Source organism: Variovorax frigidus (genome assembly GCF_051216515.1).
Lineage (GTDB): Bacteria > Pseudomonadota > Gammaproteobacteria > Burkholderiales > Burkholderiaceae_C > Variovorax.
Window position 1 is genome coordinate 168562 of sequence record NZ_JBPJZF010000005.1, and the last position, 216960, is coordinate 385521.

233 protein-coding genes and 4 tRNA genes (2 of these 237 cut by a window edge) are annotated in these 216960 nt (G+C 67.8%); 127 read left to right on the forward strand and 110 right to left on the reverse strand.

Annotation, left to right across the window (positions count from 1 at the left end):
- A protein-coding gene (locus ACSFBC_RS15990; protein ID WP_435511329.1) for an alpha/beta fold hydrolase crosses the window boundary here: on the reverse strand, nucleotides 1–30 show its 5' end (the start). Its footprint begins 882 nt before the window's first position; only the first 30 of its 912 coding nucleotides appear in the window; the start codon lies at nucleotides 28–30; the stop codon falls past the left edge of the window.
- Nucleotides 31–85: 55 nt separating this feature from the next.
- Nucleotides 86–769: a ribosome biogenesis GTP-binding protein YihA/YsxC gene (yihA, locus tag ACSFBC_RS15995; RefSeq protein WP_435511330.1), complete on the reverse strand. Its 684-nt coding sequence runs from the start codon at nucleotides 767–769 to the stop codon at nucleotides 86–88.
- A gap of 71 nt (nucleotides 770–840) precedes the next feature.
- Between yihA and ACSFBC_RS16000 the strand changes: the two genes are divergently transcribed.
- From ACSFBC_RS16000 to ACSFBC_RS16020, 5 genes are all read left to right on the forward strand, one after another.
- On the forward strand, nucleotides 841–1509 hold the full coding sequence (locus tag ACSFBC_RS16000) for a c-type cytochrome (protein WP_435511331.1): 669 nt from the start codon (nucleotides 841–843) through the stop codon (nucleotides 1507–1509).
- A gap of 167 nt (nucleotides 1510–1676) precedes the next feature.
- Nucleotides 1677–3815, forward strand: a complete 2139-nt coding sequence (locus ACSFBC_RS16005) for a cytochrome c biogenesis protein ResB (RefSeq protein ID WP_435511332.1) — start codon at nucleotides 1677–1679, stop codon at nucleotides 3813–3815.
- Nucleotides 3812–5128: a c-type cytochrome biogenesis protein CcsB gene (gene ccsB, locus ACSFBC_RS16010; RefSeq protein ID WP_435511333.1), complete on the forward strand. Its 1317-nt coding sequence runs from the start codon at nucleotides 3812–3814 to the stop codon at nucleotides 5126–5128. The genes ACSFBC_RS16005 and ccsB overlap by 4 nt, the downstream gene beginning before the upstream one ends.
- A gap of 85 nt (nucleotides 5129–5213) precedes the next feature.
- On the forward strand, nucleotides 5214–6212 hold the full coding sequence (msrP, locus tag ACSFBC_RS16015; RefSeq protein ID WP_435511334.1) for a protein-methionine-sulfoxide reductase catalytic subunit MsrP: 999 nt from the start codon (nucleotides 5214–5216) through the stop codon (nucleotides 6210–6212).
- A 16-nt stretch (nucleotides 6213–6228) separates the two neighbouring features.
- Nucleotides 6229–6885 carry a protein-methionine-sulfoxide reductase heme-binding subunit MsrQ gene (locus ACSFBC_RS16020; RefSeq protein WP_435511335.1) on the forward strand — a complete coding sequence of 219 codons (657 nt, stop codon included), beginning with the start codon at nucleotides 6229–6231 and terminating at the stop codon, nucleotides 6883–6885.
- Nucleotides 6886–6898: 13 nt separating this feature from the next.
- On the opposite strand, the gene lysA is transcribed toward ACSFBC_RS16020, so the two are convergent.
- Together lysA and lptM are read right to left on the reverse strand one after the other, a co-directional pair.
- The gene (lysA, locus tag ACSFBC_RS16025) at nucleotides 6899–8176 is read right to left on the reverse strand and encodes a diaminopimelate decarboxylase (RefSeq protein WP_435511336.1); all 1278 of its coding nucleotides are present in this window, start codon (nucleotides 8174–8176) and stop codon (nucleotides 6899–6901) included.
- The gene (gene lptM, locus ACSFBC_RS16030) at nucleotides 8173–8418 is read right to left on the reverse strand and encodes an LPS translocon maturation chaperone LptM (protein WP_435511337.1); all 246 of its coding nucleotides are present in this window, start codon (nucleotides 8416–8418) and stop codon (nucleotides 8173–8175) included. The genes lysA and lptM overlap by 4 nt, the downstream gene beginning before the upstream one ends.
- Nucleotides 8419–8430: 12 nt before the next feature.
- Between lptM and cyaY the strand changes: the two genes are divergently transcribed.
- On the forward strand, nucleotides 8431–8760 hold the full coding sequence (gene cyaY / locus ACSFBC_RS16035; protein ID WP_435511338.1) for an iron donor protein CyaY: 330 nt from the start codon (nucleotides 8431–8433) through the stop codon (nucleotides 8758–8760).
- A 9-nt stretch (nucleotides 8761–8769) separates the two neighbouring features.
- Here cyaY and ACSFBC_RS16040 read toward each other — a convergent pair whose 3' ends face one another.
- Nucleotides 8770–11166, reverse strand: coding sequence for a penicillin-binding protein 1A (locus tag ACSFBC_RS16040; RefSeq protein WP_435511339.1), 2397 nt, complete (start codon nucleotides 11164–11166; stop codon nucleotides 8770–8772).
- 241 nt (nucleotides 11167–11407) lie between these two features.
- Between ACSFBC_RS16040 and ACSFBC_RS16045 the strand changes: the two genes are divergently transcribed.
- The 42 genes from ACSFBC_RS16045 (at nucleotide 11408) to tatC (ending at nucleotide 50096) form a co-directional block, all read left to right on the forward strand.
- The gene (locus ACSFBC_RS16045; RefSeq protein ID WP_435511340.1) at nucleotides 11408–12487 is read left to right on the forward strand and encodes a pilus assembly protein PilM; all 1080 of its coding nucleotides are present in this window, start codon (nucleotides 11408–11410) and stop codon (nucleotides 12485–12487) included.
- Nucleotides 12484–13095, forward strand: coding sequence for a PilN domain-containing protein (locus ACSFBC_RS16050; protein WP_435511341.1), 612 nt, complete (start codon nucleotides 12484–12486; stop codon nucleotides 13093–13095). The genes ACSFBC_RS16045 and ACSFBC_RS16050 overlap by 4 nt, the downstream gene beginning before the upstream one ends.
- Before the next feature lie 12 nt (nucleotides 13096–13107).
- Complete coding sequence (locus ACSFBC_RS16055; RefSeq protein WP_435511342.1) at nucleotides 13108–13785, forward strand: type IV pilus inner membrane component PilO; 678 nt, start codon at nucleotides 13108–13110, stop codon at nucleotides 13783–13785.
- Nucleotides 13785–14324 (forward strand): pilus assembly protein PilP, encoded by a 540-nt coding sequence (locus ACSFBC_RS16060; RefSeq protein WP_435511740.1) that lies wholly within the window; start codon nucleotides 13785–13787, stop codon nucleotides 14322–14324. The genes ACSFBC_RS16055 and ACSFBC_RS16060 overlap by 1 nt, the downstream gene beginning before the upstream one ends.
- Entirely contained in the window at nucleotides 14321–16465 is a 2145-nt protein-coding gene (locus ACSFBC_RS16065; protein WP_435511343.1) for a type IV pilus secretin PilQ, read from the forward strand. Before ACSFBC_RS16060 ends, ACSFBC_RS16065 begins: the two co-directional genes overlap by 4 nt.
- A 163-nt stretch (nucleotides 16466–16628) precedes the next feature.
- Entirely contained in the window at nucleotides 16629–18062 is a 1434-nt protein-coding gene (locus ACSFBC_RS16070) for an Ig-like domain-containing protein (RefSeq protein ID WP_435511344.1), read from the forward strand.
- A gap of 76 nt (nucleotides 18063–18138) precedes the next feature.
- Nucleotides 18139–18690, forward strand: coding sequence for a shikimate kinase (locus ACSFBC_RS16075; RefSeq protein ID WP_435511345.1), 552 nt, complete (start codon nucleotides 18139–18141; stop codon nucleotides 18688–18690).
- Between the two features lie 26 nt (nucleotides 18691–18716).
- Entirely contained in the window at nucleotides 18717–19826 is a 1110-nt protein-coding gene (gene aroB, locus ACSFBC_RS16080) for a 3-dehydroquinate synthase (RefSeq protein ID WP_435511346.1), read from the forward strand.
- Nucleotides 19827–19841: 15 nt separating this feature from the next.
- Entirely contained in the window at nucleotides 19842–21011 is a 1170-nt protein-coding gene (locus ACSFBC_RS16085) for a deoxyguanosinetriphosphate triphosphohydrolase (protein ID WP_435511347.1), read from the forward strand.
- Nucleotides 21012–21013: 2 nt separating this feature from the next.
- Complete coding sequence (locus tag ACSFBC_RS16090) at nucleotides 21014–22285, forward strand: MFS transporter (protein WP_435511348.1); 1272 nt, start codon at nucleotides 21014–21016, stop codon at nucleotides 22283–22285.
- Nucleotides 22282–22860, forward strand: coding sequence for a DUF1415 domain-containing protein (locus ACSFBC_RS16095; protein ID WP_435511349.1), 579 nt, complete (start codon nucleotides 22282–22284; stop codon nucleotides 22858–22860). Before ACSFBC_RS16090 ends, ACSFBC_RS16095 begins: the two co-directional genes overlap by 4 nt.
- Nucleotides 22857–23729, forward strand: a complete 873-nt coding sequence (locus tag ACSFBC_RS16100; RefSeq protein WP_435511350.1) for a class I SAM-dependent methyltransferase — start codon at nucleotides 22857–22859, stop codon at nucleotides 23727–23729. Before ACSFBC_RS16095 ends, ACSFBC_RS16100 begins: the two co-directional genes overlap by 4 nt.
- A 21-nt stretch (nucleotides 23730–23750) precedes the next feature.
- On the forward strand, nucleotides 23751–24446 hold the full coding sequence (locus tag ACSFBC_RS16105) for a transposase (protein WP_435511351.1): 696 nt from the start codon (nucleotides 23751–23753) through the stop codon (nucleotides 24444–24446).
- Nucleotides 24447–24643: 197 nt separating this feature from the next.
- Nucleotides 24644–29383, forward strand: a complete 4740-nt coding sequence (locus ACSFBC_RS16110; RefSeq protein WP_435511352.1) for a glutamate synthase-related protein — start codon at nucleotides 24644–24646, stop codon at nucleotides 29381–29383.
- A 38-nt stretch (nucleotides 29384–29421) separates the two neighbouring features.
- Nucleotides 29422–30900: a glutamate synthase subunit beta gene (locus tag ACSFBC_RS16115; protein WP_435511353.1), complete on the forward strand. Its 1479-nt coding sequence runs from the start codon at nucleotides 29422–29424 to the stop codon at nucleotides 30898–30900.
- 110 nt (nucleotides 30901–31010) lie between these two features.
- A complete protein-coding gene (locus tag ACSFBC_RS16120; protein WP_435511741.1) occupies nucleotides 31011–31874 on the forward strand; it encodes an ABC transporter ATP-binding protein in 864 nt (287 codons plus the stop codon).
- Complete coding sequence (mlaE, locus tag ACSFBC_RS16125; RefSeq protein WP_435511354.1) at nucleotides 31871–32650, forward strand: lipid asymmetry maintenance ABC transporter permease subunit MlaE; 780 nt, start codon at nucleotides 31871–31873, stop codon at nucleotides 32648–32650. The genes ACSFBC_RS16120 and mlaE overlap by 4 nt, the downstream gene beginning before the upstream one ends.
- A 26-nt stretch (nucleotides 32651–32676) precedes the next feature.
- On the forward strand, nucleotides 32677–33165 hold the full coding sequence (gene mlaD / locus ACSFBC_RS16130; protein ID WP_435511355.1) for an outer membrane lipid asymmetry maintenance protein MlaD: 489 nt from the start codon (nucleotides 32677–32679) through the stop codon (nucleotides 33163–33165).
- The gene (locus tag ACSFBC_RS16135; RefSeq protein ID WP_435511356.1) at nucleotides 33162–33911 is read left to right on the forward strand and encodes an MlaA family lipoprotein; all 750 of its coding nucleotides are present in this window, start codon (nucleotides 33162–33164) and stop codon (nucleotides 33909–33911) included. Before mlaD ends, ACSFBC_RS16135 begins: the two co-directional genes overlap by 4 nt.
- A 134-nt stretch (nucleotides 33912–34045) precedes the next feature.
- Nucleotides 34046–34705: an MlaC/ttg2D family ABC transporter substrate-binding protein gene (locus ACSFBC_RS16140; protein WP_435511357.1), complete on the forward strand. Its 660-nt coding sequence runs from the start codon at nucleotides 34046–34048 to the stop codon at nucleotides 34703–34705.
- Nucleotides 34706–34707: 2 nt separating this feature from the next.
- A complete protein-coding gene (locus ACSFBC_RS16145; protein ID WP_435511358.1) occupies nucleotides 34708–34980 on the forward strand; it encodes an STAS domain-containing protein in 273 nt (90 codons plus the stop codon).
- Between the two features lie 33 nt (nucleotides 34981–35013).
- Nucleotides 35014–35961: an ABC transporter ATP-binding protein gene (locus tag ACSFBC_RS16150; protein ID WP_435511359.1), complete on the forward strand. Its 948-nt coding sequence runs from the start codon at nucleotides 35014–35016 to the stop codon at nucleotides 35959–35961.
- The gene (locus ACSFBC_RS16155; RefSeq protein WP_435511360.1) at nucleotides 35958–36722 is read left to right on the forward strand and encodes an ABC transporter permease; all 765 of its coding nucleotides are present in this window, start codon (nucleotides 35958–35960) and stop codon (nucleotides 36720–36722) included. The genes ACSFBC_RS16150 and ACSFBC_RS16155 overlap by 4 nt, the downstream gene beginning before the upstream one ends.
- Nucleotides 36723–36885: 163 nt before the next feature.
- Nucleotides 36886–37128 (forward strand): BolA family protein, encoded by a 243-nt coding sequence (locus ACSFBC_RS16160; RefSeq protein ID WP_435511361.1) that lies wholly within the window; start codon nucleotides 36886–36888, stop codon nucleotides 37126–37128.
- Nucleotides 37129–37171: 43 nt separating this feature from the next.
- Nucleotides 37172–38443 carry a UDP-N-acetylglucosamine 1-carboxyvinyltransferase gene (gene murA / locus ACSFBC_RS16165; protein WP_435511362.1) on the forward strand — a complete coding sequence of 424 codons (1272 nt, stop codon included), beginning with the start codon at nucleotides 37172–37174 and terminating at the stop codon, nucleotides 38441–38443.
- A gap of 28 nt (nucleotides 38444–38471) precedes the next feature.
- Entirely contained in the window at nucleotides 38472–39113 is a 642-nt protein-coding gene (gene hisG, locus ACSFBC_RS16170; protein ID WP_435511363.1) for an ATP phosphoribosyltransferase, read from the forward strand.
- 4 nt (nucleotides 39114–39117) lie between these two features.
- Nucleotides 39118–40488 carry a histidinol dehydrogenase gene (gene hisD, locus ACSFBC_RS16175; RefSeq protein ID WP_435511364.1) on the forward strand — a complete coding sequence of 457 codons (1371 nt, stop codon included), beginning with the start codon at nucleotides 39118–39120 and terminating at the stop codon, nucleotides 40486–40488.
- A gap of 8 nt (nucleotides 40489–40496) precedes the next feature.
- On the forward strand, nucleotides 40497–40850 hold the full coding sequence (locus ACSFBC_RS16180) for a hypothetical protein (protein ID WP_435511365.1): 354 nt from the start codon (nucleotides 40497–40499) through the stop codon (nucleotides 40848–40850).
- 6 nt (nucleotides 40851–40856) lie between these two features.
- A complete protein-coding gene (gene hisC / locus ACSFBC_RS16185) occupies nucleotides 40857–41957 on the forward strand; it encodes a histidinol-phosphate transaminase (protein ID WP_435511366.1) in 1101 nt (366 codons plus the stop codon).
- On the forward strand, nucleotides 41954–42583 hold the full coding sequence (gene hisB / locus ACSFBC_RS16190; protein WP_435511367.1) for an imidazoleglycerol-phosphate dehydratase HisB: 630 nt from the start codon (nucleotides 41954–41956) through the stop codon (nucleotides 42581–42583). Before hisC ends, hisB begins: the two co-directional genes overlap by 4 nt.
- Nucleotides 42583–43230, forward strand: coding sequence for an imidazole glycerol phosphate synthase subunit HisH (hisH, locus tag ACSFBC_RS16195; RefSeq protein WP_435511368.1), 648 nt, complete (start codon nucleotides 42583–42585; stop codon nucleotides 43228–43230). The genes hisB and hisH overlap by 1 nt, the downstream gene beginning before the upstream one ends.
- Nucleotides 43231–43251: 21 nt before the next feature.
- Nucleotides 43252–43995: a 1-(5-phosphoribosyl)-5-[(5-phosphoribosylamino)methylideneamino]imidazole-4-carboxamide isomerase gene (hisA, locus tag ACSFBC_RS16200; protein ID WP_435511369.1), complete on the forward strand. Its 744-nt coding sequence runs from the start codon at nucleotides 43252–43254 to the stop codon at nucleotides 43993–43995.
- A gap of 49 nt (nucleotides 43996–44044) precedes the next feature.
- On the forward strand, nucleotides 44045–45232 hold the full coding sequence (locus ACSFBC_RS16205; protein ID WP_435511370.1) for an AAA family ATPase: 1188 nt from the start codon (nucleotides 44045–44047) through the stop codon (nucleotides 45230–45232).
- Nucleotides 45233–45251: 19 nt separating this feature from the next.
- Complete coding sequence (locus ACSFBC_RS16210) at nucleotides 45252–46085, forward strand: D-hexose-6-phosphate mutarotase (RefSeq protein WP_435511371.1); 834 nt, start codon at nucleotides 45252–45254, stop codon at nucleotides 46083–46085.
- Nucleotides 46086–46110: 25 nt separating this feature from the next.
- Nucleotides 46111–46890 (forward strand): imidazole glycerol phosphate synthase subunit HisF, encoded by a 780-nt coding sequence (hisF, locus tag ACSFBC_RS16215; protein ID WP_435511372.1) that lies wholly within the window; start codon nucleotides 46111–46113, stop codon nucleotides 46888–46890.
- A gap of 44 nt (nucleotides 46891–46934) precedes the next feature.
- Nucleotides 46935–47324: a phosphoribosyl-AMP cyclohydrolase gene (hisI, locus tag ACSFBC_RS16220; RefSeq protein ID WP_435511373.1), complete on the forward strand. Its 390-nt coding sequence runs from the start codon at nucleotides 46935–46937 to the stop codon at nucleotides 47322–47324.
- A complete protein-coding gene (locus ACSFBC_RS16225) occupies nucleotides 47324–47698 on the forward strand; it encodes a phosphoribosyl-ATP diphosphatase (protein WP_435511374.1) in 375 nt (124 codons plus the stop codon). The genes hisI and ACSFBC_RS16225 overlap by 1 nt, the downstream gene beginning before the upstream one ends.
- Nucleotides 47699–47708: 10 nt before the next feature.
- Nucleotides 47709–48098 (forward strand): DUF4870 family protein, encoded by a 390-nt coding sequence (locus ACSFBC_RS16230; protein WP_435511375.1) that lies wholly within the window; start codon nucleotides 47709–47711, stop codon nucleotides 48096–48098.
- Nucleotides 48088–48447 (forward strand): histidine triad nucleotide-binding protein, encoded by a 360-nt coding sequence (locus ACSFBC_RS16235; RefSeq protein ID WP_435511376.1) that lies wholly within the window; start codon nucleotides 48088–48090, stop codon nucleotides 48445–48447. Before ACSFBC_RS16230 ends, ACSFBC_RS16235 begins: the two co-directional genes overlap by 11 nt.
- Before the next feature lie 76 nt (nucleotides 48448–48523).
- Nucleotides 48524–48760 (forward strand): Sec-independent protein translocase subunit TatA, encoded by a 237-nt coding sequence (gene tatA, locus ACSFBC_RS16240; protein ID WP_435511377.1) that lies wholly within the window; start codon nucleotides 48524–48526, stop codon nucleotides 48758–48760.
- A 10-nt stretch (nucleotides 48761–48770) separates the two neighbouring features.
- Nucleotides 48771–49232 (forward strand): Sec-independent protein translocase protein TatB, encoded by a 462-nt coding sequence (gene tatB / locus ACSFBC_RS16245; protein ID WP_435511378.1) that lies wholly within the window; start codon nucleotides 48771–48773, stop codon nucleotides 49230–49232.
- 60 nt (nucleotides 49233–49292) lie between these two features.
- Nucleotides 49293–50096, forward strand: coding sequence for a twin-arginine translocase subunit TatC (gene tatC, locus ACSFBC_RS16250; protein WP_435511379.1), 804 nt, complete (start codon nucleotides 49293–49295; stop codon nucleotides 50094–50096).
- A 38-nt stretch (nucleotides 50097–50134) separates the two neighbouring features.
- Here tatC and ACSFBC_RS16255 read toward each other — a convergent pair whose 3' ends face one another.
- The gene (locus ACSFBC_RS16255) at nucleotides 50135–51301 is read right to left on the reverse strand and encodes a S1C family serine protease (RefSeq protein ID WP_435511380.1); all 1167 of its coding nucleotides are present in this window, start codon (nucleotides 51299–51301) and stop codon (nucleotides 50135–50137) included.
- A gap of 109 nt (nucleotides 51302–51410) precedes the next feature.
- Here ACSFBC_RS16255 and ACSFBC_RS16260 point away from each other — a divergent pair, with 109 nt between their 5' ends.
- Together ACSFBC_RS16260 and pdxA are read left to right on the forward strand one after the other, a co-directional pair.
- Nucleotides 51411–52184, forward strand: coding sequence for a Nif3-like dinuclear metal center hexameric protein (locus tag ACSFBC_RS16260; RefSeq protein ID WP_435511381.1), 774 nt, complete (start codon nucleotides 51411–51413; stop codon nucleotides 52182–52184).
- A 23-nt stretch (nucleotides 52185–52207) separates the two neighbouring features.
- Nucleotides 52208–53278, forward strand: a complete 1071-nt coding sequence (gene pdxA, locus ACSFBC_RS16265; RefSeq protein WP_435511382.1) for a 4-hydroxythreonine-4-phosphate dehydrogenase PdxA — start codon at nucleotides 52208–52210, stop codon at nucleotides 53276–53278.
- On the opposite strand, the gene mscL is transcribed toward pdxA, so the two are convergent.
- A complete protein-coding gene (gene mscL / locus ACSFBC_RS16270) occupies nucleotides 53265–53693 on the reverse strand; it encodes a large conductance mechanosensitive channel protein MscL (RefSeq protein ID WP_435511383.1) in 429 nt (142 codons plus the stop codon). The two genes, pdxA and mscL, sit on opposite strands and share 14 nt — an antisense overlap.
- Nucleotides 53694–53855: 162 nt before the next feature.
- Between mscL and petA the strand changes: the two genes are divergently transcribed.
- The 6 genes from petA to ACSFBC_RS16300 all read left to right on the forward strand — a co-directional run bounded on the left by petA (nucleotide 53856) and on the right by ACSFBC_RS16300 (nucleotide 58175).
- Nucleotides 53856–54470: a ubiquinol-cytochrome c reductase iron-sulfur subunit gene (gene petA, locus ACSFBC_RS16275; RefSeq protein WP_435511384.1), complete on the forward strand. Its 615-nt coding sequence runs from the start codon at nucleotides 53856–53858 to the stop codon at nucleotides 54468–54470.
- 14 nt (nucleotides 54471–54484) lie between these two features.
- Nucleotides 54485–55885: a cytochrome b gene (locus ACSFBC_RS16280; RefSeq protein WP_435511385.1), complete on the forward strand. Its 1401-nt coding sequence runs from the start codon at nucleotides 54485–54487 to the stop codon at nucleotides 55883–55885.
- Nucleotides 55886–55900: 15 nt separating this feature from the next.
- Nucleotides 55901–56656: a cytochrome c1 gene (locus tag ACSFBC_RS16285; protein ID WP_435511386.1), complete on the forward strand. Its 756-nt coding sequence runs from the start codon at nucleotides 55901–55903 to the stop codon at nucleotides 56654–56656.
- A 97-nt stretch (nucleotides 56657–56753) separates the two neighbouring features.
- Nucleotides 56754–57365, forward strand: coding sequence for a glutathione S-transferase N-terminal domain-containing protein (locus ACSFBC_RS16290; RefSeq protein ID WP_183025009.1), 612 nt, complete (start codon nucleotides 56754–56756; stop codon nucleotides 57363–57365).
- 145 nt (nucleotides 57366–57510) lie between these two features.
- Entirely contained in the window at nucleotides 57511–58068 is a 558-nt protein-coding gene (locus ACSFBC_RS16295) for a ClpXP protease specificity-enhancing factor (protein ID WP_435511387.1), read from the forward strand.
- A gap of 31 nt (nucleotides 58069–58099) precedes the next feature.
- A tRNA-Thr gene (locus ACSFBC_RS16300) sits at nucleotides 58100–58175 on the forward strand.
- Between the two features lie 86 nt (nucleotides 58176–58261).
- On the opposite strand, the gene ACSFBC_RS16305 is transcribed toward ACSFBC_RS16300, so the two are convergent.
- Nucleotides 58262–58567, reverse strand: coding sequence for a hypothetical protein (locus ACSFBC_RS16305; RefSeq protein WP_435511742.1), 306 nt, complete (start codon nucleotides 58565–58567; stop codon nucleotides 58262–58264).
- A gap of 165 nt (nucleotides 58568–58732) precedes the next feature.
- Between ACSFBC_RS16305 and secA the strand changes: the two genes are divergently transcribed.
- The 4 genes from secA to mutT all read left to right on the forward strand — a co-directional run bounded on the left by secA (nucleotide 58733) and on the right by mutT (nucleotide 64225).
- Complete coding sequence (gene secA, locus ACSFBC_RS16310) at nucleotides 58733–61525, forward strand: preprotein translocase subunit SecA (RefSeq protein WP_435511388.1); 2793 nt, start codon at nucleotides 58733–58735, stop codon at nucleotides 61523–61525.
- 138 nt (nucleotides 61526–61663) lie between these two features.
- On the forward strand, nucleotides 61664–62893 hold the full coding sequence (gene argJ, locus ACSFBC_RS16315; RefSeq protein WP_435511389.1) for a bifunctional glutamate N-acetyltransferase/amino-acid acetyltransferase ArgJ: 1230 nt from the start codon (nucleotides 61664–61666) through the stop codon (nucleotides 62891–62893).
- Nucleotides 62894–62954: 61 nt separating this feature from the next.
- A complete protein-coding gene (locus ACSFBC_RS16320; RefSeq protein WP_435511390.1) occupies nucleotides 62955–63824 on the forward strand; it encodes an ATP-binding protein in 870 nt (289 codons plus the stop codon).
- On the forward strand, nucleotides 63821–64225 hold the full coding sequence (gene mutT, locus ACSFBC_RS16325; RefSeq protein ID WP_435511391.1) for an 8-oxo-dGTP diphosphatase MutT: 405 nt from the start codon (nucleotides 63821–63823) through the stop codon (nucleotides 64223–64225). The genes ACSFBC_RS16320 and mutT overlap by 4 nt, the downstream gene beginning before the upstream one ends.
- A gap of 13 nt (nucleotides 64226–64238) precedes the next feature.
- Here the strand turns inward: mutT and ACSFBC_RS16330 are convergent, their stop codons facing one another.
- From ACSFBC_RS16330 to ACSFBC_RS16365, 8 genes are all read right to left on the reverse strand, one after another.
- Nucleotides 64239–64451, reverse strand: a complete 213-nt coding sequence (locus ACSFBC_RS16330) for a DNA gyrase inhibitor YacG (RefSeq protein ID WP_435511392.1) — start codon at nucleotides 64449–64451, stop codon at nucleotides 64239–64241.
- A gap of 61 nt (nucleotides 64452–64512) precedes the next feature.
- A complete protein-coding gene (gene zapD / locus ACSFBC_RS16335) occupies nucleotides 64513–65268 on the reverse strand; it encodes a cell division protein ZapD (protein WP_435511393.1) in 756 nt (251 codons plus the stop codon).
- Between the two features lie 67 nt (nucleotides 65269–65335).
- Nucleotides 65336–65926, reverse strand: a complete 591-nt coding sequence (coaE, locus tag ACSFBC_RS16340; RefSeq protein WP_435511394.1) for a dephospho-CoA kinase — start codon at nucleotides 65924–65926, stop codon at nucleotides 65336–65338.
- Between the two features lie 4 nt (nucleotides 65927–65930).
- The gene (locus ACSFBC_RS16345; protein ID WP_435511395.1) at nucleotides 65931–66776 is read right to left on the reverse strand and encodes a prepilin peptidase; all 846 of its coding nucleotides are present in this window, start codon (nucleotides 66774–66776) and stop codon (nucleotides 65931–65933) included.
- Entirely contained in the window at nucleotides 66776–67999 is a 1224-nt protein-coding gene (locus ACSFBC_RS16350) for a type II secretion system F family protein (RefSeq protein WP_435511396.1), read from the reverse strand. Before ACSFBC_RS16350 ends, ACSFBC_RS16345 begins: the two co-directional genes overlap by 1 nt.
- 23 nt (nucleotides 68000–68022) lie before the next feature.
- Nucleotides 68023–69756, reverse strand: coding sequence for a type IV-A pilus assembly ATPase PilB (gene pilB, locus ACSFBC_RS16355; RefSeq protein WP_435511397.1), 1734 nt, complete (start codon nucleotides 69754–69756; stop codon nucleotides 68023–68025).
- Between the two features lie 116 nt (nucleotides 69757–69872).
- A tRNA-Pro gene (locus tag ACSFBC_RS16360) sits at nucleotides 69873–69949 on the reverse strand.
- A gap of 53 nt (nucleotides 69950–70002) precedes the next feature.
- Nucleotides 70003–70995: a polyprenyl synthetase family protein gene (locus tag ACSFBC_RS16365; RefSeq protein ID WP_435511398.1), complete on the reverse strand. Its 993-nt coding sequence runs from the start codon at nucleotides 70993–70995 to the stop codon at nucleotides 70003–70005.
- A gap of 184 nt (nucleotides 70996–71179) precedes the next feature.
- On the opposite strand from ACSFBC_RS16365, the gene rplU reads away from it, so the two are divergent.
- The 4 genes from rplU (at nucleotide 71180) to proB (ending at nucleotide 74147) form a co-directional block, all read left to right on the forward strand.
- Nucleotides 71180–71491, forward strand: a complete 312-nt coding sequence (gene rplU, locus ACSFBC_RS16370; RefSeq protein ID WP_183025021.1) for a 50S ribosomal protein L21 — start codon at nucleotides 71180–71182, stop codon at nucleotides 71489–71491.
- 12 nt (nucleotides 71492–71503) lie between these two features.
- Nucleotides 71504–71764 (forward strand): 50S ribosomal protein L27, encoded by a 261-nt coding sequence (gene rpmA, locus ACSFBC_RS16375; RefSeq protein ID WP_435511399.1) that lies wholly within the window; start codon nucleotides 71504–71506, stop codon nucleotides 71762–71764.
- Nucleotides 71765–71885: 121 nt separating this feature from the next.
- Nucleotides 71886–72941 (forward strand): Obg family GTPase CgtA, encoded by a 1056-nt coding sequence (gene cgtA, locus ACSFBC_RS16380; RefSeq protein WP_435511400.1) that lies wholly within the window; start codon nucleotides 71886–71888, stop codon nucleotides 72939–72941.
- Nucleotides 72942–73004: 63 nt separating this feature from the next.
- Nucleotides 73005–74147: a glutamate 5-kinase gene (gene proB / locus ACSFBC_RS16385; RefSeq protein WP_435511401.1), complete on the forward strand. Its 1143-nt coding sequence runs from the start codon at nucleotides 73005–73007 to the stop codon at nucleotides 74145–74147.
- Between the two features lie 18 nt (nucleotides 74148–74165).
- Here proB and ACSFBC_RS16390 read toward each other — a convergent pair whose 3' ends face one another.
- Together ACSFBC_RS16390 and ACSFBC_RS16395 are read right to left on the reverse strand one after the other, a co-directional pair.
- Nucleotides 74166–74666 (reverse strand): CNP1-like family protein, encoded by a 501-nt coding sequence (locus ACSFBC_RS16390; protein WP_435511402.1) that lies wholly within the window; start codon nucleotides 74664–74666, stop codon nucleotides 74166–74168.
- On the reverse strand, nucleotides 74653–75306 hold the full coding sequence (locus ACSFBC_RS16395) for an RNA pyrophosphohydrolase (RefSeq protein ID WP_435511743.1): 654 nt from the start codon (nucleotides 75304–75306) through the stop codon (nucleotides 74653–74655). Before ACSFBC_RS16395 ends, ACSFBC_RS16390 begins: the two co-directional genes overlap by 14 nt.
- A gap of 114 nt (nucleotides 75307–75420) precedes the next feature.
- On the opposite strand from ACSFBC_RS16395, the gene ACSFBC_RS16400 reads away from it, so the two are divergent.
- Both ACSFBC_RS16400 and ACSFBC_RS16405 read left to right on the forward strand, forming a co-directional pair.
- Entirely contained in the window at nucleotides 75421–77166 is a 1746-nt protein-coding gene (locus tag ACSFBC_RS16400; protein ID WP_435511403.1) for a proline--tRNA ligase, read from the forward strand.
- Nucleotides 77163–77807 carry a lytic transglycosylase domain-containing protein gene (locus ACSFBC_RS16405; RefSeq protein ID WP_435511404.1) on the forward strand — a complete coding sequence of 215 codons (645 nt, stop codon included), beginning with the start codon at nucleotides 77163–77165 and terminating at the stop codon, nucleotides 77805–77807. The genes ACSFBC_RS16400 and ACSFBC_RS16405 overlap by 4 nt, the downstream gene beginning before the upstream one ends.
- Before the next feature lie 47 nt (nucleotides 77808–77854).
- On the opposite strand, the gene paeA is transcribed toward ACSFBC_RS16405, so the two are convergent.
- From paeA to hemA, 5 genes are all read right to left on the reverse strand, one after another.
- Entirely contained in the window at nucleotides 77855–79156 is a 1302-nt protein-coding gene (paeA, locus tag ACSFBC_RS16410; protein ID WP_435511405.1) for a polyamine export protein PaeA, read from the reverse strand.
- Nucleotides 79157–79254: 98 nt separating this feature from the next.
- A complete protein-coding gene (gene grxD / locus ACSFBC_RS16415) occupies nucleotides 79255–79581 on the reverse strand; it encodes a Grx4 family monothiol glutaredoxin (protein ID WP_183025029.1) in 327 nt (108 codons plus the stop codon).
- A 69-nt stretch (nucleotides 79582–79650) separates the two neighbouring features.
- Entirely contained in the window at nucleotides 79651–80496 is an 846-nt protein-coding gene (gene prmC / locus ACSFBC_RS16420; protein ID WP_435511744.1) for a peptide chain release factor N(5)-glutamine methyltransferase, read from the reverse strand.
- A complete protein-coding gene (prfA, locus tag ACSFBC_RS16425) occupies nucleotides 80496–81584 on the reverse strand; it encodes a peptide chain release factor 1 (RefSeq protein ID WP_435511406.1) in 1089 nt (362 codons plus the stop codon). The genes prmC and prfA overlap by 1 nt, the downstream gene beginning before the upstream one ends.
- Nucleotides 81585–81675: 91 nt before the next feature.
- On the reverse strand, nucleotides 81676–82965 hold the full coding sequence (hemA, locus tag ACSFBC_RS16430; RefSeq protein WP_435511407.1) for a glutamyl-tRNA reductase: 1290 nt from the start codon (nucleotides 82963–82965) through the stop codon (nucleotides 81676–81678).
- Between the two features lie 118 nt (nucleotides 82966–83083).
- On the opposite strand from hemA, the gene ACSFBC_RS16435 reads away from it, so the two are divergent.
- Nucleotides 83084–83362 carry a hypothetical protein gene (locus ACSFBC_RS16435; RefSeq protein WP_435511408.1) on the forward strand — a complete coding sequence of 93 codons (279 nt, stop codon included), beginning with the start codon at nucleotides 83084–83086 and terminating at the stop codon, nucleotides 83360–83362.
- Between the two features lie 7 nt (nucleotides 83363–83369).
- Here ACSFBC_RS16435 and ACSFBC_RS16440 read toward each other — a convergent pair whose 3' ends face one another.
- The 10 genes from ACSFBC_RS16440 to ugpB form a co-directional block, all read right to left on the reverse strand.
- A complete protein-coding gene (locus ACSFBC_RS16440) occupies nucleotides 83370–83882 on the reverse strand; it encodes a GNAT family N-acetyltransferase (protein WP_435511409.1) in 513 nt (170 codons plus the stop codon).
- Nucleotides 83882–84676, reverse strand: coding sequence for an ABC transporter ATP-binding protein (locus ACSFBC_RS16445; protein ID WP_435511410.1), 795 nt, complete (start codon nucleotides 84674–84676; stop codon nucleotides 83882–83884). Before ACSFBC_RS16445 ends, ACSFBC_RS16440 begins: the two co-directional genes overlap by 1 nt.
- Nucleotides 84676–85572 carry an ABC transporter permease gene (locus ACSFBC_RS16450; RefSeq protein ID WP_435511411.1) on the reverse strand — a complete coding sequence of 299 codons (897 nt, stop codon included), beginning with the start codon at nucleotides 85570–85572 and terminating at the stop codon, nucleotides 84676–84678. Before ACSFBC_RS16450 ends, ACSFBC_RS16445 begins: the two co-directional genes overlap by 1 nt.
- A 71-nt stretch (nucleotides 85573–85643) precedes the next feature.
- Nucleotides 85644–86570, reverse strand: a complete 927-nt coding sequence (locus tag ACSFBC_RS16455; RefSeq protein ID WP_435511745.1) for an ABC transporter substrate-binding protein — start codon at nucleotides 86568–86570, stop codon at nucleotides 85644–85646.
- A 198-nt stretch (nucleotides 86571–86768) separates the two neighbouring features.
- Nucleotides 86769–89258 (reverse strand): DUF3772 domain-containing protein, encoded by a 2490-nt coding sequence (locus ACSFBC_RS16460; protein WP_435511412.1) that lies wholly within the window; start codon nucleotides 89256–89258, stop codon nucleotides 86769–86771.
- Nucleotides 89259–89292: 34 nt separating this feature from the next.
- Nucleotides 89293–90039: a glycerophosphodiester phosphodiesterase gene (gene ugpQ / locus ACSFBC_RS16465; RefSeq protein ID WP_435511413.1), complete on the reverse strand. Its 747-nt coding sequence runs from the start codon at nucleotides 90037–90039 to the stop codon at nucleotides 89293–89295.
- A gap of 145 nt (nucleotides 90040–90184) precedes the next feature.
- Entirely contained in the window at nucleotides 90185–91192 is a 1008-nt protein-coding gene (ugpC, locus tag ACSFBC_RS16470) for a sn-glycerol-3-phosphate ABC transporter ATP-binding protein UgpC (RefSeq protein WP_435511414.1), read from the reverse strand.
- 140 nt (nucleotides 91193–91332) lie between these two features.
- Nucleotides 91333–92184, reverse strand: coding sequence for a sn-glycerol-3-phosphate ABC transporter permease UgpE (gene ugpE / locus ACSFBC_RS16475; RefSeq protein ID WP_435511415.1), 852 nt, complete (start codon nucleotides 92182–92184; stop codon nucleotides 91333–91335).
- 1 nt (nucleotide 92185) lies between these two features.
- Nucleotides 92186–93067, reverse strand: a complete 882-nt coding sequence (ugpA, locus tag ACSFBC_RS16480; protein ID WP_435511416.1) for a sn-glycerol-3-phosphate ABC transporter permease UgpA — start codon at nucleotides 93065–93067, stop codon at nucleotides 92186–92188.
- A gap of 152 nt (nucleotides 93068–93219) precedes the next feature.
- Nucleotides 93220–94530 (reverse strand): sn-glycerol-3-phosphate ABC transporter substrate-binding protein UgpB, encoded by a 1311-nt coding sequence (ugpB, locus tag ACSFBC_RS16485; protein WP_435511417.1) that lies wholly within the window; start codon nucleotides 94528–94530, stop codon nucleotides 93220–93222.
- Nucleotides 94531–94779: 249 nt separating this feature from the next.
- On the opposite strand from ugpB, the gene serA reads away from it, so the two are divergent.
- The 12 genes from serA (at nucleotide 94780) to aspS (ending at nucleotide 109434) form a co-directional block, all read left to right on the forward strand.
- On the forward strand, nucleotides 94780–96009 hold the full coding sequence (serA, locus tag ACSFBC_RS16490) for a phosphoglycerate dehydrogenase (protein ID WP_435511418.1): 1230 nt from the start codon (nucleotides 94780–94782) through the stop codon (nucleotides 96007–96009).
- Between the two features lie 82 nt (nucleotides 96010–96091).
- A complete protein-coding gene (locus ACSFBC_RS16495; RefSeq protein WP_435511419.1) occupies nucleotides 96092–99970 on the forward strand; it encodes a DUF3683 domain-containing protein in 3879 nt (1292 codons plus the stop codon).
- Complete coding sequence (locus ACSFBC_RS16500; RefSeq protein ID WP_435511420.1) at nucleotides 99967–100488, forward strand: HIT family protein; 522 nt, start codon at nucleotides 99967–99969, stop codon at nucleotides 100486–100488. Before ACSFBC_RS16495 ends, ACSFBC_RS16500 begins: the two co-directional genes overlap by 4 nt.
- Nucleotides 100488–100901 carry a gamma-butyrobetaine hydroxylase family protein gene (locus ACSFBC_RS16505; RefSeq protein WP_435511421.1) on the forward strand — a complete coding sequence of 138 codons (414 nt, stop codon included), beginning with the start codon at nucleotides 100488–100490 and terminating at the stop codon, nucleotides 100899–100901. Before ACSFBC_RS16500 ends, ACSFBC_RS16505 begins: the two co-directional genes overlap by 1 nt.
- 77 nt (nucleotides 100902–100978) lie before the next feature.
- Complete coding sequence (gene ubiE / locus ACSFBC_RS16510; protein ID WP_435511422.1) at nucleotides 100979–101710, forward strand: bifunctional demethylmenaquinone methyltransferase/2-methoxy-6-polyprenyl-1,4-benzoquinol methylase UbiE; 732 nt, start codon at nucleotides 100979–100981, stop codon at nucleotides 101708–101710.
- A gap of 46 nt (nucleotides 101711–101756) precedes the next feature.
- Nucleotides 101757–102788 (forward strand): Tim44 domain-containing protein, encoded by a 1032-nt coding sequence (locus tag ACSFBC_RS16515; RefSeq protein ID WP_435511423.1) that lies wholly within the window; start codon nucleotides 101757–101759, stop codon nucleotides 102786–102788.
- A gap of 78 nt (nucleotides 102789–102866) precedes the next feature.
- On the forward strand, nucleotides 102867–103433 hold the full coding sequence (locus ACSFBC_RS16520) for a ubiquinone biosynthesis accessory factor UbiJ (RefSeq protein WP_435511424.1): 567 nt from the start codon (nucleotides 102867–102869) through the stop codon (nucleotides 103431–103433).
- Nucleotides 103430–104995, forward strand: a complete 1566-nt coding sequence (gene ubiB / locus ACSFBC_RS16525; RefSeq protein ID WP_435511425.1) for a ubiquinone biosynthesis regulatory protein kinase UbiB — start codon at nucleotides 103430–103432, stop codon at nucleotides 104993–104995. Before ACSFBC_RS16520 ends, ubiB begins: the two co-directional genes overlap by 4 nt.
- 65 nt (nucleotides 104996–105060) lie before the next feature.
- Nucleotides 105061–106509, forward strand: coding sequence for a high affinity choline transporter 1 (locus ACSFBC_RS16530; protein WP_435511426.1), 1449 nt, complete (start codon nucleotides 105061–105063; stop codon nucleotides 106507–106509).
- A gap of 82 nt (nucleotides 106510–106591) precedes the next feature.
- A complete protein-coding gene (locus ACSFBC_RS16535) occupies nucleotides 106592–106948 on the forward strand; it encodes an FmdB family zinc ribbon protein (RefSeq protein ID WP_435511427.1) in 357 nt (118 codons plus the stop codon).
- Between the two features lie 18 nt (nucleotides 106949–106966).
- Nucleotides 106967–107590: a DUF502 domain-containing protein gene (locus ACSFBC_RS16540; RefSeq protein WP_435511428.1), complete on the forward strand. Its 624-nt coding sequence runs from the start codon at nucleotides 106967–106969 to the stop codon at nucleotides 107588–107590.
- Between the two features lie 35 nt (nucleotides 107591–107625).
- The gene (gene aspS / locus ACSFBC_RS16545) at nucleotides 107626–109434 is read left to right on the forward strand and encodes an aspartate--tRNA ligase (protein WP_435511429.1); all 1809 of its coding nucleotides are present in this window, start codon (nucleotides 107626–107628) and stop codon (nucleotides 109432–109434) included.
- Nucleotides 109435–109530: 96 nt separating this feature from the next.
- Here aspS and mqo read toward each other — a convergent pair whose 3' ends face one another.
- Nucleotides 109531–111207, reverse strand: coding sequence for a malate dehydrogenase (quinone) (gene mqo / locus ACSFBC_RS16550; protein ID WP_435511430.1), 1677 nt, complete (start codon nucleotides 111205–111207; stop codon nucleotides 109531–109533).
- A gap of 387 nt (nucleotides 111208–111594) precedes the next feature.
- Here mqo and nudB point away from each other — a divergent pair, with 387 nt between their 5' ends.
- From nudB to ACSFBC_RS16590, 8 genes are all read left to right on the forward strand, one after another.
- Entirely contained in the window at nucleotides 111595–112056 is a 462-nt protein-coding gene (gene nudB / locus ACSFBC_RS16555) for a dihydroneopterin triphosphate diphosphatase (RefSeq protein ID WP_435511431.1), read from the forward strand.
- Nucleotides 112053–112811: an endonuclease/exonuclease/phosphatase family protein gene (locus tag ACSFBC_RS16560; RefSeq protein ID WP_435511432.1), complete on the forward strand. Its 759-nt coding sequence runs from the start codon at nucleotides 112053–112055 to the stop codon at nucleotides 112809–112811. The genes nudB and ACSFBC_RS16560 overlap by 4 nt, the downstream gene beginning before the upstream one ends.
- A 70-nt stretch (nucleotides 112812–112881) precedes the next feature.
- On the forward strand, nucleotides 112882–113613 hold the full coding sequence (folE, locus tag ACSFBC_RS16565; RefSeq protein WP_435511433.1) for a GTP cyclohydrolase I: 732 nt from the start codon (nucleotides 112882–112884) through the stop codon (nucleotides 113611–113613).
- Between the two features lie 5 nt (nucleotides 113614–113618).
- Nucleotides 113619–114041, forward strand: coding sequence for a BLUF domain-containing protein (locus ACSFBC_RS16570; RefSeq protein WP_435511434.1), 423 nt, complete (start codon nucleotides 113619–113621; stop codon nucleotides 114039–114041).
- A gap of 65 nt (nucleotides 114042–114106) precedes the next feature.
- Nucleotides 114107–114988, forward strand: a complete 882-nt coding sequence (locus ACSFBC_RS16575; protein ID WP_435511435.1) for an EamA family transporter — start codon at nucleotides 114107–114109, stop codon at nucleotides 114986–114988.
- 13 nt (nucleotides 114989–115001) lie between these two features.
- Nucleotides 115002–115838: a DUF429 domain-containing protein gene (locus ACSFBC_RS16580; RefSeq protein WP_435511436.1), complete on the forward strand. Its 837-nt coding sequence runs from the start codon at nucleotides 115002–115004 to the stop codon at nucleotides 115836–115838.
- Nucleotides 115839–115957: 119 nt separating this feature from the next.
- Nucleotides 115958–116155, forward strand: coding sequence for a CsbD family protein (locus tag ACSFBC_RS16585; RefSeq protein WP_435511437.1), 198 nt, complete (start codon nucleotides 115958–115960; stop codon nucleotides 116153–116155).
- A 43-nt stretch (nucleotides 116156–116198) separates the two neighbouring features.
- The gene (locus tag ACSFBC_RS16590) at nucleotides 116199–116720 is read left to right on the forward strand and encodes a BON domain-containing protein (protein WP_435511438.1); all 522 of its coding nucleotides are present in this window, start codon (nucleotides 116199–116201) and stop codon (nucleotides 116718–116720) included.
- A 73-nt stretch (nucleotides 116721–116793) separates the two neighbouring features.
- On the opposite strand, the gene ACSFBC_RS16595 is transcribed toward ACSFBC_RS16590, so the two are convergent.
- From ACSFBC_RS16595 to ACSFBC_RS16610, 4 genes are all read right to left on the reverse strand, one after another.
- Nucleotides 116794–117267: a hypothetical protein gene (locus ACSFBC_RS16595; protein WP_435511439.1), complete on the reverse strand. Its 474-nt coding sequence runs from the start codon at nucleotides 117265–117267 to the stop codon at nucleotides 116794–116796.
- A complete protein-coding gene (locus tag ACSFBC_RS16600; RefSeq protein ID WP_435511440.1) occupies nucleotides 117239–117619 on the reverse strand; it encodes a hypothetical protein in 381 nt (126 codons plus the stop codon). Before ACSFBC_RS16600 ends, ACSFBC_RS16595 begins: the two co-directional genes overlap by 29 nt.
- A gap of 41 nt (nucleotides 117620–117660) precedes the next feature.
- Complete coding sequence (locus ACSFBC_RS16605; RefSeq protein ID WP_435511441.1) at nucleotides 117661–118035, reverse strand: hypothetical protein; 375 nt, start codon at nucleotides 118033–118035, stop codon at nucleotides 117661–117663.
- 170 nt (nucleotides 118036–118205) lie between these two features.
- Entirely contained in the window at nucleotides 118206–119561 is a 1356-nt protein-coding gene (locus tag ACSFBC_RS16610) for a CHASE3 domain-containing protein (protein WP_435511442.1), read from the reverse strand.
- Nucleotides 119562–119693: 132 nt separating this feature from the next.
- Between ACSFBC_RS16610 and ACSFBC_RS16615 the strand changes: the two genes are divergently transcribed.
- The gene (locus tag ACSFBC_RS16615; protein WP_183025065.1) at nucleotides 119694–120326 is read left to right on the forward strand and encodes a response regulator; all 633 of its coding nucleotides are present in this window, start codon (nucleotides 119694–119696) and stop codon (nucleotides 120324–120326) included.
- 72 nt (nucleotides 120327–120398) lie between these two features.
- On the opposite strand, the gene ACSFBC_RS16620 is transcribed toward ACSFBC_RS16615, so the two are convergent.
- The gene (locus tag ACSFBC_RS16620) at nucleotides 120399–120803 is read right to left on the reverse strand and encodes a response regulator (RefSeq protein WP_435511746.1); all 405 of its coding nucleotides are present in this window, start codon (nucleotides 120801–120803) and stop codon (nucleotides 120399–120401) included.
- A 342-nt stretch (nucleotides 120804–121145) separates the two neighbouring features.
- Between ACSFBC_RS16620 and ACSFBC_RS16625 the strand changes: the two genes are divergently transcribed.
- The gene (locus tag ACSFBC_RS16625; RefSeq protein ID WP_475544561.1) at nucleotides 121146–123131 is read left to right on the forward strand and encodes an AsmA family protein; all 1986 of its coding nucleotides are present in this window, start codon (nucleotides 121146–121148) and stop codon (nucleotides 123129–123131) included.
- Between the two features lie 24 nt (nucleotides 123132–123155).
- Here ACSFBC_RS16625 and ACSFBC_RS16630 read toward each other — a convergent pair whose 3' ends face one another.
- The 3 genes from ACSFBC_RS16630 to gpmA all read right to left on the reverse strand — a co-directional run bounded on the left by ACSFBC_RS16630 (nucleotide 123156) and on the right by gpmA (nucleotide 126214).
- A complete protein-coding gene (locus ACSFBC_RS16630; protein ID WP_435511444.1) occupies nucleotides 123156–123914 on the reverse strand; it encodes a HesA/MoeB/ThiF family protein in 759 nt (252 codons plus the stop codon).
- 34 nt (nucleotides 123915–123948) lie between these two features.
- The gene (locus ACSFBC_RS16635; RefSeq protein ID WP_435511445.1) at nucleotides 123949–125391 is read right to left on the reverse strand and encodes a S41 family peptidase; all 1443 of its coding nucleotides are present in this window, start codon (nucleotides 125389–125391) and stop codon (nucleotides 123949–123951) included.
- Nucleotides 125392–125470: 79 nt separating this feature from the next.
- Entirely contained in the window at nucleotides 125471–126214 is a 744-nt protein-coding gene (gene gpmA, locus ACSFBC_RS16640; protein ID WP_435511446.1) for a 2,3-diphosphoglycerate-dependent phosphoglycerate mutase, read from the reverse strand.
- A gap of 94 nt (nucleotides 126215–126308) precedes the next feature.
- Between gpmA and ACSFBC_RS16645 the strand changes: the two genes are divergently transcribed.
- From ACSFBC_RS16645 to pabB, 7 genes are all read left to right on the forward strand, one after another.
- Nucleotides 126309–126728 carry a rhodanese-like domain-containing protein gene (locus ACSFBC_RS16645; RefSeq protein WP_435511447.1) on the forward strand — a complete coding sequence of 140 codons (420 nt, stop codon included), beginning with the start codon at nucleotides 126309–126311 and terminating at the stop codon, nucleotides 126726–126728.
- A gap of 66 nt (nucleotides 126729–126794) precedes the next feature.
- Nucleotides 126795–127055, forward strand: coding sequence for a glutaredoxin 3 (grxC, locus tag ACSFBC_RS16650; protein ID WP_435511448.1), 261 nt, complete (start codon nucleotides 126795–126797; stop codon nucleotides 127053–127055).
- 107 nt (nucleotides 127056–127162) lie between these two features.
- The gene (secB, locus tag ACSFBC_RS16655) at nucleotides 127163–127621 is read left to right on the forward strand and encodes a protein-export chaperone SecB (RefSeq protein ID WP_219209117.1); all 459 of its coding nucleotides are present in this window, start codon (nucleotides 127163–127165) and stop codon (nucleotides 127619–127621) included.
- Between the two features lie 24 nt (nucleotides 127622–127645).
- Complete coding sequence (locus ACSFBC_RS16660; RefSeq protein WP_435511449.1) at nucleotides 127646–128677, forward strand: NAD(P)H-dependent glycerol-3-phosphate dehydrogenase; 1032 nt, start codon at nucleotides 127646–127648, stop codon at nucleotides 128675–128677.
- 31 nt (nucleotides 128678–128708) lie between these two features.
- On the forward strand, nucleotides 128709–129587 hold the full coding sequence (gene nadC, locus ACSFBC_RS16665; RefSeq protein WP_435511450.1) for a carboxylating nicotinate-nucleotide diphosphorylase: 879 nt from the start codon (nucleotides 128709–128711) through the stop codon (nucleotides 129585–129587).
- 7 nt (nucleotides 129588–129594) lie between these two features.
- A complete protein-coding gene (nadA, locus tag ACSFBC_RS16670; protein WP_435511451.1) occupies nucleotides 129595–130707 on the forward strand; it encodes a quinolinate synthase NadA in 1113 nt (370 codons plus the stop codon).
- A complete protein-coding gene (pabB, locus tag ACSFBC_RS16675) occupies nucleotides 130707–132485 on the forward strand; it encodes an aminodeoxychorismate synthase component I (protein ID WP_435511452.1) in 1779 nt (592 codons plus the stop codon). The genes nadA and pabB overlap by 1 nt, the downstream gene beginning before the upstream one ends.
- Here pabB and panC read toward each other — a convergent pair.
- The 5 genes from panC to ACSFBC_RS16700 form a co-directional block, all read right to left on the reverse strand.
- On the reverse strand, nucleotides 132468–133304 hold the full coding sequence (gene panC / locus ACSFBC_RS16680) for a pantoate--beta-alanine ligase (RefSeq protein ID WP_435511453.1): 837 nt from the start codon (nucleotides 133302–133304) through the stop codon (nucleotides 132468–132470). The two genes, pabB and panC, sit on opposite strands and share 18 nt — an antisense overlap.
- A gap of 10 nt (nucleotides 133305–133314) precedes the next feature.
- The gene (gene panB, locus ACSFBC_RS16685; RefSeq protein ID WP_435511454.1) at nucleotides 133315–134214 is read right to left on the reverse strand and encodes a 3-methyl-2-oxobutanoate hydroxymethyltransferase; all 900 of its coding nucleotides are present in this window, start codon (nucleotides 134212–134214) and stop codon (nucleotides 133315–133317) included.
- Between the two features lie 52 nt (nucleotides 134215–134266).
- The gene (gene nadB, locus ACSFBC_RS16690) at nucleotides 134267–135844 is read right to left on the reverse strand and encodes an L-aspartate oxidase (protein ID WP_435511455.1); all 1578 of its coding nucleotides are present in this window, start codon (nucleotides 135842–135844) and stop codon (nucleotides 134267–134269) included.
- 178 nt (nucleotides 135845–136022) lie between these two features.
- Nucleotides 136023–136820, reverse strand: coding sequence for a segregation and condensation protein A (locus tag ACSFBC_RS16695; protein ID WP_183025099.1), 798 nt, complete (start codon nucleotides 136818–136820; stop codon nucleotides 136023–136025).
- A gap of 58 nt (nucleotides 136821–136878) precedes the next feature.
- On the reverse strand, nucleotides 136879–137085 hold the full coding sequence (locus ACSFBC_RS16700; RefSeq protein WP_183025081.1) for a DUF3460 family protein: 207 nt from the start codon (nucleotides 137083–137085) through the stop codon (nucleotides 136879–136881).
- A gap of 41 nt (nucleotides 137086–137126) precedes the next feature.
- Here ACSFBC_RS16700 and ACSFBC_RS16705 point away from each other — a divergent pair, with 41 nt between their 5' ends.
- Nucleotides 137127–137618, forward strand: a complete 492-nt coding sequence (locus ACSFBC_RS16705; RefSeq protein WP_435511456.1) for an outer membrane protein assembly factor BamE — start codon at nucleotides 137127–137129, stop codon at nucleotides 137616–137618.
- 12 nt (nucleotides 137619–137630) lie between these two features.
- Here ACSFBC_RS16705 and ACSFBC_RS16710 read toward each other — a convergent pair whose 3' ends face one another.
- Complete coding sequence (locus ACSFBC_RS16710) at nucleotides 137631–137840, reverse strand: hypothetical protein (RefSeq protein ID WP_435511457.1); 210 nt, start codon at nucleotides 137838–137840, stop codon at nucleotides 137631–137633.
- A 47-nt stretch (nucleotides 137841–137887) separates the two neighbouring features.
- Nucleotides 137888–139987: a methionine--tRNA ligase gene (gene metG / locus ACSFBC_RS16715; protein WP_435511458.1), complete on the reverse strand. Its 2100-nt coding sequence runs from the start codon at nucleotides 139985–139987 to the stop codon at nucleotides 137888–137890.
- A 327-nt stretch (nucleotides 139988–140314) separates the two neighbouring features.
- Between metG and ACSFBC_RS16720 the strand changes: the two genes are divergently transcribed.
- A complete protein-coding gene (locus ACSFBC_RS16720; protein WP_435511459.1) occupies nucleotides 140315–141352 on the forward strand; it encodes an isocitrate/isopropylmalate dehydrogenase family protein in 1038 nt (345 codons plus the stop codon).
- 1 nt (nucleotide 141353) lies between these two features.
- A complete protein-coding gene (locus ACSFBC_RS16725) occupies nucleotides 141354–142064 on the forward strand; it encodes a YceH family protein (RefSeq protein ID WP_435511460.1) in 711 nt (236 codons plus the stop codon).
- Nucleotides 142065–142080: 16 nt separating this feature from the next.
- Here ACSFBC_RS16725 and ACSFBC_RS16730 read toward each other — a convergent pair whose 3' ends face one another.
- The 3 genes from ACSFBC_RS16730 to ACSFBC_RS16740 all read right to left on the reverse strand — a co-directional run bounded on the left by ACSFBC_RS16730 (nucleotide 142081) and on the right by ACSFBC_RS16740 (nucleotide 144850).
- Nucleotides 142081–142947, reverse strand: coding sequence for a nucleotidyl transferase AbiEii/AbiGii toxin family protein (locus tag ACSFBC_RS16730; RefSeq protein WP_435511461.1), 867 nt, complete (start codon nucleotides 142945–142947; stop codon nucleotides 142081–142083).
- The gene (locus tag ACSFBC_RS16735; protein WP_435511462.1) at nucleotides 142944–143549 is read right to left on the reverse strand and encodes a type IV toxin-antitoxin system AbiEi family antitoxin domain-containing protein; all 606 of its coding nucleotides are present in this window, start codon (nucleotides 143547–143549) and stop codon (nucleotides 142944–142946) included. The genes ACSFBC_RS16730 and ACSFBC_RS16735 overlap by 4 nt, the downstream gene beginning before the upstream one ends.
- A 62-nt stretch (nucleotides 143550–143611) precedes the next feature.
- On the reverse strand, nucleotides 143612–144850 hold the full coding sequence (locus ACSFBC_RS16740) for a patatin-like phospholipase family protein (protein ID WP_435511463.1): 1239 nt from the start codon (nucleotides 144848–144850) through the stop codon (nucleotides 143612–143614).
- 62 nt (nucleotides 144851–144912) lie between these two features.
- Here ACSFBC_RS16740 and apbC point away from each other — a divergent pair, with 62 nt between their 5' ends.
- Both apbC and ACSFBC_RS16750 read left to right on the forward strand, forming a co-directional pair.
- The gene (apbC, locus tag ACSFBC_RS16745) at nucleotides 144913–146004 is read left to right on the forward strand and encodes an iron-sulfur cluster carrier protein ApbC (RefSeq protein ID WP_435511464.1); all 1092 of its coding nucleotides are present in this window, start codon (nucleotides 144913–144915) and stop codon (nucleotides 146002–146004) included.
- A gap of 143 nt (nucleotides 146005–146147) precedes the next feature.
- Complete coding sequence (locus ACSFBC_RS16750; protein ID WP_435511465.1) at nucleotides 146148–147083, forward strand: LysR family transcriptional regulator; 936 nt, start codon at nucleotides 146148–146150, stop codon at nucleotides 147081–147083.
- Here the strand turns inward: ACSFBC_RS16750 and ACSFBC_RS16755 are convergent.
- Nucleotides 147017–147619, reverse strand: a complete 603-nt coding sequence (locus tag ACSFBC_RS16755; RefSeq protein WP_435511466.1) for a phosphatase PAP2 family protein — start codon at nucleotides 147617–147619, stop codon at nucleotides 147017–147019. The genes ACSFBC_RS16750 and ACSFBC_RS16755 overlap by 67 nt on opposite strands.
- 142 nt (nucleotides 147620–147761) lie before the next feature.
- Between ACSFBC_RS16755 and ACSFBC_RS16760 the strand changes: the two genes are divergently transcribed.
- From ACSFBC_RS16760 to fdhD, 3 genes are read left to right on the forward strand one after another with little or no spacing between them, the layout of a single operon-like run.
- The gene (locus ACSFBC_RS16760) at nucleotides 147762–150125 is read left to right on the forward strand and encodes an FdhF/YdeP family oxidoreductase (RefSeq protein ID WP_435511467.1); all 2364 of its coding nucleotides are present in this window, start codon (nucleotides 147762–147764) and stop codon (nucleotides 150123–150125) included.
- On the forward strand, nucleotides 150125–150394 hold the full coding sequence (locus ACSFBC_RS16765) for a hypothetical protein (RefSeq protein WP_435511468.1): 270 nt from the start codon (nucleotides 150125–150127) through the stop codon (nucleotides 150392–150394). The genes ACSFBC_RS16760 and ACSFBC_RS16765 overlap by 1 nt, the downstream gene beginning before the upstream one ends.
- 20 nt (nucleotides 150395–150414) lie before the next feature.
- Entirely contained in the window at nucleotides 150415–151305 is an 891-nt protein-coding gene (gene fdhD, locus ACSFBC_RS16770) for a formate dehydrogenase accessory sulfurtransferase FdhD (RefSeq protein ID WP_435511469.1), read from the forward strand.
- A 53-nt stretch (nucleotides 151306–151358) separates the two neighbouring features.
- Here the strand turns inward: fdhD and ACSFBC_RS16775 are convergent, their stop codons facing one another.
- The gene (locus ACSFBC_RS16775) at nucleotides 151359–151835 is read right to left on the reverse strand and encodes a hypothetical protein (RefSeq protein ID WP_435511470.1); all 477 of its coding nucleotides are present in this window, start codon (nucleotides 151833–151835) and stop codon (nucleotides 151359–151361) included.
- Between the two features lie 256 nt (nucleotides 151836–152091).
- On the opposite strand from ACSFBC_RS16775, the gene ACSFBC_RS16780 reads away from it, so the two are divergent.
- Nucleotides 152092–153102, forward strand: a complete 1011-nt coding sequence (locus ACSFBC_RS16780) for an aldo/keto reductase (protein ID WP_435511471.1) — start codon at nucleotides 152092–152094, stop codon at nucleotides 153100–153102.
- Nucleotides 153103–153108: 6 nt separating this feature from the next.
- On the opposite strand, the gene mnmH is transcribed toward ACSFBC_RS16780, so the two are convergent.
- The 5 genes from mnmH to ACSFBC_RS16805 are packed head-to-tail and all read right to left on the reverse strand — an operon-like array spanning nucleotide 153109 to nucleotide 157485.
- On the reverse strand, nucleotides 153109–154182 hold the full coding sequence (gene mnmH, locus ACSFBC_RS16785; RefSeq protein WP_435511472.1) for a tRNA 2-selenouridine(34) synthase MnmH: 1074 nt from the start codon (nucleotides 154180–154182) through the stop codon (nucleotides 153109–153111).
- The gene (gene phnE, locus ACSFBC_RS16790) at nucleotides 154175–154981 is read right to left on the reverse strand and encodes a phosphonate ABC transporter, permease protein PhnE (RefSeq protein WP_435511473.1); all 807 of its coding nucleotides are present in this window, start codon (nucleotides 154979–154981) and stop codon (nucleotides 154175–154177) included. Before phnE ends, mnmH begins: the two co-directional genes overlap by 8 nt.
- Nucleotides 154978–155811, reverse strand: coding sequence for a PhnE/PtxC family ABC transporter permease (locus ACSFBC_RS16795; protein ID WP_435511474.1), 834 nt, complete (start codon nucleotides 155809–155811; stop codon nucleotides 154978–154980). Before ACSFBC_RS16795 ends, phnE begins: the two co-directional genes overlap by 4 nt.
- Nucleotides 155808–156620 (reverse strand): phosphonate ABC transporter ATP-binding protein, encoded by an 813-nt coding sequence (locus ACSFBC_RS16800; RefSeq protein WP_435511475.1) that lies wholly within the window; start codon nucleotides 156618–156620, stop codon nucleotides 155808–155810. Before ACSFBC_RS16800 ends, ACSFBC_RS16795 begins: the two co-directional genes overlap by 4 nt.
- Before the next feature lie 7 nt (nucleotides 156621–156627).
- Nucleotides 156628–157485, reverse strand: a complete 858-nt coding sequence (locus ACSFBC_RS16805) for a putative selenate ABC transporter substrate-binding protein (RefSeq protein ID WP_435511476.1) — start codon at nucleotides 157483–157485, stop codon at nucleotides 156628–156630.
- A gap of 76 nt (nucleotides 157486–157561) precedes the next feature.
- Between ACSFBC_RS16805 and selD the strand changes: the two genes are divergently transcribed.
- Nucleotides 157562–158629 (forward strand): selenide, water dikinase SelD, encoded by a 1068-nt coding sequence (gene selD / locus ACSFBC_RS16810; protein WP_435511477.1) that lies wholly within the window; start codon nucleotides 157562–157564, stop codon nucleotides 158627–158629.
- A gap of 7 nt (nucleotides 158630–158636) precedes the next feature.
- On the opposite strand, the gene ACSFBC_RS16815 is transcribed toward selD, so the two are convergent.
- From ACSFBC_RS16815 to ACSFBC_RS16835, 5 genes are all read right to left on the reverse strand, one after another.
- Nucleotides 158637–159242 carry a DUF2894 domain-containing protein gene (locus ACSFBC_RS16815; protein ID WP_435511478.1) on the reverse strand — a complete coding sequence of 202 codons (606 nt, stop codon included), beginning with the start codon at nucleotides 159240–159242 and terminating at the stop codon, nucleotides 158637–158639.
- The gene (locus tag ACSFBC_RS16820; RefSeq protein ID WP_435511479.1) at nucleotides 159239–159886 is read right to left on the reverse strand and encodes an OmpA family protein; all 648 of its coding nucleotides are present in this window, start codon (nucleotides 159884–159886) and stop codon (nucleotides 159239–159241) included. The genes ACSFBC_RS16815 and ACSFBC_RS16820 overlap by 4 nt, the downstream gene beginning before the upstream one ends.
- The gene (locus tag ACSFBC_RS16825) at nucleotides 159886–162642 is read right to left on the reverse strand and encodes a DUF802 domain-containing protein (RefSeq protein ID WP_435511480.1); all 2757 of its coding nucleotides are present in this window, start codon (nucleotides 162640–162642) and stop codon (nucleotides 159886–159888) included. Before ACSFBC_RS16825 ends, ACSFBC_RS16820 begins: the two co-directional genes overlap by 1 nt.
- 9 nt (nucleotides 162643–162651) lie before the next feature.
- Nucleotides 162652–163407, reverse strand: coding sequence for a DUF3348 domain-containing protein (locus tag ACSFBC_RS16830; protein WP_435511481.1), 756 nt, complete (start codon nucleotides 163405–163407; stop codon nucleotides 162652–162654).
- A 73-nt stretch (nucleotides 163408–163480) separates the two neighbouring features.
- A complete protein-coding gene (locus ACSFBC_RS16835; protein ID WP_435511482.1) occupies nucleotides 163481–163903 on the reverse strand; it encodes a helix-turn-helix domain-containing protein in 423 nt (140 codons plus the stop codon).
- A 62-nt stretch (nucleotides 163904–163965) separates the two neighbouring features.
- On the opposite strand from ACSFBC_RS16835, the gene ACSFBC_RS16840 reads away from it, so the two are divergent.
- Nucleotides 163966–164811, forward strand: a complete 846-nt coding sequence (locus tag ACSFBC_RS16840; RefSeq protein ID WP_435511483.1) for a class I SAM-dependent methyltransferase — start codon at nucleotides 163966–163968, stop codon at nucleotides 164809–164811.
- Between the two features lie 18 nt (nucleotides 164812–164829).
- On the opposite strand, the gene ACSFBC_RS16845 is transcribed toward ACSFBC_RS16840, so the two are convergent.
- On the reverse strand, nucleotides 164830–165273 hold the full coding sequence (locus ACSFBC_RS16845; RefSeq protein ID WP_435511484.1) for a winged helix-turn-helix transcriptional regulator: 444 nt from the start codon (nucleotides 165271–165273) through the stop codon (nucleotides 164830–164832).
- Between the two features lie 105 nt (nucleotides 165274–165378).
- Here ACSFBC_RS16845 and ACSFBC_RS16850 point away from each other — a divergent pair, with 105 nt between their 5' ends.
- The 3 genes from ACSFBC_RS16850 (at nucleotide 165379) to ACSFBC_RS16860 (ending at nucleotide 167392) form a co-directional block, all read left to right on the forward strand.
- Nucleotides 165379–166605: an MFS transporter gene (locus ACSFBC_RS16850; RefSeq protein WP_435511485.1), complete on the forward strand. Its 1227-nt coding sequence runs from the start codon at nucleotides 165379–165381 to the stop codon at nucleotides 166603–166605.
- Nucleotides 166606–166632: 27 nt separating this feature from the next.
- On the forward strand, nucleotides 166633–167109 hold the full coding sequence (locus tag ACSFBC_RS16855) for a GNAT family N-acetyltransferase (protein WP_435511486.1): 477 nt from the start codon (nucleotides 166633–166635) through the stop codon (nucleotides 167107–167109).
- A 61-nt stretch (nucleotides 167110–167170) separates the two neighbouring features.
- Entirely contained in the window at nucleotides 167171–167392 is a 222-nt protein-coding gene (locus ACSFBC_RS16860) for a hypothetical protein (RefSeq protein WP_435511487.1), read from the forward strand.
- A 32-nt stretch (nucleotides 167393–167424) separates the two neighbouring features.
- On the opposite strand, the gene ACSFBC_RS16865 is transcribed toward ACSFBC_RS16860, so the two are convergent.
- From ACSFBC_RS16865 to ACSFBC_RS16885, 5 genes are read right to left on the reverse strand one after another with little or no spacing between them, the layout of a single operon-like run.
- The gene (locus ACSFBC_RS16865) at nucleotides 167425–168585 is read right to left on the reverse strand and encodes an acyl-CoA dehydrogenase family protein (RefSeq protein WP_435511488.1); all 1161 of its coding nucleotides are present in this window, start codon (nucleotides 168583–168585) and stop codon (nucleotides 167425–167427) included.
- Nucleotides 168582–169760, reverse strand: coding sequence for an acyl-CoA dehydrogenase family protein (locus ACSFBC_RS16870; RefSeq protein WP_435511489.1), 1179 nt, complete (start codon nucleotides 169758–169760; stop codon nucleotides 168582–168584). Before ACSFBC_RS16870 ends, ACSFBC_RS16865 begins: the two co-directional genes overlap by 4 nt.
- Before the next feature lie 31 nt (nucleotides 169761–169791).
- On the reverse strand, nucleotides 169792–170775 hold the full coding sequence (locus ACSFBC_RS16875) for a tripartite tricarboxylate transporter substrate binding protein (RefSeq protein ID WP_435511490.1): 984 nt from the start codon (nucleotides 170773–170775) through the stop codon (nucleotides 169792–169794).
- Nucleotides 170772–172931 carry an acetate--CoA ligase family protein gene (locus tag ACSFBC_RS16880; protein ID WP_435511491.1) on the reverse strand — a complete coding sequence of 720 codons (2160 nt, stop codon included), beginning with the start codon at nucleotides 172929–172931 and terminating at the stop codon, nucleotides 170772–170774. Before ACSFBC_RS16880 ends, ACSFBC_RS16875 begins: the two co-directional genes overlap by 4 nt.
- Nucleotides 172928–173722 carry an enoyl-CoA hydratase gene (locus ACSFBC_RS16885; RefSeq protein ID WP_435511492.1) on the reverse strand — a complete coding sequence of 265 codons (795 nt, stop codon included), beginning with the start codon at nucleotides 173720–173722 and terminating at the stop codon, nucleotides 172928–172930. Before ACSFBC_RS16885 ends, ACSFBC_RS16880 begins: the two co-directional genes overlap by 4 nt.
- Before the next feature lie 83 nt (nucleotides 173723–173805).
- On the opposite strand from ACSFBC_RS16885, the gene ACSFBC_RS16890 reads away from it, so the two are divergent.
- Complete coding sequence (locus ACSFBC_RS16890; protein ID WP_435511493.1) at nucleotides 173806–174558, forward strand: IclR family transcriptional regulator; 753 nt, start codon at nucleotides 173806–173808, stop codon at nucleotides 174556–174558.
- A 26-nt stretch (nucleotides 174559–174584) separates the two neighbouring features.
- Here ACSFBC_RS16890 and ACSFBC_RS16895 read toward each other — a convergent pair.
- The 11 genes from ACSFBC_RS16895 to ACSFBC_RS16945 form a co-directional block, all read right to left on the reverse strand.
- Nucleotides 174585–174677 (reverse strand) — tRNA-Sec (locus ACSFBC_RS16895).
- 19 nt (nucleotides 174678–174696) lie between these two features.
- Complete coding sequence (selB, locus tag ACSFBC_RS16900) at nucleotides 174697–176607, reverse strand: selenocysteine-specific translation elongation factor (protein WP_435511494.1); 1911 nt, start codon at nucleotides 176605–176607, stop codon at nucleotides 174697–174699.
- 16 nt (nucleotides 176608–176623) lie between these two features.
- Complete coding sequence (locus tag ACSFBC_RS16905) at nucleotides 176624–177829, reverse strand: ferritin-like domain-containing protein (protein WP_435511495.1); 1206 nt, start codon at nucleotides 177827–177829, stop codon at nucleotides 176624–176626.
- Nucleotides 177795–178658: a phosphate/phosphite/phosphonate ABC transporter substrate-binding protein gene (locus tag ACSFBC_RS16910; protein WP_435511496.1), complete on the reverse strand. Its 864-nt coding sequence runs from the start codon at nucleotides 178656–178658 to the stop codon at nucleotides 177795–177797. Before ACSFBC_RS16910 ends, ACSFBC_RS16905 begins: the two co-directional genes overlap by 35 nt.
- A gap of 10 nt (nucleotides 178659–178668) precedes the next feature.
- Complete coding sequence (locus ACSFBC_RS16915; protein ID WP_435511497.1) at nucleotides 178669–179784, reverse strand: acyl-CoA dehydrogenase family protein; 1116 nt, start codon at nucleotides 179782–179784, stop codon at nucleotides 178669–178671.
- Between the two features lie 23 nt (nucleotides 179785–179807).
- Nucleotides 179808–181256, reverse strand: a complete 1449-nt coding sequence (selA, locus tag ACSFBC_RS16920; RefSeq protein ID WP_435511498.1) for an L-seryl-tRNA(Sec) selenium transferase — start codon at nucleotides 181254–181256, stop codon at nucleotides 179808–179810.
- Between the two features lie 121 nt (nucleotides 181257–181377).
- Nucleotides 181378–182379, reverse strand: coding sequence for a formate dehydrogenase accessory protein FdhE (gene fdhE, locus ACSFBC_RS16925; RefSeq protein ID WP_435511499.1), 1002 nt, complete (start codon nucleotides 182377–182379; stop codon nucleotides 181378–181380).
- Between the two features lie 134 nt (nucleotides 182380–182513).
- Nucleotides 182514–183134, reverse strand: a complete 621-nt coding sequence (locus ACSFBC_RS16930) for a formate dehydrogenase subunit gamma (protein WP_435511500.1) — start codon at nucleotides 183132–183134, stop codon at nucleotides 182514–182516.
- 16 nt (nucleotides 183135–183150) lie between these two features.
- On the reverse strand, nucleotides 183151–184143 hold the full coding sequence (gene fdxH, locus ACSFBC_RS16935) for a formate dehydrogenase subunit beta (protein ID WP_435511501.1): 993 nt from the start codon (nucleotides 184141–184143) through the stop codon (nucleotides 183151–183153).
- A 186-nt stretch (nucleotides 184144–184329) separates the two neighbouring features.
- Nucleotides 184330–187404 (reverse strand): formate dehydrogenase-N subunit alpha, encoded by a 3075-nt coding sequence (gene fdnG, locus ACSFBC_RS16940; RefSeq protein ID WP_435511502.1) that lies wholly within the window; start codon nucleotides 187402–187404, stop codon nucleotides 184330–184332.
- Between the two features lie 108 nt (nucleotides 187405–187512).
- The gene (locus ACSFBC_RS16945) at nucleotides 187513–187833 is read right to left on the reverse strand and encodes a hypothetical protein (RefSeq protein WP_435511503.1); all 321 of its coding nucleotides are present in this window, start codon (nucleotides 187831–187833) and stop codon (nucleotides 187513–187515) included.
- 128 nt (nucleotides 187834–187961) lie between these two features.
- Between ACSFBC_RS16945 and ACSFBC_RS16950 the strand changes: the two genes are divergently transcribed.
- The 3 genes from ACSFBC_RS16950 (at nucleotide 187962) to ACSFBC_RS16960 (ending at nucleotide 191715) form a co-directional block, all read left to right on the forward strand.
- Nucleotides 187962–190478, forward strand: coding sequence for an ABC transporter permease (locus tag ACSFBC_RS16950; RefSeq protein ID WP_435511504.1), 2517 nt, complete (start codon nucleotides 187962–187964; stop codon nucleotides 190476–190478).
- 183 nt (nucleotides 190479–190661) lie between these two features.
- Nucleotides 190662–191072, forward strand: coding sequence for a group II truncated hemoglobin (locus ACSFBC_RS16955; RefSeq protein WP_435511505.1), 411 nt, complete (start codon nucleotides 190662–190664; stop codon nucleotides 191070–191072).
- 265 nt (nucleotides 191073–191337) lie between these two features.
- Entirely contained in the window at nucleotides 191338–191715 is a 378-nt protein-coding gene (locus ACSFBC_RS16960) for a helicase SNF2 (RefSeq protein WP_435511506.1), read from the forward strand.
- An 82-nt stretch (nucleotides 191716–191797) separates the two neighbouring features.
- Here ACSFBC_RS16960 and ACSFBC_RS16965 read toward each other — a convergent pair whose 3' ends face one another.
- Nucleotides 191798–192454, reverse strand: a complete 657-nt coding sequence (locus ACSFBC_RS16965) for a Smr/MutS family protein (protein WP_435511507.1) — start codon at nucleotides 192452–192454, stop codon at nucleotides 191798–191800.
- A gap of 77 nt (nucleotides 192455–192531) precedes the next feature.
- Nucleotides 192532–193209, reverse strand: a complete 678-nt coding sequence (radC, locus tag ACSFBC_RS16970) for a RadC family protein (protein ID WP_435511508.1) — start codon at nucleotides 193207–193209, stop codon at nucleotides 192532–192534.
- Nucleotides 193210–193314: 105 nt separating this feature from the next.
- Here radC and ACSFBC_RS16975 point away from each other — a divergent pair, with 105 nt between their 5' ends.
- The 6 genes from ACSFBC_RS16975 to ACSFBC_RS17000 all read left to right on the forward strand — a co-directional run bounded on the left by ACSFBC_RS16975 (nucleotide 193315) and on the right by ACSFBC_RS17000 (nucleotide 198611).
- Nucleotides 193315–193773 (forward strand): FKBP-type peptidyl-prolyl cis-trans isomerase, encoded by a 459-nt coding sequence (locus ACSFBC_RS16975; protein WP_435511509.1) that lies wholly within the window; start codon nucleotides 193315–193317, stop codon nucleotides 193771–193773.
- Nucleotides 193770–194741, forward strand: a complete 972-nt coding sequence (gene ispH / locus ACSFBC_RS16980) for a 4-hydroxy-3-methylbut-2-enyl diphosphate reductase (RefSeq protein ID WP_435511510.1) — start codon at nucleotides 193770–193772, stop codon at nucleotides 194739–194741. Before ACSFBC_RS16975 ends, ispH begins: the two co-directional genes overlap by 4 nt.
- Nucleotides 194742–194758: 17 nt before the next feature.
- Nucleotides 194759–195727, forward strand: a complete 969-nt coding sequence (locus tag ACSFBC_RS16985; RefSeq protein WP_435511511.1) for a threonine/serine dehydratase — start codon at nucleotides 194759–194761, stop codon at nucleotides 195725–195727.
- Nucleotides 195728–195783: 56 nt separating this feature from the next.
- A complete protein-coding gene (gene serS, locus ACSFBC_RS16990) occupies nucleotides 195784–197115 on the forward strand; it encodes a serine--tRNA ligase (RefSeq protein WP_435511512.1) in 1332 nt (443 codons plus the stop codon).
- Nucleotides 197116–197180: 65 nt separating this feature from the next.
- Nucleotides 197181–197268: transfer RNA gene (locus ACSFBC_RS16995), tRNA-Ser, on the forward strand.
- A 176-nt stretch (nucleotides 197269–197444) separates the two neighbouring features.
- Entirely contained in the window at nucleotides 197445–198611 is a 1167-nt protein-coding gene (locus ACSFBC_RS17000; protein ID WP_435511513.1) for a tyrosine-type recombinase/integrase, read from the forward strand.
- On the opposite strand, the gene ACSFBC_RS17005 is transcribed toward ACSFBC_RS17000, so the two are convergent.
- From ACSFBC_RS17005 to ACSFBC_RS17130, 26 genes are all read right to left on the reverse strand, one after another.
- On the reverse strand, nucleotides 198576–198779 hold the full coding sequence (locus ACSFBC_RS17005) for a helix-turn-helix transcriptional regulator (protein WP_435511514.1): 204 nt from the start codon (nucleotides 198777–198779) through the stop codon (nucleotides 198576–198578). The genes ACSFBC_RS17000 and ACSFBC_RS17005 overlap by 36 nt on opposite strands.
- Nucleotides 198776–199423: a hypothetical protein gene (locus ACSFBC_RS17010; RefSeq protein ID WP_435511747.1), complete on the reverse strand. Its 648-nt coding sequence runs from the start codon at nucleotides 199421–199423 to the stop codon at nucleotides 198776–198778. Before ACSFBC_RS17010 ends, ACSFBC_RS17005 begins: the two co-directional genes overlap by 4 nt.
- A gap of 47 nt (nucleotides 199424–199470) precedes the next feature.
- Nucleotides 199471–199665 carry a hypothetical protein gene (locus ACSFBC_RS17015; RefSeq protein ID WP_435511515.1) on the reverse strand — a complete coding sequence of 65 codons (195 nt, stop codon included), beginning with the start codon at nucleotides 199663–199665 and terminating at the stop codon, nucleotides 199471–199473.
- On the reverse strand, nucleotides 199658–199921 hold the full coding sequence (locus ACSFBC_RS17020; RefSeq protein WP_435511516.1) for a hypothetical protein: 264 nt from the start codon (nucleotides 199919–199921) through the stop codon (nucleotides 199658–199660). The genes ACSFBC_RS17015 and ACSFBC_RS17020 overlap by 8 nt, the downstream gene beginning before the upstream one ends.
- Nucleotides 199918–200271: a hypothetical protein gene (locus ACSFBC_RS17025; protein WP_435511517.1), complete on the reverse strand. Its 354-nt coding sequence runs from the start codon at nucleotides 200269–200271 to the stop codon at nucleotides 199918–199920. Before ACSFBC_RS17025 ends, ACSFBC_RS17020 begins: the two co-directional genes overlap by 4 nt.
- Nucleotides 200268–200858 carry a Lar family restriction alleviation protein gene (locus ACSFBC_RS17030; protein WP_435511518.1) on the reverse strand — a complete coding sequence of 197 codons (591 nt, stop codon included), beginning with the start codon at nucleotides 200856–200858 and terminating at the stop codon, nucleotides 200268–200270. Before ACSFBC_RS17030 ends, ACSFBC_RS17025 begins: the two co-directional genes overlap by 4 nt.
- Complete coding sequence (locus ACSFBC_RS17035) at nucleotides 200855–201121, reverse strand: hypothetical protein (RefSeq protein WP_435511519.1); 267 nt, start codon at nucleotides 201119–201121, stop codon at nucleotides 200855–200857. Before ACSFBC_RS17035 ends, ACSFBC_RS17030 begins: the two co-directional genes overlap by 4 nt.
- Nucleotides 201118–201741, reverse strand: a complete 624-nt coding sequence (locus tag ACSFBC_RS17040; protein WP_435511520.1) for a hypothetical protein — start codon at nucleotides 201739–201741, stop codon at nucleotides 201118–201120. Before ACSFBC_RS17040 ends, ACSFBC_RS17035 begins: the two co-directional genes overlap by 4 nt.
- Complete coding sequence (locus tag ACSFBC_RS17045; RefSeq protein ID WP_435511521.1) at nucleotides 201738–201980, reverse strand: hypothetical protein; 243 nt, start codon at nucleotides 201978–201980, stop codon at nucleotides 201738–201740. Before ACSFBC_RS17045 ends, ACSFBC_RS17040 begins: the two co-directional genes overlap by 4 nt.
- Nucleotides 201980–202969 carry a hypothetical protein gene (locus ACSFBC_RS17050; RefSeq protein WP_435511522.1) on the reverse strand — a complete coding sequence of 330 codons (990 nt, stop codon included), beginning with the start codon at nucleotides 202967–202969 and terminating at the stop codon, nucleotides 201980–201982. Before ACSFBC_RS17050 ends, ACSFBC_RS17045 begins: the two co-directional genes overlap by 1 nt.
- A complete protein-coding gene (locus ACSFBC_RS17055; RefSeq protein WP_435511523.1) occupies nucleotides 202966–205302 on the reverse strand; it encodes a DNA cytosine methyltransferase in 2337 nt (778 codons plus the stop codon). The genes ACSFBC_RS17050 and ACSFBC_RS17055 overlap by 4 nt, the downstream gene beginning before the upstream one ends.
- Nucleotides 205299–206717, reverse strand: a complete 1419-nt coding sequence (locus tag ACSFBC_RS17060) for an RNA-directed DNA polymerase (protein ID WP_435511524.1) — start codon at nucleotides 206715–206717, stop codon at nucleotides 205299–205301. Before ACSFBC_RS17060 ends, ACSFBC_RS17055 begins: the two co-directional genes overlap by 4 nt.
- The gene (locus ACSFBC_RS17065) at nucleotides 206714–207088 is read right to left on the reverse strand and encodes a four helix bundle protein (protein ID WP_435511525.1); all 375 of its coding nucleotides are present in this window, start codon (nucleotides 207086–207088) and stop codon (nucleotides 206714–206716) included. Before ACSFBC_RS17065 ends, ACSFBC_RS17060 begins: the two co-directional genes overlap by 4 nt.
- 53 nt (nucleotides 207089–207141) lie before the next feature.
- On the reverse strand, nucleotides 207142–207813 hold the full coding sequence (locus tag ACSFBC_RS17070) for an Lcl C-terminal domain-containing protein (protein WP_435511526.1): 672 nt from the start codon (nucleotides 207811–207813) through the stop codon (nucleotides 207142–207144).
- A 50-nt stretch (nucleotides 207814–207863) separates the two neighbouring features.
- Nucleotides 207864–208376: an Lcl C-terminal domain-containing protein gene (locus ACSFBC_RS17075; protein ID WP_435511527.1), complete on the reverse strand. Its 513-nt coding sequence runs from the start codon at nucleotides 208374–208376 to the stop codon at nucleotides 207864–207866.
- A gap of 64 nt (nucleotides 208377–208440) precedes the next feature.
- Nucleotides 208441–209043: an Lcl C-terminal domain-containing protein gene (locus ACSFBC_RS17080; RefSeq protein WP_435511528.1), complete on the reverse strand. Its 603-nt coding sequence runs from the start codon at nucleotides 209041–209043 to the stop codon at nucleotides 208441–208443.
- Between the two features lie 35 nt (nucleotides 209044–209078).
- The gene (locus tag ACSFBC_RS17085) at nucleotides 209079–209504 is read right to left on the reverse strand and encodes a hypothetical protein (protein ID WP_435511529.1); all 426 of its coding nucleotides are present in this window, start codon (nucleotides 209502–209504) and stop codon (nucleotides 209079–209081) included.
- Nucleotides 209501–210169 (reverse strand): hypothetical protein, encoded by a 669-nt coding sequence (locus ACSFBC_RS17090; protein ID WP_435511530.1) that lies wholly within the window; start codon nucleotides 210167–210169, stop codon nucleotides 209501–209503. The genes ACSFBC_RS17085 and ACSFBC_RS17090 overlap by 4 nt, the downstream gene beginning before the upstream one ends.
- Nucleotides 210166–210351 carry a hypothetical protein gene (locus ACSFBC_RS17095; protein ID WP_435511531.1) on the reverse strand — a complete coding sequence of 62 codons (186 nt, stop codon included), beginning with the start codon at nucleotides 210349–210351 and terminating at the stop codon, nucleotides 210166–210168. The genes ACSFBC_RS17090 and ACSFBC_RS17095 overlap by 4 nt, the downstream gene beginning before the upstream one ends.
- Before the next feature lie 4 nt (nucleotides 210352–210355).
- A complete protein-coding gene (locus ACSFBC_RS17100; RefSeq protein WP_435511532.1) occupies nucleotides 210356–210697 on the reverse strand; it encodes a hypothetical protein in 342 nt (113 codons plus the stop codon).
- A gap of 2 nt (nucleotides 210698–210699) precedes the next feature.
- Nucleotides 210700–210978: a hypothetical protein gene (locus ACSFBC_RS17105; RefSeq protein ID WP_435511533.1), complete on the reverse strand. Its 279-nt coding sequence runs from the start codon at nucleotides 210976–210978 to the stop codon at nucleotides 210700–210702.
- Entirely contained in the window at nucleotides 210975–211151 is a 177-nt protein-coding gene (locus ACSFBC_RS17110; protein ID WP_435511534.1) for a hypothetical protein, read from the reverse strand. The genes ACSFBC_RS17105 and ACSFBC_RS17110 overlap by 4 nt, the downstream gene beginning before the upstream one ends.
- Nucleotides 211152–211239: 88 nt before the next feature.
- Nucleotides 211240–211362: a hypothetical protein gene (locus tag ACSFBC_RS17115; protein WP_435511535.1), complete on the reverse strand. Its 123-nt coding sequence runs from the start codon at nucleotides 211360–211362 to the stop codon at nucleotides 211240–211242.
- A complete protein-coding gene (locus ACSFBC_RS17120) occupies nucleotides 211359–211718 on the reverse strand; it encodes a hypothetical protein (RefSeq protein ID WP_435511536.1) in 360 nt (119 codons plus the stop codon). Before ACSFBC_RS17120 ends, ACSFBC_RS17115 begins: the two co-directional genes overlap by 4 nt.
- 185 nt (nucleotides 211719–211903) lie before the next feature.
- The gene (locus ACSFBC_RS17125; protein ID WP_435511537.1) at nucleotides 211904–212212 is read right to left on the reverse strand and encodes a hypothetical protein; all 309 of its coding nucleotides are present in this window, start codon (nucleotides 212210–212212) and stop codon (nucleotides 211904–211906) included.
- Complete coding sequence (locus ACSFBC_RS17130) at nucleotides 212209–212523, reverse strand: tetratricopeptide repeat protein (RefSeq protein WP_435511538.1); 315 nt, start codon at nucleotides 212521–212523, stop codon at nucleotides 212209–212211. The genes ACSFBC_RS17125 and ACSFBC_RS17130 overlap by 4 nt, the downstream gene beginning before the upstream one ends.
- 327 nt (nucleotides 212524–212850) lie before the next feature.
- Here ACSFBC_RS17130 and ACSFBC_RS17135 point away from each other — a divergent pair, with 327 nt between their 5' ends.
- Nucleotides 212851–213318, forward strand: coding sequence for a pilin (locus ACSFBC_RS17135; protein ID WP_435511539.1), 468 nt, complete (start codon nucleotides 212851–212853; stop codon nucleotides 213316–213318).
- A 66-nt stretch (nucleotides 213319–213384) separates the two neighbouring features.
- Here ACSFBC_RS17135 and ACSFBC_RS17140 read toward each other — a convergent pair whose 3' ends face one another.
- Complete coding sequence (locus tag ACSFBC_RS17140) at nucleotides 213385–214062, reverse strand: LexA family transcriptional regulator (RefSeq protein WP_435511540.1); 678 nt, start codon at nucleotides 214060–214062, stop codon at nucleotides 213385–213387.
- A gap of 73 nt (nucleotides 214063–214135) precedes the next feature.
- On the opposite strand from ACSFBC_RS17140, the gene ACSFBC_RS17145 reads away from it, so the two are divergent.
- The 6 genes from ACSFBC_RS17145 to ACSFBC_RS17170 all read left to right on the forward strand — a co-directional run.
- Complete coding sequence (locus ACSFBC_RS17145) at nucleotides 214136–214342, forward strand: helix-turn-helix domain-containing protein (protein ID WP_435511541.1); 207 nt, start codon at nucleotides 214136–214138, stop codon at nucleotides 214340–214342.
- A 3-nt stretch (nucleotides 214343–214345) separates the two neighbouring features.
- Nucleotides 214346–214495 carry a hypothetical protein gene (locus tag ACSFBC_RS17150; RefSeq protein WP_435511542.1) on the forward strand — a complete coding sequence of 50 codons (150 nt, stop codon included), beginning with the start codon at nucleotides 214346–214348 and terminating at the stop codon, nucleotides 214493–214495.
- 188 nt (nucleotides 214496–214683) lie between these two features.
- The gene (locus ACSFBC_RS17155) at nucleotides 214684–215166 is read left to right on the forward strand and encodes a phage regulatory CII family protein (RefSeq protein WP_435511543.1); all 483 of its coding nucleotides are present in this window, start codon (nucleotides 214684–214686) and stop codon (nucleotides 215164–215166) included.
- A complete protein-coding gene (locus ACSFBC_RS17160) occupies nucleotides 215163–216074 on the forward strand; it encodes a helix-turn-helix domain-containing protein (RefSeq protein ID WP_435511544.1) in 912 nt (303 codons plus the stop codon). The genes ACSFBC_RS17155 and ACSFBC_RS17160 overlap by 4 nt, the downstream gene beginning before the upstream one ends.
- Nucleotides 216071–216301 (forward strand): hypothetical protein, encoded by a 231-nt coding sequence (locus ACSFBC_RS17165; RefSeq protein ID WP_435511545.1) that lies wholly within the window; start codon nucleotides 216071–216073, stop codon nucleotides 216299–216301. The genes ACSFBC_RS17160 and ACSFBC_RS17165 overlap by 4 nt, the downstream gene beginning before the upstream one ends.
- On the forward strand, nucleotides 216295–216960 hold the 5' portion of the coding sequence (locus tag ACSFBC_RS17170) for a hypothetical protein (protein ID WP_435511546.1). The gene runs 132 nt beyond the window's last position; the window shows 666 of its 798 coding nt (coding positions 1–666); its start codon is at nucleotides 216295–216297; its stop codon lies off the right edge, out of view. The genes ACSFBC_RS17165 and ACSFBC_RS17170 overlap by 7 nt, the downstream gene beginning before the upstream one ends.

Here is a 216960-nt window from a genome sequence, read left to right on the forward strand (position 1 = left end):
GGGCAGGGTGCGCTGGAAGGTCTCGATCATCTGGCGGTCTCCGGTCGGTGGTGTGGGCGCACGAGTCGACCGGTGCCGCCGGGGGTCAGGACTCTGGATGAGCCCAGCGCCAGAGGAGTTCGGCGGCTTCGTCGACGCCTTGCTTCTTCAGCGCCGAGAACAGTTTGACCTCACCGCCGCCGGCCTGCAGTCGCACAATCGACAGCGCCTTGGCGCCATCGGCGCGGGTCAGCTTGTCGGACTTGGTCAGCAGCACCAGGAACTTGAGGCCGGCCTCGACGCGCGGGCGGATCACGTCGAGCAGGATCTCGTCGAGCTCGGTCAGGCCGTGGCGCGGGTCGCACATCAGCACCACGCCGCGCAGGTTCTCGCGCGTCATGAGGTAGTTGCCCATCACGCGCTGCCAGCGCAGCTTGGCTTCGCGCGGCACCGCGGCATAGCCGTAGCCGGGCAGGTCGGCGAGCACGGCGTCGTCGACCTTCTGCTTGCCCACGCCGAACAGGTTGATGTGCTGGGTGCGGCCGGGTGTCTTCGAGGCGAAGGCCAGCCGGTGCTGCTGCGTCAGGGTGTTGATCGCGGTCGACTTGCCTGCGTTCGAGCGCCCGACGAAGGCGATCTCGGGCAGATCGAAGGCCGGCAGATGCTCCAGTTGGGGGGCACTGGTGAGGAAATGGGCGGTGTGCATCCAGCCCATGGCCGTGCGGATCCGGTCGGGTGCGATCGCCGCGGCGGGCGTGGCGGGGGCCGGTGAAGGCGCGGGGGTGGTCATGAGGAAGCCTTGGTAACGGAGCACCATTGTAGAATCGCGGGGTTTTGCGCCAATAAATCGAGCCCCCCGATATGAAGTTGTTTGCCCATTTCCTGCTTGCAGCCCTCATGGGCGCCGCCACCAGCGCTGCTTTTGCAGCCGACGAGCCCGCGGCCGCCCCCGCTGCGGCCGCCAAGCCGGCCAAGCCCGACCCGGCCAAGGGCGACACGATCTTCAATGCGACGCCGGCCAACAGCCAGAGTTGCGCGTCGTGCCACAACGCGGACGGCAACTCGGCCATCGCGGCCAACCCCAAGCTGGCACAGCAGCATCCCGAGTACATCCTCAAGCAGCTGCAGGAATTCAAGTCCGGCAAGCGCAAGAGCGCGATCATGAAGCCCTACGCTTCGGCCCTGTCGGACGAAGACATGCGCAACATCGCCTGGTTCGTCGGCTCGAAGACCGTCAAGCCGGGCTTCGCCAAGGAAAAGGACCTGGTCGCCCTGGGCGAGAAGATCTACCGCGGCGGCATCGCCGACCGCATGATCCCGGCCTGCGCCAGCTGCCACAGCCCCACCGGTGCCGGCCTGCCCGCGCAGTACCCGCGCCTGGGTGGCCAGCATGCCGACTACACCACCGCCCAGCTCGTGGCCTTCCGCGACGGCTCGCGTGCCAACAGCGCGCCGATGACCGGTGTGGCCGCCAAGCTCAACGACCGTGAAATCAAGGCCGTGTCGGACTACATCGCCGGCCTGCGTTAACCGAGCCCCAGGCCCGCGCCGTCTTTTCGTGCCTGTTCCTGCGGGCGCCGCGGCGGCCGGGACCGTGATGAACTAACCGCCAATAATCAATCCAACAAGGCGGGCCGATCCAGCAGGATGGCCCGCCTTTTTGCTTTCTCCAGCCAGCGTCTCCGAAGTCCTTTTCCATGTCAGTTTCCACCCACGGCCTTCGCGTCCGTCGCGGCCCGCAAGCGGTACGCGCGACGGTGGAGCTGTTCTCGTCGATGCGCTTCGCGATCGCGCTGCTCACGATCATCTGCATCGCCTCCATCATCGGCACCGTGCTCAAGCAGCACGAGCCCCTGGGCAACTACATCAACCAGTTCGGCCCCTTCTGGGCCGCGCTGTTCCGCGCCGCGCGCCTCGACGCGATCTACAGCGCCTGGTGGTTCCTGCTGATCCTGCTGTTCCTGGTGATCAGCACCACGCTGTGCATCGCGCGCAACACGCCGCACATCCTCAGGGACCTCAAGAACTTCAAGGAAGACCTTCGGGTGCAGGGCCTGCGGGCCTTCGGCCAGCGCGCAACGACCACGCTGGGCGCGGAAGTGCCCGAGGTGGCCGCGCAGCGCATCGGCACCTTGCTCACGGGCGGCGGCTGGAAGGTCAAGCTGCAGCACCGCGAAGGCGCGGGCTGGATGGTGGCGGCGCGCGCGGGCGGCGCCCACAAGCTGGGCTACATCGCGGCGCACGGCGCGATCGTGCTGATCTGCATCGGCGGCCTGCTCGACGGCGACCTGGTGGTGCGCGCCCAGACCTGGTTCAACGGCAAGAGCGTGTTCACCGGCGGCGGCATGATCGCCGACGTGGCGCCCGAGCACCGCCTGTCGCCCTCGAACCCGACCTTCCGCGGCAACATCCTGGTGCCCGAGGGCGGCCGCTCCAGCGTGGCGATCCTGAACCAGGCCGACGGCGTGCTGCTGCAGGACCTGCCGTTCTCGATCGAGCTCAAGAAATTCATCGTCGACTACTACTCGACCGGCATGCCCAAGCTGTTCGCCAGCGAGGTGGTGCTGCACGACCGCGAGACCGGCGAGCAGGTGCCTGCGCGCATCGAGGTGAACCATCCGGCCAGCTACAAGGGCGTGGAGATCTACCAGTCGAGCTTCGACGACGGCGGTTCCACGGTGAAGGTCAAGGCGGTGCCGATGTCGGCCGCGGCCAAGCCCTTCGAGCTCGAGGGCACGATCGGCACCAGCTCTGAAATCACCAACGGCAGCGACAAGCTCACGCTCGAATACGTGGCGCTGCGCGTGATCAACGTCGAGAACTTCGCCGACGGGGCCGGCGGCGCCATGACCAGCGGTGCCGACGTGCGCAAGGTCGACCTGCAGCACAGCCTGGAGTCGCGCCTGGGCGCGGCCAACAAGGTCAACAAGCCCAAGGTGCTGCGCAACATCGGCCCGAGCATCGGCTACAAGCTGCGCGACGCCGCGGGCCAGGCCCGCGAGTACCAGAACTACATGGTGCCGGTCGACACCGGCGACGGCCAGCCGGTGTTCCTGCTGGGCATGCGCGAGAAGCCCGAGGACCCGTTCCGCTACCTGCGCGTGCCGGCCGACGAGAACGGTTCGATGGACGGCTTCCAGCGCATGCGTACCGCGCTCGGCGACGACGCGGTGCGCGCCCGCGCGGTGGAGCGCTACATCGCGCGTGCCACCGACCCGGCGCGGCCCGAACTGGCCGAGCAGCTGCGGGCCTCGGCCACGCGCGCGCTGGCGCTGTTCGCCGGCAGCGAGCGGGTGAAGGCCGACGCCACCAGCAAAGGCGGCTGGCAGGCGATCGCCGAGTTCATGGAATTCAACGTGCCCGAGGCCGAGCGCGCACGCGCCGGCGCGGTGCTGGTGCGCATCCTCAACGAGGTGCTGTTCGAGGTGCTCAACCTGAGCCGCGAATCGGCGGGCCTGGCCGCGCTGCCGGGCGACGACAAGTCGCAGGCCTTCCTCACGCAGGCGGTGCTGGCCATCAGCGATGCCCACTTCTACCCCGCACCGGTCGCGATGATGATGACCGACTTCAAGCAGGTCCAGGCCAGCGTGTTCCAGGTGGCCCGGGCCCCGGGCAAGAGCATCGTCTACCTGGGCTGCCTGTTCCTGATCGTCGGCATCTTCGCCATGCTCTACGTGCGCGAGCGGCGTCTCTGGGTGTGGCTCGCGCCCGCCGAGACCGGCGGCAGCAGCGCGACCATGGCCTTCTCGGTCAATCGCCGCACCATCGACAGCGACCGCGAATTCGACAATCTCAAAGACAAGCTGCTCGCCCTCCAGAAAGAACCGGCGCCATGACCACCACGACACTGACCCTCAACGACAGCTGGCTCGCGCGCCGCAACCTCTTCGACTGGGTGTTCGCGGCCATCGTCGCGGCCGGCGCCTTGTTCGCCTTCTCGCGCTATGCGGGCTCGATGGACATCTACGAGAAAGCGATCCTCGTGGGCACGGTGCCCGCCATGGTCTGGCTCGGCTGGTTCTGGCGCCCGCTGCAGCTGCTGGCGGTCGGCGTCGCGGCCGCGACCGTGCTGGCCATCACTTCCTACCAGGGCGACCTGGCGCGGGCCGACACGGTGTTCTGGCTCAAGTACTTCCTGTCGAGCCAGTCGGCCATCCTCTGGATGAGCGTGCTGTTTTTCATGAGCACGATCTTCTACTGGCTGGGGCTGTTCGGCGGCAAGCAGGGCGATGCGATGGAGCTGATCGGCTCGCGCGTGGCCTGGGCGGCGATCACGATGGCGCTGATCGGCACTATGGTGCGCTGGTACGAAAGCCACCAGCTCGGCCCGGACATCGGCCACATCCCGGTGAGCAACCTCTACGAGGTCTTCGTGCTGTTCAGCTGGCTCACCGCGGCCTTCTACCTGTACTTCGAATCGATCTACCGCACCCGCGCCATGGGCGCCTTCGTGATGCTGGTGGTGAGCGCCGCGGTCGGCTTCCTGCTCTGGTACACGCTGGTGCGCGAAGCGCACGAGATCCAGCCGCTGGTGCCCGCGCTGCAGAGCTGGTGGATGAAGCTGCACGTGCCCGCCAACTTCATCGGCTACGGCACCTTCGCGCTCGCGGCCATGGTGGCCTTCGCCTACCTGATCAAGGAGCAGGCCGACGAGAAGCGCTGGTACAAGCTCACGCCGATCTGGCTGCTGGGCGTGGCGCTGTGCTTCGTGCCCGTGGCCTTCCGCCAGCGCGTGCAGGAAGCCGGCGGCAGCTACTGGGTGGTCTATGCGGGCATCTCGGCGCTGATCGCCGCGGGCATCCTGCTCGGCCGCAAGCGCATCGCGGCGCGTCTGCCGGCCAACGACGTGCTCGACGACGTCATGTACAAGTCGATCACGGTCGGCTTCGCCTTCTTCACCATCGCCACCGTGCTGGGCGCCCTGTGGGCCGCCGACGCCTGGGGCGGCTACTGGAGCTGGGACCCGAAGGAAACCTGGGCGCTGATCGTCTGGCTCAACTACGCGGCCTGGCTGCACATGCGGCTGGTCAAGGGCCTGCGCGGCACCGTGGCGGCCTGGTGGGCGCTGGGCGGCCTGGCCGTGACCACCTTCGCCTTCCTGGGCGTGAACATGTTCCTCAGCGGACTGCACAGTTACGGCACGCTCTGAAACCGAACGCGCGGCAAGCGCGTAACCTTTCGGTGCCCTGCAACGAAGTTGAGGGTGAGATCCACCTGCCATCGAAAGGCGCGCCATGCTGATTCGTTCCCGTGACAACGGCTTCATCCACCCGGCTTCCAGCGAGATCACGTCCCGCAGCGCCTACGAAGGCCGGCGTGACCTGCTCAAGCTGATGGCCGGCGGCGCCGCCGGCGCGGCGCTGGCGAGCTGGGCCGCGCGCGACGCGATGGCGCAGACCGTGGCGCCGGGCAAGCTGGCCGCGCTCAAGGGCGGCAAGTCGGCGGTGCCGGGCGCCCAATCGATGGAGAAGCTCACCGACTACAAGGACGCGTCGAGCTACAACAACTTCTACGAGTTCGGCACCGACAAGGGCGATCCGGTGAAGAACGCCGGCACGCTCAAGACCCGTCCCTGGACCGTCGAGGTCGAGGGTCTGGTGAAGAAGCCGGGCAAGTACGGCATCGAGGACCTGATCAAGCTCAGCGCGCAGGAAGAACGCATCTACCGCCTGCGTTGCGTCGAGGGCTGGTCGATGGTCATTCCCTGGGTCGGCTATTCGCTGGCCGAGCTGATCAAGAAGGTCGAGCCGCAGGGCAACGCGAAGTACGTCGAGTTCGTGACGCTGGCCGATCCCAAGACCATGCCCTTCGTCGGCTCGCGCGTGCTCGACTGGCCCTATGCCGAAGGCCTGCGCATGGACGAGGCCATGCATCCGCTGACGCTGCTGACCTTCGGCATGTACGGCGAGGTGCTGCCCAACCAGAACGGCGCGCCGGTTCGCCTCGTGGTGCCGTGGAAGTACGGCTTCAAGTCGGCCAAGTCGATCGTCAAGATCCGCTTTGTCGAGAAGGAGCCGAGCACGGCCTGGAACAAGTCGGCCGCCAACGAGTACGGCTTCTATTCCAACGTGAACCCGAACGTCGACCATCCGCGCTGGAGCCAGGCCACCGAGCGCCGCATCGGCGACGGCGGCGGCCTGTTCGCCAAGCGGCGCAAGACCGAGATGTTCAACGGCTACGAAGCCCAGGTCGGCCAGCTCTATGCCGGGATGGACCTCAAGAAGTTCTATTGAAGCCGGGCGGCCCGCGATGAACAAGCTGTTGCTGCACAAGGCGGCCAAGCCGCTGGTGTTCCTGCTGTGCCTGCTGCCTTTCGCCTGGCTGGTGTTCGGCGCCGTCACCGACGGCCTGGGCGCGAACCCGGCCGAGTACCTGATCCGCTCGACCGGCGACTGGACGCTGCGCTTCCTGTGCATCGTGCTGGCCGTGACACCGTTGCGCGTGAGTTTCAAGCTCACCGGCCTGGCGCGCTACCGGCGCATGCTCGGGCTGTTCGTGTACTTCTACGTGGCCGTCCATTTGCTCAGCTACAGCTGGTTCGACATGGGCTTCGAGCTTGGCGACATCGCACGCGACATCGCCAAGCGGCCCTTCATCCTGGTCGGCTTCGCCGCCTTCGTGTTGTTGACGCCGCTGGCTGCGACCTCCTTCAACCGCGCAATCAAGGCGCTGGGCGCGAAGCGCTGGCAGCGGCTGCACAAGCTGGTCTACCTGATCGCGGGGCTGGGCCTGCTGCACTTCTTCTGGATGCGCGCCGGCAAGAACGACTTCGCCGAAGTGTTCGTCTATGCGGGCATCGTGGCTGCGCTGCTGGCGTGGCGAATCTGGCACTTCGTGCGCCAGAAACAGAAACAGGCGACGCCACGCGCGCCGGCCGTGGCGCGCGTGCAGGCGACCAAGCTCTAGCCGATCCGGGCGATCAGCCGAGCTCGTTGCGCAGCTGGTCCTCGACGGTTTCGCGCCGGCGGATCAGCGTGGCGCGGTCGCCCGCGACCAGCACCTCGGCGGCACGGCCGCGGGTGTTGTAGTTGCTGGCCATCGACATGCAATACGCCCCCGCCGACAGCACGACCAGCAGGTCGCCCTGGGCCACGTTCAGTTCGCGGTCGCGGCCGATCCAGTCGCCGCTCTCGCAGACCGGGCCGACCACGTCGTAGGTCGTCGCCTCGGCCGCGAGGCGCTCGTTCAGCGGCACGATCCGGTGGAAGGCCTGGTACATGGCCGGGCGCGGCAGGTCGTTCATGGCCGCGTCGACGATGCAGAAGTTCTTGTCCTCGCCGGGCTTGGTGTAGAGCACCTCGGTCACGCAGACGCCGGCATTGCCCACCAGCGAACGGCCGGGTTCCACCACCAGCTTGCGCTGGCCGAAGCCGCGTGCATCGAGCCGCGCCAGCAGTTGCTTCCAGAGCACGTCCGCGGCCGGCGGCGTGTCGTGGTTGTAGTCGATGCCCAGGCCGCCACCGAAATCGAGGTGGTGCAGCGGGATGCCCGCCGCTTCGATCAGCACGACCAGGTCGAGCACGCGCTCGAGCGCATCCAGGTAGGGCGAGGCTTCGGTGATCTGCGAGCCGATGTGGCAGTCGATGCCCACCACCTCGAGGCCCGGCAGCGACGCCGCATGGCGGTAGGCGGCCAGCGCGCGGTCGTGCGCCACGCCGAACTTGTTGCCCTTGAGCCCGGTCGAGATGTAGGGGTGCGTCTTCGGATCGACGTTGGGATTGATCCGGATGCTGATGCGCGCACGCCGGCCTTCTTCGAGCGCCACCGCGTTGAGCACCTCGAGCTCGGCCTCGCTCTCGACGTTGAAGCAGGCGATGCCCGCGGCCAGCGCCTGGCGCATCTCGGCGCGGGTCTTGCCCACGCCCGAGAAGATCACCTTGGCCGGATCGGCGCCCGCGGCCAGCGCGCGCGCGAGTTCGCCACCCGAGACGATGTCGAAGCCGCAGCCGGCCTCGGCGAAGACGCGCAGCACGCCCAGCGAGGAGTTGGCCTTCATCGCATAGCAGACGAGGGCGTCGCGGCCCTCGAAGCCGCGCTGGTACGCGGCCAGCGCGTCGAGCATCCATTGCTTGGAGTAGACGAACAGCGGCGTGCCGTGCGCGCGGGCCAGCGCTTCCAGCGGCAGGGCCTCGACGTGCAAGGCGCCGTCGCGCCGGGCGATGTGCGGGTGGCCGGGGAGGGCGGTCGAGGCGGTCATCGCGGGGCTCCGGCGGGGGCGCTGCTGGCGGGCGCGGGGGCAGGCGCCGCCGCGGCATCGGCAGGTGCGGCGCTCGCAGGCTTGCCGATCGACGGCGTCAGCAATTCGGGCAGCGTGGCGCGCTGGGCGGCGGCCGGATCGGTGGGCAGGTAGAGCGGGCCCTTGAGCCCGCAGCCGGACAAGCCGACCCCGAGCGCACAGAGGCCAATGGCGCTCACTAGAATTTGGCGGACTTTCAACATGGCGAAATTGTAATGACCGACCCCGAGTACATGGATCGTGCGGAAGCCGCACTGGCTGCGATCGAGCAGTCCTGCGACCGCATCAACGACGCCACCGAGGCCGACATCGACAACCAGCGCGTGGGCGGCATGATCACGCTGGTCTTTCCGAACGGCAGCCAGTTGATCGTCAATCTGCAGAAGCCGCTGCAGGAAATCTGGCTGGCGGCGCGCTCCGGCGGCTACCACTACCGTCACGACGGCAGCGCCTGGGTCGACACCAAGACCGGCGAGGAGTTCTTCGGCAACCTGTCGCGCGAAGCCTCGCTGCAGGCGGGACAGCCCTTGCTGTTCACCGCCTGAGCCGGATCCTCAGTTCCTGAACAGGTCGAGGATGCGGTTGCGCTCTTCGGGCGCAGGCGGCGCGCCGATCGGGCCGCCGGTCGCCTCGACCGAGGTCGCCGCCGCCTCTACACCCAGGGTGGACACGCCGCGGCCCGGGCCGTAGTCGTCGTAGTACCACTCGCCGCCGACGTTGACCACGCCGCTCGCGGGAGGCGTCAGTTCGACCACGGGCACGCCCTTGAGCGCGGTCTCCATGAAGCTGATCCAGATCGGCAGGCTCAGGCCGCCGCCGGTTTCGCGATCGCCCAGCTTGCGCGGAGTGTCGTAGCCCATCCAGGCGACCGCGGTCAGGGTCGGCTGGAAGCCCGCGAACCAGGCGTCGAGCGAGTCGTTGGTGGTGCCCGTCTTGCCGTAGATGTCGGTCCGCTTGAGCGTGGCCTGGGCCCGCGCCGCCGTGCCGCCGCTGGCGACCGATTGCAGCAGGCTTTCCATGATGAAGGCATTGCGCTGCGGGATTGCGCGCATCGTCTCGTTGAGCATCGGCGGTTGCGTCTCGACCAGCACCCGGTCCTTGTGGTCGGTGACGCGGGTGATCAGATACGGATTGACGCGGTAGCCGCCGTTGGCGAACACCGAGTAGGCGGTCGCCATCTGCATCGGCGTGACCGAGCCGGCGCCCAGGGCCATCGGCAGGTAGGCCGGGTGTTTCTCGCGTTCGAAGCCGAAATTGCCGATCCATTCCTGGCCGTAGCGCGTGCCGATCGACTGCAGGATGCGGATCGACACCATGTTCTTGGACCTCATGAGCGCGCGTCGCATCGACATCGGGCCTTCGAAGGTGCCGTCGTAGTTCTTGGGCTCCCAGGGCTGGCCGCCGGTGGTGCCGCCGTCGAAGAACAGCGGAGCGTCGTTGATCACGGTCGAGGGCGAGAAGCCTTTTTCGAGTGCGGCCGAATAGATGAAGGGCTTGAAGCTCGAGCCCGGCTGGCGCCAGGCCTGGGTGACGTGGTTGAACTTGTTCTTCCCGAAATCGAAGCCGCCCACCATCGCCTTGATCGCGCCGTCGCGCGGGTCGAGCGCCACGAAGGCGCCTTCGACCTCGGGCAGTTGGGTGATCTCGAAGGTGTTCTTGGGCGTACGCGCGATCCGGATCACGGCGCCGCGGCGGACCTTGATGTTGGGCGGGGCCTTGTCGGACAGGCCCGACTGCGCGGGCTTGAGGCCGTCGCCGGTGATCTGCAGCACGTCGCCGTTGGCGCGCACCGCGGTGATCTCCTTGGGGCCGGCCTTGAGCACCACCGCCGCCATCACGTCGCCGTTGTCGGGATGTTCGGCCAGCGCGTCGTCGACGGCTTCGTCGAGTTCCTTCGGATCGGTCGGCAGGTCGATGAACTTCTCGGGGCCGCGGTAGATCTGGCGGCGCTCGTAATCCATGATGCCCTTGCGCAGCGCCTTGTACGCCGCCGCCTGGTCGGCCGCCACCAGCGAGGTGTAGACCTTGAGGCCGCGGGTGTAGGTGCTGTCGCCGTACTGGCTGTACATCAGTTGGCGCACGGTCTCGGCCACGTACTCGGCATGCAGCCGGTTCGGGTCGGCCGCGTCGCGCAGGTGCAGTTCTTCCTTCTTGGCTTCGACCGCCTGCTCGGCGGTGATGAAGCCGGCGTCGCGCATGCGGTCGATCACGTACAACTGGCGGCCGCGGGCGCGCGTGGGGTTGTTCACCGGGTTGTTGGCGCCCGGGGCCTTGGGCAGGCCCGCCAGCATCGCCGCCTGGGCGATCGAGATGTCCTTCAGCGGCTTGCCGAAATAGGCTTCGGAGGCGGCCGCGAAGCCGTAGGCGCGGTTGCCCAGGTAGATCTGGTTCAGGTAGATCTCGAAGATCTGGTCCTTGCTCAGCAGGTGCTCGAGCTTGAAGGTCAGCAGCACCTCGTAGATCTTGCGCGTCAGCGTCTTCTCGGAACTCAGGTAGACGTTGCGTGCCACCTGCATCGTGATGGTGGAGGCGCCCTGGCTCTTCACGCGGTTCAAGTTGGCCAGGCCGGCGCGCACCAATCCCTTGTAGTCCACGCCGCCGTGGCCATAGAAGCGGGCATCCTCGGCGGCAAGCACCGCGTCCTTCATGACCTTGGGGATCGTGGCGATGGGCGTGAGGTTGCGCCGTTCCTCGCCGAACTCGCCGATCAGCGTGCCTTCGGAGGAGAACACCCGCAGCGGCAGCTTGGGCCGGTAGTCGGCCAGCTCGGAGGTGTCGGGCAGATTGGGATAGGCGACCGCCAGCGCAACGGCGATCACGCAGGCCAGCGACACGGCGCCGGCGAGCACGATGCCGCCACTCCAGAACAGAAGGCGCAGCAGCCACTTCAGCCAGAAAGGCCGGGTCGGGGTTGGCTTGGGGCGCTTCTCGGGGCGGGGCGATTGGGGCATGGAGGGAGGCGGAGTCACCGCGCATTATAAAAAAAGGCCCGGAACAAGGTCGTCAGGAAAGCGCTCGGAAGACCAATTTTCGGAGTGTCGTCACGTAAGTTGCAGAAGACTACGTGGGCGTGAACTTTTGACAACGCTCGCGGTCGTCGGCGGGCGGACCGCCGTGGCGTCACGATCCGTTGCTGCTAGCATGCAACCATACGTAAATATTTCCAATCGTTACAAACGGATGGGATCGAACTTGACTGCTTTGGGATCGTTGTTTCGCCGTCAGCCCGCGCCGTTGATCGGGTTGGATGTTAGTTCGTCCAGCGTCAAGCTGGTCGAGCTGGGCCGTGGCGCGAGCGGCAAGCTGGTGCTCGAGCGGTGTGCGATCGAACCTCTGGAGCGGGGCTGGATCAGCGACGGCAATGTCGAAAAGTTCGATGAGGTGGCCGAGGCGGTGCGCCGCGTGGTGCGCAAGAGCGGGACCCGGACCCGGAACGTCGCCCTGGCACTGCCGCCGTCGGCCGTGATCACCAAGAAGATCGTGCTGCCCGGTGGCATGAGCGAGCAGGAGCTCGAACTCCAGGTCGAGTCCGAAGCCAATCAGTACATTCCTTTTTCCCTGGACGAAGTGAGCCTGGACTTCTGTGTGGTCGGCCGCAGTGCCGGGGCCGTCGAGGACGTCGAGGTGCTGATCGCCGCATCGCGCAAGGAAAAGGTGCAGGACCGTCAGGGCCTGGCCGAGGCGGCAGGGCTCAAGGCCGTGATCCTCGACGTGGAGTCCTATGCCTCGCGGCTCGCGACCTCGCGGCTGATCGAGCAATTGCCGGGCCAGGGCCGCGACGCCGTCGTCGCGCTGTTCGAGGTCGGTGCCTTCACCACCAGCATGCAGGTCTTGCGCAACCAGGAGGTGCTATACGACCGTGACCAGGCTTTCGGTGGCGCCCAACTGACCCAGCTGATCGTGCGCCAGTACGGCTTTTCGGCCGAAGAGGCGGAAAGCAAGAAGCGCAGCGGCGATCTGCCCGAGGACTACGGTTCGGGCGTGCTCAAGCCCTTCGTGGCCAGCATTGCGCAGGAAATCGCCCGCGCGCTGCAGTTCTTCTTCACGAGCACGCCGCACAACCGCGTCGACTACGTGCTGCTGGCCGGCGGCTCGGCCGCGCTGCCGGGCCTGACCAGTGCCGTGACCCGCCAGACCTCCTTTGCGTGCACCCTGGTGAATCCCTTCGACGGCATGGAGCTCGGCGCCGGCATTCGAGAAAAGAAGGTGCGCCGGGAGGCGCCTTCGTACCTGACGTCCTGTGGCCTGGCCATGCGGAGGTTCCTGCAGTGATCCTGATCAACCTGTTGCCGCACCGCGAAGCGGCCCGCAAGCGTCGCCGCGAGAGCTTCTACGCCACGCTGGGTGCCGCGGCCTTGCTCGGAGGGTTGATCGCGGGCGCGGCCTACGTCTGGTACCAGGCGCAGATCTCGACCCAGCAGTCGAAGAACAGCTACCTGCAGGCCGAGATCAAGAAGCTCGAGTCCGAGATCAAGGAAATCTCGACGCTGCAGTCCGAGATCACCGCGCTCAAGGCACGCCAGCAGGCGGTCGAAGACCTGCAAGGCGATCGGAACATGCCGGTGCACCTGCTGAACGAACTGGTGCGTCAGTTGCCCGACGGCGTGTACCTGGCCAGCATGAAGCAGACGGACCGGACGGTCACGTTGCAGGGCATGGCGCAGTCGAACGAGCGGGTGTCCGAACTGCTGCGAAACCTGGGCAACAGCAGTCCCTGGCTGGTGAAGCCCGAGCTGGTCGAGATCACGGCCGGCACCGTGACCTTGAACCCGCGGGACCAGCGCCGCGTGGCCAACTTCACCATGCGCATCGGCCTCAAGCGTCCGACCGATGTGCCGAAGCCCGCGGCCGGCGCGGCCGCTGCGGCGGGCAAGGGTTAAGCAGGGTCCGATATGGCAAGCAAACGATTCGCCTCCAACGTCGACGTCGCCGCATCCCTGCGACGCTTCGGCGACCAGTTCCGTGGCCTGAACCCGAACGATCCTTCCGTCTGGCCGGCCGTGCCGCGCTATGCCCTCTGCGCCGCCGTGACCGCGCTGGTGCTGGTGGCGCTGTGGTTCGTCTGGCTGACCAACTCCAACGACGAGCTGGAAACCGAGCGCGCCACCGAAGTCACGCTCAAGGCGGACTACCAGAAGAAGGTCGCGCAGGCCGCCAACCTCGATCTGCTGAAGAAGCAGCGCGAACAGGTGCAGCAGTACGTGACCCTGCTCGAGAAGCAGTTGCCCAGCAAGGCCGAAATGGATGCATTGCTCTCCGACATCAACCAGGCGGGCCTGGGCCGAAGCCTGCAGTTCGAGCTGTTCCGCCCGGGCCAGGTGGCGGTCAAGGACTACTACGCCGAACTGCCGATCGCGCTGCGCGTGACCGGTCGCTACGACGACATGGGCGCCTTCGTGGCCGACGTGGCCAACCTCTCGCGCATCGTGACGCTCAACGACCTGTCGATCGCGCCGCAGAAAGACGGCGCCCTGACGATGGACGCCACGGCGCGCACCTACCGTTACCTCGACGATGAGGAACAGGCCAGCCAGCGCCGTGCCGCTGCCGCGGGAGCGAAGAAGCAATGATGACCCGCCTGAAAGCCCTGGGACTGTGCGCCGCGGCGCTGCTGCTGAGCGGTTGCTGGGGCTCGGAGCAGGACGATCTGCAGCAATGGATGGTCGAGGAGCGGACGAAGGTGCGGCCGGCGGTCCCGCCGATCAGCGAGCCGAAGAAATTCACGCCGCAGGCCTACACCGAGGGCGCCACCCTCGACCCCTTCAACAGCCAGAAGCTCACGCAGGCGTTGCGGCGCGATTCCGCACAGCCCAGCAGCTCGGGCCTGATCGGGCCGGAACTGGCGCGGCGCAAGGAAGCGCTCGAAGCCATGCCGCTGGACGCGATGGCCATGGTCGGCAGCATGAACCGCGGCGGCAAGCCGGTGGCGCTGGTGATGGTCGACAAGCTGCTGTACCAGGTGCGCGTGGGCAACTACCTGGGACTGAATTACGGGCGTGTCACCCGTATCGGTGAAACCGAACTGGCCTTGCGGGAAATCGTGCAGGACGCCGCCGGTGAGTGGATCGAACGCGTGGCGACGTTGGAATTGCAAGAGAGGTCGAAATGAGTCAGCAGAAATCAACGATGGCACGGTGGCTTCGCGCCGCGGGCCTCTCCCTTGCCACACTGAGCGCCGTGGTCGCGGCGCATGCCCAGAACGCGATCGAGTCGGTGACCACGTCGATGCAGTCGGGTGCCGAAGTGATCCGCATCGACCTGACTCAGCCCCTCGCCGCGGCGCCTGCAGGTTTCGCGATCCAGACGCCGGCGCGCATAGCGCTCGATTTTCCGGGCGTGACCAACGGTATCGGCCGCTCCGCCGTCGAGGTGAACCAGGGCAACCTGCGTTCGATCAACGTGGTCCAGGCGGGCGAGCGCACGCGGCTGGTCTTGAATCTCAAACAGGCGACGGCCTACCGGACCGAAGTGCAGGGCAAGTCGCTGCTCGTGTCCCTGGAGCCCGTGGCCGGCGCCGCCTTGGCGACCTCGACCTCCAGTTCGGCATCGTTCGCGGAGAACCGCAACCGCGACACCCTGCCGCTGCGCGATGTCGATTTCCGCCTGGCGTCCGATCGCACCGGCCGGGTGATCGTCGATCTGGCCAACAACCAGGTGGGCGTCGACATCCGCCAGCAGGGCAAGAATCTGGTGGTCGAGTTCACCAAGTCGACGCTGCCCGAAGGCCTGCGCCGCCGGCTCGACGTGGCGGATTTCGGTACCCCCGTGCAGTTGATCACCACGCAGCAGGTCGGCGACCGCGTGCGCATGACGATCGAGCCCAGCGGTGACTGGGAGCACAGCGCCTACCAGAGCGAGAACCAGTTCGTGGTCGAGGTGCGCCCCCGCAAGGTCGACCCGACCAAGCTCACGCAGGGTGTGGGCTACAGCGGCGAGAAGCTGTCGCTGAATTTCCAGAACATCGAGATCCGTTCACTGCTGCAGGTGATCGCCGACTTCACCAACTTCAACATCGTCACCTCGGATTCGGTCACCGGCGCGCTCACGCTGCGGCTCAAGGATGTCCCCTGGGACCAGGCGCTCGACATCATCATGCAGGCCAAGAACCTGGGCATGCGCAAGAACGGCAGCGTGCTGTGGATCGCGCCCAAGGACGAGATCAACGCCAAGGAAAAGATGGAATTCGAGGCCAAGGCGGCCATCGAAACCCTCGAGCCCCTGCGCACCCAGTCGTTCCAGCTCAACTACACCAAGGCGCTGGTCATTGCCGAAGGCCTGACCGGCACCGGTGCCTCGGCGGGCGGCGGCGGCGGCGGTGGCGGCACCACCTCGCGCCTTTTGAGTGCACGCGGCAGCGTGATCGCGGAGTCACGCACCAACCAGATCTTCGTTTCCGACGTGCCGTCGCGGCTTGCGCGCGTGGCCGAACTGATCCAGAAGCTGGACATCCCGGTGCGGCAGGTGCTGATCGAGGCGCGCATCGTCGAGGCCTCGGACACCTTCGGCAAGTCGCTGGGCGTGCGATTGGGCGGCGGCGTGATCAACACGCGCAGCACGGTCGGCGCGATGCCGGTGGTGACCTCGAATCCGGTCGTCAACGGCGGCTTCACCAATCAGCCCAGCGCGACCACGACCTTCACCAACGCAAACTTCGTCAACCTGCCGTCCACAGGGGTGGCCGGCAACGGCAATGCGGCGGGCACCTTTGCCGTGTCGCTGTTCAACTCGAGCTTTTCGCGGCTGTTGAACCTGGAGATCTCGGCGCTGGAGGCCGACGGTAAGGGCAAGGTGGTCTCGAGCCCACGCGTGGTGACCGCCGACCAGACCAAGGCCCTGATCGAGCAGGGCACCGAGCTGCCCTACCAAGTGGCGACCTCGAGTGGTGCCACGTCGATCGCGTTCCGCAAGGCCAACCTCAAGCTCGAAGTCACGCCGCAGATCACGCCCGAGGGCAACATCATTCTGACCCTGGACGTCAACAAGGACACGGTCGGCCAGGCCACGACGGCCGGCTTCGCGATCAACACCAAGCACGTGCAGACCGAAGTGCTGGTGGAGAACGGTGGCACGGTGGTCATCGGCGGCATCTTCGAGATGACCGAGAGCAACAACGAGTCGCGCATCCCGCTGTTGGGTGAACTGCCTTATCTGGGCACGCTCTTCCGCACGCGGGAACGCACATTCAATAAAACGGAAATGTTGGTTTTCATCACGCCAAAGATGATCACTGACCGCAATGCAGCGCGCTGAGACCGCTTTCTCTTAAGGACGATGAATGACTTGCAAAAAGATACTGCTGGGGATCCTCATGGCGGCAACGCTGGCCGCCTGTGGCGGGGGAGGGGGTAGTCCGACGGTGCCCAGCGGTTCGGGATCTGGCGGCGGTGGCGGCACGCCCACGCCTGAGACGCCCGTGGCGCAGAGCACGCTGACGCTTGATGTGCTGGGCGGCGGTGGCGCGTCCACGACTTCCATCTCCAGCATCGAGATCGCTCAAGTGAAGGCTGTGCTCAAGGATGCCAAGGGTGCGGTCGTGAAGGGTGCGATCGTCACCTTCAGCGAGACCGGCGCCGGTCTGCTGACCTTCTCGCCTGCGGCCAAGACCGCGTTGACCGACGACACCGGCACGGCCATAGTGGAAGTGCGCGCGACCGATTCCAGTATCGCGGGCGCCACGATGCTGACCGCGGCTGCGACCGCTGCAGGGACGGCCGTCACTGCACAAAAGGCCATCTCGATTTCGAGCGCGCCACCGACGGGTGGCGTGGATCCGCAGACGCTGGCGAATGCACTCAACTTCCTGGATGTGAACCCGGCGGACCGTTCGATCGTCATCAAGGGTTCGGGCGGCAATGGGCGGTCAGAGTCGGCGACCCTGCGCTTCCGCGTGGTCGACAAGAACAACTCGCCGGTCAAGGGCGCCACTGTGACCTTCAGCGTCACACCGGCTAACGCGGTGACCCTGAACGTCCCGACGGCCACGAGCGACTCTGAAGGCGTCGTTGTCACAACGGTTTCTTCGGGTGCCATTGCCACGGCCGTGGTGGTGCGGGCCACAGTGGATGGGAAGTCGATCACTTCGCAATCTGACCAATTGACGGTGACCACGGGCCTGGCGAATCCGAAGGGATTCGACATGAGTGCCGGGAAATACAACCTGAACTCTCGCAAGACAGGCGACTCGACGAAGATCCTGGTGCGAATCGTCGACGTCAATGGCAACCCCGTCGCAGACGGTGTCCCGGTCGTCTTTACCGCGAACTATGGTGCAGTGGGTTCATCGTCGCGCGGTGGTTGCACGACCTTGGGCGGTGCTTGCGACGTGGACTATGTGGTCCAGGACCCTCGCCCCGTCGATGGACAGTTCGCCACCGTGATTGCCTCCACGCTTCTCGGCGACGGCACGTCCATCGGCAAGCAGCTTGAATTCGTCATGTCGGATCTGATCCTGATCGATCTGTTCGCGGGTCCTGCTTTGCTGAACAGCTCGCAGCAGGTAGTACCCGTGGTCAGTACGCTCAATCTTCAAAGCTGCGCGCTGAAGACGTTCAGTTTGTATGCGGGAACACCCAAGGCCTTCCCGGCGCCAGCCAACACCACCATCGCGTTGCAGGCGATCACGGCCGACCTGGCCGCTACATTGACGAATGGATCGCCGGTTCTTGACCAGCTGGCAAGGCCACCTTTCCGGACGTCGGTCGATTTCAGCGTCGATGTGTCCAAGATTGCAGGTCCGGAAGCCTGCGGGGCGGGTGGCAATCAAGGGGTCGCATTTGTGGATTTCAAGTTCACCAATGACGGCATCACGCAGACCCGGCGCCTGACCGTGACCTACCCGAAACCCTGACCCACGGCCCTGGCCTCACAATCAAAACCGCCGGCATGCCGGCGGTTTTGTCATTCAGACTCGGGAGTTGATCGGTATGAACATCGCACTCGTCGGATTGCCCGGCGCGGGCAAATCCGCGGTGGGTCGTCGCATGGGCGAGCGCCTGGGGCGTCGTTTCGTCGACAGCGACCATGTGATCGAACAGCGCCTAGGCTGTGCCATCCGCGACTACTTCGAGCGCGAAGGCGAGGCCGCCTTCCGCGATGTCGAGCAGCAGGTGCTGGCCGAGCTGGCCGCTTCGGCGCAGGGCGTGGTCGCTACCGGCGGCGGCGCGGTGTTGCGCGAAGCGAACCGCCGGGCGCTGCACGATCATTTCCATGTGATCTACCTGCGCTCCTCGCCTGAAGACCTGCTCAAACGCCTGCGTCACGACACCAAGCGGCCGCTGCTGCAGGTCGCCGATCCGTTGGCGCGGCTGCGCGAATTGCATGAGCAGCGCGATCCGCTCTACCGCGAGACCGCGCACAGCATCGTCGACACCGGGCGGCCCTCGGTCGCTTCGCTGGTCAACACCATCGTGATGCAGCTCGAGCTGTCGGGCATCGTGACGCCGCCGCCCGCGGCCAGCGGCGAGCCCGTCGCCTGAGGAGGCAAGGCCCTAAACTTGGGGCCATGCCCCAGCCTGAATCCATCGCCTCGCCCGAACGCGTCGACATCCGCCTCGGCGACCGCAGCTACCCCATCCTGATCGGCACCGGCCTGCTCGGCGAAGCCGCCCATTTCGATGCGGTGCCCGCCGCAACGAGCGCACTGATCGTGACCAACACGACGGTGAGCCCGCTCTATGCCGAAGCACTCCAGAAGGCGCTGGCAGGGCGCTTTCGTTCGATCCATGTGCTCGAACTGCCCGACGGCGAGGCGCACAAGGACTGGACCACGCTCAATCTGATTTTCGACGCGCTGCTGCAGCAGGGCAGCGACCGCAAGACCGTGCTCTTCGCTTTGGGCGGCGGCGTGGTCGGCGACATGACCGGCTTCGCGGCCGCCAGCTACATGCGCGGCGTGCCCTTCGTGCAGGTGCCGACCACGCTGCTCGCGCAGGTCGATTCCTCGGTCGGCGGCAAGACGGCCATCAACCATCCGCTGGGCAAGAACATGATCGGCGCCTTCTACCAGCCGCAGCTGGTGCTGTGCGACCTGTCGACGCTGGCCACGTTGCCGGCACGCGAACTGAGCGCGGGCCTGGCGGAGGTCATCAAGTACGGCCCGATCTACGACATGGCCTTCTTCGACTGGATCGAGGCCCACATCGACGCGCTGATGGCGCGCGATCCCGCGGCGCTCGCGCATGCGGTGCGGCGCAGCTGCGAGATCAAGGCCGAGGTGGTGGGGCAGGACGAGCGCGAGACCGGCCTGCGCGCCATTCTCAATTTCGGCCACACCTTCGGCCACGCGATCGAGTCGGGCCTGGGCTATGGCGAGTGGCTGCACGGCGAGGCCGTGGGCTGCGGCATGGTGATGGCGGCGCAGCTCTCTCAGCGCCTGGGCGGCGTCGATGCGGCCTTCGTGCAGCGCCTGACGACGCTGGTCGAGCGCGCCGGCCTGCCCACCGTCGCGCCCAGGCTCGGCGCCGAGCGCTACCTGGAACTGATGCGCGTCGACAAGAAATCCGAGGCCGGCGAGATCCGCTTCGTGGTCATCGACAAGCCCGGCTCGGCCGTGATGCGTCCGGCGCCCGATGCGATGGTGCGCGACGTGCTTGCGCAATGCGGCGGCGCCTGAAAAATGGCGTCTCCCATGGAGCCGGTCGTTGCGTCCTCCGCCGATGCCTCGCCAGGGCGGCTGGCCCCGTATGCGAGCCATGCGGCCGCGTCGCGCGGGCGCCGGCACCCGGAGCCGCCCGCGCCCACGCGCGATGCCTTCCAGCGCGACCGCGACCGCATCGTCCATTCCACCGCCTTCCGCCGGCTGGTCTACAAGACCCAGGTTTTCCTCAACCATGAAGGCGACCTGTTCCGCACCCGTCTCACGCATTCGCTCGAGGTGGCGCAGCTCGCGCGCTCGATCGCGCGCGCGCTGCGGCTCAACGAAGACCTGGTCGAGGCGATCGCGCTCGCGCACGACCTGGGCCACACGCCCTTCGGCCATGCGGGCCAGGACGCACTCGACGACTGCATGGCCGGCCACGGCGGCTTTGAGCACAACCTGCAGAGCCTGCGCGTGGTCGACACGCTCGAGCACCGCTACCCGCAGTACGACGGCCTGAACCTGAGCTTCGAGACGCGCGAGGGCATCCTCAAGCACTGTTCGCGCGCCAATGCCGAGCGCATCGAGGCGAGCGAGCCCGGCGGCGTGGGCCGGCGCTTCCTCGACCGCACCCAGCCCAGCCTGGAGGCGCAGCTGTGCAACCTGGCCGACGAGATCGCCTACAACGCGCACGACATCGACGACGGCGTGCGCTCGGGCCTGATCAGCATCGAGCAGCTGGGCGAGGTCGAGCTGTTCGAGCGCTACCGGCGCGAGGCGCTGGCCGAGCACCCGACGCTGGGCGGGCGGCGCGTGCTCTACGAGACCATCCGCCGCATGCTCAGCGCCCAGGTCTACGACGTGATCGACGCCACCCGCGCGGCCGTCGAGGCTGCCGCGCCGGCCGATGCCGATGCGGCCCGGCGTGCCGATGCGCTGCTGCGCTTCAGCGACGGCATGCGCGCGCAGTCGATCGTCCTCAAGCAGTTCCTGTTCGCCAATCTGTACCGCCATCCGCAGGTGATGCAGACCACCGGCCAGGCCAAGGTGATGGTGCGCGAACTGTTCACGGCCTACCTCGAGCGACCGGCCGAGATGCCGGAATCGTTCGCAACCCGGCCCGACGTGGCGCGCGCCGTGGCCGACTACATCGCCGGCATGACCGACCGCTTCGCGATGCGCGAGCACGAGCGCCTGACCGGGCGCGCCTGGCAAGCCTGAGCATGGCCGCGATCGCCCCTGTCGCGCGCCCGCGCTTGCCGGCCGCCACGCTGGCCGTCGTCGCGGCGGGCGTCAGCGCCGCGCTGCATCTGGGCAAGCTGCCACCGGCCGTGCCGGCGTTGCAGGTCGCGCTCGGCATCGACCTGGTCGAGGCGGGCTTCCTGCTCTCGCTGGTGCAGATGGCGGGCATGACGCTGGGCCTGGCCGCGGGCCTGGCGGCCGGCACCCTCGGACTGCGCCGCAGCATGCTCTGGGGCCTGGCGATCCTCACGCTGGCCAGCCTGATGGGCGGAGCGATCGGCACTGCGGCGTACCCGCGTGCCTATGCGGTGCCGACCCTGTTGCTTCTGCGCGCGCTCGAAGGCCTGGGCTTTCTGCTGGTCGTGATGCCGGCCCCCGCATTGATCCGCGCGACCGCGCCGCCCGGCGCGGAAAAGAGCGCGCTGGGCTGGTGGGGCGCCTACATGCCGCTGGGCGTCGCCTCGGCGTTGCTGCTGGGTCCCGCGCTGATCGCGGCCCTGGGTTGGGGCGCCTGGTGGTGGGCGCTGGCCGGCGTGTCGGCCGCCGCGGCGTTCTGGGTCGCGGCCAGCGTGCCGAGCGACAAGAAAACACCGGCCGCCACGTCGATGGCCGTGACGGAGCGATGGCCGGCCCGGCTGCGCGACACGCTGCGCGCATCAGGCCCGTGGTTGCTGGCTGCCGCCTTCGCCGTGTACTCGGCCCAGTGGATGGCGGTGATCGGCTTCCTGCCCGCGATCTACGCCGAGGCCGGCGTGCCCGTCGCCTGGAGCGCCGTGCTCACGGCCGGCGCCGCGGCCATGAACATCGGCGGCAACCTGCTGGGCGGCCGGCTGCTGCAACGCGGCCTGCCGCCCGAAAAGCTGCTGCGCTGGGGCTACGGCGCGATGGCGCTGGGCGGCGTCGCGGCCTTCGCGCAATTCGGCGAGGGCCTGCTGTCGGCCGGCCTGCCGCCCGCGTTGCGCTATGCCGCAGTGTGCGCCTTTTCCTTCGGCGGCGGCATGGTGCCGGCCACGCTGTTCGTGCTCGCGGTGCGCTTCGCGCCCGGGCCCGGCACCGTGTCGACCACGGTCGGCCTGATGCAGCAGGCCTCGGCCCTGGGCCAGTTCTGCGCGCCGCCGCTGGTGGCCTGGCTCGCGCACCGCGTGGGCGGCTGGCAATGGACCTGGACCGTGACGCTGGCCTGCGCATTGGCCGGCATCGTGTTTGCGGCCAGACTGACATCGGGGCCATCGAGGCAGGAGATGAATGCATGAACGACACGACTGCGACAATCACGGCCGCGCAGGCCGAAGCCGACATGCGACGCTGGCTCGAACGCGCGGTCATCGGCCTGAACCTCTGTCCGTTCGCCAAGGCGGTGCACGTCAAGGGCCAGATCCACTATGCGGTGCACCTGGCCGCCGACGACGATGCGGGCCTGCTCGACGCGCTGATGGCCGAGGCGCAGGCGCTGATCGACCGGCCGGCTTCCGAACGCGACACCACCCTCCTGATGGCACCCCATACCTTGGCCGACTTCCTGGATTTCAACGACTTCACCGAGCGCGCCGAACGCCGCATGGCCCGTGCGGGCTTCGACGGCACGCTGCAGCTCGCGAGCTTCCACCCGCGCTTCCAGTTCGGCGGCACCGAGCCGGACGACATCGGCAACGCCACCAACCGGGCGCCTTACCCCACGCTGCACCTGCTGCGCGAGGAGAGCATCGACCGCGCGGTCGAGGCCTTTCCCGAGGCCGAGGTGATCTTCGAGCACAACATCGAGACGCTGGAGGCGCTGGGCCCGGCCGGCTGGGCCGCGCTCGACGTCGGTGCTGGAGCCGCACGATGAGCCGCACCGACAACAAGCCAGGCAAGGCCGCCAAGGCCGAGGCCGACGTGCAGGAGGCGCTGCGGCCCGGGCAGTCGATCGAGCTGCTCAAGGAACTGCACATCCTCACGCGCGAAGGCCGTCTCAACCAGGATTCGCGCCGCAAGCTCAAGCAGGTCTACCACCTGTTCCAGTTCATCGAGAAACTGCTGCGCGAACTGCCGGAGCAGGGCCGCCATGCGACGCTGGCCGACCACGGCGCGGGCAAGTCCTATCTGGGCTTCATCATCTACGACCTGTTCTTCAGCGCGCTCGACGGCGGCCATGTCTACGGCATCGAGACGCGCAGCGAACTGATCGAGAAGTCGCGTGCGCTGGCGCAGCGGCTGGGCTTCGACCGCATGGCCTTCCTGAACCTGACGGTGGCCGAGTCGACCCATGCCAGCGAGCTGCCGGCGCAGATCGACATCGTGACCGCGTTGCATGCATGCGACACCGCCACCGACGACGCGATCGCCTTCGGACTGGCCAAGCGGGCGAAGTTCATGGTGCTGGTGCCCTGTTGCCAGGCCGAGGTGGCGGCCTGCCTGCGCGAGACCAAGGCGCTGTCGCTGTCGCGCACGCCGCTGGCCGAGCTGTGGCGCCATCCGCTGCACACGCGCGAGATCGGCAGCCAGCTGACCAACGTGCTGCGCTGCCTGTACCTCGAAGCCCAGGGCTACCAGGTCACCGTGACCGAACTCGTGGGCTGGGAGCACAGCATGAAGAACGAGCTGATCATCGCGCGCCGCACCGGCCAGGCGAAGGCCAGCGCCGCCGAGCGCCTGCGCAGCCTGCTGGCCGAATTCGGCCTGAGTTCCCTGCTGCAGACGCGTTTCCGGCTGGACTGAACGAGAAAGGCGCGCGCCGCCATGGCCCGACTGCCCCGACTCACGCTGGCGCAGCAACTGCACCATGTGATCCAGCGCGGCAACAACCGCCAGCCGATCGTCGTCGACACCGCCGACCGCGAGCGGCTGATCGCGCTGTGGGCCGAGCACGCGCCGCGCTTCGGCGTGGCGCTGCACGCCTACGTGCTGATGGACAACCACTTCCACATGCTGGTCACGCCGTCCACCGCCGAAGGGTTGCCGCAGTTCATGCAGGCGGTGGGGCGCAGCTATGTGCGCAGCTTCAACGACCGCCATGCGCGCAGCGGCACGCTGTGGGAAGGGCGCTACCGCGCGACCGTGCTGCAGGCCGAGCGCTACCTGCTGCCCTGCATGGTCTACCTCGACCTGAACCCGGTGCGCACCGGGCTGGTGGCGGAAGCAGGCATGTTCGCCTGGTCCAGCCATCACCACTACGCGGGCCTGCGCAGCGACCGCTTCCTGACGCCGCATCCCCTGTACTGGGCGCTGGGCAACACGCCTTTCGCGCGTGAAGCCGCCTATGCGGCGCGGGTGCGCGAGGGCACCAGCGCCCACGAGCAGACGCTGCTGACCGACGCCGCGCTCCAGGGTTGGGCCGCGGGCGATGAGCGTTTCCTGGCGCAACTACAGCAGGCCACGCCGCGCCGGTTGGTCAAGGCGCGGGCCGGGCGCCGGCCGAATCCGCCGACCGTTTGACTTCCAATGGGGCCCGATGGGGGCGCCTGTGCGTGCTTCCGTCACCGCGCTGATGTGTCCCCCATTAATACCTCATCAAAAGAGTCAGAAAATAATATGGATCTGACCCCATTTAATGTGCTTGGCATTATTTGTGCAACGCAATATCCTCCGGTTCCCTGCGAGAGATCCCGCGATAAATTGAAGGAGTGCGCCCCATGACCACGGATGTCGAGATCCAACACCTGGAACAGCACGGGCTGTATTCGTCCAGCAACGAGCACGATGCCTGCGGCCTCGGCTTCGTCGCCCACATCAAGGGCGAAAAGCGCCACGACATCGTGACGCAGGCCCTCAAGATCCTCGAGAACATCGACCATCGCGGCGCCGTCGGCGCCGACAAGCTGATGGGCGACGGCGCGGGCATCCTGATCCAGATCCCCGACGCGCTGTACCGCGAGGAAATGGGCAAGCAGGGCGTCGAACTCCCGCCCTACGGTGAATACGGCGTCGGCATGATCTTCCTGCCTAAGGAGCATGCATCGCGCATGGCCTGCGAGCAGGAGATGGAGCGCGCGATCAAGGCCGAAGGCCAGGTGCTGCTGGGCTGGCGCGACGTGCCGGTCAACCGCGAGATGCCGATGTCTCCCGCGGTCAAGAAGACCGAGCCCATCCTGCGCCAGGTCTTCATCGGCCGCGGCAGCGACGTGATCGTGCAGGACGCGCTGGAGCGCAAGCTCTACGTGATCCGCAAGACCGCGAGCGCCAACATCCAGAACCTCGAGCTCAAGCACAGCAAGGAGTACTACGTTCCAAGCATGTCGAGCCGCACGGTGGTCTACAAGGGCCTGCTGCTGGCCGACCAGGTCGGCGTGTACTACCTCGACCTGTCCGACGAGCGCTGCATCTCGGCCATCGGCCTGGTGCACCAGCGCTTCTCGACCAACACCTTCCCCAAGTGGCCGCTGGCCCACCCGTACCGCTATGTCGCCCACAACGGCGAAATCAACACGGTGCGCGGCAACTACAACTGGATGAAGGCGCGCGAGGGCGTGATGTCCTCGCCGGTGCTGGCGGCCGACCTGAAGAAGCTCTATCCGATCAGCTTCGCCGGCCAGTCCGACACCGCGACCTTCGACAACTGCCTCGAACTCATGACCATGGCCGGCTACCCGATCAGCCAGGCCGTGATGATGATGATTCCCGAGCCGTGGGAGCAGCACACGACGATGGACGAGCGCCGCCGCGCGTTCTACGAATACCACGCCGCGATGATGGAGCCGTGGGACGGCCCGGCCTCGATCGTGTTCACCGACGGCCGCCAGATCGGTGCCACGTTGGACCGCAACGGCCTGCGGCCTTCGCGCTACTGCGTGACCGACGACGACCTGGTCATCATGGCCTCGGAATCGGGCGTGCTGCCGATCCCCGAACACAAGATCCTGCGCAAGTGGCGCCTGCAACCCGGCAAGATGTTCCTGATCGACCTGGAGCAGGGCCGGATGATCGACGACGACGAGCTCAAGGCCTACGTCGTCAACACCAAGCCCTACAAGCAGTGGATCGAGAACCTGCGCATCAAGCTCGACAGCGTGGATGCGCCGCCGGTCGAGGTGCCCGTCAGCTCGGTGTCGCTGCTGGATCGCCAGCAGGCCTTCGGCTACACCCAGGAAGACATCAAGTTCCTGCTGAGCCCGATGGCGCAGGCCGGCGAGGAAGGCATCGGTTCGATGGGCAACGACAGCCCGCTGGCTGTGCTCTCGAGCAAGAACAAGACGCTCTACAACTACTTCCGGCAGATGTTCGCCCAGGTGACGAACCCGCCGATCGACCCGATCCGCGAAGCGATCGTGATGTCGCTCAACAGCTTCATCGGCCCCAAGCCGAACCTGCTGGACATCAATCAGGTCAACCCGCCGATGCGGCTCGAAGTGAGCCAGCCCATCCTCGACTTCGCCGACATGGCCAAGCTGCGCAACATCGAGCAGCACACGCAGGGCAAGTTCCGCTCCACCACGCTCGACATCACCTACCCGGCCGACTGGGGCCGTGAGGGCGTCGAGGCCAAGCTCGCCTCGCTGTGCGCCGAAGCCGTCGACGCGATCAAGGGCGGCAGCAACATCCTGATCGTGAGCGACCGCGGCGTCAGCGCCACGCAGGTCGCGATCCCCGCCTTGCTGGCGTCGAGCGCGATCCACCAGCACCTGGTGCGGGAAGGTCTGCGCACCACGGCCGGCCTGGTGGTCGAGACCGGCAGCGCCCGCGAAGTGCATCACTTCGGCGTGCTCGCGGGCTATGGCGCCGAGGCGGTCCATCCCTACCTGGCGATGGAAACGCTGGCCTCGCTGCACGCCGAGCTCTCGGGCGACCTGTCGGCCGAGAAGGCGATCTACAACTACGTGAAGGCGATCGGCAAGGGCCTGTCGAAGATCATGTCCAAGATGGGCGTGAGCACCTACATGAGCTACTGCGGCGCGCAGCTGTTCGAGGCCATCGGCCTGAACAACGACACGATCGGCAAGTACTTCTCGGGCACCGCGAGCCGCGTCGAAGGCATCGGCGTGTTCGAGATCGCCGAGGAAGCGCTGCGCATGCACGCGGCCGCCTTCGGCGACGACCCGGTGCTGGCCAACATGCTGGATGCCGGCGGCGAGTACGCCTGGCGCACCCGCGGCGAGGACCACATGTGGACGCCCGACGCGATCGCCAAGCTGCAGCACAGCACGCGCGCCAACAACTGGAGCACCTACAAGGAATACGCCCAGATCATCAACGACCAGAGCCGTCGCCACATGACGCTGCGCGGCCTGTTCGAGTTCAAGATCGATCCGAGCCAGGCCATTCCGGTGGAAGAGGTCGAGTCGGCCGCCGACATCGTCAAGCGCTTCGCCACCGGCGCGATGTCGCTGGGCTCGATCTCGACCGAGGCGCATTCGACGCTGGCCGTGGCCATGAACCGCATCGGCGGCAAAAGCAACACCGGCGAGGGCGGCGAAGATCCGGCGCGCTACCGCAACGAGCTCAAGGGCATCCCGATCCAGCAGGGCGACACGCTCAAGAGCGTGATCGGCGAGGCCAACGTCGAGGTCGACCTGGCGCTGGAGGCCGGCGACTCGCTGCGCTCGAAGATCAAGCAGGTGGCTTCGGGCCGCTTCGGCGTCACGGCCGAATACCTGAGTTCGGCCGATCAGATCCAGATCAAGATGGCCCAGGGCGCCAAGCCGGGCGAGGGCGGCCAGCTGCCAGGCGGCAAGGTCACCGAGTACATCGGCAAGCAGCGCTACTCGGTGCCGGGCGTGGGCCTGATCTCGCCGCCGCCGCACCATGACATCTACTCGATCGAGGATCTGGCACAGCTGATCCACGACCTGAAGAACGTCGCGCCGCACGCCAGCATCAGCACCAAGCTGGTCAGCGAGGTGGGCGTGGGCACGGTGGCCGCGGGCGTGACCAAGTGCAAGAGCGACCACCTGGTGATCGCCGGCCACGACGGCGGCACGGGCGCGTCGCCCTGGTCGTCGATCAAGCATGCCGGCGGGCCGTGGGAGATCGGCCTGGCCGAGACGCAGCAGACGCTGGTGCTCAACCGCCTGCGCGGCCGTGTGCGCGTGCAGGCCGACGGCCAGATGAAGACCGGCCGAGACGTCGCCATCGGCGCGCTGCTGGGCGCCGACGAATTCGGCTTCGCGACCGCGCCGCTGATCGTCGAGGGCTGCATCATGATGCGCAAGTGCCACCTCAACACCTGCCCGGTGGGCGTGGCCACGCAGGACCCCGTGCTGCGCAAGAAGTTCTCTGGCAAGCCCGAGCACGTCGTCAACTACTTCTTCTTCATCGCCGAGGAAGTGCGCCAGATCATGGCGCAGTTGGGCATCCGCAAGTTCGACGACATGATCGGCCGCGCCGACCTGCTCGACATGAAGAAGGGCATCTCGCACTGGAAGGCCAGCGGCCTCGACTTCAGCCGCCTGTTCGCGCTGCCGAACGTGCCGGACGACGTGCCGCGTTTCCATGTCGAGAACCAGGACCACGGCCTCGAGCACAACCTCGACACCAAGCTGATCGAGAAGTCGCGCGCGGCCATCGACAAGGGCGAGAAGGTTCAGTTCATCGAGATCGTGCGCAACGTGAACCGCACCGTCGGCGCCAAGCTGTCGGGCGCGCTCACGCGGGTGCACCCCGAGGGCCTGCCGGACGATTCGATCCGCATCCAGCTCGAAGGCACGGGCGGCCAGTCCTTCGGCGCCTTCCTGGCCCGCGGCATCACGCTCTACCTGATCGGCGACGCCAACGACTACACGGGCAAGGGCCTGTCGGGCGGCCGCATCGTGGTGCGCCCGAGCCTGGACTTCCGCGGCGAAGCGGTGCGCAACACCATCGTCGGCAACACCGTGATGTACGGCGCGACCACCGGCGAAGCCTACTTCTGCGGTGTGGCGGGCGAGCGCTTCGCGGTGCGGCTGTCGGGCGCGACGGCGGTCGTCGAAGGCACGGGCGACCACGGCTGCGAATACATGACCGGCGGCACGGTGGCCGTGCTCGGCAAGACCGGACGCAATTTCGCGGCCGGCATGAGCGGCGGCGTCGCCTTCGTCTACGACGAGGACGGCCAGTTCGCCTCGCGCTGCAACCTGTCGATGGTCTCGCTCGAGAAGGTGCTGACCACCGCCGAGCAGACCGCGAGCATCAAGCCGTCGATCTGGCACAACGGCCTGACCGACGAGGTGCAGCTGCGCAAGCTGCTGGAAGACCAGCACCGCTGGACCGGCAGCAAGCGCGCCCGCGAACTGCTGGACGACTGGACCGTGTCGCGCACCAAGTTCGTGAAGGTGTTCCCCAACGAATACAAGCGCGCGCTGGCCGAGATCCACGATCGCAAGGCACTGGCCGCGGCCAGCGGCAACGACGCGCAAGCCGCCGTCGCGGCCGGCACTGCGCGCAAGACCGCGGCCGTCTGAGTCGCCCGCACGAAGAACCAAGAAACAAGGAAAGCACGATGGGAAAGATCACCGGCTTCATGGAGTACGAGCGCGTGGAAGAGGGCTACAAGCCCGTCGAAGAGCGCCTCAAGCACTACAAGGAATTCGTCGTCGGCCTCGACAAGGACCAGGCCAAGGTCCAGGGCGCGCGCTGCATGGACTGCGGCACGCCGTTCTGCAACAGCGGCTGTCCGGTCAACAACATCATTCCGGACTTCAACGATCTGGTGTACCGCGACGACTGGCAGAACGCCTTCGCGGTGCTCGACTCGACCAACAACTTCCCCGAGTTCACCGGCCGCATCTGCCCCGCGCCCTGCGAGGCCGCCTGCGTGCTCAACGTGAACGACGATGCGGTGGGCATCAAGTCGATCGAGCATTCGATCATCGACCGCGCCTGGGACGAGGGCTGGGTGAAGCCGCGCGTGGCCAAGCACAAGACGGGCAAGAAGGTCGCCGTGGTCGGTGCCGGGCCGGCCGGCATGGCCGCGGCCCAGCAGCTGGCGCGCGTCGGCCATGACGTGACGCTGTTCGAGAAGAACGACCGCGTCGGCGGCCTGCTTCGTTACGGCATTCCCGACTTCAAGATGGAGAAGACCCACATCGATCGCCGGGTCGAGCAGATGAAGGCCGAGGGCGTGAGCTTCCGTACCGGCGTGATCGTCGGCGCGGCCAAGGACACGCTGGGCAAGGGCTCCAAGGTCACCAACTGGGCCAAGGAAACCGTCACGCCCGAGCAGCTCGACAAGGAGTTCGATGCGGTGCTGCTGACCGGCGGCGCCGAGCAGTCGCGCGACCTGCCGGTGCCGGGCCGCGATCTGGACGGCATCCATTTCGCGATGGAGTTCCTGCCGCAGCAGAACAAGGTCAACGCCGGCGACAAGCTCAAGGGCCAGCTGCGCGCCGACGGCAAGCACGTCATCGTGATCGGCGGCGGCGACACCGGCTCCGACTGCGTGGGCACCAGCAACCGCCATGGCGCCGTCAGCGTCACGCAGTTCGAGCTGATGCCCGAGCCGCCGGTGGAAGAGAACCGCCCGATGACCTGGCCCTACTGGCCGTACAAGCTTCGCACCAGCTCCAGCCACGTCGAAGGCTGCGAACGCGAGTTCGCGATCTCGACCAAGGAGTTCATCGGCGCCAAGGGCAAGGTCACCGGCCTGAAGACCGTGCGCGTCGAATGGCAGGACGGCAAGATGGTCGAAGTGCCCGGCAGCGAGGAAATCCTCAAGGCCGACCTGGTGCTGCTGGCCATGGGCTTCGTGAGCCCGGTCGCCGGCGTGCTGGACGCCTTCGGCATCGAGAAGGACGGCCGCGGCAACGCCAAGGCATCGGTCGACTTCACCGGCGGCTACGCGACCAACGTGCCCAAGGTGTTCGCCGCGGGCGACATGCGCCGCGGCCAGTCGCTGGTGGTCTGGGCGATCCGCGAGGGCCGTCAGGCCGCGCGCTCGGTGGACGAGTTCCTGATGGGCTTCAGCGACCTGCCGCGCTGAGAAGCGTGCAGGCCTTCGGGCAATGCCATGACGCGCGGTATTGATTTTTGTTTCAATTCGACGGGGCCTGCCGCGGCCCCGGTATCATCCGCGTGAAACCGCAAGCCGGGATGCTCGAAGGAGCGCCCGGCTTTTTTATTGAGATGGACCCCGCCCCCTCCCTGCCTCCCCCCTTCGTAGAGTTCCGTGACGTCGCGTTCGGCTATGGCGCGCGCGCCATTCTCGATGGCGTGTCCTTTACCGTGCCGCGTGGCAAGGTGACGGCCCTGATGGGCGCATCGGGCGGCGGCAAGACCACGGTGCTGCGCCTGATCGGCGGCCAGCAGAAGGCACAGCGCGGCGAGGTCCTTTTCGATGGTCAGGATGTGGTCGGGTTCGACGCGGCCGCGTTGTATGCGGCGCGCCGTCGCATGGGCATGCTGTTCCAGTTCGGCGCCTTGTTCACCGACATGAGCGTGTTCGACAACGTGGCCTTTCCCCTGCGCGAGCACACCCAACTGCCCGAGCCGCTGATCCGCGACATCGTGCTGATGAAGCTCGACGCGGTCGGGCTGCGCGGTGCGCGCGACCTGATGCCCAGCGAGGTGTCGGGCGGCATGGCGCGTCGCGTGGCGCTGGCCCGTGCCATCGCCCTCGACCCCGACCTGGTGATGTACGACGAGCCCTTCGCGGGCCTGGACCCGATCTCGCTGGGCACGGCCGCGCGGCTCATCCGCCAGCTCAACGACACGCTGGGGCTGACCAGCGTCATCGTTTCGCACGACCTGGAAGAGACCTTCCGCATCGCCGACCACGTGATCATCCTGGCCAACGGTGGCGTCGCGGCTCAGGGCACCCCGCAGGCCGTGCGCCAGAGTGTGGACCCGCTGGTGCACCAGTTCGTCAACGCGCTGCCCGACGGGCCGGTGCATTTCCATTACCCGGGCGTCGGCGTCGAAGACGACTTCGGTCCGGCCTCGGGAGGCCGGCCGTGAGCTTCTGGAACCCTGCCGACGTCGGCTTCGCGGTGCGCGGCAAGCTGGCGGACCTGGGCCGCGGCGCGCGCCTGTTCTGGCGGCTGTTCAGCGACTTGGGCGGCCTGCGGCGCTTTTCGCTGGTGCGCGACCAGGTGCACTTCCTGGGCAACTACTCGCTGGCGATCATCGCCGTGTCGGGCCTGTTCGTCGGTTTCGTCATGGGCCTGCAGTACTTCTACGGGCTGCAGCGCTACGGCGCGTCCGAATCGGTGGGCGTGCTGATCAGCCTGAGCCTGCTGCGGGAGTTCGGCCCGGTCATCACGGCGCTGCTGTTCGCCGGCCGTGCCGGCACCTCGCTGACCGCGGAGATCGGCCTGATGAAGGCCGGTGAGCAGCTCAGTGCCATGGAAATGATGGCGGTCGACCCCGTCAAGCGCGTGCTCGCGCCGCGTTTCTGGGGCGGCGTGATCGCGATGCCGATCCTCTCGGCGGTGTTCTGCGCGGTCGGCATCCTCGGCGGCTGGGTCGTCTGCGTGCCGCTGCTGGGCATCGACTCCGGGGCCTTCTGGAGCCAGATGCAGAACGGCACCGATGTGTTCAAGGACCTGGGCAACGGCGTCATCAAGAGCATCGTCTTCGGCTTCACCGTCACTTTCGTCGCGCTGCTGCAGGGCTTCGAGGCCCAGCCCACGCCCGAAGGCGTGTCGCGCGCCACCACCCGCACCGTGGTGGTGGCCTCGCTGGCGGTGCTGGCGCTGGACTTCCTTCTCACCGCCATGATGTTCAGCATCTGAGCGCAACTCGACAACGAGAGCAAACCATGCAACGTTCCAACAACGACATCTGGGTAGGCCTGTTCGTGCTGATCGGCGCGGCGGCCCTGCTGTTCCTGGCGCTGCAGTCAGCGAACCTGCTGAGCCTGAACTTCCAGAAGACCTATACCGTCACCGCGCGCTTCGACAACATCGGCGGGCTCAAGCCGCAGACGGCCATCAAGAGTGCCGGCGTGGTGGTCGGCCGCGTGGAATCCATCACCTTCAACGACAAGCTCTTTCAGGCGGACGTGACGCTGGCTTTGCAAAACCGTTACAGTTTTCCCAAGGACAGTTCGCTCAAGATCCTGACCAGCGGCTTGCTCGGCGAGCAGTACGTCGGTATCGAGGCGGGCGCCGACGAGAAGAACCTCCAGCCGGGCGACACGATCACCGCCACGCAATCGGCCGTCGTGCTGGAAAACCTTATCAGCCAGTTTCTCTATAGCAAGGCGGCCGACGGAAGCACGCCGTCCACAGCCGCCCCCAAAAAATGAACCCGCGCCCCCCCTCCCTTGCCGCGAAAGACCTTGCCCGTCGCGGTGTCCGCCCAGCCGCCGCCGCGTTGCTGCTGGCCCTCCTGACGGGGTGCGCCACGGGTCCCTACCCGAACGCCGCCGATCCGTTCGAGGGCTTCAACCGCGGCGTCTCGCGCATCAACGACACCGTGGACGACGCGGTGCTGGTGCCGGTGGCGACGGTCTACCGACAGGTGCTGCCGTCGCCGGTGCGCACGGGCGTCAACAACTTCTTCAACAACCTGAGCGACGTCTGGAATTTCGCCAACAGCGTGTTCCAGCTCAAGGCGCAGAACAGCGCCGAGACCTTCATGCGGCTCAACGTGAACACCATCCTGGGCCTGGGCGGCCTGCTGGACGTGGCCACCGAGATCGGCATCGACCGTCATTCCGAGGACTTCGGCCAGACCCTGGGTTATTGGGGCGTGCCGAGCGGCCCGTACCTGGTGCTGCCGCTGCTGGGCCCTTCGACCCTGCGCGACACGGCGGCCCTGCCGCTGGACGCCAAGGGCGATCTGACCAGCTACATCCACGACGTGCCGGTGCGCAATTCGCTGTACGTGCTGCGGATCGTCGATGTCCGCTCGAATTACCTGCGCGCCACCCAGTTGCTGGGCGATGCTGCACTGGACAAGTATTCGTTCACCCGCGATGCGTTTCTGCAGCGCCGGCGCAGCGAGGTGTATGACGGCAACCCGCCGGACGACGGCGCCGGCAACAACTGATGCGCCGCGGTGCTTGCATTCGGTTGCAAGCGCTGGCCGCGCAGCCGGAACCCTTGGCCCGCCGAGCGCTTCCAAACGTTTCGCGGTCCGAGGACCTTTTCGTTTTTGACTTTCTTCCGAGACCCGTTTCCACCATGAACTCCACAGCCACAGTGCAACGCCGCTTCATCGGACGACTCGCCCTTGCCAGCGCCTTGGTGTTCAGCGCCGCCGCCGTCTTCGTCACCTCCGCACGGGCCGCCGACGAAGCGCCCGACGCGCTGGTGCAGCGCATTTCCGGCGACGTGCTCGACACCATCAAGGCCGACAAGTCGATCAAGGCCGGCGACATCGGCAGAATCATGTTGCTGGTCGACAGCAAGATCATGCCGAACGTCAATTTCCAGCGCATGACGGCCTCGGCCGTCGGCCCGGCCTGGCGCCAGGCGACGCCTGAGCAGCAGAAGCGCCTGCAGGAAGAATTCAAGACCCTGCTGGTGCGCACCTACGCCGGCGCGCTCGACCAGGTGAGCGACCAGAGCGTCACCGTGCGGCCCTTCCGCGGCTCGGTCGACGACAAGGAAGTGCTGGTCCGCACCGAGATCCGCGGCGGCGGGGACCCCGTGCAGCTCGATTACCGCCTGGAAAAGACGCCCGGCCAGGGCAGCGGCTGGAAGGTCTACAACCTGAATGTGCTGGGCGTCTGGCTGGTCGACACCTACCGCACCCAGTTCGCGCAGCAGATCAACAGCCAGGGCATCGATGGCCTGATCTCGGCGCTCGCGGCACGCAACAAGACCAACGGCAAGGGCTGAGCATGCTCGTCCTGCCGACCAAGCTCACGCATGACGAGGCGCCGGCCTGCATGCGCATGCTGCAGCAGGGGCTGGCGGGGCAGAGCGGCTCGGCAGCGGTGGTGGACGCCAGCGCGCTGGTGCGCTTCGATTCATCGGCCTTGGCCGTGCTGCTCGAATGCCGGCGCGAAGCCGGTGCGCTGGGGCGCAGCTTCGCCGTCAAGGGGCTCTCGCCGCGCCTGCGCGAGCTGGCAGCGCTCTACGGCATTGCAGGTCTTTTACCGACCGCGCCCTAGAAAAGTGCAGGCCGCCTAGAATCTCGGGCTCCCATGCCCGCGATCTCCTTCCAATCGGTCTCCAAGACCTACCCCGCCTCACGTCAGCAACGCGCCCAGGGAAAACCTGGTCTGCGCGCCGTCGACGACGTGACCTTCCAGATCGAAGAGGGCGAGTTCTTCGGCCTGCTGGGGCCCAACGGCGCCGGCAAGACGACGCTGATCAGCATGCTCGCCGGGCTGTCGCGCCCCACGGCCGGCGCCGTCAGCGTGCACGGTTTCGACGTGCAGCGCGATTACGCCGAAGCGCGTCGCCACCTGGGCATCGTGCCGCAGGAACTGGTGTTCGACCCCTTCTTCAACGTGCGCGAGTCGCTGCGCATCCAGTCGGGCTACTTCGGCATCAAGAACAACGACGCCTGGATCGACGAACTGCTGCACAGTCTGGGCCTGACCGACAAGGCCGGTGCCAACCTGCGGCAGCTGTCGGGCGGCATGAAGCGCCGGGTGCTGGTGGCGCAGGCGCTGGTCCACAAGCCGCCTGTCATCGTGCTCGACGAGCCCACCGCCGGCGTCGACGTCGAACTGCGCCAGACGCTGTGGCAGTTCATCGCCAAGCTCAACAAGCAGGGCAGCACCGTGCTGCTCACCACCCACTATCTCGAAGAGGCGGAGGCGCTGTGCCACCGGATCGCCATGCTCAAGCAGGGCCGCGTGATCGCGCTCGACCGCACCAGCGAGCTGCTGAAGTCCGCAGCCAGCAACGTGCTGCGCTTCAAGACCGACGCCAACCTGCCCTGGGCGATCGCCCAGCATGCGCGCATCACCGGGCGCATCGTGCAGCTGCCGGCGCAGAACGCGCACGAGGTCGAGCAGCTGCTCGGCGCGCTGCGTGAAGCCGGCGTGGCGGTGGAAGACGTGGAGATGCGCAAGGCCGATCTCGAGGACGTGTTCATCGACCTGATGGCCGGCGAACAGATTCCGCTGGAGGTGTCGCGATGATGGGCACCACGGGCTGGCGCACGCTGCTCTACAAGGAGACGCTGCGCTTCTGGAAGGTCGGCTTCCAGACGGTCGGCGCCCCGATCCTCACCGCCGTGCTGTACCTGATGGTCTTCGGCCATGTGCTGGAAGACCACGTCAAGGTCTACGGCACGGTGGGCTACACCGCCTTCCTGATCCCGGGCCTGGTGATGATGAGCGTGCTGCAGAACGCGTTCGCCAACAGCTCGTCCTCGATCATCCAGAGCAAGATCATGGGCAGCCTGGTGTTCGTGCTGCTCACGCCGCTGTCGCACTGGGGCTGGTTCTTCGCCTACGTCGGCTCGTCCATCATCCGCGGCCTGGCCGTCGGCCTGGGCGTGTTCATCGTCACGGTGTTCTTCGCCGTGCCGGACTTCGCGGCGCCGGTCTGGATCATCGTCTTCGCCTTCCTGGGCGCGGCCATGCTGGGCACGCTGGGGCTGATCGCCGGCCTCTGGGCCGAGAAGTTCGACCAGATGGCGGTGTTCCAGAACTTCCTGATCATGCCCATGACCTTCCTGTCGGGCGTGTTCTATTCGATCGGTTCGCTGCCGCCGTTCTGGCAGAACGTGAGCCACCTGAACCCCTTCTTCTACATGATCGACGGCTTCCGCTACGGCTTCTTCGGCGTGAGCGACGCCTCGCCCTGGCTCAGCTTCGGCATCGTCGGCAGTGCGTGGGTGGTGGTGAGCGCAATCGCCGTCCATTTGCTGCGGATCGGCTACAAGATCCGGGGCTAGAACTCGGACCACCGGACGCAGAAGACGCAGAGGTGGTCGCAGAAGACGCAAAAAACTGAATAATTGATTTTTGGTTTCTTTTGCGTTCTTCGCGAAACCTTTGCATCTTCTGCGTCCGGAAGCCCGCTTCGCACCGCAATGAAAAGCATGTTGAACACCCCCCATGACCGCTGAAGAACTCCAAGCCATCATCACCGCCGGCCTGCCCTGCGAGCACATCACGCTGGAAGGCGACGGACGCCACTGGTACGCCACCATCGTGTCGGCCGAGTTCGAGGGCAAGCGCTCGATCCAGCGTCATCAGCGGGTCTACCAGACGCTCGGTGCGAAAATGCATACCGACGAGGTGCATGCGCTGTCGATGAAGACCTTCACGCCCGCCGAATGGGCCGCGGCGCCCCGTTGATGCCGCTTTGCAGGCATTCCTGCTAGATATCGCTGGATTTTTCATGGACAAACTTCTCATTCGCGGCGGGCGCAAGCTTGGCGGCGAGGTACTCGTTTCCGGCGCCAAGAACGCCGCGCTGCCCGAGCTCTGCGCCGCGCTGCTGACCGACCGGCCCGTGACGCTGCACAACGTGCCGCGCCTCGAGGACGTGTCGACCATGCTCAAGCTGGTGCGCAACATGGGCGTCTCGGTCGAGCGCGACGACAACGGCACCGTGCGCCTCGACGCCGGTCCGCTGCACACCATCGAGGCACCCTACGAACTGGTCAAGACCATGCGCGCCTCGGTGCTGGCCCTGGGCCCGCTGCTCGCGCGCTTCGGCCACGCCAAGGTGTCGCTGCCCGGCGGCTGCGCGATCGGCTCGCGGCCGGTCGACCAGCACATCAAGGGCCTGCAGGCCATGGGTGCGGAGATCGTGGTCGAACACGGCTACATGCTGGCCAAGTTGCCGGCCGGCCGCACGCGGCTGCGCGGCGCGCGCATCCTGACCGACATGGTGACCGTGACCGGCACCGAGAACTTCCTGATGGCCGCGGCCCTGGCCGAGGGCGAGACGCTGCTCGAGAACGCAGCCCAGGAGCCCGAGATCGTCGACCTGGCCGAGATGCTGATCAAGATGGGTGCCCGCATCGAAGGCCATGGCACCGGCCACATCCGCATCCAGGGCGTCGACGCGCTGCACGGCTGCGAGCATGCGGTGGTGGCCGACCGGATCGAGGCCGGCACCTTCCTGTGCGCGGTCGCGGCCGCCGGTGGCGAAGTGTTCCTGCGCCATGCGCGCGCCGACCATCTCGACGCCGTGATCGACAAGCTGCGCGACGCGGGCTGCGAGGTGCAGGCCATCGAGGGCGGCGTGCGCATCGCGTCCAGCGGCGCGGCCGACCTCAAGGCCCAGGCCTTCCGCACCACCGAATACCCCGGCTTCCCGACCGACATGCAGGCCCAGTTCATGGTGCTCAACTGCGTGGCCCACGGCTCGGCGGCCGTGACCGAGACGATCTTCGAGAACCGCTTCATGCACGTCAACGAGCTGGTGCGCCTGGGCGCTGCCATCCACGTCGACGGCCGCGTCGCGCTGGTCGAGGGCGGCGCCCGCCTGTCCGGCGCGACCGTGATGGCGACCGACCTGCGCGCCTCCGCCAGCCTGGTGATCGCCGGCCTGGTGGCCGAGGGCGAGACCCTGGTCGACCGCATCTACCACCTGGACCGGGGCTACGACCGGATGGAAGCCAAGCTGCGCGGCCTCGGCGCGGACATCGAGCGCATCGCATGACGCCCACCCTCCCGACGAAAGCCCGCCCATGATCACGCTCGCCCTCTCCAAAGGCCGCATCTTCGACGAGACCCTGCCGCTGCTGGCTGCGGCCGGCATCGAGGTCACCGAGGACCCGGACAAGTCGCGCAAGCTGATCCTCGCCACCACCCGGCCCGATGTGCGCGTGGTGCTGGTGCGCGCCTCGGACGTGCCGACCTATGTGCAGTACGGCGGCGCCGACCTCGGCGTGACCGGGCTCGACGTGCTGCTCGAAGGCGGCAACCAGGGCCTCTACCAGCCGCTGGACCTGCAGATCGCGGCCTGCCGCCTGAGCGTCGCGGTGCGTGCCGACTACGACTATGCGTCGGCCGTGAAGCAGGGCTCGCGCCTGACGGTCGCCACCAAGTACGTCAACCTGTCGCGCAACTTCTTCGCCAGCAAGGGCGTGCACGTCGACCTGATCAAGCTCTACGGCAGCATGGAACTCGCGCCGCTCACCGGCCTGGCCGACGCCATCGTCGACCTGGTCTCGACCGGCAACACGCTCAAGGCCAACCACCTGGTCGAAGTCGAGCGCATCATGGACATCAGCGCCCGCCTGGTGGTGAACCAGGCCGCGCTCAAGCTCAAGCAGGCACCGATCCGCCGCATCCTCGACGCCTTCGCATCCGCCATTCCGCAATCCTGACACCATGACCCTGACCGCCGCTCCCGCCCGCCTGTCCACCGCCTCGGCCGATTTCGAAGCCGCCTTCAAGGCGTGCTTGCATTGGTCCGCGGAGGCGGACTCGGCGATCGAGACGGTGGTGGCCGAGATCCTGGCCGATGTGCGGAAGCGTGGCGACGAGGCGGTGCTGGCGTACACCCGCCGCTTCGACGGGCTCGAAGCCTCGGGCATGTCGGAGCTCGAACTGACGCAGGCCGATTTCAAGGAGGCCTTCGATTCCCTGCCCGCCGCGCAGCGCGACGCCCTGCAGGCTGCCGCCGACCGCGTGCGCAGCTACCACGAGGCGCAGAAGAAGGCGTCCGGCGAGAGCTGGAGCTACCGCGATGCCGATGGTTCGCTGCTCGGGCAGAAGGTGACGCCGCTGGACCGCGTGGGCATCTACGTGCCTGGCGGCAAGGCGGCCTATCCGTCGAGCCTGCTGATGAACGCCATCCCGGCGCATGTGGCCGGTGTCGGCGAGATCATCATGGTGGTGCCGACGCCCGCGAAGGACAGCGTGGCCACCGGTGGCGCCGGCGGACAGTCGTCGGCCCGGGGCGAACGCAACGTGCTGGTGCTCGCCGCAGCCTACGTCGCCGGCGTCACCCGCGCCTTCACCATCGGCGGCGCCCAGGCCGTGGCCGCGCTGGCCTACGGCACCGCGACCGTGCCCGCGGTCGACAAGATCACCGGCCCCGGCAACGCCTACGTGGCCGCGGCCAAGCGCCGCGTGTTCGGCACCGTGGGCATCGACATGATCGCGGGCCCGAGCGAGATCCTGGTGCTGGCCGACGGCAGCACGCCGCCCGACTGGGTGGCGATGGACCTGTTCAGCCAGGCCGAGCACGACGAGCTCGCGCAGAGCATCCTGCTGTGCCCCGACGCCGACTACATCGCGCGCGTGCAGGAGGCCATCGACCGCCTGCTGCCCACGATGCCGCGCGCGGCGATCATCGCGGCCTCGCTCAACGGCCGCGGCGCGCTGATCCACACGCGCAGCATGGAAGAGGCCTGCGCCATCAGCAACCGCATCGCACCCGAGCACCTGGAAGTGAGCAGCAGCGAGCCGCACCGCTGGGAGCCGCTGCTCAGGCACGCGGGCGCGATCTTCCTGGGCGCTTTCACCAGCGAGAGCCTGGGCGACTACTGCGCTGGCCCGAACCATGTGCTGCCCACCAGCGGCACCGCGCGCTTCTCGAGCCCGTTGGGCGTGTACGACTTCCAGAAGCGCTCCAGCCTGATCGAGGTGAGCCAGGCCGGCGCACAGGTGCTCGGCCCGATCGCCGTCACGCTGGCCGAAGGCGAGGGCCTGCAGGCGCACGCCGAGGCCGCCCGGCTGCGACTCCAGCGCGGCTGAGGGCACCGATGGATGCGCTCGCACGCACCGTCCTGTGGGCCGCGCTGCTGGCGTGCGCCGGCGCGCAGGCCATGAGCATCCGCGAACTGCGTACGCTCGAAGCCAACGAGACGGACGGCAAGGCCTACGCCAGCTACTACCTGGTCGGCGTGGTGGAAGGCCTGCGCGAGGCCACCGACATCGCCCGGCGTGCGGGCCAGAAACCGCTGTTCTGCGTCGAAGGTCGCCGACTCGAGCCCGCGATGGCGCGCTCGCTCTACCAGACCGAACTCTCGCGCAACGCGGACAGCTACGAGGCCGACATGCCGGTGCAGCTCGTGCTGTCGTCCGCACTGCGCAGCAGCTTCCGCTGCACCCACTGAGATCCCATGACCGCTGAATCCAACGCCACCGCTTCCTCTTCCGCACTCCAGCGCATCCGCGCCGACGTCCAGTCCATGCACGCCTACGCCGTACAGGACGCGACCGGCCTGCTCAAGCTCGACGCCATGGAGAACCCGCACGGCCTGCCGGCCGCCCTGCAGGCCGAACTCGGCGCGCGGCTGGGCGCGCTGGCGCTCAACCGCTACCCCGGATCGCGCGGCGACGACCTGAAGCGCGCGCTGGCCGAACATGCGCAGCTGCCCGCCGGCTTCGCGCTGATGCTGGGCAACGGCTCCGACGAGCTGATCTCGCTGCTGACCATGGCCTGCGACCTGCCGGGCGCCTCGGTGCTGGCGCCGGTGCCGGGCTTCGTGATGTACGCCATGAGCGCGCAGCTGCAGGGCCTGAAATTCGTCGGTGTGCCGCTCACGGCCGACTTCGAGCTCGACACGCCGGCCATGCTGGCCGCGATCGCCGCCGAGAAGCCCGCCATCGTCTACCTGGCCTATCCCAACAACCCCACGGCCAACCGCTGGGACGACGCGGCGATCGAGCAGATCGTCGAGGCCCAGGGCGCGCAGGGCGGCCTGGTGGTGATCGACGAGGCCTACCAGCCCTTCGCCGCGCGCAGCTACATCGACCGCGTGGCGCGCCACGGCCACGTGCTGCTGATGCGCACGCTGAGCAAATTCGGCCTGGCGGGGGTGCGTCTGGGCTACCTGATGGGCCCGGCGGCGCTGATCGCCGAGATCGACAAGGTGCGCCCGCCCTACAACATCAGCGTGCTGAACTGCGAGTGCGCGCTGTTTGCGCTCGAGCATGCCGAGGTCTTCGATGCCCAGGCGGCCGACATCCGGGCCCGGCGCGAGGAACTGGTCGCGGCGCTGGCGAAGCTGCCTGGCCTGACCCAGTGGCCCAGCGAGGCCAACATGGTGCTGGTGCGGGTGCCCGACGCGGCAAAGACCTTCGACGGCATGAAGGCGCGCGGCGTGCTGGTCAAGAACGTTTCTAGAATGCACCCCTTGCTCGCGAACTGCCTGCGCCTGACCGTCGGAACGGCCGACGACAATAGGCGCATGCTCGCAGCACTCGAATCCTCCCTATGAACACCCCCACGGCACCCCAGGCCGCCGCCCTTGCGGGCGATCGCGTGGCCTCCGTCACCCGCAACACGGCCGAGACCCGGATCACCGTCTCGGTGAACCTCGATGGCACCGGCCGCGCCAAGCTGTCGACCGGCATCGGCTTCTTCGACCACATGCTCGACCAGATCGCCCGCCACGGGCTGATCGACCTCGAGATCGACTGCCAGGGCGACCTGCACATCGACGGCCACCACACGGTGGAAGACGTGGGCATCACGCTGGGCCAGGCCGTGGCGAAGGCCGTGGGCGACAAGAAGGGCCTGCGCCGCTACGGCCACGCCTACGTGCCGCTCGACGAGGCGCTGAGCCGCGTGGTCATCGATTTTTCGGGCCGCCCCGGCCTGGTGATGCACGTGCCCTTCACCAGCGGCATGATCGGCGGCTTCGACAGCCAGCTCACCTACGAATTCTTCCAGGGCTTCGTGAACCACGCCTTCGTCACGCTGCACATCGACAACCTCAAGGGCATCAACGCGCACCACCAGTGCGAGACGGTGTTCAAGGCCTTCGCCCGCGCGCTGCGCTCGGCGCTCGAGATCGATCCGCGCTCGGTCGGCGTCATTCCCTCCACCAAAGGCTCCCTCTGATGCGCAACACCGTCGCCGTCGTCGACTACGGCATGGGCAACCTGCGCTCGGTGTCGCAGGCCGTGCAGCATGCGGCCGACGAGGTGGGCGTGGAGGTCTTCGTCACCTCCGACCCCGAGGTGGTGCGCCAGGCCACGCGCGTCGTGCTGCCGGGGCAGGGCGCGATGCCCGACTGCATGCGCGAACTGCGCGACTCGGGCCTGCGCGAATCGGTGCTCGAGGCCGCGGCCAGCAAGCCGCTGTTCGGCGTGTGCGTGGGCATGCAGATGCTGCTGTCGCACAGCGAGGAGGGCGCGACCGACGGGCTCGACCTGATCCCGGGCCGCGTCGTCAAGTTCGAGCTGGCCGGCCGCACCCAACCCGACGGCAGCCGCTACAAGGTGCCGCAGATGGGCTGGAACCAGGTGCGCCAGGCCCAGCCGCATGCGGTCTGGGCCGGGGTGCCCGACGATGCGTACTTCTATTTCGTCCACAGCTTCTATGCGAAACCGGCCGACCCGCGCCACAGCGTGGGCGAGGCCGACTACGGTGCGCCGTTCACGGCGGCCGTCGCGCGCGATAATATTTTTGCGACCCAGTTCCACCCTGAGAAGAGTGCGGATCATGGTTTGCAGCTCTACCGCAATTTTCTCCACTGGAACCCCTGAGCCTTCACCGGGCCCCCTGCCATGCTGCTGATTCCCGCCATTGATCTCAAAGACGGCCACTGCGTTCGCCTCAAACAAGGCGACATGGACCAATCGACCATCTTCAGCGAAGACCCGGCCGCCATGGCGCGCAAGTGGGTCCAGGCCGGCGCGCGCCGCCTGCACCTGGTCGACCTGAACGGCGCCTTCGCGGGCAAGCCGCAAAACCACGCGGCCATCAAGGCGATCCTCAAAGAGGTCGGCGACGAGATCCCGGTGCAGCTGGGTGGCGGCATCCGCGACCTCGACACCATCGAAAGCTACATCGACGACGGTCTGCGCTACGTGATCATCGGCACCGCCGCGGTCAAGAACCCGGGCTTCCTGAAGGACGCCTGCGTCGCCTTCGGCGGCCACATCATCGTGGGCCTCGACGCCAAGGACGGCAAGGTCGCGACCGACGGCTGGAGCAAGCTCACCGGCCACGAAGTCGCCGATCTGGGCAAGAAGTTCGAGGACTACGGCGTCGAATCGATCATCTACACCGACATCGGCCGCGACGGCATGCTGTCGGGCATCAACATCGAGGCCACGGTCAAGCTCGCGCAGGTGCTGACCATTCCGGTGATCGCCTCGGGCGGCCTGTCGAACATGGCCGACATCGACCGGCTCTGTGCGGTCGAGTCCGAAGGGGTCGAGGGCGTGATCTGCGGTCGCGCGATCTATTCCGGCGACCTGGATTTCGCCGCGGCCCAGGCCCGCGCGGATGCACTGGCTGCCGGCTGAACGCAGCACGTCCCGGGCGCTGCCCCGGGCCTGATCCGGTCGAGCGCCCGTGCTGTCCGCCCTCGCCATCGCCAATTACCGTTCGCTGCGCCAGCTCACGGTGCCGCTCGGGCGCCTGACGGTCGTCACCGGGCCCAACGGCAGCGGCAAGTCCAGCGTCTACCGTGCGATGCGCCTGCTGGCCGACATCGCCGGCGGCGGCGTGGTGCGCTCGCTGGTGCGCGAAGGCGGCCTGGCCTCCACCTTGTGGGCCGGGCCCGAGCGCTTCTCGGCCGCGGTGCTGCGCGGCGAGGCGCCGGTGCAGGGCACGGTGCGCAGCGAGCCGGTCAACCTGCGACTGGGTTTCGCAGGTGAAGGCGACGACGACTTCGGCTATGCGATCGACATCGGCCTGCCGCCGCCGGTGCCGCCCTCGGCCTTTTCGCACGACCCCGAAATCAAGCGCGAGGTGATCTGGAGCGGCCCGGTGCTGCGGCCCGCCACCCAGTTGGTCGACCGCAAGGGTGCTGCGTTGCGCGTGCGCGACGAGGCCGGGCGATGGGTGGCTGTCGAGCGCCGCATCCCGGCCTTCGCCAGCATGATGACCGAGTACGCCGACCCGCGCGCCGCGCCCGAGATGCTCTCGCTGCGCGAACGCATGCGCTCGTGGCGCTTCTACGACCACTTCCGCTCCGATGCCGAGGCGCCCGCGCGCAGCCCCCAGCTGGGTACCTACACGCCGGTGCTGGCCAACGACGGTGCCGACCTCGGGGCGGCGTTGCAGACGATCCGCGAGATCGGCGACACCGAGGCGCTCGACCGTGCATTGGACGACGCCTTTCCCGGCGCGCGCGTCGAGGTTTCGGCCGGCTCGGACGGCCGTTTCGAGGTGCGGATGCACCAGCACGGCCTGCTGCGTCCGCTGAGCGCGGCCGAGCTGTCCGACGGCACCTTGCGCTACCTGCTCTGGATCGCCGCGCTGCTCTCGCCGCGGCCACCCAGCCTGCTGGTGCTCAACGAGCCCGAAACCAGCCTGCATCCCGACCTGCTGCCCGCGCTCGGACGGCTGATCGCCCAGGCCGCGGCCCAGACCCAGGTCATCGTGGTGTCGCACGCCACGCGGCTGATCGCGTCGCTGGAGGCGGCCGCGGGCGCGCTGGTGCTGCAGCCGGTGGTGCTGGAGAAGCACTTCGGCGCCACCCGCATCGCCAACCTCGACATGGGCGACGTCCCGCCCTGGCACTGGCCGGCCCGATAGCGACCCTAGAATCGACGCCATGTCCCTCGAAACCCTCAGCGTCCGCGGCCAGCCCGCGGTCCGGCTCCGCCTGCCCGGCGGCGACGCCTGCACCGTGGCGCTGCATGGCGCGCAGCTGCTGTCTTGGCAGACGGCCGACGGCGTCGAGCGCATCTACCTGAGCCCCGAGGCGCTGTTCGACGGCCGCTCCGCGATCCGCGGCGGCGTGCCGGTGTGCTGGCCGCAGTTCAATCAGCGCGGCCCGCTGCCCAAGCACGGCTTCGCGCGCAACACGGCCTGGCGGCTCGAGGCCTCCGAGGCGTCGGACGGCCTCGTGTTCGCTTTGACCGACGATGACGCCAGCCGCGCGCTGTGGCCGCATGCCTTCCGCGTCGAATTGCGCGTCACGCTGACGCCGGGCGCGCTGCGCCTCGCGTTCGACGTGCGCAACACGGGCGATGCGCCCTGGACCTTCACGGCCGCGCTGCACACCTACCTGCAGGTCGACGACATCGCCGACGCGCGGCTCGAGGGCCTGCAGGGCGCGCAGCGCTGGGATGCAGTGCGCGACCTGCGGCATGCCGAGACCGCCGAAGCCTTGCGCTTCGGCACCGAATTCGACAGCGTGTACGCCGCGCCCGCCACCGCGTTGCGGCTGGTCCAACCCCGCGGCGCCCTGGCCATCGCGCAGAGCGCGAGCTGCACCGAGACCGTGGTCTGGAACCCCGGCGCCGCGCTGGCGGCGAAGCTGGCCGACCTGCCCGACGAGGGCTGGCGCCACATGCTGTGCGTCGAAGCCGCGTGCATCGACGACCCCGTGACGCTGGCGCCGGGCGCCGCGTGGCAGGGCTGGCAGCAGCTCACCGTCCTTTGAATCTCCCTTTTCCCGAACGAACACCATGCTCGCCAAACGCATCATTCCCTGCCTCGACGTGACCGGAGGCCGGGTCGTGAAGGGCGTCAATTTCGTCGAACTGCGCGACGCGGGCGACCCGATCGAGATCGCCGCGCGCTACAACGCGCAAGGCGCCGACGAGCTCACCTTCCTCGACATCACGGCCACCAGCGACGGCCGCGACCTGATCCTGCCGATCATCGAGGCCGTGGCCTCGCAGGTCTTCATCCCGCTGACGGTGGGCGGCGGCGTGCGCACGGTCGACGATGTGCGGCGCCTGCTCAACGCGGGCGCCGACAAGACCAGCTTCAACTCGGCCGCGCTCGCCAATCCGCAGGTGATCGAGGACGCGTCGCAGAAGTACGGCGCCCAGTGCATCGTGGTCGCCATCGACGCCAAGCGCCGCTCGCCCGAGGACGCCGCCACGCGCGGCGCGGGCTGGGACGTCTACAGCCATGGCGGGCGCAAGAACACCGGGCTCGACGCGGTGCAGTGGGCCGTCGAGATGGCGCGCCGCGGCGCGGGCGAGATCCTGCTGACCAGCATGGACCGCGACGGCACCAAGAGCGGCTTCGACCTCGCACTGACCCGCGCGGTGAGCGACGCGGTCGACGTGCCGGTGATCGCCTCGGGCGGCGTGGGCAACCTCGACGACCTCGCCGACGGCATCCAGACCGGTGGCGCCGATGCGGTGCTGGCGGCCAGCATCTTCCACTATGGCGAATACACGGTCGGCGAGGCCAAGGCCCGCATGGCTGCGCGCGGAATCCCCGTACGGATTTGAATGCGGCGGCGCTGGGCCGGCTGCGAATCCTCGACAATCCGGCAATGAACTGGCTCGATGAAGTGAAATGGGACGAGAACGGCCTGGTGCCGGTGATCGCGCAGGAACAGGGCAGCAACGATGTCCTGATGTTCGCCTGGATGAACCGCGAGGCGCTGGCCAAGACGGCCGAACTCGGCCGCGCCGTGTACTTCAGCCGCTCGCGCGCCAAGCTGTGGTTCAAGGGCGAGGAATCCGGCCATGTGCAGACGGTTCACGAGATCCGCCTCGATTGCGACAACGACGTGGTGCTGCTCAAGGTGACACAACTCGGTCACGAGCCCGGCATTGCCTGTCACACTGGCCGTCACAGTTGTTTCTTCAGCCGGTACGAGAATGGCCGGTGGACCGCGGTCGAGCCGGTCCTGAAAGACCCAGGGACGATCTACAAATAATGGAAACGATGACCACCGACGCGCTGGACCGCCTTGCGGCCGTGATCGAAAGCCGCCTGCCCGCACGCGGCGGCGACCCCGATCAGAGCTACGTCGCCCGCCTGCTGCACAAGGGCCCCGACGCCTTCCTCAAGAAGATCGGCGAGGAGGCGACCGAGGTCGTGATGGCGGCCAAGGACGCCGACCACGGCGGCGATCCGCAAAAAATAGTGAACGAAGTGGCCGACCTGTGGTTCCACACGATGGTGGCGCTGGCGCATTACGGCCTGAGCCCTCGCGAGGTGGTGGCCGAACTGGCCCGCCGCGCGGGCACCAGCGGCATCGAGGAAAAGGCACTGCGCAAGGCGCAGGCCCGTGAAGCTTCCAACGACTGAAGGGAACACCATGGCCGATGACATCGTGACCGTCCAACCTGACGAATCGCTCAAGACCTGGGGCTGGGTCAGTTACATCCTGCACCTTATCGTGGCGGTGGGGGCGGTGCTGCCGGGCACGCAGGCCTCGATCGTGCTGCTGCTGATCGCGCTGGTGATCGACCTGGTGAAGCGCTCCGACGCGGTCGGCACCTGGCAGCAATCGCACTTCAGCTGGCGCATCCGCTCGGTGCTGTGGGCGGGCGTGCTGTACCTGCTGACCTCGTGGTTGTGGCTGCTGTTCATCGTGCCCGGCTGGATCGCCTGGGGGCTGATCTCGCTGTGGTTCCTCTACCGGATCGTCAAGGGCATGGTGCGCATGAACGCCGGCCGCGCCATGGAGCCCGCCGATGTCGTCTGATTCGAATTGCATCTTCTGCAAGATCGTCGAGGGCAAGATCCCGTCGAAGAAGGTCTACGAGGACGAGGAGCTGTTCGGCTTCCACGACATCTCGCCCTGGGCGCCGGTGCATTTCATGCTCGTGCCCAAGCGGCACATTCCTTCGATGGCGCAATTGACGCCCGACGATGCGGCGCTGATGGGCCGCATCATGACGCTGGCGCCGAAGCTGGCGCTCGAGCAGGGCTGCCGGCCGTACCCCGAGGGCGGCTTCCGGGTGGTGATCAATACCGGCCAAGAGGGTGGGCAGGAAGTCCACCATCTCCATGTTCACGTCATGGGCGGTCCGCGCCCCTGGCTCAAGGGCTAGTCATGCTGGCGGGTGGCGGTCGATGCCGCCCGGGCCGTCGGGACTAAAATTCTTTTCATTCTTCAGGAGTACTTCCATGGGTTCCTTTTCCATCTGGCACTGGCTGATCGTGCTGCTCGTCGTGGTCATGATCTTCGGCACCAAGAAGCTGCGCAACATGGGCTCCGACCTCGGCGGCGCCGTCAAGGGCTTCAAGGACGGCATGAAGGACGGCTCGTCCACCGACGCGTCCGCTGCGCCCACGCAGCACGTGACCGGCACGCCGGCCGCCGACAAGTCGACGATCGACGTCGAAGCGCGTCAGAAGTCCTGAGCCGCCGCGCGTGATCGACCTCGGCATCTCGAAAATTGCGCTGATCGGCGCGGTGGCGCTGATCGTCATCGGGCCTGAAAAGCTGCCCCGGGTGGCGCGCACGGTCGGCATGCTGCTCGGCAAGGCCCAGCGCTACGTCAACGACGTCAAGTCCGAGGTCAATCGGTCGATGGACCTCGACGAACTGCGCAAGATGAAGGACACGGTGCAGGACGCTGCGCGCGATGTCGAACAGAGCATCCACGCGGGTGCGAGCGACTTCGAGAAGCAGTTCTCGGAGAGCGGCCAGACCCTGTCGGCGCTGGCCGAGCCCGAAGCCGCGTCCTATCCCGAGTACAAGCATCCCCGCAAGAACTGGCGCTTGAAGCAGGGCGCCACGCCGCAGTGGTACAAGTCCCGCAACGGCGTTCGTACCAAGGCGCTTTCCGGCGCGGCGCGCGTCGCGCGCTTTCGTCCCCACAAGATCAACTAGCCGCCACGCCGAATCGGTCGCGCGCCGCGCGCCCCGACTTCCTGCCCGCAGCGTTCCCCCATGGCCGATTCCACCGACAAGAAAAAAGACGACGAACTGGCGGGCACCGAGCAGCCGTTCGTTGCGCACCTGATGGAGCTGCGCGACCGGTTGCTCTACTGCGTCTACGGCCTGGCCGTGGCCGCCGCGCTGCTGGCCTTCTGGCCCGGCCCGAGCGGACTGATCGACCTGATCGCCATGCCCATCCGGGCCCACATGCCGCCCGATGCGAAGCTGATCGCCATCGGCGTGTTCTCGCCGTTCTTCGTGCCGCTGAAGGTGCTGGGCATGACGGCCGTGCTGCTGGCGCTGCCCTGGCTGATGTACCAGATCTGGATGTTCGTGGCGCCGGGCCTCTACAGCCATGAAAAGAAGTTCGCGCTGCCGCTGATCTTCTTCGGCAGCCTGCTGGCCTACACGGGCATCGGCTTCGTGCAGTTCTTCGTGCTGGACAAGATGTTCGGCTTCATCCAGAAGTTCACGCCACCCAGCGTGGCGGCCACGCCCGACATCTCGTCTTACGTGGAAGCGATCCTGTCGCTCTACATCGCCTTCGGCTGCGCGTTCCAGGTGCCGATCGTGGTGATGCTGCTGGTGCGCTTCGAGCTGGTCACCATCGAGAAGCTGCGCAGCTTCCGCGGCTACTTCATCGTGCTGGCCTTCGTGGTGGCCGCGGTGCTCACGCCGCCCGACGTGGTGTCGCAGTTGGCGCTGGCGGTGCCGATGTGTCTGCTCTACGAAATCGGGATCATCGCGGCGCGCTTCTTCGTGAAGCACAGCGCCGCACCCAAGGAAGAAGAAGGCGCCGATTCGGCCTCCTCCTGAGAGAAAAAAGATGCCCGGCGCCGGGCATCTTTTTCGTTCTATTCCGTGTCGTCGGCCGGACTGCGACGCTGCTGAACCTTCGGTCGCAGACCCGGCACCACGTTCAGTTCCATCTTGTCCGTGCCGCGCTGCAGCGCGAAGCGCGCCTCGTTGCCGGGCTTGAGGCCGGCCACCGCGGTCAGCAGTTCCTGCACGTTGTCGACCTTCCGATCGTCCACGCTGGTGATCACGTCGCCCGGCCGGACGCCGGCCTTGGCGGCAGGGCCGTTCTGCAGCACGCCGGTGATGATCACGCCGGCATTGGCCTTGACGCCGAAGGTCTCGGCCAGTTCCGGCGAGAGGTTGCTGGGCTCCACGCCGATCCAGCCGCGCGTGACCTTGCCTTCCTTCACGATGTCGCCCAGCACCTGCTTGGCGATCGACACCGGGATCGCGAAGCCGATGCCCATGCTGCCGCCGGAGCGCGAGTAGATCGCGGTGTTGATGCCCTGGAGGTTGCCGTTCACGTCGACCAGCGCGCCGCCCGAATTGCCGGGGTTGATGGCCGCGTCGGTCTGGATGAAGTTCTCGAAGGTGTTGATGCCCAGCTGGTTGCGCCCCAGCGCCGAGACGATGCCGCTGGTCACGGTCTGGCCAACGCCGAACGGGTTGCCGATGGCCAGCACCTGGTCACCCACTTCCAGCGCGTCGGAATTGCCCAGCACGATCGCCGGCAGCTTGTCGAGTTCGATCTTGAGCACCGCCAGGTCGGTTTCCGGGTCGGTCCCGATCACCTTGCCGCGCGCGTGCCGGCTGTCGTTGAGCGTGACGTCGATCTCGTCGGCGCCCGCCACCACGTGGTTGTTGGTGAGGATGTAACCGTCGGTGCTGACAATGACGCCGCTGCCCAGGCCGACCTGGGGTTGGTCGTCGCCCTGGTCGCCGAAGAAGAAGCGGAACCAGGGGTCGTTGCTGCGCGGGTGGCGCTGTGCGGCCTTGCTGGTGTTGATGCTGACCACCGCCGGCGCCGCCTTCTTGGCGGCCGCGCTGAGGCTGCCGGCCGCTGTCGTGGCCGGGCTGGCGTTGCCGGGCGCCTCGATGATCGAGACCAGCCCGCTCAGCGAGGTGCGCCGGTTGAGCCATTCGGGCTTGAGCGTGGCGACCACGAAATAGGCCGCCAGCAGGACGGTCACGGCTTGGGCGAAGAGCAGCCAGGTGCGTTTCATGAACAGTGGGTCGAATCGAAATGAGAGCGCGGCCACACGCGGCCGGTGCCAGGGCGCAATTGTCCCTCAACGCATCGCAACGTCGCCCGCGCCGCGCCACAATCGGCACATGAGCACCACCCGCCACGAACTCCTGCACGCATTCGACCTGCTGCTGGCCCCCGCGCGTTTCAAGGATTACGGGCCCAACGGCCTGCAGGTCGAGGGTCGCACCACGGTGCGCAAGATCGTGTCGGGCGTGACCGCCAGCCGGGCGCTGATCGAGGCCGCGATCCATGCCGAGGCCGATGCGATCTTCGTGCACCACGGCCTGTTCTGGCGCGGCCAGGACGGGTGTGTCACCGGCTGGATGCGGCAGCGCCTGGGCCTGCTGCTGGGCGACGACGTGAACCTGTTCGCCTATCACCTGCCGCTCGATGCGCATCCCGAGCTGGGCAACAACGCGCAGCTGGGGCTGCAACTGGGCCTGGTCGCACACCTGGGATCGGCCGGTCGCTTCGGCGAGCAGGACCTGGGCTTCATCGGCGGGCGCATCGACGGCAGCGGCTTCGCCGATGCCGCAGCGCTCGCGGCACACGTCGAGCAGGTGCTGGGCCGACACGTGACGCTGGTGCCAGGCACGCGCCGCCCGATCCAGACCGTGGCCTGGTGCACCGGCGGCGCGCAGGGCTACTTCGAGGCCGCGATCGCAGCAGGCGCCGATGCCTTCATCACCGGCGAGATCTCCGAGCCGCAGGCCCACTACGCGCGTGAACTGGGCGTGGCCTTCCTGGCCTGCGGCCATCACGCCACCGAACGCTACGGCGCCCCTGCGGTGGCCGCGCACGTCGCCGCGCAGCTCGGGTTGGTGCACGAATTCATCGACATCGACAACCCGGCATGAGCGGGGAGAGCGGGATGAGGGACATGCACGACAACGCTGCATCGGCAGGTCTGCCGATCGCCATCACCATGGGCGACCCGGCGGGCATCGGCCCCGAGATCGTGGTCAAGGCCTTCCTGCAGGCGCCCGCACTGACGCGCGGCTGCTTCGTGGTGGGCGACCTCGGCACCCTGCGCCGTGCCGCGGCGGCGCTGGCGGTGCCCGGCGGCGCGTCGCTGCCGGTGGCGCTGATCGCGCAGGCCGACGAGGTCGCGGACCTGCCGCCGCACTGCCTGCCGCTGCTGCAAGCCATCGACGTGCCGCAGGGCGTGGTGACAGGGAAGGTCGGCGCGGCCGCGGGAAAGGCGGCCGGTGACAGCGTGGTGTGGGCCGCGCGCGCCGCGTTGAAGGGGCAGGTGGCGGCCATCGTCACCGCGCCCCTGCACAAGGAATCGCTGGCCGCCGCGGGCTTTCCTTTTCCTGGCCACACCGAACTGCTGCAGGCCGAGGCGGCCGCGCATCTGCAGCGACCGCTGTCCGAGGTGCCGGTGCGCATGATGCTGGCCAACGACGAACTGCGCACGGTGCTGGTCAGCATCCACATGTCCCTGCGCCATGCGATCGACGCGGTGCATGTCGGCGGCGTGCTGGACACGCTCCGGATCGCGCACCGGGCCTTGAGCGCCGCGCTGGGTCGCGCGCCGCGCATCGGCGTCGCGGGCCTGAATCCGCATGCGGGGGAGGGCGGCCTGTTCGGCAGCGAGGAGCACGACATCATCGCGCCCGCCATTGCCGCGGCACGCGCCGAAGGCATCGACGCCCAGGGTCCTTATGCGCCCGACACCGTCTTCATGCGGGCCCGGGCCACGCCGGACAAGGCCGGCGAATTCGACGTGGTGATCGCGATGTACCACGACCAGGGACTGATCCCGGTCAAGTACCTGGGCGTGGACAAGGGCGTGAACGTGACGCTGGGGCTGCCGCTGGTGCGCACCAGCCCCGACCACGGGACTGCCTTCGACATCGCGGGCACCGGCCGCGCGGATGCGGCCAGCCTGATCGAAGCGATCCGGATGGCGCGATCGCTCGCGCCGGACGCGCTCAGGGGCGCTTGAGGCTGTCGCGGATCTCGCGCAGCAGCGCGATGTCCTCGGGCGGGGTCGCGACGGCGGGCGCCGCTTCTTCCTTCTTCCGCAGCCGGTTGATCTGCTTGACCATCATGAAGATGATGAAGGCGAGGATCACGAAGTTGACCGCGATGGTGATGAAGTTGCCGTAGGCCAGCACCGGAACGCCGGCCTTCTTCAGGTCGGCGAGGTTGTTGGCCACGCCGGCCGGCACCGTGCCCAGCACCACGAAGAGGTTGGAGAAGTCGAGCTTGCCGAAGACCAGGCCCGCGAGCGGCATGATCACGTCGGCGACCAGCGAGTCGACGATCTTGCCGAAGGCCGCCCCGATGATCACGCCCACGGCCAGATCGATCACGTTGCCCTTGACGGCAAATTCCCGGAACTCTTTGAGCACGCTCATGTCTGCCTACCTCGCGTTGATGTTGGATTCGCGGTCAGTATAGAGGTGCGCCGGGCATGCATGCGGCGCGCTTTGTCGCTGCGTGCGCGTTGAATCTGTCTGTATCGCTCCGCTACAATCGCGGGTTGACCCAAGCCCCCAGCGAGAAGATTGAGGACCCCCATGAGTGACATCCCCGTCGGCGCCCCCCGGATCGACAAGAGCAAGAGGACGTGGTTGATTGCATCGACCTGCGCCGGTGCCGTGGGTGGCGTGGCAACCGCCATCCCCTTCGTCAGCACCTTCCAGCCCTCCGAACGCGCCAAGGCCGCCGGTGCGCCGGTCGAAGTGGACATCAGCGCGATGCAGCCCGGTGAGAAGCTCACCGTCGAATGGCGCGGCAAGCCCGTGTGGATTCTCAAGCGCACGCCGCAACAGATCGCCGAGCTGCCCAAGCTCGACAGCCAGCTGGCCGATCCGAAGTCCGCGCGCAATCCGGCGGAATTCACGCCCGAGTACGCACGCAACGAAGGCCGCTCCATCAAGCCCGAAGTGCTGGTGGTGGTCGGCATCTGCACGCACCTCGGCTGCTCCCCCATCGACCGGCTGCAGGCCGGTCCGCAGCCCTCGCTGCCCGACAACTGGGAAGGTGGCTTCCTGTGCCCTTGCCATGGTTCGACCTTCGACCTGGCCGGCCGCGTCTACAAGAACAAGCCCGCGCCTGACAATCTTCCGGTTCCGCCGCACATGTACCTCTCGGACACGCGCCTGCTGATCGGCGAAGACAAGAAAGCCTGAGGCAGAAGAAGAATATGGCTGAATTCCACGAAATCTCCCCCAATGCCCCGGCCGGCGAAAAGCTGCTGAACTGGGTCGACAACCGCTTCCCGCTGACCAAGCTGTGGAACGACCAATGGGGCAAGTACTACGCGCCGAAGAACTTCAACTGGTGGTACATCTTCGGTTCGCTCGCGATGCTGGTCCTCGTGATCCAGATCGTGACCGGCATCTTCCTGGTGATGCACTACAAGCCCGACGCCAACCTCGCGTTCGCCTCGGTCGAGTACATCATGCGCGACGTGCCCTGGGGCTGGCTGATCCGCTACATGCACTCCACGGGGGCCTCGGCCTTCTTCGTGGTGGTGTACCTGCACATGTTCCGCGGCCTGATCTACGGCAGCTACCGCAAGCCGCGCGAGCTGATCTGGGTCTTCGGCTGCGCGATCTTCCTGTGCCTGATGGCCGAGGCCTTCATGGGCTACCTGCTGCCCTGGGGCCAGATGTCCTACTGGGGCGCCCAGGTGATCGTGAACCTGTTCGCCGCGATCCCCTTCGTCGGCCCTGACCTCGCGCTGCTGATCCGCGGCGACTACGTGGTGAGCGACGCGACGCTGAACCGCTTCTTCAGCTTCCACGTGATCGCCGTGCCGCTGGTGCTGCTGGGTCTGGTCGTGGCGCATCTGATCGCGCTGCACGAAGTCGGCTCGAACAACCCCGACGGCATCGAGATCAAGGCCAACCTCGGCCCCGACGGTCACCCGGTCGACGGCATCCCGTCGCACCCGTACTACTCGGTGCACGACATCTTCGGCGTCGTGATCTTCCTGACGATCTTCTCGGCCGTGATCTTCTTCGCGCCCGAAGCCGGCGGCTACTTCCTGGAGTACAACAACTTCATCCCGGCCGATTCGCTCAAGACGCCCAACCACATCGCGCCCGTCTGGTACTTCACGCCCTTCTATTCGATGCTGCGTGCCATCACCAGCGAGATGATGTATGCGCTGATCGCCTGCGTCGTGGGCGCCGCCGTCTTCGGCGTGTGGAAGGCCCGCGTGCCGGTCATCGTCAAGGGTGCGTTCGTGATCGCCGCGGTCGTCGTGGCCGCGCTGATGCTGTCGATCGATGCCAAGTTCTGGGGCGTGGTCGTGATGGGCGGTGCCGTCATCATCCTGTTCTTCCTGCCCTGGCTGGACCACAGCCCGGTGAAGTCGATCCGCTATCGCCCGACCTGGAACAAGTACCTGTACGGCGTGTTCGTGATCAACTTCCTGGTCCTGGGCTACCTGGGTGTGCAGCCGCCGTCGCCGCTGGGCGAACGCGTGTCGCAAGTCGGCAGCCTGTTCTACTTCGGCTTCTTCCTGCTGATGCCGTGGTGGAGCCGCCTGGGTACGTTCAAGCCGGTGCCGGAACGCGTCACCTTCCATGCGCACTGAGCCAAGAGAAGAAGAATGAAGAAACTGATCCTCACGCTGATCGCCGCTCTCGGCATCGTCACGGGTGCCCAGGCCGCCGAAGGCGGTATCGCCTGGGACAAGGCGCCCAACAAGACCAACGACCTGGCCTCGCTGCAGAACGGCGCCAAGCTGTTCGTCAACTACTGCCTGGGCTGCCACTCGGCGGCGTTCATGCGCTACAACCGGCTGCAGGACATCGGCATCACCGAGCAGCAGATCAAGGACAACCTGCTGTTCACGACCGACAAGGTCGGTGAAGTCATGAAGGCGAACATCGATCCGCACCAGGCCAAGGAATGGTTCGGCGCGAATCCGCCCGACCTGACCCTGGTGGCGCGTTCGCGCGCCGGCCATGGCGGTACGGGTGCCGACTACCTGTACACCTACCTGCGCACCTACTACCGCGACGACACCAAGGCCACCGGCTGGAACAACCTCGCGTTCCCGAGCGTCGGCATGCCGCACGCACTGTGGGAGCTGCAAGGCGACCGTCGCCCGGTCTACACCAAGGTCGAGTCGCACGGCCACGAGGTCGAAGTCTTCAAGGGCTGGGAACAGACCCGTCCGGGCACGCTGACCCCGCTGCAATACGACCAGGCGGTGGGCGATCTCGTCAACTACCTGCAGTGGATGGCCGAGCCGGCCCAGAACACCCGCGTGCGCATCGGCGTCTGGGTGCTCTTGTTCCTCTCGATGGCGCTGGTCTTCGTCTGGCGCCTCAACGCGTCGTACTGGAAAGACGTCAAGTAGTCGTTCAATGCCGATCGATGTCGCCGCAGGGCGACCGGTCCCGCAGAGTGGGTTGCCAACGCGACCCACTCTTTTTGATTTTTAGGAGTCTCTCGCCATGATGGTTCTGTATTCAGGTACGACCTGCCCCTTTTCCCACCGCTGCCGCTTCGTGCTGTTCGAGAAGGGGATGGACTTCGAAATCCGCGACGTCGATCTCTACAACAAGCCCGAAGACATCAGCGTGATGAACCCGTACGGCCAGGTTCCGATCCTGGTCGAACGCGACCTGATCCTGTACGAGTCGAACATCATCAACGAGTACATCGACGAGCGCTTCCCGCATCCGCAACTGATGCCCGGCGATCCGGTCGACCGTGCGCGCGTTCGCCTCTTTCTGCTCAACTTCGAGAAGGAACTGTTCGTGCACGTGGCTGCGCTCGAGAACCGCGCCGCCAAGGGCAACGACAAAGCCCTGGAAAAGGCGCGTGCGCACATCCGTGACCGTCTGACCCAGCTCGCGCCGGTGTTCTTGAAGAACAAGTACATGCTGGGCGACAACTTCTCGATGCTCGACGTGGCCATCGCGCCGCTGCTGTGGCGCCTCGACTACTACGGCATCGACCTCAGCAAGAATGCGGCACCGCTGCTCAAGTACGCCGAACGCATCTTCTCGCGCCCGGCCTACATCGAAGCGCTGACGCCGTCCGAAAAGGTCATGCGGAAGTAAGACTCGCCCCCGAGGGCTTCGCGCACTTCGTGTCGCGCGCGCCTTCCCCCATCCGGGGGCAACACCTGCGGCCCGGCAAAGCCGGTTCCGCGGTGTTCCGCGAAAATGCGGGGGCCCGTCTCGACGGGCCGCAATCACCAATCACATGATCAACGCACTCGATTCGACTTCCACCCGCCCGTACCTGATCCGTGCACTGTACGAATGGTGCACCGACAACGGGTTCACGCCCTATGTCGCGGTGCTGGTCGACGACACCGTGCAGGTGCCGCGCGAGTACGTGAAGAACGGCGAGATCGTGCTCAACGTCAGCTTCGATGCGACCAGTTCGCTCAAGCTGGGCAACGACTTCATCGAGTTCAAGGCCCGCTTCGCGGGTTCTGCGCGCGAGATCGTCGTGCCGATCGGCCGCGTGATCGCGATCTATGCGCGCGAGAACGGCCAGGGCATGGCCTTTCCCGCGCCCGCGCCGACTTCCTCGTCGGGTGGCGGGGATGACGAGCCCTCGACACAAGCGCCCCGCATGCCCCTGCGCGATGCGTCGCGCGGCAATGAAGGCGATGCCAGCAAGGTGGTGCATCTGGTCGCGGTCGAAGGCTCCGACGAGTCGCTCGACGGCGAGGGCCATGCACCGGTCGAGCCCGAGCCGCCGAAGCCGCCCGTGGGCGGAGGCACCAAGCCTTCGCTCAAGCGCATCAAGTAAGGCGCATCCGCGCCGGTAGAATTCTGTCCGCGCCGCTTTAGCTCAGTTGGTAGAGCAACCGCCTTGTAAGCGGTAGGTCGTCAGTTCGATTCCGACAAGCGGCACCATCTTTGAATCCAGGGACATCCTGGAACGATCGAACCCCTGCGGCCTCCGTGCCATAGGGGTTTTTTCTTGCCCGGCCCCGCCGCTCTCAGTGCCGGGCCTGCACCTTGATCCGGATGCTCGAGACGTTCCAGCCCTTGGCATTCAGGCGGGTCACGAGCGCCGGCGTCAGCTGACGCAGTTTGGCCGCCGCGGCGCTGCCTTGTACCAGCAGGCACCAGACGTCCTCCTCGGCGGGGCCGGCCTTCACCGCGGCCCGCATGTCGGCCGGAATCAGCGTCTCGACCGCCTTCAGCCGCTCGCTCGCATCGCGGGCTCGCGCGACCAGTCCTGCCAGGGTGGGCGAGCCATCTGTGGCCTCGAGCAGGGTCTGGGGCTTGAAGCGACGGTGTATTGACATGAGGGAGCTGGACCTAGTGGCTAAAATGCCTGGTTTGCCGGCACATGCGCCGGTACGGACCGCTTGCTTTCAGGCAAAGCGTGCCCAAGTGCTTTCACCCTATCTTAGGGATTTCGTCGCAGCGTCCGAAGCTTCGAGCGCCCGATCGATCCTTCACACATGGCCACCAACTTCCTGACCCAAATCTTCGGCAGTCGCAACGACCGCTTGCTCAAGCAGTACCGCAAGACTGTGGAGCGCATCAACAGCCTCGAGCCCCAGTTCGAGCAGCTCAGCGACGATGCGCTGCGCGCCAAGACGCAGGAGTTCAAGGAGCGCATCGCGAAGGGCGAGTCGCTGGACGACCTGCTGCCCGAGGCCTTCGCCACGGTGCGCGAGGGCTCCAAGCGCTCGATGAAGATGCGGCACTTCGACGTGCAACTGCTCGGGGGCATGGCCCTGCACAACGGCAAGATCTCCGAAATGCGCACCGGCGAGGGCAAGACCCTCACGGCGACGTTGCCGGTGTACCTGAACGCGCTGTCCGGCAAGGGCGTGCACGTGGTGACGGTGAACGATTACCTGGCCAACCGCGACGCGCAGTGGATGGCCCGGCTCTACAACTTCCTCGGGCTGACCGTGGGCATCAACCTGCCCAACATGCCACGCGAGGAGAAGCAGGCCGCCTACGCCGCCGACATCACCTACGGCACCAACAACGAGTACGGCTTCGACTACCTGCGCGACAACATGGTCTACGAGTCGCAGGACCGCGTGCAGCGTCAGCTGAACTACGCGATCGTCGACGAGGTGGACTCGATCCTGATCGACGAGGCCCGCACGCCGCTGATCATCAGCGGCCAGGCCGAGGACCATACCGACACCTACCTGGCGATCAACAAGGTGGTGCCGCTGCTGGTCAAGCAGGAGGGCGAGGAAGACCCGCGCACCGGCGAAGGCGTGACCAAGCCCGGCGACTTCACGGTCGACGAGAAGACCCATCAGGTCTTCCTGACCGAAGACGGCCACGAGAAGGCCGAGCAGGTGCTGTCCGAGTTCAAACTGCTGCCCGAAGGCGCATCGCTCTACGACCCGGCCAACATCACGCTGATGCACCATCTGAATGCCGCGCTGCGCGCCCGGCATCTGTACCACCGCGACCAGCACTACGTGGTGCAGCAGGGCGAGGTCGTGATCGTGGACGAGTTCACCGGCCGCCTGATGAGCGGGCGCCGCTGGAGCGACGGCCTGCACCAGGCCGTGGAAGCCAAGGAAGGCGTGGAGATCCAGGCCGAGAACCAGACGCTGGCCTCGATCACCTTCCAGAACTACTTCCGCCTGTACGGCAAGCTGGCCGGCATGACCGGCACGGCCGACACCGAAGCCTACGAATTCCAGGAGATCTACGGTCTGGAGACCATGATCATCCCGCCGAACCGCATCAGCCGGCGCGAGGACCAGCTCGACCGCGTCTACAAAACCACGCGCGAGAAGTACGAGGCGGCGATCCAGGACATCCGCGAATGCTACGAGCGCGGCCAGCCGGTGCTGGTCGGCACCTCGTCGATCGAGAACTCGGAAATCATCGACGAGCTGCTCAACAAGGCCGGCCTGCCGCACCAGGTGCTCAACGCCAAGCAGCATGCCCGTGAAGCCGACATCGTCGCGCAGGCCGGTCGCGCCAAGATGATCACCATCGCCACCAACATGGCGGGTCGCGGTACCGACATCGTGCTGGGCGGCAACGTCGAGAAGATGATCGCGGCCGTCGAGGCCGACGAAGGGCTCGACGAGGCCGGCAAGCAGGCCGAGATCGCCACGCTGCGCGCCGAATGGGACAAGGACCACGAGGCCGTGAAGGCGCTGGGCGGTCTGCGCATCATCGCCACCGAACGCCACGAATCGCGCCGTATCGACAACCAGCTGCGCGGCCGGTCGGGCCGTCAGGGCGATCCGGGCTCCTCGCGCTTCTACCTGAGCCTGGACGATCCGCTGATGCGCATCTTCGCGGGCGACCGCGTCAAGTCCATCATGGACCGGCTCAAGATGCCCGACGGCGAGGCGATCGAAGCCGGCATCGTCACGCGCAGCATCGAGAGTGCGCAGCGCAAGGTCGAAGCGCGCAACTTCGACGTGCGCAAGCAGCTGCTCGAGTACGACGACGTGTCGAACGACCAGCGCAAGGTGATCTACCAGCAGCGCAACGACATCCTGGATGCCACCGACCTCAATGCGCAGATCACGGCGCTGCGCGAAGGCTGCTTCACCGACCTCACGCGCCAGCACGTGCCGGCCGAATCGGTCGAGGAGCAATGGACGCTCGGCGCGCTCGAGAAGACGCTGGCCAACGACTGGGGCCTCGAGATCCCGCTCAAGAAGGACGTCGAGGCGGCCTCTGCCATCACCGACGAGGACATCGTCGAGAAGGTCGTCGCGGCCGCCAACGCCGCCTTCGAAGCCAAGCTCGCGCTGATCGGCCAGGAGAACTTCACCCAGTTCGAACGCATGGTGCTGCTGCAGAGCATCGACACCCACTGGCGCGAACATCTGGCGTCGCTCGACTACCTGCGCCAGGGCATCCACCTGCGCGGCTATGCGCAGAAGCAGCCCAAGCAGGAATACAAGCGCGAAGCCTTCGAGCTGTTCGGCCAGCTGCTCGACTCGGTCAAGAACGCCGTCACGCGCCAGCTCATGACGGTGCGCGTGCAGTCGGGCGAACAGCTCGAAGAGGCCGCCGAGACGCTGGAGAGCCGTGCCGAAGCGATCTCGAACATCACCTACACCGCGCCCACCGAAACGGGCGAGGTCGAGGTGCGGGTCGACGAGGAGAGCACGCGCCGTGCAGCAGCGGCCGTTGCAGCGGGTGGGGGCCTGAGTGCCGAAGCCGCCGCCTTCGCGCGCGTCGGCCGCAATGACCCCTGCCCGTGCGGCAGCGGCAAGAAGTTCAAGCAGTGCCATGGGAAGTTGAGCTAACCCCCAGGCTTGCCCACTTCGTGTGGCCTCCCACCCCCTTGCAGGGGGCAACACCAGCAGCCCGGCGAAGCCGGTTCCTCGGTGTTTCTGGAACAGGCCAATACGGGGACGACTGATCTACCAGAAGAGAAAACCACCATGCCTGTGAATTTGTCCGCTCCTGATCCTGCCGCCTTGTTCGCGGTGCCCGGCGTGCGCATCGGCGTGGCCGAAGCCGGCGTGCGCAAGGCGAACCGCAAGGACCTGACGGTCGTGCTGATCGACGAAGGCGCTGCCGTGGGCGGCGTGTTCACGCAGAACCGTTTCTGTGCCGCGCCGGTGCAGGTCTGCCGCGACCACCTGGTGAAGAACTACGGCATCCGCGCGATGCTGATCAACACCGGCAACGCCAACGCCGGCACCGGCGAAGACGGCCTGGCCCGCACCCACCAGAGCTGCGTGGCGCTGGCCCGCGAACTGAACATCGCACCGGAACAGATCCTGCCGTTTTCGACCGGCGTGATCATGGAGCCGCTGCCGGTCGACCGCATCGAGGCCGGTCTGCCCGCCGCGATCGCCGATGCATCGCCCGACCATTGGGCGCGCGCGGCCGAGGGCATCATGACCACCGACACCGTGCCCAAGGCCTTCAGCCGCCAGGTGCAGATCGGCGGCGCGACCGTCACGGTCAGCGGCATCAGCAAGGGCGCGGGCATGATCCGGCCGAACATGGCGACCATGCTCGGCTTCATGGCCACCGACGCGCAGATCGACCCGGCGCTGATCCAGCCGCTGGCCAAGGCCCTGGCCGATGCGTCCTTCAACCGCGTGACCATCGACGGCGACACCTCGACCAACGACTCCTTCGTCGTGATCGCCACGCAGAAGGCCGCGCACACCCGCATCGATTCGCTCGACTCGGCCGACGGTCGCGTGCTGCTCGCGGCCATGCAGGACGTGGCACGGCTGCTGGCGCAGGCCATCGTGCGCGACGGCGAAGGCGCCACCAAGTTCATCACCATCCGCGTCGAAGGCGGCCGCGACAGCGCGGAATGCCGGCAGGTGGCCTATGCGGTGGCGCATTCGCCGCTGGTCAAGACCGCCTTTTTCGCCAGCGACCCCAACCTCGGCCGCATCCTCGCGGCGGTCGGCTATGCCGGCATCGGCGATCTCGACCAGACCGGCATCGACCTGCACCTCGACGACGTGCACGTGGCGGTCAAGGGCGGCCGCAACCCGGCCTATCGCGAAGAAGACGGCCAGCGCGTCATGAAGCAGAGCGAGATCACGGTGCGCATCGGCCTGGGCCGCGGCACGGCCGTCGACACGGTCTGGACCTGCGATCTCAGCCACGACTACGTCTCGATCAACGCCGACTACCGGTCTTGATCTGTCGCGGGCGGTGCGCGGGGCGCACCGCTTCGTCTTCCTGCTCCTTGCTGACAGAACCATGAACGACAAGTTTGACAAGCTGATCGAGCGCGCGGAGCACCTGATCGCACGCATCGAATCGATCCTTCCGCAGCCGCTGCAGGCGCCCGCCGACTGGGACGCCGCCATCGCCTGGCGCTACCGCCGCCGCAGCTCGGGCCACGGCGTGCTGGAGCCGGTGCGGCATCTGGCCCAGATGCCGCTCGACGCGCTCAAGGAGATCGACGTCCAGAAGGAAAAGATCGAGCGCAACACGCGTCAGTTCGTCGAAGGCAAGCCGGCCAACAACGTGCTGCTGACCGGCGCGCGGGGCACCGGCAAATCCTCGCTGATCCGCGCCTGCCTGCACGCCTATGCGCCGCAGGGCCTGCGCCTGATCGAGGTCGACAAGGCCGAGCTGACCGACCTGCCCGACATCGTCGAGGTGGTGGCCAACCGCCCCGAGAAGTTCATCGTCTTCAGCGACGACCTGAGCTTCGACGAGGGCGAGCCCGGCTACAAGGCGCTCAAGTCCATTCTCGACGGCTCGGTGGCCGCCTCGACGCCCAACGTGCTGATCTACGCGACCAGCAACCGGCGCCACCTGCTGCCCGAGTACATGAAGGACAACCTGAGTTACACCCACACCGAGGACGGCGAAGTCCATCCCGGCGAGGTGATCGAGGAAAAGATCTCGCTGTCGGAGCGCTTCGGTCTCTGGGTCAGCTTCTATCCCTTCAGCCAGAGCGAGTACCTGGCGATCACGGCGCAGTGGCTGTCGTCCTTTGGCGTCGATGCCGCGGCGATCGAGGCCGCGCGGCCCGAGGCGCTGGTCTGGGCGCTGGAGCGCGGTTCGCGCAGCGGCCGCGTGGCCTACCAGTTCGCGCGCGACTACGCAGGAAGAGCATGACCGAGCGCAAGCACACCGAAGTCGCCGTCGGCATCCTGATCGGTGCCGACGACGCCCTGCTGCTGTCCACGCGCCCAGAAGGCAAGCCCTACGCCGGCTATTGGGAGTTCCCGGGCGGCAAGATCGAGGCTGGTGAAACGGTCGAGCAGGCGCTGCGCCGCGAACTCGAAGAAGAGCTCGGCATCACCATCGCGGGTGCCGAGGTCTGGAAGGTCACCGAGCACGACTATCCGCATGCCCTGGTGCGGCTGCACTGGTGCAAGGTGCGCGTGTGGTCCGGCGACTTCGAGATGCGCGAAGGGCAGGCCATGCGCTGGCAGCAGCTGCCGCTGGACGTGAGCCCGGTGCTGCCTGGGGCGCTGCCGGTGCTCCAGTGGCTGAGCGAAGAGCGCGCTTCCTAGCCCGCTCTTTTCTCTACTGCAGCCGAGGGTCGCCGAAGGCTGCTTCGTCCGGCGGGGCCTCGGTCGGCACGCGGAATTCCTCGCTGGCCCAGGCGCCCAGGTCGACGCCCTTGCAGCGCGCGCTGCAGAAGGGGCGGTAGACATTGCTGGGGCCGTAGACGCTGTCCTGGCCGCAGGCGGGGCAGCGGACGATGCGTTCGCCGCTCGGTGTGCTTCGGGTGCTCATCGTGTGTCTCCTGCGCTTTGCGCCCGTGCGGGGCGTCCAAGCCGGTTCGTCTGCGCGCACGTCACGCGCAGAGCGTCAATTCGAAAGGGGTGTCCTGCGGGCTGGGATGCAGGCGGTCGTCGTCTTCATGGCGCATGAGCCGCACCGAGACCATCAGCCGGTTGCCGCTGATCTCGGGGATCACGCCCAGCCGCGGGTCGATGCGCAGGCGCAGCAACTGGAAGCTCCGTCCTTGCGGAAGGTTCTGCTGGAACTGACCGCCGGTGGCCATGACCTTGTAGGGCACATCGGCGTCGCGCAGCAGCTTGAGCAGCAGGTAGATCGCTTCGGCCAGGGGCGACAGCGTGGCCGACCAGCGCTCCAGGTCCTTGCGCCGCGCCGTCGGAGGGCGGTTCTGCCACGCGTGGTAGGCCGGCAGGTCGAATTCGCAGGTGCCGCCGGGAATGCCGGCGCGGCTGCGGATGCTCATCAGCCACTCGTTCTCCGTCAGCGCCTGGCCGGCCTTGCCGGGCAGGGTGTGGAGCGTGGCGAAGTTGCGCTCGAGCTGCGCAACAACCTGGTCGAGCGCGGCCTCCGAGATCGCCGGGTTGCCGCGGTAGCTGTTGAAGACGCTCTTGTGCTTGTCGAGATCACGCAGCACGTCGGCCTTGAGGTCGGCGCGCGCAGCCACGTCCATGATCTCGAAGATCGTGACGAGGGCGTAGTGATGGGAGAGGGCGGAGTCCGAGGGGACCAGCTCGCCCAGCCGGCGGAACAGATGCTCCAGCCGGAGGTAGGTCCGGATGCGCTCGTTGAAGGGGTACTCGTAAAGAATCACGCGGATGTATCGTTTCCTGTCGAGGGATCATAGCCGCCGGGTGGCGTGCAGGATGTGTCGTCTTGCTTCAATGGGCCGTCCAGCGGTCCCACAGGTGCTGAACTTCCTGGGCGAGTTGCTGCAGATCGAGCCCGTCGTTGAAGATCACCGCATCGGCGGCCGCGCGCCGTGCGCTGCGCGGCGCCTGCTGTGCGATCACGGCCTGCACGGCCTCGGGCGTCCAGCCGGAGCGCGCGATCACGCGTTGCAGCTGCGTGGCTTCGCGCGCATCGACCACCAGCACGCGGTCCACGATGCCCCGCCAGCGCTTCGACTCGACCAGCAGCGGCACGTCGAACACGATCGGTGCCCCGGTTGCCGCGGCGGCCTGGCGTTCGGTCTCGAGGCCGATCAGCGGGTGCAGGATGGCTTCGAGCCGCTTCCTGGCGTCGGTATCGCTGAACACGATGGCGCGCATGCGGGCGCGGTCGAGGCCGCCGTCCGCATCGATGACCGTGGCGCCGAAGGCCGCCTCGATCGCCGGCATGGCGGCGCCGCCGGGCTGCGCGATGGCACGCGCGATGGCATCGGTGTCGACGAGTGCGGCGCCGTGCTGCACCAGCAGGGCCGCGACCGTGCTCTTGCCGCTGCCGATGCCGCCGGTCAGTCCGATGCGCATGGCGTCACCCAAGGCCGACCACGCGAAGGATCGCGTCGGCGCCGAAGAACATCGCCGTGAAGCCGGCGCCGGCGAGGAAGGGGCCGAAGGGCACGTAGCCGCCTTCGCGCAGACCGTTGTTGAACTTGAGCGCCAGGCCGACGATCACGCCGATGACCGAGGCCATGAGCACGATCGGCACCAGCGCCTGCCAGCCGAACCAGGCACCGAAGGCCGCGAACAGCTTGAAGTCGCCGTAGCCCATGCCTTCCTTGCCGGTGGCGAGCTTGAACAGCCAGTACACGCTCCAGAGCGAAAGATAGCCGGCGACCGCGCCCGCCACGGCCGCGTTCAGCGCCACGCCGGTCAAGCCCAGCATCGAGGCCAGCAGCCCGGCCCACAGCAAGGGGAGGGTGATGTCGTCCGGCAGCAGCGTGGTGTCCCAGTCGATCAGCGCCAGGGCCAGCAGCGCGGCCGAGAAGCCGCACCAGGCCAGCGCTGCCCATTGGCCCGGCATGCGCCAGACGCACCAGGCGAACAGCAGACCGGTCACGAGCTCGACCAGCGGGTAGCGCAGCCCGATCGGCGTCTTGCAGGCCGAGCAGCGTCCGCGCAGCAGCAGGTAGCTGACCAGCGGCACGTTCTCGTACCAGCGGATCACGTGGCCGCATTGCTGGCAGCGCGAATGCGGCACCATCAGATTGAAGGGTTCGACGGCGTCCGGCTCGCTGCCGTCGAGGCCGGCGCAATCCGCCACCCACTGCCGCTCGAGCATCTTGGGCAGGCGATAGATCACCACGTTGAGGAAGCTGCCGATCAGCAGCCCGAACACGCCGGCCAATGCGGCGTCCACACCTTGCGACACCAGCATCAGACGACCTGGCCCAGCTTGAAGATGGGCAGGTACATCGAGACCACGATGCCGCCGATGAGGGTGCCGAGAAACACGATGATGATGGGCTCCATCAGGCTGGACAGGCCGGCGACCATGTCGTCGACCTCGGCCTCGTAGAAGTCGGCGGCCTTGCCCAGCATGTGGTCGATCGAGCCGGATTCTTCACCGATCGCCGCCATCTGCAGCACCATCGACGGGAACACGTTGGCATTGGTCATGGCCGTCGTCAGGCTGGTGCCGGTCGAGACCTCCTGCTGGATCTTGACGGTGGCATCGGCATACACCGAATTGCCCGAGGCGCCACCCACCGAGTCGAGCGCCTCGACCAGCGGCACGCCGGCCGCGAACATGGTCGCCAGCGTACGGGTCCAGCGCGCGACGCAGGACTTGTCGATCAGCTTGCCGAAGATCGGAATGCGCAGCAGCAGCCGGTCCATGACGCGCTGCACTTTCTCGTTGCGCCTCCAGGCCTGCAGGAAGAAGTAGATGCCGCCGCCGATCACGCCGAAGATCAGCCACCAGTAGGACACGAAGAACTCGCTGATGCCCATCACGATCAGCGTCGGGGCCGGCAGGTCGGCGCCGAAGGAGCTGAACACTTCCTTGAAGGCCGGGATCACGAAGATCATGATGATGGCCACCACGATGAACGCGACCACCACCACCGACATCGGGTACATCAAGGCCGACTTGATCTTCGACTTGATGGCCTCGGTCTTCTCCATGTAGGTGGCGAGCCGGTCCAGCAGTTCTTCCAGAATGCCCGCGGCTTCGCCGGCCTCGACCAGGTTGCAGTAGAGGTTGTCGAAGTACTTGGGAAACTTGCGGAAGGCGGCCGACAGCGAGGTGCCGGTCTCGACGTCGCTGCGGATGTCGTTGAGCAGCTTGGCGACGCTCGGGTTCGCGTTGCCGCGCCCGACGATGTCGAAGGCCTGCAGCAGCGGCACGCCGGCCTTCATCATGGTCGCCAGCTGGCGCGTGAAGATCGCGATGTCCTTGGGCTTGATGGCCTTGCCCGAGCGCATGCGCCGCTTCTTCACCTTGGTCAGCAGCACGCCCTGGCGCCGCAGCGCGGCCTGGACCTGGTTGGTGCCGGCCGCGCGCAGCTCGCCACGCACCTGCTTGCCGTTGCGATCCTTGCCCTCCCACTCGTACACGAATTCCTTGTGTCCGCGTGGGGTGGATGTTGCCGTTGCCATGAGGGTTCCGCTTCTCAACAATACTATTCGTTCGTGACCGCGAGCACTTCCTCGAGCGAGGTCAGTCCCTGCATCACTTTCTTCAGGCCCGACTGGCGCAGCGAACGCACGCCCTCGGCCTCGGACTGCTTGGCGATTTCCAATGCACTGCCGTCGCGCAGGATGATTTTCTGGATTTCTTCGGACACCGGCATGACCTGGTAGATGCCCACGCGTCCCTTGTAGCCGCCGTTGCAGGCCGAGCAGCCGACGGCGCGGTACGGCTTCCAGCTGCCGTCGATGTCGGCGTCCTTGAAGCCGGCATCGAGCAAGGCCTCGCGTGGCACTTCCGAGGGCTCGCGGCACACGGTGCACAGGCGGCGCGCGAGGCGCTGGGCCGTGATCAGGATGACGCTCGACGCGATGTTGAAGGGCGCGATGCCCATGTTGCGCATGCGCGTGAGCGTGGTCGGTGCGTCGTTGGTGTGCAGCGTCGAAAGCACCAGGTGGCCCGTCTGCGCCGCCTTGATCGAGATGTCGGCGGTTTCGAGGTCGCGGATCTCGCCGACCATGATGATGTCGGGGTCCTGCCGCAGGAAAGCGCGCAGCGCGGTGGCGAAAGTCAGGCCGGCCTTCTCGTTGACGTTGACCTGGTTCACGCCCGGCAGGTTGATTTCCGATGGGTCTTCCGCGGTCGCGATGTTCACGCCGGGCTTGTTGAGGAGGTTGAGACAGGTGTAGAGCGACACCGTCTTGCCCGAGCCCGTGGGACCGGTGACCAGCACCATGCCGTAGGGCCGGCCGATCGCGGTCAGCAGGCGCTCCTTCTCGACCGCGTCGTAGCCCAGCGCATCGATGCCCAGGCGGGCGCTGCTCGGGTCCAGGATCCGGATCACGATCTTCTCGCCGAACAGCGTCGGCAGCGTGCTCACGCGGAAATCGATCACCCGGTCGGGACCGATCTTGAGCTTCATCTTGCCGTCCTGCGGCACGCGTTTCTCGGAGATGTCGAGCTTGGAGATCACCTTGATGCGCGAGGCCAGCTTGTCCTTGATGACCGGCGGCGGGCTCGCGATCTCGCGCAGTTCGCCGTCGATGCGAAAGCGCACGCGGTACTGGTGCTCGTAGGGCTCGAAATGGATGTCCGACGCGCGCATCGCGAAGGCGTCGAGCAGCATCTTGTGCAGGAAGCGCACCACCGGCGCGTCTTCGACTTCCGCGACGGCCTGCTCGGCGGCGTCGCTGGGGGTGTCGATCGAGGCCTCGTCGAATTCGAACTCGGCGCCGACGATGCCGTCGATGGTTTCGGCGGCGCTGGCGGCCGCCTGCTCGACCATGCGGGAGAGCTTGTCGTATTCGGCAATGACCCAGTCGACGCCCATCTGCGAGGCGAACTTGATCTTCTCGACGGCCTGCTGGTCGGAGGGGTCGGCGGTGGCGACGATCAGCCGGTTGTTGCGCTTGCTGAGCACGACGATCCGGTAGGCCTGGCACAGCTTCGCATCGAGCAGGTCCTTGGGCAGGCGTTGCGGATCGATGGCATCGAGGTCGAGCAAAGGGGCGCCGAAGGCGCTGGACAGCGTGTGCGCGAGATCGGCGGCGGAGACGGCGCCGGTGCCGGTGAGTTCGGCGATGAAGCTGGAGCGCCCCGAGAGCGACCGCTGGTAGATTTCTTCGGCGGTCTTGGCGGGCAGCTTGCCGGCAGAGATCAACGCCCGTGCGAGGCCCGGAAGGGCGACGGAGGCGCTATCTTTGGCAAGGGGTTCTGCAGCGGCCATCAGCGAATGTAAAAAGCGTGAAAAAGTGCTTCACGATCATCGCTGATCGCCCAGGGACTGTAAACGGCTGCCCGTCGAGGGACGGCGCAGCATTGTGTATTACAGCCTCAAAAGGCTGGTCGGGGTGAGAGGATTCGAACCTCCGGCCTCTACGTCCCGAACGTAGCGCTCTACCAGGCTAAGCTACACCCCGATGGTGGTTGCAAGAAAAGAGAAATCGTCCTGGTGCTCACTCTCGTGAGAGGTCTAGGCGCGTCGCTCAAGCAACTGAGCCGCTAATTGTAGCAAACCTTCAACGTGCGAATTCGCAGAAAAACCACTCAATGCATCGATCGCGCGCTGCGCTTCGGCGGCGGCGGCGGCACGGGTGGCATCGAGCGCACCCGTTTCGCGCACGATGGCCACGATGTGCGGGAGTTGGGTGGTGTCGCCGGTCTCGATGGCGTTGCGCACCAGCGCGCTCTGCGCGGGCGCGGCGCGCTGCATCGCGAGGATCAGCGGCAGCGTGGTCTTGCCTTCGCGCAGGTCGTCGCCGACGTTCTTGCCGGTCTCGCTGGCATCGCCCTCGTAGTCCAGCACGTCGTCGATGACCTGAAAGGCGGTGCCCAGCGCCTGGCCATAGGACGCGCAGGCTTCCTCGGTCGCCGCATCGGCGCCTGCGAGCACCGCAGCCAGGCGGGTGCTGGCCTCGAAGAGCTTGGCGGTCTTGGAGCGGATCACGCGCAGGTAGGCCGACTCGTCGAGCGAAGCGTCATGCATGTTCATGAGCTGCAGCACTTCGCCCTCGGCGATGATGTTGGTCGCCTCGGCCAGGATCTGCATCACGCGCATGTTGTTCGCGTCCAGCATCATCTGGAACGCGCGCGAATAGAGGAAGTCGCCGACCAGCACGCTGGCCGGGTTGCCGAAGGATTCGTTCGCGGTCGGCCGGCCGCGCCGCAGCGTGGATTCGTCGACCACGTCGTCGTGCAGCAAGGTCGCGGTGTGGATGAACTCCACCACGGCGGCGAGGTTGAAGCGCTGCTCGCCTCGGTAGCCCAGTGCGCCGGCCATCAGCAGCAGCAATGCCGGGCGCAGTCGCTTGCCGCCCGCGGAGATGATGTACTGCGACACGTGGCTGACCAGCGGCACCCCGGTATCGAGGCGGCGTGCAATCACGCGATCGACTTCGACCATGTCGTCTGCAATCAGCGCCAGAACGGAGGTCGTCGGGGAAGAGTCTGCGGCGGGGCTGGGCAAAACGATGACGCGCCGGGGCGCTGCTTGAAGTGAGGGACGAGCGGCGCGGGCCGCAGGTGCGAAGCCAAATTATAGGGAGCGCGTGGGATGCTTGCCTGGGCGCATTGGCCCCGCGGAAGGGGGCGTGCTAGAATCTTGGGCTCTGCGGAATTCGCCGCGGAGCCATCTTCATCAAGAGGTCATCATGTACGCGGTCATAAAAACCGGCGGCAAGCAGTATCGCGTTGCTTCCGGCGAAAAAATTAAAGTAGAACAGATTGCTGCGGACGTAGGCCAGGAGATCGTGATCGATCAGGTTCTCGCAGTCGGCAACGGCGCAGAAATCAAGATCGGCACGCCCCTGGTGTCCGGCGCATCCGTCACGGTCACTGTGCTCTCGCACGGCAAGCACGACAAAGTGCACATCTTCAAGATGCGCCGTCGCAAGCACTATCAGAAACGTCAAGGCCATCGCCAGCAGTTCACCGAACTGCAAATCGGCGCGATCGCTGGTTAAGGAGAAGGCACCATGGCACAGAAAAAAGGCGGCGGCTCCACGCGAAACGGGCGCGATTCCAAGCCCAAGATGCTGGGCGTGAAAGCGTTCGGCGGTGAACTGATCAGCGCAGGCTCGATCATCGTGCGTCAGCGCGGCACCCAGTTCCACCCCGGCGTCAACGTCGGCGTGGGCAAGGACCACACGTTGTTCGCACTGGTCGAAGGCCACGTGTCGTTCGCCATCAAGGGCGCGCTGAACAAGCACACGATCAATGTGACGCCGGCTGCTTAAGCACCGTCGTCCCGATCTGCCCGGAGCCCCGCTTGTCGGGGCTTCTTCATTTTTCGTCCGCTGGCCACTGCCGCTCCGTGCCGTCGCCAGAAGGGCTTTTCATTTGTAAACTGGACATCCCATGAAGTTCGTCGACGAAGCCTTCATCGACATCGCCGCTGGCGATGGCGGCAACGGCTGCGTGTCGTTCCGTCATGAGAAGTACAAGGAATTCGGCGGCCCCAACGGCGGCGATGGCGGTCGGGGCGGGCATGTGTTCGCCGTGGCCGACGTCAACCTCAATACGCTGGTCGATTTCCGCTATTCGCGCCGCCACGAGGCCAAGCGCGGCCAGCACGGCATGGGCTCCGACATGTTCGGCGCCGCGGGCGACGACATCGTGCTGAAGATGCCGGTCGGCACCATCGTCACCGATGCCGAAACGGGCGAGGTCCTGTACGAACTGCTGGTGCCGGGTGAAATGGTCACGATCGCCAAGGGCGGCGACGGCGGCTTCGGCAACATGCGCTTCAAGAGCGCGATCAACCGCGCCCCGCGTCAGAAGACGCCGGGCTGGCCGGGCGACAAGAAGAGCCTCAAGCTCGAGCTCAAGGTGCTGGCCGACGTGGGCCTGCTGGGCATGCCGAACGCCGGCAAGTCGACGCTGATCTCCGCCATCTCCAACGCCCGCCCGCGCATCGCGGACTACCCCTTCACCACGCTGCACCCCAACCTGGGCGTGGTGCGCGTCGGCCCCGAGCAGAGCTTCGTGGTGGCCGACCTGCCCGGACTGATCGAAGGCGCCTCCGAAGGCGCCGGCCTGGGCCATCTGTTCCTGCGCCATCTGCAACGCACCCGGCTGCTGCTGCACGTGGTCGACCTCGCGCCCTTCGACGAAGGCGTCGATCCGGTGGCGCAGGCCAAGGCCATCGCCGGCGAGCTCAAGAAATACGACGCGGGTCTGTACGACAAGCCGCGCTGGCTGGTGCTCAACAAGCTGGACATGGTGCCGTCCGACGAACGCGCCGCGCGCGTCAAGGACTTCGTCAAGCGGTTGCGCTTCAAGGGGCCGGTGTTCGAGATCTCGGCGCTCACGCGCGATGGTTGCGAGCCGCTCGTGAAAGCCATCTACCAGCACGTCAAGGCACAGCAGGTGGCCGAACAGCCGCCGGTCGACGTCGATCCGCGCTTCGCCTGAGCGCTTCCCCGGGGCGGCTGCGGTCGCTCCCGTTCGAGTTTCTGATTCCGCCCTGCCTGCACCATGAGCTCCACCTTCGCCTCCACTGCCTTGCGCGACGCGCGCCGGATCGTCGTCAAGGTGGGCTCGAGCCTGGTCACCAACGAGGGCCGCGGGCTCGACGAGGCGGCGATCGGTGAATGGTGCCGCCAACTCGCAAGCCTGATGCAGGACGGCCGCGAGGTGGTGATGGTGTCCAGCGGCGCGATCGCCGAGGGCATGAAGCGCCTCGGTTGGCGCACCCGCCCGCGCGAGATCAATGAACTGCAGGCGGCCGCAGCGGTCGGCCAGATGGGCCTGGCGCAGATCTACGAGACCAAGCTGCGCCTCAACGGCGTTGGCAGCGCACAGGTGTTGCTCACGCACGCCGACCTCGCAGACCGCGAGCGCTACCTGAATGCACGCTCGACCTTGCTGACGCTGCTCGGCCTGGGCGTGGTGCCGGTCATCAACGAGAACGACACGGTGGTCACCGACGAGATCAAGTTCGGCGACAACGACACGCTGGGCGCGCTGGTGGCCAACCTGGTCGAGGCCGATGCGCTGGTGATCCTCACCGACCAGAAGGGCTTGTACACCGCCGATCCGCGCAAGGACCCGCAAGCCACTTTCGTGCACGAAGGACGGGCCGGCGACCTGGCGCTCGAGGCCATGGCGGGCGGCGTGGGCTCGGCCATCGGCAGCGGCGGGATGATCACCAAGATCCTTGCGGCCAAGCGCGCCGCCGGTTCGGGTGCGTCGACCGTGATCGCCTGGGGCCGCGAGCCCGATGCGCTGCTGCGCCTGGCGCGCGGCGAATCGATCGGCACGCTGCTGGTGGCACAGACCGCCAAGCACCAGGCCCGCAAGCGCTGGATGGCCGACCATCTGCAACTGCGCGGCGCCGTCACGGTGGACGCGGGCGCGGCCGCCAAGCTGCGCGGCGAGGGCAAGAGCCTGCTGCCGATCGGCATGACGGGCGTCGAGGGCGAGTTCTCGCGCGGCGACGTGATCGCGGTGCGTGATCCGCAAGGCGCGGAAGTCGCCCGCGGCCTGGCCAACTATTCGAGTGCCGAGGCCCGCACGCTGTGCCGCAAGCCATCGGCCGAGTTCGAGCGGCTGCTGGGCTACGCGGCCGAACCCGAGATGGTGCACCGGGACAACATGGTGCTCATGGGCGCGCGCTGAAAGCGCGCATGAACCTGCTTATTCGAGTTCCTGCACCGGATTCTTGAGCCGGCGAACCATCTCGCCAACGCTGGCGCGCGGTGCACCGCTGCGGCACAGGCCCTGCACCGCCAGCGCGTGGGTGTAGTTGGAGTTCATCAGGACCATCGGCCGCCATTCCGGATTGGCCACGGTTTCCCAGCCATTGCCGCTCGAGCGTGCATAGCTCTTCATCTCACCGGTCGCGCAGCGCACGCCCTCGTAGAAGGCATTGACCGCATTGCCGGCCTTGTTCGTGCCCACCACGACGTAGCGCACCAGGCCGTCACCAGTGATCACGATGGTGGCGGGGTCCACGCCGAACTTGAGCGTCATGTAGGCAGGCACTTCGATCGGCACGAGGCGACGCAGGTCGAAGGCCGGCGCCGGTGGCGTGTCGCTCTCCTTCCAGTCGGGGCCCTGGAAGACCTGGCCGACGGCGGCGCCGCCGAGGCTGCAGAGCAGGCCGGCCAGCAGCAGGGCGCGGCTAGCGCGGGACATGGAAGGGATTGCGCGAGGCAGGGTTGTCGTTGGCAGGCGTGGCATTGGGGTCCGGGTCGAAGGTGGCGCCCGGGGGCAGGTCGAAGTGAGGGTCTTGGCCTGCGGCAGAAGGGCGCTCGAATTCACGGGCGCGCACATTGCTGCGCAGGAAGCGATTGCGGAAATCCTGGCGGGGCAGGTAGCGTGCGAGTTCGGTCAGCGCCATTTCATAGACACCGCGCTTGAACTCCACGACCACGTCGAGGGGAACCCAGTAGTCGTGCCAACGCCAGGCATCGAACTCCGGATGATCGGTGGCACGCAGGTTGAGGTCCCAGTCGTGCCCGACCAACTGCAGCAGATACCAGATCTGCTTCTGGCCTTTGTAATGGCCCCGTGCGTCACGGCGGATGAACCGATCCGGCACCTCGTAGCGCAACCAGTCACGGGTACGGGCGACGATCCTCACATGCTCCGGCTGGAGTCCTACTTCTTCATGCAATTCCCGGAACATGGCCTGCTCGGGGCTTTCGCCACGATCGATGCCGCCTTGCGGGAACTGCCAGGAGTGCGTGCGGATGCGTTTGCCCCAGAAAACCTCGTTTCTCTGGTTGAGCAGGATGATGCCGACGTTGGGCCTGAAGCCGTCCCGGTCGAGCATAATCAAACCCCAATTTTTGAACTGCGTTGATTATGCCTGCCGGGTCGCACTCGGCAAGCGACCAGTTCCCCGGCCCTGCGGCCCAAACCCCCTTCCCGAGCTCGCGAACGACCGATGAAAGCTTCCCGTTTCTTTGTCTCCACCCTGAAGGAAGCACCCGCTGACGCCGAAGTCGCGAGCCACCGGCTCATGATGCGCGCCGGCATGATCAAGAAGCTCGGTGCGGGCATCTACAGCTACATGCCGATGGGGCTGCGCGTGATCCGCAAGGTCGAAGCCATCGTGCGCCAGGAGATGGATCGCGCCGGCGCAGTCGAACTCGTCACGCCCGTGATCCAGCCGGCCGAGTACTGGCAGGAAACCGGCCGCTTCGACGCCATGGGCCCCGAGCTGCTGCGCATCCAGGACCGGCACGAGCGCAACTTCGTGGTGCAGCCCACCAGCGAAGAGGTGGTGACGGACATCGCGCGCCAGGAATTTCGCAGCTACAAGCAGCTGCCGAAGAATTTCTACCAGATCCAGACCAAGTTCCGCGACGAACGCCGCCCGCGTTTCGGCCTGATGCGTGGGCGCGAGTTCACCATGAAGGACGCCTACAGCTTCGACCGCGACGGCGCCGCCGCCAAGGCCAGCTACCAGACGATGGCCGGTGCCTACCGCAAGATCTTCGATCGTTTCGGCTTGCGTTATCGCGCCGTGGCGGCCGACAGCGGCGCCATCGGCGGCGACCTGAGCGAGGAATTCCAGGTGATCGCCGCCACCGGCGAGGACGCCATCGTCTACTGCCCCGACAGCGACTACGCCGCCAACATGGAAAAGGCCGAGGCGCTGGCACCCAGCACGCCGCGCGGACCCGCCACGCAGGCGCTGACCCAGACGGCCACGCCGGGCAAGAGCACCTGCGCCGACGTGGCCGAGTTGCTGGGCCTGCCGCTCGCGCGCACGGTCAAGTCGCTGGTGCTGGCCACCGAGCCGCTCGACGCCGCCGGCAAGCCCAAGGGCGTGCAGGTCTGGCTGCTGCTGCTTCGCGGCGACCACGACATGAACGAGATCAAGGTCGGCAAGCTGCCCGGCCTGGACCAGGGCTTCCGTTTCGCGACGACGGCCGAGATCGAAGAGCACTTCGGCTGCAAGCCGGGCTACCTGGGCCCGCTGAACCTGAAGAAGCCGGTGCAGGTCGTCGCCGATCGCGACGTGGCCGTGATGGCCGACTGGATCTGCGGCGCCAACGTGCCCGATTTCCACTTCACCGGCGTGAACTGGGGCCGCGACCTGCCCGAGCCCACTCTGGTGGCCGACCTGCGCAACGTGGTGGCCGGCGACGCCTCGCCCGACGGCAAGGGCGTGCTGGTGATCGAACGCGGCATCGAGGTGGGCCATGTGTTCTACCTCGGCACCAAGTACAGCAAGCCGATGAACGCCACCTTCCTCGACGAGAACGGCAAGCCGCAGTTCCTCGAGATGGGCTGCTACGGCATCGGCATCACGCGGCTCCCGGCCGCGGCCATCGAGCAGAACCACGACGAGCGCGGCATCATCTGGCCCGATGCCCTCGCGCCCTTCACCGTGGTGGTCTGCCCGATCGGCATGGACCGCAGCGCCGAGGTCAAGACCGCCGCCGAGGCGCTCTACGACCAGCTGCTCGCAGCCGGCGTCGACGTGCTGCTCGACGACCGCGGCGAACGCCCCGGCGCGATGTTCGCCGACTGGGAGCTGATCGGCGTGCCGCACCGCATCGTGATCTCGGATCGCGGGCTCAAGGAAGGCGAGCTGGAGTACCAGCACCGGCGTGACACCGCCGCGACCAAGGTGCCCGCCGCGGCGGCCCTGAGCTTCCTGCAGTCCCGCCTGGCCGCATGAGCGTGGCGCCGGCCACGTCCCGCCGACAGCTGCTCGGCGGCGCGGCGGCCGGTGCGCTGGTGCTGGCCTGTCCGCGCGGCGCCTGGGCCGGCGCGCAGATCGAGGAGCCGCTGATCGATTCAGTGCGCAACGCGCTGAGTGCTGCGATCCACCGCAGCGCTCCGCCGAAGCCCGAGTTTCAGGACACCGCGTCGCGCTTGGCGTATCTGCGCTGGCTTGGCGAAATGAGTCAACGGCTCAAGCGCAAGATTCCGGACCATCAGGAGCGCATCGAGTTGTTGCAGACGGTCTGGTACGAAAGCAAACGCGCCGGGCTCGATGTGAGTCTCGTGCTGGGCCTGATCCAGGTGGAAAGCAATTTCCGAAAATGGGCCATCTCGAGTGCGGGTGCGCGCGGTCTCATGCAGGTGATGCCTTTCTGGACACGGGTCATTGGCGATGGCGACGCCAACCAACTGTTCAAGATGCAACCCAACCTGCGCTTCGGCTGCGTGATCCTGCGCCACTACCTGGACCGCGAACGCGGCGACCTGTTCCTCACGCTGGGCCGCTACAACGGCAGCCGCGGGCGGGCGCCGTACCCGGACGCGGTCTTCGCCAACCAGCGCGCCTGGGTCTTCAAGGACCGCGTGGCGGACTAGGGCCTGTTCACCCTATTTCCGATCCCCGGAAATAGGGTGAACAGGCCCTAGCCTTTCGCCGGGGCCCGCGTCACCATCACCTGGTCGATGCGGTAGCTGTCGACGTCCATCACCTCGAAGGTGTAGCCGGCCCAGACCACGCTGTCGGTGCGCTTGGGCACGCGGCGCAGCATCACCATCAGGAAGCCCGCCAGCGTCTCGTACTCATCGGCATGCGGCAGCGCGTCGATGTCGAGCGCGCGTTGCACGTCCTGCACGGGCGTCACGCCGTCGATCAGCCAGGAGTTCTCGTCGCGCCGGACGATCTGCTGCTCCTCGTCCTCCTGCGGGCCGACCAGATCGCCCATCACCGTGCTCATCACGTCGTTGAGCGTGATCACGCCGACCACCAGGCTGTATTCGTTGACGATGATCGCGAAGTCCTCGTGCGCATGGCGGAACTGCTCCAGCACCTCGGTCAGCGAAAGCCGGTCGGGCACCACCAGCGCCTTGTGCAGCGGCACGCCCTGGTCCAGCGCCAATGGCTGGCCGCTCAGCACGCGCTGGAACATGTCCTTGGCATCGACGTAGCCCAGCACGTGGTCGATGTCGCCGTCGCACACCGGATAGGCGGAAAAGGGCTCGGCCACGATGCGCGCGCGCAGCACCGATTCGGGATCGTCCTTCTGGAACCAGGCGATGCGGTCGCGCGAGGTCATCACGCTGCCGACCAGCCGCGTGTCGAGCTCGAACACGTTGGCGATCACCTGCTGCTCGCGCGCGGCCAGCACGCCCGCGCGGGCGCCGGCCTCGGTCATGGCGAGGATGTCGGCCGAGGTGATCTGGTCGACGCGCTGCAGCGGCACGCCCAGCAGCTTGAACAGCAGATCGGTGCAGCGCGTGAAGAACCAGACCAGCGGTTTGAAGGTGGTGATCAGCACGTTCATGGGCCCGACCATGCGCACCGCCAGTTGTTCGGGGTTGTTCATGCCCAGGCGCTTGGGGAACAGGTCGGCGAACACCAGGAACAGCGCGATCACGATCGAGAACGAGGCCGCGAAGGCCCAGCCCTGGGCCGCTTCGACGCTGAGCCAGCGGCCGAGCAGGTCGGCGAAGAAGGGGGAGAACGCGCCTTCGCCCACCACGCCACCCAGGATCGCCACCGCATTGAGGCCGATCTGGACCACGGTGAAATAGGGGCCGGGCTGTTCCTGGATGCGCAGCACGCGGTCGGCGCGTGCGTCGCCATCGTCGGCCATCTGGCGCAGGCGGAGGCGGCGGGAGGCTGCGAGCGTGATCTCGGCCAGCGAGAAGAAGGCACTCGCTGCGATGAGCCCGAGGATGAGAAGCAGGCTTTGGGTCAGTGTCATGGGGGGTCTCGGAAGCCCCTCATGTTACTGATTGCGCGGGCGCCTCGATGGGCCCGCAGAGCCGGCCGTGCTGATGGGTGGCGCGGCGTTGGGAGGTCTCAGGCTGCGGGAGCGCCGATGACCTGCTGCAGTTCACCCGACTCGTACATCTCCATCAGGATGTCCGAACCGCCGATGAACTCACCCTTGACGTAGAGCTGCGGAATCGTCGGCCAGTTGCTGTATTCCTTGATGCCCTGGCGGATCTCCTGATCGTCGAGCACGTTGACCGTCTTGAGCGTGCGCGTGTCGACGCCCACGGCCTTGAGGATCTGGATCGCGCGGCCGGAAAAGCCGCACATCGGGAAGCTGGCGTTGCCCTTCATGAAGAGCACGAGTTCGTTGGTCTTGACGAGGTCGTCGATGCGTTGCTGGGCGTCGGACATGGGGGCACTCCTGAAAAATGGACTGATCGGATTATTTCACCGCGCCGGCTTTCGCGCCGCGCGGCGGATTCAAAGCCCGCGCTGGCGCCCGCCGGTGCAGCGCGCGATGCCGGCGAGGTCGTGGCGGTGCTGCACGTCGCCGAAGCCCTGCGCCACCAGCAGCGCACGCACGGCTTCGGCCTGGTCGTGGCCGTGTTCGAGCAGCAGCCATGCACCCGCGGCCAGGTGGCCGGGCGCGGCGCGCACGATGCGGCGCAGGTCGTCGAGGCCGTCGGCGCCCGCCACCAGCGCGGCCGTGGGCTCGTGCACGAGCGCGGGCAGGTGCGGGTCGCCGGCCGCGATGTAGGGTGGGTTCGACACGATGAGGTCGTAGCCCGCGGCCGCACCGGCCAGCCAGTCGGCCTGGGCGAAGCGCACCGCCAGGCCCAGCCGCCGGCCGTTCTCGCGTGCGACGGCCAAGGCGTCGGCACTGGCATCCACCGCGTCGACGCGGGCGTCGGGCCGTGCATGCTGCAGCGCCAGCGCGATCGCGCCGCTGCCGGTGCCGAGGTCGAGCACGGTGGGCGCCTCGCATTCGCGCAGGACCTCGAGCGCCCATTCCACCAGCGTCTCGGTGTCGGGCCGCGGCACCAGCACGCGGGCGTCGACCTGCAAGGCCAGGCCGTGGAATTCCTTCTCGCCCAGCAGGTAGGCCACCGGTTCGCCCGCGATGCGGCGTGCGCACAGGGGCGCGAAGGCTTTCCATGCGTCCTCGGGCAGCGCATCGCCATCGTGCGCCAGCAGCCAGGCGCGTTCGTGCACCGGGCGCTGCAGCACGTGCAGCAGCAGCAACTGGGCGTCGAGCCGGTCCGCGCCCAGCGCGGCCGCGGCGCGCAGCGCCTGGGCCAGCGTCGAAGGGGCCTGCGATGTGTCCATCATGCGGGCAGGCTCGATTCGAGCTCGGCCAGCTGCTCGGCCTCGCGCGCGGCCTGCAGCGCGGCCAGCACGTCACCCAGGTCGCCTTCCATGATCTGCAGCAGCTTGTAGAGCGTGAGGTTGATCCGGTGGTCGGTGAGCCGGCCCTGCGGGAAGTTGTAGGTGCGGATGCGGTCGGAGCGGTCGCCGCTGCCGATCAGGCCCTTGCGCAGCGCCGCATCCTTGGCGGCGCGCTCGCTGCGGTCCTTTTCCTGGATGCGGGCCGACAGCACCTGCAGCGCCTTGGCCTTGTTGCGGTGCTGGCTGCGGTCGTCCTGGCACTCGGCCACGATGCCGGTCGGGATGTGCGTGATGCGCACCGCCGAGTCGGTCTTGTTGATGTGCTGGCCGCCGGCGCCGCTCGCGCGGTAGGTGTCGATGCGCAGGTCGGCCGGGTTGATCTGCACCGCCACCGCCTCGTCGGGCTCGGCCAGCACCGCGACCGTGCAGGCGCTGGTGTGGATGCGGCCCTGGGTCTCGGTGGCCGGCACGCGTTGCACGCGGTGGCCGCCCGATTCGAAGCGCAGCTGGCCGAACACGTCGTCGCCGACGATGCGCAGCACCACTTCCTTGTAGCCGCCCAGCTCGCTCGGGCTGTCGCTCACGATCTCGCAGCGCCAGCCGGCGCGCTCGCAGTAGCGCGTGTACATGCGCAGCAGGTCGCCTGCGAACAGCGCCGATTCGTCGCCGCCCGCGCCCGCGCGGATTTCCATGAAGGCGTTGCGCGCGTCGTCGGGGTCCTTGGGCAGCAGCAGGCGCTGCAGTTCGTCCTCGAGCTGCAGCAGCTCGGCCTCGCCGCCCGCGATCTCCTCACGCGCCATCTCGGCCATGTCGGCGTCGGCTAGCATCTCGCGCGCGGCCACGATGTCGGCCTCGCGCTGCGTGTAGCGGGCCCAGCGGCCAGCGATCTGCGTGACCTCGGCATGTTCCCTGGAGATCACGCGGTACTGCGCCATGTCGCTCATGATGTCCTCGCGCGAGAGCAGGAAGTCCAGCTCGCCGAGGCGTTGCGCATAGCGCGCGAGTTGGTGGCGCAGGAAGGGTTTCACGGCAGGAACGGAAAAAGGAAAGAGGGCGTCTTCCGGCAAGGGGAAGAAAGGGGCGGGCGGCCGCGGTCGGCGGCCGGTCGGGCCGGCGTCGCTAACGCTCTTTGGGACCGCGCGGATCGCCGCGCAGGAACAGGCGCGAGACCACCTGCGCGGTCTGCGCACGCGCGGCGGCATCGCCCGCGTGCAGCTCGGCCATGGCGCCGTGCAGCATCTTCTGCGTGAGGCCGCGCGACAGCGCCTCGAGCACCGCATCGACCGATTCGCCCTTGGCCAGCAGCTTGCGCGCGCGCGCCACTTCGGCCGCGCGCCATTCGTCGGTCTGGGCATTGAGCTGCTGGATCAGCGGCACCGTGCCGCGCTGGTCCAGCCAGTGCATGAAGCTCTGCACGCCGGCGTCGATGATGACCTCGGCCTGCGCCACCGCGGCCTGGCGGCTCGCCTGGCCCTGCTGCACCACCTGAGCCAGGTCGTCCACCGTGTAGAGGTAGACGTCTTCCAGCGCCTTGACTTCAGGTTCGATGTCGCGCGGCACGGCCAGGTCGACCATGAACATGGGGCGGTGCTTGCGCTGCTTGAGCGCCCGTTCGACCGCGCCCAGGCCGATCAGCGGCAGGGTGCTGGCGGTGCAGCTCACCACGATGTCGAATTCGGCCAGCCGCGCCGGCAGGTCGGCCAGCCGCATCGCGGTGCCGCCGAAGCGGGTGGCGAGCTTCTCGCCGCGCTCGATGGTGCGGTTGGCGATGGTGATGGACTTGGGGTCCTTGGCCGCGAAGTGGGTCGCGGCCAGGTCGATCATCTCGCCGGCGCCGACGAACAGCACGCGGGTCTGGCGCAGGTCTTCGAACAGCTGGCCGGCCAGCCGCACGGCCGCGGCCGCCATGCTGATCGAATGGGCGCCGATCTCGGTTGCGGTGCGCACTTCCTTGGCGACCGCGAAGGAGCGCTGGAACAGCTGGTTGAGCGTGCTGCCGAGCGAACCCACGCTTTCGGCCGCACGCACGGCGTCCTTCATCTGGCCCAGGATCTGGGCCTCGCCCAGCACCATCGAATCGAGGCCGCTGGCCACGCGGAAGGCATGGCGCGCCACGGCGTCGTTGCTCAGCGTGTAGGCATGGGAGCGCAGCAGCGCGGGCGACACGCCGCCGCTCTCGGCCAGCCAGCCCAGCGCGTGGTCGACCGCGGTGTGGTCGGCCGCGCAATAGATCTCGGTGCGGTTGCAGGTGGAGATGATCGCGGCCTCGATGGCCGGGTGCCGGCCGGAGGCGAAGGAACTGCGCAAACTCTGCAGCGTGGGGGCCAGCTGATCGACCGCGAACGCGAAACGACCGCGCAGATCGAGCGGCGCGGTCGTGTGGTTCAACCCGAGGGCCCAGACTGACATAGACCCCGATTATAAAATCAGCGGCCGACCGGTTCCCGCCGGGGGGTCAATGGCATTCCCTATGACCGCCATGATTTCTGCCGCCGGGCCCTCGTTTCGTCTCTGATTCCCGCTTCCGATGGACCTGCTGAACACCCTCGATCACCTGTTGAATTTCGCCGCGCCGGCGGCGTTTCTCGCGCTGGTGCTGGTGGCGATCGGGCGTTTCCTGGGTGCTTCACGCACCGGCGTGCCACGCTGGTGGCTGCAGTGGCTGCTCACCTTTGCAGCCGGCGTGGGGGTCCTGGTGGCCGGCCTGCTGGTGTCCGGGCGCGACGGCCGGATGAGCACCTATGCCGCACTGGTCGTCGTTTGCGGCACGGTCCAGTGGCTGGTGCTGCGCGGCTGGCGCCGCTGAATCGCGCTCAGCCGAGCCGGCGCGCCATGTACACCGCGTTGCCCGGATACGTGGCGAGACGGGCTCGTTGCTCGGGCCCCGTCGGCACCACGGCCGCATAGCCCTGTCGCACCCAGAACCCGACCGAGGCCTGGACCGACACCAGCGTCGAATGCGTCCAGCCCGCCTGCATCGCGTGGGCCCATGCGTGGCGCACCAGTTGCGGCCCCAGGCCCAGACCCGCCGTGGATGGATGCACCGCCAAGTCGTGCAGGTAGAGCGCATCGGCCGCGGGCGCGACCTCGAATTCGCCGTGCAGCGGCGTGAGCTTCCCGGCCACCGACGGGTAGCCGGCCAGGTAGGCACGCACCTCGCCGGCGTGTTCGACCACCCAGCCGGTGTGCGGCGCGGCCGCGAGTCGGCGGGCGATGAGCGCGCCGTCCTCGACGAAACCCGCGCCATAGCAGGCCAGCTGGACCGCGAGCACGGCCTCCAGGTCGTCGGCGCGCATCGCGCGCACCCGCTCGGCTTGCGCCACCATCAGGCCAGCAGCAGCTTGTCGTCGTCGAGCTTCTCGCCACGCGTCTGCTCGAACATGCGCAGCAGATCGGGCACGTCGAGCCCATCGCGCTGCGGCCCGGCCACGTCGAGGATCACCTGGCCCTCGTGCAGCATCACGGTGCGCGAACCGTAGTCCAGCGCCTGCCGCATGCTGTGCGTCACCATCATCGCGGTCAGCTGGCTGCCTTCGACGATGCGCGCGGTCAGTTCGAGCACAAAGGCGGCCGTCTTCGGGTCGAGCGCGGCCGTGTGCTCGTCGAGCAGCAGGATGCGCGAGGGCTTGAGCGAGGCCATCAGCAGGCTCACCGCCTGGCGCTGCCCGCCCGAGAGCAGGCCGATGCGGTCGGCCAGCCGGTTCTCCAGCCCGAGCTTGAGGATGGACAGCTTCTCGCGGAACAGCTCGCGCAGGGTGCGGTTGAGTGCGAAGCCGAAGCTGCGACCCTCGCCGCGCTTCCAGGCCAGCGCCATGTTCTCCTCGATGGTCAGCGCCTCGCAGGTGCCGGCCATCGGGTCCTGGAACACGCGGGCCACCATGCCCGAGCGCTGCCAGGCGTTCATGCGCGTGACCTCCTTGCCGTCGATCTCGATGCGGCCCTTGTCGACGATCAGGTCGCCGCTCACCGCATTCAGGAAGGTCGACTTGCCGGCGCCGTTCGAGCCGATCACGGTGACGAACTGGCCGGTGGGAATCTCCAGATCGAGTCCGCGCAGCACGCGGTTCTCGATCGGCGTGCCCGGGTTGAAGGTCATCTCGAGTTGTTGGGCGCGCAGCATCAGTTCTTCCCCTTGAAAAGCGCGCGCAGCTTGCGCTTGTAGGTGGGCACCAGCAGTGCGAAGGCCACCAGCACGGCGGTCACGAGGTTCAGGTCCTGCGCCTGCAGGCCCATGAAGTCGGTGTTGAGCGCCAGCGCGATGAAGAAGCGGTAGAGCAGTGCGCCCAGCACGCAGGCCAGCGTGGTGATCACCATGCTGCGCGCGGGCAGCAGCGTCTCGCCGATGATCACCGCGGCCAGGCCGATCACGATCGTGCCCACGCCCATCGAGATGTCGGCCGTGCCCTGGCTCTGCGCGAACAGCGCACCGGCCAGCGCCACCAGCGCATTGGAGATCGCCAGGCCCGCCATCGTGTGAAAGTCGGTGGAGATGCCCTGGGCCCGCGCCATGCGCGCGTTGCTGCCGGTCGCGCGCATCGCGAGCCCGGCTTCCGAGGCGAAGAAGATGTCGACCACGATCTTGGCCGCGATCACGATCAGGAGCAGCAACAGCGGCTTGGCCCACTGCTCGGGCATGCCGCCGAAATCGACCATCGTGAACACGGTGGGCTCGGTGATCAGCGCGACGTTGGGCTTGCCCATCACGCGCAGGTTGATCGAGTACAGCGCGATCATCACCAGGATGCTCGCGAGCAGCTGCATGATCTTCAGCTTGACGTTGAGCCAGGCGGTCAGCCAGCCTGCGGCCGCGCCGGCGATGCAGGCCACGACGGTCGCGGGCACCGGGTTCCAGCCGGCGACGATCAGCGTCGCAGCCACGGCGGCACCCAGCGGAAAGCTCCCGTCGACCGTGAGGTCGGGGAAATTGATGATGCGGAACGACATGAAGACGCCCAGCGCGACCAGTCCGAAGATCAGACCGATCTCGATGGCGCCCAGCGATGCAATGAGGGACATGGGGGGCTTCCTGCGAGGCAAGAGAACAGGCCCGCCCCGCCCCACGGCGGCGACGGGCCCGCAGGGCTGGCTTACTTGGTGCTCACGACCTTGGCCGTCTTCAGCAGTTCGTTCGACAGCGTCACGCCTTGCAGCTTGGCCGCGCCGGGGTTCACCACCAGCTCGAAGTTGGTGCTGGTCTGCGAGGCGATGGTGCCGGGCTTTTCGCCCTTGAGGATGCGCACCACGATCTTGCCGGTCTGGCGGCCGATGTCGCTGTAGTTCAGGCCCAGGGCCGCCACGGCGCCGCGCTCGACGGTGGCGGTGTCGGCGGCCACCACGGGCAGCTTGGCCTGTTGCGCGACCTTGACGATGCCTTCGAAGGCCGACACCACGTTGTTGTCGGTCGGCGTGTAGATCACGTCGGCCTTGCCCACCAGGCTCTGCGCGGCGGTCGGCACGTCGACCGTGCGTGCGGCGGCGGCTTCGACCACTGTCATGCCGGCGTCGGCGGCGGCCTTCTTCAGCGCGGCGACGATGGCCACGGAATTGGCTTCACCGGGGCTGTAGATCACGCCGATGCGCTTGGCGTTGGGCACCACCTGCTTGATCAGGCCGATGTGCTTCTCGAGCGGCGACAGGTCGGACACGCCGGTCACGTTGGTGCCGGTGGCGTCCCAGTTCTTCACCAGCCTGGCCGCGACAGGGTCGGTGATGGCCGAGTAGACGACCGGGATGGTCTTGGTGGCAGCCACCACGGCCTGCGCCGACGGCGTGGCGATGGCGACGATCACGTCGGGCGCGTCGCCCACGTACTTGCGGGCGATCTGGGCGGCGGTGCCCACGTTGCCTTGTGCGCTCTGGTAGCTGAACTTGAGGTTCTTGCCTTCTTCGTAGCCGGCGGCCTTGAGTTCGGCCTTGACGCCGTCACGCACGGCATCGAGCGCGGGGTGTTCGACGATGGCGGTCACGGCCACCAACTTGGTGTCGGCGGCGAAGGAGGGCGCGGCGGCCAGCATGCCGAGGGCCAGGGCCACGGCGCTGAAGGGGGTGCGAAGCAAGGCGTTTTTCACTGAAGGTCTCCGAAGAAGCGTGGATGCGTCTGAATGCGCTTCGGCGTGAACCGGCGGGCATTCAGCAGGCCGGCGCGCGATGCGTTGCCGGCCATGTCGAGTCTAGGGGTTAGAACGCACAGGAAAGGTGCATGAATTCCCGAATCAGGTCGGCAGGCCGGGAATCGGCGAGCTGGGGGTGGCCGGCACCACGGCCGCCGCGGCCGGCTCGGCGGGCGCCATCACCATCGTGGTCGGGGTCGCCATCGGCAGCCCGGCCTTCTTGAGCTCGTCCAGGATCACGAACAACAGGTCGCTGCGCACGCCGCCCGCCAGCCGGGGGCTCGCCACATAGGCGATGGCCTGGAAGATCAGCAGCCCGTTCTCGACGCCTTCGAGCGTGAGCGAGGGCGCGGGCGTGCGGAGCACGGCTTCGTGCGAGGTGCAGGCCGCGAGGATGAGATCGCGCACGCGTTGCGCGTCGGTGGTCAGCGGCATCGGCAGGCGGATCAGCACCCGGCCTTCGGCGTTGGCCAGCGTCATGTTGCGCACAGTCTTGGTGATGAACTCGGAGTTGGGTACGATCAGCGTGGAGCGGTCGCCCAGCTGGATCTCGGTGGCGCGCACGTTGATGCGGCGCACGTCGCCCTCGGCCGTGCCCAGCACCACCCAGTCGCCCACCTTCACCGGCCGCTCGGCCAGCAGGATCAGCCCCGAGATGAAGTTCTGCACGATGGCCTGCAGACCGAAGCCGATGCCGACCGACAGCGCGCTCGCCACCCAGGCGATGCGCTCGATGCCGATGCCCAGCGCTGAAAGCGCCGAGGCGATCACCAGGATGCCGCCTACGTAACCCAGCAGCGTGGTGAGCGAGCTGCGCATGCCCGGTTCGAGCGTGGTGCTCGGCAGGTAGCTGTTGTCGAGCCAGCGCTTGATGAGCCGCAGCACGAGGAAGCCGATGACCAGCACGGCAAGTGCGCCGAACAACGCGCCCGGCACCAGTTCGAACTGGCCGACCTTGAGCCCGGAACCGACCTTGCCGCTGCGCTGGAACAATTCACCCGGCGAGGTGCCCAGCGGGGCCAGCAGCGCGATCACCAGGTAGAAGAACAGCGCGACGCGGCCGACCGCCGACAGCACGATGGCCGCCTGGTCGAGTGTCTGCGGCGCGACATTGAGGCTCTTCTGCAGCCGCTGGCCGGCATTGCTGCGCGAGGACAACAGCGCGATGAACAGGTCGTCGGTGAACTTGAACAGCAGGTAGGCCGCCGCGCCCACCACGCCGGTCCAGGTGAGCTGGCTCGCGAGGAAGCTGGCCAGCGCCACGTAGCCGAAGGCCACCAGCACGCAGATCGCGATCAGCACGAAGGCCACGGCGCCCGTCACCAGGCCGACCCATAGCGGCCGGCCGGCCAGTGCGGCGGCGTCTTCCGGCTTGAGCGATTCGGGGGCCGGGGCCGCCGCCACCACGGGTGCGACGTCGGCATCGGGCAGGCGCAGGCGCATCAGCATGACGACCGAGAGCGCGGTCAGCGCCAGGGCCGTGGCCACGTGGGTCGCGACCGTGGCGGCCAGGCTGGCGTCCACCAGCGTGTTGATCTGGGTCGTGAGCCAGATCAGCGTGGTCACGCCCGCGATCAACCAGGGAAAGGGCGCCATGCGGGCGGCCATCGCGTCGGCCATCGGCGGCAGCCGCCATGACGACCGGCCGTTGGCCAACAGGGCGCGGCCGAGGCCGATCACGAAGCCGACGAAGATGGAAAAATTGGCCACCGATTCGCCCAGACGTCGGGCGGTCGGAGCCCATTGGCCCGCGCCCTCGAGCGTCAGCCAGCCCCATTGCGCGGCCAGCGCCACGATCAGCACGGTGGCCGTCACCATCGCCACGGCCAGCAGCGAACGCCGCAGCCGTCCCATCGGGAAGCGGCGGGCCGCGAGCTTGGTGAGCGCGTGTTCGGCCGCCCAGCTGCCCAGCAGGGCCAGCAGCAGCGCACCGATCAGCGAAGCGATCACGCTGCCGCGTTCGGCGCTGTGCAGGGCGGTCGAGACGCCGGTGCGGACTTCCTGCTCGAGCGCCACGAGTCGGCCGCGGTCGGTCGGCCAGGCGCTGCGGATGTCGCGCCAGAAGGCGCCGGCCAGGGGCGAATTGGCGCGTTCGAGCAGGTGCGCTTCGAACAGCGCGCGGCGCTGCGCGAGCAGGTCGCTGCCGCGCTGCTGCGCGTCCACCGCGACCAGCCGTGCGAGGCGGATGTCCGCGTCGAGTGCGTTGCGTTCCTTTTCCAGCGCGGCCCGCTGGCGCGTGATGTCGGCGTCCTCGGTCGTGCCCTTGGGCGGGGCGGTGCCCAGTTCGCCCAGCCGGGCGTTGAGGTCGGCCAGCGGGCCGGCGCGCGAGGCCACGAAGCGCTGGGCCTGGGCCATGATGTCCTGCGTCTGCGCGACCAGGCCGGGCACGTCGTCGTCGGTCTCGACCGCCTCGGGGATCTTGTCGAGCTGTGCGCGCAGCGCGGGCACCGTGACTTCGGGGGCGGGCGTCGTGCTGTTGTCGCCGACGGCCACGGTCGCGGCTCTGGCGGGCGGGGGGGGGGCGGCGATACCGGTGATGGCGAAAGCCGCCAGCAGGAGCAGGGCGGCCAGCCCGCGGGGAATGGAACTCATCGGGCCATTATGAGAGCCCGCGCCGGCGCCGGATTCAGCCCGCGGGGCTGAACATGTCGACGCGGTCGGTGATGATGCCGTCGGTGCTCAGCGCGATGAGCCGCTCGGCGGCCCATTCGTCGTTGACCGTGTAGCTCAGCGTGCGCATCCCGGCTTCGCGGGCCAGGGCCACGGTGGCAGCGTCCCACAGCGCATGGTTGCAGACGATCGCCGCGCAGCCCAGGTCGCGCGCCGCGGCCACCCAGCCGTCCCACAGCGTGTCGAGCAGCAGCCCGCGCGGCAACTGGGACGCCACGTCGCGCGCGCCGGCCAGGGCCTCGGTCTGGAACGAGGTCAGGAGCGGCGGGATCGCCTCGCCGGCCCAAAGGCGGGCGGCATCGCGCGCCACCACCTCGCCGGTCCGGCGTTCGACGCCGGGCGTGGGCTTGATCTCGATGTTCAGCAGCAGGCGGTTGCCCACGCAGTAGCGCGCCACGTTCTCCAGGCTGGCCAGCGGCTCGCCCGCGAAGGCGCGCGAATGCCAGCTGCCGGCGTCGAGCTGCGACAGTTCGGCCCACGGCAGATCGCCGCCGGTGCCGTGGCCGCTGGTGGTGCGCTCCAGCGTGCTGTCGTGCATCAGGAAGGGCACGCCGTCGGCGCTGAGCTTGGCATCGCACTCGAACATGCGGTAGCCGTGCGAAGCGCCGAGCCGGAAGGCCGCCAGCGTGTTCTCGGGCGCGAGCTTGCCGGCGCCGCGGTGCGCGACCCAGCGGGGGTAGGGCCAATTTGTTTCGATAGACATGTCAGGTCTCCATCGCGCCATCGTCAGCCGATGGCGGATAAACCGGCATCGCCGATGGCCAGGGATACCGCGGAACCGGCTTTGCCGGGCCGCTGGTATCGCCCCCTTGAGGGGGAGGCGCCGCAGGCGCTTCGGGGGTGGGTCATCAGACTGCTCTCTTGCCGGAGCCTGCGTCGAACCAGTGCAGGCTTTCCTGCGGCGCCGAGATGTGGACCGTGTCGCCCGCGGTCGGCGGATGGTCGGCCGCGTCGGTGCGCATGATGATCTGTTCTTCGCCGATGCGGCCGTAGACCAGGCGCTCGGCGCCCAGCAGCTCGACGTGCTCGACCTGCACGGTCCAGCCGGTCTGGTCGAGCTTCAGGTGCTCGGGGCGCACGCCGAGGATCTGGCCCGGGCGCACACCGGGGGCGTGCTTGAGCAGGTTCATCGGCGGCGAGCCGATGAAGCTGGCGACGAAGGTGGTGGCCGGGCGGTTGTAGACCTCTTCGGGCGTGCCGAACTGGTCCATCACGCCGCCGTTCATCACGATGATGCGCTGCGCCAGCGTCATGGCCTCGACCTGGTCGTGGGTCACGAACAGCGAGGTGATGCCCAGTTCGCGGTGCAGCTTCTGGATCTCGATGCGGGTCTGCGCGCGCAGCTTGGCGTCGAGGTTCGACAGCGGTTCGTCGAACAGGAAGACCTGCGGCTGGCGCACGATCGCGCGGCCCATGGCCACGCGCTGGCGCTGGCCGCCCGACAGCTCGCGCGGCTTGCGTTCGAGCAGGTGGCCGAGCTCGAGGATCTTCGCCGCCTTGTCGACGCGGGTCTTGATCTCGGGCACCGGCACCTTGGCGATCTTCAGGCCGTAGGCCATGTTGTCGAACACCGTCATGTGCGGGTAGAGCGCGTAGTTCTGGAACACCATCGCGATGTCGCGTTCCGACGGTTCGAGGTCGTTCACCACGCGCCCGCCGATGGCGATCTCGCCGGCCGAGACCTCTTCCAGGCCGGCCACCATGCGCAGCAGCGTGGACTTGCCGCAGCCCGAAGGCCCGACGATCACGATGAATTCATGGTCGGCGATCTCGGCGCTCACGCCGTGGATGACCTGGTTGGCCTTGGGGCCCACGCCGTAGCGCTTGATGACGTTGCGAAGGGAAAGTGCAGCCATGTTCTTCTCGATCTCTGCCTCGACGACGAGGCGCTATTTCTTTTTCCAGGAACACAGCGGATCTGGCTTTGCCAGGCCGCTGGTGTTGCCCCCTTGAGGGGGGAGCGGGCTACACGAAGTGAGCCCGCCTCGGGGGTGGGTCATTTTTCAGTGTCGACCAGGCCCTTGACGAACCACTTCTGCATCAGCACCACGACCAGCGCGGGCGGCAGCATCGCGAGGATGGCCGTGGCCATGACCACGTTCCACTCGTTCTGGCCGTCGCCGCCGGCGATCATGCGCTTGATGCCCACCACCACCGGGTACATGTCTTCGCTGGTGGTCGCGAGCAGCGGCCAGAGGTACTGGTTCCAGCCGTAGATGAACTGGATCACGAACAGCGCCGCGATCGAGGTCTTGGACAGCGGCAGCAGCACGTCGAAGAAGAAGCGCATCGGGCCCGCGCCGTCCATGCGCGAGGCTTCGGTCAGTTCCTCGGGCACCGTCAGGAAGAACTGGCGGAACAGGAAGGTCGCGGTGGCCGAGGCGATCAGCGGCACCGTGAGGCCCGCGTAGGTGTTGAGCATGTTCAGGTCGGCCAGCACCTTGTAGGTGGGCAGGATCCGCACCTCCACCGGCAGCATCAGCGTGACGAAGATGGCCCAGAAGCAGATCTTCTTGAACGGGAAGCGGAAGTAGACGATCGCGAAGGCCGACAGCAGCGAGATCGAGATCTTGCCGATCGAGATCACCATGGCGGTCACGAAGCTGACCCACATCATGTGGGCCACCGGCGCGTTGGAGCCGGCGCTGGTCTCGCGGCCGAACAGCGCGGCCTTGTAGCTGTCCCACATGTGGCCGCCGGGCAGCAGCGGCATCGGGGCCTGCACGATCTCCTGCGCCGTGTGGGTGGAGGCCACGAAGGCCAGGTAGAGCGGGAAGGCGACGATCAGCACGCCGAGCACCATGACGACGTGCGCCAGGATCCCGTGGGTTCCACGTTTTTCGACCATATCAGTACTGAACCTTTTTCTCGACGTAGCGGAATTGCACGACCGTGAGCGCCACGACGATCAGCATCAGCACCACCGACTGGGCCGCCGAACCACCGAGGTCCATGGCCTTGAAGCCGTCGTAGTAAACCTTGTAGACCAGGATCGCGGTGTCCTTGCCCGGGCCGCCCTGCGTGGCCGCATCGACGATCGCGAAGGTGTCGAAGAAGGCGTACACGACGTTGATCACCAGCAGGAAGAAGGTGGTGGGCGACAGCAGCGGGAACTGCACCGTCCAGAAGCGGCGCCAAGGGCGGGCGCCGTCGATGGCGGCGGCTTCGATCAGCGACTTCGGGATCGACTGCAGGCCGGCCAGGAAGAACAGGAAGTTGTAGGAAATCTGCTTCCACACCGAGGCCATGACGATCAGCGTCATGGCGTGGCCGGAGTCGAGCAGGTGGTTCCAGTTGATGCCGAACTTGCCGAGCGCATAGGCCACGACGCCCAGCGACGGCGAGAACATGAACACCCACAGCACGGCAGCGACCGCGGGGGCCACGGCGTACGGCAGGATCAGCATCGTCTTGTAGAAGGTGCCGCCGCGCACCACGCGGTCGGCGAACACCGCCAGCATCAGCGACAGGCTGATGCCGATGCCGGCGACCAGCACCGAGAACAGCGCGGTGGTCTTGAAGGATTCGACATAGCTGGGGTCGTCGAACAGCTGCCTGAAGTTGTCGAAGCCGACGAACTCGATGGACGTGCCGAACGGGTCCTGCTGCTGCAGCGACTGCAGCAAGGCCTGCGCCGCAGGCCAGAAGAAGAACACCAGGATCACCGCCATTTGGGGTGTCAGGAGCAGCCACGGCAGCCAGCCGGAGCGAAAAAAAACGCGTTTTTCCATAGAGACCCTGGATAAAAGAAAACCCGCCGTGCTCGAAAGCGCGGCGGGCAGAGTCTACTGTGGCGGACGCCCCCTTCTCACCGGCAGGAACCCTCCCCGCTCGGCGGGAGGGCAGGGTGGGGTGCGACGGTACGGCGAACGCCGAAAAGGCGTCAGCCCTTGTTGGCTTTTTGGAAGCGCTCGAGCTGCTCGTTGCCGCGCTTGACGATCGAGTCCAGGGCTTCCTTGGCGGTCTTCTTGCCGTTCCAGACCTGTTCGAGTTCTTCGTCCTCGATGGCGCGGATCTGCACGTAGTTGCCCAGGCGGATGCCGCGGCTCTTGTCGGTCACCTTGCGGATCATCTGCGTCACGGCGACGTCGGTGCCCGGGTTCTGCTTGTAGAAGCCCGAGTCTTCGGTCAGCTTGTACGACGCGGTGGTGACGGGCAGGTAGCCCGTGCGCTTGTGGCTGGCGGACTGCACTTCAGGCGTCGAGATGAAGCTGAAGAACTTGGCCACGCCCTTGTACTCTTCGGCCTTCTTGCCCGACATCACCCACAGGCTGGCGCCGCCGATCACGGTGTTCTGCGGTGCGCCCGGCACGTCCGGGTAGTAGGGCAGGGGTGCCAGGCCGTAGGCGAACTTGGCGTTCTTGGCCACGTTGCCGTAGAAGCCCGACGAGGTGTTGATCATCGCGCACTCGCCCGACACGAACGAGGCTTCAGGCACGTTGCCGCGGCCCTTGTAGACGAACAGGCCCTGCTTGGCCATGTTGGCCAGGTTCTCGATGTGGCGCACATGCAGCGGCGAATCGACCTTCAGGCGGGCGTCCAGGCCTTGCAGACCGTTGGCCTTGGAGGCGAACTCGACGTTGTGCCAGGCCGAGAAGCTCTCGACCTGGGTCCAGTTCTGCCATGCCGTGGTGAACGGGCACTTGTGGCCGCTGGCCTTGAGCTTGGCGGCCGCGGCCACCACTTCGGGCCAGGTCGCCGGCGCCTTGTCGGTGGGCAGGCCGGCCGCCTTGAAGGCGTCCTTGTTGAAATAGAAGATGGTGGTCGAGCTGTTGAACGGGAAGCTCAGCATCTGGCCGTTGGGGGCCGTGTAGTAGCCGGCCACGGCGGGGATGTAGGCGGCCGGGTCGAACTTCTCGCCTGCGTCCTTCATGATCTTGCCCACCGGAATGACCGCGCCCTTGCTGGCCTGCATGGTGGCGGTGCCCACCTCGAACACCTGCAGGATGTGCGGTGCGTTGCCGGCGCGGAAGGCGGCGATCGATGCGGTCATCGATTCGTCGTACGTGCCCTTGAAAGTCGGGACGATCTTGTAGTCCTTCTGGCTTTCGTTGAATTGCTTGGCGAGGTCGTTGACCCACTCGTTGTTGACCGCGGTCATCGAGTGCCACCACTGGATCTCGGTCTGCGCTTGTGCCGTGTTGAACAGTGTTGCCGCGAGCGCCGAGGCCAAGGCGAGCGTTTTGAATCGCATGAAGACTCCTGAGGGGAATGGGAAGCAGAAAAGCGCGAATGGTAGACCGTGCTTGATCGTAGGCCGTGCCTGTGACACAACCGCGTCATGTTTGTCGCACGGGGGTGTCCTCTGCGCCAAGCGGGGAAACCCTTTTGGCACCTGGGCCGGCGTCCCGTGGACGCTCTGCTGCGCTGCACCATGCTAGCATCGTCATCCTCTTTTTCAGCGCTGTCTTGCGAGCTGATCGCAGGGCTTTCGCGACCTCCAATGAGCAAGACCTCCCTCGACAAAAGCAAGATCAAGTTCCTTCTGCTCGAAGGTGTGCATCCCTCGGCGATCGAGGTCCTCAAGGGAGCCGGCTACTCGCAAATCGAGACCCTGCCCAAGGCGTTGCAGGGCGAGGAGCTCAAGGCCAAGCTGGCCGACGTCCATTTCCTCGGCATCCGTTCGCAGAGCAAGCTCACGGCCGATGTGCTGTCGGCGGCGCCCAAGCTGGTGGCGGTCGGCTGCTTCTGCATCGGCACCAACCAGGTCGACCTCAACGCGGCGCGCGAGCGCGGCGTGGCGGTGTTCAACGCGCCGTACTCCAACACCCGCTCGGTGGCCGAACTGGTGCTGGCCGAGGCGATCCTGCTGCTGCGCGGCATTCCCGCGAAGAACGCGCTGGTGCACCGCGGCGGCTGGATGAAGTCGGCCGCCCATTCGCACGAGATCCGCGGCAAGACGCTGGGCATCGTGGGCTACGGTTCGATCGGCACCCAGCTGTCGGTGCTGGCCGAGGGCCTGGGCATGCACGTGGCCTTCTACGACGTGGTGAGCAAGCTGCCGCTGGGCAATGCGCGCCAGGTGCCCAAGCTGCACGACCTGCTGGCCCAGAGCGACATCGTGAGCCTGCACGTGCCCGAGCTGCCATCGACGAAATGGATGATCGGCCCGGCCGAGATCGCGGCCATGAAGCAGGGCGGAATCCTGATCAATGCCGCGCGCGGGACGGTGGTCGACATCGACGCGCTGGCCGAGGGCATCCGGAGCGAGAAGCTCTGGGGTGCGGCGATCGACGTGTTCCCGGTCGAGCCCGGCAGCAACAACGAAGAGTTCCAGTCGCCGCTGCGCGGGCTGGACAACGTGATCCTCACGCCGCACATCGGCGGCTCGACGATGGAGGCGCAGGCCAACATCGGCGGCGAGGTGGCCGAGAAGCTGGTCAAGTACAGCGACAACGGGACCTCGATTTCCTCGGTCAACTTCCCCGAGGTGGCGCTGCCCGCGCACCCGGGCAAGCACCGGCTGCTGCACATCCACCACAACGTGCCGGGCGTGCTGTCGGAAATCAACCGGATCTTCTCGGACAACCGGATCAACATCGCCTCGCAGTACCTGCAGACCAACGAGAAGGTCGGCTACGTGGTGACCGACATCGATGCGGCCTCGTCCGACCTAGCGCTCGAGAAGCTCGCGCAGGTGCCCGGCACCATCCGCAGCCGGGTCCTTTTCTGACCCGTCAGCGCCGGCATCGGCGCTGACTTAAAATCTCGGGCCCGGTTCAAGGGCGCGCAGCGTCCTGCCGAGGTGCTCCCCGATGAACGCTCCGATCGCGCTGACTGCGTTGTTGACGCAGGCCGCAGAGCCTGCCCGACTGCGCGAGATCCCGTACAACTACACCAGCTTTTCCGATCGAGAGATCGTGATCCGCCTGCTGGGCGAACGCGGCTGGACCCTGCTGCAGTCGCTGCGCGACGAGCGCCGCACCGGCCGATCGGCCCGCATGCTCTACGAGGTGCTGGGCGACATCTGGGTGGTGCAGCGCAACCCCTACCTGGTCGACGACCTGCTGGACAACCCGCGCCGCCGTGGCCAGTTGGTCGATGCGCTCAACCACCGGCTGAGCGAAGTCGCCAAGCGCCGCACCCCCGACGTCGACGCCCAGCGCGATCTGCTGGTGGGCGAGCTCACCGCGCTGGTGGCGCAGGCCATCGCCTCCTTCGATACCATGTTCCGCGACGTCGCCGCGCTGCGCCGCAAGGCCACGCGCGCCTTCGGCCGGCTGACCGCCAAGGACAACGTGAAGTTCGACGGCCTGTCGCGCGTGTCGCACGTGACCGACGCCACCGACTGGCGCGTGGAGTACCCCTTCGTGGTGCTGTGCCCCGACACCGAGGCCGAGATGGCCTTGCTGGTCAAGGGCTGCATCGAGCTGGGCCTGACCATCATCCCGCGTGGCGGCGGCACCGGCTACACCGGCGGCGCGATCCCGCTGACCTGGAACAGCGCGGTCATCAACACCGAGAAGCTCGAGGCGATGACCGAGGTCGAGTTCATGGCGCTGCCGGGCCTCGATGCGCCCGTGCCCACCGTCTGGACCGAGGCCGGCGTGGTCACGCAGCGCGTGGCCGACGCGGCCGAACGCGCGGGCTATGTGTTCGCGGTCGACCCGACCTCGGCCGAGGCCTCGTGCGTGGGCGGCAACGTCGCGATGAACGCGGGCGGCAAGAAGGCCGTGCTGTGGGGCACGGCGCTCGACAACCTCGCTTCGTGGCGCATGGTCACGCCGCAGGCCGAATGGCTCGAGGTCACGCGCATCGGCCACAACCTGGGCAAGATCCACGACGCCGAGCGCGCGGTGTTCGAGCTGCAGTACTTCGCCGCCGACGGCAAGACGAAACTGCGCACCGAGCGCCTCGACATCGCGGGCAAGACCTTCCGCAAGGAAGGCCTGGGCAAGGACGTGACCGACAAGTTCCTCTCGGGCCTGCCGGGCATCCAGAAGGAGGGCTGCGACGGCCTGATCACCAGCTGCCGCTGGGTGGTGCACAAGATGCCCGCGCACACACGCACCGTGTGCCTGGAGTTCTTCGGCAACGCCAAGGACGCGGTGCCCAGCATCGTCGAGATCAAGGACTTCATGTTCGCCGAGCAGAAGCGCTCGGGCGTGCTGTTGGCCGGGCTCGAGCACCTGGACGACCGCTACCTCAAGGCCGTGGGCTACGCGACCAAGTCGAAGAAGCATGGTGGCCTGCCGAAGATGGTGCTGTTCGGCGACATCGCGGGCGATGACGCCGACGCGGTCGCACGCGTCACCTCGGAAGTGGTGCGCATCGCCAACTCGCGCAGCGGCGAAGGCTTCATCGCCATCAGCCCCGAGGCGCGCAAGAAGTTCTGGCTCGACCGCAAGCGCACGGCCGCCATCAGCAAGCACACCAACGCCTTCAAGATCAACGAGGACGTGGTGATCCCGCTGCCGCGCATGGCGGAGTACACCGACGGCATCGAGCGCATCAACATCGAGCTCTCGCTGCAGAACAAGCTGGCCTTCGCCGATGCGCTCGAGGCCTTCTTCCTGCGCGGCAACCTGCCGCTGGGCAAGACCGACGACGCCAACGACATTCCCTCGGCCGAGCTGCTGGAGGACCGCGTGGCGCAGGCCGTGACGCTGGTGCAGGAGGTGCGCGCTCTGTGGGCCGGCTGGCTGCAGGACGTCGACGCGCTGTTCCCGCGGCTGCAGGACCACACGCTGCGCGCGAGCTGGAAGACCCAGATCCGCCAGCCGCTGCAGGCCATCTTCACCGGCGCCGAATTCGCGCCGATCCTGGCCGAGTGCGCGGCCATCCACCAGCGCGTGCTCAAGGGGCGCGTGTGGGTCGCGCTGCACATGCACGCGGGCGACGGCAACGTGCACACCAACCTGCCGGTCAACAGCGACAACTACGAGATGCTGCAGACCGCGCATGCGGCGGTGGTGCGCATCATGGCGCTGGCGCGCAGCCTCGACGGCGTGATCTCGGGCGAGCACGGCATCGGCATCACCAAGCTCGAATTTCTGAGCGACGCCGAGCTGCAGCCCTTCACCGACTACAAGCAGCGCGTCGACCCCGAGGGCCGCTTCAACAAGGGCAAGCTGCTGCGCGGCGGCTCGCCGGCCGCGCACGGTCTGCAGGCCGACCTCACCAACGCCTACACGCCCAGCTTCGGCCTCATGGGCCACGAGTCGCTGATCATGCAGCAGAGCGACATCGGCGCCATCGCCGACTCGGTCAAGGACTGCCTGCGCTGCGGCAAGTGCAAGCCGGTGTGTGCCACCCACGTACCGCGCGCCAACCTGCTCTACAGCCCGCGCAACAAGATCCTCGCGACCTCGCTGCTGGTCGAGGCCTTCCTCTACGAAGAACAGACCCGGCGCGGCGTGAGCATCAAGCACTGGCAGGAATTCGAGGACGTGGCCGACCACTGCACGGTCTGCCACAAGTGCCTCACGCCCTGCCCGGTGAAGATCGACTTCGGCGACGTCTCGATGCACATGCGCAACCTGCTGCGCAAGATGGGCCAGAAGAGCTTCCGGCCCGGCAATGCAGCGGCCATGTTGTTCCTCAATGCGACCAGCCCGCAGACCATCAAGGCCATGCGCCTGGGCATGGTGGGCATCGGCTTCAAGGCGCAGCGCCTGGCCAACGACCTGCTGCGCCGCGTGGCGCGCAAGCAGACGGCCGCGCCGCCGGCCACGCTGGGGCCGGCGCCGATCAAGGAGCAGGTGATCCACTTCATCAACAAGAAGATGCCGGGCGGCCTGCCCAAGCAGACGGCGCGCGCGCTGCTCGACATCGAGGATGCCGACTACGTGCCGATCATCCGCAACCCCAAGGCCACGACCTCGGAGACCGAGGCGGTGTTCTATTTTCCAGGCTGCGGCTCGGAGCGGCTGTTCTCGCAGGTGGGCCTGGCCACGCAGGCCATGCTCTGGCACGCGGGCGTGCAGACGGTGCTGCCGCCCGGGTACCTGTGCTGCGGCTATCCGCAGCGCGGCAGCGGCCAGTTCGACAAGGCCGAGAAGATGATCACGGACAACCGCGTGCTCTTCCATCGCGTGGCCAACACGCTCAACTACCTCGACATCAAGACGGTGGTGGTGAGCTGCGGCACCTGCTACGACCAGTTGCAGGGCTACCAGTTCGACAAGATCTTCCCCGGCTGCCGGATCATCGACATCCACGAGTACCTGCTCGAGAAGGGCATCACGCTGGGCGCGGCCAGCGGTGGTGGCTACCTGTACCACGACCCCTGCCACAGCCCGATGAAGCTGCAGGACCCGATGAAGACGGTGAAGGCGCTGGTGGGCGACAACGTGCTCAAGAACGACCGCTGCTGCGGCGAGTCGGGCACCTTGGGCGTGACCCGGCCCGACATCTCGACGCAGATCCGCTTCCGCAAGGAAGAGGAACTCAAGAAGGGCGAGGCCGCGCTGCGCGACAGCGGCAAGGTCGCGGCCCAGGGCAACGTGAAGATCCTCACCAGCTGCCCGAGCTGCTTGCAGGGCCTCTCCCGCTACGGCAACGACCTGAACAACGGCCTGCTCGAAGCCGACTACATCGTGGTCGAGATGGCCAACCAGATCCTGGGCGAGCAGTGGCTGCCGGAGTACGTGGCCGCTGCCAACAGCGGTGGCATCGAACGGGTCCTCGTATGAGTGTGGCCCCCACGCTCGGCACTGGCGTGTCCTCGCTGCCCCCCGAGGGGGCGCTCGCCGCCTTGGGGCGGCCCGGCGGCGGCTCGGTGGCCGGCTGCGTGCTCTGCGAAACCCCCGGTGGCCGCCTGGTCTTCGAGGCGCCCAAGTTCCGCGTGATCCATGCCGACGAGGCGGGCTTTCCCGCCTTCTACCGCGTGGTCTGGCGCGATCACGCGGCGGAGTTTTCCGACCTGTCGGGCGCCGATCGGGCAATCTGCATGGAGGCGGTGGCGATCGTCGAGCAGAGCCTGCGCACGCATGTCGCGCCGACCAAGATCAACCTGGCGGCGCTCGGCAACATGGTGCCGCACCTGCACTGGCATGTGATCGCGCGCTTCGATTGGGACACGCGCTTCCCGGCGCCCGTCTGGGCGACCGCGAGCCGCGACCGCGACGCCGGCAGGGAGGCGGGCGTCGCGGCGGCACTGCCCGCGGCCGAGGCTGCGATGATCGCGGCACTCAGCAAAAGGACATCCTGATGGCAGGTCTGCAAGCCGGCGCTCCGACGCCCCAATCGATCACGGTGCACAACACCTCGAAAGTGCTCGAGGTCGGCTTCTCCGACGGCGCGAGCTTTCGCATCCCCTTCGAGCTGATGCGCATCTACTCGCCCTCGGCCGAAGTGCAGGGCCACGGCCCGGGTGAGGAGGTGCTGCAGACCGGCAAGCGCGAGGTCGGCCTGCTCGAACTCGAGCCGGTGGGCAACTACGCGGTCAAGCCGGTGTTCACCGACGGCCACGAGAGCGGCATCTTCACCTGGACGCTGCTCTACGAGCTGGGCCAGAAGCAGGACGCACTGTGGGCCGAATACGAGCGGCGCCTGGCCGCCGCGGGCGTCGACCGCGACGCCCCGATGGCCCCCAAGGGCGGCCACGGCTGCAGCAGCCACTGAGCCTTGCGAGGCAAAGTCCGCCGTCGCAGCGGGGTCGTCCACTTGATGGCAGGCGCTTCCGCCCTAACATCGGGTGCATGAGCACCACCCATTTCGGTTTTGAGAACGTCGACGAAAGCGAAAAGGCGCGCCGCGTGCGCGGCGTGTTCGACTCGGTCGCCAGCCGCTACGACATCATGAACGACCTGATGTCGGCCGGCCTGCACCGCGCCTGGAAGGCGTACACCGTGATGGTGGCCAATGTCGGCGAAGGCTCGCGCGTGCTCGACATCGCGGGCGGCACCGGCGACCTGGCTCTGGCCTTCGCCAAGAAGGTCGGCGCTTCCGGCCAGGTGGTGCACACCGACATCAACGAGGCCATGCTGAGCACCGGCCGCGATCGCCTGCTCGATGCCGGCGTGGTGCTGCCCACCACGGTCTGCGACGCCGAGAAGCTGCCTTTCGCCGACGGTCACTTCGACGTCGTGACGGTGGCCTTCGGCTTGCGCAACATGACGCACAAGGACATCGCCCTCAAGGAAATGAACCGCGTGCTCAAGCCTGGCGGCAAGTTGCTGGTGCTGGAGTTTTCCAGGGTCGCGAAACCCCTGCAGAAGGCCTACGACTGGTATTCCTTCAAGGTGCTGCCGCGCCTGGGCAAGCTGGTGGCCGGCGATGACGCAAGCTACCGCTACCTGGCCGAGTCGATCCGGATGCATCCGGCGCAGGAAGAGCTCAAGACCCTCATGAAAGAGGGTGGTTTCGGGCATGTGGACTATCACAACATGACGGGTGGCGTGGCTGCCCTGCATGTTGGAATCAAGTGTTGAACTGACGATTTCAGTGCCATTTCTGGCGATCAGAGGAGACTTCATGATGAAAAAACTGAGTACCGTTTTGCTGGTGTGCGCCATGACCTTGGGCGGCATGCAGGCCGAGGCTGCGCGCATGGGTGGCGGCAAGTCCTTGGGCCGCCAGTCGGGCAACGTGACGCAACGCCAGGCGACGCCGCCGGCGAACACGCCGGGTGCACCGGCGCAGAACGCCACCAACGCAGCGCCTGCCAAGCCGGCCGGCGCGGCCCCTGCAGCCGCCGCGCCCAAGCGCCCCTGGGGTGCGATGCTGGGCGGCCTGGCCGCGGGCCTGGGCCTGGCCTGGCTGGCGAATTCGCTCGGCCTCGGCGCCGCCTTCGGCAACATGCTGCTGATCGGCCTGCTGGTGCTGGCGGCGGTGGTGGTGTGGCGCATCTTCGCGGCGCGTTCGCGAGCCAACAACGGCGCCCGCCAGGGTGGCTTCGCGTTCCAGGGCGCGGGCGGCCCCGGCAACCCGTCGGCTCCCGCGCAGTACAACCCCGGCAATGTCGGCAACGATGCGTCGGCGCGCCCCTGGGAACGCCAGAGCGCAACCTTCGACACCATCCCGGCACAGGCCGCCAGCGGCGGCTCGTCGATGGCCGGTGCGGCCGGCGCCGGTGGCGCGAGCATGATCGGCTCGGCGCTCGAAGGTGGGCAGTCGTGGGGCATTCCTGCCGGCTTCGACGTCGACGGATTCCTCGACGCGGCCAAGCGCAACTTCGTGACCCTGCAGGACGCCTGGGACCGCAACGACATCCAGTCGCTGCGTTCGATGATGACCGACAGCATGATCGGCGAGATCCAGGCTCAGCTGGCCGAGCGCGAAGCGCACACCGGCAGCCAGCCCAACAAGACCGAAGTCGTGATGCTCGACGCCAAGCTGCTGGGCATCGAGGAAACGACTGACGTCTACCTGGCGAGCGTCGAGTTCTCGGGCATGATCCGCGAAGACGCATCGGCCGGCCCGAGCCCGTTCCGTGAAGTGTGGAACATGACCAAGCCGACCGATGGCCGTGGCGGCTGGCTCGTGGCGGGCGTCCAGGCGCTGCAATAAGCGAATAGCCTTCATCATTGGCGCGATCTGTCGCGCTGCAGGCCCCGATCGAGGGGCCGGGTCGGGAATAATGGGGACATGGCCACACCATCGTCCCCATTCGCTTTTCTGAATGACCTCGCCAGCCGCATCGGCACCCGGCTGCAGCCGCCGCCGTGGGCCGTGCACGAGATCCAGCACCGCGCGGTGCTCTTCCTCAACCATGTGCTGCAGCAGGAGCCCGAGGCCCAGCAGCGCCTCGCGCGGCAGAAGGGGCGGGTGGTGCAGTTCGAATGGCGCTTCGTCACGATGCGGCTGATCGCCACGCCGGCCGGCCTGCTCGACCTGGCGCCCGAGGGCGCGGTGCCCGAACTCACGCTCACCGTCACCGACACCTCGCCGCTCGACCTGGCCCGCGCCACGCTGCGCGGCGACAAGCCCGCGGTGCGCATCGTCGGCGACGTGCAACTCGCGGCCGAGGTGAACTGGCTGGTCGACCATGTGCGCTGGGACGTCGAGGACGACCTCGCCCGCGTGATCGGCGACGTGCCGGCCCACACGCTGGGCAATGCGGCGCGCCGCGTCGTCGCCGCACTGCGGCAGTTCGTCGGCGATCGCACGGGCAAACCGGGTCAACCTGGCATCGGCGGCACGGGCGCCGAATGACGCGTTTCTACCGCGGCATCTTCATCGTCTGGGTCGCGCTGCGCTACGGCCTCGACGAGCTCGTGCTCACGAGCTTCCAGAAGCCGTGGCTTCGCATCGTGGCGCGCATCGTCTCGGTCGGGCGCAATCTCGACGCGCCGCGCGGCCAGCGGCTGCGCGAGGCGCTCGAGCGGCTGGGCCCGATCTTCGTCAAGTTCGGCCAGGTGCTGTCGACCCGGCGCGACCTGCTGCCGCCCGACATCGCCGACGAACTGGCCTGGCTGCAGGACCGCGTGCCGCCGTTCCCCTCGGCCGTGGCGGTCGCCACCATCGAGCGCGCCTTCCGCCGACCGGTGGGCGAGGTGTTCGTGCAGTTCGACGAGACGCCGGTGGCCAGCGCGTCGATCGCGCAGGTCCACTTCGCCACCGTGCGCGACGCCAAGGGCACGCTGCGCGACGTGGCTGTCAAGGTGCTGCGGCCGGGCATGCGCAAGGTCATGGAGAAGGATCTGGCGCTGATGGCCATGATGGCGCGCTGGGTCGAGAACCTGTCGGCCGATGGCAAGCGGCTCAAGCCGCGCGAGGTGATCGCCGAGTTCGACAAGTACCTGCACGACGAACTCGACCTGGTGCGCGAGGCTGCCAACGCCGCGCAGCTGCGCCGCAACATGGAGAAGCTCGAGCTGGTGCTGATCCCCGAGATGCTCTGGGACTTCTGCCATCCCGAGGTGATCGTGATGGAGCGCATGAACGGCGTGCCCATCGCGCAGCTCGAGCGGTTGCGCGCGGCCGGCGTCGACATCCCTAAGCTGGCGCGCGACGGCGTCACCATCTTCTTCACCCAGGTGTTCCGCGACGGCTTCTTCCATGCCGACATGCACCCCGGCAACATCATGGTGAGCCTGCAGCCGCAGACCTTCGGGCGCTACATCTCGCTCGATTTCGGCATCGTGGGCACGCTCACCGAAACCGACAAGGAATACTTGGCGCAGAACTTCGTGGCCTTCTTCCGGCGCGACTACAAGCGCGTGGCCGAGCTGCATCTCGAAAGCGGCTGGGTGCCCGAGGGCACGCGCATCGACGAGCTCGAGGCGGCGATCCGCACCGTTTGCGAGCCGTACTTCGACCGGCCGCTCAAGGAGATCTCGCTCGGCATGGTGCTGATGCGCCTGTTCCAGACCTCGCGCCGCTTCCACGTCGAGATCCAGCCCCAGTTGGTGCTGCTGCAGAAGACGCTGCTCAACATCGAGGGCCTGGGCCGCCAGCTCGACCCCGAGCTCGACCTCTGGGCCACGGCCAAGCCCTTCCTCGAGAAGTGGATGATCGACCAGATCGGCCCCAAGCGGCTGTTCGCGCAGCTGAAGGCCGAGGCACCGCGCTACGCCAAGCTGCTGCCTCAGTTGCCGCGCCTGCTGCACGAGTTCCTGGAAAACAAGCCGGCCGATCACCGCCGGGAGCTGCTCGAGCTGCTGGCGGCGCAGAAGCGCACCAACCGGCTGCTGCAGATCGTGATCGCCACGGCCATGGGCTTCGTGCTGGGCATGGTCGTGATGCAGATCGTCGTGCGCGTCCAGATCATCTGATTGGCACGGCCCTTGCGCGGCCTCCAAGAGCCGCATCGAATTGAGAGAAAAGAGGAGAAGTTGTCGTGCTGTTGACCCTGGTCGCCGTCTACCTGTTGATCACGATCGCCATCGGGCTTTACGCCGCCCGGCGCGTCAAGAACACCACCGACTTTGCGATTGCCGGGCGGCATCTGCCGCTCTTCATGATCGTGACCACCACCTTCGCGACCTGGTTCGGGTCGGAGACGGTGCTGGGCATTCCGGCCAAGTTCATCGAGGGCGGCCTGAACGGCGTGATCGAAGACCCCTTCGGCGCCGGCACCTGCCTGATCCTGGTGGGCCTGTTCTTCGCGGGCAAGCTCTACCGCATGACGCTGCTGACCATCAGCGACTACTACCGCGAGCGCTACGGCCGGGTGGTCGAGGTCGCGTGCTCGCTGATCATCATGCTGAGCTATCTCGGCTGGGTGTCGGCGCAGGTCACGGCACTGGGCCTGGTCTTCAACGTGCTCTCGGGAGGCGCCATCGGCGTGTCGCTGGGCATGGTGATCGGGGTGGTGTCGATCCTGGCCTATACGCTCTTCGGCGGCATGTGGTCGGTGGCGGTGACCGACTTCATCCAGATGATCATCCTGGTGCTGGGCCTGGCGGTGATCGCGGTGTTCGCGGGCCAGATGGCCGGCGGCGCGGACAAGGTGGTGGCCTTCGCCGTCAGCAAGGACCTGTTCAAGTTCTGGCCCGAGCCGAACTACAAGGACATGGTCTTCTTCTTCGCCGCGGCCATCACCATGATGCTGGGCTCGATCCCGCAGCAGGACGTGTTCCAGCGCGTGATGTCGGCCAACAACGTCAAGTCCGCGACCCGCGGTCCGGTGATCGGCGGCATCGCCTACATCCTGTTCGCTTTCGTCCCGATGTTCCTGGTGGCCAGCGCCCTGCTGATCATGCCGGAGCAGACCGCGGTCCTGCTCAAGGACGACCCGCAGAAGGTGCTGCCCACGCTGGTGCTGGAGAAGATGCCCTTCGTGATGCAGGTGCTGTTCTTCGGTGCGCTGCTGTCGGCCATCAAGTCGACCGCCTCGGCGACGCTGCTGGCGCCCAGCGTGACCTTCACCGAGAACATCTGGCGCCAGTTCCGCCCGGCCGGCAACGACCGCGAGAACCTGCGCACCATGCGCATCACCACGCTGGTCTTCAGCGCCGCGGTGCTGGCCTATTCGATCCGCATGCAGGGCACGCCGATCTACGAACTGGTCTCGGGCGCCTACCAGGTGCCGCTGGTCGGCGCCTTCGTGCCGCTGGTGTGCGGGCTCTACTGGCAGCGTGCCACCACGCAGGGCGCGATGGCGGCGGTGCTGCTGGGCATCGGGACCTGGCTGCTGTTCCTGGCGCTGCCCTGGGGCCAGGCCTTCCCGGCGCAACTGGCGGGTGTGCTGGCGGCTTTCGTCGGCATGGTGGCCGGCTCGCTGGCGCCGCAATGGGTGTCCAACACCCGCACGCCGCATCGCCCGCTGGCCGAAGGCACGCCCTGAGCGTGCGGGGTGGGGTCGGGGCCGGCCCTATAATTGCGGGCTTTGCGAGCGACAGCTGCGTCGCTCTTTTTCGCCCACTCCCATGCCTATCTACGCCTACAAGTGCAGTGCCTGCGGCTTTGCCAAAGACGCGTTGCAGAAAATGTCCGACGCCCCTCTCACGGTGTGCCCGGCCTGCGGGGCGGGCACCTTCGAGAAGCAGGTGACCGCCGCCGGCTTCCAGCTCAAGGGCTCGGGCTGGTACGTGACCGATTTCCGCGAAGGCGGTGGCAAGAAAGCCGAGCCTGCGACCGCGCCGGCTGCGGGCGACAGTGCCAAGTCCGGTGAATCGTCGGCCCCTGCCGCCCCCGCGGCGAGTCCGGCACCCGCACCTGCACCCGCTGCATCCTCTCCTGCACCGGCGCCCGCGCCGGCCCCTGCCGCCAAGGGCGGCGACTGAACGGGCCTCGCCATCGCCATGCTCGCTCTGCGCAAATGGTTGTTCTCCGGCCTGTTGGTGATCGTTCCGCTGTTCGTCACCCTGGCGGTGCTGAAGTGGATCATCGACACGCTCGACCAGACGCTCTGGCTGCTGCCGGAGGACTGGCAGAGCTGGCTCACGATGCACAAGGTGCGCGGCCTGGGCGTGCTGTTCACGCTGGCCATCCTGCTGGTGGTCGGCGCGGTGGCGAGCAATTTCATCGGCAAGCGCCTGCTGGGCTGGGGCGACGCGGTGGTGCGGCGCATCCCGGTCGTGCGCTCGATCTATTCCAGCGTCAAGCAGGTGTCGGACACGCTGTTCTCCGAGAACGGCAACGCCTTCCGCACCGCGGTGCTGGTGCAGTGGCCGCGTGAAGGCGTCTGGACCATCGCGTTCGTGACCGGCACGCCCGGTGCCGACGTGCTGGCGCACCTGGGCGGCGGCGAATACCTTGGCGTCTACGTGCCGACCACGCCGAACCCCACCGGCGGCTACTTCGTGATGCTCAAGCGCAGCGACTGCATCGAACTCGAGATGAGTGTCGACGAGGCGCTCAAGTACATCGTCTCGATGGGCGTGGTCGTTCCCGGCGGCCCCGCGACCCTCGCAACTTCTTCCTGAATGAACACGCGCCCTCCCGGCGCCGGAATCGACTTATGGCCATGCGTTCTCACTACTGCGGTCTCGTGACCGAAGCCCAGATGGGCGAAACCGTCACCCTGTGCGGCTGGGTCAACCGCCGCCGCGACCATGGCGGCGTGATCTTCGTCGACGTGCGCGACCGTGAAGGCTATGTGCAGGTGGTCTGCGATCCCGACCGTGCCTCGACCTTCGCCGTGGCCGAAGGCCTGCGCAACGAGTTCTGCGTGCAGATCAAGGGCCTGGTGCGTGCGCGTCCCGAAGGCACGACCAACGACAGCCTGAAGAGCGGCAAGATCGAAGTGCTGTGCCACGAACTGAAGGTGCTCAACCCTTCGGTCACGCCGCCGTTCCTGCTGGACGACGACAACCTGTCGGAAACCACCCGCCTCACGCACCGCGTGCTCGACCTGCGCCGCCCGGCGATGCAGCGCAACATGATGCTGCGCTACAAGGTCACGATGGAGACGCGCAAGTTCCTCGACGCCAACGGCTTCATCGACATCGAGACGCCGATGCTCGGCAAGTCCACGCCCGAAGGCGCGCGCGACTACCTGGTGCCCAGCCGCGTGCACGACGGCAGCTTCTTCGCGCTGCCGCAGTCGCCGCAGCTGTTCAAGCAGCTGCTGATGGTGGCCGGCTACGACCGCTACTACCAGATCGTGAAGTGCTTCCGCGACGAAGACCTGCGCGCCGACCGTCAGCCCGAATTCACGCAGATCGACATCGAGACCTCCTTCCTGTCGGAGGAAGAGATCCGCGAGATGTTCGAAGGCATGGTCCGCACCATGTTCCGCAACGCCGCGGGCATCGACCTGCCGGTGTTTCCGACCATGACGTATGGCGACGCGATGTTCAAGTACGGCTCGGACAAGCCCGACCTGCGCGTGAAGCTCGAGTTCACCGAACTCACCGAGCTGATGAAGCGCGTCGAGTTCAAGGTGTTCTCGAACGCCGCGACGCAAAAGGACGGCCGCGTGGTGGCCCTGCGCGTGCCGGGCGGCGGCGGCGAGGGCGGCCTGTCGCGCGGTGAAATCGACGCGTACCAGGAATTCGTCAAGATCTACGGCGCCAAGGGCCTGGCCTACATCAAGGTCAACGACGCGGCCGCGGGCCGCGACGGCCTGCAGAGCCCGATCGTGAAGAACCTCGACGATGCCTCGCTGGCCGAGATCATCGCGCGCACCGGTGCGCGCAACGGCGACATCCTGTTCTTCGGTGCCGACAAGGAAAAGGTCGTCAACGACGCCATCGGCGCGCTGCGCGTGAAGATCGGCCACAGCGCCTTCGGCAAGAAGAGCGGCCTGTTCGACGACCGCTGGGCACCGCTGTGGGTGGTGGACTTCCCGATGTTCGAGTTCGACGAGGAAGGCCAGCGCTGGTCGGCCGTGCACCATCCGTTCACGGCGCCCAAGGACGGCCATGAGGACCTGATGGACACCGCGCCCGAGAAGTGCATCGCCAAGGCCTACGACATGGTGCTCAACGGCATCGAGATGGGCGGCGGTTCGGTGCGTATCCACCGCGAGGAAGTGCAGAGCAAGGTGTTCCGCGCGCTGAAGATCAGCGCCGAGGACGCGCAGCTCAAGTTCGGTTTCCTGCTCGACGCACTGCAGTACGGCGCGCCCCCGCACGGCGGCATCGCGATCGGCCTGGACCGCCTGGTCATGCTGATGACCGGCGCCGAGTCGATCCGCGACGTGATCGCCTTCCCCAAGACCCAGCGCGCGCAGGACCTGCTGACGCAGGCGCCGAGCCCGGTCGACGAGAAGCAGCTGCGCGAACTGCACATCAAGCTGCGCAACGTGCAGCCTGCGGCGGTCTGAGGCTTCTGTTTGCGGCGCAGGCCGCAACGAAAAAGGGCACCCCGAGGGGTGCCCTTTTTCGTTGTGGGGCGCCGGAGCCTGCGCTCCGGCTGCGCCTTACAGCGCGACGTCGGCCACGGGCTTGCTTTTGCGCGCGGCGGCCGGGGCATTGGCCGGCGCCGGGGCCGGCGTCGACGCGGCCGGAGCGGCGGCGCCCGGCGTGAGATCGATGGTCGGCGGCGGCGTCAGCTGCAGCACCTGGGCCGTGGTGGTCCATGCCTGCACCACTTTCTCGGGCGAGGCGTTGAGCGCCGTGCCGTAGCTGGGCACGATCTCGCGGATCTTCGCCTGCCAGGCGGGCGTCGCCAGCTTGTCCTTGAAGACCTGCTTCATCAGGTCCAGCATGATCGGCGCGGCCGTGGACGCGCCGGGCGAGGCGCCCAGCAGGCCCGCGAGGCTGCCGTCCTGCGAACTGACGATCTCGGTGCCCAGCTTGAGCACGCCGCCCTTGGCTTCGTCGCGCTTGATGATCTGCACACGCTGGCCGGCCTGCCACAGGCGCCAGTCTTCCTTCTTCGCGTTCGGGAAGTACTCCTTCAATGCCTTCATCCGGTCGTCGTCCGACAGCATCAGCTGGCCGGCCAGGTACTGGACCAGCGAGAACTCGGCCATGCCCACCTTGGCCATCGGCCAGACGTTGTGCGGCGTGGTGCTGCTGAACAGGTCGAGATAGGAGCCTTCCTTGAGGAACTTGGTCGAGAAGGTGGCGAAGGGGCCGAACAGGATCACGCGCTTGCCGTCGAGCACGCGGGTGTCCAGATGCGGCACCGACATCGGGGGCGAGCCCACCGAGGCCTTGCCATAGGCCTTGGCCAGATGCTGCTCGGCGATGGTCGGGTTCTCGGTCACGAGGAAGGAGCCGCCGACCGGGAAGCCCGCGTAGTTCTTCGCTTCGGGAATGCCCGACTTCTGCAGCAGGTGCAACGCGCCGCCGCCCGCACCGATGAAGACGAACTTCGCGTCGGTCTGCGTGGCCGTGCCGTCCTTGACGTTCTTGTAGGCGATGCGCCAGGTGCCGTCGGCGTTGCGCGTGATGTCCTGCACCTCGCTCGACAGCTTCAGCGAGAAGTTGGGCCGCGACTGCAGATGGCCGACGAACTGGCGCGTGATCTCGCCGAAGTTCACGTCGGTGCCGATGGGCGTCCAGGTGGCGGCGATCTTCTGGACCGGGTCGCGGCCTTCCATCATCAGCGGCACCCATTGCCTGATCTGTGCCGGGTCTTCCGAGTACTGCATGCCGCGGAACAGCGGGCTGGCCTGCAGCGCGTCGTAGCGCTTCTTGAGGAACGCGATGTTGTCGTCGCCCCAGACGAAGCTCATGTGCGGCGTCGAGTTGATGAAGGAGCGCGGGTTCTTCAGCACGTTGTTCTTGACCTGCCAGGACCAGAACTGGCGCGAGATCTGGAAGGCCTCGTTGATCTCTACCGCCTTGGCGATCTCGACCTTGCCGTTCTTGTCCTCGGGCGTGTAGTTGAGTTCGGCCAGCGCCGAATGGCCGGTGCCGGCGTTGTTCCAGCCGTTCGAGCTTTCCTCGGCGACCTTGTCCAGCCGCTCGACCATCTCCATGGACCAGCCGGGCTCGAGTTCGCTGAGCCAGATGCCAAGGGTAGAGCTCATGATGCCGCCGCCGATGAGCAGCACATCCACTTTCTTCGGCTCCGCCGCATGGGCCGTGGCCAGGGTGAGGGACAGCGCCCATGCCAGCAGGGCAGGGTAGGTTTTCTTCAAGATCATCTTCTGGTGATTCCTGTGGTGTGGAAAGACACCCGTCTGCCGTCATCGACCTGATGACACCGGCCGAGCGCGAGGCGGGGCAGGCACGGTGCGTGCGGAGGTCGATGCGGACGAACGGACACGACGAGGCCGAAGGCTCACGCCTCGTTCTCGAACCTGTATGTCCCCTGCACCGACGTCTACCGACTTCTGGATTGAACCGTGCGCGCGGAGCTCGTTGGACGGGCCGCAAGGCCCGGGCTCCTGGATGCGTGGCTTGGCTTGGCTTGCTCCGGGCCGGCCGGGAAGCGCCATCGCTGCGTCGGGACCGATTTTACCGGAGTGCCAAAACCCGGGCCATGGCAAGGCCGCATGCTGTACCGTGGCTGCTTTGTCCGCCCCCTGCCGATGAGCCCCTTCAAGATTCCCGAGTCCGTGCTGGTCGTGGTCCACACGCCCGCACTCGACGTGCTGCTGATCCGGCGCGCCGATGCCGACGACTTCTGGCAGTCGGTCACCGGCAGCAAGGACCATGTCGACGAGCCGCTGGCGCTCACCGCCGCGCGCGAAGTCGGCGAAGAGACCGGCATCGACTGCATGCCCGGCAGCGCGCTGGCGGCGCAGCTGCGCGACTGGCGGCTGCAGAACGTCTACGAGATCTACCCGCGCTGGCGCGCGCGCTATGCGCCGGGCGTGACGCGCAACACCGAGCACCTGTTCGGCCTGTGCGTGCCCGAGCGCGTCGTCCCGGTGCTCGCGCCCCGCGAGCACACGGCCTGGCAATGGCTGCCGCACCACGCCGCCGCCGAAGCCTGTTTTTCCCCTTCGAATGCAGAAGCCATCCTGCTGCTGCCACAATTTGCACCATGAACGCGACCGCGAACACCTTTCGGGTGGCGACCTACAACATCCACAAGGGCGTGCAAGGCATCGGCCCTGCGCGCCGCCTCGAGATCCACAACCTCGGCCATGCGATCGAGCAGCTCGACGCCGACATCGTGTGCCTGCAGGAAGTGCGCAAGATGAACCGGCAGGGCGCGCAGCGCTTCGCGCGCTGGCCCGAGATGCCGCAGGCCGATTTCCTGGCGCCCGAGGGCTACACCGCCGTCTACGAGACCAATGCCGTCACCCGCCACGGCGAGCACGGCAACGCGCTGCTCACGCGCTGGCCGGTGATCCGCACCACCCACCAGGACATCTCCGACCACCGCTTCGAGCAGCGCGGGCTGCTGCACGTGCTGATCGACGTCGACGGCACGCCGGTGCACGCCATCGTGGTGCACCTGGGCCTGATCAAGGGCAGCCGGGTGCGCCAGATCGCGCGGCTGCGTGAATTCATCGAGCGCGAGATTCCGCCCGACGACGCCGTGCTGGTGGCCGGCGACTTCAACGACTGGGGCGCGCGCATGCGCTACGCCATGAACGCCATGGGCATGCGCGATTCGAGCGATCTGCGCGGCCCGCCCACGCTGACCTACCCCTCGCGCCTGCCGGTCACGCAACTCGACTTCATCTATGCGCGCCGCCTGGCGCCGGTCGCCTGCAGCGTGCCGCGCGGCCCGATCTGGGCGCGCATGTCGGACCACCTGCCGCTGCTGACCGACTTCTCGCTATCGAATAAGTAGCGCTTCGCGGGCGCGGGGTGTGCGTCGGCAGCCCCGGAGCGTTGAGACGTTCGCTGGTAGGATTCCCGCCATGCTCAGGAAGATCGACGCCCCCCAACCCCCCGCCGCACCGGCCGATGACGAGGGGACGCCCGTCTCCGTCAAGATCCGAGAGCGCCTGCAGGCCGCGCGCAAGCGCTTCAACGCCAACGACAACATCGCCGAGTTCGTCCAGCCGGGCGAGCTCGAGGCGCTGCTCGACGAGGTCGAGGTCAAGATGAAGGGCGTGCTCGAGAGCCTGGTGATCGACATCGAGAACGATCACAACACCGACAACACCGCGCGCCGCGTGGCCAAGATGTACCTCAACGAGGTGTTCCGCGGCCGCTACGTGCCGCCGCCCTCGCTGACCGAATTCCCGAACGCCGAGCACCTCAACGAGCTGATGATCGTCGGCCCGATCACCGTGCGCAGCGCCTGCTCGCACCACTTCTGTCCGATCATCGGCAAGCTCTGGATCGGCGTGATGCCCAACGAGCACACCAACGTGATCGGCCTGTCGAAGTACGCGCGCCTGGCCGAATGGGTGATGGGCCGGCCGCAGATCCAGGAAGAGGCCGTGGTCCAGCTGGCCGACCTGATCCAGCAGAAGACCCAGCCCGACGGGCTGGCCCTGGTGATGGAGGCCGAGCACTTCTGCATGGCCTGGCGTGGCGTCAAGGAAATGGACAGCAAGATGATCAACTCCGTCATGCGCGGCGTGTTCCTCAAGGACCCGAACCTGCGCCGTGAATTCCTGTCCCTGCTGCCGCGCTCGCGCTGAACGCCATGCTCGTACGACTCATCTACGCCAGCCGCGCGGTCGACAACAGCACCAGCGCCACCGATGCGATCCTCGCGCAATCGAGGGCGCACAACACCGCCTGCGGCATCACCGGCATCCTGTGCTACAGCGCGGGCATCTTCCTGCAGGCCATCGAAGGCGGCCGTGTGGCCGTGAGCGACCTGTACGGACACATCCAGAAGGACCCGCGCCACAAGGATGTGGTGCTGCTGCACTACGAAGAAATCAACGAGCGCCGCTTCGGGGGCTGGACCATGGGCCAGGTGCACCTGACCAAGGTGCATGCCGCCACGCTGCTGCGCTATTCCGAGCGCCCCGAGCTCGACCCCTATGCCGTCTCCGGCAAGGTGTCGATGGCTCTGCTCGAGGAACTGATGGCCACCGCCGCCATCGTCGGACGCAACTGAGGCGCGTGGTTTTCGCGCCCGGTCTTTCGCACCTTCGCAGCCGCCGCTGCCGCGGCTAGACCGGGGTGCCGCTTTCCGCCTTCGCCCTGATCCTGCTGGCCGGGATCATCCACGCCAGCTGGAACATCGCCGCCAAGAAGGCCAATGGCGACGCGCGTTTCGCGTTCCAGAGCGGCGTACTGATGATGATCGTCTGGGGCCCGGTGGGCCTCTGGCTGGGCTGGAACGTGGTGCCGCAGTGGGGCGTGAAGGAGTGGGCCTTCATCGTCGTCAGCGGCGTGTTGCACGTCGTCTATTACGTCACGCTGCTGCGCGGCTACCGGAAGTCGGATCTCACCGTGGTGTACCCGCTCGCGCGTGGTTCCGGCCCTCTGCTGTCGTCGCTGGTGGCCATCCTGTTCCTGGGCGAGCGCATCAGCCTGGTGGGCGTGGTCGGCATCGTCGGCGTGGTGCTGGGCGTGTTCCTGGTGGCGGGCGGCCCGCGGCTGTGGCGCGGTCCGCAGGATGCGGTGCAGCGCGATCGCGTGCAGAAGGGCATTCGCTACGGCATCCTCACCGGCGCCTTCATCGCGGCCTACACCGTGGTCGACAGCTACGCCGTCAAGTTCCTCGCGATGTCGCCGATCCTGCTCGACTACTTCGGCAACCTCGTGCGCGTCGTGCTGCTGCTGCCCGCGGCCCTGCGCGATCGGCCCACCACGGTGCGGCTGTGGCGAGAGCAGTGGAAGTACGCGATGGTGGTGGCCGTCATCAGCCCGGTGTCGTACGTGCTGGTGCTGTACGCGGTGCAGCAGGCGCCCATCTCGCACGTGGCGCCGGCCCGGGAAGTCTCGATGCTCTTCGCCGCCCTGATCGGCGGGCACCTGCTGCGCGAGGGCGATCGGGTGCTGCGTCTGGTCGGCGCCTGCTTCATCGCCGTCGGCGTGATCGCGCTGGCCCTGGGATGAGGCGCGCGGGCCGATGATCCCGCAGCCGTCGTTGCTGCTGGGTTGCGATTTTTCCAGCGCACCGTCTGCCCGCAAACCGATCGTGGTGGCGCTGGGGGCCGTGCGCGGCGCGCGCGTGACCCTGTCGAAGCTGCTGCCTTTCGCCACGCTCGATGGCTGGGGCCAGTGGCTGCACGACACGCCGGCCTGGACCGGCGGCTTCGACCTTCCTTTCGGCCTGCCGCGCGAGCTGGTCGAGCACCTGGGCTGGCCCCTGGAATGGCAGGCCTGCATGGCCCACTACGCGAACCTCGAACGTGCGCAGATCCGCGACGTGTTCGCGGCCTTCTGCGATGCGCGGCCGGCGGGCGGCAAGTTCGCGCATCGGCGCACCGACCTGCCGGCCGGTTCGAGCCCTTCGATGAAATGGGTGAACCCGCCGGTGGCCTTCATGTTGCACGCGGGCGTGCCCAGGTTGCTGGCCGCAGGCGCCGCCTTGCCAGGCCTGCATGCGGTGCCGGGCGCGACACGCATCGCGCTCGAGGCCTATCCCGGCCTGCTGGCGCGGGAGCTGATCGGCCGGCGCAGCTACAAGAGCGACGACGTCGCGCGCCAGGACACCGAGCGTTGGGTGGCACGGGCCGATCTGCTGTCCGCCCTGGAGCGCGGCGCGACCCGGCTCGAACTGCGCCTGTCGCTGACCCACGCCCAGCGCGACCAGTTGCTGGCGGATGCGCGCGGCGACGCGCTCGATGCGGTGCTGTGCCTGGTCCAGACGGCCTGGGCGTCGAGACACGCGGCCACGGCCGGGCCTGGCTACGGTCTTCCCGCCGATCTCGATCCGCTCGAGGGCTGGATCGTCAGCGCCTGATGCTGCACCGTCCTACAGGGGCTTGAGGCAATGGCGACGATGCCGGTGGTGGGTACCGGTTCAGAGTGACTTCAGGCGTTTCGATGAGGCGCTTTCTTCAACCATCTGAAAGGCAAACCATGAACAAAGATCAAGTCGCAGGCCGTGTGGACCAAGCCAAGGGCAAGGTCAAGGAAGTGGCCGGCCGCGTTGTAGGCAACGAGTCGCTCGAAGCCGAGGGCACCGCCGAGAAGGTCGGGGGCAAGGTGCAGAGCACCTACGGCGACGTCAAGGAAAAGACCAAGGACGCCATCAAGGATGGCGCGGACAAGCTTTGAATTCGAGGGTTCCGACCGGGCCCGTGTCTGAAAGGACAGTCCGATGAATTCCCCGATGAACAGCCACGGGGCGCCGCGCGGGCATGTACCGGGCCTGGCACGCTTTGCGTTGCTGGGCCTTTTGCTCGCTTTGGCCGCCTGCGACAAGGCCAACGAGCGCAGCGCGGGCGAGAAGGTGGATGCCGCGATCGCGCGCACCCAGCAGGCGGCGACCGAGGCCGCTGCGCGCACGGAAGCCCTGGCCGCTGAAGCCCGTGCCAAGGTGCAGGCCTCGGAGCCGGCCATGCAGCAAGGCCTCGACAAGATCAAGGAGGCCGCCAAGGAAACCGGCGCCGCCGTGTCGGCAGGCGTGAGCGATGCCACCATCACCGCCAGCGTGTCTGCCGGGCTGGCCAGGGATCCGGCCTTGAGTGCCACCCGCATCGACGTCGACACCCAGGGCGGCACGGTGACCTTGCGGGGCCCGGCGCCGAGCATTGAAGCGAAGGCACGGGCGGAGACCATCGCGCGCGCCGTGACCGGCGTCAGCAAGGTCGACAACCAGCTGGAAGTCAGAGCGATGTAGGGCGCAGTCCCCGCATGCGCTGCACCCATGAAAAAACCCGGCATGCCGGGTTTTTTCATGGGTGCAGAGTGGCTCAGCGCTTGTCGTCGTCGCGCTGCATCAGCGTGGTCACCATGTCGGCCACGTCGGAGGTCTTGAGCAGCATGGCGAGCACCGCAGTGACGGACAGCAGGCGCCATGGTTTCACGAGCACCACCAGCGCGCCGGTTCCGGCGGCCACGGCGATCAAGCGGCCGGGTCGGTCCTCGGCGAAACGCTGCAGCACCGGGCGCGCCAACTGGCAGGCGGCATTGGCCGGATGCCGGCGCCACCAGCGCAGGGCGACGCTGCGGGTCATGTTCAGCCAGGGCAGGCCCTGCAAGCTTGAAGAAGGAGAAAAAGAGAGGCCAGCGCGGGCTGCGCCGACTTCCGGCGCCTCCAGCGGCGCGTCGTAGGCCTGGTCCGGGACGTGTGCGGGTTGCCCGAACAGCGCGCGGCGCGACAGCGCCAGCCGCTGCTGGGGTGTCAGTGCATCGCGGTCAATCGCCACGGCGTCCTCCGGCGGCATGCAGGGCACGCAGGTCTGCGTCGAACTGCGCGCGAACCTCGGCCAGGCCGTTGAAGGTCACCGGCCGGCAGGCGATCCAGCCCGCAACCACCGCGATGAGCAGCGATCCGGCAGGAATGGCGACCAGCGTCCAGTGATAACGGCCGTCCATGCCATACAACATGGCGGCCACGCCCGCCAGACCCAACGCCAGCAGCAGCCCGATGGCCGCGATGACGCCGGCGGCAATGCGCGCGCCCAGACCACGCCCGGCCTGTGCGGCTTCGAGCTTGATCAGGGCGGCGTAGTTGCCGACGTGTTCAGCGATGAGCTCCGGATGCCCGAGCACCGTTGCATAGAGGGGATGAAGCATGGTGCGCGAGCGGGGACGGTGTCAGCAGCCGTGAAGCGGCTTCAGTAGTCGTCCCGGTTGCTGCGGCGGCTGGCGAGCACGATCAGCGCCGTGATGGCGGCACCTGCAGCGGCGGCGATCAGCACCGAGCGCACCGGCTGGTCGGAGATGTACTTGCCCGTCACGTCGGCGGCTTGCTCCAGACGACGCTGAGCACGTGCGCTGGTGGTCGAGGCGGCATCCAGACCGCGCTGCACGGCCTGCTGAACGCGTGCCGCGATCTGTTCGACGGTCGGCTCTGCCTCGCGACGCAGGTCGCGCACCTTCTCGCCGGCGGCGTTCACGGCATTCTGTGCGTAAGCGCGGGTCGACTCGATGGCGTCGTTGGCGGTGCGGCTGGCTTCGTCGGCGAGTTGCGATGCGGTCTTCGTGTTCATGGAGATTGTCCTTTCTGGGAGATTGAGCTCTTGGCCTGCCCATCCTAACGGGGTCCGCTCGACGCTGGAAGGCATCGGTGGGCCGGTATGAACAGCTTGGGGCTCACCTTAGCCACGCCGCTTGCCGTGGCGTGTCAGCAGCCGTGCGCGGGACTCGTAGGAGAGCGACGTCAGCGACCCGTCGGCACCTCGGCTGCCGGGGTCGCCACGACGATGCGCCGAACCGGCAGCATGGCCGTCAACCGGGTGCCGCTGCCGGGCGTGGAGACCACCGTGAGCTTGCCCTGGGCGGCCTCGACGCGGTGACGCATGCCCGCCAGGCCATGCGTCGAAGGGCGCATGCGCTGGGTATCGAAGCCCTTGCCGTTGTCTGCCACTTCGACGATCACGTGGTTGCCGTAGTCCTTCATCACGATGGTGGCCTCGGAGGCTTCGGCGTACTTGCTGATGTTGGTCAGGCTCTCCTGCACCATTCGGTAGATCGTGAGCTGACGTGCTTCGTCGAGCACAGCGGGCTCGAGCGACATCTCGATCTGCAGGCCGGAACGGTCGGCGAATTCCCGGCCCAGGATCTCCAGCGAGGCCACCAGTCCCAGGTTGGACAAAGACGACGGCCGCAGGTCTTCGATGATCCGCCGCTTGAGCGCGATGCCGCTGTTGAGCAGTTCGGTCAGATGCTGCAGCCGCTCGATCGCATCGGGTGTGTCGGCCAGGCGCGACTTGAGCCGGGCCACGTCGAGCTTGGCGGCCGTGAGCAGCGAGCCGAGCTCGTCGTGCAGTTCGCGTGCGAGGTAGCCACGTTCGGTCTCGCGCACTTCCTGCAGGTGGGTCGCCAGTTCGGCCAGCGTCGCCGTGCGTTCCTGCACTTCGGTCTCGAGCGCGTTGCGCTCGCGCTGCAGCGCCTCTTGCTGGCGCTCGCCGGCCGAGCGCAGAACGTGGCTTTGCCGCAGGTAGAGATAGAAGGCCACCAGCGCCGCCAGCGCCACCACGGCGATGCCGATGCGGGCCAACTGCAGCGATTTCGCGATCTGCACCTGGCCGCGCGCCAAGGCGGCGTCGCTGCTGGCGACCAGCGCGTTGGCCTGGGTCCGGATGGCCTCCATCTCCTCGCGGCCGACATCGGTGGTGATGACGAACTTCCAGGCGTCCTCGTTGCCGTTGGTGCGCAGGCGGACGCTCATGTCCATCTCCGCCAGCTTGCGCGCCACGTGGGTTGCCAGCACGGCCAGGCGGGCGCTGTCCTCGGGCCGGTCGGCGTACAGTGTGCGCAGCACGCTGAGCTGGCCATCGATCTGGCGGATGGCGTTGTCGTAGGGCTCGCGGTAGTGTGGCTCGCCGGTCAGCAGGTAGCCGCGCTGGCCGGTCTCCGCATCCACCATGTTCTGCAGGAGCGCGCTCAGGGCCACGCGCATCCGCTGGGCCTGGCCGACCTCTTGCAAGGCGCGGGTCGACTGGCGGAATCCGGCCTCGTTGATGCCCACGAGCATCACCGCCGCCAGCAGGGCCAGGGCGAGGCTCAAGGCCATCTTGGGAAAAGCTAACCAACGCATGTAGAGGCTTCCGCTGACGGTCCTGTGATCAATTTCGTGAATAATCGATGCCGTACAGTGAACGATATATCGCGACTCACGAGTGCGCGACAACAAAGAGGATGACAGATGATCAAGATCGGAATTGTGGATGACCACGCCATCGTTCGGTCCGGCTTGCGGCAGTTTTTCTCCGAGCACGTGGATTTGCGCGTCGTGGGCGAAGCAGGAACTGGGCGTGAAGCCATCGAACTCGTGCGTACGACCGAGCTCGACGTGCTGGTGATGGACTTGTCCATGCCCGGTCAGAGCGGCATCGACGCGCTCGCGATGATTCGGGCCAAGGCCCCGGATGTCGGCATCCTCATCCTGAGTGGCTACCCCGAGGAGCACTACGCGATGAACCTGATCCGTCAGGGCGCCAGCGGCTACCTCAACAAGGAATGCGAGCCGATCGAGATCGTGAATGCGATCCGTACCGTCTCGCTGGGCCGTCGCTACATCACGCCCGCCGTCGCCGAATTGCTGGCGCGCCAACTCGACCGCAAGGACGATGCGGCACCGCACGAGCAGCTGTCGGAGCGCGAGTTCCAGGTGTTCCTGAAGCTGGCCAAAGGCGAGACGGCCGGCGACATCGCGAAGACGCTGTCGCTGTCGGTGAAGACCGTGAGCACCTATCGCACGCGCTTGATGGAGAAGATGAACCTCTCCTCGAACAGCGACCTGACCTACTACGCGCTGAAAAACAAGCTCATCGACTGATCTCGCCGCCTGTCCGCAGGCGCCTCTTCAGGCGATGCGGCAGGCAGGCATACCGGCTGCGCTGCACTCGCTTCAGTGGCCGTCGTTCGCCGCAGGGGGCTCGGTCGAGCGTGCGATGCAGAAATCCAGCAGTGCCTCGATTTCGTTGGATTTGTCGAACACCGCATCGGCGCCCAACTGCACGCAGCGTTTGCGGATGTCCTGGGTGGCGTAGTTGCTCAGCACGACCACCTGCTGCTGCGGGCGCCGCACTGCACAGGCCTGCAGCACGCCCAAGCCGCTGCCTTGCTTGAGGAACAGATCGATGATGATCAGGTCCCATGCATCCTTGTGCGTTGCCAACCACGCGCGGGCCTCGGCTTCCGTCTCGGCATGACCGATGGCCTCGAGGCGTGTGAGTTCTTCCAACGTTCCGACGAGGTTTTCGCGGATCGTGAGGTTGTCTTCGACGATGTAGGTTTTCAATCTTGTGTTCATGGCGAAGACCCGCTCTCCCTCCATGCCGCCTCCTGCGCTGTGCGTCACGGATGCGGGCGCATGAGGGATCGTAGCCGTGGCATTTTTCCATGTTGCAAGCTTGAGGGGATGGCGCTCGTAGGCGTATTCCGACCTCAGGGCAGATCGCAGGCAGCGAAGCCGTTCTCGTAGGCCCGTGCCCACAGGGGCTGCCGTGCCGTACCGACCTGCGCGCGGCGGGTTGCCATTTAATGTCGGGACTTGCACGCCGGTCTGGGCCACCGCAGCCGTGTCCCGTTCTAGCCGCCCCGGACGAAGGAGTGATCGATGCAGAACAACAAGCAAGCGGGCCGCATATGGGCGATGCGCATCGTGGCGGCCTGCGTGGCCGTCTTCGCGATCCTCGTGCTGATCGTGATGTTCTTTCCCTGGGATGTGCTGCGTGGGCCCGTCAATCGCTACGTCAGCGAGAAAACCGGGCGGACTTTCGAAATCACCCGCCATCTCGACGTCGACCTGGGCTGGCGCAGTGCCACGGTCAAGCTCGACGGCATCGAATTCGCGAACCCGGCCTGGGCGCGCGACCCCTACCTGGTGCGCGCCGAGCGCGCGGAACTCGACCTTCGGTTGTGGCCGCTGCTCGGTGGCAAGGTCGTCATCCCGCGCCTGATGATGGTCGCGCCCGCCGTCGGCTTGCAGATGGAGAAGGACGGCCGCCGGACCTGGGCGCTCGGCAAGGACACCTCGGACGAGGGCACCGTGCCGACCATCGGGCAGATCCAGATCGACAACGGCAGCATCGACTTCCTGGCCAAGCATCTGGGCGTGGACCTGCATGCAGAGGTGGCCTACGACAGCAGCAAGGGCGAGATGCCCTTGAACTATCGGATCAAGGGCACCTACCAACGGCAGCCGCTGACGGCGCAGGGGCGCACCGGCAACGTGATGCAACTCGCCGAAACCGGCCAGCCGCCGTTCCCGCTGGAGATCGATGCCCGCGCCGGCCAGACACGGCTCAAGGCCGCGGGCACGGTCGCCGCGCTCAGCGGCCTCGATGGCATCGATGCCACCTTCGATCTCCGGGGCCAGAGCCTGGGCGACCTCTACGGCCTGCTCGGCATCGCGCTGCCGCAGACCTCGCCCTATGCGCTCAGCGGGAACCTGGGCAAGCGTGCGAACCTGTGGGAGGTCAAGGGACTGAAGGGCAAGCTGGGGCTGTCCGACATTGCCGGCGACATGCAGTTCAATCAGGGCACGAAGGTGCCGACGCTCTCGGGCACCCTGCGTTCGCAGGTGATGGACATGGACGATCTGGGTCCGTTGATCGGCCTGCCGCCGACGGCTCGTTCCGCCAACGCAGTGGAAGGCGTTGCGCCGCCGCCGACGGTGACGCAGGTCAAGCGCGCGCAGCGCAACGGGCAGGACAAGGTGCTGCCGACCGCCACGCTCGATTTCGAGCGCCTGGGCGCAATGAATGCCGACGTGCGCTACACCGCCGACCGGATCCGCAACGTGCGCGAGGTGCCGCTCGACAAGGGCAGCGTGCACGTGAAGCTTCAGGACAAGGTGCTCACGCTCGACCCGCTGGACCTGGGCGTGGCCGCGGGCAAGCTGGTCGGCGCGATCCGCATCGACGCGGCGAAAAATCCGGCCGACATCCGTGCTTCGCTGGATCTGCGCGGCCTGCAACTGGCGCGCCTGTTCCCGAAGCTCGAGACCACGGGCAACAGCGTGGGCAAGTTCGGCGGCCGCATCAATCTTTCGGGATCCGGCAACTCGGTGGCCAGCTGGCTCGGCGGGGTGTCGGGCGACGTCGCGGTGCTGTCGGGGAGCGGCCAGTTCGGCAATCTGCTGCCGGTGTTTGCGACGCTCGTGGGGGGCGACATCATCAAGTTCCTGCTGCGCGGCGACCGGAATGTCGAGCTGCGCTGCGCGGCCGTGGCCTTCGACGTCAACAAGGGGCTGATGACCGGGCGCACGCTGGTGGTGGACACCACCAATGCCGTGTTCACCGCCACCGGCCAGGCCAATCTGGCCAACGAAACCCTCGACTTCGTGATTCGTCCGGAGCCCAAGAGCAAGAGCATCCTCTCGGTCCGCACGCCGCTGGTCGTTGGCGGCACCTTCGGCGATCCGAAGGGCGGCGTCGAAATCGCACCCCTGGCCGGGCGTGGCCTGGCAGCGCTGGCCCTTGGCGCGATCAATCCGCTGCTGGCGCTCGCCGCGACCATCGAGACCGGTCCCGGCGAGGATGCGGACTGCAAGGGCGTGCTGGCCGATGCGAATCGGCCGACGGCAGGCGCGGCCGCCAACGGCGCTGCGAGAGCGAAGACCGCCAAACAGCCCTGAGCAGGCGCGGCGGGTTTTCGGGGGTCAGATGCCGGGGCGTTGCGCGCACACGCTGCAGTGCGGATCGCGCGTAACCTTCAGGCGGTCGAAGGCCGTACGGCGGCCGTCGAACATCAGCAGCTGCCCGGCCAGCGATGGTGCGATGCCCGCCAGCAGCTTGAGCGCTTCATGGGCCTGCAGGGTGCCGATGGTGCCGACCACGGGTCCGAACACGCCCATCACGGCGCAGCGTGTCTCCTCGAACGCGGCGTCGGGCGGAAACACGCAGGCATAGCAGGGCGAGGCCGCGTCGCGCAGGTCATAGACGCTCAACTGACCGTCGAAGCGGATCGCCGCGCCCGCCACCAGCGGCTTGCCGTGGGCCACGCAGGCGGCATTCACCAGATGGCGGGTGGCGAAGTTGTCGCAGCAGTCGATCACCACGTCTGCCTTGGCCACCAGTGCCGACAACAGTGCCGCATCGGCGCGCAGCGCATGCAGTGTCAGGCCGATTCCGGGGTCGATGGCCCGCATGGCCTCGGCCGCGGAGGCGACCTTCGACCGGCCCACCCGCGCGGTGGTGTGGGCGATCTGGCGTTGCAGGTTGGTCAGGTCGACGGTGTCGTCGTCGACCAGCGTGATGTGGCCCACGCCCGCCGCTGCGAGGTAGAGGCACACCGGCGATCCCAGCCCGCCGGCGCCGATCACCAGTGCATGGGAGGCTTCGACGCGCTGCTGGCCGTCGAAGCCGTATTCCTCCAGCAGAACGTGCCGCGAGTGGCGCAGCAGGGCTTCGTCGTCCATACGCTTGGCGCCTGCCGCGTTCCTGCAGCCGCGCTCAGTTCTCTTTCTTCTCTTCCTTGTTGTCGACGATCACCTGCGTCTTGCTGACGATGACCGGCGCGCCCTTGAGGCTGGCGATGGCCTGCAGCAGCGGGAAGTCCTTGTCGTTGCCGAACTCGGGCACCTTGCGGTCCTGCGGCGGCTTCTTGGCTTCTTCCTCGAGGCGCTTGCGGGCCTCGTCGCGGGCCTTCTCGCGCTCGGGGTCCTTGGTCTCGGGACCCTGCCCGCTGGCCAGGTGCTTCTCGAGGTCGGCCTCGCGCATGCGCAGCGCGGCGTAGGGGCTGCCCTCGGCGCTTTCGTCGACCAGCACGTTGGGCACGATGCCCTTGGCCTGGATCGAGGCGCCGCTGGGCGTGTAGTAGCGCGCGGTCGTGATCTTCAGGCCGGTGTCGGGGCCCAGCGGACGCACGGTCTGGACCGAGCCCTTGCCGAAGGTCTGGCTGCCCATGACGGTCGCGCGCTTGTGGTCCTGCAGTGCGCCGGCCACGATCTCGCTGGCCGAGGCCGAGCCTTCATTGACCAGCACCACCAGCGGCACGGTCTTGAGCGCCGCGGGCAGGCCGCGCAGCGGATCGGTGCCGGAGCGGCGCTGGTAGAACTCGGGCGCGGCCTTGTAGACGAACTTGCTCTCGGCCAGCTGGCCGTCGGTGGACACCACCGTCACGTTCTCGGGCAGGAAGGCCGCCGAAATGGCCACCGCTGCGTCGAGCAGACCACCCGGGTCGTTGCGCAGGTCGAGCACCAGGCCCTTGAGGTTGGGGTCCTGCTTGTAGATTTCCTCGACCTTCTTGACGAAGTCGTCGACCGTGCGTTCCTGGAACTGCGACAGGCGGATCCAGCCGTAGCCCGGCTCGATGACCTTGCCGCGCACGGATTGCGTGCGGATTTCCTCGCGCGTGATCGTGACCGGGAAGGTGCGGTTCTCGTCCTTGCGGTAGATGGTCAGCATCACCTTGGTATTGGCTTCGCCGCGCATGCGCTTGACTGCGTCGTTGAGCGTCAGTCCGCGTACCGCCGTGTCGTCGATGCGGGTGATCAGGTCGTTGGGCTTGAGGCCGGCGCGGAAGGCCGGCGAGCCTTCGATCGGCGACACCACCTTGACCAGGCCGTCTTCCTGGGCGATCTCGATGCCGACGCCGACGAAGCGACCGGTCGTGCCCTCCCGGAATTCCTTGAAGGACTTCTTGTCGAAGTACTGCGAATGCGGATCGAGGCCGGCGACCATGCCGGAAATCGCGTCGGAGATGAGTTTTTTCTCATCCACCGGCTCCACGTAGTCGCTCTTCACCATCCCGAACACCGCCGCGAGCTGTTGCAGCTCCTCGAGCGGCAACGGTGCCAGCGAGCCACGCGCCACGGTCTGCAGCGAGACGGTGGTCAGCACGCCGGCCACGGCGCCGGCTGCAACCCAGCCGGTGATCTTGAGTTTCTGGCCCATGTAATGAGTGTCCTAGTCGGGTGTCAAGCCAATATACAGGTAGCTTTGAAGCAATTCTTCTACCAGGGTTCCTTAATCTTCAACCTTTGCCCTGCGAAGCCACCGCGGCGGCGGCTTTGGCGGCCGCCTGGGCGTCGCCGAGGTAGTAGTGGCGAAGCGGCTTGAGCTCGTCGTCCAGCTCGTAGACCAGCGGGATGCCGTTGGGAATGTTGAGGCCGACGATGTCGCTGTCGGAGACGCCGTCGAGGTACTTGACCAGCGCGCGGATCGAATTGCCGTGGGCCGCGACCACCAGGCGGCGGCCGCTGCGGATGGCGGGCGCCATCGACTCGTTCCAGAAGGGCAGCACGCGTGCCACCGTGTCCTTCAGGCACTCGGTCAGCGGGATCTGCTCGGGCGCGAGCTTGGCGTAGCGCAGGTCGCCGCGCTCGCTGCGCGGGTCGGCCGCGTCCAGCGCCGGCGGCGGCGTGTCGTAGCTGCGGCGCCAGACCAGCACCTGCTCGTCACCGTATTTCTTGGCCGTCTCGGCCTTGTTGAGGCCCTGCAGGCCGCCGTAGTGGCGCTCGTTGAGGCGCCACGAATGCACCACCGGCAGCCAGGTGCGGTCGAGCTCGTCGAGCGTGTGCCACAGCGTGCGCGTGGCGCGCTTGAGCACGCTGGTGTAGGCCACGTCGAAGTCGTAACCCTCGGCCTTGAGCAGCCGGCCGGCCTGCTTGGCCTGCTCGACGCCGGTCTCGGTCAGGTCGACGTCGGTCCAGCCGGTGAAGCGGTTTTCGAGATTCCAGGTCGACTCGCCGTGGCGGATCAGTACCAGTTTATGCATGGGGAAGGCCTTTGGCGGAGATTGAGATTCGGGAATGCAGGAGTCTGCATAACCCGCCATTCTAAAATCGGCGGTTTGCCATTCAAGGAACCCTGTGAAATTCATCGTCGACAACTGGATGCTGATCCTGCTCGCGGTCGGCTCGGGCAGCATGCTGGCCTGGCCGCTGATCCGTGGCAACGGCGGTGGCTCGCTCACGGCGCAGGGCGCCGTGCAACTGATCAACCGTGAGCGCGGTGTGGTGGTCGATGTGCGCGATGCGGCCGAATTCGCCGCCGGCCACGCGACCGGCGCCCGCAACGTGCCCTTCGACCAGCTCGAGCAGAAGCTGCCGACCACGGTCAAGAACAAGGGCGTACCGGTGCTGCTGATGTGCGCCTCGGGTGGCCGCGCCCAGCGCGCGCTCGCCGTGGCCAAGAAACTCGGCTATGAGCAGGCCCAAGTGATCGCTGGCGGACTCAAGGGCTGGAAAGAAGCTAACCTGCCGATTGAAAAGGCCCCGGAAAAGGCCTGAGCCCACGGGCCGCGCAGCCGGATTGCGCGGCGTTGAAAACCCGCCATCGTCCCCAAGGTACAGCGTATGCAAGCCGTCAAGATGTACACCACCGCCGTCTGCCCCTACTGCATTCGCGCGAAACAGGTCCTCAAATCCAAAGGCGTCGAGCAGATCGAGGAGATCCGCATCGACACCGATCCGCAGGCGCGCGCCGCCATGATGGAGATCACCCAGCGTCGCACGGTGCCGCAGATCTTCATCGGAGACACGCATGTGGGCGGCTGCGACGACCTGATCGCGCTCGACGGACGCGGCGGCCTGCTGCCCCTGCTGCAAGGCGCCTGAACGCGGTGTGCCCCGCGGTGGGGCGATAATCGCCGTCTCATTCATCTGCAGCCCGCTGCGGGAACCTCTCCCCGGCGGGCATTGTTTTGATTCTCGAAAGTTGAGCCATGGCCGATACCCCTGATCCCGTGTTCCAGATCCAGCGCGTCTACCTCAAGGACCTGTCGCTCGAACAGCCCAATTCGCCGGCCATCCTGCTCGAGCAGGAACAGCCCACGGTCGACATCCAGCTGGGCGTCGACGCCCAGCCCGTGGCCGACGGCATCTACGAGATCACCGTGTCCGCCACCGTGCAGACCAAGGTGCAGGACCGCACCGTGTTCCTGGTCGAAGCCAAGCAGGCCGGCATCTTCGAGATCCGCAACCTGCCCGAAGACCAGATGGGCCCGATCCTGGGCATCGCCTGCCCGCAGATCGTCTACCCGTACCTGCGCGGCAACGTGGCCGACGTGATCCAGCGCGGCGGTTTCCCGCCCGTGCACCTGGCCGAGATCAACTTCCAGGCCATGTACGAGCAGCAGCAGGCCGCCGCGGCCGGTCAGCCCTCGCCCATCGTCACGCAGTAAACCGGCCTGACGCCGCCAACGCCGATGAAGATCTGCGTTCATGGCGCCGGTGCCTGGGGCACGGCCGTCGCAGTCAACGCGGCGGCCCGCCACGAGGTCACGCTCTGGGCGCGCGATGCCGTCCAGGCCGACGCCATGTCGGCCGCGCGTGAAAACACCCGCTATCTGCCGGGGCTGGCGCTGCCGGCCTCGCTCGTCGTGCGCAGCGGCGACATCGGCGCGGCCAGCGCCGGCGCCGACCTCGTCATCGTGGCCACGCCGATGGCGGCCCTGCGTGATCAACTCGTCGCGCTGCGGGGCTGTACCGCGCCGGTGGCCTGGTTGTGCAAGGGCGTCGAGCCCGCGCGCGAAGCCTCCTCCACGGCCTATGGCCTGCTGGCCCACGAGATCTGGGCGCAGGTCGCACCTGAACTGCTCGCCGGCGTGCTCAGCGGCCCGAGCTTCGCGCAGGAAGTGGCCGAAGGCCGCCCGACGGCGCTGGTTGCGGCCAGCCCGCATGCGGCGGTGCGCGATGCGCTCGTCGACGCCTTCCACGGACCGGCCTTGCGCGTCTACGCCAACGAGGACATCGTGGGGGTCGAGGTCGGCGGTGCGGTCAAGAACGTGCTCGCCATCGCGACCGGCCTGTGCGACGGCCTGGCGCTGGGCCTCAATGCGCGCGCCGCGCTCATCACCCGCGGCCTGGCCGAAATGACCCGCTTCGGCCTCGCGCTGGGTGCGCGTGCCGAGACCTTCATGGGCCTGTCGGGCCTGGGCGATCTGGTGCTGACTTCCACCGGCGACCTGTCGCGCAACCGCAAGGTCGGCCTGCTGCTGGCCCAGGGCCGCACGCTGGCGCAGGCGGTCGCTTCGCTGGGCCATGTGGCCGAAGGCGTGTATTGCGCACGCACCGTGGTGCAGCGCGCGCGCGGCCTGGGCATCGAGATGCCCATCGCCGAAGGCGTGGTCGCGCTGCTCGACGGCCGCGTGAGCCCGCAGGACGCGGTCGCCGCGCTGACCGGCCGCGACCCGGTGCCGGAGTCGCCGGCTTCGGCCGGCCCCGCTTCCCCTCGTTGAATTCAAGACAAGAACGCAGAGACCGCGCGCCATGAGCCTTCGCTTTGATTTTTCGGCGTCGGCCGTGGCCGCGCTGGCCCTGTCCGATGCCACCCGTGCCTTGCAGGAAGACGTCGCCGATGGCGACCTGACCGCCTCGCTGGTCGACCCCACCCGCACCGCCCGCGCCCGCGTGCTGGCGCGCGAAGCGGCCGTGGTCTGCGGCGCGCCCTGGGTCGAGGCCACGTTGCGGCAGCTCGATCCCGAGGTGCGCATCACCTGGCGGGTGGCCGAAGGCGAGCGCTGCGCCGCCGACCAGACCGTGCTCGAGATCGAAGGGCGGGCGCGCGCGCTGCTGACGGCCGAGCGCACCGCGCTCAACTTCCTGCAGCTGCTGAGCGCGGTCGCGACCAAGACCGCGCTGTACGCCGAGGCCGTGAAGGGCACGCGGGCCCGCATCGTCGACACGCGCAAGACCCTGCCGGGCCTGCGGCTGGCACAGAAGTACGCGGTGCGCACCGGCGGCGGCCTGAACCACCGCATCGGCCTGTACGACGCGGTGCTGATCAAGGAAAACCACATCGCCGCGGCCGGCGGCGTGGCGGCCGCGTTGCGCGCCGTCGCGCCCGTGGCTGGCCAAGCTGCCTTCGTCGAGGTCGAGGTCGAGACGCTGGCCCAGCTGCACGAGGCGCTCGAGGCCGGCGCGCGCATGGTGCTGCTCGACAACATGGACCTGCCCACGCTGCGCGAGGCGGTGCGCATCAACGACGCGGCCGGCGAAGACCGCAAGGCGATCCTGGAGATCTCGGGCGGCGTCACACTGGACGGCCTGCGCGCGCTGGCCGAGACCGGGGTCGACCGGATCTCGGTCGGGGCCCTGACCAAGGACGTCAAGGCCACCGACTACTCGATGCGTTTCCAGGAAGGCTGAGCCGCCCATGTCGTCTCCGGTCATCCACGTCGACTACGAACAACCGGCCGAAGGCTCGGTCTGCGATACGCGCCACGCCTGGGCGCGCGTGCCGCCGGAGCCCTCGGCCGACGAGCGCGTCGCGCTCAAGGAGCGCATCCGCGGCCTGCTGCGCGAGCGCAACGCCGTGATGGTCTCGCACTTCTACGTACACCCCGACCTGCAGGACCTGGCCGAGGACACCGGCGGCATCGTGAGCGACTCGCTGGAAATGGCGCGTTTCGGCCGCGACCATGCGGCGCAGACGCTGGTGGTCTCGGGCGTGCGCTTCATGGGCGAGACCTCGAAGATCCTCTCGCCCGAGAAGCGCGTGCTGATGCCCGACCTGGACGCGAACTGCTCGCTCGACCTGGGCTGCCCGGTCGACGAATTCAGCGCCTTCTGCGACCGGCACCCGGACCGCACCGTGGTGGTCTACGCCAACACCAGCGCGGCCGTGAAGGCGCGCGCCGACTGGCTGGTCACCTCGAGCTGCGCGCTCGACGTGGTCAATGCGCTGCACGCGGCGGGGCAGAAGATCCTCTGGGGCCCGGACCGCCACCTGGGCGACTACATCCAGCGTCAGACCGGCGCCGACATGGTCAGCTGGAACGGCGCCTGCATCGTGCACGACGAGTTCAAGGCGCTCGAGCTCGAGCTGCTCATGAAGGAACACCCGAAGGCCAAGGTGCTGGTGCATCCCGAGTCACCGGCCGACGTGATCGCGCTGGCCGATGCGGTGGGCTCGACCTCGGCCATCCTGAACGCGGCGCAGCGCCTGGACGCCTCCGAATTCATCGTCGCCACCGACAGCGGCATGCTGCACAAGCTGCGCACGCTGAACCCGGGCAAGACCTTCATCGAGGCGCCCACGGCCGGCAACGGCGGCACCTGCAAGAGCTGCGCGCATTGCCCCTGGATGGCGATGAACGGACTGGCCGACCTGACGCGCGCCCTCGAGACCGGTTCTGGCGAAGTGCATGTCGACCCCGCGCTGGGCCTGCGCGCCCGCGTGCCGATCGACCGCATGCTGGCCTTCACCGCCGGGCTCAAGCAGGGTCTCGCGCCCGGCAGCCTGGTGGCGGGGATCGGCGCGGCCTGATGACGGCGACCGTCTCGGCGCTGATCGACTTCGGCACGCCCGGGTCGCCAGCGTCGCACCAGGGCGCGCGCCTGCGCCATGCCTTCGGCGCGCCGCGCGAGACGCTGGTCGCGCACACGCCCGCGCAGGTGCGGCCGCTGCTCGACGCCGTGCAGACGCATGCACGGCAGGGGCGCTGGTGCGTGGGCTACCTGCGCTACGAAGCCGCATCGGCCTTCGATCCCGCGCTGGCGGTGCATGCCGCCGATGGTCCGCTGGCCTGGTTCGGCGTGCACGACGGCACCGTGCCGTGGCCCGAGCCGGCCGACGAGACGGCGCCCTCGCTGCAGTGGGAAGACGCCTTGACGCGGCCTGCCTTCGATCGCGCGATGGCCGAGATCCACCGTGCCATCGCGGCCGGTGAGCTCTACCAGGTCAACTACACGGCGCCTTTGCAGGCGCTGCCGGGCGCGCTGTCCGATGCGGCGCGGCGCGCGCTGTTCGCGGCCCTGCAGCGCGCCCAGCCTGGCGGCTACGCGGCCTTCATCGATGCGGGTGACGAGCAGCTGTTGTCGGTGTCGCCGGAGCTGTTCTTCGACTGGCGCGAACGGCGTCTGCTGGCCCGTCCCATGAAGGGCACGGCCGCGCGCGGCGGCACTGCCGAGGACGATGCGGCGGCCTCGGCCCGGCTGCGCAGCTCGGCCAAGGAGCGCGCCGAGAACGTGATGATCGTCGACCTGCTGCGCAACGACATGTCGCGCGTCGCCGAACCTTTCTCGGTGCGCGTGCCGCGGCTGTTCCACACCGAGGCCCTGCCCACCGTGTGGCAGATGACCTCCGACGTCGAGGCGCGCACGCGCGCCGACTGCAGCCTGGCCGACCTGTTCGCCGCGCTCTTTCCCTGCGGCTCGGTCACGGGCGCGCCCAAGGTCGCGGCGATGCGCATGATCCGCGCACTCGAGCCCGCGCCCCGCGGCATTTACTGCGGCGCCGTGGGCGTGGTGCAGCCCGGCGGCGCGGCCACCTTCAACGTGCCGATCCGCACCGTGACCTTGCAGGCCGGCACGGCCCGCTGCGGCATCGGCAGCGGCATCACGGCCGATGCCGGCACCGACGGCGAGTGGCAGGAGTGGCGCCACAAGCGCGCCTTCCTCGAACGTGCGAGCGCGCCTTTCGATCTGCTCGAGACGCTGGCGCTGGAAGATGGGCAACTGCGCCACGTCGACGCCCATCTGGCGCGCATGGCGGCCGCGGCCGCGCACTTCGGCCATCCGTGGGATGCACGGGCCGTCGCACAGTGCCTCGATGCCTTGCGCGCGGCACATCCGCAGGGCCGGTGGCGCGTGCGCCTGCTGCTCGATGCCCGGGGCCGCGCGCAGGCCCAGGCCTTCGCGCAGGACGCCGCGCCCTCACGCGTGCGGCTGCAGCTGGCCGACCGGGCCTTCGAGGCGGCCGACAGCGAGTTCGTGCGCTTCAAGACCACGCGGCGCGCGCACTACGAGGCCTTCGCGCCCATGCGTGCGGGCGTGTTCGACACGCTGCTGTGGAACCGGCACGGCGAGCTCACCGAAACCACGCGCGGCAACATCGCCGTGCAGCTGGAAGGCCGCTGGGTGACGCCGCCATTGCGCTGCGGCCTGCTGGGCGGCATCGGGCGCGCACAGGCGCTGGCCGAAGGGCGGCTCGCCGAAGCCGTGGTGCGTGTCGACGACCTGCCGCGCGTGCAGGCCTGGGCTTTCTTGAACAGCCTGCGCGGCTGGATCGAGGCGGACCTCGAAACTTCAGGCGTCGATTTCTAGGTTGTCGATCAGGCGCGTGCTGCCAAGACGCGCTGCAGCCACCGCCACCAGCGGCTCGCCCGCTGCAGGCGCAGGCGCCTGCAGGTCGGCCCGGCGGCGCAGCACCAGGTAGTCGGGCTGCCAGCCGCGTGCCGTCAACGTCTGCATTGCGCGCGCCTCGATCGCGGCCAGGTCGCGCTCGCCCGATCGAACGGCCGCGGCCATGGCCTGCAGCGCCTTCGACAGCTGCACCGCCTCGGCGCGCTCGCTCTCGCTGAGGTAGCCGTTGCGCGACGACAGCGCCAGCCCGTCGGCGGCGCGGAAGGTTTCGCCGCCCACGATCTCGATCGGCAGCGCGAACTGCCGCACCATGTGGCGGATCACCATCAGCTGCTGGTAGTCCTTCTTGCCGAACACCGCCACGCGCGGCTGCACGCAGCTGAAGAGCTTCATCACCACGGTGCACACGCCGATGAAGAAGCCCGGCCGGAAGTGGCCTTCGAGCAGGTCGGCCAGGGCCGGGTCCGGATGCACCTTGCAGGTCTGCGGCTCGGGGTAGAGCGCGCGCTCGTCGGGTGCGAACAGCACGTCGCAGCCGGCCGCGCGCAGCTTCTCGCAGTCGCTGTCCCAGGTGCGCGGATAGGTGTCGAAATCCTCGTGCGGCAGGAACTGCAGCCGGTTCACGAAGATGCTGGCCACGGTCACGTCGCCCAGTGGCTTGGCTTGCTTCACGAGTGCCAGGTGGCCGTCGTGCAGGTTGCCCATGGTCGGGACGAAGGCCGGCCGGTGGAACGCGGCCAGGTGCTCGCGCAGTTCGGGAATGGTGCGTGCGATGTGCATGAAGAACCTCTTACCAGGCGTGGAGTCGATCGTCGGGGAAGCTGCCGTCCTTGACGGCGCGGACATAGGCTTGCAGCGCGGGCAGCACGCCCGGCGCATCGGCCATGAAGTTGCGCACGAACTTCGGCATCTTGCCGAGGTTGATGCCCAGCATGTCGTGCAACACCAGCACCTGGCCGGCGGTGGCCTTGCCGGCGCCGATGCCGATGGTGGCGCAGTGCTGGAGCTCGGCCGTGAGTTCGGCGGCCAGCGCGGCCGGCACCATCTCGAGCACCAGCATCGCCGCGCCCGCGTCCTGCAAGGCATGCGCCTGCTGCTTGAGCACCGCGCCGGCATCGCCCTTGCCCTGCACACGGTAGCCGCCGAGTGCATGCACGGTCTGCGGCGTCAGGCCCAGATGCGCGCACACCGGAATGCCGCGCTCGACCAGGAAGCGCACGGTCTCGGTGGTCCAGCCGCCGCCTTCGAGCTTGACCATGTGGGCGCCGGCCTGCATCAGCACCGTGGCGCTGGCGAGCGCCTGTTCGCGCGACTGCTGGTAGCTGCCGAAGGGCAGGTCGGCGATCAGCCAGGCCGTGCCCTGCACGCGGCGCAGGCCGCGCGACACGCTGTCGGTGTGGTAGCGCATGGTGTCCAGGCTCACGCCCACGGTGCTGTTCAGGCCCTGGCACACCATGCCCAGCGAATCGCCGACCAGCAGGCAGTCGACGCCGGCCGCATCGGCCATGGCCGCGAAGGTGGCGTCGTAGGCGGTGAGCATCGAGATCTTCTCGCCGCGCGCATGCATGTCGGCGATGCGCGGCAGGCTCACGGGCTTGCGCGCGGCGGGCTGCGAGGCGGGCGGCAGCGTGCCATAAGGCGATGCCGGTGTGGCCTCGGGGTGGGACGGTGGGGTCGACATGGTTGGCATTTCTCCTGCGGGCGTCGTGGGGCCGGGCATCCTCGGTGGATGAGAAGTGAACCTAGCCCGCCGAGGGCGTCAGCACCGTCGGTGCGGTCGGTTCTGCGAGCGAAGGATAGTCGCGGCTGAAGTGCAGACCGCGGCTCTCGTGGCGGGCCTGTGCCGAGCGCACGATCAGCTCGGCCACCTGCACCAGGTTGCGCAGTTCGAGCAGGTCGCGCGTGACGTGGAAGTTCGCATAGAACTCCTGGATCTCGGCCTGCAGCAGTGCGATGCGGTGGCTCGCGCGCTCCAGCCGCTTGTTGGTGCGCACGATGCCCACGTAGCTCCACATGAAGCGGCGCAGCTCGTCCCAGTTGTGCGAGATGACCACGGTCTCGTCGGCATCGGTGACGCGGCTGTCGTCCCAGGCGGGCAGCGCGGCGCGTGCAGGCACGGGCGCCTGGGCGATCGCGTCGGCCGCGGCGCGCGCGAACACCATGCATTCGACCAGCGAGTTGCTGGCCAGCCGGTTGGCGCCGTGCAGGCCGGTGCAGGCGGTCTCGCCGATGGCGTAGAGGCCGGGCACGTCGGTGCGGCCGGCGAGGTCGCTCAACACGCCGCCGCAGGTGTAGTGCGCGGCCGGCACCACGGGGATCGGCTCGCGCGTGATGTCGATGCCCAGCTCCGCGCAGCGCGCGAGGATGTTGGGGAAGTGCTCCTGCAGGAACGCGGCCGGCTGGTGCGAGATGTCGAGGTGCACGCAGTCCAGGCCGTGCTTCTTCATCTCGAAGTCGATGGCGCGCGCCACCACGTCGCGCGGCGCGAGTTCGGCGCGTTCGTCGTGCATGGGCATGAAGCGCGTCCCATCGGGCAACTTGAGCAGCCCGCCTTCGCCGCGCACCGCCTCGCTGATCAGGAAGGACTTGGCATGCGGGTGGTACAGGCAGGTCGGGTGGAACTGGATGAACTCCATGTTCGAGACCCGGCAGCCCGCGCGCCAGGCCGCGGCAATGCCGTCGCCGGTGGCCGTGTCGGGGTTGGTCGTGTAGAGGTAGACCTTGCCCGCACCGCCCGTGGCCAGGATGGTGTGCGGCGCGCGGAAGGCCAGCACCTCGTCGGTGGCGTCGTCGAGCGCGTAGAGGCCTACACAGGCGGGGTCGGCCAGGCCGAGCTTGGCCCCGGTGATCAGGTCGACCAGCGTGTGGTGCTCGAACAGCGTGATGTTCGGCGTGCGCCGCACGCGCTCGATCAGCACCTGCTGCACGGCCGCGCCGGTGGCGTCGGTCGCATGCACGATGCGGCGCTGGCTGTGGCCACCCTCGCGGGTCAGGTGCAGATCACCGTCTTCTTCGGAGAAAGGCACGCCGAGTTCGCGCAGCCAGCCGATGGCCCCGGGCGCGCCCTCGACCACAAGGCGCGTGGCTTCGGGGTCGCAGAGGCCGGCGCCCGCCACCAGCGTGTCTTCCACATGGGCATCGAAGCTGTCGCCCGCGGCCAGCACGGCCGCGATGCCGCCCTGCGCCCAGGCGCTGGAGCCATCGTTCAGGGCCCGCTTGGTGAGCACCGCCACGCGGTGCGTCGGCGCCAGGTGCAGCGCTGCTGAGAGGCCAGCGAGGCCGCTGCCGACGATCAGGACATCGAAATCGAGTGAAGCCATCAGAGGAGTGCCAAGTTCAATATCGGGGACACAGTTTCAAGCCAACGGATCACTTCGTGGAACGCCGTGGAACCGGCTTTGCCGGGCCACTGGCGTCGCCCCCGGTAGGGGGTTGGCGAAGCGACACCCTTCGACAAGCTCAGGACGGGCCAAGGTGCGCGAAGAGGGGGGGCGAGCCCTATACGGGGGAGTAGGCCAGGCGCACATAGATGGGCGCGAAGGCCTCGGCCTGGGTGATGTCGATCAGCGTTTCCTTCGCCAGCTCGAGCATCGCGATGAAGGTCACGATCAGCACCGGGGCGCCGCGCGACACGTCGAACAGTTTCTCGAACTCCACGAACTGGCGCCCCTGCAGGTGTCGCAGCACCACGCTCATGTGCTCGCGCACGCTGAGTTCCTCGCGCGAGATCTTGTGGTGCTGCACGAGCTTTGCGCGCTTGAGGATGTCGGCCCAGGCCTCGCGCAGGTCGACCACGTTCATCTCGGGGAAGCGCGGCTTGAGCGACTGCTCGATGTAGACCTGCGCCTTCCAGAAGTCGCGGCCGTAGGTCGGCATGGCGTTGAGCGAGGCGGCCTGCAGTTTCGTCTGCTCGTACTCGAGCAGGCGGCGCACGAGTTCGGCGCGCGGGTCCTCGGCCTCTTCGCCGTCGGCCACCTTCTTGGGCGGCAGCAGCATGCGCGACTTGATCTCGATCAGCATCGCCGCCATCAGCAGGTACTCGGCGGCGAGTTCGAGGTTGGTCTGGCGCACCTGGTCGACGTAGGTCAGGTACTGGCGCGTCAGCCCGGCCATCGGGATGTCGAGGATGTTGAAGTTCTGCTTGCGGATCAGGTAGAGCAGCAGGTCCAGCGGCCCCTCGAAGGCCTCCAGGAAGACCTGCAGCGCCTCGGGCGGGATGTACAGGTCGTTGGGCAGCGCGAACAGCGGCTCGCCGTACAGGCGCGCCAGCGCCACCTGGTCCACCACCTCGGGCATGGCGGTGAGCACGGGTTCGCTGTCGTCCGGCGGGGCGGCAGCCTGCTTGCGCACGGACTTACTTGGCTTGGGTCTGGTAGACGTAGGGCTGTTGGGCCACGCGGGCCTGGCCGTACTCGTCGAGCTGGCTGCGGTCGAGCTTCTTGTCCCACAGCAGGGCACGTCCGGCGCGCTGTTCCGCCTCGAGCGAGGGCTTCTTGCGCTTCAGTTCGTCGATGAACTGGGTGGCGTCGGAGGTGTAGTGGGGGCGGTTGAAGATGGACATAGACTGGAACCTTTGGTGCGCGATTTTACGGGGGCAGCGACATGGCATGCGAAAAATGGGGCAAGGGGGTCGTTTTGAGCCTGCTGCTGGCGCTGGGCGCCTGCGACAACCAGGCCATCCGCGAGCTGGAAGAGGGCGTCGCGACCGAGGCCGACGTGCGGGCGCGTTTCGGCACGCCGGAGAACGTCTGGGACAGCCCGGCCGGCCGGGTCTTCGAATACAACCGCCAGCCGCAGGGCCAGAAGAACTACATGATCACCATCGGCGCCGACGGCCGCATGAGCGCGCTGCGCCAGGTGCTCACGCCACAGAACTTCGACAAGGTGCAGCCCGGCATGGCGATGGAGGACCTGCGCAAGCTGCTGGGCAACCCGGCCAAGGTCACGCCCTATGCGCTCAAGCGCGAGACCGAATGGGAATGGCGCTGGGTGCAGCCGCCCAATGCGCCGATGGTGTTCACCGCGGTGCTCAACGACGACCAGCGCGTGCTGCGCAGCGGCTCGTCGCCCGATCGGGGCACCGAGGCGCCCTGAGCGCCCGCTGATTCAGGGCGCGTCGCCGTCGCCGGGCAGGACCGCATCCGCCGTCGCGCCGATCACCTTGCCGCCGATGCGCACCGTGCCCACCACCGCATCCGCCGCCAGCCCGACCGCCGAGGCGCCCACGCCGACCACGGTGCTGGTCACCGCGACCACTGCGCAGCCGCCGAGCAGGCTCACCAGGGAAAGGTACAGGAGGGTGCGCAGCAGCTTCATGGGGCGTTTCGGGTCAGAACGTGCGCAGTAGCTTCATTCACACGTTCTCAGCGAACGCGCATGCCGGGGACTGCGCCCGGCCAGGGCTCGAGCACATGGATGCCAGGGTGGGCCTTCTCGTCGGTGTGGCTCGCGGCCAGCACCATGCCTTCGCTGACACCGAACTTCATCTTGCGTGGCGCCAGGTTGGCGACCAGCACCGTGAGCTTGCCCACGAGCTGCTCGGGCTGGTAGGCCGAGGCGATGCCGCTGAACACGTTGCGCGTGTTCGCTTCGCCCGCGTCGAGCGTCAGGCGCAGCAGCTTGGTCGAGCCCTCGACCTTTTCGCAGGCCACGATCCTGGCGATGCGCAGGTCGATCTTGGCGAAGTCGTCGATGGTGATGGTGGGCGCGATGGCTTCGCCGCCCGGCAGCGCCTCGGCGGCCGGCGCTTCGGCTGCCGCGGTGGCGGCAGGCTCGGCCGGCTCGAACAGCGTGTCCAGCAGCTTCGGGTCGACGCGCTGCGTCAGGTGCTTGTAGTCGCCGATCGCGTGGCCCGCGGGCAGCGCCGTGGCCGCATCGCGCCACTGCAGCGGCGCGATCGCGAGGAAGCTTTCGACGTTGTTCGCCAGCGCCGGCAGCACCGGCTTGAGGTAGAGCGTGAGCAGGCGGAAGGCCTCGATGCAGACCGTGCACACGTCGTGCAGCCGCGCCTCCATGCCTTCCTTCTTCGCCAGTTCCCAGGGCTTGTTCGCGTCGACGTATTCGTTCACGCGGTCGGCCAGCGCCATGGTGTCGCGCAGGGCGCGCGCGGTGTCGCGGCCGTCGTACAGCACGCGCAGGGCTTCGGCCTCGGCGCGCAGGGCCGCGAGCAGCGCCGCGCCGTCTTCCGACACCGTGCCCAGCTTACCGCCGAAGCGCTTGCCGATGAAGCCCGCCGCGCGGCTCGCGATGTTGATGTATTTGCCGACCAGGTCGCTGTTGACGCGCGCCACGAAGTCATCGGGGTTGAAGTCGATGTCCTCGTTGCGGCCGCTGAGCTTGGCCGCGAGGTAGTAGCGCAGATGCTCGGGGTTGAGCCCGGTCGACAGGTACTTGAGCGGGTCGATGCCCGTGCCGCGGCTCTTGCTCATCTTTTCGCCGCTGACCGTGAGGTGGCCGTGCACGTAGATCGCGTTCGGCGCCTTGCGGCCGCTGAAATGCAGCATCGCGGGCCAGAACAGCGTGTGGAAGGTGATGATGTCCTTGCCGATGAAGTGCACCTGTTCGAGATCGGGGTCGGCCATGTACTCGGTGTACGAGATGCCGTCGCCACCGAGCTCGATGCAGCGCTTGTCGAGCAGGTTCTTGAGCGAAGCCAGGTAGCCCACGGGCGCATCGAGCCACACGTAGAAGTACTTGCCCGGCGCATCGGGGATCTCGATGCCGAAGTAGGGCGCATCGCGGCTGATGTCCCAGTCGCCCAGGCCGCCCTTGCCCTCGTCGTCCTTGTAGAGCCATTCGCGGATCTTGTTCTGCACCTCGGGCTGCACATGGCCCGGCGCGGTGGTCCATTCCTTGAGGAAGGCCTCGCAGCGCGGGTCCGACAGCTTGAAGAAGAAATGGTCGGAGCTGCGCAGCTCGGGCTTGGCGCCCGACAGCGCCGAGTAGGGGTTGATCAACTCGGTGGGCGCATACACGGCGCCGCAGACTTCGCAGTTGTCGCCGTACTGGTCCTTGGCATGGCACTTCGGGCACTCGCCCTTGATGAAGCGGTCGGCCAGGAACATGCCCTTCTCGGGGTCGTAGAACTGCTCGACGCTGCGGGTCTCGATCAGGCCCGCCTTGTCGCGCAGGTCGCGGTAGATGGCCTGTGCCAGGTCGTGGTTCTCTGGCGAGTCGGTCGAGCTCCAGTTGTCGAAGGCGATGTGGAAACCGTCGAGGTAGGGCTTGCGGCCGGCCGCGATCTCGGCCACGAAGGCCTGCGGCGTCACGCCGGCCTTGTCGGCCGCGATGGTGATGGCCGCGCCGTGCGCATCGTCGGCACAGACGAAGTTGACATCGGCGCCGTTCATGCGCTGCGCCCGCACCCAGATGTCGGCCTGGATGTACTCCATGATGTGGCCGATGTGGAACTTGCCGTTGGCGTAGGGCAGGGCGGTGGTGACGAAGAGCTTGCGCTGAGGCATCGAAGGGCGCTTTCTGGGAAAGTCCGGCGCGCAGCACAACGTGCGCTGCTGTGGCGGAAAGGGCATTTTAGGTTGTCCTTTGGGTTGCCCGTGACAGTCACGCCCTCTGGCCGGGCCGGCCCTTCATGTTGGCGCATCAGCGGGATCGGCAGGGCGGCTGCCTCCGGCGCAAGCCGCTGATGTGGTGCGTATTCACCCTGGCGGCGCTGGGGCTGCTCCGCTGGCGCAGGCGGCGAACCTGCACCGACCGACCCGCGTCGCTATGCTTCAGGCCCATGCCGTGCCCGCGGCGCCCCCGATTCGAAGACGATAGAGAGAGAACTGCCGATGACCACCTCCATCCCCGCCACCCTGATCGCCGGCGACGGCATCGGTCCCGAGATCGTCGACGCCACGCTGGCCGCTTTCGACGCGCTGAAAGCCCCCTTCGAATGGGACCGCCAGGTCGCCGGCCTGGGCGGCGTGCAGCAGGCGGGCGATCCGCTGCCGCCCGCCACGCTCGACAGCATCCGGCGCACGCGCCTGGCGCTCAAGGGTCCGCTGGAGACGCCTTCGGGCGGCGGCTACCGTTCGTCGAACGTGCGGCTGCGCGAGGAATTCCAGCTCTACGCCAACCTGCGCCCCGCGCTCACCGTGATCCCTGGCGGGCGTTTCGACAAGATCGACCTGGTGGTGGTGCGCGAAAACCTCGAGGGCCTCTACATCGGCCACGAGCACTATGTGCGCATCGACGACGACCCGCATGCCGTGGGCATGGCGACCGGCATCAACACGCGCCAAGGCTGCCATCGCCTGCTCGAATACGCCTTCGACACCGCGATCGCGACCGGCCGCAAGAAGGTCACGCTGGTGCACAAGGCCAACATCATGAAGGTGCTGACCGGCCTGTTCCTCGAGACCGGCCTGCGGCTCTACGAAGAGCCGCGCTACAAGGGCAAGTTCGAGCTCGAGACCATCATCGTCGACGCCTGCGCGATGAAGCTGGTGCTCAATCCCTGGCAGTTCGACATGCTGGTCACGACCAACCTGTTCGGCGACATCCTGTCGGACCTGGTGGCCGGCCTGGTCGGCGGGCTGGGCATGGCGCCCGGCGCCAACATCGGTGCCGACGCCGCGATCTTCGAGGCGGTGCACGGTTCGGCGCCCGACATCGCCGGCAAGGGCATCGCCAACCCGACCGCGCTGCTGCTCGCCGGCGCGCTGATGCTCGACCACTGCAAGCTCAATGCCGAGGCCACGCGGCTGCGCCGTGCCATCGATGAGACGCTCAACATCGACAAGGTGCGCACCGGCGACCTGGGCGGCACGGCCAACACCGCGGCCTTCACCAAGGCGCTGGTGGCGCGCATCCAGGGCGGTGCCTGAGATGTCCGAGCCTGTGGCATCCACGGCCCGGCCGGTCCCGATTCTTTCGCTGCTCGAGACCCGCGTGCTCGGCGTGCTGGTCGAGAAGCAGCGCACCGTGCCCGACAGCTATCCGCTGACGCTCAATGCGCTGCTGTCCGGCTGCAACCAGAAGACCAGCCGCAACCCGGTGCTCGAGGTGAGCGATGCCGAGGCGCAGGCCGCCATCGACAGCCTCAAGGGCTACAGCCTGGTTGACGAGAGCAGCGGCGGCCGGGCCTCGCGCTATGCGCACAACATGGACCGCGTGCTGCGCATTCCTTCGCAATCGTCGATCCTGCTGACCGTGCTGATGCTGCGCGGCCCGCAGACCGCGGGCGAGCTTCGCATCGCCTGCGAGCGCATGCACAACTTCGCCGACATCTCCGCGGTCGAGGGCTTCCTCGACGAGCTGGCCGAGCGCCCGGCCGGCGCGCTGGTGATGAAGCTGCCGCGCCTGCCCGGCGCGCGCGAGGGCCGCTGGGCCCACCTGCTGAGCGGCGAGCCGCCGGCCGAGGTCTTTGCCGCAGCAGCCGCGTCCGGCGGGCATGGTGCGGGCAGCGAGGTCTCGCTGGGTGAAGTGGCGGCGCTCAAGGCCAACGTGGCCAGGCTCGAGGCCGAGCTGACGGACCTGAAGGCGCTGGTGGGGCGGATCGCGTCGGAGCTGGGGATTCAGGCGGACGCTGCGTCCTGAACTTCAGGCGACCGGCTCAGGTCGCTTGCAAGGTGGCGGCCTTCAGCATGGCCGGCGCAAGCCGATCGCGCAGCATGGCGACCACCCGGGTCAGAGGCTGCAAGGCCATGTCGTTCTTTCTCAGGAACGCGCGCCATAGTGCCTGGCGCGAGGGATCGTTCGCGAACTCGTCGGTCAGGCCGAGAAGCGACGAGCCCGGCACGGCCATGCCACGTCGGATGAACGTCGCAGCAATGGCGCGCGCCAACGTGTCGGCATCCAGCGCCTCGCGTTCCAGGAGGACCGACAGGTCGAGGTAGTCCTTGAGGCGGCTGTTGGTCATGCCCAGCACGGCGATCGCGTGCAGCTTTTCCGATACGACCGTGTAGACGGGGTAGGCGCGCAAGCGCGGTGTGGGCAGGTCGGTGAGCAGCACGGGGTAGGTCGCATCGATCGGCTCGGGCGTGACGGCGTCACCGAAGCCGACATCGATCTGCGTCTTGCAGCGTGCCCTTGCGATATCGGCATCCATCAGGACCCGTGCCCCGGCATACCCCGCGTCTTTGCGGATTTCCTCCACCGTGACCGAGGCCGGATCGAAAGTGATGCCGTCCTCCACCGCCACGCCCGCAATTTCACGGAAGGTCTGGGCGACAGACGCCAGGTCGCTGGGGCCGAATCCGAGCAGGTCGGCGTCGCGCGTTGCGCGGTGGGGCATGTCGTACCAGAGCGTGAACAACAGCGCGCCCTTGAGCACGAAGCGGTCGGCATGTGCCGACTGGCTCAGGCGGTAGAGCATGCGCTCCAGGGCAAAGCGCACCAGCACCTGGTTGAAATCCACGCCCTGTGCCTTGGCCACCTTCAGCAGGCGCGCCCGGATGGATGCTGCAAGGTCCTTGCTCATTCGATCGCCTCCAGATAGGGCCGCATCACGTTGGCCACGCGGCAGATCTTGGCGTAGTGCCACAGTTCGTCCGCCGATGCCTTGCGTTGGGCGCGCGCGTCCCGCAGCGCTTCCAGTGCCACATCCAGTCCGATCTTGTTGCGGTGCTTGAAGCAATCGACCACGGTGCGGGCCACGCCGTAGATACGCAGCGGCACCTGATTGCGCTCGACCACCTCGATGCCCGCCGCGTAGGCCGCGCCGGTGACCTGGACCATCTTGAGGGGGGGGTAGTCGATCCGCGGCACATGGCTGCCACGCGGCATGGCGATCCAGACCTGACGCGGCAGCTGTGTCGTCAGCGCATGGAATTGCAGTGCGGTGAGCAGGCAGAACACGGCCTGGGGAACCCGGGTGGCAATGGTCGTCAGGCTCTCGTGTTCCAGGCCATTGCGCTCGGGTAGACGGTAAAGGCCGCGCCCGAGCTTTTCCACCAGGCCGGCTGTGGTCAGGCGCGCCAGCACCACGCGAGGCACCTCGATGGCATCGAGGTCGCTGGGGCGCAGCATTCCCTTCTGGGCAAGCAGGTCGAGGACCTGGCGGGCTTGGGTGTCCGGTCTCATGGTGCCGGCAGTATGTTCCTTTTTTTCGTCAAGTAAATATATTCGACGAAAAAAAGAAACATCTAAGGGACGCTGTGCAAGGCGTCTGTGGACGTGGCGCTCCGGGCCTCTGCCCAGCCGAAAAATGCACGGATCGCCTCGCGCTGCCGCATCGCATCGGCCCGGCCCAGCGCCATCAGTTCCTGCGTGAAGCCCGGCTCGAACAGCAGGTAACTCGCCAGCGCCGCGCTCTGGGCCGGGGCACTGCCTTCGCCCGGGTTCGTGCCGCTGGCCAGCAGGCGACGCACCGCGCGCGGCAGGGTCTCGGTGTGGCGCGCGGCGATCGCGTCGATGCGTTCCGAAGGCGCGATCAGCAGCAGCTCGATCGGCCGCAGCCGGGTGCGTGCGCGGGCCTCGGGCGGGATCAGCGCCAGCGTGTCGTTGATGCGCAGCGCCCGCTCGACGTCCACCGCCAGCGCGTCGAGGAAGATGCTCGACATCGCATGGCCCGCGATCTGCGCCAGCGTCGGCTCGCCGCTGAAGGTGGTGGGCGCGCCGGTGTGGGCGGGCTCGTTCATGCGGCCCGCGCCGATCGCAAGGATGCGATCGGCCCCCAGGTGGATGGCTGCGGCCGTGGGCGCGGTCTGGCGCATGGAGCCGTCGCCGAAGTACTCGGTGTGGCCGCCCATCGGCAGCCCGGTCGCGGGGAACACGAAGGGAATCGCGGACGAGGCCAGCAGGTGCGCATGCGTGATGCGGTCGGCCACCGCGATGCGCTGCGAGCGTGTCCAGGGCTGCATCGGCCGCCGCGATTCGAAAAACGTCACGTGCTCGCCCGAGCTGTAGCTCGAGGCCGTGACCGCCAGCGCGTCGAGATGGCCGCCCTGCAGCAGGCCGGGCAGCCGCTCGAAATGCACCAGCTGCTTGAGCAGCTCGCCCAGCGGCGCGTTGTCCAGCAGCGAGCGCGGCTTGAGCCGCAGCCAGCGGGCCAGCAACTGGCCGATGCCCAGGATCAGCCGCCAGCGTGCCGCCGCATCGAGCATGGCGTAGGTGTCGGTGCGGTAGACGTCGTGCGCGTGGAGCGCGCCCCAGACCTCGACCATGTGGCCGACCGCGCCGTCGAAGTCGTCGGCCCGGCAGGCCAGCGCCGCCGCATTGATGGCGCCGGCCGAGGTGCCGGTGATGATCTGGAAGGGATTGCCCGCCGCGCCGGCACCCGCTTCGCGGCGCAGGGCGGCGATCGCTTCGAGCACGCCGACCTGGTAGGCCGCGCGGGCGCCGCCGCCGGTAAGCAGCAGGCCGGTGACGGCGGATGGGGGCATTGGGGCGGGGGCGGGAGAGTCCATGGATCGGGCCGTAGACTACCCCGATTCAGGAGTTGTCAATGGCCCTCACGCAAGCGGGACTTCAGGATGCGCTCAAGGCGGTCCTCGATCCCAACACCGGCAAGGATTTCATCAGCACCAAGGCGCTGAGGAACCTGCAGATCACCGACGGCGACGTGTCCTTCGACGTCGAGCTCGGCTACCCGGCGCGCAGCCAGCACGCGGCCCTGCGCAAGGCCTTCGTCGCCGCGGCGCGCACCGTGGTGGGCGTGGACAACGTCTCGGTCAACATCACGACCAAGGTCGCGAGCCACGCGGTGCAGCGTGGCGTGCAGCTGCTGCCGGGCGTGAAGAACATCGTGGCCGTGGCCTCGGGCAAGGGCGGCGTGGGCAAGAGCACCACCGCGGTCAACCTGGCCTTGGCGCTGGCGGCCGAGGGCGCCAGCGTGGGCCTGCTCGACGCCGACATCTACGGCCCCAGCCTGCCCATGATGCTGGGCATCGACCGCCGCCCCGACAGCGCCGACGGCAAGACCATGACGCCGCTGGAGAACCACGGCGTGCAGGTGATGTCGATCGGCTTCCTGGTGGACCAAGACCAGGCCATGATCTGGCGCGGCCCGATGGCCACGCAGGCGCTCGAGCAACTGCTGCGCCAGACGAACTGGAAGGACCTCGACTACCTGGTGGTCGACATGCCGCCGGGCACCGGCGACATCCAGCTCACGCTGTCGCAGCGCGTGCCGATGACCGGGGCGGTGATCGTCACCACGCCGCAGGACATCGCGCTGCTCGACGCCAGGAAGGGCATCAAGATGTTCGAGAAGGTCGGCGTGCCGATCCTGGGCATCGTCGAGAACATGGCGGTGCACGTGTGTTCGAACTGCGGCCACGTCGAGCACATCTTCGGCGCCGACGGCGGCAAGACCATGGCCGCGCAGTACGGCATGCCCTACCTCGGCGCGCTGCCGCTGGACATCCGCATCCGGCTGCAGGCCGACAGCGGCAACCCGACCGTGGTGGCCGATCCCGACGGCGAAGTGGCCGGTATCTACAAGGCCATCGCGCGCACCGTGGCGATCGGCATCGCGGAGACGGCCAAGGATTTCTCGTCCAAGTTCCCGACCATCACGGTGAGCAAGGACACCTGAGAACGTGCGAATGAACCTGCTGCGCACCCCGATCCCGCATCTGCGGTGCTCACCGCACGCGAGTGCGGCTCCGCTCCTCAATGCAGGCTCGGGGCGCTCGCGACGGTTCCTTCACACGTTCTGACCGGGATCCTGAAGACGCGATGAACGTCCTCGTCTCGATGCGCTACCTGGCGGCGCTCAACGAGCACCGCCACTTCGGCCGCGCGGCGCAGGCCTGCCACATCACGCAGCCCGCGCTGTCCAATGCGCTGCGCGCGCTGGAGAACGAGTTCGGCGTGCTGATCGTGCAGCGCGGGCGCGCCTTCGAGGGCTTCACGGTCGAGGGCGAAGCGGTGCTCGCCACCGCACAGCGCATGCTGCACGAACAGGCGCTGCTGCACGAGCAGCTGCACAGCGAGGCCGGACATCCGCGCGGACGCCTGCGGCTGGCGGCGGTGCCGGCGGCGATGACGCTGCTCTCGCGCTTCGCCCTCGCGCTGCGGGCGCGCCATCCGGGCATCGCGCCGACCGTGGTGTCGCTGAGCTCGCTCGAGATCGAGACCGCGCTCGACGGCATGTCGGTCGACCTGGCGCTGGGCTACACCGACCGCACGCGGGTGCGCAACGTCCGGCTGGCGATCTGGCCGCAATGCACCGAGCGCTACTACCTGGCGCAGCGGGTGGCGGGGTCTCCGAAGACGGACGAGGCGGTGCGTATCGGCGCGCCCATCGGCTGGGCCGAAGCCGCGCAGTTGCCCTTGTGCCTGCTCACGCCCGACATGCACAACCGCGCGATCGTCGACCAGGCTTTCGAGATGGCCGGCACGCCGGTGCGCGCGGCGATGGAGACCAACTCGCTCCACACGCTGGTGCGCAGCGTCGGTGCGCTGGCCAGCGTGCTGCCGGGGGCGGCGCTCGAGCTGCTGGTGCGCGCGCACGGGCCCTTCGAGGCACGGCCGCTGGTCGCGCCCACGCTCGAGACGCCGCTGGGCTTCATGACGCACGCCAGCGAGCGCATGTCGCGCGCGCTTCAGGCCGCGGTCGACCTGGCGCGCAGCGACGACTGGCGCGCCGAGCTCGCCTCGGCCGAGGCCTGAGCCGAGGTCCGCAGCCACAGCGCCACCTGGGCCCGCAGCGCGGCGGCCGCGGTGCCGCAGACCGCCCCCAGCACGAAGCCGGCGAGCACGTCGAAAGGAAAGTGCACGCCCAGGTAGATGCGCGCAAGGCCGGTGGCCACGGCCAGCCCGACCACCACGCCGCCCGCCTTGCGCAGCAGCGGGCGCCAGAGCATGAAGGCCGCGATGGCCGCCATCACGCTCGCATGGGTGCTGGGCAGGCCGCCGCGTCGGCCATGCTGCACGAAGTCGGCGCTCAGGCCCAGCATGAAGGGCCGCGGCGTGTCCAGCCAGGCGGCCAGCGCATGCGAGAGCACGCCGACGCCGGCTGCGCAGAGCAGCACCCACACGGCGTCGAGGCGCGCGCCACGATGGCGCAGCGCGCTCAGCGCCAGCAGCGCGACGATCGCCCAGGTCGCCACCGAGGACAGGGGCAGCGCGAGCTGCAGCAGCCGGGGCGCCGCAGCCAGGCCGGCGCCGAGCTGCCCGAACAGCAGCAAATCGAGGGTGGAAGGCATGGGGCGCGAGCGTGGCAGGGCTTTGTGGCCGGGCCGTGTCAGCGCAATGAACGATTCATTTCCGGATCGAATCGGGCTATGTCCGAAACCCATTGGCTTCGTGGGGCGGCGGTCCGTAGACTGTTCCGCCAAAGGACATCCCATGGCTGCGCAAGAGCAAAAAATCGAGTTCTACGACGGGCCCGCCGGCGGCTGGGGCGCGTTGCGCAGCGTGACGCGCGCACTGCTGGCGCAGGACATCCCGGTCAAGGGCGCGAAGACGCTGCTCTCGGCCAATCAGCCCGACGGCTTCGACTGCCCGGGCTGCGCCTGGCCCGATCGCAACCATGCCTCGACCTTCGAGTTCTGCGAGAACGGCGTCAAGGCCGTGGCGGCCGAAGCCACCGCGCGGCGCGCCGGGCCCGCGCTGTTCGCCCAACACACGGTGACCGAGCTCGCGGCGCGCAGCGACTTCTGGCTCGAAGACCAGGGCCGGCTCACGCACCCGATGGTCTACGACGCGGCCAGCGACCGCTACCAGCCCATCGAATGGGACGACGCCTTTGCACTGATCGCGCGCCACCTCAACGCGTTGCCCGATCCGAACCAGGCGATCTTCTACACCTCGGGCCGGGCCAGCAACGAGGCGGCTTTCCTCTACCAGCTGTTCGTGCGCGAGTACGGCACCAACAATTTCCCCGACTGCTCGAACATGTGCCACGAGCCCAGCGGCAGCGGCATGCGGCCGCAGTTCGGCGTCGGCAAGGGCACGGTCACGCTGGACGACTTCGAACGCACCGACGCGATCTTCATCTTCGGCCAGAACCCCGGCACCAACCACCCGCGCATGCTGGGCGAGCTGCGCGCTGCCCACAAGCGCGGCGCGCGCATCGTGAGCTTCAATCCGCTGCGCGAACGCGGCCTGGAGCGCTTCGCCGATCCACAGGACAAGCGCGAGATGGTGACGATGGGCGCCACGCCGATCAGCACCCACTATTTCCAGCTGCGCATCGGCGGCGACCTGGCGGCGGTCAAGGGCATGATGAAGCACCTGCTCGAGCGCCAGGACGCGGGCGAGTCGCTGCTCGACCAGGCCTTCATCGCCGAGCACACGACCGGCTTCGCGACACTGGCCGCCGACCTGCGCGCCGAATCGTGGGAGGTGCTGGAACAGGAGAGCGGCCTCGACCGCGCGCAATTGCGCGCCGCCGGCGACGTCTATGCCGCGGCCGACAGTGCCATCGTCTGCTGGGGCATGGGCATCACGCAGCATGCGCATTCGGTCGCGACCATCCAGATGCTGGGCAACCTGCTGCTGATGCGCGGCAACGTCGGCCGGCCCGGTGCCGGCCCGTGCCCGGTGCGCGGCCACAGCAACGTGCAGGGCGACCGCACCATGGGCATCTGGGAGAGGCCGCCGGCCGCGCTGCTCGACCGGCTGGCGGAGGTCTACGGCTTCGAGCCGCCGCGTGCCAACGGCATGGACACGGTCGAGGCGATCGCCGCGATGCGCGACGGCCTCGGCAAGGTCTTCTTCGCGCTGGGCGGCAACTTCGCCGCGGCCACGCCCGACACCTACGAGACCTGGAAGGGCCTGCGCCGCTGCGACCTCACGGTGCACGTGGCGACCAAGCTCAACCGCAGCCACGTGGTGCACGGCCGCGAGGCGCTGATCCTGCCCTGCCTGGGCCGCACCGAGATCGACATCCAGGCCGCGGGCCCGCAGGGCGTGACGGTGGAGGACTCGATGAGCATGGTCCACATCTCGACCGGCATCAACCCGCCGGCTTCGCCGCTGCTGCTGTCGGAGCCCGCAATCATTGCGCGACTGGCCGAGGCCACCATCGGCCATCGCAGCCGCACGGCCTGGCGTTGGCTGGTGGAGGATTACGCCCGCATCCGCGACCACATCGAAGCGGTGTTCGACGACTTCAAGGACTTCAACCGGCGCGTGGCCGTGCAGGGCGGCTTCCGCCTGCGCAACACCGCGAGCGAACGCGTGTGGGCGACCGCGTCGAAGAAGGCCGGCTTCTTCACGCACCCGGTGCCGCGCGACACGCCCTCGCACCGCGCGCGGGCGCGCTTTGCGGCGAAGGGCGACACGCGCGTGTTCACGCTGCTCACCACGCGTTCGCACGACCAGTACAACACCACCATCTACGGCCACGACGACCGTTACCGCGGCGTGTTCGGCCAGCGGCGCGTGGTCTTCATTCACGAAGACGACATCCGCGACATCGGCCTGAAGAACGGCGACTGGGTCGACATCCGCACCGTCTGGGACGACGGCCAGGAGCGCCGCGCCGACCGCTTCAAGCTGGTCGCCTACGACATCCCGCGCGGCAACCTCGCGGCCTACTACCCCGAGACCAACCCGCTGGTGCCGCTGTCCTCGGTGGCGCTCAACGCGGGCACGCCGGCCTCGAAGTCGATCCCGGTGATCCTGGTGCCGCACGCGGTGGCCGGGAAAGAGCCCGAGGGCGCCGAGGTCGACACCGCGCGCACGCCCTATGCGGTGGGCGCCTGATGGACGCACCCGACGCACTGGCCCACGCCATCCTGCGGGCCTTGGCCGATGCACCCGCGCGCGACGGCGGCGGCGTCTCGCTGCCGCGGCTGGGCAAGCAACTGGGCCTGGGCGCGAGTTCGCTGATGCGCGAACTCAGCCGCATGGGTGACGCGACGCTGGGCGGCGTGCCCGGCCCGGGCTGGGTGCGCGTGGTGCAGCAGGACGATCGCTGGGTGGTGCACCTCGAAGCGGCCGGGCGCGCGCTGGCCGACACGCAGCCGCGCTGAACCCAAGAACGCGCGGCACAATGGCCGAGGACACCACCATGCGCGACCCGACCGACACCGCTTCCTTGCTGCCTTCGCTGCTGCGCCGCACCGTGCGGGTGTTCGGCGAAGGCGGCGATGCATCCACGGGCCGGGCGCGCGAGGACACGCTCGCCGCCGAGGTGCCGGTGGCGCTGGTCTTCAACGGCATCTCGCATGCCGTGATGATGGCCACGCCGCAGGACCTCGAGGCCTTCGCGCTCGGCTTCGCGCTCAGCGAGGGCATCCTCGACCATGCGCGCGACTGCCGTGACATCGAGGTGCGCGCCTTCTCCGCCGAGGCGGCCGGCCTGCCCGACGGTGTGCCCGCGGCCGAGGTGCGGCTGGACATCTCCACCCGCAGCTTCGAACGGCTCAAGGGCCGGCGGCGCAGCATGGCGGGCCGCACCGGCTGCGGCGTGTGCGGCGTCGAGAGTTTCGAAGCGCTGGAACTCACGACCGAGGCGCTCGCGCCGCGCGAATGGATCGAACGCGTCGACCTGCCGACCGTGCTGCGCGCGCTGCAGGCGCTGCCCGCGCGTCAGCGGCTCAACGCCGAGGCCGGCGCGATCCACGCGGCCGGCTGGGCCACGCTGGACGGCGAACTGACCGACGTGCTCGAGGACGTGGGCCGTCACAACGCGCTCGACAAGCTGATCGGCACGCTGGCGCGCGCGAACCGTCTGGACGCGCCGGGCTTCGTGGTGCTGTCGAGCCGCGGCAGCCATGAGCTGGTGCGCAAGTGCGCGCGGCTGGGATTGGCGGCGCTGGCCACCATCTCGGCGCCGACCGCGATGGGCGTGCGCATGGCCGAGCTGTCGGGCGTACGGCTGTGGGGAATGTGTCGCGCGCCGCGCGGCGTGCTCTATGCGCCGGGGGCGGGGCTGATTTGATTCGGGCCTGTTCACACTATTTCCGGGGACCCCGGAAATAGTGTGAACAGGCCCTATGCCGCAGCGGCCTGCGGCACGCGCTCTTCGACCATGCGGGCGGCGAGTTGCGCGGCCAGTTCCAGCTTGCGCAGGTCGCGCTGGCGCAGCGACAGGTCGGCGTCGAAGCTGAAGGCGTAGAAGGTGCCGTAGATGCGGCCATCGTTCAGCACCATCGGCGCGCTCAGGTAGCAGCTCACGTTGGCCGGGACATGCATCGCCTGCTTGCAGAAGGCGAGTTCCAGCGGCTGGGTCTTCTCGTCGATGAACTGCGCGCCTTCGCCAGCCGCGTAGCGGCGGAAGATCCGGCGGCCGTCGCGCACTTCGCAGGCAAAGGCGGCGTCGAACTGCTGCTGTTCGCGCAGCAGCTTGAGCACCTGGTGGACCGCCCGGTGAACGTTCGGATCGCTGTGCGTCGAGGTGGCGATCAACAGCTCCGACACCTGCACGTCCAGCGCATCGGGGGCGTAGTCGAGGTCGGAGTTTTTGTCCATGGAGGGCTATTCACAATCTGTTGCAGCTGACGTATTTGAAACCATATTCCTGAAAATGAGAACTATGGTTTCTTTTTCTGTCGTGCTTATGTCACGAAAGTAGTACCTACGTTTTCTGTGGTCCAAGTCCGACCCTGGGCATGTCCGGGAGGCGGGCCCCCGCTGTGAAGCGCGGTTGAACGGCCCATATGGCTTCCCCCAGAGGGCGTCCAGGTTCTAGACTGCGAACGATCCGATCGTCCTGAAGGCCTTTCTCATGTCCATTCCCACCACCCGTCTCGGCCGCACCGGCCTCACCGTGTCGCGCCTCGCGCTGGGCACCATGACCTTCGGCCTGCAGACCGAGGAATCGGTCTCGCACGCGATCCTCGACAAGGCCACCGAGGGCGGCATCAACTTCCTCGACATCGCCGACGTCTATCCGCTGGGCGGCGGTCTCGAGCACGCGGGCCGCACCGAGGAGATCGTGGGGCGCTGGCTGAAGGCGCAGGGCCCGGCGCGGCGCGGCGACTTCATCGTCGCGACCAAGGCGGTCGGCAAGATGGGCCCGAACGCCTGGGACCAGGGGGCGTCGCGCAAGCACCTGCTGTCCGCCATCGACGCCTCGCTCAAGCGGCTGCAGCTCGATCACGTCGACCTGTACCAGCTGCACAGCGACGACCGCGAGACGCCGCTGGACGAGGCCATCGAGGCCATGGACACCATCGTGAAGTCCGGCCGCGCACGCTACATCGGCGTGTCCAACTTCCTGGCCTACCGGCTCGCGCGGGCGCTGGGCCGCGCCGACTTCCTGCGCCTCACGCGCTTCGTCTCGGTGCAGCCGCGCTACAGCCTGCTGTTCCGCGAGATCGAGCGCGAGCTGCTGCCGCTGGTGGGCGAAGAGGGCCTGGGCGTGATTCCCTACAACCCGCTCGCGGGCGGCCTGCTGACCGGCAAATACCAGCCGGGCTCGAAGCCGCGGGAGAACACGCGCTTCACGCTGGGCACGGCCGGCGCGATGTACCAGGACCGCTACTGGAACGAGCGCAGCTTCAACGCCGTGCAGAGCCTGCATGCGGTGGCCGAAGAGGCCGGCGTGCCGCTCGCGACGCTGGCGGTGGCCTGGGTGCTGGCCAATCCGCTGATCACCGCGCCGCTGCTGGGCGCGAGCCGGCCCGAGCAGCTCGACGCCACACTGGCCGCGGCCGAGTACAAGCTCGACCCTGCGCTCAAGTTGAAGCTCGACGAACTCACGGCCGAGTTCCGCAAGGGCGACGCGCCGCGCTGAAGGCCCTCAGGGGCGCGCAGGCAGGGCCAGGATCGCGTCGGCCACGGCGGCGATGCCGGCCGGCGTGAGGTCGGGCGCCGTGACCCGCTGGCGCTGCGGCCAGGCCGCGAAGTGGCGCTCCTGCGAGCGCGCGTAGTGCGGGTCGTAGTGCAGCGCCATCAGTTCGGCGAACAGCGGCGGCAGGTCGCCCGCCCGGGCCCAGGCCTGCCAGCGCTGCACGGTTTCCTTGCCCTGCATTTCCTTGAGCCGGCCCAGCGTGTCGGCCAGTGCGTCGCGATCGTTGCCCAGGTAGGCGTAGTCGCGCAGCAGGAAGTCCAGCCGCGCCGCGGGCGTGGCCTCGACCTCGATGCAGTGTGCGGCACGCATGCGCGTGACCAGCGGCACCGGCAGCGCGATGCGGCCGATGCGCGGGCTCTCGCCCTCGAGGTACAGCGGCCGCGCGAGGTCGAGCGTCTCGAACACGGTCGCGATGCCGGTTTCGAAATGCTTCTGCGAAGGCTGCGGCACGCCCGGCCAGGCGCCCAGCAGCGATCCCTTGTGGCGAGCGGCATGCTCCAGGTCGAGCACCTGCGCGCCGCGCGCGGCCAGTGCCTCCAGCACGCGCGTCTTGGCGCTGCCGGTGGCGCCGCAGATCACGCGCAGGTCGAGCTGCGGACACAGCGCGTCGATCTGCGCCAGCACATGGTGGCGAAAGCTCTTGTAGCCGCCTGCGAGCTGCTGCGCGTCCCAGCCGACCAGGCGCAGCCACTGCACCATCGCGCCACTGCGCAGGCCGCCGCGCCAGCAGTACACCAGCGGCTTCCACGATGCGGGCCGGTCGGCGAACTGTTCGCGCAGATGGCGCGCGAGGTTGGCCGCCACCATCGCACCGCCCACGCGCCGGGCCTCGAAGGCGCCGGTCTGCTTGTAGATCGTGCCGACGATGCGGCGCTCCTCGTTGTCGAGCACCGGGCAATTGATGGCGCCCGGAATGTGGTCGAGCGCGAACTCGGCCGGCGTGCGCGCGTCGATGACCGTGTCGAAGGCGTGGCGGTCGCTCACGCGCGTGGGTTGATGGTGCTTGGAAGGCCGGTCATGCATAGGCCGACCCTAACCCACGCCGCAGGCGGGCGCTCATGAAATCGACCAGCGCCACCAGGCCGAACATCGCCATCAGCACCGTCATGGCCTGCTGTTGCTGGAAGATCGACAGGTGGAAGTACAGCAGCTGGCCGAGCCCGCCGCCGCCCACGAAGCCCAGCACCGCGGCCATGCGGATGTTCATCTCCCAGCGGTAGAGCGTGTAGGCCACCCATTGCGGCAGCACCAGTTGCAGGCTCGCATAGACGAAGGCCGACACCGGGCCCGCGCCGGCCTGCACCAGCGCGTCTTCGGGTGCGCGCGGCGCGTTCTCGAGCCCTTCGGCGAACAGCCGGCCCAGCACGCCCGTGGTGTGCAGGGCCAGCGCCAGCGCGCCAGCGAAAGGGCCGATGCCTGCGGCCAGCACCATCAGCGCGGCCCAGACCAGTTCGGGCACGCTGCGCAGGAAGTTGAGCACGAAGCGCGACAGCGGCTGCGCCACGCGGCTGAAGAGGCCGAAGCGACCCGAGGCCGGCAGCGCCAGCACGGCGCCTGCAGCCGCGGCCAGCAGCGTGCCCAGCGCCGACACGGCCAGCGTCTGCAGCGCGCCCCAGCCGGCCTTGGCGAGGAAGTCGGGCGAGACGTCGGGCGGGAAGAATTCGGCGATGAACTTGGCCATCAGGCGCATCGATTCACCGGTGAACAGCGCGCGGTAGTCGATGCCGAGGTAGACGAAGCTCGCGACCACGGCCGCGAGCACGCCGACGGCCACGATCTGGCAGCGGATGCAGGGCGGCGGGGCGGGCGGCAGCGTCGTCATGCGAGCAGCTTTCGCAGGGCGTTGCTCAGCGCATCGGCCAGCAGCACGAGTGCCAGGAACACCAACAGGATGCTGCTGGCCTCGCCGCCGTTGAGCATCTTCATCGACTGGTCCATCAGCTGGCCCAGCCCGCCCGCGCCGACGAAGCCCATCACCACCGACGCGCGCACCGCGCATTCCCAGCGGTACACGGTGTACGAGGCCAGCTCCTGCGCGCCGTTCGGCAGCAGGCCGTAGCACAGCGCGGCGATGCGGCCGCTGCCGGCCTCGAGCAGCGCGCGGGCCGGGCGCGTGTCGGTCGACTCGAGGATCTCGGCGTAGACCTTCCCCAGCATGCCCCCGTAGGTGATGGCCAGCGCCAGCACGCCCGCGGCCGGGCCCAGCCCGAGCGCGCGCACGAAGATCAGCGCCCACACGATCTCGGGGATGGCGCGCAGCACCATCAGCAGCGAGCGCGCGGCTTGGCGCACGACCATCGCGCGTGCGCCGCCCGGGCCGGGCCCGATGCGCGAGACCGACAGCGCGCGCGTGCTCACGAAGGCCAGCGGCACCGCGATCACCAAGGCCAGCGCGGTGCCGGCCGTGGCCATGGCGAGCGTCTCGAGCGTGGCGCGGGCCAGCAGTGCGAGGAAGGCGGGCGAGCCCTCGGGCGGCAGGAAGCCCGCGAGGAAGCCGCCCATCACCGCGAGGTTGCCCGAGGTGAACAATGCCCAGGGTTTGAACTCGGCCAGCACCCCCATCGGCCAGGCGATGACCAGCGCGACGATCCCCCAGGCCACGCGCGTGCGGGTCCGCGGGTCGCGCCGGGGTGTCGCGCCGGCGAGGCTCACGGGCAATCGGGCCGGCGGAAGGCGGCCTCGGCGACGCCCTGGGGTGCGGCGTCCGAAACCGGCGGCCCGCCTTCGCTCGCATAGAGCGCGATCAACATGGCCTGCGTCACCTCGGCGGCCGGGCGGTCGAACATCACGCGGCCGTCGCGCATGCCGACAATGCGCGGAAACCAGCGCAGCGCCAGGTCGACCGCATGCAGCGACGCGACCAGCGTGGCGCCCGTGGCCTCGCTCTGCGCGACGAGCGTGCGCACGGTGCCGTCGGCCAGCGTGGGGTCGAGCGCCGACACCGGCTCGTCGGCCAGCAGCAGCGCGGGCCGCTGGTAGAGCGTGCGCGCGATGCCCACGCGCTGCAGCTGCCCGCCCGAGAGGCGATCGCAGCGGTCGAACAGGCGGTCTTCCATCGCCACGCGGCCGAGCGCTTCGTGCGCGCCTTCGATGTCGGCGGGATGCAGCAGCGAGCGCAGCGCGCGCGCTGTCGACCATTGGCCCAGCCGGCCGGCCAGCACGGCCGACACCACGCGCAGCCGCGGCGCGATCGGCGGCGCCTGGTGCACGGTGCCGATGCGTGCGCGCAGCTGACGCAGCGATGCGGCCGACAGGGTCCAGGGCGATGCGCCCAGCGTCTGCACCGTGCCTTCGCCGGGCCGCAGCGCGGCGCCCAGCACGCGCAGCAGCGTGGTCTTGCCGGCGCCCGAGGGACCGATGACCGCGATGCGTTCGCCGTCGCGCGCGGCCAGCGTCACGCCCTGCAGCGCGCGCTGGCCGTTCGGGTGGACCAGGCCGACCTCGGCCAGGGTGAAGCTCACGGACCCGTCACTTGATCAGGCCGGCCGACTTGCCCGCGGTTTCGATGCCGTCGTAGTTCGAGGATTGGGTGGCGATGAACTTGCTCGCGCGCTGCAGGTCCATGATTTCCTTGTGCGCCGGGTTCGCCGGGTCGAGCTTGAGGAAGGCCTCGGTCAGCTTCTTCTGCAGCGCCGGGTCCAGGCCCGGGCGCACGGTCCAGTTGTAGTCGTAGTAGGTCGGGGTGGTGGCCAGCACGCGCACCTTGGCGGCGTTGGGGTTCTTCGATTCGACCAGCTTGTCCCAGACCGAGGCGTTGAGCACGCCGGCCTCGGCGCGCGAGGCGGCCACGAAGGCCACGGTGGCGTCGTGCGCGCCGGAGAAGGCGACCGTCTTGAAGTCCTTCTCGGGGTTGATGCCGGCCTGCAGCAGGAAGTAGCGCGGCATCAGGCTGCCCGAGGTGGAGGAGGGTGCCCCGAAGGCGAAGGTCTTGCCCTTGAGGTCGGCCAGCGACTTCGCCGTGCTGTCGATCGGCACGATGAACTTGCTGGTGAAGACCTCGTCTTCGGCGCGCTGCACGATCGGCACCGCACCGCCGTTGGTGCGGATGCGGGCCTGCACGAAGGTGAAGCCGCCCAGCCAGGCCAGATCGATCTTGTTCGTCGCCAGGCCTTCGACCACCGCCGCGTAGTCGGTCACGGGCGTGAACTGCACGTCCATGCCGGTTTCCTTCTTGAGGTAGCTGCCCAGCGGCGTGAACTTGCGCTGCAACTCCGTCGGCGCCTCGTCGGGGATGGCCGAGACGCGAAGCACCTGGGTCTGCGCGAACACGCCGCAGGCGGCGAGAGAGAAGGACAGGGCGAGCGTCAGCCGGGCGAAATTCTTCATGGAGGTACCTTGGTTGGCGTGCAGGACAGGGAAGGGCCGATTGTAGAAAGCGGTGTCGCTTCCCGATAATCCCCGCATGAACCCCACGCCCATGAACCCGCTCGCGCCGCTGCGCCTGACCAGTTTTTCCCACGGCGGCGGCTGCGGCTGCAAGATCGCGCCCGGCGTGCTGTCGGAGATCCTCCGCAACAGCCACGCCGGATTCATCCCGCCCGAACTCATGGTCGGGATCGAGACCGCCGACGACGCGGCCGTGTACCGGCTCAACGATACGCAGGCGCTGATCGCGACCACCGACTTCTTCATGCCGATCGTGGACGACCCCTACGAGTTCGGCCGCATCGCCGCCACCAACGCCATCAGCGATGTCTACGCGATGGGCGGCAAGCCCATCATGGCGCTGGCGCTGGTCGCGATGCCGATCAACCAGTTGCCGATCGCGGTGATCGGCGAGATCGTGCGCGGCGGCCAGGACGTGTGCCGCGCGGCCGGCATCCCGATCGCGGGCGGCCACACCATCGATTCGGTCGAACCCATCTACGGCCTGGTCGTGATGGGGCTGGTGCATCCCGAGCGTGTGCGCCGCAACGCGGGCGCGCAGCCCGGCGACGTGCTGGTGCTGGGCAAGCCGCTGGGCGTGGGCGTGCTGTCGGCGGCGCTCAAGAAAGAGCAGCTGTCCGAAGCCGGCTACCGGCAACTGATCGACACGACCACGAAGCTCAACACGCCGGGCATCGCGCTCGCGCAGCTCGACGGCGTGCACGCGCTGACCGACGTGACCGGCTTCGGCCTCGCCGGCCACACGCTCGAACTGGCGCGCGGCGCGGGGCTCACGGCGGTGATCGAATGGTCGAAGGTGCCGTTGCTCGCGGGCGTCGAAGCGATGGCGGCCGAGGGCTTCGTGACCGGCGCCTCGGGCCGCAACTGGCAGGGCTACGGCGCCGACGTGGCGCTGGCCGACGGCCTGCCCGCGACGGCGCAGAGCCTGCTGAGCGATCCGCAGACCTCGGGCGGCCTGCTCGTGAGTTGTGCACCGGACGCAGTGGAGGCGGTGCTGCAGGCGTTCCGCAGCGAGGGCTTCGCGCAGGCGGCCGTGGTGGGGCGGACCGAGGCGGGCGCGGCGGGCCTGAAGGTCGTCGCCTGAGCGGCCTTCAGCGCGCCTTGCGCGCGCTTTTCCGCGCCGGCGTGCGCGGCGTCTCCGGGCTCGGCGTCGCGATGTCGGCGTGCGCCTGTTCGACCCACATCAGCGTGTCGACGTAGCCCATGAAGCGGTGCAGGTAGGCCGGCGACAGCTCGCGCATCAGCAGCAGCGAGCGGTGCACCAGGTGGTGCGAATTCAGCGGGCCCGCGTTCTCGGGCACCTTGGCCAGCGACTGCGTGAGCTGGCGGTCGGCATTGAGCCGGGTCCAGGTGGTGCGGAAGTAGCCCAGCGTCTTGAGCTCGGGCATGCCGCCCAGGCTGCCGGGCGCGTGCGTGTCGGTCGCGGCATGCACGGCGATGTGCGCGGTCAGCGCGGCGAGTGCACCCGGGGTCGCAATATCCGCGGGAGCCGGTGCGACGGGGGCCTGCCCGGTCCGCGACGCATAGGCCGCGATCAGCGCCTCGAGCCGCTGGTCCAGGTGTCGGCGTGCCGCCCCGTGGTGCGCCGCCGTCCGGCGGGCCATGGCCTCGATCAGCCGGAAGCGCACCGGGTCGAGCCGGTGCGCACCGTCCGCGCGCCAGGCCGCCAGCCGTGCACCGACGTCTTCTTCGTTCACGGCTTCTTCGCCGCCACCGCGCTCGATGGGCGGGGCGTCGGCGCCATCTCCACGCGCCGGTTGCGCGAGCGGCCGTCGGCATCGGTGTTCGACGCGACCGCCTGCTCGGCGCCGAAGGCCGCGGCGAACACCGAGGCGGCGGGCAGGCCTTCCTCGATCAGGGTCCGGGTCACGGTCAGCGCGCGCTGGGCCGAGAGTTCCCAGTTGTCGGCGAACTGGCGGTTGCCGCCGCGCACCTGCCGGTTGTCGGTGAAGCCGCTGACCATCAGGATCTCGTCGCGCGAGCGCAGGTAGGCGGCCACGGGCTCGGCCAGGCTCTTGAGCAGTTGCCGGCCCTCGGGCTGCAACTCGGCCGAATTCAGGTCGAACAGCACGCTCCCGCTGATGCCGATGCGCCCGTTGGTCAGCGTCACGCGGCCCGCCGCCAGCGGGCCCGCGAGCGCCTGCTCCAGGGTCTGCAGGCGTTGCGCTTCGGCCTGGCGTTGCTTGACCTCGGCTTCGAGGCGGCTCGTGAGGTCGAGCTGCATGCCGATCACGCCCACCAGGATCAGCACGAAGGCGCCCAGCAGGCCCGACATCAGGTCGCCGAAGACGGCCCAGACCGGCACCGCCGGTTCGACCTCGGCTTCGATGTCCTCGCTCATCACGCTTCGCTGCCCGCGGCCATGCGCTGGCCGGCGATCTGCTGCAGGTCTTCGACGATCTGCTTCTGCGACAGGATGCTCAGGTCGATCACCTCGCGCGCCTGCGCCACGTAGTAGGCCAGCTGCTCGTCGCTGCGCGTGAGCGACTTGCCCAGGGCGGCTTCGATGCGCTGCAGTTGCGCACCCAGCTTGTCGTTCGATTCGGAGAACAGCTGGACCGCGAAGCCGAAGGCCTCGCCCAGGCTGGCCACTTCGACCGCGCTGCCGGTGATCTGCGCCGCCACCTCGGCCATCTTGCCGGCCTCGGAATCGACCTGGTCGGTGAAGCGCGCGCCCACGCGGTCGAGCAGGTCGGCCGAGGTCGACACCAGCGCATCGATGGCGCCGCGCTGTTCGGTCGACGCATGGTTGACCGCCTCGAGCAGGGTCTCGAGCGTGCCGAGGATGCGGCTGCGTTCCTCGAGCATGCTGTTGTCGCGCGCCATGCCTTCGCTGAGCTTCTGGCGCAGCTCGGTCATCACCTCGGCCGCGGCGCGGGGCGCTTCGGACGCCAACTGCACCAGCTGGCCGATCTCGGCGATGGTGCTCTTCGTGTGGGCTTCGGTCTGCGCGGAAATCTCGGTCGCGGTGCGGGCCAGCGTGTCGCAGATGGCCTGCTGCTGGGTCTCGCTGCGGGCGCCGGTCTGCGCCCACTGCGCCTGAAGCGAAGCGGCCATGGCTTCCAGTGCGCCGGTCCAGGCCGTGAGCCGCTGCTGGTCGCTGGCCGCCAGGCCGGCCTGCAGGTCGGTGTGTGCCGTGTCGACCGTGCGCCGCAGCGAGGCCGCATGCTGTTCGAAGGCGGCCGATGCCGCGGTCAGTGCGCGTGGTGCTTCGGAGGCGGCCTGCATCAGCTGGCCGATCTCGGCGAGGGTGCTGCGGGCCTGCGCCTCGGTCTGCGCGGAGATCTCGGTGGCGGTCTTGACCAGCGTGTCGCAGATGGCCTGTTGCTGGCGCGCGCTGCGCTCGCCGGTCTGCTGCCACTGCTGGTCGAGCGATGTGGCCATGGTGTGCAGCGAAGCGGTCCAGGCGGCGAGCCGCTGTTCGTCGCTGGCGGCCAGGCCCGCCTGCAGTTCGGTGTGCGCCGTGTCGACCGTGCGCAGCAGGGACGCCGCGTGCTGTTCGAAGGCGGCCGATGCCGCGGTCAAGGCGCGCGGTGCTTCGGCGCTGGCCTGCATCAGCTGGCCGATCTCGGCGAGGGTGCTGCGGGCCTGGGCTTCGGTCTGGGCCGAAATCTCGGTGGCGGTCTTGACCAGCGTGTCGCAGATGGCCTGCTGCTGGCGCTCGCTGCGTTCGCCGGTCTGCAGCCATTGCTGTTGCAGCGATGCGGCCATCGCTTCCAGTGCGGCGGTCCAGGCGGCGAGCCGCTGCTGGTCGCCGGCGGCCATGCCGGCCTGCAGCTCGGCATGGGTGCTGTCGACGGTGCGCAGCAACGAGGCCGCATGCTGCTCGAAGGTGGCCGAGGCCGCGGCCAGCGCGCGCTGCGTGTCGCCCGACAGGCCCTGGCTCACGCGCTCGTGCTGCGCCAGCGCGCCCTGCCAGTGTTCGGACAGGCCGCCCACCGTCTGCTCGAGACGGGTCGAGACGCCGTCCACCAGCGCCGCCGAGCGCTGCTCGAAGGTCTCGGTGAAGCGGCCCAGCGTGTCGCGCAGGTCCTGCGCCAGCGCCGCGCTGCTTTGCTGGTGGCCCGCGAGCGCCGCCTGCCAGAGCCCGGCGACGGTGGTGGTCCCGGTCTCGAGGCGGCGCGTGAGGCCGTCGAGCTGCTGCTGCATGCTGTGGCCGACGGTGTCGTGCAACGCAGCCGTCTCGCGCGCGATGCCGGCCATCGTGGCCTCGACCACCGGCTGGATGGCCGCGCTCGCGAGGCGGGCACTGTCGGTCATGCTTTCCTTGAGCGAACGGTCGACGGAGGCGGCCAGGCCCGCATAGGCGGCCTCGGTCTTGTCATGGAAGCGCTGCTGGTTCCCGATCAGCCCGTCGTTGAGCGTCTGGGCCTGCCGTTCCATCGCGGCCATCATGGCCTGCAGCCGGTCGACCAGCACGGGCAGCGTTTGGCCCTGGGCCTGCAGCAGCCGGAAGGATTCGTCGCGCTGGTGCGCGAGCGAGAAGGGGCGCAGCACGGTCGCGATGCGCGTGTCGAGCCCTTGCGCCGCCTGCAGCCGGTCGCGCCGGCACAGCGCCGAGATCAGGCCCAGCATCGCCGAGGCGGCCACGCCGGCCAGCGAGGTGCCGAAGGCCAGCCCCAGGCCCTTGACCGGTGCCGACAGCGAGGCGCGGATGGCCTGCAGGTCGGTCGCGCTTTCGAGCGCCGAGCCGGTGCCGTTGAGCGTGACCATCATGCCCAGGAAGGTGCCCAGCATGCCCAGCAGCACCAGCAGGCCGGCGAGGTAGGGCGTGAGTGCCGGGCCGGGCAGGCCGATGCGCTCGCCTTCGACGCGCAGGCGCACCGCGTTGCGCAGCGACGGGTGCAGCGGCTCCAGCCATGCGGCGAGGCTGGCCGGCGCCGCGGGCAGTTCGGCCACCGCTTGTGCCAGCGTGCCCGTGGCCTGCTGGTAGCGGCGCAGTTCCAGCGCGCCCATCACGTAGAAGGCGCCGATCAGGAGCGAGATCAGCAGCGCCAGCGGGTTGATGCCGATGTAGCCCAGGCCGACCCAGCAGACGGCGGCCAGGCCCACGAAGAAAGCGGCGTATTTGGAGAGATCGGAAAGGGATCGGGTCATGTCGGTCTGTCAGCGGGAGCGAAGGGCTTCGAGCAGCCCCTCGACCGGTTGCAATCGGATATCCAGTTCGGCAAGCAGCACCGCGTGCATGTCCTTGCCGAACACATCCAGCCAATGGGCGGCGGGAAGGCGGAGCTGGTCGTAGTCGTGATCGTCGGGCGCATCGTCCTGCAGCGCGCGTTCGGCGCGCTCGGCCTGGGCCGCCTGGGCGGCCAGTTGCGCCTGGTGGGCCTTCTGCAGGCGCTCGAAGTGCTTGCCCAGCAGCGTGGGCACGGTCGCGAGCAGGCTGTGTTCCTTCGGACCCAGCACCTGCTCCATCACCACGTCGAGGGCCGCGAGCTGGGCCATGGCCGGCGACTTCGCGGCCAGCCGGGTGCGCACGTGCGCGCGCAGCGGCGCGATGCGCGTCTCCATCGCCTGTTGCCGGGCGAGGTAGCGCCGGCGGTGGGGCGTGAAGTCGGCGGTCGTATCCATGGTGGCGTCGGCGTGGGGAAAAGCGTTCTTGTCTGCGATGGCCAGCACCAGCGCCGTCCGCACGCGTGCGAACTCCGCTTCTTCCATGCTGCCGGTGGACGCGCGTGCGCTCGATGGCGCCGGGGCCGGACTGCCGTTCATCACGGTGGACAGCGAGATGTCGTCGGTCCAGCCGAACCATTGGCTCAATCGGTCCGAGAAGGACCGCCTGGCGTCGGGAACGTCGATGTCCGTCAGTCGAGCGAGCAAGCGAACGAGCGCCGAGCCGGTGAAACTTGTGCGCTGTGACACGTGCACCCTCCCGCCGATCGAAAAACCTGGCAGTCTACACTGAGCGCTTACTCACGTAGCGGCGGCGCGGCCCTCAGCCGCTGCGCTTCGCACGGGCGCCGATGGCCCCGGTACCGGCTGCGCGCAGGATGCGCTGGAAGGTCGGGCATTCCATGTGGCTCGGTGCACGGCAGGCCGCAGCGTGCCGCAGGCCGTCTCGCATGGCCCCGAGCCGGCGGATCGTCTGGTCGAGCTCCTGGGCCTTGTCGAGCAGCGACTGTCGATCGATGTCCGGCTTGCCGTCGGGCGCGAACATCTGCGCGATCGCATCGAGCGAGAAGCCGGCCGCGCGTCCCAGCGCGATCAGCGCCAGCCGCTCCACCACGGCCGCATCGAACAGCCTCCGCAGGCCGTGTCGACCCACCGAGGCGATCAGCCCCTTGCTTTCGTAGAAGCGCAGCGCCGATGCCGGCAGGCCCGAGCGCCTGGCCACTTCGCCGATGTCCAGTGTGTGCATCCTCTTGACCTCAAGTCGACTTGAAGTTGCAAAGTCTAGCCTGCACAAACAGGAGAACGACCATGGACACCGCCCATTCCCCTATCGTCAACGCGCAGGCCGCGCTCTGGAACGGCCGCGCCGGACAGGCCTGGGTCGACGGCCAATCGATGCTCGACCGGATGTTCCGGCCCTTCGAGGACTTGCTCGCCGAGACGGCGGCCGCCCGACCCCGGCAGGCCGTGCTCGACGTGGGCTGCGGAACGGGCGCCACCACGCATGCCATCGCGCGCCGACTGGGTGCGTCCGCGCAATGCGTGGGCGTCGACATCTCGGCGCCGATGATCGTCGCGGCGCGCGGACGGAGCGGGCCCGGCGCGCGCACGGTTTTCGTGTGCGGCGATGCCCAGACCCAGCCCTTCGCGCCGGCCAGCTTCGACCTGCTGGTCTCGCGTTTCGGCGTGATGTTCTTCGACGACCCGGTCGCCGCCTTCGTGAACCTGCACCGTGCGGCACAGCCCGGCGCCGAACTGCGCCTGATCGCCTGGCGTGCCGCGGACCAGAACCCCTTCATGACCACGGCCGAACGCGCGGCGGCGCCGCTGTTGCCGGCCCTGCCGCCACGCCAGCCGAATGCGCCGGGTCAGTTCGCTTTTGCCGACCGTGAGCGCGTGGGCGCGATCCTGCGCAAGAGCGGCTGGGGCGACATCGCGATCGATCCGATCGACGTCGGCTGCACCCTGCCCGAGGCCGAGCTGGTGCGCTACTTCACCGGCCTGGGGCCGCTGGGCCTGGTGCTCCAGGATGCCGACGAAGCGACACGCATGCGTCTGGTCGACGCGGTACGCAGGGCCTTCGATCCTTTCGTGCGGGGGGATGAGGTGCGCTACGACGCGGCCTGCTGGTGGATCACGGCGCGTGCGGCGTAGGCGGCCGGGCCCTGGTCGCTACTTGTCGACCACCTGCACATCGTCGAACTGCAGCGGGCGCCCATCGGCGCTCTCGACCCCGATCCGCGCGACCGGCTTGCCGCTCTTCAGATCGACCATGCGTGAGCCGTGCTCGCCGCGTGCGAACAGATGGCCTTCGCCCCATTGCCGCAGCCCGACGATCACCGGGAACAGCGCCTGGCCCCTGGGCGTCAGCACGTACTGCTGGTAGGCCGAGCCGTCCGCCGCGGGCTGGCTTTCGAGGATGCCGTCCTCCACCAGCGCCTTGAGCCGGCTCGCGAGGATGTTGCGCGCCGCGCCCAGGCTGGCCTGGAAGTCGCTGAAGCGGCTGATGCCGTCGAAGGCGTCTCGCACGATCAGCAGCGACCAGCGGTCGCCGATCAGGTCCAGCGCGCGGGCGACCGGGCAGGTCGCGGTGTTCATTCGTTTGCGTTCGGCCATGTCGAAGGTTCCGGAAGCAGTGCGGCCGCCTGACCGCACACTGGTTGCATTTTAAAACTTATCGGCTATGCTCTGTCTGGTTTAAAAATGAAACCAATACCGACGATGCCATTGCCCCTCTCCCACAGTGACGCGCGGCCCATGCCGCGCAGCCTGGTCGCGCTGTTCGCCGGCACCAGCGGCGCCAGCGTGGCCAACGTGTACTTTGCCCAACCGCTGCTCGACACGCTGGCGTCGGACTTCGGCGTCTCGCAGGCCGCCATCGGCGGCGTCGTGACCGCCACGCAGGCCGGTTCGGTGCTGGCCTTGCTGCTGCTGGTGCCGCTGGGCGACCAGCACGATCGGCGGAGGTTGGCGCGCGCACAGCTCATGGGGCTGGTGCTGGCGTTGATCGGCGTGGCCGCCGCGCGCAGCAGCCTGGCGCTGATGGCCGGCATGCTGTGCGTCGGCCTGCTGGGCACGGCGATGACGCAGGGAATGATTGCCTACGCGGCGAGCAGCGCGGCGGCGCACGAGCGTGGGCGCGTGGTGGGCGCCGCGCAGTCCGGCGTGGTGATCGGGCTGCTGCTGGCCCGGGTCTGGTCGGGCGTGCTGGCGGACCTGGTGGGCTGGCGCGGGGTGTACCTGGGCTCGGCGGCCGTGATGGCGGTGCTGGGCGCGTGCATCTGGCATCGGCTGCCGGCCCAGGCGCCCGTCACCGCGCGCCTGCCTTATGGCCGGCTGCTGCGCTCGTCGCTGGGCCTGCTGCGCACCGACCGCGTGCTGCAGGTGCGGGGCACGCTGGCCCTGCTGATGTTCGCGGCCTTCAGCATCTTCTGGAGTGCGATCGCCTTGCCGCTCACGGCCGCACCGTGGTCGCTGTCGCACGCGGCCGTGGGCGCGTTCGGGCTGTTGGGTGCATTGGGCGCGGTGCTGGCCGGCCGTGCGGGCCGATGGGCCGACCAGGGGCGGGCGCAGCGCACCAGCGGCGTGTCGCTGTCTCTGCTGCTGCTCAGCTGGCTGCCGCTGGCCCTGATGCATCGCTCGCTCGGGTGGCTGGTGCTGGGCATCCTGCTGCTCGATGCGGGCTGCCAGGCGCTGCATGTGACCAACCAGGCGCTGATCCTCCAGCGGCCCGCCGAGGCGCACGGCCGGCTCATCGGGTGCTACATGCTGTTCTACGCCGTGGGCAGCGGCGCGGGCGCGATCGCCTCGACCGCGGTCTACGCGCGAGCGGGCTGGTCCGGCGTGTGCGTGCTGGGTGCGGGGGTGAGCCTGCTGGCCTTGCTCGTCTGGGCTGCGACCGCGTGGCCGCAAGCGGCGTCGAAAGTGCCGCAAAGCTGCACACAATAGGCGACCGATCCGAAACCCTGCGGCCCCATGCACATCGAACGCGACGACCTCTCCCGCCCCGCCATCCATGCCCTGCTCGACGAGCACTTGCGGAGCATGCGCGCGTGGTCGCCGCCGGAGAGCGTGTACGCGCTCGATCTGGACCAACTGCGCCAGCCCGGCATCAGCTTCTGGTCGGCCTGGGACGATGCCGGTGTGCTGCTCGGCTGCGGCGCGTTGAAGGAACTCGATGCGGCGCACGGCGAGTTGAAGTCGATGCGCACGCCCGAAGCGCGGCGAGGCCGGGGCGCCGGCAGGGCGATCCTCGAACACATCATCTCGGTGGCGACCGCGCGCGGCTATGAGCGCCTGAGCCTGGAGACCGGCGCGACGGCGCCCTTCGAACCGGCACAGCGTCTCTACGAAAGCGCCGGCTTCATCCGCTGCGGGCCCTTCGGCGATTACGGCGAGGATCCGCACAGCGTGTTCATGCGCTTGCGCCTGGCGTCGGACGGCAGGCCGTGAGCGCAGCCGGGCCACGCATCGGCGGTAGAGTGGCACCCATTGCAACCCCCGAGGAAGACACATGAACGCCACCCGAATCATCGCGATCGTCCTCATCGTGGCCGGCGGCCTCGGCCTGGCCTACGGCGGCTTCAGCTACACCAAGGACACGACGGTCGTGAAGCTGGGCCCGCTCGAGATCTCGGCCAAGGAGAAGGAGCGCGTCAACGTGCCGATGTGGGCCGGCATCGGCGCCATCGTGGTCGGCGGGCTGCTGCTGGTGATGGGCGGCCGGAAGGGCTGAACGCGCGGCCGGGTGCGGCCACTCGCCACGCCTCAGCCGTCGAGCACGGTGCGCGCGATGAGCCCCAGCTGGATCTCCGCCGCGCCGCCGAAGATCGTGTAGGCCCGGCTGTTGCAGTACTCGGGCACCAAGGTGTTGGCCGCGTTCCGGCCGTCGACCGGGTGGCTGCGCCAGCGCAACGCATCCCCGCCCAGCGCTTCCACGCCGAGTTCGCCGATGGCCTGCTTGAGCCGGCTCGCGCGCAGCTTGAGGATCGACGACACCGGCCCCGGATTGGCGCCGGGCAGCAATCCGCCCATGGTGCGCAGCTCCAGCCATTCGAAGGTGTCGACGTCGGCCGCGATCTCCCCGAAGCGTCGCAGCAGTTCGTCGTTCGCGGCATCGGCGGTCGGCAGGGCCTTGGCCACCCGCTTGAGCTGGGCCCGCAGGCGCGGACTGAAGATGCCCGCCCCGCGCTCGAACTCGAGCAGGTACTTGGCGCAGGCCCAGCCCGCGTTCTCCTCGCCGATGCGATCGGCCTGCGGCACGCGCACGCCGTCGAAGTGCACCTCGTTGACTTCGTGGTCGCCGCCGATGGTGGCGATCGGGCGCACGCTGATGCCGGGCAGCGCCATGTCGATCAGCAGGAAGCTGATGCCCTGCTGCTTCTTGCCTTCGCTGCGGGTGCGGACCAGCGCGAACATGCGGTTGGCGCGGTGCGCGTAGCTGGTCCAGATCTTGGTGCCGTCGAGCACGTAGTCGCTGCCGTCGGGCCGCGCGCGCAGCGCCAGTGCCGCGAGGTCCGAGCCGGCGTTCGGCTCGGAGAAGCCCTGGCACCAGTAGTCCTCGCTCGAAAGGATGCGCGGCAGGTGGCGGGCCTTTTGCGCCTCGGTGCCGTAGCGCAGGATCACCGGGCCGACCAGCCGCACGCCCATCGGATGCACCAGGGGGGCGCCTGCCAATGCGCATTCGCTTTCGAAGATGAAGCGCTGCAGCGCGCTCCAGCCGGTGCCGCCCCAGGCCTTGGGCCAGAGCGGCACCAGCCAGCCCTTGGCTTGCAGCGCTTTCTGCCAGGGCGTGGAGATCTCTGCGTCGGGGTACATCGACGTCGTGCGGCGCTGGCCATCGCGCAGCGTGTCGCTCAGGTGCGTGACGAGAAAGTCGCGGACCTCGTCGCGGAAGGCGAGGTCGGCGGGCTCGAGTTCGAGGTTCATGCGCTGTGTTCCGTGGTCGATGCGGCGCGCTCGCGCAGCGTCTGGCTGTGGGCGAAATGACCCGTCGACAGCAGCGAACGGCCGCGCTGCAGCGCATGCGATGCGCCGTCGCCGCCCTGCTGTGCGAAGGCCAGCAGCAGCCGGAAGGTCGCGGCGATGGGCAACTCCTCGCACACGCCCATCGCGCCGTGCAGTTGCACCGCCTCCTGCGACACGAAGCGCGCGGCACGGCCGACCTTGTTCTTGACCAGCGCCGCGAGTTCGGGGCCGTCGCCGGGCGACAGCGCCAGCCGCATCGAGGCCAGCTCGCAGGCCGCCTGCGCCTCGGCGCAATGCACGGCCATCTCCGCCAGCCGGTGCTGCACCACCTGGAAGTCCGACAGGGGCTGGCCGAACTGCCGGCGTTGCTGCGTGTAGGCCGTGGTCTGTGCCAGCGCAGCCTGCATCGCGCCGGTGGCTTCCCAGCCGAGCGCGACCAGCCCTTCGGCCAGCACCTGGGTCAACAGGGCATCCGCGTCGTGCGCATCGTCGGGGCCCAGCAAGGTCGCCGCCGTGCCCTCGAACACGATGTCGGCCGCGCGGCCGCCTGCGAGGGTGTCGTAGGCATCGACACCGATGCCGTCGGCGGCCGGATCGACGAGGAACAGCCGCGTGACGCCGCCATCCGAGGCCGAGACGATCCAGCGTGCGGCGCCCGGGGCGGCGATCGCCTGGCGCTTGTCGCCGTCGAGGCGCCAGCCCTCCGGTGAGCGGCTGGCCGTCGTCCGGCGCGGCCCCCAGGGCAGGCGGTCGCCGGGCTCCCCGTGTGCCAACGCCAGGCGATGCGCGCCGGCCACCAGCGGCGGCAGCCATTCGGCCTGTTGTGCGGGCGTGCCCACGAGCGCCACCAGCCGTGCGGCCTGCAGCACCGTCGCATGCACGGGCTCGACCACCAGGTGCCGGCCCAGGGCCTGCATCAGCAGCCCGGCCTCGAGCAGGCCCATGCCCAGGCCGCCGGCCGCTTCGGGCAGCGGCAGTCCGAGCCAGCCCATCTCGGCGAACGCGCGCCAGGCCTGGGGCGATCCGCCGTCGCGGTGCAGCCCCGCCTCGCGCTGGCGAAAATCGTACTGCCCGGCCAGCCAGTCGAGTGCGCTCGACTGGACCAGGCCCTGTTCTTCGGTGAGCGAGAGCCTCATGCGCGGCGCTCCGTGGCACAGGTCCGTGGCATCAGTCGGCCTTGATCTTGGCGCTGCTGATCACGCGCGCCCACTGGTCGATGTCGCGGCGCAGGAAGCTCGAGAACTCGGCCGGCGTGTTGCCGATGATGTCCAGGCCCCAGCCCTTGAAGCGCTCGCGCAGCTCGGGCTCCTTGAGGATCTCGGCGATCTCGCGGTGCAGCCGGTCGATCACCGGCTGCGGCGTGCCCGCCGGTGCGACCAGGCCCAGCCACGGCATCGCTTCGTAGCCCGGCAGGCCGGACTCCGCCACCGTCGGCAGATCGGGAATGGATTGCGAGCGCTTGGCCGTCGTCACCGCCAGCGCGCGCAGCTTGCCGGCCTTGATGAACGGGCCCGAAGAGCCGAGCGCATCGATCATCACGCTGACCTGCCCGCCCACCACATCGGTCAGCGCCGGGCCGCTGCCGCGGTAGGGGATGTGCACCATGTAGGCCTTGGCCATGCTCTTGAACAGCTCGCCCTCGAGATGGGTCGAGGTGCCGGTGCCCGTCGATGCGTAGTTGAGCTTGCCCGGGTTCTGCTTGGCATAGGCCACGAGCTCGGCCACCGACTTCACCGGCAACTGCTGGTTGACCACCAGCACGTGCACCACCGAAGCCACCTGCGTGATCGGCGCGAAGCTCTTGACGGCGTCGTAGCCGACCTTCTCGTAGAGCAGCGGCGCGGTGCCCAGCGAGGAGGCGGCCAGCAGCAGCGTGTAGCCGTCGGCCGGCGCGCGCGCGACGAGGTCCGAGGCCAGTACGGTGCCGGCACCGGGCTTGTTGTCGACGATCACCGGCTGGCCCAGGCGCGGCGCCAGCTTCTCGGCCAGCGCGCGCGCCAGGATGTCGGTCACGCCGCCGGGCGGGAAGGGCAGCACCATCCGCACCGGCTTGTCGGGATAGGCCTGGGCCAGGGCCGCGGCGGGCGCGACCAGCGAGGCCGCCAGCGCGAGCACCGTCGCGGACACGGTCTTCATCAAGGACGTTTTCATGCTTCTTGTCTCCTGTCAGGGTTGTGGTCAAAGGATGGGGTGTCGACCAGCACCAGGGCATCGAGCGCCACGGCGCCGGCCCCCCGGGCGCGCACCTGCAGCGGGTTGATCTCGATCTCCTGCGCCTGCGCGCCGAGCGCGGTCGCGGCATCCGACAGCGCGGCGATGGCGGCGCACGCGGCCTCGACGTCGGCCACCGGCCGGCCGCGGAAGCCGTCGAGCAGCGGCCAGGCCTTGAGCGAGCGCAGCATGTCGCCGACCATCGCCGCATCGACCGGCAGCAGGCGATGGGCTGCATCCTGGTAGAGCTCGGTCAGCACGCCGCCGAGGCCGACCGTGAGCGCGGGGCCGAACACCGGATCGTGCGTCACGCCGGCGATCAGTTCCGCGACGCCGCCGCGTGCCATCGGCTGCACCAGCAGGCCGTCGATGCGCGCCGAGGCGTCGTACAGCGCCGCGGCGGCGAGCACCTCGGCGCAGGCCGTGCGCAGCGAGGCCGCGTCGGCGAGGCCCAGGCGCACGCCGCCGGCCTCGGTCTTGTGCGCGATGTCGGCGCTCAGGATCTTCAGGGCCACGGGCCAGCCCAGTTGCTGCGCCGCGCGCACGGCCGCATCGGCGTCGGCACAGACCTGTTCGGGCAGCGAGGGGACGCCGTAGCGTGCGAGCAGCGACTTGGTGTCGTGCTCGTTGAGCTTCGGCGGCAGCGTCGGCATCGCGTCGTGCGGCGATGCGGCGCGCGCTGCGGTCCGCAATGCAGCCCAGCGCGCCACTTCGGGCCGGCGCGCGAGCCAGTGGCAGTAGGGTGCGAGCGCCTGCGTGGCGCGGCCGAGGTCGTCGAACACCGGCACGCCGGCAGCGGACAGGCGTGCGCGGCATTGCGCGGCGCCGGTGTCGATGGCGACGAAGAGACGCGGGTGCTGCGCGCAGATGTCGACCAGCGTGTCCGCCATGCGGTCGAGCAGGTAGCCGGGCGCGTAGACGATCACCGTGTCGATCGCGTCGCTCTCGGCGAGCGCGGTGAAGATGGTGCGCACGAACTCGGGCTGGTTGACCACGTTGCCGGTCACGTCGACCGGGTTCGACACCATGCCGTAGTCGGGGATGCCTTCGCGCAGCGCCTGCTGCAGCGCGGGCGGCAGCGTCGGCACATCGAGCCCGGCGCCGATCAGCTTGTCGGCCAGGATGGCGCCCAGCGCGCCCGACATCGTGACGATGGCCACGCGCCGGCCACCCTCGCGCTGGCGGAAGCCGCTCAGGTAGGCCAGGTCGGCCATCTGCGCGAAGTCCGTGCCGCGGATCACGTTGAGCTGCTCGAAGCCGGCCTTGTAGAGCGCCAGGTCGCCGGCCAGTGCCGAGGTGTGCGAGCGCACCGCCTCCGAGCCCTTCTCGGTCTCGCCGGCCTTGTAGATCACCAGCGGCTTGCCTTGCGCCGCCAGCGACAGCGCGGCGTCGATGAAGCGCGGGCCGTGGCGCAGCTGCTCGACGTAGCCGATCACGCAATCGGTCTGCGCGTCCTGCGCGAGGAACGAGAGGTATTCCGAGAATTCCAGCGTGGCCTCGTTGCCGGTGTTGATGAAGTGGCTCACCGGCACGTCGAGCCGCCGGATGAGCGCGAACACGGCCGAGCAGACGTTGCCGCTCTGCGTGAGCACGCTCACGCGGCCGGGCTGCGTTTGCGGCGGCACGTTGCGGAAGACCGAGGCGAAGGCCGTGTGCGCCTGCAGGTTGAGGTTGGCGAAGCCCATGCAGTTGGGTCCGGCCACGACCATGCCGCTGCGCGCGACGAAGGCCTCGAGCGTGCGCTGCAGGGCTGCGCCGCTGTCGCCCGCTTCGGCAAAACCGGCGGCGTAGACGATGGCCGCCGGGATGCCCTTGGCGTGGCAGCGCTCGAGCATGGCCGTCACGTCCTCCGCGCCGATGGCCAGCACCACCAGGTCGGGCGTTTCGGGCAGCGACTCGATGTCGGGGTAGCAGGTGTAGCCGAACACCTCCTGGTATTTCGGGTTGATCGGAAACACCTGGCCCGCGTAGCCGAAGTGCCGCAGCAGGTCGAGCGGCATGCCGCCGATGCGGCCGGCCTGGTTGCTGGCGCCGACCATCGCGATGGAACGGGGCTGCAGCAGGGGATCGAGGCGGTGGCGTGGCGTGCCGCTCATGCCTGGGCTCCCTTGAGGATCGCGCTGGCCAGGCCGGCGTCCTTGGTCCGGCGGTACTCCTCGCTCACGTGGCTCAGCTGGTGCACGTCGAAATGCGCCGACAGCGCCTGGCGCATGCCCTGCACGTCGACCGAGCGGTTGAGCGACTTCTTGAGGATCTGCAGCGCGAAGGGCGGCGCCTGGGCGATGCGCTGCGCGAGCGCCATGGTGTCTTCGTCGAGCCGGTCGTTGGCCGTGACGCGGTTGACCATGCCCAGCGCCTTCGCGTCGGCGGCCGTGAGGCGTTCGCCGGTGAAGAGCAGCTCCTTGGCCTGCCGCAGGCCCATCACCCAGGGATGGATCAGCACCTCGGTCGCGGCGGCGCCCATGGTGTGGGTCACCGGGTCGGAGAAGAAGGCGTCTTCCGAGGCCACCATCAGGTCGCACATGTTGGCCAGCATGAAGCCGGCGGCCACGCAGGCGCCCTGCACCTGCGCGATGGTGGGCTTGGGGAAATCCCAGATGCGCATGCAGTACTGGAAATAGCGCTGTTCCTCGTAGGCCCAGCGTTCCTCGACCGTGAACTCGGCGCGTTCGGCCTGCGCCTGCTTGAGGTCATGGCCGGCCGAGAAGTGCGCGCCCTTGGCGGCCAGCACGACGACGCGCGTGGCGGCGTCGGTGCGCGCGTCCTCGAAGGCATGGTCCAGTTCGTCCAGCATCTGCTGGCTCTGCGCATTGCGCGCCTGCGGGCGGTTGAGCCAGATGCGGCGCACCGCGCCGGTTTGCTCGATCAGGAGAAGGGGGTCGCTCATGGAAGGTTCCTGCATTCAGTGAGCGCCGATGCTCATCCCGTTATGCTCATGCTGCGATCAGAAATTGAAGGAGATCCCATATCGTGAGCAAACCTATGGAAACCCCGGGGGCCCAGAACATGCGCCGCTCACTGCAGGTGCTGCGCGTGCTGGGGGCGCACCACGAGGAGGGGCTGGCGGTGAACGAGGTGGTGGCGCTCACGCAACTCGAGCGCTCGACCGCGCATCGCCTGCTCACCTGCCTGGTCGAGGAGCAGTTCGCCGAGCGGGACGCCGCCACCCGCCGCTACCGGCTCGGGCTGGAGGCCATGCGCCTGGGCTTCGCCTCCCTCAAGCGCGCGCCGCTGGTCGCGTCCTACCAGCCGCTGCTGCAACGGCTCGCGCGCATCTCGGAAGACACGGTCTTCCTGCTGGCGCGCCAGGGCGACTACACCGTCTGCCTCGCGCGGGAAGACGGCGCCTTCCCCGTGAAGATCTTCAGCACGCGCGTGGGCGACATCCGGCCGCTGGGCATCGGCGTGGGCGGCTTCGCGATGCTCGCATCGAACCCGGACGAGGAGATCGCCCGCATCCGTGCCCAGCACGCGCCGGCCTTCGAGGCCGCGGGACTCGCGCCGGCGGCGATGGGCAAGGCCATCGCGCGCACGCGCCGCAACGGTTATGCGGAATTGGTCGACACCGTCACGCAGGGTGTGGGTGGCGTGGGCGCGGTCATTCCGGATGCGGCCGCGGCCTTCGCGGCGATCTCGATCGCGGCCATCAAGCCGCGCATGGGTCCGGCACGCCGGGCCGAGCTGGGCCAGCTCATCCTGGACGCGCTGCGCACGCCGGTGTGACGCCGTGCTGCAGCGTGTGCAGAGGGCGGAAGGGAGAGGGAGTCGAACCCTCCCGGCGACGCGTGGCGCCACCCACCGGGTTTGAAGCCCGGCCGCCCCACCAGGGACGATTCCCTCCCATGTGCATTCATCATGGGGTCACTTGCTGCCCTGCGGGCCACCGAACAGCACGGTGTCGGGCCGCAGCAAGTGCACATCCTTCACGCGTCGCGTGTAGCCGACGCGGTCGAAAAACTCCAGCAGCTGGATCGCGCGCTTGCGGCCCAGGCCGGTCGCGTCGCGGAAGCTCGCGGCCTGCAGCCCTTCGGCACCGGCCATGCAGTCACGTGCCAGCGCGGCCAGGCGCTCGACGGTCGCTGCCGGATAGTACAAGTCCTTGACCACCTGGAAGGCCTGGCCGCGCCGCGCCAGGCTCGCGAGCGTCTGGCGCACGCCGGGCTCGGGCGCGTTGTTGTTCTTGGCCAGGTCGCGCACCCAGGGAGGATCGAAGCCGCCCTCGGCCATCTGCGGCAGCAGCGTCTGCGCGAGCCGTTCCTCGGTGGCGCTGAGCACGGCCGCGTGCGCGGGCAGGTGCAGCCAGTGGCCGCTGCGCGCGAGCGCGCCGCTGGCCAGCAGCGTTTCGACCGCGTGCTGCCACAGCGCATCGCCCACGCGCGGACCGGCCAGTCGCTTGAGGCGGCGCGGGTCGGGGCCGACCTCCTCGGGCGCGGTGCGATGGAATTCTTCGAGGCGATCGACGATCTGCCGCTGCAGCGCATCGAGGTGTTCGACGGCGATCAGCACGTGGGGACGCTGCACGGCATTGCTCGGCGTCGGGGGCGCCTCCTGCAGCGCGAGCGCGCGCTTCAGGCGGTCGGCGTCCAGTCCCATCGGAGCGCTCGCAAGCAGCGCGCCAATGCGTTCTTCGCGATCGTCCAGCGTCCACGCGGCCACCGCCTGCAGCCGCTCGGGCGTGCGCCGGTAGCGCGTCGGTGCAAAGGGATCGAGCACGCGCACGCCGGCCACGGTGCGCGTGGCCGAGGCATCGCGCAGCACGCCGCGGTCGCCGTGCCATGCGGCCGTGGGCTCGCGCAGCACCAGTTGGGCCAGGGCGGTCTCGCCGGGCGCGAGCGCGTCGCGGTCGAGCAGCGCGACCGAGGCCATCACGTCGCTCGCGCCCAGGTGTGCGTGCACGATCGTGCCCGAGCGCAGCGCATGCGCCTCGCCGGGCCACAGCGTGAGCTGCACGTCGAGGCGTTCGGTCGCGAGCGCGATGCCCGGCGCACACACCCACTGGCCGCGGTGGACCTCGTCCTTGGCCACGCCGGCCAGGGCGAGCGCGCAACGCTGGCCGGCATGCGCGGCCTCGGCCTGTTCGTTCTGCGCGTGGATGCCGCGCACGCGCACCGGCCGGTCACCGGGCGCGATCCGCAGTTCGGCGCCGATGCGCACGCGGCCCGCCATCACCGAGCCCGTGACCACGGTGCCCACGCCGGCCAGCGTGAAGGCGCGGTCGACCGCCAGGCGGAAGGCCAGTGCCTCGTCGTGCGCGTGCACCGTGCGCGCCTCGGCGACCAGATGCGCGCGCAGCGCGTCGAGCCCTTCGCCGGTGACGGCCGACAGCGCGAACACCGGCGCGTCCGCGAGCGCCGTGGGTGCGAGCAGGGCGGCGATCTCGGCGCGCACCTGCGCGATGCGCGCATCGCGTTCGGCAGCATCGATGCGATCGATCTTGGTGATCGCGACCGTGCCGCGCCGCAGGCCCAGCAGCGCGACCACGGCCAGGTGCTCGCGCGTCTGCGGCATCACGCCGTCGTCGGCCGCCACCACCAGCAGCGCATGGTCGACGCCGGTGGCGCCGGCCAGCATGGTGTGCAGCAGGCGCTCGTGTCCGGGCACGTCGACGAAGCCCAGGGACATTCCCTCGGGTGTGCGCAGGTAGGCGTAGCCCAGCTCGATCGAGATGCCGCGCCGCTTCTCCTCGGGCAGCCGGTCGGTGTCGACGCCGGTGAGCGCGCGCACCAACGTGGTCTTGCCGTGGTCGATGTGGCCGGCGGTGCCGATGATCATGGGGGGTGCTCCGGCCTCACATGAAGTTGCGCGTGTGAAGGTCGGCCAGGCGATCGGCCTCGGCGCGCTCGAAACCCAGACGACCCAGTCGGGCACGGCGGCCTGCCGACATGTCGCGCTTGAGCTGCTGCACGGCCTCGTGGCCGCGCTTCACGGCCGGCAGCGTGAGCTCGCCCGCGGCCAGCAGCACCAGTGCGTCGAACACTTCCTCGTTGAGGCCGGCCGTGTTGGCGAGCGCGTCGTAGCGTTGCTCGATCGCGCTGCGCAGTCGGATCTGGTAGTCGGGCTCCTCGGCCAGTCGGTACTCGAGGTGTGCCATGCCGAAGGCCACGTGCCGTGCCTCGTCGCGCGCGGCCAGTCGTGCGATCTGGCGCGTCACCGGGTCGGGCGCGTGGGCGTGCAGGAAGTTCAGCAGGTTGATGAAGCTGCCTTCGCCCAACACCGACAACAGGAAAGTCGCGATGGAAAAGTCCGGCGCCTCGAACAGCGTCTGCAGGCTGGCCTGGCCGCCTGCGGTCGACAGCGCGGGGCTCGCGCCGCGCAGCTTCACGCGCCGGGTGAAGACTTCGATGTGGCGTGCTTCGTCCGCGCACTGCAAGGCCAGCAGTTGCAGCACCTCGCGGTAGTGCGGATGCACCTGACCCAGGTGGCGTGCCGGCACCAGCAGCGCGGCGTTCTCGTTCTCGATCAGGTAGGTCATGACCTGGACCACGGCCGCTTCGATGGGCGGCGGAAGGTCGAAGGGGGCGTCCCAGTCGACGGCCGTGGCCGGGTCCCATTGCGCCGCGGCGGCCTGTGCGTAGAGCTCGCCCGCGGTGGCCGCCCAGAGTTCGTTGCGACGGTGCAGCGCGAAGGCGAAGGGCGGGCTGCCGGCCTCGACCGTGGCGCCGCGCGCCGCCAGGCCCCAGCCGGCGAGCGCATCTTCGGCCGGGCCCTGGCCCGCATCGCCCGTGCGCTGCGCACCGTGCCAGCGGCCTTCGGCCTGCATCGCGCGCGTGAGGTGGGCCTGGGTGGCGCCGGTCTCGTTCTGGGTGAACCGCACGCTGTGGCCTTGCTGCCGGCACCAGGCTTCGAGATGGAGATCCCATGCGGGCGCGGTGCCCTGCACGCGCAACGCTCCCCCGGCGGGCAGCGCGGCCAGCGCGCGCCGGATCAGCAGCAGGGCACCTTGTTCGAGGCCCAGCGACTCAATATCGATAGTCGGCGTTGAGGATGCGGCCATCGCGGCTGTAGAAGTTCTCGTTGTCCACCGCGCGTTCGAGCTGCGCATAGCCGCTGGTGCGGCCGGTGCGCCATTCGCGCAGTCCTTCGAGCTCGAGCAGCGGGCGCACCTGCGGATCGTCCCAGCGCATCGACAGCAGCAACCTCACGAAGCGCTCGATCAGCCCTTCGGGCGCGCCAGGGCTGGTGGTGAAGTTGCAGTGGTCGAAGGGGGCGGTGTGCGCGATCACGCGCGTGCTGCCCGCGGGCAGCGTACCGTCGAGGCCGAAGGCCAGGTGGTTGCCCGAGATCAGGCAGCAGGCATCGATCTCGTTGGCCATCAGTGCGCGGGCCGCATCGCGTTCGCCGCCGATGTGGTCGCCGTGTTTGCCGCCGAGCACGTCGAAGCAGCGCAGCGTGAAGTCTTCGCGCTGCACCAGGCCTTCTTCGGTGCGCAGATGGTCCAGCGGAATCAGCGTGGCCTGCGGCGAATCGAGCGCGCCCGCGCCGATGGTCTTGTCGCGCAGGTCGGCGGCACTCCGGATGTCGCTGTCGGCGCGCACGACGATCACCGAGCGCAGGTCGAGGTCGGTGTCTCGCATGGCCACCGAATGCACCTGCAGGCCCTTGCTGCGCGCGATGCGGTCTGCGCGCACCCAGGCCAGCGGCGAGTTCCAGGCGACGTGGATGGAACCATCGAACTGCGCTTCCACCTGGCGCTCGTAGTTCGAATACAGCACGTAGTCGAAGGGCAGGCCGTGCGCCACGAAGAAGGCCTTGAAGCCTTCCCAGATGGTGACGACCTTGGGCGCGTAGGCGACGGCGCCCATGATCAGTGTCGGTTGGGGCATCGGGTTGCTTTCAGAAAAGAGGCAGGCCGGTGATGGCCTTGCCGATGAAGTCGTAGAGCACATCGGAGGTCGGCGCCATCACGCTCGATGCGCGTGCGTCGCGGAACAGGCGCTCGATGCCGGCCTCCTTGCGGAAAGCCGCGCCGCCGCACACGCGCATGGCGATGTCGGTCACTTCGAGCGCGGTCTCCGCGGCCGCCGCCTTGACCTCCAGCACGCGCAGCATCGTGTCCGGGCGGCCCGCGCCGATGGCGGCGACGGTGTCGTCGAGCAGGGCCTGGGCCATGTCGGTCTTGATGCGCGCACGCGCCAGATAGGCGCGGATGGTCGGCAGGTCGGCCAGCGAACTGTCGAGGTGCACGTGGCGCGTCTGGCCCACGTGGCCGATGGCGCGCGACAACGCGCCCTCCATCAGGCCGACCGAGCAGGCCGCGCTCAGCGTGGTGAACCACGGCAGCACCACGCCCATCATGGTGTCGAAGCCCTTGCCGTCGTCGCCCAGGCGGTCGCCGGCCGCAAGGCGAACGCCCTTGGCGGTGATCGGCGTAGAGGCATTGCCGCGCAGGCCCAGGCCGTCGAAGTTGCCGGGCTGGCTCAGGCCATCGGACTTGGCATCGACGAGCCACAGCGTGCTGGCGCCCTCGGCGGCGAGCGGCTTGCTCGACCACACGTAGCTGTCGGCCTCGAAGGCCGAAGTGACCCAGCTCTTGCGGGCATCGAGCACCACGCCATCGGCTTCGTTGCGGGCGGTGCCCGTGGGCGCCCAGAAGTGGCTGCGCGAATCGGCCTCGGAGAAGGCGAGGGTGCTCAGATGCTTGCCTTGCGCGATGGCCTCGCGCACCGGCGCGCCGCCGAACTGTTCGATCACCGCGGTGGCGCAGTAGTGCATGCAGACCACCATCGCGGTCGAAGGGCAGGTCTGCGCGATGCGCGAGACGATCTGCGCGGCCTCGGCCAGGCCCAGCCCCATGCCGCCGACGGATGTCGACGATACGAGCCCGAGCAGGCCGACGTCGCCGAGCGCGCGCACCACCTCGCGCGGAAAGCGGGCCTCGGTGTCGGTGCGCTGGGCCAGCGGTGCCAGGGTGTCGGTGAGGACGGGGGCGAGCAGATCGAGATGGTGCATCGGTGTCTCCGGTGGGGTGAAAACTACTGCAGCTGTTCGCGCAGCGCGGGCAACTGGTTGACGAAGGGGGTGCTGTCTTCGAGGCAGCGCAGGTCGAGCAGCAGCCTGTCTTCCGCGATGCGCCCGATGACCGGCAGCGGCAGGCGGCGCAAGGCGGTGGCCAGTGCCTCGAGCGCGGTGCCCGTGCCCTTCTTCGCCGTACCTGCGGGCGCGATGGCCAGGCCGGCCGAGGGCAGGCGTTCGACCGGCAGCGAGCCCGAGCCGATCTGGCCGAGCAGCGCGACCACCTCGACCGTGAAGCGCGGGGCCACGGCGGCGGCCACCGCCGGCTGCAGCGCGCGCGCCAGTTCACGGATCGCATCGGCTGGCCGCGTGAGCAGGCGCAGCGTGGGCAGGTCCTGCGCGAGTCGCTCGGGCCGCAGGTAGAGCATCAGCGTGGCTTCGAGCGCGGCCAGCGGCAGCTTGCTCATGCGCAGCGCGCGCTTCATCGGGTACTTGCGGATGCGGCCGACGGCGGCCTTGCTGCCCACGATCAGCCCGGCCTGCGGGCCGCCCAGCAGCTTGTCGCCGGAGAAGGTCACGACGTCGCAGCCGGCCGCGAGCATTTCCTGCGGCAGCGGTTCGCGCGGCAGGCCGTAGTGCGCGAGGTCGACCAGCGAGCCGCTGCCCAGGTCGGTGGCCAGCGGCACGCCGCGTGCACGCGCGATGCCGGCCAGCGTCTTCTCGTCCACCGCGGCGGTGAAGCCCTGCACCGCGTAGTTGCTGGTGTGCACCTTCATCACCAGCCCGGTGCGCTCGTTGATCGCGCGTTCGTAGTCGGCCGGGTGCGTGCGGTTGGTGGTGCCGACCTCGACCATGTGGGCGCCCGCGCTGGCCATCACGTCGGGCATGCGGAAGGCGCCGCCGATCTCGACCAGCTCGCCGCGCGAGACGATGACTTCGCGGTCGCGTGCCAGCGCGGCGATGGTCAGCAGCACCGCGGCCGCGTTGTTGTTGACCACGGTCGCGGCCTCGGCGCCGGTGATCGTGCAGAGCAGATCCTCGACCAGCGAATCGCGGTCGCCGCGACCGCCCGAGAGCAGGTCGTATTCGAGGTTGTTGGGCGAGGCCATCACCGTCAGCAGCCGCTGCAGCGCCGCATCGGCCAGTACCGCGCGGCCCAGATTGGTATGGATCACCGTGCCCGTGAGGTTGAGCACCCCGCGCATGCGCGGGGCCAGGCGTTGTTCGACGCGCGCCGCGAGCGCATCGGAAAGCGCGGTAGCCGCGACGTCGGCCAAGGGCAGTCGGCCGTCGAGCGCGCGCTGGCGCAATCCGTCGAGCAGGGCGCGCGCCTCGGTCACGACCAGCGTGCGGCCATGCGTGGCGAGCAGGGCGGAAGCCGCGTCGCCGCGCAGCAGTTGATCGACAGAAGGCAGATCGTTGGGCCTTGCCGTCGAGCCGTGGACCACGGACTCTTCGGGCGCGGCCATCAACAGCGCATCCGATGAGCAAGCCAGAAACACCGCGGAACCGGCTTTGCCGGGCCGCCGGTGTTGCCCCCTGAAGGGGGTAGGAGAAGCGACACGAAGTGCGCGAAGCCTGGGGGTGAGCTCATGACTCGCCGAAGAGGAGCATCAGGTTATGGCCGCTGCGCTCGTAGCCCGCGTCGGCCACCAGCAGGTCGAGCGTGATGCTGGCCAGGTCGTCGGCCACGGGTTCGACTTCCGGGTCCTTCTCCATCGCGACCTGCTTGAGGTAGTGGTGGCAGGCATCACAGCATTCGGCCTTGGCGGCACCGGGGCGCGCGCCGGTGGCCGGCAGCGCCACGCCCGGTTCGGGCGTGAGCTGCTGGAACTGGATGCCCTTGGTGCTCTCGCAATGCGTGCACTTGATGCGCACGTAGTGCCATTGCGTGCTGCACAGCGAGCAATGCAGGTAGCGAAAGCCACCGTCCTCGGCGCCGATGCGCGTGATGCTGGCCGTGGGCAGGCTGCCGCAACAGGGGCATTCGGTGCCGGGTTCGGTGTGGCCGAACACGCGCTCGCCGTAGGTATCGGCGGTCTGCAATGCCAGGTGCGCCCAGTAGGTCTGCAGGCCCGCGGCGATCAGCGGTGCGGTCGCGAGGTCCAGGCCCAGCGTGATGCGGCGCGACAGCCGGTCGGCCTGGGCATCGATCCAGTCGGCGGGGCTGGCGAGCAGGCGCTCGACCGTGTCCCGCACCGGGCCCGCTGCCAAGGGTGCCACGAACAGCGCGAGCACGCGGCGCAGCGTGGCCTGCCACAGCGGGTCGCGCGGCCAGCCGAAGGCGGGCATCGGCGGCTTGAGTGCCTTGGCTGCGGCGTCGCAGGCAGAGGCATCGGGCACGGCGACCGGCGGATGGTCCTGCAGCGCCTGGTGCTGCGCCGCGGCCAGGTCGGCCACGAACAGCAGGTACTCGCGCATCGGATGCGATGCCGCGAGCTGGCGCAACCGGAGTTGCCGATCGGAGAAGACGGCAGCCCGGACCGGCAGCCGCACGAACGGCATCTGCCGCCCGGCCTGCATGGCGATTTCCTCGGGGCTGAGAACGCGCGTGGTGCGCACGGGCGTCGAACTGCTGTCGGGGCTGGTCATTCGGTGCACTCTACAGCGCCTTCAGGGTTTTTCGTGGAACACCGCGGAACCGGCTTCGCCGGGCCGCTGGTGTTGCCCCCGGTAGGGGGGAGGAGAAGCGGACACGAAGTGCCGCGGAGCCTGGGGGCGAGCCACTATCTGCGCGTCATCTTGCGGTGCCACAGCGGGTGATTCAACTTGGCCCAGCCCTCCGTGACCGTGCCGCGCGTCATCGCGCGCAGCGTGCCCTTGACCCAGATCGCCGCATAGATGTGCATGATGACCGAGAGGATCAGCACCACCGCCGAGACCGAATGCACCAGCACCGCGATGCGGCGCAACGTGATCGGGAAGAAGTGGACGAACCAGGGGCTCCAGAACATGAAGCCGGTCACGAACAGCAGCAGCAGGCTCAGGCCGAAGGCCCAGAACACCAGCTTCTGGCCGGCGTTGTACTTGCCCACGGGCGGCATCGAGGCCTTGTCGCCCGCGAGCATCTTGGGCGCGTTGGCGATCCATTCGCGGTCGCTGCGGTCCAGCAGGTTCTCGCGCCACATCGTGAAGAACAGGAACACGAAGCCCAGCACCATCGCCAAGCCCAGGAAGGGGTGCAGGATGCGCGTCCACGGCCCGCCGCCGAACAGCGCGCTGAAGAAGAACAGCGAGGGATGGAAGAAGGCCAGGCCCGAGAGCGCGGCGGCGAAGAACATCAGCGCGACGAACCAGTGGTTCATGCGCGTGGCGTCGCCGTAGCGGCGGAGGTATCGCTGGGTCATCGCATGCTCCTTGGGTTCAGGCTCGCGGGCGCTCGTCAGGTGCCGCACCCGTCGGTGCTGCGTCGACTGGGGCCACCACCACGCCGTCCTCCGGTGGTGCCTCGATGACCACGACCTCGCCGTCGTCGTTGTCCGCGCCCCGGTCTTCCTTGGCCTCGACCGGGCCGACCTTCATGTAGTGGAAGAAGCTGCCGACCACCGCACCCACCATCGCGAACACCGCGAGCGGCTTGGCCACGCCCTTCCACAGCGAGACCAGCGGGCTGATCGTCGGATTCGTCGGCAGGTTGCTGTAGAGCCCGGGCCGGTCGGCATGCTGCAGCACGTACATCACGTGGGTGCCACCCACGCCGGCCGGGTCGTAGACGCCCGCGTTGGCGAAGCCGCGGTCCTTCAGGTCGACGATGCGTTCCGAGGCGTACTCGTGCATCGCGTCCTTGGTGCCGAAGTGGATCGCGCCCGTCGGGCAGGCCTTGACGCAGGCCGGCTCCAGACCGACGCCGACGCGGTCGGAGCACAGCGAGCACTTGTAGGCCTTGTTGTCGGTCTTGCTGATGCGCGGCACATCGAAGGGGCAGCCGGTCACGCAGTTGCCGCAGCCCACGCAATGCTCGCTGATGAAGTCGACGATGCCGTTGCTGTACTTGACGATGGCGCCGGGCGCGGGGCAGGCCTTGAGGCAGCCTGGATCCTCGCAGTGCATGCAGCCGTCCTTGCGGATCAGCCACTCGAGCTTGCCCGGCTCGGGCTCGACTTCGGCGAAACGCATCACGGTCCAGGAATCGGGCGTGAGGTCGTTCGGGTTGTTGTAGCTGCCGCCCACATCGCCGATCTCGTCGCGCAGGTCGTTCCACTGCATGCAGGCGACCTGGCAGGCCTTGCAGCCGATGCAGGTCGAGACGTCGATCAGCTTGGCGACTTCCTTGATCTGCGGCCGGGTGCGCACGTGCGGCGGCTGCGTGGTGGTGGCCGAGCGGGCAGCGATGTCGAGGGTCTGGAGGGAGGACATCAGAGGCTCCGAATCTTGTCTTGTTCCCTCTCCCACCGGGAGAGGGTCAGGGTGAGGGCCGCAGCCGTATCGCCGTCATGTGCCTTGCCATTGCTGCGAGCCCTCACCCCCGCCCTCTCCCGGACGGAGAGGGGGCAATTCAGGGAAGCGGGCCGTGAGAAAACCGGGAAAAGGCTGTGTGTCATCTCATGCCTTCTCGATGTTCACCGTGAACGACTTGTACTCGGGCGTCTGCGTGTTCGCATCGCCCACGAAGGGCGTGAGCGTGTTCACCAGGTAGCCCGGCTTCGCGAGGCCGATGAAGCCCCAGTGGTTGGGCAGGCCCACCGTGTGGACCGTGCGGCCGTCCACCTGCAGCGCGTTGATGCGCTTGCTCACCAGCGCCACCGCCTTGATGAAGCCGCGCTTGCTGCTCACCTTGACCCAGCCACCGTTCTCGATGCCCTTTTCCTTCGCCAGCTCTTCGCCGATCTCGACGAACTGCTGCGGCTGGAGGATGGCCGAGGTGCGCACGTTCTTGGTCCAGTAATGGAAGTGCTCGGTGAGCCGGTAGCTGGTCGCGACGTACGGGAAGTCCTTGGGCACGCCCAGCCGCTCGAGGTCGCCCTGGAAGATGCGCGCCGCGGGGTTGGCGCGCGCCACCTCGCTCTTCGGGTGCATCAGGTTGTTGACCAGCGGCGACTCGAAGGGCTCGTAGTGCTCGGGCAGCGGGCCCTCGGCCATGCCGGTCGGCGCGAACAGCCGGGCCACGCCCTCGGCGGTCATGATGAAGGGCCGCACGGCGTCGGCTTCCATCGGGTTCGCATCGGGCCGGATGTCGGGGATGTCCGAGCCGCTCCAGGCCTTGCCGTCCCAGCGCACCAGCGTGCGCTTGGCGATCCAGGGCTGGCCGGTGCTCGGGTCGACCGAGGCGCCGTTGTAGAGGATCCGCCGGTTGGCCGGCCAGGCCCAGCTCCAGTTGAGCGCCTGGCCGATGCCGTAGGGGTCGGCGTTGTCGCGCCGCGCCATCTGGTTGCCGGCCTGGGTCCAGGCGCCGGCGTAGATCCAGCAGCCCGAGGCGGTGCTGCCGTCGTCCCGCAGCAGGCCGAAGCCCGAGAGCTGCTCGCCGGCTTTCGCCAGCACCTTGGTCGGGTCCTTGGGGTCGAGCAGGTCTGTCAGCGCGCGACCGTTGTATTCCATCGCCAGCTCCTGGGCGGAGGGCGCGTGCGCGATCTTGTAGGGCCAGGTCAGGTTGACGATCGGGTCCGGAAAGGCACCGCCGTCCTTCGCATAGGCCGCGCGGATGCGGCTGAACAGCCCGGCGACGATCTCGATGTCGGGCATGGCTTCGCCCGGCGGTTCAGCGCCCTTCCAGTGCCACTGCAGCCAGCGGTTGGAGTTGGTCAGCGAGCCTTCTTCCTCCGCGAAGCAGGTCGAGGGCAGGCGGAACACCGTGGTCTGGATGTCGGCGGTCTTCACGTCGTTGAAGGCGCCGTGGTTCTGCCAGAACTCGCTGGTCTCGGTGACCAGCGGATCGATGGTCACCAGGAACTTGAGCTTGGACAGCCCGTCGACGATCTTCTTCTTGTCCGGGAACGATCCGACCGGGTTGAAGCCCTGGCAGATGTAGCCGTTCATCGCGCCCTTGTTCATGAGCTCGAAGGCCTGCAGCACGTCGTAGAGCTTGTCGATCTTGGGCAGGTAGTGGAAGGCCCAGTCGTTCTCGGCCTTGGCCGCGTTGCCCCACCACGACTTCTGCATGCTGACGAAGAACTTGGGATAGTTCTGCCAGTAGCTCATCTGGTTGGGCCGCAGCGGCTTGAGCGCGCGGGTCTTGTAGTAGGTCTCGAGCGTCTGCTCGCCGTCGCGCGCCAGCGACATGTAGCCCGGCAGCGAGTTCGACAGCAGCCCCAGGTCGGTCAGGCCCTGGATGTTGCTGTGGCCGCGCAGCGCGTTCATGCCGCCGCCCGGCACGCCGATGTTGCCCAGCAGCAGCTGCATGATGGCCGCGGTGCGGATCATCTGCGAGCCGGTGCTGTGCTGCGTCCAGCCCAGCGCGTACATCACGGTCATCGTGCGGTTCGGCACGCTGGTGCTCGCGATGTACTCGCACACCTTGAGAAACTTGTCCTGCGGCGTGCCGGTGATGCGGCTCACCAGCTCGGGCGTGTAGCGCGCGTAGTGGCGCTTCATGACCTGCAGCACGCATTGCGGGTCCTGCATGGTCATGTCGACCTTGGCCATGCCGGCCTCGTCGAGCGCATAGCCCCAGGATTTGGCGTCGTAGTTGCGCTTCTCGGCGTTGTAGCCGCTGAACAGGCCGTCCTCGAAGGTGTAGTCAGGCCCGACGATGAATGGCGCGTTGGTGTAGTGCCGGACGTACTCGGTCTGGATCTTGTCGTGGGTCAACAGGTAGTTCAGCACACCCGCAAGGAAGGCGATGTCCGACCCGGCGCGCACCGGCGCGTAGTAGTCGGCCATGGCCGCCGAGCGCGTGAAGCGCGGGTCGACCACGACCAGGCGCGCCTTGTTCTGCTTCTTGGCCTCGATCACCCACTTGAAGCCGCAAGGATGCGCTTCCGCTGCGTTGCCCCCCATGATCAGCACGACATCCGCGTTCTGGATGTCCTGCCAGTGGTTGGTCATTGCGCCTCTGCCGAACGTCGGGGCCAGACTGGCCACCGTCGGTCCGTGTCAAACGCGTGCCTGGTTGTCGAAGACCAGCATCCCGAGCGAACGGAATGCCTTGTGGGTGATGTAGCCGGTTTCGTTGGAGGAGGCCGATGCGCACAGCATGCCGGTGCTGGTCCAGCGGTTGACGACGGCGCCGTCGGCGTTGGTCGGCTGGAAGTTGGCGTCGCGGTCGGCCTTCATGAGCTTGGCGATGCGGTCGAAGGCCGAGTCCCAGCTGATGCGCTTCCATTCGTTGCTGCCGGCCTCGCGCACCTCGGGGTACTTGAGGCGGTTCGGGCTGTGCACGAAGTCGAGCAGCCCGGCCCCCTTGGGACACAGCGTGCCGCGGTTCACCGGGTGGTCAGGATCGCCCTCGATGTGCAGCACGTCGGCCACCACGTTCTTGGCCTTGTCGCCCAGGCTGTACATGATGATCCCGCAGCCCACCGAGCAGTAGGGGCAGGTGTTGCGCGTTTCGGTGGTGCGGGCCAGCTTGAAGTTGCGGGCCTCGGCCAGTGCGGCGGTGGGCGAGAAGCCCAGCACCACCATGCTGGAGCCGACCAGCCCGGCCCCGCTGACGCGGAAGAATTGGCGGCGGCTCATGTCCATGACAGAACCTCCTGAAGCAGTGCGCTGTGTTTCATCGTGGTCTTTTTGTTGGAAGTCAGGAATCACAAAAACGGATGCGTCAGGCTCTGGCAGCCTGCTGCTTCTTCTTCATTGGGGGGCCGGACGGCCATCGCCACCGGTCGGGGCTGCAGCCCCGGCACCGCCGGAGGCCGATCCGCCCTGGTTGTCCGCCACGCCGCCGATCGCAGTGCCGCCTTCGGACGGGCCTTTTTCGGGGGCGGCGCCAGCGACCTTGTCGCCCGAGGGCGCGGCCTTGATGCCGGCGGGGTAGCTGCTGGAGGGCGGACCGCCCGACGCAGCGGTCGGGCCTTCGCCGGCGATGCTGGCCGCGGGGCGGGGCGGCGACGACGGCTTGCGGTCGCAGGCACTCAGCGCGACGACGGCGCTCAGAGCCAAGGCGATGGCCATCGGGCCACGGGGACATCGAGGGATCACGGCGTGCTCCTTTGCGTCTCAGTTTAGCGACACATCATCGTCCCCGCTTGTCTATACCCTACTAGGGTGGACCCGTATCCAGGTCGGCTATCGTCGGCCCCATGAACTCTTCTCTTCGCCTGGGTTGGCGCACCCTCTGGCGCGACCTGCGCGCCGGCGAGCTGCGCCTGTTGATCGTCGCGGTGGTGCTGGCCGTGGCCGCGCTCACCGCCGTCGGTTTCTTCGCCGACCGCCTCAAGGGCGGCTTGCAGCGCGATGCGCGGCAACTGCTGGGCGGCGATGCGGTGCTGACCAGCGACAACCCCACGCCGGCTGCGTTCGTCGCGCGCGCGCAGGCGCTGGGCCTCGAATCGACGACCACCTACGGCTTCCCCACGATGGCACGCGCCAGCGATGCACAGGGCGGCGCGAGCAAGCTGGTGTCGCTCAAGGCCGTGGCCGCCGGCTATCCCTTGCGCGGCAATGTGCAGGTGGCCACGTCGAGCGATGGCAAGGGCGCGGTCACACGCGAGGTGCCGGCGCCGGGCGAGGTGTGGGTCGATCCGCCGCTGCTCGACGCCCTGGGGCTGAAGATCGGCGACACGCTGCTGCTGGGCGACGCCGGCCTGCGCGTGAGCCGCGTGATCACCCTCGAGCCCGACCGCGGCGGGGGATTCGCGAGCTTCTCCCCGCGCGTGATGCTCAACCAGGCCGACGTGGCCCGCACCGCGCTCGTGCAGCCGGCCAGCCGCGTCAGCTACCGCTTCGCGGTGGCGGGCAACGATCGCGCGGTCAAGGCCTTCAGCGACGAGACCGACGCCAGCCTCAAGAAGGGCGAGCTGCGCGGCGCCCGGCTCGAGTCGCTGGAAAGCGGCCGGCCCGAGATGCGCCAGACGCTGGACCGCGCCGAGAAATTCCTCAACCTGGTGGCGCTGCTCGCCGCGCTGCTGAGTGCCGTGGCCGTGGCGCTGGCCGCGCGCGGCTTCGCGGCCAGCCACCTGGACGACTGCGCGATGCTGCGCGTGCTGGGCCAGAGCCAGCGCACCATCGCAGGCGCTTATGCCTTCGAGTTCGCGATCGTCGGGCTGGTGGCGAGCGGGCTGGGCGTGGCGATCGGCTTCGGCGTGCACTATGCGTTCGTGCTGCTGCTGGCCGGATTGGTCGAGACCGCGCTGCCCGCGCCCACGCTGTGGCCCGTCGCCTTCGGCCTGGGCATGGGCCTGGTGCTGCTGTTCACCTTCGGTCTGCCACCGGTGCTGCAACTGGCCAGGGTGCCGCCGCTGCGCGTGATCCGGCGCGACGTGGGCGGGCTCAAGCCGGCCTCGATCGCGGTGCTGGGCATCGGCGCGGCCGGGTTCGTCGCGATGCTGCTGGCCGCCAGCAGCGACCTCAAGCTCGGGCTGATCGCCGTCGGCGGTTTCGCGGGCGCGGTGGCGGTGTTCGCCGCGCTGAGCTGGGTGGCGGTCAAGGTGCTGCGTCGCAGCGTCAACGAGACGACCGCGCCGCGCTGGCTGGTGCTGGCCACGCGGCAGATCTCGGCCCGGCCGGCCTATGCGGTGGTGCAGGTCAGCGCGCTCGCGGTGGGCCTGCTGGCGCTGGTGCTGCTGGTGCTGCTGCGCACCGACCTGGTGGCGAGCTGGCGCAAGGCCACGCCGCCCGATGCGCCCAACCGCTTCGTGATCAACGTGATGCCCGACCAGAGCGAGGCGTTTCAGAAATCGCTGCGCGACGGCGGCGTCGCGAAGTTCGACTGGTACCCGATGATCCGCGGCCGGCTGGTCGCGATCAACGACAAGCCGGTGACGCCCGACGACTACACCGAGGACCGTGCCAAGCGCCTGGTCGACCGCGAGTTCAACCTCAGCAACAGCGCGGAGGCGCCGCCGCACAACGGCATCACCGCGGGCGCGTGGACGCCGGGTGCGAAGGACGAAGTCAGCGTGGAGGAGGGGCTGGCCGAGACGCTGGGCCTCCAGCTCGGCGACCGGCTGCGCTTCGACATCGGCGGCATGCAGAACGATGCGCGCATCACCTCGCTGCGCAAGGTCGACTGGGGTTCGCTGCACGCCAACTTCTTCGTGATGTACACGGTGGCCTCGCTGCCCGACGTGCCCGTGACCTACATGGGCGCCTTCCGCGCGCCCGAGACGCCGGGCTTCGACAACGCGCTGGTGCGCACCTACCCCAACGTCACGAACGTCGACATGAGCGCCACCATCGGCCAGGTGCAGCGCGTGCTCGACCAGGTGATCCGCGCGGTCGAGTTCCTGTTCGGCTTCACGCTGGCCGCCGGGCTGGTGGTGCTGTTCGCGGCCGTCACGGCCACGCGCGAGGAGCGGGCGCGCGAGTTCGCCGTGATGCGCGCCGTGGGCGCACGCGCCAGCCTGTTGCGCCAGGTGCAGCGCGCCGAGCTGGTGGGCGTCGGCCTGCTGGCCGGTTTCCTGGCCAGCATCGCGGCCTCGGCCATCGGCTGGGGTCTGGCACGCTATGTGTTCGATTTCAGCTGGACGGCGTCGCCGCTGGTGCCGCTGGCGGGTGCAGCGGCAGGTGCCGTACTGGCGCTGGCCGCCGGCTGGTGGGGTCTGCGCGAGGTGCTGAATCGCCCGGTCGTCGACACACTGCGCCGTGCCGCTGAATAGGCTCTCCCCCGAGGGCTTCGCGCACTGCGTGTCGCTTCGCCTTCCCCCTTCCGGGGGCGACACCGGCGGCCCGGCAAAGCCGGTTCCGCGGTGTCCCTGGCTTTTCGCCGCGGATGTGCTTGCCTCGTGGGCTTTGTCCGAGGCCTCCTGGGCTGCGGCGCCTCGACGGCGACAATCCCAGCCATGCAAATCCAGGACAAACCCAAGTTCGACACGCCCTTCGAATGGATCGGCGGCGAGTCGGCCGTCGACGCGTTGGTCACGCGTTTCTATGACCTGATGGACCTCGAGCCGGCGTACGCGCGGCTGCGCGCCGTGCACGGCCCTTCGCTCGACAACGCGCGTCAGCGGCTGTTCTGGTTCCTGTGCGGCTGGCTCGGCGGGCCGCAGCACTACACCGACCGCTTCGGCCATCCGATGCTGAGGGCGCGCCACATGCCGCAGAGCATCGGCGGCCATTCGATCGGCATCGCCGAGCGGGACCAATGGCTGGCCTGCATGGACCAGGCCATGGGCGAGACGGGCGTCGACGAGGCGCTGCGGATCCGGCTGCGCGATTCCTTTTTCAAGACTGCGGACTGGATGCGCCACTGAACGGCTATTTCGCCGGGCGCGAACAGTCTGTTACCTGATCGTCGGCTCCTACTGCGGCATTGTTCCCGTTTCGTGAACACCGCGTATCATTTCATTAGGGGTTTCTACTTAGATGGTGGGTTAAGATTCATCCAACAGAGCAGCAAGCGTCACGAAAGACGAACTGCTCTGGGTGAGCTTGGCACCGAGCGCGGCGGCCGCCCCGACAGGGACGACGCCTCCCCGATACCGGTTCGAATCATCCCTACCCAATAAGGAAACTGAAATGAAGACCTCGAAGATCCTGGCTGTTGCCGCCCTGTCCCTGCTGACCATCGCTGGCGCCCAAGCCGAAACGTACCAAGGCGTGCAGACCGTGAACTCGGTGCGCACCCGCGCCGACGTCGCAGCCGAAGCACAAGCCACGGCCCGCGCCGGCAACATCTACAGCGACGCAGCCTTTGCTGGCGTGGCACCGGCCCTGACGAACAGCATCGACCGCGCCACGGTCAGCAGCCAAGCTGTGCAGACCGCCCGCCTGGGCAACATCTACGGTGACAACGCATCGGCTGGCGTCCTGTCGGTGGCTGGCAGCCGCGTCGACCGCGCCACGGTGCAGGCCGAAGCCCGCGCCGCCGCACGCACCCACAGCGCTTCGATGTAAGCAGCCACCAGTGGGGCCCCGGCCCCTCTGCGAAGCCCGCCGCCTTCCAGGCCGCGGGCTTTTTTCATGGCGCGCGCTTCGCTCAGCGCTTGCTCGGCGAGAGCAGCACCACCAACGCGCCGGCACCGCCTTCGGCCGGCTTGGCCTGCACGAAGGCCAGCACCTCGTTCTTCTGGATCAGCCAGCGCTGCGTCTTGGTCTTGAGCACCGGCTGCTTGCCGGGCGAGCCCAGGCCCTTGCCGTGCACCACGCGCACGCAGCGCATGCCCTGCTTGAAGGCCGTGCGGATGAAGGCGCCCAGCGCCTCGCGTGCCTCGTCGCTGCGCAGGCCGTGCAGGTCGACCTCGCGCTGGATGGTCCATTCGCCTGCGCGCAGCTTGCGCGTGACGTCGGTGCCGATGCCTGGACGGCGAAAGCTCATGGCGTCGTCGACGTCCAGCAGCGTGCTCACGTCGAACTCGTCGGAGAGCGACTCGCGCAGCACGCGCTGCTCGTCGAGTTGGTGCTGCACGGGGATCGGGGCCGGCGGCTCGGGCGCGAGCGGCACCGCGGCCACGCGCTTGAGCGGCTGGGTCGCGCCGATGGCCCGGCTGAACAGGTCCTGCTCGGCCAGCCGCTTCTTCTCTGCCGCGGCACGTTCCGCGGCAGCCGCCGCTTCGCGTTCGCGGGTCTCGGCCAGGGTGCGTTGCACCTGCTGGAGGTCGGCGAGGCTCTTGAGGGGGCTGCGGGAACGGGACATGGCGAGACGGCTTTCAGGCGGGGACCGGGCGTCCCATTGTCCCCGGATCGTGGCTGAGACGTGGCGATGCCCCGGCGTCAGACCAGCCCGCGCTGCGCCATCGACAGGCTCTGGCCGCGCGCCACCACCACGTGGTCGAGCACGCGCACGTCGACCAGCGCGAGCGTGGTCTTGAGCATCTGCGTCAGGGCCTCGTCGGCGCGCGAAGGTTCCACGCCGCCGCTCGGGTGGTTGTGGGCCAGCACCACGGCCGCGGCCTGGTGGTGCAGCGCGCGCAGCACGACCTCGCGCGGGTAGACGCTGGTCTGCGTGAGCGTGCCGCGGAACAGCTCCTCCATCGCGATCAGCCGGTGCTGGGCGTCGAGGAACAGCACGGCGAACACTTCGTGCGGGCTGGAGCCGATGTGCAGCTGCAAATAGTGCGCGACCGCCTCCGGCGAATCGAACACCGTGCGTTCCTTGAGCCGCTCGGCCATCGCGCGGCGGGCGATCTCCAGCACGGCGCTGAGTTCGGCACGCTTGGCCGGGCCGCCCAGGCCCTTGACGGCCTTGAGCGCCGCGATGTCGGTCTGCAGCAGGCCGGCGATGCCGCCGAAGGTGTCGAGCAGTTCCTGCGCGAGCTGCAGCACGTTCTTGCCGGCCAGGCCGGTGCGCAGCAGCAGAGCCAGCAGTTCGGCGTCGCCCAGCGCCGATGCGCCGCGTGCGAGCAGCTTCTCGCGCGGTCTGGCTTGCGCAGGCAGATCCTTGAAAGACATGGCGCAGACGGGGCTTGGGCCCCACTCCCTAAAATGGCGGGTCCAGTGTAGCGGCGGCCCCGGGGCCATCGCTGCGCTTTCCTGACTCACACCGATCGCGCCACCTTGACCTCGCCCACCACTGCCACCGTCGTCACCGCCGGCTCCTTCCTCACGCTGCACTATCGGCTGGCCGGACCCGCGGGCGACATCATCAACACCTTCGCCGACAAGCCCGCGACGCTGTCGCTCGGCACCGGCGAGCTGTCGCCGGCCGTCGAGCTGCGCCTGATCGGCCTGGAGGAGGGCGCGCACACCACCTTCGACCTGCCGGCCGGCGAAGCCTTCGGCGAGCGCAATGCCGAGATGCAGCAATGGGTCGCGCGCACGCTGCTGGTCAAGATCGGCGACCCCGACGAGCGCTATGCGGTCGGCGACGTGGTGCAGTTCCCCACGCCCGATGGCAGCGGCAGCTACGCCGGCGCCGTGATCGCCTCGAGCGACACCGCGGTGCAGTTCGACTTCAACCATCCGCTCGCCGGCCAGCCGGTGACCTTCGAAGTGCAGCTGATCGGCGTGCTGTGAGCGAGCCTTCCGTCAACGAGATCATCCTGGCCGAGCCACGCGGCTTCTGCGCGGGTGTCGACCGCGCGATCGAGATTGTCGAGCGCGCCCTCGCCAAGTTCGGCGCGCCGATCTACGTGCGCCACGAGATCGTGCACAACACCTACGTGGTCAACGAGCTCAAGGCCAAGGGCGCGATCTTCATCGAGGACCTGGCCGACGTGCCGCCGGGCTCGACGCTGATCTTCAGCGCGCACGGCGTGAGCAAGGCGGTCGAGGCCGAAGCCCAGGCGCGCGGTTTCGACGTGTTCGACGCCACCTGCCCGCTGGTCACCAAGGTGCACGTCGAGGTCGCCAAGCTCGCGAAAGAAGGCTACGAATTCATCATGATCGGCCACAAGGGACACCCCGAGGTCGAGGGCACGATGGGCCAGCTGACCCACGGCATCCACCTGGTCGAGGACGTGGCCGACGTGGCGAAGGTGCAGCCCGGCCAGACCGACAAGCTGGCCGTGGTGACGCAGACCACGCTGTCGGTCGACGACGCGGCCGAGATCGCGGCCGCGGTGCGCGCGCGCTTCCCCAAGGTGCGCGAACCCAAGCAGCAGGACATCTGCTACGCCACCCAGAACCGCCAGGACGCGGTGAAGATCATGAGCCCGCAGGTCGACATCGTGATCGTGGTCGGCAGCCCCACCAGCTCCAACAGCAACCGCCTGCGTGAACTCGCACAACGCCTGGGCACCGAGAGCTACATGGTCGACTCGGCCGACGAACTCCGACCCGAGTGGTTCGAAGGCAAGACGCGGGTCGGCCTGACGGCCGGCGCCTCGGCGCCCGAGGTGCTGGTGCGCGAGGTGATCGACCGCGTGAAGGCGCTGGGGGCCGTGTCGGTGCGCAAGATGGACGGCATCGAAGAGACCATCAAGTTCCCGCTGCCCAAGGGCCTCAAGCTCGACGCCGGGCCGGCGCCGGGACACATCTCGTGAACAACAATATTTCCTCCATGAACGACATCGACTGGCACGCGCAGATCGAAGCCGCGGCCGAACGGCTCGCGGCGCACCGCGGCGCCTACCTGCGCGAAACCCCGCTCTGGAAGCTCTCGCCCGCGGCCCTCGGCTTGCCCGCGGCCCTCGACGCCGGTGGCACCGAGGTCTGGCTCAAGCTCGAGCACCTGCAGATCGCGGGCAGCTTCAAGGCGCGCGGCATGATGAACCGCCTGCTGGCCCAGCCGATCCCGGCGGCCGGCGTGGTGGTGGCCTCGGGCGGCAATGCCGGCATCGCGACCGCGGCGGCCGCACGCGCACTCGGCGTGCGTTGTGAAGTCTTCCTGCCGGGCGTGTCGCCCGAAGCCAAGCGCGCGCGGCTGCGTTCGCTCGGTGCCGAGGTCACGGTGGTCGGCGATGCGTACGCCGATGCGCTGGCCGCCTGCCTGGCGCGCCAGCGCGAGAGCGGCGCGCTGCTGACCCATGCCTACGACCAGCTCGAAGTGGTGGCCGGTGCCGGCACGCTGGGCCGCGAGATCGAACAGCAGGGCGGCCTGCCCGATGCCGTGCTGGTGAGCGTGGGCGGCGGCGGGCTGATCGGCGGCCTGGCCGGCTGGTTCGGCCAGCGCAGCCGCGTGGTCGCGCTCGAGCCCGAACGTGCGCCCACGCTGTTCCGCGCCCGCGAGGCGGGCCATCCGGTCGACGTCGAGGTCGGCGGCGTGGCGGCCGACTCGCTGGGCGCCAAGCGCATCGGCGACTTCGCCTGGGACATCACGCAGCGCGAGGTGCGCGATGCGCTGCTGCTGTCCGACGAGGCCATTCGCGCGGCGCAGCTGTGGCTCTGGAAAGAGATGAAGCTGGCCGTCGAGCCCGCAGCCGCGTTGCCGCTGGCCGCCCTGCAGACCGGTGCCTATGTGCCGCGTGCCGGCGAGAAGGTCTGCCTGATCGTCTGCGGCGCCAACCTCGACCCGACCAGCCTCGCCTGATCCGTCCGACGGGCCTGCCGCGCGAAGACCGCGGCAGCGCCACCTAAAATCGGGGCATGCTCGACATCACCCTGCTCCGCAAAGACCTGGCTTCGGCCGTCGCCCGTCTCGAAACGCGCAAGAAGAACCAGACCTTCCTCGACGTCCACGCCTTCAGTGCGCTGGAGTCCGAACGCAAGACACTGCAGGTTCGCACCGAGGAACTGCAGGCGCGCCGCAACGCGCTCAACAAGCAGATCGGACCGCTCAAGGCCAAGGGCGAATCGGTGGATGCGCTGATGACCGAAGTCAACGCGCTCAAGGCCGAGCAGGAATCGCAATCGGCCCGGCTCGATGCCATTCAGCCTGAACTGCAGGCACTGCTGCTCGCCGTGCCCAACCTGCCGCACGAGAGCGTGCCCGTGGGCGAGGACGAAGCCGGCAACGTCGAAGTGCGCCGCTGGAGCCCGCAGGGCGGCGCCGGCGGTGGCGCGACGCCATTGGCCTTCACGCCGCGCGACCACGTCGACCTCGGCGCACCGCTGGGTCTCGATTTCGAGATGGGCACCAAGCTCGCGGGTTCGCGCTTCAGCGTGCTGAAGGGCCCGATCGCCCGGCTGCACCGCGCGCTGGCGCAGTTCATGATCGACCTGCAGACCGAGCAGCACGGCTACACCGAGTGCTACGTGCCCTACATCGTCAACGCCGACTCGATGCGCGGTACGGGCCAACTGCCCAAGTTCGAGGGCGACCTGTTCGCCGCGAAGAAGGGCGGCCAGGACGGCGAGCCGGTGCCCGACCACCAGGCGCTCTATCTGATCCCGACCAGCGAAGTGCCGCTGACCAATTTCGTGCGCGACGAGGTGGTGCCCGAGGCCCGGCTGCCCATCAAGCTCACCGCGCACTCGCCGTGTTTCCGTTCCGAGGCAGGCAGCGCCGGCCGCGACACCCGCGGCATGATCCGCCAGCACCAGTTCGACAAGGTCGAGATGGTGCAGATCACGCACCCGTCGCAAAGCTACGAGGCACTCGAGGCGATGACGACCCACGCCGAGGCCGTGCTGAAGGCGCTCGAGCTGCCTTACCGCGTGGTGCTGCTGTGCACCGGCGACATGGGCTTCGGCTCCAGCAAGACCTACGACCTCGAAGTCTGGCTGCCCGCGCAGGACACCTACCGCGAGATCAGCTCGGTGTCGAACTGCGAAGCCTTCCAGGCCCGCCGGCTGCAGGCGCGCTTCAAGAACGCGCAGGGCAAGAACGAACTGGTGCACACCCTCAACGGCTCCGGCCTGGCGGTGGGTCGTGCGCTGGTCGCGGTGCTGGAGAACCATCAGAACGAAGACGGCTCGATCAACGTGCCGGTGGCGCTGCGGCCTTATCTGCGCGGCATCGACACGCTGCGCGCCTGATTCTTCTGCGGCCGCCTTCAAAGCGGCCAAAAAATACTGCTAGAATCGCAGACTCGACAGACACCGGAGAGGTGGCAGAGTGGTCGAATGTACCTGACTCGAAATCAGGCGTACGGTAACGTACCGAGGGTTCGAATCCCTCCCTCTCCTCCAAGATAGCCCCAACAAGGGGCTATTTTTTTGCCTGTACTCCACCCAATCACATGCAAAATCAACGGGTTAGCCGCTCTCGCGTCCACCCGAAGACCTGCAAAACCCACCCGACACAACCCATACGCACGGGCCATCGGTAGGCATTTTTGTAGGCACGCAGTGCGGCATCCTTCCCGATGCCTACATTCAAGCTCTCTGATAACAAGGTCCGCGCCGCTAAGCCGACCGACAAGCCGCAGAAAATCTTCGACGGCCAGGGTCTTCACCTCTTCGTTTCCCCCAAGGGCGCGAAAACGTGGCGGCTGGCCTATCGGCTCGACGGCAAGCCGCAGACCGCATCGCTGGGCGCATACCCGGATGTCTCCCTGGCCCTGGCCCGCGAGAAGGCGGCCGAGATCCGCAAGGGCATGGCACAAGGCGTCAGCCCAAAGAAGCCAAAGCGCAACGCAGTGACCTTCAAGGAGGCGGCGGAGATCTACTGGAACGGGCGCAAAGACGTCGCCGACGGCTACAGGGCCAATGCCCTGCGCGCGCTCGAAATGCACCTCTACAAGCCCATCGGCGATCTGCCCATCGGCTCGATCGACCGGCCGACGTTGCTGGCCGCGCTGATGATCACCGACAACGCTGGCCACCATGTGTACGTGCGCAAGGTCCGGATGTGGGCCTCGCAGGTCTGGGACTGGGCTGTAGAGCACGAGCACGCGGCGATCAACATCCCCGCCACCATTCAGCCGAAGAAGGCTTTCGGGAAGTCCAAGACCAAACCCCATGCCTCGCTCGAGCTGACGGAGGTTGCGGACTTCCTGCTGCGCCTGAGCCTGGAGAAGGAGATTCAGTCGGTGCTCGCGTGCAAGCTGATGGCGCTGACCTGGGTTCGCACGCAGGAGCTGCGCCTGATGCTGTGGAGCCAGATCGACGGGAACGTCTGGCGCCTGCCTGAGGAGGTGATGAAGCGGGACAAAGATCACATCGTGCCGCTCGCCCGGCAGGCCGTCGAAATCATCGAGAGGCTGCGGGCCCGGAGCCGCGGCAGCATCTACGTCTTCCCGAACGACCGGCGCGCCGATCGACCCATGAGCGAAAACGCTGTGCTCTACCTGATGCACCGCATGGGCTACAAGGGCGAGATGACGGGGCACGGGTGGCGTTCTGTGGCGTCCACGTGGGCGAACGAACACGGGTACAACCGCGATGCCATCGAGCGCCAGCTCGCGCACACGCCCGATGACAAGGTGCGCTCTGCCTACAACCGCGCGGAGTACCTGAAGGAACGCCGCGCCATGATGCAGGCATTCGCCGATTGGCTAGACAAGCCTGATACCAGCAGCCTGCAGGGTTGAAAGGCGCCAGCCGACCGTGCGCCGGCTGATTGCCACATCGGGCGGAGGCACCTTGCCGGCCTTCATCCAACGGCGCATTGCTTCGCTGCCGACGCCGAGCATCTTGCATAGGTCCGAGCGATAGATCACACGGTCAGATTTTTGGGCTTCGTTCGTGTGCGGGCTCATGCCGTACTACCTCCAGGTGGTGTTTCGGAAATACCACCCGTGGGTGGTAGGCGGTGGAACGAGACGGCCCATACCCACGGGTTGGTCGCCCAGCTGCCTGAGCCGTTGATCTGCTCCCAGAGCAACTCGTACCGCCGCCGGTCGCTGATCGTGTGGGTGGTGTCGAAAGGCTCGCCGTAGCTGTGGCGCACGCCTTCAGCTAGCGCGTCGGCTTCGCTGATGTCCTGCAGACGCTCGACGCGCACGTCGTTGATCTCGATCAGGATGCGGCTGGCCCATCGGGGCATGTGGATACCAGGCGTCCAGCGCATCTTGCTGTGCTGCCACTCGGCGGAGTAGTGGCAGAAGTTCGGATGCTGGAATCGCTCGGGCACTGCCGCGATCTCGCCGCGCGCCCCCTTGAATTCCGCATGCGACCACGCCTCACGCACCCACAGCCGATCGCCGGGCTTGCCATAGGGGCAATAGAAGCCGGGGATGTGCACGCCGTGCTCGTTCACAATTTCGCAGTAGCCCGGCCGAGCCATTTGCACGGTGCCGGGCGGGACAACCTGATCGCGCATCGCCCTGCGCGTCTGCGTCTTCGTGCCCGCGAGCACCGGGCGTACCATGGGCGCGCTGAAGAGGATGGGCCTCTCGCGCACCGCGGGTGCGGCGGGGAAATGCGCGGTGCTGATGATCTCGGGCGGCATCATGCGGCATCCTCCTCGGCCCATTCCTCGGCCACGTCTTCCGGTGATTGCCAAGCCAGTGCAGAAGCACCGAAGCGATCGGTCTGGTCGCCAGCAAGGTCGACGGCGATGTCGTAAGCGCTGGGTGTCATGCTGAATGTCGAAAGCGTTGCCAGGCGCTCGACGCAGCGGGTGATCCATTCGTTTTTAGTCATCTACTTCTTTCTTGGCGGCGCGGGCTTGGTATGCGGGCACGGCCTCGCCGCTCACGGTGAACTCCTGGGGCGCGTCATCCCCTTCGGAGACCATCACGACCATGCTCGTGCCGCCGACGATGGAATATTCGGCGCTGGCTTGGTCCTCGCGCTGTGCCCACTTGCACGCGGCGTCTTCGTGATCAATTGCCTTGAAGTGGCGTGCATCGCTGCGCTCCGATCCGAAGTCAGGGCACCACACTGCGAAAGTTTTCACGATGTCACCTCCCCGCCAGCCAGAGGCTGCAATGGGGCGGCATCGAGGCGCTTTAACTGCTCGCGCAAGCCGTCGATGGTGCATGCCTCGTCTCCCGCTGGCGTGCCGGCGTTGCAGTCCTTGCCTTCACCGATCGCGTCGAGGTGGCGAGCGATGAGGCGCGCGTGAGGCGACGTGTGCCCACACCAGCGGTCCAAATCATCCACGGCGCGGATGTAGCGGCTGCTCTTCTCCATGTGAGCTTGCCACATGTCCCGCTGGCGCAATCCGCCCAGGAATAGGCCGAACCAGTAGGCCAGCACGGCGATGAGCCCGCTTAGAACTGTGTAGGAGATCTGATCATTGGTCATGGCTTGATCCGTTCAAAGGTGATGACTTGGCGCAGGCCCATGCGGCTCAGAAGCTCAGTGCCAGGATCAGACTTCTCGCCCGACTGGAGGCGCGACAGGTAGCCTGGGTCGCAATCCAGTGCCCGCGCTGCGGCTCGAAGCGAACCGTGCTGATCGATCAACTCAGCGATGCGCTCGGGCACCTGCACAGCTTGAGAGCCTGCGGCAAGGGTGGCGCAGGAAGAGCAGCGGTAGGGCTTGTACCAGCGCTGGACAGCGGGCGCGAAGCGGCTGTAGCGCTCCTGGGTGATGTAGGTGATGTACGCCGAGGTCGTCGCTTCCCAAGCGATTGTCGAGGGCTGCCCCTCCTTCTCCTGGATGCGGGAGGCGAGGGCGGCGCGGAGGTCCCATGCCTTTGCGGCATCGTCCTTGTTGCGGAATCTGCGGTCGCAGGCGCCGACGGTCGCGCCGCATCTTGAGCAGGCAACCGCATCCCACTGGTCGTAACCCACAGTTGCTTTCATGCCAGCGCTGTGCTTCACGAAACGTGCGCGTCCTTCGCAAAAAGGGCAGGCGGCCAGCGCCTGGGTGTCGTGTGCTGCGGTCATTGGGTGCGCTCCATCTTCATGTTCTGCCCGTTGCGGCGAACGAACTCGGCTGTGCCTTCGAGACGCGCCGCGGCTTCATCGGCCCCGACTAGAGCGCTCATCGTGATTCCGGCCACGCTGACCAGCTTCATGAGCGCGTTGCCGGCGTCCTCGGTCGTCTGCAGATTGCAGGCGTTGGCGTAGTTCTGCACTGCATCCCTGGCGAGCCTTTCGGCTTCAGCGGGCGTGACCATGCGCGATGCTGGTGTCGTGGCGCCGCTCATGGCTGGCCTTTCGTTGCAGACCGCGCGATGGCGATCAGGATGTCGCGGAACGGCTCCGGCGTGGCGTTGCGGATGCGCGTCTTGTCCTTGCCGCCCACCATGGCCATCATTCCGATGCGGCGAGCCTTGGCGTAGCCGTGCAGCTCCAGGGCGCGCGGGTGGATGCGCTGCTCGGACGGGCCCCAGATCAGCTCGGGGCGATCTGTGCCGACGGCGTACAGCCACGTGCCCTTGCGCGACATGTGCCCGTAATGGCCCTGCTCGACGTGACAGGTCCAGCCACCGAACTCGTCGGCCTTGACCCATCCGCCCGCGGCGGGGGGCGTGGCCAGCCCGAAGAACTGCCAGGCGCGCGAGTGGGCAGGATGCTCGATCACGCCGCCATAGTTGCGCACTGCGGTCAGCGCAGAGGCGAAGCAGCCGCCATCCTCGCCGAGCCGGTACTGGTTTGGCTTGTTGGGTGCGCCGTGGAAATAGCGACCCCAACGCTGGCAGGGCGGGTGCGCCACTACCGGGCGTGGGCCACTGTACTTGCGAGCGTCACGGGGCTCGTCCCAGGCATCCACACCAGGCAGGCCCATGTACGCGCCGTCGGTCTCAACGTAGAGCGCGGCGATCATGGCTGGCCTTCTTTCTTCGCTGCGCTGGGTGCCGGATCGGGCTCGAAGCGCATGCTTCCCCCGATGCCGTTGCCACCGAATCCGCCGGTTGCAGGCGTGGTCTTGTATGCCGGATCGCCACTCCAGAGCTTTGGGCGGAAACCGGCGGCGCGCTCGGCTGCGCAGTAGGCCTCGAGTGTCACTTCGCGCTCGACCGTTTCGTCGCCGAGCTTCGCGGAGAGGAAGTAGCGGTAGCCCATCACGCACCTCCCTTCGCCACCGGCTCTGCCGCATCTGCCTGGGGCACGCGAGCGATGTACGCCAGCACTGCAGCGCGCGCGGCATTCATCGCCTCGGCGCTCTTGCCCTCCGGCCCGTCGTTCCACCAGAACTTCTCTGCTTCGAGCAGCAGCTTGTCGACCAGCACCACGGGTTCGCCGGCCGCATCTGCCTGGGGCTGGGCGCGGGTAGCATCGAGAACGGCGGCGATTCGGTCGCGCATGTCCCTCTTGATGTAGCTGCCCGTCCCGTAAACGCGCGTGTTGAACTTGTCGTGCAGCTCTTGAAGAATGGCGCGCATTTCGAATTCGTTGCTGGGCGCCAGTGGTAGCGCCTGGGATGGGGTGGCGATGGATCGCAGCACTGCGACGAGCGCCTTGGTGTCCGAAGGATGGAGGGGAACCCAGCCGTCGTGTTCCAGCGCGTCGGCGAAGCGCTTGGCGTCTCTCGCGGTTTGGCTGGGCTCCATCGGTAGCGATAGCTCTACTGGAGCGCGACAGCCTTCCCAGTGGCCTTTCGTCCCGCCACAAAACGGGCACCCATCGAAGGCTGGTTGCATTGGCGCGGCGCCGATCATGGCGCGATAGACCGCAGCCGTCTTTTCTGTGTCCGGCTCATCGTCTTCGGCAGACTGCCTTACCCATTCGGCCGTTCCAATGATCCGGTGGCTCGGAAATGGCTCCTTTGGAACCAGCTTCCAGCCCTTGGGCGCCAGTGGTAGCGGAGCCCCGGCGTCAGCGGCCTTGAGGGCGGCGTAGAGAGCTTCACTAGCCACGCGGTAGCGCTCGCGCGGCTGGTTCTCCATCGGAGACTCGTTCCATGCAGCACTGTTGGCGGCGCCCCAGCGGGCCAGCGCGGCGCGAATGGTGGCGATCATTGGCACGCGCCCCTCGGGCGTCATGCGCTCCGAGAGGAAGTCTTCGATGGCTTCGTCGTCCGGTTCGCCGGCCGAGAAAATGGGAGTGGTCATGCAGCAGCCCTCCGGTCGATCTGCGCCTCGTGCGTGAAGTTGGCGCGGGCCAGCGCCTCGGCCTGGGCCGGTGCCACGCTGTTCCCGCACATGCGGACCTGAGCCGTCGCCGTCAGCGGGATGCGCGGGACCGACAGTGGGTCGGCTGCCTGCACTCCACCAGCGAACAGCAGCTTCGGGTCGGGGATCTCGTGGATCACGTAGTCGGCCGGGAAGCTCTGCGCCAGGAACAGCTCGGGCGCCTTCAGCATGCGCAGCGTGATGTCAACCAGCACCCAGTCGCCCACGAGCACCAGGTCGGCGGGTTCGGGGAAGTGCTCGGGCAGGTGCAGGTGCAGAAGGGCGGCGCATTGCCGCGCACGCTCGCGCAGCTCGGGCGCCAAGCAGTCGGCCGACACCTGCACGCACTGCACCAGGCCCATGCGGCCCTTGGTGGGGAGCGTATGCATCGGCTCGGCCAGGCCTTGCCACTGGCCGCCGCTGCTGTAGTACTTCACGCAGTAGGCGGTGATAAGGCGCTGATTGCTGCCAGCCGAGGTGATGGTGGACATGGGCGTATCCGCTGCGCGGCCGTCGCCCTCGTAGAACCCGCCGTTCGCCTGCTCGAGACACGCGGCCACCATCGCCTGCTCGCCGCGGTGCGCTCCGGTGATGGTCCGCAGGGGCTCGGCAGGGTCATTGCCCGCGCGCTCGCCGTGATGCGTCAGGTGCGTGAGGTGTATCGCCGACACCGAACTGGTGGCGCCGCTGGCGGTCACGGTGTTGAGCGGCACGTTCAGGCTGCGCACGCCGTGGCTGAAGCGCTTCGTGCCGTCTTTTCCTTCGCCGTGGCCTGCGTCCACGAGGTGGGCGGCTACGATCCCATGCTTCACGCCGCCGGCCACTGCGGTGCCGAGTGGGGCTGCGAGGTCATGGATGCGCGGCGCTTGGCCCGGTCGCTCTCCGTAGCCCACTGTAACGAGGTGCGAGTTGACGACGGCTGCTTTGATGCCGCCGGCGGTGATGGTCCGAACTGGATCGGTTGCCGCCTGTGAGCGGTTGCCGGTCCGGTCGCCGAAGCCCATGGTGATCAGGTGCGCGCCGGACAGCGCATGGTGCGTGCCGCCGGCCGAGATAGTCGACAGGGGTGCGGCCACGTCGTCGCCCTGCAGGTGGCTTTCGCTCGTTCCGCGCAGGGGCTGCAGTGTCGGCGCGATGACGGAGAAGTGACCACCCTTGACCTGGGCGCAGATTGTGCGCAACGGCTCGTCGGCGGCCATGTTGCGCTGGTTGCTGGCGTTGGCGTGCTCGCCAATGAAGGGCGCCAGCGCGGCCCCGCTCAGCGCATGGTGCCCACCGGTGGTGATCGTAGGAGCGGGCTGGTCGACGGCAGCACCGCTGTGGCCGGTCGTGTTCACCACCAGCATGGGCGCCAGCACCGGCGCGGCCACGGCCGAGTCGGCCTTCGAGGTGATGGTCTGCACCGGCTGGTGCACGCCGCGCGCTGGGCTCTGGCCCATGCGGCCGCCCACGCCCACGATGAACGGCTTCGGGCTGGTGAGCACGTGCCGCCACAGGCCCTTTGCCACGCGGCGCAGCGTGTTGTCGGCCAGCGCCTTCTTGCGGCCGAAGATGCTCTGCGAGGGCAGGCTGAAGTCGATGCACTCGGCCGCCGAGCGCCAGGGCAGCAGCTTGCCGGAGATCACGGCCGTGCTGTTCGGGTCGCCATGCGTCGGCGCGGGCCACACGATTGGCAGACCGTCGCGCCGCGCGATCAGGAACAGCCGCTTGCGGATCGTCGGTGCGCCGTCGTCGCACGCACGCTTCTCGCGCCACTCGACGGCGTAGCCGTGGGCGCGCAGCTGGCGCACGAAGCTGTCGAAGGTGCGGCCGCGGCGCGCTGGATCCGGCCGCGCCATGCCGTCGGCGCCGACCAGTAGCGGTCCCCAGGTGGTGAACTCTTCGACGTTCTCCAGCATAAGCACGCGCGGCTTCGTCAGCGCGGCCCAGCGCATCCCGACCCAGGCCAGGCCGCGGATGTGCTTCGCGACCGGTGTGCCGCCCTTGGCCTTGCTGAAGTGCTTGCAGTCGGGCGACAGCCACACCAGGCCCACGGGCTGGTTGCGCGTCACCTTGATCGGATCGACGTCCCAGACGCTTTCGAGCAGATGGTGCGTCAGCGGGTGGTTCATGGCGTGCATGGCCAGCGCTTCGGGATCGTGGTTGATCGCGATGTCGACCGGGCGCCCGAATGCAGCCTCGAGGCCGGTGCTGGTGCCGCCACCGCCTGCGAAGTTGTCGATGATGAGCTCGTCGGCGAAGCCGATGGGTAGCGTGAAGTTGTCGCGCTTCATGTGGGGGATGTCTCCTGAGATTTCCGATTACGAAACGCGCGAGTCAGCCCGCCATCAACCGCATGCCCGCGCTTCAGCAGCGCACGCGCGATGGCGACCTGGTCCTGATGGCTGTTCTCGGCCTGGCGCACGAGGCCGAGATAGCTGTTGCCGGCGGTGTGCACGTCGGCTGCTGGCATAACCTCAAGGCGGCGCAGCGCGGTGCGCATCGTTCGCGGCCTGGTGGTGTGCTGCCACGGCTTGATGACGTGGCCTACGAAGTCGATGCCGCGCGCGATGGGCTGCAGGACGGTCTTCTTCGGATTCAGGCGCGCATGCAGGCGCTCGGGCAGGAAGGCGTTGATGCGTGCGTGCGCGTCGTTGAGCCACTGCGCCGACTCGTGCAGCAAGATGAAGTCATCGACGTAGCGCACGTAGCGGCGCGCTCGGATTTGATGCTTCGCGAACTGGTCGAGCGCGTCGAGGTAGACGTTGGCGAAGAACTGGCTGCTCAGGTTGCCGATCGGCAGGCCCACATCCGTCGGGGCGTTGAACAGGCTCTTGTGCGGCGCGACCTGTGCGAGCAGCGCGCGCGAGCTGCGTACGTCGACATTGGCGCGCGGATCGTGCAGCAGCACCAGGCGCGCCAGCGCGAGCCACCATGGCTCGGTGATGCGCGCGGCCAGCTGCTGGGCCAGCACCTGCTTGTCGATCGCGACGAAGAAGTTTGCGAGATCACACTTCAGGTAGAAGGCCGGACGGCTCCAGTTCTGCGTGACCGAGCGAATGTCGTGCGCCAGGTGCTGGGCGGCGTGGAGCGTGCCACGGCCCGGGATGCACGCGCAGCTCGCAGCGATGAAGCTGGCGTGAAAGCGCGGCGCCACCCGGTTGTAAAGGAGGTGATGCACGATGCGGTCGCGGAAGTCGGCCGCCCACACTTCGCGTGGCTTCGGGCGCGTGACCACGAAACAGATGCTGCGGCCGGGCTGGTAGGTTCCCTTGAGCAGCTCGGCGCGCAGCGCGCAGAGGTTGCGCTCGGCGTCGACCTCGAAGGCCTGCGCGCTAGCGCTCTGACGCTTATTGCGCCGGCAGTCGAGCCAGGCTTGCACCAGCTCGGCCATTGAAAAAGGGGCCTCCACGAGGGAGGCGGATGAATCCGCGGCAGGCCCGAGCACGATGCCGGTTGTCCTTGTCGTTCCAGTTGCTGTTGCCGTTCTCGAAGTCCTGGACGAAGGCGTTGTTGCGCGAGTTCTGCGTGATGTCGAGCTATCTACGTCGCCGGGTCGAAGGCTTTCGCCGATCGGCTCGGAAACTGCGCCGGACCATAGTTCGAGCTGCTGCTCGCCGGTATCCGTGGTGCGCATAGCGGTGGGCTTGTGGCCCAGCGGCTTGACCGGATTCATAAAACGCACGGGCATGATGGCCTTGACCGTCATGCAGCAGGCGCTGCGGAAAGGGTGCCGAGCGTGTGCTTGCGCCAGCCGCCGGCCTGGGAGCCGACGGCGTCAAGCAACTCGACGGACTGCGCCCAGAGCTTGGGCGAGATCAGTCGTTTGTCATGGCTGATGCGCAGCATCGCGGTGGCAGCGCGCAGGTACTTGAGCAGCTTCTCGATCTGCTCAACGCGCGCTTCGCCGCGGGTGGCGTTCGCCATGGCCATGGCCTCAAGCATCTCCACGCACAGGTCGTGAATCTTCTCGCCGAGCGAGCGCTTGAACATGCGCGGCATCTGCGTCTGCACGTCGACAGAGAGCGAGAGCAGGTCGCAGCCGTGCTTGTAGATGGGAAGATCGCTGTAGAGGGCCATGGTTTTAAAAAATTCGTCGACCGGTGCTGCTCTCCGGTGAAGGGGTGAAGGGTTCAAGCGGTCAAGGGAATCCAGCGGCAGGCCCGAGCACGATGCCGGCCGTCCTTGTCGTCCCAGTAGCTGTTGCCGTACTCGAAGTACTGGCCGAAGGCGCTGTCGCGCGAGAGCTGCGTGCTCGACCAGTACCAGTCATCCGTGTCGAAGTGCTCCTTCGCGTGGATGTAGGCGAGCAGCAGGTCGTGACGGCTGGGCAGGTGAAAGTCGCTGTGGCCGTCGGCGGTGTATGCGGCAGCCCAGGCCGCAGCCGGGTGCTCCTTGCCGCTCGCGATCAGTGCAGCCGTGTTCGCTGCGCCGTCAAGGTGGCTGTCGGCGCCTGCGATCTTTTCGTAGGGGCCGAAGGCGAGTTCTTCGGCCTCGTCGACGCCGAACACCAGATGGCGCGCTGGCAGGCCAGCGGAGGCCGCGACCGTGCAGATGAAGCGGCCGCCCTGGCCGGGCCAGATCTCGCCGGCAGCGGGCGGCAGATCCTGCGCGGGCAGATCGCGCAACAGCGCCATGAAGTGAATGCCGCGGCCTTCGGAGAGGGTTGCCACGGCCATTGCTGCCGTCTCCTCGTGGGTCAGGAAGCCCTCGGGGTTGGCGCGGAAGTTGTTTTCCCAGTTCTCGAAGGCTGCAGTCGCGCGATCGAGGGTGAGGCTTGCGGCCGTTGTTGCCAGGCTGGTCATGGTGGTCCTTTGAAAAAAATCGTCGACCGACGCGCACGTCGGTGAAGCGTTCAAGCGTTCAAGGCGTCAAGCTGAATCCGGCGGCAGGCCCGAGCACGATGCCGGTAGCCCTCGCCGTCCCAGTAGCTGCTGCCGTCCTCGAAGTCCTGGACGAAGGCGAGGCTGCGCGAGACCTGCGTGCTGGTCCAATACCAGCCGTCCTTGCTGAAGATCTCGGGCACGTTCGCCGCCGCCGAGTTGAGTTCGCCCAGGCTGGGCAGATACCAATCGGTGTGGCCGCCGATGGCGAGCACGCGCAGCTGCAGCGCGGCGGGGCATTCGGCCTTCACCATCGCGTCGGTGTTGGCCTGGCCGTCGGTGCGGCTGCTGGTGCCCGGCACGTCCTTGCCGTACTTGCCCCATTCGCACTCGACCTCCCCTTCGGCTGCGTCCGAGACGATCAAGGCGAAGGGTGGCTGCTCGACGCCATCGATCAGAGGCGCGCGGAGGATGGCGGCGAAGATGCCGCCTTGGCCTGCGATGACGGTGCCGAATGCCGGCAGCGTGACGGTGGATGCGATCATGAGAAGCTCCGTTCTGTGAAAAAAATCGTCGACCGACGCGCACGTCGGTTAAGGGGTGAAGGGTTCAAGCGGTCAAGGGAATCCAGCGGCAGGCCCGAGCACGATGCCGGAAGTCCTTGTCGTCCCAGTAGCTGAAGCCGTACTCGAAGTCCTGGACGAAGGCGCCGCTGCGCGAGACCTGCGTGCTCGACCAATACCAGCCGCTCTTGTTGAAGAGCTGTGGTGCGCACACGTAGGCCATCAGCAGGTCGACCCGACTCGGCAGGTGGAAGTCGGTGTGGCCGTCGGCCGTGTACGTGGCAGCCCACTTGGCGGCCTGGTGCTCGTCGCTGGCGGCCAGCAGGGCGCGCGTGTTGGCTGCGCCGTCGAGCTGGCTGCTTGCGCCCTCGATGTCCTCGTACGGGCCGTAGGCAAGCTCGTCGTGCTCAAGGTCGCCGAAGATCAGGTGGCGTGCGGGCAGGCCGAGCAGAGCGGGCTGTGTGCAGATGAAGTGACCGCCCTGGCCGGCCCAGTACTCGCCGGCTGCCGGCGGCTGCAACGCTGCGGCCTTGGGGCTGGGTGCTGGCGGCGCTACGGCGGCCACACGCGTGTCGATGCTGAATGTGCGCTGCGTGCTGTCGGCATGCAAATGCAGGTGAACGGTCGCGTCGGAGATGAGGATTTGCACGGTGGCTCCTGTGGTGATCGGGTGAGGTGGACTGGTCAGGCGACGCCGCGCGGCGTGCGCCATTCATTGCCGAAGCGGCTGGGAAGCGAGAAGGCGTCGTAGGCGCCCGGGCGATGGCACGTGCGGCCCAGCTCGGGGCACGTGTAGCCCTTGGTGGTGGGTGCGCAGCCGTGCTCAACCTGAGCCGCAGTGCGCGCGGTGCGGCGGAGCCGGTAGCGGTCGAGCGCAGAGAAGCCCTTGCTCGTGACGCTGTAGAGCGTGGCTTGCACGCCGTCGCGGCGCTGGCCGCCCTGCTGCTTCAGCAGGCCGCGACCGCACAGCGATGAGATCACGTCGTTGGCCTGGCCGCTGTGGTTGAAGATCGATGCGCCGTCGAGCAGCGGCGTGCCGGCGAGAAGGGCGATTGCCGCGGCGGCACCCTCGGTCAGCACGAGCGGCGAGCGGTCGATGCGCGCTTTCATGCGTGGCTCCCGCGGCCGGCCTTGATGCTCAGCGTCAGCAGCTCGAAACGATCGAGGAAGGCTTGGCGCCAGTCCTTCCATGTCATGGCCTCGCGCTCGGGCGTGTCCAGAGAGAGCCAGTCGATGGGCTCGATGCGGTCGCAAGCGAGGACGGCGCCGTCGCCGAGGATCTCCCAGCCCGCATGTGTGAGATCCCGCCAGGCGGTGAGGTCGCGGCGCTCGGTGGACAGTGCGCGCAGGTCGATATCACGCAGCAGCGCACGGTACGAGGTGAACGCGGTGGAGATGCCGAAGTGCGAGCGCAGGGCTTTCTCGTGCTCGGTCTCGAACACGGTCCATGCGTTCGTGCCGCCGGCGGCTACGCTGCGCTGGTTCACTGCGCGCTTCGCAGGGCTGCTCAGGTCGGCGGTGTATGCCTCGTGTGCGTCGTGCATCAGTGCGGCGAGCTGCACATGAGCCGAGGCCTTGCCGCGCTCCGCGATCTCGCTGCATAGCAGGCTGTGCTCGGCCACGCTGTACGGGCGCTTGCATGCGCCGGTGAAGCGGTTGAGCTGCGCCAGGTGATGCGCGATGTCTTCGATACGGAAGTGGCGGCCCTTCTCGGTGACTGAGTCGGGGCCGGTGAAGTGGTACTCGATACCGGTGGCGGTGACCATGAAACTCATGAGAGGCTTTCAGTGGCCAGCGCCTGGAGCGCGGCCTTGTGGACAATGAAGAACTGCTTGAACTGGCGGCCGGCATCGCTGTAGAAGGGCCACGGGCACGCGTCGTTGAGCGAGTCGCCGCGCTCGGCGGCGGCCTTGGCGGCCTTCTTCACGGTGTCGATGGAGACGATGGGAAAAGACATGGGGTCAGGAGGTTTGCGCAGCGGTGTGCTGCTGAGTGGGGGCGGCGCGCGGTGGCAGCAGGCGGCAGGACGACACCTGTGCATGGATCTCCGGCACGCGAAGGCCAAGCTGAGCCCGTGGATTCAGAAGCTCGAGCTGCAGCGCTGCGCCGGGCCTGAGTGGTCCGTTTGCGGCCCACCAGGCCTGTGCCTCGGCGCCGCGCCAGCGCACGAGATAGGGCTCGTTGGCATGCAATCCTTGGTTGTCGACGACGCGCAGCGTGAGCGAGAAGGTTCCGTCCTGCTCGACTTGCGGCGTGGCCGCCTGGCGCCCGACGAAGAAACGTCCGGAAGTGAGGGTTGGCATGGTCAGAGTCCCGCGAAGCTGGCGGGAACGAATGCCAGCACGACGGCGCTCGCCACGATGACGAGCCAGACGAGGGCGATCGCCCAAGGGGACAGGGGGCGCACGCGCGAGCGGAGTTGTTCCATGAGCAACTCTTCCGCTTCGTCGGCCGTGAGCGGCGGCAATGGGCGCAGTGCGCGCTCCATGTCGCTGCACTCGCGTGCGACGTGCAACATGGCTTCGAGCTGCTCGGGCGAGTTGTCGCGCAGGGAGCGCTCGCTGCGGGTCGTGGAGCTGGTCACAGTCGCTCTCCTCGGGCCATCTCGGCGCGCACGCGGCGGAAGGTCTTCGCGACATCCGTCTCCAGGTGCGGCACGTAGCGAAAGCGCGGGTCGGTGAGACCGCCCACGGGACCGGTGGGCAGCTGCTGCGGCGCGCGGCGCACGCGCTGGGGCTTGAGCACGACGATGGTCATGGCGTGCTCCAGCCGAAGGCAAGCATTGCGGCAAATACGACCGGCAGCAGAACGGTTGCCAACAGCATGGCGAAGGTTTTGAGCGTGCTCATGCCCAAGCCCTCACGGCGAGGATCGCAAGCCCCGCGACGGCGGCGATGCCGGCGAGCGCGATGCGGACAGTCGATGCCTCGCGGCGGAGGAGGGCGGCCAGCGATTGGTGGTGCTTCATGCCGCACCTCGCGCCGAAGTATTGAGGGCGTCGATGTCGCGATTCAGCAGCTGGGCGTTCTCGCGGAACGCTGCGGCGACCGGGTGCTCGTCTTCAGCGGATGAGGCGCGTGCGACGGCGGTCGAGCCGGCGAACTCGCCAACGGTCAGCTCTCCGGTGCGCAGCGCCTTCTCGGCATGCGCGACCTGCATACCGTGCCAGTTGCGGGCGCGCTGGCCGATGGGCTGGATAGGCCGAGCAAATGCCTGGCGGCGCGAGCCGACCGTGCGAATCCAGATTTCGCAAGTAGTAGCAGCCTTGGCTCCATCGAGAGGGCGCAGCACCTGAGCGGAGGCTGCTGGGTTTCCTGCTGGCATGTCGTTCTCTCCTCATCCGCTGCCGGGGTGGCTGCGGTGTGTGGAGTTAATGTAAGCGCACTAACTAGTTAATGCAAGCAGACTTACTAAATAATTTAAGCAGGCTCACATTTCCACCACGTGCCTTGGAAAGGACGGACGAAAAAAAGCCCGCGCAGGGCGGGCGTCGTTGAGCTGGCTTTCTGCTACGGCTTGGACGGCACGTCGTTCATGGCGGCGAGCATCAGCCAGTCGGCTTCAGTGGCGCATGCCGAGAGGCCTGCTTTGCGCTCGCACTTCTGCATGAACCGCAGCCGAGCATCAAACATCCTGGCCACGGCGCGCCGAGCCTCAGACAGCTCTGTGCTCTTGCCGGAGAGCGTGCCGCAACGGGCAAGGCTCTCCGCGTTAAGGCGCGCGCACAGGACCGCCGCATCGCGGGTTGCGTCCTCAAGCGGTTCGCCTGCGCAGGCGAAGCCGCAGCAGAAGGCGGCCGTGAACGCCATGAACTTCAAAGGCGCAAGCTCCGTGTCTGAGCCTTCGCGATCATGTGGCCGTGAGCCGCGGCCTTCGCGATCCACATCAGGGCAAGGTCGTCGTCCTTCGGCACGCCTTGGCCTGCCGCATGCGCGGTGCCCAGGCACTGCATCGCATCGGCGTCGCCTTGCTCTGCGGCGAGGCTGAACCAGTACACAGCGATCTCGGGCTTGTCATGGCTGGCGAAGATCTGTCCTAAGTCGCGTTGCGCTGAGGCCATGCCCGAATCGGCCTCGATGAGCACGCCGAAGTCCCCTGGCGCGAAGGGCACGCAGATCACGCTTTCCACGTCCGAAAGGCTGAGCATTGTTCTGCCCCGTTGATCGTCCGCTAGACGAGCTGCGCCGCCTTCTGCAAGACGTCGCTGCCAAGTGCGTTTGCTCCGATCGGATATGACGGCCGCCGTTTCCAAAGAGATGGCCGATGTCGCTGGGAATGGGGTGACTGTCATAGCTAGAAGGGTGACAAGAGCGCGTGTCACAGATTGTTGCACGCCATGAAACATGCGGGTTGTGAACTATTTGGTGCGTTTTTCGGCGCGGCCGAGTTGGCACGCATGCTGCAAATACACTGGCGTGCCGGGGAGGGTCTCCGGTCTAACAACTAAGGAGTATTCATGAACCGTCGTTCCATCGCTCGCAACGTGCAAAAGGGCTTCACCCTCATCGAACTGATGATCGTGGTCGCGATCATCGGTATTCTGGCCGCTGTCGCCCTGCCCGCTTACCAAGACTACACCGTTCGCGCTCGCGTGACCGAAGGCCTTGGTCAAATCGCTGCGGGCAAGAACGCTGTGGCCGAGAATATCGCCAACAACGGAGGCGCCCTTTACGCCTCCGCCGACGTGGCAAAGAACTGTGCAGGAGTCAATACCTTCACGACCGCCGTAGGTCGTGTTGCCAGCCTTGCCTGCACCAATGCAACCGGCGCGTTGGTTGCTACGATGGATAGCACTGCACAATCCGTTGCCCTGACAATGACGCCGACGCCTGCCACTGGTGGCACGACGTGGAAGTGCACTTCGGATGCAGCCAAGCACAAGTACGTGCCTGCTGAATGCCGCAACACCGTTGTTGCACCGTAAGTAGAACACTTCAAAAGAGCCGCCTTCGGGCGGCTTTTTTGCGTCTATAGATGTCGGCAGACCACGTCAGTTCGGCATCCACTTGCTCGGCGACACCACCGCACCGATGGCGTGAACGCTCTCCACCTCGGTCATGTCGAACGACATCCGAGTTCCCCCGTTCACGCTCATGACCTCCAGCGAACCAGACCGGCGGTTCAGGAGTTCCTTGACCATCTTCTTTCCATTGACCAGCCGGAGTAGCACGTACTCGCCGACGCATGGCACGCCGTTGGGCTCCACGAGGACGTACCAGCCGTCGCGGATTGCAGGGAACATGCTCTGGCCGCGGACGCGGATACAAAAAGCATTCGGGTCGTCAGTTGCGATTTCGATGTGACCGTCTCCGGCGCCGACCATGGCGCTCATTTCTTCGTAAAAGCCATCGTTCCCCATCTGAGCGGTTCCCACCACAGGAATCCTCTTCGCAACGCGCGGCTTGCCGGCGTAGTGCGCCTCGTCTCCATCCTCCAGCGTAGGGGGCGCGGCCGACTTCTTGACACCCTTTCCGTTCGCCAGCCACAGAGCGCTGAACCCGGATGCTCGCTCGATCCGGATTGCGGGCTCGAGCTTGATGCTTTGAGTTTGGCCATTCGCCCATTGCGACACAGCGGATGAGGAAACCTCTGCGATGTCCGCGAGTTGACCGATGGTCCAGCCTGTCGCTGCCATGAGTTCGGCGATACGTTCTTCGAGAGTAGTCATGTAAGTGTAATTACAACCCGTCTCGTTGTAAGCGCGCTTGCGTGCTTTATTTAAGCGGGCTAACATGCGGCTGATGAAGAAATCACGCGCACTTGAACTGCTTGGCGGGTCCGTCGGGACGGCTGCCGAAGCCATTGGCATCTCCTCTGCTGCCGTTTCGGTGTGGCCCGACGAGCTACCGAATCGCATCGTGGACCGAGTCATCGCAGGCCTGGTCCGGCTGAACATGCCAGTCCCAGACGATCTGCTCAAGGCGCGAGACAAGACCGCGGACGTCTGACCCATGTCCACCCTCATTGGCGTCGCCTTGCTGGTCGGCCTGCTCTGGGCGGCTGTCTCGGCCTATGCGGCGAAAGAGAACCTCATTGCTGCGTCGTTCGTCGCTGCTGCGGTCGCGGTGCTCTTCGAGCTTCTGCGCGGCCGGCACAACTGAAGCCAGCCACTCCAGGGCGATCTCATGCAACGACTTACAGCCGCCGGCATCGCCGCACAAATCGGTAGCGCAGGCCAGCTCCCCAGCGGCCTGCGCTCCGTCCTCCCTTTCTTCTTCTTTCCTTCCCATTACTGCATTGCACCGCGTTTGCCGCGCTGCAACAACGTCCACGAAACAAAGGACCGGACATGAACTCTCTCGATGCTCTTCGCAAGATGGTCGACCACTTCCCCGGCGGCCGTTCGGCCATCGCCGGCCGCCTTGGCAAGACCGATGAGGTCCTCCGCAAGGAACTTTCGGGCGCGCAATCGCACAAGCTCGGCCTGGTCGATGCGCAGGCAATCGTCGAGCTGTGCAACGAGGCCAAGAGCGAGCACTGCAACGCGCTGATCAACATGCTGGCCGGCTCGAGCGGCGGCTTCATCCAGCTGCCGGTGATCGATATGGACCGGGTGCCCAACCTGCACCGCAGCATGGCGGACGTCATCCGCGAGATGTCGGACGTTGCGACCTCCACGATCGAAGGTGATGCCGACGACGTGATCTCTGACAACGACCTCAAGCGCTCGCTCAAGGAAGTTGAGGACGCGCGCACGGCCCTGCAAGTGCATGAAATGCACTTGCGTAGCAAGCACGCAGCCGGAAAGGCAATGCACCAGAGGGTCGCGTGAGCATCAAGATCATGACCATGGTGTTCGAACGCTACCCGGTGGGTGGCAGCGAGCGCCTGCTCGCGTTGGCAATCGCCGACCATGCGCACGACGACGGGACGCACATTTACCCCGCTCTCGATACCCTCGCGAGCAAGACGATGCAGAGCCGCAGCACTGTGCAGCGGCAGATTGCAAAGATGATCTCGATAGGTTGGCTGGAGCGTGTCGGCTCGAAAACCGGCCGCGGCTACGTGAACGAATACTGCATTTCTGCCGCCTGGATTCGCGGTGAGCTTTTGCCTCCCCAGCTGGCCCCGACCGTTGTTACAGACGTGGATTGCACTTATCCACAAGCAGGTCAGATTGACACCCTTCTTGGAGCGCAAAAGGGTGTCATCTGCGACAAGAAGGGTGTCACCCAGGACAGGAAGGGTGTCATAGCTATGACACCCGAATCTTCAGAACCATCAAGAACCAATTCCCCCCTACCCCCCGATGGGGGGGCGGCCGGGTTTGAGCGAATCGCCTCGGCCTACCCGAACAAGGCGAACCGCGGCAAGGCGGAGCGCCGATGGTTGCGCTTGGGGCCGGACGAGGCCCTGCAGCAGCGCATGCTCATCGCAATCGACGCGCAAAGCCGCACGCCGAAGTGGCGGAAGGACAGCGGGCAGTTCGTGCCTGAGCTGGCCACCTGGCTGCGCAACTCGTGTTGGCGAGACGACATGGGTGCTCACATCGCTGCGAATTGGTGGACCACGACGGACGGCGTCAAGGCCATGGGGGAGACGCTCGGCATGGTGTTCTCGCTCGCTGCATTGGGCAACGCCTATACCGATGACCAGCACACCGCGCACTGGCGGAAGTACCGATGCGCCGTGCTTCTCGCGGCTGGCAATGGACCTTGGTCTGAAAGGCGTGCCGCATGACGCGGGCCGAAGCCCTGCTCAAGCTGCTCGCTCATGGCGATCTGCGGCTTCCTGAGCTGTTCGACATCTGCGGCTGGCCCTTCGACGAATTGAAGTCCGAGCTGGAATCGCTGGTCGCATCGAGGCAGATCAGCTGGATCAACACCGCGGGCTTCCGCTTTTATCGGTGCCGAGCGACCAGCGCTCCCGCCGTTCAACAATTTCACGCCCGAGGAATCACATGCTGAGCATCGACGTGCGCAACAACTTCCCCGAGGTGAAGCGCCTGCTCGGCGAGCAGCAGCGACAGATTCCTTTCGCTCTGGCGTTGGCCTTGACGCGCACCGCGCAGGACGTGAAGAAGGCAGAGGAGGCCGAGATGCGCTCGGTCTTCCACATGCCCACGCCTTACACCTTGCGCTCGCTCTACGTGAAGACCGCCACAAAGCAGACGCTCACGGCGCACGTGTGGGTCAAGGACAGCGAGCGCCCGACGCACTACCTGCTACCCCAGATTAATGGCGGCAATCGTCCGCTCAAGCGCTTCGAGCAACTCCTCGTTCAGCGTGGCGTGCTGCTGCCCAGCGAGCGCACCGTGCCAGGTGACGGAGCGAAGCTCGATAGCTACGGCAACATGGGGAAGGGCCAGATCGTGAAGATCCTCAGCCAACTCCAGGCGTTCAACGTGGCTGGCTCCACGGCCAATGCATCGTCGAGCAGGAGGAGCAAGGCGAAGCGCGCGCGCGAAACGTTCTTCGTCAGCACGGGCACGGGCAAGCATCCGTTCGGCGGCCACTCGTGGAAGAAGGGGCGCAAGGCCCAGCATCTGCCGCGCGGGATCTGGGTGCGATATTCGTTCGGTGCATGGGGCACCGCGATCAAGCCGGTGCTGTTGTTCGTTTCGCGT

Excerpts from the sequence above, each read along its gene's own strand:
- ACSFBC_RS17040 (WP_435511520.1), bottom strand. The coding sequence starts at position 201,741 with ATGATCGCCGCGCTCTACGTTGAGACCGACGGCGCGTACATGGGCCTG.
- ACSFBC_RS16580 (WP_435511436.1), top strand. The coding sequence starts at position 115,002 with ATGATCCCGCAGCCGTCGTTGCTGCTGGGTTGCGATTTTTCCAGCGCA.
- ccsB (WP_435511333.1), top strand. The coding sequence starts at position 3,812 with ATGACCACCACGACACTGACCCTCAACGACAGCTGGCTCGCGCGCCGC.
- ACSFBC_RS16635 (WP_435511445.1), bottom strand. The coding sequence starts at position 125,391 with ATGGGCCAGAAACTCAAGATCACCGGCTGGGTTGCAGCCGGCGCCGTG.
- ACSFBC_RS16570 (WP_435511434.1), top strand. The coding sequence starts at position 113,619 with ATGCTCGTACGACTCATCTACGCCAGCCGCGCGGTCGACAACAGCACC.
- ACSFBC_RS16965 (WP_435511507.1), bottom strand. The coding sequence starts at position 192,454 with ATGTCCCGTTCCCGCAGCCCCCTCAAGAGCCTCGCCGACCTCCAGCAG.
- ACSFBC_RS16330 (WP_435511392.1), bottom strand. The coding sequence starts at position 64,451 with ATGAGCACCCGAAGCACACCGAGCGGCGAACGCATCGTCCGCTGCCCC.
- ACSFBC_RS16100 (WP_435511350.1), top strand. The coding sequence starts at position 22,857 with ATGAGCCGCACCGACAACAAGCCAGGCAAGGCCGCCAAGGCCGAGGCC.
- hisH (WP_435511368.1), top strand. The coding sequence starts at position 42,583 with ATGCGCAACACCGTCGCCGTCGTCGACTACGGCATGGGCAACCTGCGC.
- ACSFBC_RS16210 (WP_435511371.1), top strand. The coding sequence starts at position 45,252 with ATGTCCCTCGAAACCCTCAGCGTCCGCGGCCAGCCCGCGGTCCGGCTC.
- mnmH (WP_435511472.1), bottom strand. The coding sequence starts at position 154,182 with ATGCATGACCGGCCTTCCAAGCACCATCAACCCACGCGCGTGAGCGAC.
- secA (WP_435511388.1), top strand. The coding sequence starts at position 58,733 with ATGGCCACCAACTTCCTGACCCAAATCTTCGGCAGTCGCAACGACCGC.
- ACSFBC_RS17045 (WP_435511521.1), bottom strand. The coding sequence starts at position 201,980 with ATGGGCTACCGCTACTTCCTCTCCGCGAAGCTCGGCGACGAAACGGTC.
- nadA (WP_435511451.1), top strand. The coding sequence starts at position 129,595 with ATGTCGTCTCCGGTCATCCACGTCGACTACGAACAACCGGCCGAAGGC.
- hisC (WP_435511366.1), top strand. The coding sequence starts at position 40,857 with ATGACCGCTGAATCCAACGCCACCGCTTCCTCTTCCGCACTCCAGCGC.
- serA (WP_435511418.1), top strand. The coding sequence starts at position 94,780 with ATGAGCAAGACCTCCCTCGACAAAAGCAAGATCAAGTTCCTTCTGCTC.
- ugpC (WP_435511414.1), bottom strand. The coding sequence starts at position 91,192 with ATGGCTGCACTTTCCCTTCGCAACGTCATCAAGCGCTACGGCGTGGGC.
- ACSFBC_RS16850 (WP_435511485.1), top strand. The coding sequence starts at position 165,379 with ATGCCATTGCCCCTCTCCCACAGTGACGCGCGGCCCATGCCGCGCAGC.
- proB (WP_435511401.1), top strand. The coding sequence starts at position 73,005 with ATGAGCTCCACCTTCGCCTCCACTGCCTTGCGCGACGCGCGCCGGATC.
- ACSFBC_RS16285 (WP_435511386.1), top strand. The coding sequence starts at position 55,901 with ATGAAGAAACTGATCCTCACGCTGATCGCCGCTCTCGGCATCGTCACG.
- ACSFBC_RS16260 (WP_435511381.1), top strand. The coding sequence starts at position 51,411 with ATGAGCACCACCCGCCACGAACTCCTGCACGCATTCGACCTGCTGCTG.
- hisD (WP_435511364.1), top strand. The coding sequence starts at position 39,118 with ATGACCCTGACCGCCGCTCCCGCCCGCCTGTCCACCGCCTCGGCCGAT.
- ACSFBC_RS17055 (WP_435511523.1), bottom strand. The coding sequence starts at position 205,302 with ATGAAGCGCGACAACTTCACGCTACCCATCGGCTTCGCCGACGAGCTC.
- selB (WP_435511494.1), bottom strand. The coding sequence starts at position 176,607 with ATGATCATCGGCACCGCCGGCCACATCGACCACGGCAAGACCACGTTG.
- ACSFBC_RS16450 (WP_435511411.1), bottom strand. The coding sequence starts at position 85,572 with ATGTCCCTCATTGCATCGCTGGGCGCCATCGAGATCGGTCTGATCTTC.
- secB (WP_219209117.1), top strand. The coding sequence starts at position 127,163 with ATGGCCGATACCCCTGATCCCGTGTTCCAGATCCAGCGCGTCTACCTC.
- ACSFBC_RS16960 (WP_435511506.1), top strand. The coding sequence starts at position 191,338 with ATGAAGACCTCGAAGATCCTGGCTGTTGCCGCCCTGTCCCTGCTGACC.
- cyaY (WP_435511338.1), top strand. The coding sequence starts at position 8,431 with ATGACCGACCCCGAGTACATGGATCGTGCGGAAGCCGCACTGGCTGCG.
- mqo (WP_435511430.1), bottom strand. The coding sequence starts at position 111,207 with ATGATCTTGAAGAAAACCTACCCTGCCCTGCTGGCATGGGCGCTGTCC.
- ACSFBC_RS16725 (WP_435511460.1), top strand. The coding sequence starts at position 141,354 with ATGTCCGAGCCTGTGGCATCCACGGCCCGGCCGGTCCCGATTCTTTCG.
- ACSFBC_RS16235 (WP_435511376.1), top strand. The coding sequence starts at position 48,088 with ATGTCGTCTGATTCGAATTGCATCTTCTGCAAGATCGTCGAGGGCAAG.
- apbC (WP_435511464.1), top strand. The coding sequence starts at position 144,913 with ATGGCCCTCACGCAAGCGGGACTTCAGGATGCGCTCAAGGCGGTCCTC.
- ACSFBC_RS17120 (WP_435511536.1), bottom strand. The coding sequence starts at position 211,718 with ATGCCAGCAGGAAACCCAGCAGCCTCCGCTCAGGTGCTGCGCCCTCTC.
- ACSFBC_RS16735 (WP_435511462.1), bottom strand. The coding sequence starts at position 143,549 with ATGAGACCGGACACCCAAGCCCGCCAGGTCCTCGACCTGCTTGCCCAG.
- panB (WP_435511454.1), bottom strand. The coding sequence starts at position 134,214 with ATGCCAACCATGTCGACCCCACCGTCCCACCCCGAGGCCACACCGGCA.
- ACSFBC_RS16950 (WP_435511504.1), top strand. The coding sequence starts at position 187,962 with ATGAACTCTTCTCTTCGCCTGGGTTGGCGCACCCTCTGGCGCGACCTG.
- lysA (WP_435511336.1), bottom strand. The coding sequence starts at position 8,176 with ATGACCGCCTCGACCGCCCTCCCCGGCCACCCGCACATCGCCCGGCGC.
- gpmA (WP_435511446.1), bottom strand. The coding sequence starts at position 126,214 with ATGCATAAACTGGTACTGATCCGCCACGGCGAGTCGACCTGGAATCTC.
- ACSFBC_RS16740 (WP_435511463.1), bottom strand. The coding sequence starts at position 144,850 with ATGCCCCCATCCGCCGTCACCGGCCTGCTGCTTACCGGCGGCGGCGCC.
- ACSFBC_RS16065 (WP_435511343.1), top strand. The coding sequence starts at position 14,321 with ATGAGTCAGCAGAAATCAACGATGGCACGGTGGCTTCGCGCCGCGGGC.
- ACSFBC_RS16840 (WP_435511483.1), top strand. The coding sequence starts at position 163,966 with ATGGACACCGCCCATTCCCCTATCGTCAACGCGCAGGCCGCGCTCTGG.
- ACSFBC_RS17085 (WP_435511529.1), bottom strand. The coding sequence starts at position 209,504 with ATGAAAGCGCGCATCGACCGCTCGCCGCTCGTGCTGACCGAGGGTGCC.
- ACSFBC_RS16140 (WP_435511357.1), top strand. The coding sequence starts at position 34,046 with ATGAACTCCACAGCCACAGTGCAACGCCGCTTCATCGGACGACTCGCC.
- ACSFBC_RS16160 (WP_435511361.1), top strand. The coding sequence starts at position 36,886 with ATGACCGCTGAAGAACTCCAAGCCATCATCACCGCCGGCCTGCCCTGC.
- ACSFBC_RS16180 (WP_435511365.1), top strand. The coding sequence starts at position 40,497 with ATGGATGCGCTCGCACGCACCGTCCTGTGGGCCGCGCTGCTGGCGTGC.
- cgtA (WP_435511400.1), top strand. The coding sequence starts at position 71,886 with ATGAAGTTCGTCGACGAAGCCTTCATCGACATCGCCGCTGGCGATGGC.
- ACSFBC_RS16755 (WP_435511466.1), bottom strand. The coding sequence starts at position 147,619 with ATGCCTTCCACCCTCGATTTGCTGCTGTTCGGGCAGCTCGGCGCCGGC.
- selA (WP_435511498.1), bottom strand. The coding sequence starts at position 181,256 with ATGGCCGCGCCCGAAGAGTCCGTGGTCCACGGCTCGACGGCAAGGCCC.
- tatA (WP_435511377.1), top strand. The coding sequence starts at position 48,524 with ATGGGTTCCTTTTCCATCTGGCACTGGCTGATCGTGCTGCTCGTCGTG.
- ACSFBC_RS16695 (WP_183025099.1), bottom strand. The coding sequence starts at position 136,820 with ATGCCCGAGGTGGTGGACCAGGTGGCGCTGGCGCGCCTGTACGGCGAG.
- murA (WP_435511362.1), top strand. The coding sequence starts at position 37,172 with ATGGACAAACTTCTCATTCGCGGCGGGCGCAAGCTTGGCGGCGAGGTA.
- ACSFBC_RS16780 (WP_435511471.1), top strand. The coding sequence starts at position 152,092 with ATGTCCATTCCCACCACCCGTCTCGGCCGCACCGGCCTCACCGTGTCG.
- ACSFBC_RS16405 (WP_435511404.1), top strand. The coding sequence starts at position 77,163 with ATGAGCGTGGCGCCGGCCACGTCCCGCCGACAGCTGCTCGGCGGCGCG.
- fdhD (WP_435511469.1), top strand. The coding sequence starts at position 150,415 with ATGGCCGAGGACACCACCATGCGCGACCCGACCGACACCGCTTCCTTG.
- ACSFBC_RS16610 (WP_435511442.1), bottom strand. The coding sequence starts at position 119,561 with ATGGCCTTGAGCCTCGCCCTGGCCCTGCTGGCGGCGGTGATGCTCGTG.
- ACSFBC_RS16720 (WP_435511459.1), top strand. The coding sequence starts at position 140,315 with ATGACCACCTCCATCCCCGCCACCCTGATCGCCGGCGACGGCATCGGT.
- ACSFBC_RS16055 (WP_435511342.1), top strand. The coding sequence starts at position 13,108 with ATGGCAAGCAAACGATTCGCCTCCAACGTCGACGTCGCCGCATCCCTG.
- radC (WP_435511508.1), bottom strand. The coding sequence starts at position 193,209 with ATGTCTTTCAAGGATCTGCCTGCGCAAGCCAGACCGCGCGAGAAGCTG.
- ACSFBC_RS16500 (WP_435511420.1), top strand. The coding sequence starts at position 99,967 with ATGAGTGTGGCCCCCACGCTCGGCACTGGCGTGTCCTCGCTGCCCCCC.
- ACSFBC_RS16435 (WP_435511408.1), top strand. The coding sequence starts at position 83,084 with ATGGACCTGCTGAACACCCTCGATCACCTGTTGAATTTCGCCGCGCCG.
- argJ (WP_435511389.1), top strand. The coding sequence starts at position 61,664 with ATGCCTGTGAATTTGTCCGCTCCTGATCCTGCCGCCTTGTTCGCGGTG.
- ACSFBC_RS17115 (WP_435511535.1), bottom strand. The coding sequence starts at position 211,362 with ATGAAGCACCACCAATCGCTGGCCGCCCTCCTCCGCCGCGAGGCATCG.
- aspS (WP_435511429.1), top strand. The coding sequence starts at position 107,626 with ATGGCCATGCGTTCTCACTACTGCGGTCTCGTGACCGAAGCCCAGATG.
- ACSFBC_RS16005 (WP_435511332.1), top strand. The coding sequence starts at position 1,677 with ATGTCAGTTTCCACCCACGGCCTTCGCGTCCGTCGCGGCCCGCAAGCG.
- ACSFBC_RS16440 (WP_435511409.1), bottom strand. The coding sequence starts at position 83,882 with ATGGTGGCGCAAGCCGAGCGGGTGCGCGCGATGCGCGCCGACGACCTG.
- ACSFBC_RS16520 (WP_435511424.1), top strand. The coding sequence starts at position 102,867 with ATGGCCACACCATCGTCCCCATTCGCTTTTCTGAATGACCTCGCCAGC.
- ACSFBC_RS16700 (WP_183025081.1), bottom strand. The coding sequence starts at position 137,085 with ATGTCCATCTTCAACCGCCCCCACTACACCTCCGACGCCACCCAGTTC.
- ACSFBC_RS16855 (WP_435511486.1), top strand. The coding sequence starts at position 166,633 with ATGCACATCGAACGCGACGACCTCTCCCGCCCCGCCATCCATGCCCTG.
- ACSFBC_RS16020 (WP_435511335.1), top strand. The coding sequence starts at position 6,229 with ATGAACAAGCTGTTGCTGCACAAGGCGGCCAAGCCGCTGGTGTTCCTG.
- ACSFBC_RS16495 (WP_435511419.1), top strand. The coding sequence starts at position 96,092 with ATGAACGCTCCGATCGCGCTGACTGCGTTGTTGACGCAGGCCGCAGAG.
- ACSFBC_RS16110 (WP_435511352.1), top strand. The coding sequence starts at position 24,644 with ATGACCACGGATGTCGAGATCCAACACCTGGAACAGCACGGGCTGTAT.
- ACSFBC_RS16095 (WP_435511349.1), top strand. The coding sequence starts at position 22,282 with ATGAACGACACGACTGCGACAATCACGGCCGCGCAGGCCGAAGCCGAC.
- ACSFBC_RS16625 (WP_475544561.1), top strand. The coding sequence starts at position 121,146 with ATGCGCATCGTGGCGGCCTGCGTGGCCGTCTTCGCGATCCTCGTGCTG.
- fdhE (WP_435511499.1), bottom strand. The coding sequence starts at position 182,379 with ATGACCAGCCCCGACAGCAGTTCGACGCCCGTGCGCACCACGCGCGTT.
- ACSFBC_RS16835 (WP_435511482.1), bottom strand. The coding sequence starts at position 163,903 with ATGCACACACTGGACATCGGCGAAGTGGCCAGGCGCTCGGGCCTGCCG.
- nudB (WP_435511431.1), top strand. The coding sequence starts at position 111,595 with ATGAGCCCCTTCAAGATTCCCGAGTCCGTGCTGGTCGTGGTCCACACG.
- ACSFBC_RS16560 (WP_435511432.1), top strand. The coding sequence starts at position 112,053 with ATGAACGCGACCGCGAACACCTTTCGGGTGGCGACCTACAACATCCAC.
- ACSFBC_RS17110 (WP_435511534.1), bottom strand. The coding sequence starts at position 211,151 with ATGACCATCGTCGTGCTCAAGCCCCAGCGCGTGCGCCGCGCGCCGCAG.
- ACSFBC_RS16135 (WP_435511356.1), top strand. The coding sequence starts at position 33,162 with ATGAACCCGCGCCCCCCCTCCCTTGCCGCGAAAGACCTTGCCCGTCGC.
- ugpQ (WP_435511413.1), bottom strand. The coding sequence starts at position 90,039 with ATGTCTATCGAAACAAATTGGCCCTACCCCCGCTGGGTCGCGCACCGC.
- ACSFBC_RS16445 (WP_435511410.1), bottom strand. The coding sequence starts at position 84,676 with ATGCTGCGCGCCCAACAACTCGAGATGACCTTCAACCCGGGCACGCCG.
- ACSFBC_RS16320 (WP_435511390.1), top strand. The coding sequence starts at position 62,955 with ATGAACGACAAGTTTGACAAGCTGATCGAGCGCGCGGAGCACCTGATC.
- ACSFBC_RS16040 (WP_435511339.1), bottom strand. The coding sequence starts at position 11,166 with ATGCCCCAATCGCCCCGCCCCGAGAAGCGCCCCAAGCCAACCCCGACC.
- paeA (WP_435511405.1), bottom strand. The coding sequence starts at position 79,156 with ATGACACTGACCCAAAGCCTGCTTCTCATCCTCGGGCTCATCGCAGCG.
- ACSFBC_RS17075 (WP_435511527.1), bottom strand. The coding sequence starts at position 208,376 with ATGATCGCATCCACCGTCACGCTGCCGGCATTCGGCACCGTCATCGCA.
- ACSFBC_RS16075 (WP_435511345.1), top strand. The coding sequence starts at position 18,139 with ATGAACATCGCACTCGTCGGATTGCCCGGCGCGGGCAAATCCGCGGTG.
- ACSFBC_RS16885 (WP_435511492.1), bottom strand. The coding sequence starts at position 173,722 with ATGAGCGACCCCCTTCTCCTGATCGAGCAAACCGGCGCGGTGCGCCGC.
- serS (WP_435511512.1), top strand. The coding sequence starts at position 195,784 with ATGCTCGACATCACCCTGCTCCGCAAAGACCTGGCTTCGGCCGTCGCC.
- ACSFBC_RS16230 (WP_435511375.1), top strand. The coding sequence starts at position 47,709 with ATGGCCGATGACATCGTGACCGTCCAACCTGACGAATCGCTCAAGACC.
- phnE (WP_435511473.1), bottom strand. The coding sequence starts at position 154,981 with ATGACGACGCTGCCGCCCGCCCCGCCGCCCTGCATCCGCTGCCAGATC.
- coaE (WP_435511394.1), bottom strand. The coding sequence starts at position 65,926 with ATGCGCATCGGACTGACCGGCGGCATCGGCAGCGGCAAGAGCACGGTC.
- ACSFBC_RS16115 (WP_435511353.1), top strand. The coding sequence starts at position 29,422 with ATGGGAAAGATCACCGGCTTCATGGAGTACGAGCGCGTGGAAGAGGGC.
- pabB (WP_435511452.1), top strand. The coding sequence starts at position 130,707 with ATGACGGCGACCGTCTCGGCGCTGATCGACTTCGGCACGCCCGGGTCG.
- ACSFBC_RS17050 (WP_435511522.1), bottom strand. The coding sequence starts at position 202,969 with ATGACCACTCCCATTTTCTCGGCCGGCGAACCGGACGACGAAGCCATC.
- ACSFBC_RS16085 (WP_435511347.1), top strand. The coding sequence starts at position 19,842 with ATGGAGCCGGTCGTTGCGTCCTCCGCCGATGCCTCGCCAGGGCGGCTG.
- ACSFBC_RS16905 (WP_435511495.1), bottom strand. The coding sequence starts at position 177,829 with ATGGCCGCATCCTCAACGCCGACTATCGATATTGAGTCGCTGGGCCTC.
- hisA (WP_435511369.1), top strand. The coding sequence starts at position 43,252 with ATGCTGCTGATTCCCGCCATTGATCTCAAAGACGGCCACTGCGTTCGC.
- ACSFBC_RS16535 (WP_435511427.1), top strand. The coding sequence starts at position 106,592 with ATGCCTATCTACGCCTACAAGTGCAGTGCCTGCGGCTTTGCCAAAGAC.
- ACSFBC_RS16280 (WP_435511385.1), top strand. The coding sequence starts at position 54,485 with ATGGCTGAATTCCACGAAATCTCCCCCAATGCCCCGGCCGGCGAAAAG.
- yihA (WP_435511330.1), bottom strand. The coding sequence starts at position 769 with ATGACCACCCCCGCGCCTTCACCGGCCCCCGCCACGCCCGCCGCGGCG.
- selD (WP_435511477.1), top strand. The coding sequence starts at position 157,562 with ATGAACCCCACGCCCATGAACCCGCTCGCGCCGCTGCGCCTGACCAGT.
- ubiE (WP_435511422.1), top strand. The coding sequence starts at position 100,979 with ATGAGCACCACCCATTTCGGTTTTGAGAACGTCGACGAAAGCGAAAAG.
- ACSFBC_RS16865 (WP_435511488.1), bottom strand. The coding sequence starts at position 168,585 with ATGAACCTCGAACTCGAGCCCGCCGACCTCGCCTTCCGCGACGAGGTC.
- ACSFBC_RS17060 (WP_435511524.1), bottom strand. The coding sequence starts at position 206,717 with ATGACGGTCAAGGCCATCATGCCCGTGCGTTTTATGAATCCGGTCAAG.
- ACSFBC_RS16615 (WP_183025065.1), top strand. The coding sequence starts at position 119,694 with ATGATCAAGATCGGAATTGTGGATGACCACGCCATCGTTCGGTCCGGC.
- rpmA (WP_435511399.1), top strand. The coding sequence starts at position 71,504 with ATGGCACAGAAAAAAGGCGGCGGCTCCACGCGAAACGGGCGCGATTCC.
- ACSFBC_RS16955 (WP_435511505.1), top strand. The coding sequence starts at position 190,662 with ATGCAAATCCAGGACAAACCCAAGTTCGACACGCCCTTCGAATGGATC.
- ACSFBC_RS16515 (WP_435511423.1), top strand. The coding sequence starts at position 101,757 with ATGAAAAAACTGAGTACCGTTTTGCTGGTGTGCGCCATGACCTTGGGC.
- mutT (WP_435511391.1), top strand. The coding sequence starts at position 63,821 with ATGACCGAGCGCAAGCACACCGAAGTCGCCGTCGGCATCCTGATCGGT.
- aroB (WP_435511346.1), top strand. The coding sequence starts at position 18,717 with ATGCCCCAGCCTGAATCCATCGCCTCGCCCGAACGCGTCGACATCCGC.
- ACSFBC_RS17135 (WP_435511539.1), top strand. The coding sequence starts at position 212,851 with ATGAACCGTCGTTCCATCGCTCGCAACGTGCAAAAGGGCTTCACCCTC.
- petA (WP_435511384.1), top strand. The coding sequence starts at position 53,856 with ATGAGTGACATCCCCGTCGGCGCCCCCCGGATCGACAAGAGCAAGAGG.
- ACSFBC_RS16585 (WP_435511437.1), top strand. The coding sequence starts at position 115,958 with ATGAACAAAGATCAAGTCGCAGGCCGTGTGGACCAAGCCAAGGGCAAG.
- msrP (WP_435511334.1), top strand. The coding sequence starts at position 5,214 with ATGCTGATTCGTTCCCGTGACAACGGCTTCATCCACCCGGCTTCCAGC.
- ugpB (WP_435511417.1), bottom strand. The coding sequence starts at position 94,530 with ATGCGATTCAAAACGCTCGCCTTGGCCTCGGCGCTCGCGGCAACACTG.
- ACSFBC_RS16880 (WP_435511491.1), bottom strand. The coding sequence starts at position 172,931 with ATGAGCGGCACGCCACGCCACCGCCTCGATCCCCTGCTGCAGCCCCGT.
- ACSFBC_RS17025 (WP_435511517.1), bottom strand. The coding sequence starts at position 200,271 with ATGACCAATGATCAGATCTCCTACACAGTTCTAAGCGGGCTCATCGCC.
- ACSFBC_RS16590 (WP_435511438.1), top strand. The coding sequence starts at position 116,199 with ATGAATTCCCCGATGAACAGCCACGGGGCGCCGCGCGGGCATGTACCG.
- ACSFBC_RS17005 (WP_435511514.1), bottom strand. The coding sequence starts at position 198,779 with ATGAGCCCGCACACGAACGAAGCCCAAAAATCTGACCGTGTGATCTAT.
- hisG (WP_435511363.1), top strand. The coding sequence starts at position 38,472 with ATGATCACGCTCGCCCTCTCCAAAGGCCGCATCTTCGACGAGACCCTG.
- ugpA (WP_435511416.1), bottom strand. The coding sequence starts at position 93,067 with ATGGAAAAACGCGTTTTTTTTCGCTCCGGCTGGCTGCCGTGGCTGCTC.
- ACSFBC_RS16620 (WP_435511746.1), bottom strand. The coding sequence starts at position 120,803 with ATGAACACAAGATTGAAAACCTACATCGTCGAAGACAACCTCACGATC.
- mlaD (WP_435511355.1), top strand. The coding sequence starts at position 32,677 with ATGCAACGTTCCAACAACGACATCTGGGTAGGCCTGTTCGTGCTGATC.
- pdxA (WP_435511382.1), top strand. The coding sequence starts at position 52,208 with ATGCACGACAACGCTGCATCGGCAGGTCTGCCGATCGCCATCACCATG.
- ACSFBC_RS16400 (WP_435511403.1), top strand. The coding sequence starts at position 75,421 with ATGAAAGCTTCCCGTTTCTTTGTCTCCACCCTGAAGGAAGCACCCGCT.
- ACSFBC_RS17000 (WP_435511513.1), top strand. The coding sequence starts at position 197,445 with ATGCCTACATTCAAGCTCTCTGATAACAAGGTCCGCGCCGCTAAGCCG.
- ACSFBC_RS16775 (WP_435511470.1), bottom strand. The coding sequence starts at position 151,835 with ATGGACAAAAACTCCGACCTCGACTACGCCCCCGATGCGCTGGACGTG.
- ACSFBC_RS16150 (WP_435511359.1), top strand. The coding sequence starts at position 35,014 with ATGCCCGCGATCTCCTTCCAATCGGTCTCCAAGACCTACCCCGCCTCA.
- ACSFBC_RS16505 (WP_435511421.1), top strand. The coding sequence starts at position 100,488 with ATGGCAGGTCTGCAAGCCGGCGCTCCGACGCCCCAATCGATCACGGTG.
- ACSFBC_RS16945 (WP_435511503.1), bottom strand. The coding sequence starts at position 187,833 with ATGGCCATCGCCTTGGCTCTGAGCGCCGTCGTCGCGCTGAGTGCCTGC.
- ACSFBC_RS16295 (WP_435511387.1), top strand. The coding sequence starts at position 57,511 with ATGATCAACGCACTCGATTCGACTTCCACCCGCCCGTACCTGATCCGT.
- ACSFBC_RS17095 (WP_435511531.1), bottom strand. The coding sequence starts at position 210,351 with ATGTCTTTTCCCATCGTCTCCATCGACACCGTGAAGAAGGCCGCCAAG.
- tatC (WP_435511379.1), top strand. The coding sequence starts at position 49,293 with ATGGCCGATTCCACCGACAAGAAAAAAGACGACGAACTGGCGGGCACC.
- ACSFBC_RS16845 (WP_435511484.1), bottom strand. The coding sequence starts at position 165,273 with ATGGCCGAACGCAAACGAATGAACACCGCGACCTGCCCGGTCGCCCGC.
- ACSFBC_RS16705 (WP_435511456.1), top strand. The coding sequence starts at position 137,127 with ATGGCATGCGAAAAATGGGGCAAGGGGGTCGTTTTGAGCCTGCTGCTG.
- fdxH (WP_435511501.1), bottom strand. The coding sequence starts at position 184,143 with ATGTCCTCCCTCCAGACCCTCGACATCGCTGCCCGCTCGGCCACCACC.
- ACSFBC_RS16345 (WP_435511395.1), bottom strand. The coding sequence starts at position 66,776 with ATGCTGGTGTCGCAAGGTGTGGACGCCGCATTGGCCGGCGTGTTCGGG.
- ACSFBC_RS16820 (WP_435511479.1), bottom strand. The coding sequence starts at position 159,886 with ATGAGCGAGGACATCGAAGCCGAGGTCGAACCGGCGGTGCCGGTCTGG.
- hisI (WP_435511373.1), top strand. The coding sequence starts at position 46,935 with ATGAACTGGCTCGATGAAGTGAAATGGGACGAGAACGGCCTGGTGCCG.
- ACSFBC_RS16155 (WP_435511360.1), top strand. The coding sequence starts at position 35,958 with ATGATGGGCACCACGGGCTGGCGCACGCTGCTCTACAAGGAGACGCTG.
- ACSFBC_RS16540 (WP_435511428.1), top strand. The coding sequence starts at position 106,967 with ATGCTCGCTCTGCGCAAATGGTTGTTCTCCGGCCTGTTGGTGATCGTT.
- ACSFBC_RS16255 (WP_435511380.1), bottom strand. The coding sequence starts at position 51,301 with ATGAAACGCACCTGGCTGCTCTTCGCCCAAGCCGTGACCGTCCTGCTG.
- grxD (WP_183025029.1), bottom strand. The coding sequence starts at position 79,581 with ATGTCCGACGCCCAGCAACGCATCGACGACCTCGTCAAGACCAACGAA.
- ACSFBC_RS16875 (WP_435511490.1), bottom strand. The coding sequence starts at position 170,775 with ATGAAAACGTCCTTGATGAAGACCGTGTCCGCGACGGTGCTCGCGCTG.
- ACSFBC_RS16120 (WP_435511741.1), top strand. The coding sequence starts at position 31,011 with ATGCTCGAAGGAGCGCCCGGCTTTTTTATTGAGATGGACCCCGCCCCC.
- ACSFBC_RS16930 (WP_435511500.1), bottom strand. The coding sequence starts at position 183,134 with ATGACCCAGCGATACCTCCGCCGCTACGGCGACGCCACGCGCATGAAC.
- ACSFBC_RS16225 (WP_435511374.1), top strand. The coding sequence starts at position 47,324 with ATGGAAACGATGACCACCGACGCGCTGGACCGCCTTGCGGCCGTGATC.
- ugpE (WP_435511415.1), bottom strand. The coding sequence starts at position 92,184 with ATGGTCGAAAAACGTGGAACCCACGGGATCCTGGCGCACGTCGTCATG.
- ACSFBC_RS16710 (WP_435511457.1), bottom strand. The coding sequence starts at position 137,840 with ATGAAGCTGCTGCGCACCCTCCTGTACCTTTCCCTGGTGAGCCTGCTC.
- rplU (WP_183025021.1), top strand. The coding sequence starts at position 71,180 with ATGTACGCGGTCATAAAAACCGGCGGCAAGCAGTATCGCGTTGCTTCC.
- ACSFBC_RS16915 (WP_435511497.1), bottom strand. The coding sequence starts at position 179,784 with ATGCACCATCTCGATCTGCTCGCCCCCGTCCTCACCGACACCCTGGCA.
- ACSFBC_RS16390 (WP_435511402.1), bottom strand. The coding sequence starts at position 74,666 with ATGTCCCGCGCTAGCCGCGCCCTGCTGCTGGCCGGCCTGCTCTGCAGC.
- ACSFBC_RS16605 (WP_435511441.1), bottom strand. The coding sequence starts at position 118,035 with ATGAACACGAAGACCGCATCGCAACTCGCCGACGAAGCCAGCCGCACC.
- ACSFBC_RS16660 (WP_435511449.1), top strand. The coding sequence starts at position 127,646 with ATGAAGATCTGCGTTCATGGCGCCGGTGCCTGGGGCACGGCCGTCGCA.
- ACSFBC_RS17150 (WP_435511542.1), top strand. The coding sequence starts at position 214,346 with ATGTCCACCCTCATTGGCGTCGCCTTGCTGGTCGGCCTGCTCTGGGCG.
- ACSFBC_RS17165 (WP_435511545.1), top strand. The coding sequence starts at position 216,071 with ATGACGCGGGCCGAAGCCCTGCTCAAGCTGCTCGCTCATGGCGATCTG.
- ACSFBC_RS16825 (WP_435511480.1), bottom strand. The coding sequence starts at position 162,642 with ATGACCCGATCCCTTTCCGATCTCTCCAAATACGCCGCTTTCTTCGTG.
- ACSFBC_RS16860 (WP_435511487.1), top strand. The coding sequence starts at position 167,171 with ATGAACGCCACCCGAATCATCGCGATCGTCCTCATCGTGGCCGGCGGC.
- folE (WP_435511433.1), top strand. The coding sequence starts at position 112,882 with ATGCTCAGGAAGATCGACGCCCCCCAACCCCCCGCCGCACCGGCCGAT.
- ACSFBC_RS17015 (WP_435511515.1), bottom strand. The coding sequence starts at position 199,665 with ATGACTAAAAACGAATGGATCACCCGCTGCGTCGAGCGCCTGGCAACG.
- ACSFBC_RS17100 (WP_435511532.1), bottom strand. The coding sequence starts at position 210,697 with ATGCCAACCCTCACTTCCGGACGTTTCTTCGTCGGGCGCCAGGCGGCC.
- ACSFBC_RS16805 (WP_435511476.1), bottom strand. The coding sequence starts at position 157,485 with ATGAAGAATTTCGCCCGGCTGACGCTCGCCCTGTCCTTCTCTCTCGCC.
- ACSFBC_RS16395 (WP_435511743.1), bottom strand. The coding sequence starts at position 75,306 with ATGCTCGACCGGGACGGCTTCAGGCCCAACGTCGGCATCATCCTGCTC.
- ACSFBC_RS16750 (WP_435511465.1), top strand. The coding sequence starts at position 146,148 with ATGAACGTCCTCGTCTCGATGCGCTACCTGGCGGCGCTCAACGAGCAC.
- ACSFBC_RS16910 (WP_435511496.1), bottom strand. The coding sequence starts at position 178,658 with ATGCCCCAACCGACACTGATCATGGGCGCCGTCGCCTACGCGCCCAAG.
- ACSFBC_RS16455 (WP_435511745.1), bottom strand. The coding sequence starts at position 86,570 with ATGCTGGCCGCCGCGCCCTCCTTCGCCGCCGACACCAAGTTGGTGGCC.
- ACSFBC_RS16760 (WP_435511467.1), top strand. The coding sequence starts at position 147,762 with ATGGCTGCGCAAGAGCAAAAAATCGAGTTCTACGACGGGCCCGCCGGC.
- pilB (WP_435511397.1), bottom strand. The coding sequence starts at position 69,756 with ATGGCCGCTGCAGAACCCCTTGCCAAAGATAGCGCCTCCGTCGCCCTT.
- ACSFBC_RS16350 (WP_435511396.1), bottom strand. The coding sequence starts at position 67,999 with ATGGCAACGGCAACATCCACCCCACGCGGACACAAGGAATTCGTGTAC.
- hisB (WP_435511367.1), top strand. The coding sequence starts at position 41,954 with ATGAACACCCCCACGGCACCCCAGGCCGCCGCCCTTGCGGGCGATCGC.
- ACSFBC_RS16870 (WP_435511489.1), bottom strand. The coding sequence starts at position 169,760 with ATGAGGCTCTCGCTCACCGAAGAACAGGGCCTGGTCCAGTCGAGCGCA.
- ACSFBC_RS16145 (WP_435511358.1), top strand. The coding sequence starts at position 34,708 with ATGCTCGTCCTGCCGACCAAGCTCACGCATGACGAGGCGCCGGCCTGC.
- hemA (WP_435511407.1), bottom strand. The coding sequence starts at position 82,965 with ATGTCAGTCTGGGCCCTCGGGTTGAACCACACGACCGCGCCGCTCGAT.
- prmC (WP_435511744.1), bottom strand. The coding sequence starts at position 80,496 with ATGGACACATCGCAGGCCCCTTCGACGCTGGCCCAGGCGCTGCGCGCC.
- ACSFBC_RS17065 (WP_435511525.1), bottom strand. The coding sequence starts at position 207,088 with ATGGCCCTCTACAGCGATCTTCCCATCTACAAGCACGGCTGCGACCTG.
- ACSFBC_RS16765 (WP_435511468.1), top strand. The coding sequence starts at position 150,125 with ATGGACGCACCCGACGCACTGGCCCACGCCATCCTGCGGGCCTTGGCC.
- ACSFBC_RS16600 (WP_435511440.1), bottom strand. The coding sequence starts at position 117,619 with ATGCTTCATCCCCTCTATGCAACGGTGCTCGGGCATCCGGAGCTCATC.
- ACSFBC_RS17070 (WP_435511526.1), bottom strand. The coding sequence starts at position 207,813 with ATGACCAGCCTGGCAACAACGGCCGCAAGCCTCACCCTCGATCGCGCG.
- lptM (WP_435511337.1), bottom strand. The coding sequence starts at position 8,418 with ATGTTGAAAGTCCGCCAAATTCTAGTGAGCGCCATTGGCCTCTGTGCG.
- ACSFBC_RS17030 (WP_435511518.1), bottom strand. The coding sequence starts at position 200,858 with ATGACCGCAGCACACGACACCCAGGCGCTGGCCGCCTGCCCTTTTTGC.
- ACSFBC_RS16090 (WP_435511348.1), top strand. The coding sequence starts at position 21,014 with ATGGCCGCGATCGCCCCTGTCGCGCGCCCGCGCTTGCCGGCCGCCACG.
- ACSFBC_RS17140 (WP_435511540.1), bottom strand. The coding sequence starts at position 214,062 with ATGACTACTCTCGAAGAACGTATCGCCGAACTCATGGCAGCGACAGGC.
- panC (WP_435511453.1), bottom strand. The coding sequence starts at position 133,304 with ATGCACATCGCACGCACCATTCCCGAACTGCGCGAGCACCTGGCCGCG.
- ACSFBC_RS16460 (WP_435511412.1), bottom strand. The coding sequence starts at position 89,258 with ATGAGTTCCATTCCCCGCGGGCTGGCCGCCCTGCTCCTGCTGGCGGCT.
- nadB (WP_435511455.1), bottom strand. The coding sequence starts at position 135,844 with ATGGCTTCACTCGATTTCGATGTCCTGATCGTCGGCAGCGGCCTCGCT.
- ACSFBC_RS16985 (WP_435511511.1), top strand. The coding sequence starts at position 194,759 with ATGAACGACATCGACTGGCACGCGCAGATCGAAGCCGCGGCCGAACGG.
- grxC (WP_435511448.1), top strand. The coding sequence starts at position 126,795 with ATGCAAGCCGTCAAGATGTACACCACCGCCGTCTGCCCCTACTGCATT.
- metG (WP_435511458.1), bottom strand. The coding sequence starts at position 139,987 with ATGCCTCAGCGCAAGCTCTTCGTCACCACCGCCCTGCCCTACGCCAAC.
- ACSFBC_RS16290 (WP_183025009.1), top strand. The coding sequence starts at position 56,754 with ATGATGGTTCTGTATTCAGGTACGACCTGCCCCTTTTCCCACCGCTGC.
- ACSFBC_RS17035 (WP_435511519.1), bottom strand. The coding sequence starts at position 201,121 with ATGAGCGGCGCCACGACACCAGCATCGCGCATGGTCACGCCCGCTGAA.
- ACSFBC_RS17155 (WP_435511543.1), top strand. The coding sequence starts at position 214,684 with ATGAACTCTCTCGATGCTCTTCGCAAGATGGTCGACCACTTCCCCGGC.
- hisF (WP_435511372.1), top strand. The coding sequence starts at position 46,111 with ATGCTCGCCAAACGCATCATTCCCTGCCTCGACGTGACCGGAGGCCGG.
- ACSFBC_RS16730 (WP_435511461.1), bottom strand. The coding sequence starts at position 142,947 with ATGAGCAAGGACCTTGCAGCATCCATCCGGGCGCGCCTGCTGAAGGTG.
- ACSFBC_RS16060 (WP_435511740.1), top strand. The coding sequence starts at position 13,785 with ATGACCCGCCTGAAAGCCCTGGGACTGTGCGCCGCGGCGCTGCTGCTG.
- ACSFBC_RS16105 (WP_435511351.1), top strand. The coding sequence starts at position 23,751 with ATGGCCCGACTGCCCCGACTCACGCTGGCGCAGCAACTGCACCATGTG.
- mscL (WP_435511383.1), bottom strand. The coding sequence starts at position 53,693 with ATGAGCGTGCTCAAAGAGTTCCGGGAATTTGCCGTCAAGGGCAACGTG.
- ACSFBC_RS17145 (WP_435511541.1), top strand. The coding sequence starts at position 214,136 with ATGAAGAAATCACGCGCACTTGAACTGCTTGGCGGGTCCGTCGGGACG.
- ACSFBC_RS17090 (WP_435511530.1), bottom strand. The coding sequence starts at position 210,169 with ATGAGTTTCATGGTCACCGCCACCGGTATCGAGTACCACTTCACCGGC.
- ubiB (WP_435511425.1), top strand. The coding sequence starts at position 103,430 with ATGACGCGTTTCTACCGCGGCATCTTCATCGTCTGGGTCGCGCTGCGC.
- ACSFBC_RS16000 (WP_435511331.1), top strand. The coding sequence starts at position 841 with ATGAAGTTGTTTGCCCATTTCCTGCTTGCAGCCCTCATGGGCGCCGCC.
- nadC (WP_435511450.1), top strand. The coding sequence starts at position 128,709 with ATGAGCCTTCGCTTTGATTTTTCGGCGTCGGCCGTGGCCGCGCTGGCC.
- ACSFBC_RS16630 (WP_435511444.1), bottom strand. The coding sequence starts at position 123,914 with ATGGACGACGAAGCCCTGCTGCGCCACTCGCGGCACGTTCTGCTGGAG.
- ACSFBC_RS16595 (WP_435511439.1), bottom strand. The coding sequence starts at position 117,267 with ATGCCGCCGGAGGACGCCGTGGCGATTGACCGCGATGCACTGACACCC.